Consider the following 230686-nt stretch of genomic DNA (forward strand, 5'->3'; position numbering starts at 1 on the left):
GTTCGGCCATCTTTTACCTGGAGGGCGATCGACGGTCAATGATGCTTGCTCGGCTAGCATCCATGTTGGTCAATAAGTTGGAGGCTCACGGCTATAAGATTAAAACGGGAATCAACCGGATCAAGGCCTTTTACCCAGCCGAAAGTCGTCATCAACAGTACTGTGCGGCGCGGGGGCTTACCCCCAAAAGGCAGGATTCAGAAGCCATTAGAGAAATTTTAACGCGTTAAGGCGGCACTGCTTATTCGTAAAATTCAGTTCCTGGAAAGGTAAGATTATTCGGTCCCCACGATCTCTACCGGTACAAACGCCGGAAAAAGGGGCATTCGCCGTTGCATCCTCCGAACAACGCTGGATCAACCGAATGTCTGGCGGGACAGCAATTAGCTTACTCGTTGGTTAACAAAGACTTACGAATGAGCAAACCTTGATCGGGTGCGTTTAATGGACGTATCTTTGCCCTCCCTTTTTAGAAATCCCAAAGACCTCGGGCACCCAGCCCCACCAAATCACGCCGCCGGCAACCGCTCATTCACTGAGCCTCCCCGCCCTGACGGTAATTGTTTAACGAAACGAAATCATATGAGACAGCTCCTCGCGTGTCTAGCTTTTGTTTTCCTTTTTAGCCTTCCCAGCTCTCCCCTGGCCGCCCTGGATCTGTTTGATCCCGCCGCCAGTAACCCACAAACCCTTTCCCGACAGATTGATCGCCGCATTGAGCGCCTGGGCCTGCCGGTCGCCACGCCCGCTACGGATGCTCAGTTGCACCGGAAACTGCGCGACTACCTGGGCGGCCACCACCAGACCGAAAATATGCTCGGCCGCGCGGAGGCCTATTTCCCCATTTTTGAGGAGATCTTCTGTCAGTACGACATCCCCACGAGCCTGAAATACCTCGCCGTCGCCGAGTCCATGCTCAAGCCCCATGCCCAGTCCGGTGCGGATGCGGCCGGTCTCTGGCAGTTGATGCCCCAAACGGCCCGCGCCTACGGCCTCCGCGTTGATTACCTCATCGATGAGCGTCTGGATCTGCAGAAATCAACCGACGCCGCCGCGCGCCTTCTTCGCGATCTCCACGAGCAGTACGGCAACTGGCACCTCGCCATTGCGGCCTACAATGCGGGTACTACGCGCGTTTCCCGAGCGATTCGCCGCAGCGGCGGTTCTACGAATTATGACCGCGTCCGTCGTTACTTACCACGTGAAACGAGAAATTACGTTGGTGCCTACATCGCCGCGGCCTACACCCTCAACTACTACCACATCCACGGCCTAAGTGCGGCGGAGGCGACCGATGCCACCACGACGTTCAACATTCACCGCCGCACTTCCCTGCGCGAATTGGCTGGCCTTTCGGGTTGCGATTATCGTACGCTGCGGCGCCTGAACCCATCGCTTGTGCGCGGTATCGTACCCACTTCCACGGCGGGTTATGCATTGCGCTTACCACTGGCCCACGAGGAGCAGTTGCGCCACGCCATCTGGGGGGCCGGCAACCTCGTCGTCACCTATTCACTCGCCAATTTGCGCGAGGAGCGGGCGCTGGCGCAGGTGCAAGGTTTTTCGGCAAGTAACTGGCTATTAGGTGCCCACAACGTCCTGAACTTTGACGCCGACGAAGAGCGCACCCGGATTGCTGGGGAATGGAGTAGGGGTTGGCGAGAAATTGCTTAGGAGACTTTAGAAGTTGGATTTTAGACATTAGACACCGCCGGACCTCTGATCCCGGTAGGGATCACCGTGATAGCCGGGGATCAGACTGACCGAAGGTCAGGAAAGATCCCAGGCTTTTTGGCGAGAAATCGCTTAAGAGACTTTAGAGGTTGGATTTTAGATTTTAGACGGCACCGTCCAAAATCTAACTTCTAACGTCTAAAATCTAAAGTCCCTTAAGCGCTCGATCCAATTGCCGCTTATTATCCTTCTGCTTAATCGTAGCCCGTTTATCGTAGTTCTTCTTACCCTGAACGAGGACGATCTCTAGCTTGCAGATGCCCCGTTCGTTGAGGTACATCCGGTAGGGGACGATGGTAAACCCTTTCTCCTTGGTTTTCTTGAGCCACTTGTTGAGTTCCTGCCGTTTGAGGAGCAGTTTGCGGGGGCGCCGCTCTTCGTGATTGAACTGGTTCCCCTGCTTGTACTCACCGATAAAGATGGACCGGACAACCAACTGGTCGCCTTCAAATACGCAGTAGGCATCCCGCAGATTGACGAGTCCGCTGCGGATACTTTTGATCTCGGTACCGGTCAGGACGATGCCGGCTTCCATCAGTTCCAGGAAGTGGTACTCGTGCTTCGCTTTCCGATTTACGTATTCAATCTTCTTCTTGTCGGCCATGGGTGGTGGGGCTGGGGCGGTAAATTAAGGAACCGCTCCCGATCACTCCGGTAGCGGCCCGTTACGTAACGTCACCATTCGGGGCAAAGGTTCCGGATGGTTGCGGGAAGATCGACGAAGTTCTTTAGTACTCCTTCCAGGTCTTTAGCTGGATGCGGGCAACGGCTGCCCCATCGCCAATTTCGGTGGCGACTTCCCCGAAGGAAGGGCTCCGCCATTTGGAGGGTGGGGTGCGGGTAAATCCGTAGGGTTCCGTTGGCACGCCCAGGAAGTTGGTATCCAATTTTCCGTTGCCATTGAGGTCCTGGAAGGCAGCAAATACGTAGGTGCCAGCCGCGGGTAAATCCAGCGCAAGTTTGGTGGAGGGTTGGGTGAAGGGCTGCACGGTACCCGTCAGGGAGGCATCACTGGCAAAGTCCTCCGGCGTAGCAAATACCGCTACGTGAACTTTACCCGTAGCCTCACCCGTCGTCGTAACGATCAGATCGACGGACTGTGGGCCGGGTACGAGCAAGAGCAGGTGGAAGAGAAGTGCGAGCATAAAAAATGGGTTCGTCGTTTGTAGTAAACGACGAACCCGGTCTTTTGTGGTTGTTACAACCGTTAAGTCTGTCCTAAAAGCTGCCTGGAACTAAATAGCCCGTCAGTCGGCCTGATTTAGTGCAATGAGGGAGCCAGAAATTTAGACTGAAAATCTAGCAGTACCGATCGTAGGCCATCTGCAGATTCGCGGAAATGATCTCCGCGCTCCGGCCCTCAATGTGGTGGCGCTCCAGGAAGTGGACGAGTTTGCCATCCTTAAACAGGGCGATGGATGGGCTGCTTGGAGGGTAAGGCAGCAGGTGCTCCCGCGCGGTGGCGGTGGCTTCCTTATCCACGCCGGCGAATACGGTGTAGAGGTGGTCGGGCGCCTTTTCGTTCTGGACGGACATCTTCGCACCGGGGCGCGCCATGCCGGCCGCGCAGCCACAGACTGAATTAACGACGAGGAGGGCCGTGCCTTCCATATTACCGAGGGCTTCGTTTACTTCTTCGCTGGTGCTGAGGCTGGAGAAACCAAAGGCCGTCAGGTCCTTGGACATGGGGATCGTCAATTCACGTGGATACATGGGGGATATTTTAGTTTTGAGTTAGTAACGCTCATGCGTCCGGTCCCAAGACTAGGGAATGGCCGGATCGCAAGTAGCGCTCGTTGCCCATAAATTACAGTTCACCGGCAAGTTTGGTTGTCCTACTACGAATAAGCAGGCGAGTAATTTGGGTTGCGCCACCCGCCGACCCACGGCCGGGCCTAACCCTAAACACCCGTTAAGTCATCCACCAAGCAGGGGCAAATTGGACTTCGCCTTACCTTCGCGCTCACCTTACTGGATGACTGCATGAAGAATAGCTTACTGACCGGTGTTTTTGCCCTGGCGGCCCTGATGCTTGGCGCCTGCTCGTCGGACGTACTCCCCGAGCCCGTGGAAACGCCGTGCGTGGATATCACCCCCAACTACGTGGATGACATCCAGGGCATCATCGAGCGATCCTGCGCCTACAGTGGCTGCCACTTGGGTGGCGCCCCGGGCACCTATAACGACTACGCCGGCCTCCTGCCCGATCTGGAATCCGGACGCTTTGAGAACCGCGTCGTCAGTCTGCGGGCCGACCCCAACGTGGGGATGCCACCGGATTACGCTCCCAGCGATCGCCCCAAGGACCTGACCCCAGGGGACCTCGAAATGATCATCTGCTGGCTGGAAAATGGTTTCCCGGAGCAGTAATTCTTTCCGCTTTCGGGGCATCCATAAGTTATTTAGCCGGTCCCCATCCCCCCATTTACTATGCACCTGCGGCAGCGCCAAAAAATGCTGATGAAACTCCACTTTACCTTTTTACTCGTATTAATTACCCTGAGCCTCAGCGCCCAGCGCGAACGGGTCTCCCGTGGTTTTAAGGACACCCGCGCCGTGAACAGCCACAGCGTGGAAACCCTGCCCCAGGGCAAACTGGACGTACGCATCAGCCACCGTTTTGGTGACTTGTTTGGAGACGACGGTGGGTGGCCAACCTTCTACGGCCTCGAAAATGCGGAGGATGTCGCGATCGGCGCCGAATACGGATTTACGGACGTATTCACCGCCGGAATCTACCGGGCGAAGGGTGGTGGCGCAACACCATCGGGCCAAACCGGCTTGCGCAGAAATCTAAACGGCGTCCTGAAGGTGCGCCTGTTGCACCAGGAAAATGGGGGCAACCCGCTTTCCCTGGCGTTGGTCGGGAACGTCTCGTTCAGTACCGACCAAAAGATTGAGGGTAACGACAACCTGATCCAGAGTTTTCCGGAATTTGGCCACCGTTTTGCCTTTAACAGTAGCCTGGTGTTGGCCCGGAAGTTTGGCGAAAAGTTTACCTTCCAGCTGGTGCCGGGCGTAACCCACCGCAACCTGGTCCCGTTTGAAGGGGAGAATACTTTGTTCAGCCTCGGAGCAGCCGCGCGCTACCAGGTTTCCCGCGTACTGGCCATCATGGTGGATGGAACCGCTCCCTTCAGCAGTACCCTGACGACGGATAATGGCTACGAAATTCCCCTCGGCGTCGGGTTTGAATGGGATACGGGTGGCCACGTCTTTCAACTGAATTTCACTAACGCAACCGGCATCTTCGAGACGGATTATATCCCTTACACGGTGGATAGCTGGGGTGCGGGGGAGTTCCGAATGGGCTTCACCATTAGCCGCTGGTTCAACCTGTAGGCCCGCTTCGCCGGTCAGAAAAGGCACTAGCTTTCCTGGCCAACCGTTATTTACTTTCCACGACTGCTCCTGATGAAATTTATTCTTCCCCTCCTGTTTTTGCTGATCCTGGCCTTCTCCGCTAACCCGGAGCGCCTACCGGTCGTGGACCAACAAACGCCGGTCGTAGAAGTACTCCGGGCCCTCGGCGCACCCGAACGGGCCGATACCCGCGTCCGGCCGGAAGAAGGAGGCAGCCTGGCGCTGGGCGAGGATATCGTGCTGCGGGGGATGCTCTCCAACGGCAACGACCAGTCCGCTCACTTCAAGTGTACCAGCTGCCATAATGTGGTGCGGGAAGATCCGGTCCTAACCAGCATGGACCCGGAAGCACGGCTCGTCTACGCGGAGGAAAATGACCTTCCATTCCTACCGGGGACGACCCTGTGGGGCGCCGTAAACCGGGAGACCTATTACAACGGTGATTACGAAAAGAAATACGGCGACCTCGTCAAATACGCCCGTAATGACCTGCGGGGAGCCATCCAACTTTGCGCGACGGAATGCGCCCAGGGCAAGCCGCTGACGGGTAGGGAAATGGAATCCGTCCTGACTTACCTCCACACCATTGGCCTCAAACTCAGTGACCTGCCGGAACCCGAAATGGCGGTTAAGCGCGTCAACGATGAGTTGCTGACGAAATCGATGGACCATTCTCCCTTCATCGCTTCGCTAAAGAAAAGCTACGCCACGGCCAGCCCGGCGACGTTCGTCCTGCCGCCGGAGAACCGTAAAACGGGTTACCCGCTGACGGATACCCCCGACCCCGCGCGTGGCGAGGCCATCTACGACCGGTCCTGCATGCACTGCCACGGTGAGCAGCGGTACAGTTTCTTCCTGATGCGGGATAACGAGGAGCATTACCGGTACCTCAGCCGCCACTTCCCGAAGTACACGCGCTACTCCACTTACCAGACAGTGCGGTACGGGACGAGCCCCATCCCCGGCAAGCGGGCCTACATGCCCCACTACACCCAGGAGCGGATGAGCGATCTGCAGGTGGAGGACCTGCGGGCATTTCTGGCACGGGGAAGTAGCAAATAATCGCCGCTGCGTTCGCCCCTTTCGTTTGTACCTTACGCTTCTATCCGCTAATCCAACCGGGTACTCGGGCCAAACTACAAGGTTACGGCTGGGTACTTAAGCACTCCTAGATGTCACACAAGCCACACCTTACGCCGCTGAACGGGCACGTTACCCTCCTCTCAACCACCCAGACGCAGTACCTCTCGGAGAAGATCGCGACCACCTACGGGCAGGACCTGGCGCCGCTGGAATTTGCCAAGTTCAACGACGGGGAGATGCAGCCGATCATCAAGGAAAGCATCCGGGGGGAGTACGTTTTCATCATTGGGTCCACCTTTCAGCCCCACGATAACCTGATGGAGATGCTGCTGACGATCGACGCCGCCCGACGTGCTTCGGCCGGCTACATCTGCTGCGTGATGCCCTACTTCGGCTACGCCCGGCAGGACCGGAAGGATCAGCCCCGCGTCCCCATCAGCGCCAAACTTATTGCCAACCTCCTCGTAGAGGCCGGCGCCGACCGCATCATGACGTTGGACCTCCACGCCGACCAGATCCAAGGCTTTTTCGATATCCCCGTGGATCACCTCCAGAGCCAGGCCGTGTACATCCCCTGGTTTGAGGGGCAGGACATGAGCAACGTTGTTTTCGCCAGCCCCGACATGGGCGGCGTAAAGCGGGCCCGCGCCTACGCCAAGTACTTCGAGCGCGACATGGTCATTTGCGACAAGTACCGCAAACGCGCCGGTGAGATCGCCGGCATGACCCTGATCGGCGACGTCAAAGGCGCCGACGTCATTCTGGTGGATGACCTCGTCGATACCGCCGGCACCCTCTGCCGCGCGGCGGATCTAATTTTGGAGAAGGGCGCCAAATCCGTAAAGGCCATCGCCACTCACCCCATTTTAAGTGGGGATGCCTACGAAAAGATTGAAAAGTCCGCCCTCTCGATGCTCATCGTTTGTGATGCGGTGCCCTTGAAGCAGATCAGCCCGAAAATCAAGGTGTTGTCTTCGGCGAAGTTGTTCTCGCGCGCCATTCGGAACGTGCACGAGAATGAATCGATTTCGGCGTTGTTTGTTAGTGGGAAGTAGGGTTTGAGGGGATAACGAAAACCCGGGGTCGTTCGGCTATGCCTCTGTAATTCTAGAATGGGCCATCGTTTTCTGAAATGAGTTACCGTTTAGGGCCACTTGTCAAATGAGTTAATGTTTAGGGCCACGATTTAGTAGAATGGGCCACCTGACGGTGTGCCATCGCTACGCAGGCGGGCCCTTCGGGGCCGGGTGATGATAACGAAAACCCGGGGTCGTTCGGCTATGCCTCCTTGACCCCGGGCTAACGCGCCTGTCCCTCCGGGACAGTGTGGTGCCCGCGTGAATCCTCAGTTTCTCTAATTGCTCTTCTTTCTCTTTTGAAACCGCCGGAGGCAAAACAAGGCAAGCGGCCACGTCTCGACATCTTTAGTAGAATGGGCCACATTTTTGTAGAATGGGCCACCTGACGGTGTGCCATCGCTACGCAGGCGGGCCCTTCGGGGCCGTTGGTCTTGGGGGAAAACCGCCGGAGGCCTCCCCAACCTCTCCCGCTCTCCGAAACAGGATGACGAATGTGCTAACCCTACGGAGAGTGTGTGTTGCCCGCGTGAATCCTCAGTTTCTCAAATACCTCCTCTTACTCCTTGGAACCCGCCGGAGGCACCCCCGCCTATCTAAAATCTAAGATCCAACCTCTAACGTCCAAACAAAAAAAGACCCTGACGTTGCACCGTCAAGGTCTTGTAGGGTAGTTTCTTGAACTACTTGTAATAACTGGAATCTAGGGCGCTAGGTGCGCCAAAACCTTTCAATAGGACGGAAGAAAACCAACAATCTACCGTCAATACAATTCGAACACGCTTTTTGGAAAAACTCGATGGAAGCGTTGCACCGCTCCCTTTCGATGATTCAAAGATAGAGTGGGGGGTAGGGGGGTACTACCCCATGCCTATGGGGTAGGGGTTCGTGGTACTGTTAAAGTGGTCTTACCAACCCTGCAGACACCAAGTAAAACCGGGGCATTGAGGCAGCCGGCGGGCAAACTGTCGCTTAGGTGACGGGAAAGAGTTCCAGCGCAGCGGCGGTCTCAATCATCTTGGCCCGGGCGGCTTCGAATTCGTTGGGGATGTCTCCGTCCAGGATGGCTTCGCGGACGGCTTCTTTGATCTTCCCTACCTCCCGGCTAGGTTTGATGCCAAAGGTTTCCATGATGTACTCCCCGGTGATGGGGGGCTGCCAATTGCGAAGTTGGTCCTTCTCTTCCAGTTCCGTCATACGGGCGCGGAGGGCACCGTAGTTCTGGAGGTAGCGGGTAACCTTATTGGGGTTCTTGGAGGTGATGTCACTCTCGCAGAGCGTCATCAGGTCATCGATGTCGTCGCCGGCGTCGAAGAGGATGCGGCGGAGGGCGGAGTCGGAGATCTCCTCTTGCGTCAGGGAGATGGGCCGCTGGTGAAGGGCGACGATCTTCTGTACGTACTTCAGCTTATCGTTCGGCAGGCGGAGGCGGCGGAAGATCTTGGGTACCATGTTTGCCCCGACGGCATCGTGGGCGTGGAAGGTCCAGCCCGTCCCGTTTTCCCAGCGTTTGGTGCGGGCCTTCCCGATGTCGTGCAGGAGGGCAGCCCACCGAAGCCAGAGATCGTTTGATTTTTCGGCTAGTTGGTCCACCACCTGGAGGGTGTGGAGGAAGTTGTCCTTATGCTTACGGCCATTGCGGCTCTCCACTCCCTTGAGGGCGGTGAGTTCGGGCAGGACGTAGTCCATCAACTTCGTATCGCTCATCAGTTTGAGACCTACACTGGGCTTGGGGCTGAGGAGCAGCTTATTCATTTCCGTGGCGATCCGTTCCCAGCTGATGATCTTTAGCCGGTGGGCGTGGTCGCGCATTCCGATGAGGGTGAGGCGGTCCACCTTAAAACCCAGTTGAGCGGCGAAGCGGACGCCCCGCATCATCCGTAAAGGGTCATCAGAAAAGGTCTTGCCCGGTTCTAACGGGGTAACGATACGCTTGGCCTCCAGGTCTTCCAGCCCGTTGAAGGGGTCGATGATGGTGCCGTAGTCGTGCTCGCTTAGGGAAATGGCCAGGGCGTTGATGGTGAAGTCCCGCCGGTTCTGGTCGTCGGAGAGCGTCCCCGATTCTACGGTGGGCTTACGGCTGTCGGACCGGTAGGATTCTTTGCGGGCGCCTACGAATTCGATCTCCAGGTCCCGGTGTTTCAGGGCGGCGGTGCCGAAGCGCTTGTAGACCGTCACCCGGCTGCGGGGGTGGAGGGCGTTGCCTACTTTTTTGGCCAGTTCGATCCCGCTTCCAACGCAGACGATATCGAGGTCCTTACTCGGGCGGGCCAGGAGGCGGTCGCGTACGTACCCACCCACGACGTAGGTCGGGTAGCCCAACTCAGCGGCGGCCTTGCTGATGACCTCAAAGATCTTGCGTTCGTTCTTGCGAATTTGAAATACCATACGATCGGGGCGCGAAGATACGCCGTGGTGAGTTGCCGCATCGTCAAAAAGCCCGGCGATTAAGTGGGTGACCCTTGCGTAAATCAATCCGTCTAACTTGTTGCCGGCCTTAATTGGTTGCGGCTCACCGAAGCTTGCTTAGTGTTAAAGGCAATCGCTTTATCCCAAAAGCATAAACATGGCTTAACATAGCAACTTATACCTTTGTGCCCGAATACGTTACAAACCAATTTTAACCTACCTCTTCCGCCCGAACCAATCCTACCTTATGACCAATATCTACTCTCTGAGGACGGCTTTTGCTGTTCTACTTGCTCTCTTCCTTTGCACCTGCGCCAGCGCCCAAACTACCCTCGCCTTCCAGAGTTTTGAAGGGACGGCGGACGACACCTGGGGCTACACCCTCGACCCCGAAACTTACAGCGTAGGGGATGACTACTGGGAAGTGCGCAGTAACGTCAACGACATTGACCCATTTGACGGAACCATGCTATTTGGTGGCCGGGACATAGAAAACAACAACGGCGGCCGCTCCGGAGATAACTTCATCATCTTCGACCAGGTGGATCTGACCGGCGCCAGCAACGTATTGGTCTCTTTCTATTACAACGTGCACGAATTTGACTCCGGTGATGACTTTGCCTACATCCTTACCGTTGACGGGAACACGGAGGACGAAGTACTGCTCATCGACGGTGCCAGTAACCTCAGCTCTAATGGTTGGGAACGTGTGGAGATCATGATCCCCGATGGCGCTACTTCTGTACAGTTGACGATTGCCGTAGACCAGAATGGCGGCAGCGACTGGTTCGGTGTTGACCTTTTCGAAGTAGCCTCCGTCCCCTGTGGCATCACCACTTTTGGCCCCGAAGAAGTTGAGTGTATTACCGAGACACCCGCTGCTGGCTCCGATAACTTCCGCATTTTTATTCCCTACACCGGGATGGATAGCGACGTGACCATCACGGTAGAAGCGGGCGCCACTACCCCCGCTTCCGACGTCACGGCTACCACAACCAACGTAGGGAATGACCCCCAGACGGAACCGGACGGGACCATCATTCTCGAAAACTCCGCCGGTGAATTTGAAGAAGGTGACGAGATCCGCGTTACCCTCAGCGATGCTTCCGGAGACTGCTCGTTCGTCCTCGAGATCAGCACCACCGAAAACCAGTGCCGCAACCCCTGCGACCCCAACATCAACCCCGATAACATCGTATTCAACTGTGACACGCAGACGGATGGCATGGACCCCGGCTCCGCGCTGGTGGCCTTCACCAACGGCCCCGAGCCCGGCGTTGTCGTTACGGTGGATGACCCGACTGTAACCATCAGCGGCGATGACCCGGCGGTCGATGATGACGGTGATATCCTGCTCGGCAACCTCGTGGAAGGCAACTCTTACGTCCTCACCCTGTCGGGCGGCGGCTGTATTAACGGCGAAGAAGTCATCGTGCCCTTTACGTTTATGGATGGCAGCTGCGTCCCCGTAGATCTGGTGATCAATGAGATCAACGCTGACCCTGATAGCGACGCGAATCAGGACGGTATCCTGAGTACCTCCGGCGATGAGTTCGTAGAACTTTACAATACGGGTTCTACTCCCCTCGACGTAAGCGACTTCACCGTTTCCGAACCCGGTGGCGGCGTTTTCTACACCTTTCCGACGGGGACAATGATTCCGCCCAGAACCGGCTACGTCATCTTCGCCGCGCCCACTACGGCAGATTTTGGTTGCCCGGTAGCGGCCTCCGATGGTGGCTTGATCGGCCTGAATAATAGTGGCGACGAAGTTACCGTTCGCAACGCTATGGGCGGCACGGTTGTCTCCGTTACCTACAGCGGCGCCAGTAACCAATCGTTGGCCCGGAGCCCGGATTTTACCGGTGATTTCGTGCCCCACACCACTATTACTTCGAACCCGGTAGAGATCTCTCCCTGCCAGTTCAACACCATCCCCGGCCTCGTGCTCCCCATCGAACTGCTCAGTTTCACGGCCCGCGCTGATCGTAAGCAGGTCGCCATCAACTGGGCTACGGAGAACGAGGAGGACAACGCCCACTTCTACGTCGACCGCTCCGCCAACGGCGCTGCCTGGACGGAACTCGGTATGGTAATGGCCGGCACCGCTACTGCCAATGACTATAAGTACATGGACGACGCTCCGCTGGCCGGTACCAATTACTACCGCCTTCGCCAGGTGGATCTGGACGGCACGATGACGGAATACGGCCCCGTTTCGGCGGATTTCGCCGGTACGCGCTTTGCCGTTTACCCCAATCCGGCGACGAACGTGCTGAATTTCAACCAGTCCCTCGCTGACGGTGAGTCGGCTAGTTTGACGGACGTTAATGGTAAGGTGATCCGCCAGATCCCCGCCGGTAGTAACCGGGTCGATGTCGATGACCTCGCCGCCGGCGTCTACCTGATCCGCCTCAACCGCAGCGCGGCCAGTGAGACGATTCGTTTTATCAAGCGCTAAACGTCTCGTTTAAGGATTATTCCTAGAAACCCCGCCACCGTCACCGAACGATGGCGGGGTTTTCTGTTTAGCGGGTATGCCCCTGAATAACCCCACCGGTTTTGCCCCGCACGCCGATAGGGCCTACGCGCCCATCAGTGCCTGTACCGTTTGCGCGGAGCACCTTCCGCTTGGCCCCAAACCGATCTTTCGCCTCCACCCGAAAGCCACCGTGGCGCTCATCAGCCAGGCACCGGGGCGGCTCGCTCACCAGTCGGGCGTGGCCTGGGATGACCCGAGTGGCCGCAAGCTGCGGGAGTGGCTTGGCGTTACGGAGGAGCAGTTTTACGATAGCCCCACTTTCGCCGTTACGCCCATGGGTATGTGCTACCCCGGCAAGGGAAAGGGTGGCGATCTTCCTCCCCGCCCGGAATGCGCGCCGCTGTGGCAGGATACCTTGCTAGGCTTACTACCCAACGTCAAGCTCAAGATCCTCATCGGGGCCTATTCCCAGCAGCGCTACCTGGGAGATCGCCGGAAAAGAACGCTCACTGAGACCGTCCGCAACTACCGAGCGTATCTGCCAGAGTACTTCGTCGTCCCACACCCCAGCCCGCGCAATGGCATTTTCATGCGGCGCAACCCGTGGATCGAGGCGGAAGTCATCCCGGAACTCCAATCGTTGATTAAGGATCTTTTGCCGTAGGTTCGTCCAGTTTTACCCATTGCTATGCCTGAAACGGAGTGGTTTGGGAAAATTAGCGCGACGTTATTTTTGTGTCTACCTAGGCAGAAAATTTAAGCATAGCCATAGCTATGGTTCAATTTTCTAACGACGGTAGACGCGAAAAGAACAAGCGATAAATTCCCAAACCACTTTGATTCAGGCAAATGCACCTGCGACCGCGCCCTAGTCCGCTACAAAAATTAGAGTTGCCCATCGCTCAAAAGCAGGGGGTAAATCTTTACGTGAAGCGCGATGATCTCTATTCGCTCAAGCCCGGCACCGCTCTGCAGGGAAACAAGGTCCGTAAACTCTTGCCCGTCTTAGAGGCGGCATTGGAGGAAGTGGAACCGCCGGTACTCCTCAGTTTTGGGGGCGCTTACTCCAACCACTTGGCGGCCCTCGCAACGGCTGGCGCAGCATTCAAACTGCCAGTCCACCTCATCATCCGTGGCGAAGAAGTAGACAATCCACTATTACAATTTTGCGCTGCCGCGGGTGCCAGGTTGGAGAAGGTGACCCGCTTCGAATACCGAAGACGCAACGATCCACTGTGGGTAGATGGCCTCCAGAAAAGACTAGCCGCCGAGCATAAAGTTGGGGTGGATAGAATCTGGCTCATCCCCGAAGGCGGTACCACCGAAAAGGGAGTTGCCAACGTCGGGAAATTGGTGGAAGAGATGACCAAGCAGTTGGGAACAATCCCGGATTATTGCTGCGTCAGCGCCGGCACGGGAGGTACGGCCGCCGGCATCATCCGTGCCGCGGACCCCACAACTCGCATCGAAGTTTACCCCGCCCTCCGCGGCAATTGGATGCGCCAAGAAATCGAGCAATGGCTGAATCCGACGCACACCAATAACTGGACGTGCGTAGAAGGCTACGAATTCGGCGGCTACGGGAAATTCCCGACCGCCTGGAAACGAGCCACCACCGGCCTGGCCACCCGAGCCGAGTTGGACGTACCTGGCCTGCCGCCTCTCGAACCCATCTATACCGCCAAGTTATTCTCGGGGGTGCTGGACCGGCTTAAACGAGGGGTCTACGCGTCAGGGTCAAATGTGGTCATTGTCCACACAGGCGGTATTTACTGAGTTAGTCGAGTGGCGAATTGCGATAAGCCTTATCTTACCTCAACAATCCTTACGCATGCCCAATTACACCCTGAAAGTGAATGGCGAGGACCGGCAGGTCGACGCTACCCCCGAAACGCCCTTACTCTGGATTCTGCGCGATGACCTCCAACTGGTCGGTACGAAATACGGATGCGGAATCGGATCCTGCGGCGCCTGTACCGTGCACGTCGATGGCGCCGCTATGCGAAGTTGCCAGACCCCGATCAGTAAGGTGGGGACGTCGGCCATCACGACGATTGAAGGGCTTTCCGAGGATGGCTCCCACCCCGTACAGCGGGCCTGGTTGGAGCACGACGTGCCCCAGTGTGGATACTGCCAGTCCGGCCAGATGATGAGCGCTGCTTCTCTGTTGAGCAACACCCCGAACCCCAGCGACGCGGAGATCGACGCCGGCATGAGTGGCAATATTTGCCGTTGTGGAACCTACACCCGTATCCACGCCGCCGTGAAAACCGCCGCCAAGCTATCTCCTAACTCCTAAGCCAACCTCCATGAAAAACCAGCCACGCAACAATCGCCGCAATTTCCTGAAGGTATCCGCCGCCGCCGGTGGCGGGCTCCTCCTCGGAGTAACCTGGCTTACCTCCTGCGACCGCAAACCCGCCATCGAAGCCGGTACCGGTTTCCAAATGCCCCCCGAACCCGAACTGCCCGAAAACTGGAGCGAGGTCAACGCCTTCGTCAAAATTGGAGAGAATGGGGTGGTGACCATCTACAGCCCCAATCCGGAGATCGGTCAGAACGTAAAAACCTCCATGCCCATGATCGTAGCCGAAGAGCTCGACGTGGACTGGAAGGACGTCATCGTCGAGCAAGCCGGCTTGGATACCGATAAGTTCAGCCGTCAGATCGCGGGGGGCAGCCAGTCGATTCGACAAGGGTGGGAAGGCCTGCGCAAGACCGGGGCCACCGCCCGCTTCCTCCTCGTCGCGGCCGCCGCCGAGAAACTGGGCGTCGCTGCTTCCGAATTAAGGACGGAGAACGGCACCATTCACCACGACGCTTCCGGCCGGTCCCTCGGCTACGGGGAAGTGGCCACCGCCGCCTCCGGTATCGAGGCTCCGGAAGAAGTGACGCTGAAAGACCCCAAAGACTTCACCATTATCGGTAAGGGAAAGGGCAAAAAGAACGTGGACGCCCGCAAGATCGTGACGGGTAAACCACTCTTCGGGATCGACCTGCAGGAGCCCAATATGCTGGTCGCCGGCATCGTCCACCCACCCGCTTTCGGGCTGGAATTGAAATCTTTCAACGAAGACGAGCTTAAAGCCATGCCGGGCATCCGCCACGTGGTAAGAATCAATTCTAAACCGGATGGCGCGAAGATGCAGTGGTCCGACGTCAACGCTTTCCCCAACCTGATCGCCATCGTGGGGGATAAGACCTGGCAGGTCTTCCAGGCAAAAAAGGCCGTCCGGGCGGAGTGGGAACGCACCTCCCCGGCCGAATCCAGTAACCAGCACCGGACCGAACTGGCGGACCTCATCAATACCTGTAAAGGGGAGGAAGCCCGCCGCGATGGGGATCCGGAAAAGGCTTTTGCCGAAGCCGACCGCATCGTCGAAGCCACCTTCTCCGCCCCCTTCCTGCCCCACAATACGATGGAGCCGATGAACTTCTACGCCGACGTCAACGACGAACGCGCGCTGCTCAACGGACCCATTCAGACGCCGGAATTCCTAAGGAAGACCATCAGTACCGTCACCGGGCTGGGGGAAGAAAAGGTCGATATTCAGATGACCCGCATGGGGGGAGGTTTCGGCCGCCGCCTGTACGGTAACTTCGGGGTGGAAGCTGCCCTTATCAGTAAGGCCGTGCAGGCTCCGGTAAAACTGGTCTACACCCGCGAGGACGATATGACCCAGGGAACCTACCGCCCCGACTACTTGGTCCACTACCGCGCCGCCCTCGACGCTGATGGCAATCTGACCGCCTTCCACGTAAAGGGGGCGGGTACGAACGGTTCTCCCGTCTTCGCCAATCGTTTCCCCGCCGGGGCGGTGGATAACTACCTCGTAGAAAACTTCAGCCGAGAATCCAACGTATCGACGGGTGCCTGGCGGGCGCCGCGGTCCAACTTCATCGCGGGCGCCGAACAAGCCTTTCTCGACGAGGTGGCCGAAGCGGCCGGGAAGGATCCCATTGACTTCCGCCTGGCGCTGTTTGACCGCGCCATTAACGATCCGGTTGGGGAAAAGAATGATTACGACGCCGAGCGTTACGCCGGCGTACTGAAGCTGGTCCGCGAAAAGTCAGATTGGGACAACACGGCCGGCCAGCACCGCGGCGTCGCGGCTTACTACTGCCATAATTCCTACGTCGCACAGGTATTGGACCTCAGCATCAAAAATGACCGCCCCCGGGTAGACCGGGTAGTGTGCGCCGTTGATTGCGGTATCGTCGTTAATCCCGAAGGTGCCCTCAATCAGATTGAGGGAGGTATCATCGATGGGATCGGCCACGCCATGTTCGGGGCCCTCACCTTCACCGACGGGAAGCCCGACCAAGAGAACTATGATACCTACCGGCTCATCCGTCACGCGGAAGCCCCCCGCTCCATCGAGACCCATTTCGTCGACAACGGGATCGCCCCGACGGGTTTGGGCGAGCCTTCGCTGCCGCCCATCAGTGGAGCGCTGGCTAATGCGCTCTACAAGGCGACGGGGACGCGAGTGTACGACCAGCCCTTCGCTAATCCCACGCTACGGGGCTGACTTTCCTCGTCGTCGGACGATTCACCAGCTAAAAGGCGTAGCCGTTAGCTGGCATCGTCCGACGACTTATTACCTGGATAGGTTGGAATTCCGAAAGGAACGACCCGATAGTCGTCTGACGAACTGAATAAAGCGCCGGAGATCATTTCCAGTGAATTCGTCCGACGATTATCCTAGCGATAGAACACCCCAATTGAAGTTCCGTACAGCCAGGCTTTGCGCTCGGTTCCGGATAATTGGGAGGTGCCAAAGTTCAGCCGCTCCAGGCGGCCCGTGAGTTGCAGGTTCCACCTCGCGTCTTTCCCGATGGGTAAGCGCAGGCTGGGTTCCAGGCGGTAGGAGACGTGAAACTGATCCGTTTCTCCTTCCGTCGTGACGGGTACCCCAAATCCACGGGGGGTCAACGTCCGGCCAGTTGCGGAGAGACGGGTGTTGAAGCTGGCCCCGGCGGAGAGCCCGGCTACTACCCGGCCAAGTTGGCGCTCGTAGCGGATCCGGAGGGGGATGGAAAGCCACGCCAGGTGGTTATTGTGGCTAATCTGGTAAGTGCCCGCACCTTTTGTTGTTTGGTCGGGGAAACTGGGGTGGGTCGTTATAGTATCAAACTCCATCCGGTGCTGAAGGAGGGAGTGGGTGCGGTTAAATTCTAATCCGGACCCAACCGCGAAGCCTTTGCCCAAGCGGTAATCGACGTTTAAGCTGAGGTGTTGTCCGGCAGCTCCGGAGGTAGCGTCCGTGAGTGTTTGGGTGTTTCCTTCCGCTGCGTTGCCTACGAATTGCTCGCTCATTACGTTGGTACCCGCGGCAGCGCCCAACTCACACTTACTTGGTTGCGGTTCGAACGCAGTTTCGGTGGTTTCAGGAACAGGGACAATTGGTGAGCGCGAAGGCAGTTCAACAGCAATTTCTAGCGGAACCAGTGCCGAAGTTGCCAGGAGTGGGCTGCCTTCGGTACGTTTCAGCGGGCGCTGCCACGGGTCCAAAGTTTCGTCGGACGGGGTCGCCGCAATATTAGTATCCGACGTAGATGATGGTGAACTACTGCTAACGTCAATAGGCTTGCTTGTAGAAAGAGTTGTGATAGAAACCATAGGCAGCCGACCCGTAACTGGCGTGGTCAAACCAGACTGATTTCTCCCGTTGGAGCGCTTAGCCTGATCAGATGCCGTCATCGTGTGGGTACCAGCTGACGCAGTGGTGGCTTCAACTGTAGTCTCGTCCGAGCTCTTGGCCAGAGACTCCTCTTGATTCGTACCCATTGCATTGCGCTGGATGAGTTCAGTAGTGGCCACGGTATTATCACTTTGCTCCACTCCGCTGGGTGAGTAATTGATGGCCGTCCACACTCCGCCGGCGGTCAGGAGGAGCAGGAACGGGAGCCACCAATACGCCACCCAACCACTCGCAGTGGGTGCCGCAGCGGGCGCGACCGGAAGTTGGCTACCGATGGCCGCCCACAACGCATCCTTTTCCGCGGGCTCCGGGGTGGAGTCACCGTTACGTAGGCGCCGGACCAGATCGTCTTCAGCGAAGGGCATGGTTAAGGATTGAGGGCGATGAGTAAAATGTAGACATAGGGTTAGTTGCTAAAGGTGGCCGATGAGCTGGATTACCACGGCGAGGGGCGCCGCCAGGCTATCCGGTTTGCGGCGGAAAAATTCCCGCAGGGGATGGTCCGGCTGGCGATCGAGCTCCCGTTTGACCCACTTGCGGGCCCGGCTCAAGCGCTGCCGGGATACGGCGGGGGTGATGCTCAGCATGCGGGCGATCTCCGGGTGGTCGTACCCTTCCACGGCGGCGAGGTTGAATACCAGGTAGTAGTCGCGCGGCATTTGTTTTAGCCAGGTGACGAGTTCCAGGTCCGTCAGTTGTTCGAGCGCGTTGCGGGCGGCATCCAATGTTTGACGGGGGATATCCTCGGGTGGGAGACATACTTCCGTAGGTGCCCGGCGATTGCGGGCAAGACACTTGTTGATGGTGATCCGCCCCGCCCAGGTGCTGAATTGGCTCCGACTACCGTCGAATTGGTCCAGGTGCTGGAAGATGCTGAGGTAGGCTTCCTGCAATACATCCTGGGTAGCTTCCGCGTCCGTTAGGTACCGTTGGGCGAGGTAACGCAGGCGAGGTAGACTGAGCTCGTATAAACGACGCTGAGCCTGCCGCTGGTTAGCGCGGCAGGCTTTAATCAGCTGTTCGTTTATCGGAGGGTGGGCCAAATTGATTGGGTTGGAACGGGTAGGTAAGATAAGGCCGGGAGGAGAAGGCTTCCCCTCCCGGCAACTTTCTTATTCACACAGGCAGTCCGCTGTAACCTGACCGGAAGTGCCGGCGGCCGTCTGACAGCGAGTGCCAATGTTCTGGCCTAGTTCCTGGCAATCGAAGGCCAGGCATTCACAGTTGGAACTCACGGCACCGGAAAGGGAATCCGCACCGACGGTACACAGGTCCCGGAAGTTCAGGTTAAGATCGGGGCAATCCACGGTGGTATCGACTTCTACACAACGGCATTCATTAGTAACGACGCCGGCGGCTCCGGTGCTGGTGCGGCAACCGTCCCCGATGTTCAAGAAAAGATCAGGGCACGTAAATCCAGGACCTACTTCGGCACAAAGACAATCGGCATTGATGAGGCCGAACTGGCCGTTGCGGAGTAGGCAGGTGTCACCGCGGTTGGCCTGCTGCTGGGGGCAGTCGTAGGTCTCGTTGATGGCACAGTTACAGGTATTGTCGATGCGGCCGAAGGTGCCATTAGCGTCGCGGCAGACGTCACCGACGTTACGGTTGAGGTCGGGGCAATCGAAGGTGGTCGTGGTGCCATTCTCGCATTCGCAGTCTTGGTTGACGAAACCAAGGTCGCCATTGCGGAGGAAACAGGTATCCTGGAAATTCTGGAAGCGGTTGTTACAGTCAAAATCCGTCCGGACGACACACTGACAGTTGGCATTATAAATACCTTCCACGGCGATGCCACCGAGGTCACATTCCTGGCCGATGACGTCACAAGTACCGGTGCTGTCGGGGATGGCGACACAGTTACAGTCCGCATTGAGAATACCCACGACATTCGGGGCGACGCGGCACTGGCTACCGATGTTGCGCTGTAGATCGGGGCAGTCGAAAGTAGATACGTCAGCGGAACACTCACAATTTTGCGTAATGAAACCCACATCTCCATTGGAGCCTACACAGGAATCCTGGAAATTGGCCATCAGATCGGGGCAGTCCATCGAATCCCGTACGAGTTCGGTACAGGCGCAGAGGGAGTCCACCATGCCGCGGGTACCGTCGACGGTGACACAGAAGTCGCCCACGTTAGCCTGGATGAGGGGGCAGGTGAAGACAGCGCTGTCTCCGATACACTCGCAATTCGGGTTGACTAACCCGAAGACGCCATCTGCAAGTTGGCAGGAATCCTGAAAATTGAGGGCGAGGGTGGGGCAGTCAACCACGGGAAGAACCTCAAATTCTTCGTTTTCGAAGATGCCACAGGAGGTGAGGAGGGCTAGCAGCGTAATCAGGCAGCAGGTGGCGAGAAAGGAGAGTTGTTTCAACATTTTTAGGCGATTTATTTCCGGACCGAAGGTGGTCTACAATCTCTTATAGTGGCCTGCCTCCGCGAGTGTGACAGCCGGGGCTAAAAAACTTTAAATTATTTTGCCGACCTAATCAAGACGCCATGCAGTTAGGGTACGTAACGGCCATCATTCCGGAATATTCGTTGGAGGAACATTTCGCCCTCGCCGCCGAGATTGGCTACGAATGCGTAGAGGTCATGTGCTGGCCGCCCGGCAAGGCCGAACGCCGTTACGCCGGTGTCACCCACCTGGATGTGGCTGCGCTGGATGAAGCCGGCGTTGCGCACGTGCGGGAATTACAACAACATTATGGTGTCCGCATCAGTGCCTTGGGCTATTATCCCAACCCGCTGGTGGCAGACCGGGAAGAGGGCCAAGTGTACATCGACCATCTGTATCAACTATTGGACGCGGCGAGCCTCCTCGGCGTCGGCTCCGTCACCACCTTCGTGGGCCGCGACCCGCTCCGGACGATCGACGAGCAGTGGGATCGCTTTTTAGAAGTTTGGCAGCCCCTCGTGGCCCACGCCGAGAAACGCGGCGTACGCATTGGCGTCGAAAATTGCCCCATGCGCTTCACCAAAGACGAGTGGCCGGGCGGTAAAAACCTGGCCGTCAGCCCCGCCGTCTGGGAACGGATGTGGCGGGATATCCCCAGCGCCAACTGGGGCCTGAACTACGACCCCAGCCACCTGGTGCTGCAGCACATGGACTACACCCTCCCGTTCCGAATGTACCCCGATCGGATGGTCCACGTCCACGCCAAGGACGCCCGCATCGACGTGGAAGCGCGCGACCACCACGGTGTTTTCAGCCACCCCAACCTGTGGCACACGCCCAAAATCCCCGGTTTGGGAGACGTAGACTGGGGCCAATTCATCGGCCACCTCCGCGAAACTGGCTACGACGGCGCCGTCTGCGTAGAAGTAGAAGACCGCACCTTCGAGGGCAGTCTGGAAAAGCGAATCGCTTCCCTACGCCAGAGCTACAACTACCTGCGGCCATTTATTAGCTAGCCGCGCAACCATTTTCTCCGTTACTGACATTTTGGGACGCCACCATCCGGCGGGCGCTTCTCGTGGGCGCTGCCGCGGGTGCGCAGGAAGATGGATTCGGACTGGGCTGACTGCTTCAGTACTGACACGTATAGATAAGGTGAAGCGCTAAACGAAAGACTTACCTCCAAAGTGACCGTTTGGCGGTCATTTCATTCCGTTGGTGCCCATTTTCTGCCGTTCGTCGACTTCTCATCCCAACTGCTCGATGAAATGAGTAAGGCGGACTGTGGTGCCCGCATATTTGAATCATCAACAACGGAAAAGTTGATCAGCGAATTAAAATATGCAACGCTTTCGATCTTCTTCCGTCTCTTCTAACCATACACACAGAAACAACATCATGACCCGCCTCTTCTCCCTCATCGTCTTATTGCTGATTAGCTGCACGGCCTTCGCCGGTGCTCCTAACAAGGGGCCGAAGGGAGGAAATAGCCTCTTTGAACGGTGGGCCGGTCAAGAAACCCTTTCCGTGGAGCTGCACATTAACCTGGACAGCCTGGAAGTATACCGCCGCAAAACGGAGTCCCTCCCCGCCACGCTCGTAACGGATGGCCAAGAGCTGGAACTGGACGTTGCCGTTCGTGGCCGCTTCCGCCGCCGCGCCTGTGCAATGCCGCCCCTGAAACTGCAGTTCGCCAAGGATGGCCTGCGGGCACTGGGCTTAAACACCCATAACGACTTCAAATTGGTGACCCACTGTACGGACGACGAAGCTGGCCGCGATGCCATCCTCCGGGAGCAACTGGCTTACGAACTGTACAACACCATCAACCCCAAAGCCAGCTTCCGCACTCGCCTGCTGGAAGTTACCTACGTTAATACCGTGGACGGCTCCAAGACCACGAACGCAGCCATCATCATCGAAGATTTTGATGAACTGAAGGACCGCCTCAACATGAGCAACTGTAAGGATTGCTACAACGTGAAAGCCGATAGCGTTGCCAACGCTGAAATGGTCACCCTCTTCCAGTACATGATCGGTAACGCTGACTTCTGCCACCGGATGCTACGCAACACCAAGATGCTCAAAGCGGAGAACGGACAGTACACCGCCGTCCCCTACGACTTCGACTTCAGCGGCTTCGTAAACGCCAACTACGCTACGCCGGACCCTACCCACGGGCAAATCCGCATCACTGACCGCGTACTACTCTGGAGCTTCGATGACAGTGGTGATTTCGATGCCGCCGTAGAACGTTTTCAGGGCCTGGAAACCACGTTCCTAACCCAAATCGATGAGTTCGACGGTCTCAAGAATGGCAGCAAGCGCGAACTGCGGAAGTTCATCAAAGACTTCTACAAAGACCTGCAGACGGATGCCTTCCGGACGGCCGGAGAGTAAACACCTGAAACCCTAGACAACGAAGCCCCGGACCATTCATTTGGTCCGGGGCTTTCATTATATGTTGGAATGATTTACTGCCGATTGGCGGCCCGCGCGCGGCGGTCCCGGCCGGCCTTAAGCTCCTGGCGGCTCAGGACGTAACCCACGGTAAATTCGTGGCTACCACTACTGTATTGCTCCAAACCTCCGAAGCCGAGGTCGAAGGAATAGAAGAACCGAAACCCTTTCTGCTGGGTACCGAGCAGGAGACCCATGGCACCAAGGTAGCGGTAGGATAGGCCGGCTAGGAACTGGTCATCCACGAACCCGGCCTGAAGGTTAACGTCCAGCATAAAGGGGGCATCCTGAATGTTGCGCATCATGATGCTCGGGGTAAGACTCACCTTGCTATTCTCCAGATTCAGCCGGTGGCCGAGGAGGAAGGTGTAGTTGAGCCCTTCGTTGATGGAGCGGCCCGAGATGTCCTGCAGCCGATTAGCCACGAGATTGTTGATCGTGATGCCGCCGAAAGTATTCTCGAGGTAAGTACCGTAAAAGCCGATGCCCGCATCGAAACGGTTCTCGCCGTCCACCAGTTGCTGAAGCCGTTCGTCGGTCAGTTGGTTTTGCACGTTGTTCAAAACATCGCCGTCGAGGCTGAGGCGTTGGAATTCCGTAAAGAAGCCAAAGCCACCCTGAAAGACGGGCTTACCAGCGGAAGTGTTACCGAACTTTACCCGGAAGGAGACGTCGATTTGCCCCTTGGTCCGCTGTAATTGAGCAGCGCTTTCGGAAAGGACGGTGAATCCTAATCCAAAGCTTTCGCCGATCGGTCCGTTAGCCCGCAAGCCGAAGGTCGTTGGCGCATCATTAAATCCCGCCCAGGCGGCCCGAGTGTTGAGCATGACGCGGTATTCATCCGCAAACCCCACCGCAGCCGGGTTAAGGATGACCGGGCTCTGTACGTAGTGGTTGAATACCGCAGGGTCCTGTGCCTGCAGGGCGGAAGCACTGATGAGCAGGACCGTCAAAGAAAGTAGCCATTGTTTCATAAGGGAGCGTACTTTGAAGCTAAAGGAAGACCACGGGAAGGAAAGCCCTACCGCAGTGAGGAGAGGGGGCGTTTGGATCTAGTCTCGGATAATGGTGAAGGATCCGCGTTGCTGTTCCCGTTCTCCGGTTGGGTTGGTGTAATCGAACACGTAGAAGTAGGCCCCTTCGGAGAGTGGGGTACCGTCGTTCGTACGGCCGTCAAAGCAGTTGATGCCGCCGTTGTCACTGCAGTCGTAGTCGTCCACCTCGTAGACCAATTGGCCCCAGCGGTTGAAGATCTGAATGGAGTTGTTAGCCGCCGCGTCGTCTCCCGAACAGAAGATGACGAGCGTTTCGTTCTGGTCGTCACCGTTTGGCGTCAGGACCGTCCGCGCAGTCAAACAGGGGAAGCGGCGGTCTCGTACCGTAGCGATCATGGTGACCGATTGGCAACCGTTGGCGTCCGACACAATGACGGTGTAGTCACCTGGGCACAAGCCCCTGGCGATAGGGTCATTGCCCTGGTTAGGAAGTTCCGGCCAGGTGTAGACGAAGGATCCACTACCACCGAGCGTCAGTACCTCAATCGTACCGTTACACTCTTCCGTAGCGTCGGTTGCGTTGACGGTGAAGGCCAGGTCTTCTGGCGTTTCCAGCGTAAAGCTTTCTACGGAGGTACACTGGTTGGCGTCGGTTACGGTAAGGCTGTAGGTTCCGGCGTCCAGTCCGGAGATCCGAGTGCCACTATCACCCGTAGACCAGGCGAGGGTGTAGGGAGAAACCCCACCAGATGGGGCGGCTACGATACTGCCATCGTTGACGTCATCACAACTTACGTCGTTGATGGTCGCAGCACTAGTGACGGCAGTTGGAGCGGTCAGCGTAATGGTGGATGTGGATTCACAACCCCCATCGCCAGTGATTCTAACCGTGTAGACACCGGGGCCGGCACCCGTCAGGACGGGATCCGCACCAACAATCATATCACCGAGTAAATATTCGTAAGTAAAGGTGCCTTCGCCGGTGACGGTCGCGGTGATGATACCATCCGCACCGTCCACACAGGAGACGCCGAAGCCGTTGTAGTCGCTCGTCACTTCGGTGCTAACGGTGAAGGCGGCGTTGGCGGCCACGGAGTAGAGCCGCGTGACACTGGCGCCGGTAGCGTCCGTTGCAATCAGTTGGTAGTTGCCGGGCATCACGTCGGTAAGGTCCTCCGTATTTGCGATCTCGTCCGTTGAGCCGGAAGCCGTCCAACTGAAAGTGTAAGGCGATGCACCACCGGAGATAGTGACGTCAATACTACCGTCATTGGCATCCGGGCAGGAGGCGTTGTTGGAAGCAACCAGATCTTCCTGCAATTCACCGATGACGATATCACCGGTGGAGAAAGTACAACCATTCACGTCCGTAACGGTGGCGGAATAAGTATCCGCACAGAGTTCGGTAATGGTGGAAGTAGAAGCGCCGTTGCTCCACACGATGGTGTAGTCACCGGTTCCTCCCGTCAGGTTGAGGGTGATTGATCCGGAGCAACCGGTGTCTTCCGTATCGGATACGGCTACCGTATTACTGGTGATGGCATCCGGAGCCGTCACGGTAGCAGTGGCGGTAGTAGTCCGGCCCCCAGCACCCGTGATGTTAAAGGTGTAGTCACCTCCCGCGAGAGGAAGGTTGATGCTCCGTTCGGTAGCGGTAACGGTTTCTCCACCGGGGTTGATAACGATAGTAAACGGTGCCCGGCCACCCGTGAAAGAGAGGGTGACCACTCCATCCTGGCTATCATTACAGGCGGGTTGAGCAGCTACAGTACTGGTCGCTACTAAGTCTACGTTATCCATCTCGACGTTGAAGCACGTCCGCTCGGTACAGTTGGATTCGTCGGTAACGGTCAGGCAGTACTCGCCAAATTCGGACAACATCTCAATGTCCTCCGTATTGGCGGTGAAGCCGTTGGGGCCGACCCAGGCAAACTGGTAATCACCCCGGCCACCTTCTACGACTACGTTAATACTACGTGGGTCGTCTCCGGAGCCCTCGATGGTACCGGCGATCTCAATAGCGTCCGGCTCTTCGATCTGGATCTGACGGCGCTGACGGCGACAACCGTTTCCATCGCTAATGGTCACGGCGTAAAAGCCAGCGGCCAGGTTCGTCTGTTCCAGTACGCCGTCATTCAGGGCGTCGGACCAGTCGATGAGGAAGGGGGCGCTTCCGCCAATAGTTGATAACTCGATGCGTCCATTATTCTCTCCGTTACAAACGACCGGGTCGATGGCGTCGATACCGATGTTGAAGGGCGGGGGAGAGGTGAGGGTGAACGTCCGAGTATCGGAGTCACCAGCCGCGTTCGTGATCGTGACACTATAGGTCCCGGCACTTAGGTTGTTGGCGATGGGGCCAGTCGCGTCGGTGCCAGTCCAAGCGTAGGTCAAATCCCCGGCGCCGGATACGGAGAGTACGATCGAGCCATTCTCCAGATCCGAACAGGTTGGATTGTTTTCGTCGGCGTCCACGATGACGGGCGCATCGCTACCGTTGATCTCACCGTTGACAAAGGTGCCGGTTACAATGCCGTCAATCTTCTCAAATTCGGTTGGGATGGGTTCGTCCTCAAAAGAGATAACGGCTACGTCTTCGGTGATGACCTCAAAACACAAGCCGAATAGTACGGTGCCGTCCGCCAGCGGATTCTCCCCAGCGCCCGTTGGGTCACTCCAGATGATACGGATGACACCCGGGTTGTTAGCATTAAGCAATAGGCCACCGGGAAGGGGAAAGGTCACATCATTATCCCGACCGGTAAAGGTGACCAGGGCCGGATCGTAGGCGATCGTCATTTGAAATGACTTAAGGCTGTCGACGTCGTATCCCGTTACGGGGAGACAGATCGATTCTCCAGCACTGGCAGTTCCGGAACCAATGATGACAGTGAGCCCGTCCGTCGCTGGCGCGTTGGGGTTGATCCGACCGCTGACGGGTACGATCTGTACGTCCGCCCCGTCCGCATTGGTAGCGGAAGTGATGATTGGGCTGTTCCCAAAGGCGATCTCGGTACTGGACAAAGCATCCACCGTGAAGCAGAAAGAAGCAACGGTCGCGCCGTCCGCCAAAGTTTCGCCCCCGGCGGTGGGGGAGGCCCACTGCAGGGTGATGATGCCTGGACTGGGGTTCTGAATGTTGGTCGCCCCGAGACCCGCAAGCCCGAAGTTGTTGGCTTCGGTGAAAGTGATCACGTCCGCATCGTAGGTCAGCGTAAAATTGAGGTCGGTCAGGTTGTCAAAGTCAGTAGCAGTAAGGTCGAGACAGACCGTTTCACCAACCGCGCCATCCTCCGTGCTGAGTTGCAGAATTGCGTTGCCGGGAGGTGGCGTATCATCACAAGCCAATCCACCATTGATGGTGCCGGGCGTAAAATCAATGGGATTGATATCGTTGCCATTTGCGTCCACCGCATCCAGGGGGAAGGCGGGGCGGCTTACGGCGACGATTGAGGTATTACACTGCTCGAGCACCTCGTAGCAGACTTCAAAAAGAGCCGTACCATTCGCTACCGATACGCCGCTACCATTGCCGGGCCAGGTGATGCGGACACTACCAGCCGCGTTGTTGCTAGCGGTTACGTTGGCGAAGGGGCCGGTACTGTTTATCCGGGCAAAAGAAAGCCGGTCCGCATTGTGGACAAGCGGCAGCCGGAAGCTGGCAACGTTAGCGAAGTTGGTAGCCAGTACGTCAACGCATACGGTCGACCCGATGGGCCCGAAGGCGTCTCCCACCCGGAAACCAAGATCGCCTACCGCAGCACAAGGCTCACAGGAGCCACCACAATCGATGCCAGTTTCATCGCCGTTCTGGATACCGTCATCACAGGTAGGCATGGTAACGGTACAACCGTTGATGAAGCCTCCGTTGCCGATTACGGCAAGACTTTGGTTATTATTATCGCTGGCGAACAATTCGTCGAGGGTAAGGTTGGTCCGCTCGGCTGTGTTGTTCGTAAAGCAGATGGTGCCGAGGTTATCGCCATTAGATAAGTCCTGGCCGGCTTGCGTGAATTGAAAGAACTGGACGCGGACGACGCCCATTCCCTGATCAATCGCGATCAGGTCGTCAGATAAGGAGGGGTTGCTGGTAATACGTGTGAAGGTGAGGTTGGCTTCGGGGAAGATCACGTCGAAGTTCAGGCCCGTAACGTCAGTAAAGTTTCCTACGGTGATATCCAGACAGATCTCCTCGCCCACGCCAATCTCGCAGGCGGTGCCGAGGCAGATACTGAGGTCATCCGTATCCATGCCACAATCGCGGTTGGGGCCGGTCGTACAGGGTTGGCAGGAGCCACCGCAGTCAATGCCGGTTTCGTCGCCGTTTTGGATGCCGTCGTCGCAGGTGGGTGTAACGTCGCCACAGTTGACGTTGATGGCGCCGGGGGAGCTCGTGACGTCGAGCTGATTACCCAACTCGTCGAAAGCACGGAGGCGCACGTCCGTATCAAAAAAGGTCAGTGGGGTAGGCGCCGCATTAAGGACGTTGAAGCACAATTCAAAAGCCGGCTGGTCGGCGGGGAAGGATACTCCTACCCCGGATAGATCGTTCCAGGTAAAGCTGAAGAGGTCGTCGCCAGGGATGCCAGTAATGACACCGGTTTCCAGCTCTGAGTTTGCCGCCGTGAAGCGGTTGAAGGCAATGTTGTCGTCATCAACGGACAGGTAGAACTGAAAGCCACCGAGTCCGTCGAAGTTGCCAACGAAGATGGGAACGCAAGCCTCCGTACCGGCGTCGGCACAGACGCTGCCGAGGCAGATTTGTACGTCGTCAGTATCGGCTCCGCAGGCGGTCATGGTTCCGCCGCAGGGGGCACAGTCGGGGCCACCGCAGTCTACGCCGGTTTCGCTGCCGTTCTGGATGCCATCGGAACAAGTTGCTGAGGTTCCGACACCGGAATTAACCTCGCCGGCTTCCACTACGAAATCAGCGATGTCCATGTTCTGATCGTTCGTAAACTCGATCGGGATGGGGTTGCCAGTGATGGCAACGGAGGTGGGTTCGTCGCTGAGAATAGTGAAGCAGAGGTCGCCAAAGTCGAAGGGCCCGGGATCGCTGGTAAAGCCGGTTACACTAAATAAAAGCCACGTTACTCTGACTAGTCCAGGATTACTAGTGCTAGGGATGATTGATACGGCATTATCAGCGATACTAGCTTCGTAAGAAGACAGCATCAGTACCGATGGGTCGTATTCAAGATTAAACTGCATACCCTTCACGGCGACAAAATTTTCGCCGATGAAGTCCATACAAACCGTTTCTCCGACTTGTCCTTCGACGTCCGTCAGGGACACGCTGAGGTCTTGTGCCTGCAGGGCGGGGGCAAGCATGGCTAGCAACCCGCTGAGGAGCAAGGTGTAGAATAGTTTCATCAGTTGTTAGTTAGTGAGATTACTTCAGTAAAGTTGCCAGGGCGAGAAAGGTCCACGGGCTTCTACCGCAGCACTTTGCGGACGAATCTTTCTCTTTCGGTTGTCAGTTGGATAACGTAAGTTCCGAACCTTGGGAATTGGGCAAAGCTAAGGGGGATATCCAGTACGCCAGGTTGAACTTCTATAGTCGACTTAGTAATGACTCGGCCCTGACTATCAATAATCTCCAATTCCCCCCGGGTAGCGTAATTGAGGTCTACACGTAAAATGGAATTTTGTGTAAGGGGATTAGGGCTGACGGTAAAGCGATCATCCTGCATACCTGTTTCATCAGTGCTTGTGGTACAGGAAACGCACGGCCCCCCACAGTCAATTCCTGTTTCCTCACCGTTCATGATGCCATCATTGCAGGTAGGCGCAACAGGGTTGCAATTCTGATTAATACTGCCCGGTGAACTCCCAGCTTCCACTACGACTCCTAAAATGTCGAAAGCCCGTAGGGTAACGTCCGGTTCAAAAAAGGTAATGGGTGTAGCTGCCGTATCCAGCACGTTAAAGCAGAACTCAAAAGCAGCTTCATTGGGTGGAAACGTTAGCCCGGTAAGGTCGGGATCGTTCCAGGATGCACTTACTAGTCCGGGGCCAGGGCTTAGTACGGTACTACCCGCCTCAAGCCGAGCATTAGCGGCGGTGAAGCGGGTATAGGCAAGCCGTGTTGAGTCGAAAGCCAATCGAAATTGGATGCCAGCGAGAGCGTCGAACTGCCCGATAAAGGTTGGTACGCAGACCTCTACGCCAGCGTCGGAACACACGTCACCAATACACACCTGAACCTGATCCGTATTGGCACCACATAGCGTATCAACCGTTCCCTGAGCGTATCCAGAGAAGGTCAACAGCGTAGCGAGTACACAAAGCAATGTCGTGATTTGAACTTTCATCGGTGGTGTTTGAGATGTAGAAGGTATGCGAATTGCGCCGAATCGAACTCCTTCGGCTATTGGCAGGTAGGTTAGCGGACAATCTTTCGCACCAGCTGTTCTCTATCCGTAGTCAGTCTTAGAAGGTAGGTGCCCGCGGTGATCATGCTCTCTACTTGAAGCGGGATGCGATTGTCACCAACGCTGAGCTGTACGGACTCCTTTCGGCACAATTTTCCACTCATGTCAATAATCTCGAGGTTTGCTCTGGAAGCGTAAGACAGTTCTATTTCAAGTACTGATTCACTAGTGATGGGGTTGGGGCTCACCGTTAGTCGTTGATCTAGCCCGAGGTTTTGCAGACTAGTGCTTTGCTCAAGGGTAATTGTACCGGAAAGTTTTGTAGTGTTTGCTTGGGATTGGTCCAAGAGGCCAAATAGAGTAGGTAATGGCTGATCGATTATGCCGATAGTAGTGGTAGCATTCGAGTTGACCAGACTGGTAAATACAGCAGAGAAGATTACCACGGTATCTCTTGAAGTTAAATTTTGCAGCCCAAAATCTATAATCTGAAATCCAACTCTTCCGCTATCTACCTGGGTGCGATTAAAAACGGGATTCAAGTGGTCCTGAATCTCCTCGTCAACGTTGTCAATACCTTGAAACTCTAGCAGAAGCGTGTCCCACCCCAGAGAAAACTCACCCGAAACCATACTGTCTAACCCAATGGTAACGATGTCCACCTTGATCGTGTCATTAGCAGAGAACGTCCCATCCTGTGCAAATATGGTCACATCTTGCGCAGAAACTTGAGTCACGCAGGATAAAAGGAGGAGGGTGGTTGCGAGGTAGGTAGAGAGAGGTTGCAGTGTCATAATGTCGTTGTTTTTGGGATGCCTCAAGGATTTTGGGTTGCCTTGAGCTGGTGCAATACTTGCGCTAAGGTAAGAATTTGTGTCTGCTTATCAGTTTGTGCTGCCACGACTACACTGCTATACATGATGTTGTGTATTCCTCTCCCCCGGCCCCTCTACAAAGGACAGGGGAGACGTGATAGACGTTTCATGTATAGCAGGGTATTGCCGCGACGCTAGATAATAGAAGGTGAATGGTATGGACCTGCCTGCGAGTTAAACCTTCAATTCTCTCATTTTGCCGATGTAGAACAAGAATGTCCAGCTAGTTTACGAAGTTACTGCGGCTCAACTCTCCTCGAAAAATTGGATAAACGGGGTCACCTCCGAGTGGGCATGGAGATCGACTTTAGTGAGAGAATTTCGTGAATGGGTATTGAATAGTCTGCCCCGGTTAGGGAGGGAGGGGACATTAGGTAACTTTCAAAGCTTTTTGGCTCAGGCCCCTTGACCAAGAATTGAACAGATTGAGCATTGCACCTCGGTCGTGACATTTAGCAAGATGGCTATTTTAGGTTGAAAAGAGAGAGAGATTGTGCGAAAGGGGAGTGTTTTCGTGTGAAGGAGTAGTAAGGCTAATCCTTTCGGATGAGCACATACGTTGAATATTTAGGGGTGATTTTTAGAGGGCCACACATTTATATTAACGACGTTAGTTGTAGGTACACTTGATGTAGGTTGCCTAAGTTCTATATGTAAAAAATAAATATCTGTTTATATTGTGAACATGCACCTAGTCTGTTTAAACTTTAGTTTTATATTTGCAGTGCATTAGCGTAGAGCCCAGCTTTCACTGCTCTAATTTTTGAAAACCAACTAAGTTAAACACTCTAAAACTCTGGTATGTACAACTTGCCCATTGGCATGGCAACACTTCGTGCCTGCACTTTACTTTTGTTCCTCATTTTAATAGGAGCTGGTGGAAGTCTACTAGCTCAGTCTTCAATCATTTCAGATTTTCCTTACTCTAATGGGTTTGAAGAGGTGAATAATGATTGGATTCCATCACAAGATGGAATTTGGCGCAAGAATTCTGGAAGGACCAGTTCCAGAAATACAGGTCCGAACTCTGCCTTTGAAGGTGATATGTATTACTATACAGAGGCAACTAATCGTTTTAACCGAATATCGACTCTGAACGGACCTAAATTTGACTTAACAAATGCATTGACAGCAACGGTAACCTTCCATTACCATATGTACGGTTCCAGTATGGGATTGCTTGCTTTTGAAGTATATTATAACAAAGAATGGCGTTGTTGCATGAATCGGGCCTGATTCCCCTCATAAACGGCTAGTATAAATTTGGGCTGGAGCCCATATCTTTGGTTTACGACAACTAAATCAATAGATTTCCAGCCCATGTCAAAGATAAAGAAGGACGAGCGATTTGAAGTAAAAGATAAGCAGGATTACCGGGTAGTCAACTGGGCGGAGTACAACAAAGCCCTGGAAAATCGTGGTAACATCACGTTTATTATTGACGAGTCGGTCACCCAAAATTGGTATAGTGACTCGCCAGCCCAGAGAGGTGCTCAAGAAACTTATAGTGATACCTGTATCGAGGCCATTATGATGATCAAGACTATTTTTCGGTTACCCTATCGACAGTCTCGTGGTTTTACCGTGGGTCTGCTTCAACTCATGGACCTAGCGCACCTGAAAGTACCAAGTTTTACACAGGTTAACCGCCGTTTTCGCACTCTCAACATTAGTCCTTTTGCGATTCCAGCTAGCGGCCCGATCACGATTGCGATAGACTCGACGGGAGTCAAGGTTTACGGTGAAGGCGAGTGGAAATGCCGCAAGCACGGATGGAGCAAGCGTCGTACCTGGCGTAAACTTCATTTGGGTGTTGATCCTTGCACTGGCTTTATTCATTGCCATATCACGACGACTAACTCCGAGAGCGATGAATCTCAGGTAAATGATCTTCTCGATCAGGTCGAAGCCGAAATCGATGAGGTCTACCTTGATGGTGCTTATGATGCACAGAGTTGCTACGATGGTTTATTGGAGCGAGATATTTGGCCTGTCATTCCACCTCAGAGAGGCGCGGTGAAATGGTATTGGGAGGAACCGGGTGATGCCGATGACTATCCTCGCAATCAATTTATTAAACGCATAGAAGAAGTCGGAAGGGCAGAATGGAAAAAAGAAGCCGATTACCACCAACGAAGTTTATCTGAGACGGCGATGTACCGTTATAAAACCATCTTTGGTCCAACCCACTACTCTCGATCACTTGAAACTCAAACGCAGGAAAACAAAATTAAAATCAAAGCACTCAATCATATGACAGCCCATGGCATGCCGATTTCTCAACTAAAAAATGCTTAATTAAATATTTTATGAGCGCAAGCTTTGTCTTAAATCTTCATGCAACAACGCCACAAAGAATGGAAAAGAGTCTGGTCCCTGTCTGGAAACCAAGGAAATTCTTGGCAAAGTGCATCCGTAGATCTGTCCGCCTACGTTGGCCAATACCTTGATGTACGCTTTTATACCAAAGTTGGACCAAGCTTTCGCAGCGACGCTGCCATTGACGATTTTAATCTTGAGATTACAACGAACAACGGTTCAGAAGGTATCACGGGGGTTGTTACGTACCTACGCGATTGGAGATACGAAGCTTGTGCGCCCGCTACCGTAGGAGAACCAGTAGAGAATATTGCCGTAACTCTCCGGCAACTTGACGATAATTCAACTACTACCTCTATTACTAACAATGATGGTGAGTTTTTCTTCCCCAATATCAGAGAGGGAAGAATAGATTTGACGACAAACTGGGAAATTGCTAAGGGTTTTGGATATTTAGACGTGCTTGATATGGTGGCCATAAGAAGGCATGTTTTAGAATTTGATAACTTTAAATGTCCTGTAAGTAGAATCGCGGCGGATACAAATTTTGACGGGGTCATAGACTCTTTTGACATAAACTATTTAAGTCAGGTAATTTTGGGTAACGATCACATTCCACCTTCAAGAAAGGTAAGACTAGTCCCTGCACTATCCACCAATCCTACTACAACACATCCAGACCCAACTTTCGTAGCTAACTTTTGGAGCCAAGGCTATCCGGCTGAAAGCGAGATTGGAAATGAGCCATATTATCCATTTTCAGCGAGGTTGTTAAATAATGGTAATCCTTACACTTACCTCGGTAGTACCCAGTCGAAGTGGATGGATCACGTCTACGACTGGAATCACTTTGACGATGAATGCAATACCAATATTTATAATTTCTGGTTACTATTTACCGGAGACGTGACCTTCGATGGAAATCCTGATTTCAGAGTGCCAAACGGAGGGGTTAAGCAAGTTTCTAAAAATTCTCAACCGCAGCCAAATTATCAGCTTAAGAGTCTGGAAATGACAGTTGCTATGGGCGATGCAAAATCCAAGCGACGCGGAAAGCCAGGCTACAAGCTGAAAGTGAGTATGCAGTCGGAAAAGCCAATCATCGGTTATCAATTTGAGCTTAAATCGCGCAATGATATTTTTACCGTTGAAGAAGTTGTTCCGACGAAAAGTAAGCTTCGCCAAGACTTAAGCGAAAATTTCAACGGAATGATCGATGAACGGAATAATCAGTCCGTCCGAACGGTGTGGGTTGCTGATGGAGGGGATTCAGCATTACAGCAAGTAGATATTAGTAACTGGACTACCCTATTTGAAATGCCCATCAGCCCAGTATCTGATGATATTACCAAGGCTGAATTAATATCAGCTGTAAAGCTGAGCGATGCTTTTCAGTATCAGTTTGTCGGTGAAGAAGGCGTAATTAATAAAGACGTTTCGCTGCGCGTCGAGTTAATAGAATTTTAGAAGCCTGTTTAAAAGCATCAGTTTTGAGCATGCCCAGAAGGTATGCAGGAGATAACTATGTCTAATTTTCAAAAACTGCTATCGTGCATCCTAGAATTGCTTCAAGGCTGGTCGGGTATTGCCTTCTACTAATGCTGGTAGTTGGATGCGCTGTCGAAGGTAATGGTCAGGATAACCTTCCACTCAGCTCTATGGATAAAAAATCCATAGTTCGTAAGGTAGCGAACGGCCTACTCGACGAAGGCACGATCAATCTGGTGGTAGATGATGGTATTCTTACGGATAACGATTACCGCGATCTTATCGATCTATTACCACTTGATAGCACGGTAGCGATTCCTCCGGCACGATCTCCGAAGCGTTTAAAGGGATTCTTAGAAGGAAGACTATTCGCCAGAAGTCCTATTAGTGAGTCCGCCAATCATGTTGAACACGGAGCGGTGAGCCACTATGCTTCTTCACGTTTCCGTCTGGAAGGAGGGGCATTAGGCCTGCCCGCTTCCGTTGAAGCACATATCGTGGCTCCCAATGGAAAATTTAGTCGAAATCTTTCAAGTATCTCAGTACAATTTGATTATCAAGCTTTCCTTTCCGGCTGGCAGGAAAAGTATAAAGAAATACTACGCAAAAGAAAGGATATACCAGCTCTAGACGCCCCCAGTCTGCAACAATCGGAGGTCTTAATTAAAGAAGCACGGTACCAACTTATGCAGCGCATTGTTAATAGCCAAGTCTATAATGATAAATTGGTAAACGCCAATAAAAAGCTGCAGCGTATTCAGAATGATGTGACGGGCAATATTGATTCAATTAGAGAAGCAGGTGGTGCTTTGGTGACCTCCATGAGAGAAGAGCAAAACCAGCTACAAGCAATTGCCAACTCTTACCGGAATGAATGGGAAGCCAGAAAGAATTACTACGGGGATCAACTAACTGCGGCTACTACTGCGGTTAAAGATCAAAAGAATAAACTTGATCAAGTCACCAACCCTGAAAATGTTCAAGAGGCTATTCTTCGTAACCGATCCCTATCGTTCGGCACCCGGTTGCTTGCCGCTTCTAAAAAACTACAGTTCGGTAGATCTTCACTAAATGGAAATTGGTACGTGGCGGAATCATTGCCGATGAATGGCTTGGCTTACGGACTTGAAGTAGGTCCAGTCTCGTTAGAAGTCGCCTACGGTCGCAGAGCGCTAAATTCATTTATTTCACCTCTCGTCGGAAATCAAATTTTAAATACAGTCTCAAATAGAGATATAGTATTTCTAAAAGGAGGATACGAAATAAAAGATCGAACTCGGTTTGAGGTGACCTACCTTAGGAGCAAGCGAGTCGGAACGAGTACTGCTGATGCTTTTCAGCCGAGCCTAAATAACGTAGCCTCTGTTTCTCAAGAGACAAAAATTGGTAAGCTCATCAGCTTAAACGGCCAGGTTGCCGTCAGCGCTAATGACTGGACGGGTAATAATCAAATTGAAGTAGGTGGACCCGAAAACCTCGCTGGAGAAGTGGGCGGGAAGATTGCACTGTTTAAAGAGAACATAACTGTAGGTGCGGGCTTCTTCTACGTTGGCGACAACTACTTGACGGTGGGAAACCCATTTTTACAGACCAATCAAAAAGGGATAACGGTACAAGTAGACGGGAACCTCGGTAACAAATTAGCAATCAGTGCGGAATTGAGAAGTGGCACGAGTTTAAAGAAAACCAGGGCTCCCAAAACTGTACAGCGACAAATTATTGGTAGGGTAAATTACCGACCGATAAAATCCCTTTATCTGTCAGCGCAAGTTTCCCCAAACTTTGTCAATCAATACAGTACTACTGCTTTCGGTAAAACAGAGAATAAAAATTTCGTCTACGCCGGGCAGTACAATTATCGGACAGACTTCCGTGGTACGAGTTTAATTCTGAATGGTGGGGTGACCAACTTTACTAGTGAGTCTAATTTCAACGAAAATAATTGGCAAAGCCAGGGCTTTACCGTATATCAGCTGGCAACTGTAGTTTGGCCTTCTGCGGTGAGTCTTACCTATAACCTGACGCAAACGACATACAATACTCCAGGTACGACTGGTGCTGCATCCGAAACCGGCGCTCGTCAGGTATCATCAATCCACCGTCTGAGTACGGGCCTCTCCAAATCTAAAGTTCGGATATCAATTGGACTTGAGACGCTTACCGATCCTTTTTTCGCAGAGGGTAGGCTCTATGGCACAAGCAACACCTTAGGCATCAGCCTGACGCCTAAAATAAGCTGCGATGCCAATATGACCTATCAGCATTCGCTATCCGGTAGCAAAAGCAGCGATCGCTATATGGGAACATTAAGAATTATCAAGCGCCTTTAAATAATAACAACATCATGAATGCTAATTGGATAAGAACTTTCCTGTTGTTAATGCTCTGTATTGGTGCATTGCCCGTCGTGGGGCAGGTGAACATCTTGCCGCTCCGTCAGGGGATGCCATTATATACGGCGGACCAGCTTTTCGACGTACAGATTTTAAATACATCGAACCAATTAACTGAAGGCTTTATAGTGATATTAGTTCAAGACAGTAGGTCCGGTCAGATAGCAAACCTTCAATCTCGACTGGTGACTTTACAAGCAGGTGAGCGAATTACAGGGAAACTCATTGAATGGGAAAATTCGTTTGCATATAACTCCCTCTCCGACCAACTGAGCGCTGAAAGAATTGGCCTTTCCTTCGCTCAATTTAAGTATTGCTATCGTTTTGTGACCATCGATCAACAGAATATTTTAGGAGAGTACTGTTACGAAGATGCGCCAGTAAACCTAGCACCACCGAGATTATCTACCCCTCGAAATACTGAGGTCATACAAACGATAAATCCAGTTTTGACCTGGTTGCCCGTAGCGCCGGTTGACCCTACCAAAGTCAATTATTCACTAAGGCTAGTTGAAAAGGAGATATATCAGTCTTCAATTGAAGCATTAACTACAAATTTCCCATTATTAGATGTATATGGTCTGGGAAATACAGTACTTGTATACCCCGTTGGCGGAATCCCGTTAGAAAAGGATAAGGAGTATGCGTGGCAGGTGACAGCAAGCATCGGTGACATTCCAGTAGGAACAACTGAAGTGTGGACTTTCAAGATCGGCGAGGAAAGAGTGGCTGAAGATGTAGCGCCAGACGGATCGTTTCGACGCCTTAAATCAAGCCAGGACGGAATGCCGTATCAAGTCGAGTCGGAAATCCGATTTGCCTACGACAATTACCACGGAAGCGAAGTACTCAACTATCGGATTTACGAGGCCACTGATTTGACTGGCTCAATAGAAAAACTACCCAATCTAAAGTTGGTAAATGGGCTAAATCAACTAAGGATTAAGATTAAAAAGAGATTTGATCTTGATCCTAAAGAAGTATACATGCTAGAGGTTATAGAGCCCTCTGGAAAGCGATTGTACCTCAATTTCATCACTAAAGACATAGTGGAATGAAAGCGATAAGTAAACAAGGGTGGTTACTTATACTCTGTAGTCTGCTTGTGGGAGGAATTGCCTTTTTTCTCCTCCAAATGCGTCCGAGCAATCCTGTTGCAGAGTCTGTTGAAGTTGACGGAATACGGTACAGCGCAGCCATTGAATCAACTCAAGCCGTATTTGAGCGGAGATATTCGAATGATGAATTCGCCAAGCCTGAGAGAGATAGTCTGATAACTGCTCTGAATGATCACATTTTTATTACCTGTAGAATTTCTAGTATAAATAGTTCCCTTAAAGAATTAGTAATTAGTCGCAAGGCAGACTGGAGCCCGATACAGCATGCATTGAATTATGCATGTGGTGATTTGTTCAGTGCATCATTTAATGGCAATTCACTTCCCCCGCTTTTGTGTGCTTCGGAAACTTTGTTGTCAGGAGATGATGATTTCACCTTCAACTTAGTTTTTGCGCGCCCTCACGAATTCGGTAGTGAGGATAGGATTATTTCACTATCGTTTACAAACGATTTGTTGAACACTGATCCCGTTACCCTTTCCTTAGACGCTGCGCCAACAATTTACGAGCCTTAATCCTACAACTATGAAAGTGATATCTAAGAAAATTGCCTTGTTTTTAGCAATATGTTTGCTCAATCAGGCTTTCTTCCCTGCGGTAGCTCTGGCTCTCACTAGTGGGCCGACCCAACCTGAATTTCAGGGGTTCCAGCAGTCTGGGACATCTAATATGGTTGACCTATTTACGGGAGATTTCAAACACAACATTCCGTTGCTGGAAATTGGGGGTTACCCAATCAATCTGGCTTACCAATCTAACCCAGGCATGGATGATGAAGCTAGCTGGGTGGGTTTAGGCTGGAATCTCACTCCAGGTATGATAAACAGGAACGTTAGAGGTATCGCCGATGATGCTAATGGCGACAACATAAGGGTAGAAAACAGTATCGCTCCGGAGACAACCCTTGGGGTGACTACGGGCTTGTCCGTTGAGTTATTCGGTAAGAAAATAAATAAACTCAAACTTTCGCGGCGTCAGAAGAAAAAGGCTGGTAAGCTTGGGCTGCAATTAGGAGCCTCGGTAGGTATGACTTACAACTCGCGCAGAGGATATGAAATGAAATTAGGTTTGAGGCCGAGTATGGCAATCAGTTCAGATGCGGAAACATTTAGCGCTGGTTTAGGCTTGGATTACGCACCGTCTTCGGGGCTCAGCCTATCAGCTAACACCGGTTTGGCGAGTCACAATAAGCAAAATCTCTCAACTACTCAAAATATCAGTGCCGGATTCAATTCACGCCAAGGTCTTACGGCATTCAATTATCAGGTCGGGGTTGCGAACTATGGTCCGATTCAATTTAATGGCATCAACAACTTTAGCTATACGCCCACGTCGCCACTACCAATGGCATCCACTTCGTTTCTCTTTCACCTGACCGCAGGGCTTGAGCTATTTGGAGGGCACCCCAACCTCACCGTTGATGGATACTACAGTCGCCAGCGGCTAGCCTACAAGAGCGCTTCCCAACCTGGCTATGGTTACCTGTATTTACAAAATGCTGAAAGCGACCTAGATATTCTCGATTATAATACTGAATTGAATGGCCAGGTAAAGGTCAAATCCCCCCATATGCCAATTGCCTACGGTACGCCAGATATATTTTCTGCAGTGGCACATGGTATCGGTGGCCAATTTTCGGTAAAGCGTAATGATCTTGGTCAATTTCGTCCGGGACGTTCGCGTAACGGCTCAACCTCCGCTGAGTTAGGTCTGGAGCTTGGCGCCGGCCTGTTTGCTCACTTTGGTGGCGATATTACGGTGACGGGTGTAGAAGTGACCAAAGGAGATTGGGAGCATAATGAGGCTAAACCATTCATGCGATTTACTGAGGGCAGCGGCGTATACGAGGCCAGTTACCTATCCATGGATAGCGAATTGAATCACGATGAGAATGACTATACTCTTGGTCTCAACCAGGATAAACCGGCCTTGCTCAACGTAAAGAAATCTGGAAATCGAGTCGTTGCAAAAAATGCTTTCCTGAAGCAGTCAGATAACGGTCGCTTTACTACCGCTCAGAACCTATCATCTAATGTCAATAACGCCACTGGCACCAGAAAGAAGCGTACGCAAGCCATTAACTACCTTACGGCGGCGGATGCAAATGCTGTGGGCCTCGATCGCAAGATCAAAAGCTACCCGAAGAATACACGGACTTATTCAACGTGTAACGTTGGCAACGTCCAGAAGCTAGAAAGAATTGATGGAGCCAGGAAGGCACATCATATTTCTGAAATCAACATTACGCAACCATCAGGCCAACGCTACGTATTCGGCCATCCAGTGTACAACACGAAGCAACGCGAAGTCAGCTTTAGCGTAGATACCGAACGGTTTCTTCCTGGGACAAAATCCCCCACCAGTTCAAATTATGGATTGGTAAAGTACCAGGGCAACGATAACTCCACGCGCAACAATGTTGGTAAGGACAAGTACTTCAATGCCAAGGAAATGCCAGGTTACGCAAATGCGTATCTGCTGAGTGCAATCCTATCGCCAGATTACATTGATAGAACCGGAGATGGTATTTCGGATGATGACAATGGCGATGCCGTGAAGTTTAATTACACCAGGAGCGACGCTTCCTTCAAATGGAGAAGCCCATTTCTTCAGAATACCGCCCGTTACCACGAGAACCTAATTTCTTTAAATGCTGACGATAAGGCCAGCTACCTCTACGGCGAAAAGGAACTGTGGTACGCGCATTCCATTGAGAGCAGAAATATGGTCGCTTTCTTTCACACAGAAGATCGTCAGGATGCTCGCGGCGTAGCAGGAGAAAATGGAGGCCTTAATAACAGTGAGGTATCACAACGGCTTCAAAAGATCGAACTCTTCACAAAGGCCGAATTACGAGCAAGTGAGACAATCGGAAGAGAGCCAGTGCCAATCAAAACGGTTCATTTTGAATATGACTACAGTCTTTGTCCGGGTATTCCTAATACCAGCCAACCCGGTAGCGGAAAATTAACTTTGAAAAAGGTTTACTTTACTTACGGTAAAAGTTTACAGGGTGCATTCAACAAGTACGAGTTCGAATACAACGATGCATTCAACTTTCCTTACAACGGCGGTCAGTACAACCGCTGGGGAACACGGCAAGTAAACCCTACCACGGGCACTCAATACCCTGCCAATCACCTGTACCCCTACGTCCTTCAGGGTGACGCCGGTAACCTCACTCAAGCCAACACTCAGGCGTGGAATCTTACTAAGATCACGAACCCAAGCGGCGGAGAAATTACGATCACTTACGAGTCCGACGATTACGCATACGTTCAGGATGCACGTGCCGGTCAAATGTTTCCTATTGTAGGTTTCGCAAAGACTGGCGATCCGATCGGCCCCGGTGCCGCGAATCTCTATACCTCTCCTTCTGACCTGATGGACCGCGTCGTCGTCAAAGTTCCCCAAGGGTACACGCAGAATGACATCGGAAAAGCCTTTCTCGAGAACGTAGATAAAATTTACTTCGACTGCAAAGTAGATCTGAATAAACGAGGGCAAGATGAACGCGTCAAAGGTTACATGACGTACGATAAATCTGGCGGCCGTACCGCTCAGATCCAGGGCAACTACTTGTCCATACCCATTAAACTACTCGATACCAAGAGAAACGGACAGAAGGTGAACCCTATCACCTTTGCGGCGCTGCAGGTAATGCGGTCCTACCGGCCGGAACTCGCCTACCCTGGTATCCAGTCAGATGATGAAATGACGGAAGGAGCGCTTAAAGCCGCCCTACAATCGTTGGCGGGTCTAGGTCAGGAAATCGGAAATCTCATTCGCGGGTTTGAAAAAAACTCCATGAAAAAGGGTTGGGGTAAGGAAGTCGCGGTAACAAACAATGAATCGTGGTTAAGACTCTGCAATCCTGATTACAAGAAACTAGGCGGCGGTAGTCGTGTCAAAGAAATTAAGATCTCTGACAAATGGGCCGATCAGGTCGGCGTCGACGCTGTCTACGGTCAACGTTACACCTACACTACTACTAAGGTGGTCAATGGCGAAGAAATCACAATCAGTAGTGGCGTGGCTTCCTTCGAACCAGCCAACGGAGGTGAAGAAAACCTGATGCGACAACCGCTGGAATACGAAGACCACCAGGCGCTTGCACCGAAAAGCTTGCACTATAGTGAAACACCCATCGGAGAGTCACTCTTTCCTTCGCCCAGTGTAGGGTACAGTGAGGTCAAAGTGGAAGATATTGCTAACGATGGAGATTTAAGATCGCACACTGGTTACAAAAAGCACTTCTTCTACACGGCTAAAGACTTCCCGACCATCGTAAGGAACACGACGCCAAAATCAGTGCGCGTCAAGCCTAATCCGCTACTCAAATTCCTTAAAATAAACGTCGTCGACGCAATGGGAATGTCTCAGGGCTTCAGCGTGGAAACGAATAACATGCATGGCCAGGTAAAAGGCATGGCCAGTCACGACAGAAACGGAGGCTTGCTGAGCTCTTCAACCTACCACTACCGTACAAAAGCTAATGGGCAACTCGAGAGTAACGTCTCGACGGTAGATGCCTCGGGTACTATCAATGACCGCGAAATCGGTGTGACGACCAAAGTATGGCAAGAACTCTTTGAAGAAAAGAGTGATACCAAAACCGGAGGATTAGCATTGAATGGAGATGCATTCCCTATCGTCATCTTCCCAGCCTTAGTCATTGCCCCGTGGCCGAAAATCCAAACTCAAAAGAAGAAGTTCGCGGGCGCGGTAACTACTAAACTAATTCACCGCCAGGGAATGATCGATCGGGTGACCGTAACAGAAAATGGTTCCTCAATTACCAGTTCAAATACCCTGTACGATGATTACACCGGAGAGGTGCTCCTGTCCACTACCGAAAACGAGTTTGGTGACCCAGTCTATAATTTCTCCTACCCAGCCCACTGGGCGTACGAAGGAATGGGCAGCGCCTCACAGAATATTGGCGCGTTCCTGAAGAACGTTACGCTAAATGAAGGCACGGTAACTGGCACCTCCTCGACGCTGGTAAATAAGGTCCTAGAACCCGGAGATGAACTGCTGGCCGTGAATAGTTCCGATGGTGGGTATGCCGTCCGGTATTTCACAGCCGAGGTAGAAGGCGCCCTTAAAATTATTGACGCATCCGGTGAAGTCGTCGATCGCCCCGCCGTTGACCTTAAGGTCATTAGATCGGGATTCCGCAATATGCTAACCACTACCGTTGGTAACGTTCAAACACTGGAATCGCCAATCGTAGGCAATTCTGTTCGGATTGATCCAGCAAGCCCCGTGATCAACGCTAGCGCCATGACGTATGGCGATACCTGGACAATCCCTTGCGGGGCAAACCAGGAAATTTGTGGGGAAGAAGAATTTATCCCCGAGCAAATCAATCCATACATAGAAGGCATGCTCGGCAATTGGCGCCCCGAGAAAACGTACGCGCTACTCAACCAGCGTACACCAGAAATTATCAACGGCAGCCCGCGAATTCGTACCAGTGGATCTTTGGTTGACTTCGCTCCGGCGTGGGTTTGGAGTGGTAATAATTTGGCTTTCAATCAGAATGGATGGTACAACGGAGGGTGGAGGCAAGCTTCAACGGCTACGCTGTTTGACACCCGGGGCAACCAGCTAGAACAGTTCGATGCACTCAATATCTATTCCTCTGCGCTGTTCGGTTATAACGGAACCTTAGCCACGGCCGTCGCCGCCAACTCGAAGTACGAAGAAATATTCTTTGATGGCTTTGAGGATTACGACTTCTCCTCTGACTGTGGAGCCGCCGCCCGGCTTCCAAAGAATATGAAACTATTCGTGCCGGAAGAAGCCCCGGAAGGTGTCAACCTAACCCGTACGGAAGCTCATACCGGAAAGTACAGTATGGAGATCAATCCATTAGCGCGCCAGCAGGCGATCGTAAACCTAACCGATTGCCGGGGTATTGGTAAAGAACCGCAGGTATACGTATCTAACCCGGATACAGTATTTAAAACAACTTGTGAAAGTTGTCTGCCAATTCTCAATCCATCGCCGGATAAAGACTACTATCTGTCCGCGTGGGTTGCTACGGAGACTTCAAAAGCATCCAACGCACTTCCGCAGGATATCGGTATCAATGTTTTATTCGCCAACTCCGGCGTGGCGGTAGCCGGCGTTCCCACGGGCCCGGTAATTGAAGGCTGGCAGCGCATTGAAGCTCATTTCACCGCGCCGGCTTCAGCACCGCAAATGTTTATCTCCTTCGCTAACCGAGGAGACGAGAAAGCTTACGTCGATGACTTCCGGTTCCAACCACTGCTGGGCAGTATGAAGTCCTACGTATACGATCCCTTTAGTCTTCGCCTCATGGCAACGCTGGATGAAAATAACTACGCTACGTTCTATGAGTACGACGATGAAGGAAAAATGATCCGTCTCAAGCGAGAAACGGATAGCGGAATCCAAACCGTTCAGGAAGAAAGAACCGTTCTAAAGCGCGGCGCTAAATAAACTCAATTAAATCACTATCGACATGATTAGATCAATCTTATTGCTGGTATTTATGGTGTGTATAGCGGGCCAACCATTTGCACAGACCAGCACCGATGTAGCTTATCAGGATTACGGAAAAGTCCTCGCGGCGCTTTCGGATTTACAAGCTACCCAGTACACGGTAAACCTGGAGCTCTACGAAGGAATAAAAGAACAGGAACTTGTTGGGGAATCAGAATTTACCATCTGGAATGGAGTGAACGGTGAAGCCTTTTTCAGCTCTGCTGACGTCACCTATCTCGCAACGGATAATCGCGTTATTTTCATCAATCACGTCCAAAAACAAGTCCAGGCTTTTCATCCGGATAGCTTGGATTATGATCCCCCCGCCATCCTCGCGGAAGACTTACGGCCGATCATGGAAAAGCTTCGCTTATTTCCTCTTAGGTACAACCCCGGTGACGGCCAATCCGCCGTTTCGTTTTGTGCCCCGGGCCTCACCAATACGGTCATTAAAGTAGAATACGATCAGGCTACCTGGCTACCGTCAATCATGGCCACTACCATAGATCTATCCAACGCGCCGGATCTCTACTATGAATACGATCAGCACCACATCGTGGCTAAATACGGTAACTACGTAGCTCAGCCAGATATGCCAATAACGCCGGAAATGGTAGTCAAAACAAATGGTGAGTCACCTCGCCTCACCAGTGAGTTCGCCGAGTATAGCCTCGTCGACTAGCCACTTCGACCTTTTATTATTAGCTGCACCTCGCCCTTTTAGATACTCTACTATGAATCTGCTTAAGCGATTATTTCTCAGTCTCCTCTTTATTCTACCGGTTTTATTGACCGCGCAGGTTCGGCGCGATATCAAAAGTATCTCCGGTTATCCTCTGCAGGCAGGTATGTCGGAAGACGTTGTATGCGCTGATTACCTATCTCCAACGTTCCTTCAAGATATTGATACGTGGAGAGAAGCAGGAGCTACTTTAGCTTTCGAGATTGATGAAGAATCGCAGCAACCACGTCCTGACCAGCCAATCACCTACCTTTTGGATGTAGAGGTCGCACTTTGGGAAGCAACAACTTCACCCGGCGCCGCGCCCACCCGTATTCTGATGGAATCGCTGGAACTAGCCTACGATCCAGATCCCGCAGCTCGATCCACCTGGCGCGTGTTTCGAAAGTATCCGGATGCCTTTAAGATGGACTTCCGAGTGGTTAGTCTCACGGTAGCCGATCCCAGTACCTTCACGGGGCTGCATTTTCCCATGCGCCTTACCGGAGAAATCTTTGCCGACCTCGTTCCAAAGTTTAATCCAAATCTTATCTCCGAACCTAGCCACACGCTTAGTGCAGTTGGTAGCGAACAACGGCTTGAACTAAAGTGGGCCGCTATAAAGGGGATCAGCGAATTTGACCTCGAGTGGGTGTTTTTTGATGAGGTAAGCGAGATTGGCCAAAGAGTGTACGCTAACCAAACGGCCACTTCCGACTATAATTCTCTGTACGAGAATAACGCAACTAGGGTCACGGTAAATAAACTCAATCATAAAGTTGAATTACTCTATCCGAAAGGAGCCATCTTCTACCGTGTACGTACTGTTCATTACGATGCTCAGGGCCTGCGCCGCCACGGAAAATGGAGTTCTAACAGGCCCATCAATCTCGTACGTGGCGACGTAGTAAAAGTAAAGGGCCTCGAAAGCGAACTCAACTGGAGAGCGAGCACGACCTACATCGAGGGGGGGAAAAATCTTCCCAGCGTAGAATACTACGACGGTACGTTGCGTACCCGCCAGAAGGTAGCTATGTCCAATAAAATTGGCAGAGCCATCATCTCTCAGCCAGTCTACGATCGCCACGGGCGCCCCGCGATCAATGTGTTGCCAGCACCCACGGAAAACGTGTCGATGGCTTATGATCCTGAATTTGCCAGCGTGGATGAAGGAGCCTCCCACCGGCCATACCTGAGTCAGGATTTCGATGGTGACTGCAGTCTGGAGCCGAAACCGATGAGTGAGGCTACTGGCGCCGCCCGCTATTTTTCACCTACCAATCCTCGCAAGAATGAAGGCAATAACGCCTATCTACCCCAAGCGGAAGGCTACCCCTACTCCGTCACCGAATGGACGGCCGATGAGTCGGGCAGGATCCGCCGGCAGAGTGGCGTGGGTAAAACCTTCAAATTTGGGGGAGAGCACGATACCCAGTACTTCTACGGTAAACCTAATCAGGCCGAACTCGATCGCCTATTTGGCAACGACGTAGGGGATGCTCACCATTACCTGAAGAACACGAGCATTGACGCCAACGGCCAAATTCGCGTAGCCTACGTCGATGCAAAGGGCCGGGAAATAGCTACCGCGCTTGCCGGTGACGCGCCGGATAACGTTGCTCAGCTCGATCAAGGCTTCAACGCTACCGTCAAGGAATCTACGGTCAGTGTATTGAATAACCAACGTCAGGATGCACTCCTGGAATCAACCGAAAAAATAGTTGTTACTAACGCTGGTACGCATACGTTCAATTATTCCCTTACCCCGGGGACGAGCGGCGCACCCTGCGATGATGACGATTTATGCTACACCTGTGCGTACGACGTCACCATCCGTATTACGGCCACGAATTGCAGCGCCGGCAATGGAATTTTGGCAGAACAAACCGCTCGTAATATTGAATTAGCGGATTTTTTACCCGGGTGCTCCGGTAGTACCCCCTCTACCGATTTGAATTTTTCGGAAGTGCTCACGGTCGGTGAGTACACCATCACGAAAACACTTCGCGTATCCGAAGACCTCAAGGTAGCTGCAGCCGATGATTTTATCTCTAAAACCAACTGCCTGCCCTCCCTCGAAGAATTAACGAACGACCTGTTCATGGAAATGGATACGTCTGGTTGTGACCAAACCTGCGAAGAATGTGTCCTCTCCCTCGGGAGCGAAACTTCATTCGTCGATGAACTGAAAAGTCAGTTCATCGCTGGAGGGATGAGTGACGCTGAGGCCACTTCCGCCGCTCAGGCTGCCTATCAGGCAACCGTCGAGGAATGTATGGCCCCCTGCTACCTGGCAACGGAATGTGACGCCATCCGTATCTCCATGGAAAACGACGTCTCCCCCGGCGGGCAGTATGCGCTGTACGAATATGATCCGGAAACTGGGATGCTTGGTAGCAACGACCCTACTTCCATCTTTTACGATAACGTTTATAAGAAGAATAAATTCGTATATTTGGACGCAGACGGTATTCCTGACAGGGTCCGCAATGAAGCGGGTGCAATGGTCAGCCCGAATGACTTACCAATTGACATGTTTTTGGCTAACTGGAAAGCCAGCTGGACCAGCACCCTCATCGAGCACCACCACCCCGAATACTGTATTTACCAGGAATGGTGCCTTGATCAAAATAATCAGCAGGATAGCCAGTTCGACGCCGCCATGGAAGACGTCCTCGATTACGAAACGGCCCTCGCTGAAGGTATTATCGATGCAAACGGTAATATTATTAACAACCCATTTTTCGCGGAGGGCGGCGCCGGCTACGATTGCGTGAACTTGCGCGATAGCCTTTTGGCCAACATCGTGCCGGGCACTTCCGTAATTTCCTACGTTACTACCACGATCTACGGCCCCGAGGATGGCCCCTGTAATGTCGGCATTGGCGGTGGCACCGAAGGAGAAAATAACGCTGCCTGGGAATTATATGCTACCCTCTACCACAGTATCAAACAGGGGATTATTGCCAGAAAACGCGCTCAGCTGGACGACTGTAATCCAGTTGTCGAATGTATCGGCAATACTGAATTGACCGCCTGCAACGGTACTTCACCTAATCATTATGCCACCAAACAGCGCCGCGTTATTAACGTGGAAAGCCCGGATGGCCCCGTCGATCTTGATCAAATTCAGGCAGACTTCGAAGCCGATGAAGCCATCTTCATCGCTGATTGCCAGGCTAGCTGCGAAACGAGCGCCGATGCCTGGTTGTGGCAACTGGGAGAGTGTATTCCAGTAGATAAAAGAGACGAAATTCGCGCCGGCCTCATCCAGGTGTGCCAGTCGGGTTGTGACATCCAGCACCCTAACGGCTCCTCAACCACCCCAATGGGCCAACCGACTGCCTTGGGCGACACCAGCTTCGATGACGTAGTCGCTCGGGTTATGAACGGTATGTCTCTGGACTGTGCCGAAGGCTGTTCCGTGTATAACCTAACGGAGCCCCGCCCCTACGAAACCCCTGCTTACGCCGGTGGCCGCACCGTGCAAACCCTCGCCAATACCTGTGCCTGCGACCAGATCAACAATCTGGAAGCGGATTACCAGGCTAACCCTGAAACCTTCGAAACTTTCGAGGATTACCTCGCCCAGTTCGGTGGGCCAACACTCGTTCAGGAAGAGATCGATGAAATTAAAGCCTCCTGCAACGCCGGTACCACCAACGAATTACTTACGGAGGGCATTTCTCTGCCCTTTTATCTCGATTGCAATGTCTGCCAGGATTGCGATCAGATCAATCAACTTAAAAGCACTTTCGACGCCAACGAAGCCTGCGATGAATCCAGCCCATTCTACTACGATCTATTGGCTAAATACATCAACCGTGCCCTCGGCTTCTCCCGCTCTGACGAAGATTATCGGTTATTCCTGGATTCCTGTCCGGGCGCTGGCGCGGGTGCCGGGAACGGGGCAAGCAATATAATCTGCCCCCTTCCGGTAAATGAAGAAGACTTGGATGCATTGACCTGCGTCGGGGCGCTTAAGGAACAAGCAGCAACCGGAGCCGCTAACCTGCGGCGACAACTGGCCGCCGAACTCCGCCGTGAGTTCAACAGTAAGTACGTGATGGATTGCCTGGATAACGGCCAGGAAACGTTCACCGCTACCTCTTTAAGCCAGGAGTATTACTATACCCTTTATTACTACGATCAGGCGGGTAATCTAGCGCGTACCGTTCCCCCAAAAGGGGTCGATTTACTCACGGACGCTGAAGTTGCGGCGGCGGCGGCTCACCGAAGCAATGGCACAAGTCCCGCTACCTACCCGGATCACAGCTACGCAACGGACTACACCTATAACGCCCTGAATAAAGTCGTCAAGACAAAAAGCCCCGATGCCGACGTTAAGTACGCTTGGTTCGATGAGATTGGCCGGATCGTCCTTACCCAGGAGGGCCGCCAGCGAGACGGGTCCGCGGAAGATGGCGCCAACTTGTACAGCTACGTGGAGTACGACCCACTTAGCCGGCCAAAAGAAAGTGGGGAGCTGATAGCAACCGCTAAAGTCAGCCCCGACGGGAAACTGAGCCCATTGGATTGGTACAACCTCACCAACGGCCTCTCGGCTGACAAGCGGATCAATGTCACCAAAACCTACTACGACCTGGCGCCCGGGCAACTACCGGCCATGTCTGATGTGCGGGATCGAAACCTGCGTAACCGCGTTGCCATGACCAGTTGGGAAGCCGTGAACGACGATGATGATGACACATTTGCGTTCGCGTCCCACTATGCATACGACGCCGTAGGAAACGTATCGGTACTCATTCAGGACTACGCTGAACTGGCATCCATCGGCCAGCAGTATAAGCGAATGGATTACGAGTACGACTTTTTGAGTGGAAATATTAACGCACTGTTCTACCAAAAAGGCCAGGCCGATCAATTTAGCTACCGCTACCGCTACAATGAGAATAATGAGTTGACGGAAGTACTCACCAGCGTCATTTCCACCGACTACGCGGAGGATATGTTCTGGGAGCGGGACGCCGAATACAGCTACTATGATCACGGGGCACTCAGCCGTACCGTCCTGGGGCAACAGCGGGTTCAGGGTCTTGATTACGCCTATACGCTACAAGGGTGGCTTAAGGGCGTCAATGGCTCCGCACGTACCGGCCGCGACATGGGCGGCGATGGGTACGACAAAAACCCACTCGTCGCAAAAGATGCTATCGCCTATACCCTAGGTTACTACCAGGGTGACTACAAGCAGATCAACACCAACCCAGCGAAAGCCATCGAAATGGCTACGTACTGGCGGATGGAACTCGATGGTCCCAACCAGTACAATGGCAATATCCGCAACGTACAGTTAGATATCCAGGAGCTGGATCCAATCGCATACGTTTATCAGTACGATCAAATTGGTCGCTTGAAGGGCAACCGTGCCTACCTCGACCCTAACCTGGAAGCCTATACTTGGTCCGGCAGTGCCCAAACCCAAAGGTTCCGTGAGCTACTATCCTACGACCTCAACGGCAACATCACCAACCTTGCGCGCAGCAACCAAGATGGCAACTTCCAGGACTGGATGACCTATCGCTACGAGCAAGGGACCAACAAACTCCGGTACGTAGACGATTCAAGGCCCGCCGCCTCTTACCAAGGCGACTTCGACGACCAAGCCCCGGGCAACTACGCCTACGACGCCTCGGGCAACATGATCCAAGACGTCTCCAAAGGCATCTCTGACATCGAATACTACCCCACAGGCTTCGCCAAGCGATATGCGCTGGCAGCGGGGGCTAGTGTGAATTTGTCTTATGGGCCGGATGGTATGAAATGGGTGGAGCGTAAGACGAATAGTAAAGGAATAGTAAAAAATACGGTTTATGTGCGTGATGCTTTGGGTGCCGAGCTAGCCAGATATGAGTATTTAAATGAAAATGAATTTATTTGGAAGAGTCAATCTATAGTCGGGATAGAAGAGTTAGGTTCGTTTTATTTTGAGTCTGATTTAGTGTCTGTGATAGAGGAAAATAATAGCCAATATTATAAAAAAAGTTACTTTCTGTCTAATCAAGTAGGCTCAGTAATAGCAACTATTAGTGATCGAAAAAAGTTGATATCGAGTGCTTCTACAAGTTGTTCCGCGTATGTCAGGACGGCAAAAGATTTTTATAGCTTTGGCCATATTATTAATGAGAGGCATCACTCTGATGAATCATTTGATGATAAGTTCTCATTTGCTGGAAAAGAAATCAGTGACGTCACAAATTTGTATGATTTTGGAGCGCGTCATTATGATCCATCTATTGGTAAATGGAGTTCGATCGATCCTCTGGCAGACAGTTTTGCCCCACTGTCACCCTATAACTATAGCTTTAATAATCCCGTATTTTATATTGATCCGAGTGGAGAAAGTCCAATATCAATATTTGCCAAAGCCGTTGCTAAAGCGGGCCTAAGGCGAGCTGCAAAAGAAACAGTTGAAAGACTAATAAAGAATAGACTTAAAGCGTATATGTCTAAAGGTTGGGCGAAGCAACTCGGTCAAGATGCTTTAGACGCAATTGATCTGGCCACATCGCAGGCATGGTGGGAATACGTGATAGAGTTTGTACCTGTTGCGGGCGATGCTTACGGTGCAGCTAAATTAGGAGAACAAGGCTATGCGATTTATAAAATCACTCAGCGTTTTGAGGCTTTAGCGTCAAGTGCAAGTAAGATCGCTGGTAAGGCTTGGAAGAAACTCGGACTGAACTCAAGTCTTTCTGGAAAAGGCGCTGATATAATCGAACGCTACACTAAAAAATTCAACAATCAGGGAGATCATTTATCCGAAAGTGACCTAGTTGGGGCGACTAAGGATTTGTTTGGACGCGGTATTAAAAAATCAGATGGAACATATTGGGACCATATTGGAGAAGTCAGACAAGCTTTAGGCGGTATGGGCAAACAACTAGCCAAGCTAAGAAAGCAAATTGACTCTGGTGATTTTGATGGAGATTCTCTCGAAGCAGCGGAAAGTTTATATAAGGAAGTTCAAAAACGAAAAGATCAAGTTCAAAAAGTTCTTAAACAGGCGGAGCGGAAAGCTCGGAAATAACAATTCTATGAATAATATAACTTTATCAGAAAAGGCAGGCCTTCGTTGGCTAGGTGCCGCGCCTGCCGATAATGACTCTTACGTTCTTAAAAACTCTTTTAAGTTATACAATAAAGCTATTTCGGATCTTGATGTCGAAGACGTCAGGTTTTTAATAAGCCAAAGAATTGGCTTATTGATATCTGTTCCAATAGCTCTCGATTTTTTGGAAAAGAATATTTTAGCTGAAGGAGATTATTACGAAGGTGATTTATTAAAGGCCACTCTCAATATTCCAAAGAATTTTTGGTTGGAATCGCCATCATTAGCCCTAAGAATTACAAAAATTCTAAAGGAGAATAAAAATGTTTTGAATGAACTTATGGAAGGAGATGACATTGATCGCGAAATTGGGAAAAAGTGGATCGATATGATCTCATAGTTTCATGTAGGTGCCTTCAAAAAAGCCTCTATAGCTAAACTGAGAACCGCTGTTACGTTGCCTAATTTTCTCCGACGGTCTGCGCCTCGACACATCCGGAATAACCATCTACAAGCTTGCCGAACTAATTGTTAAGATTAACCGGGTAACGCTTAGTTAATATTTTCGACAACGATATTTCTATATCGCTGCATATTCCGATACCACTGACCCTACTCTTCCGGAGTACTGCCCACCCCTGTTGAGAGCCTGCGCTAAACAGTGATAACGAAGATAATTTACCTGACGCTTTTCTTGGACTCTTGCCCTCAAGTTCTATTCAACGGACTTCGGGTAACAGACGATCCAAGATGGCGTCGTCGATGGTGAGTTGGGCGATAACCCGTGCCATTTGCGGGCCTAGCGGGCTAACTTTAACGCGTTGTGGTGGGTGGCTGCTAAAATTGGGGTGTTGGTAGGTAGGCCTCTAATCGGTCACGTGAAGGCCAGCGAGAGAGAAACTGCTCCTTTTCTATTAAGAGCGAATGCTCTGCGGGAACACGTATCTTCGGGAACAACAAAAACAACACCGACCTACCCGTGGCCATCGACAACCCCAAAGTCATTGATTTCATTTCAACGAGCCAGGATGGAAAACGGGTGATTTTAACCATCAGTAATCATCTGGATTGGGAAGACGTGGAAAGTCATCTCAGATCATTACAGCGCAAACTTTACGCGTATCTAGTTTACGTGGAGTCTGGTGAACTCGGGGCTAGTGGTATGAAATTTCAGGGGCTACAAGTAGTCGTCAGCGTAAGGTGTAAATACCCTGTTCCTTCGATTGGCGAGGATTTCTACCGGGTAATCACTCCCTATTTTATGGAGCGTGAGGTGGTGTTGGAGTATAGAGACCAATAAGACATAAGGGCCTGGCCTAAATAAAATTATGATCCTCAATGAGAGCAATCGTCAGGTTTGAAGTCTATTTTGTCATCCTTTTATTGGCAACAACCTGCTCCAATGCACCCCAACACCTGGTAGTGGAAGACGCCTCCCTACTACTGCAAAAGGCCTCCGAAGTTGAAGAATCTGGTTGGGGAAACCCTAGTCTATTTCCCGACACCTTCAGCCTCCCTATCGACGGGGAAACGGTTGACTTCACCAAATACTCCACGTCCAACGGCGCCATCACTTGCATTGCTCCAAACAATTGGGCGTTAACGCATAAGGATAGTACCGGTTTTTTCTTCAACGCTCCGGCAGATAGCAGAGTAGCGTACTTTTCGATGTACGTAAACGACAAGGCATCGGCGATTTCAACGAGTGCGATGGGAGCGTATTTGCAGGATGTAGAATTCCCCAACGCCTACCCGGAAGGGAGCATCGAACGCTTCACCTTAGATGAAACCGATGCCGTGCTGCTGTACAGTAGCATCGGAGAAAACAAAGTCCAATACTACCTGATGGCAGACGCGGAAAACTACGTTCGTGTATTTACAATCACGGGCGTAGATGAGCTGGCATTTTACGAATTAGCTGCCTTCATTCTGAATTCCGTGACGGTAGAAGGAGAATTGGTCGTGAACCCTGATAGTGCCATCTCATCATCGATCAGGGTTGGGGTTGGGGTTGGGGATTGAGCTGGTTTGCCCACTTAGTGATTGAATCCTACCACATTGCTACTGTCTATGTAGATTATCTGACCCCGCCCATGTCTAATGCATCCAAACCGACCATCGCTCTATCCATCCTTGGAGGAACCATCGTTTTCTTCTGCGCACTGCACGCCCTAACCCAAAATCATACCGAGGGTCTTCTCGCGTGGTCCATAGCGGGCGTATTCGCGGCCATCTTCATTGGTGTAGCCCTATGGCTGAGCGGGCGCGAGGCTAAAGGTCCTCTCTACCTCTTTGTGGTAGGAACCGCCATTAGTTTCCTGATTATGGTTAACATCGAGGACAAAGATTCTATTTTTCAGGGCAAGATCCTTCAAGAGGTCAACGTAGCGGATCCCTCTTCAAAACTTACTATACCTCTCTTGAACTGGTTTGGGACACGGGATGTTTTTAAAGGGCTATGTCGCTAATACTAACCAAGGATGAACTCGAAGCACTTCAGCTGGAACAAAACACAGCTGGGCTTTCAAAGCGGCGTTACCGCAAAGTAACGGTACTCATCATGCTGCACCAAGGCCATTCGGTTAAGACAATTGAGGCGGCACTGGGTATTGATGATAATACGATCTATCGTTACCATCGCGCCTATTACAAAGCCGGTCTGTCCGACTTTCTGGACGATAGCTATGTGGCTTACACCGGTCGGTTAACTGAGAAGCAAGAAGAAGCCTTAGCTAAGCATCTGGATGATTACCTATACCCTGATGCAAAATCCATTGCCGCCTACGTCCTCGAGCGCTTTGGGGTAGACTACAGCGTTGGCGGTATGACCGATTTGTTGCACCGACTTGGGTTCGTGTTCAAGAAGAGTAAGTCCGTGCCGGCTAAGGCTGACGAAGAAGCACAGTGTGCCTTCGTTGAGGAAGCACTACCCGCGCTTTTAGAAGAGGTAGCCACCGGTGATGCAGTTGTTTACTATGCTGATGGCTGTCATCCTACTCACAATACAAAGACGAGTCGCGGCTGGATACGCAAAGGGGAAGATTTCGAAGTGGATTGCAACAATGGTCGACAGCGAGTGAATATTAATGCGGCCGTCAATGCGCTCAAGCCGGAACATTTGGTATACGAGATTGCTGACACCATCAATGCTCAGTCTACTCAGCGTTTATGCCGCCAGTTACTACGCAAACATCCGGGCAAAAAGATCTACTTCATTTGTGACAACGCTCGCTACAATCGCAACAAGATGCTAACGGAGTGGGCGGATAGCCAACGGATCGACTTCGTTTATCTACCAACCTATTCGCCTAACCTGAACCTAATCGAGCGCCTGTGGCACTTTATGCGGGTTAAGATATTGAACTCAACTTATTACGAGAAGTCTAGTGAATTTAAATCGGCCATCGTTTCATTTCTGGGTGGGATAAAATTGTATAAGGAAGAATTACGTAGCCTACTGACTTTAAACTTCAGGACAGTAGGAGGCACTTCCGTGCATTTGTCCCAAACCTCTTCGTGATGCGTATATGACTTTTGACCAAGATTCCGTAATTCTTGAATCTCCCGCAGATGGAGTAGGAACACTTGGATACACCGACGATGAAGGAACTCTGGTGCTCACCAATAGCGACGGGTTCAAAATGATGCAAATGGATTACTACCTCGAAGCAGACACGGCAACCCTCTTCAGCAGGGGTGATACAATGAAATTTTTGATTACGACAGCATCAGGTGAATGATTGGGACCTTGAGGCGGTAAGGGTGATTTAGCAGAACTTTCTACATAACTAACCTGAAGATTGGGAGGGACTTCAGAGGCTAGATTTTAGACGGCAGATCTCAAGGCCGTGGTATTCACCCGTCCCTTAATCGTGGTAGTGATTTCTCGGCAGAAAGGCTTGAGGGACGTTAGACGCTAGATTTTAAATCTTAGACGGCAGCATGTCTAATTTTCCGGTGATTATCCGTCCCTTGCTGGTGGTAGTAAAATTTCTTCGGATTAGCGTTAAGAACGCTGCACTGTTCGAGCTAAAACAGAATTGAACTGTGCCTTCTATTTAGTGCAAACAATTGGCGCTGCCTGAAAAACAAATTTTATAGCGAGTTGGCAGCGTTTAGCTAATCCGAAGAAATTTTGCGTTAAGCCACCTGCACAGGACAAGACTTTTGCTTCTTTTGGTCACAAAAGAAGTGCCAATTAAGAAGTACTGAAAGTTCTAAAACCCGACCTGGAGGTCAGGAGCCAACGGCCGAAAATCGCGTTAAGCCACGGTTACAGGACAAAGCTTTTGTTTCTTTTTGCTACAAAAGAAATGCTATGTGCGAAGTGAAATACCACTAGTCTACAAAGATCTAGAAGCCGAAAGCCGTAAAGGAAAGCCTGACCTAAAGGTCAGACTACCGGACACCCGGAACACCCGGACACCTACCAAAAAACAACCCGCCCAACAAAAACACCGTCCCCAACACCCAACCGATAAACATAAACCCCAGCCCCACCAACATCAGTACGCAACAACGCCACTTCATTAACACCCCGCGTAACCTGCAACTCCCGCGCAAAAACCAACCGCCCCGCCAAATCAAAAACCTGCAGATCAGCTAGAGCCGCCTCCGAAGCCGAAAAGCGGAGCGTAAGCACGGGCCCCGCCGGGTTCGGATAAGCCTCCACTAAACCAAACTCCAACTCTGGAGTAACGGCGGAGCCAGTCACCTTCAACTGAGGCACTAAATAAGATCCATCCCGAAAGGCTTCCCGCACGGCCAAACTATCCGTCAACTCCAAGGGGGAGAGGAGGGAAGCGGCGACAGAAGTTTCCAGCAATAGTTGAAATAACACCACATCCGCGGCCAAACCCTCCACGTCGTGGTGGGCAAAGGCGAATAAGCCATCCTCCAGCCGGTCGGTACGCATCTCCTCTAGTTGAATTGCTCCAGGTAAGACCTCCAGTACACGGATGCCCAACTGCAAAGCCACCGTCCCCTGCAAGCCCTGGCTCCCCGTCAATTCTCCGGGGTAAATATTAACCAGGACGGTACCCGATGACTGACCGGGAAACACCTCCGCCAACAGCGCGGCCCCATCCCTTTTCTCCGCACCCGCGCCAGCGCCCAACTGGTCCCGCATTGTGTCGGGACCAGCGCCCAAATTGCTAAATCCAGACGCATTAACGTCGCCCACCATGATGCCCGTAAAATTGGCTTCTAAACGCTGGCCCGCCAGGTTTTTGATGCTGATGACCTCGGGAAAAGCCGTAGCCCAGGGGTTGGTATTGACCGGGAAAATGAAATCCGCCGGCACGAAACGGTAGGCATCGCTGTTGCGGTAGGCCGCGTCCAGGCCCAGGATGAGGCGGCGGATGGCAATGATGTCGCCCACCGTGATCCGGTCGTCGCGCGTCGGATCGGCGGCCAGCAGGCGGTAGGGGTTGCGCAACTCCGCCAGGCCGAGAATGTGCTGGGTGATGACGACAATATCCGCCGTCGTGACGCCCCGGCGATGACGAGAATAATCATCCAACGACGCCACCAACGTAAAGTCCTCGCCCAGCGGCAAGTCCGTGAACGCAAAGCGGCCCGTAGCATCCGTAGCGGCGGTTTGGGGCGTGGTGCTTCCCGACAAGTCGATGGTCACTCCCTCCATCAATTGCCCCCGCTCGGTCGTTACGGTACCCGCAATGGAACCCTCCTCCGCCCCCGTGCAGGCGCCGTCCTCCCGCGCAAGTAGTACGGTGGCCTCACAAAATGCACCTCCGGCGGTCGGGCTGAAGGCGTAAACGCGGATGGGTACGCGCGACTCGTCCTCGCAGTTCAACAACAGACCTTCGCGGCCCGGCGTGGCGGAAAAGCCGGGCTGATCAACTTCAGACTCCGTGTAGATGGAGTAGTTGACCGGCGGACCGCAATCATCGGCGTTTGGTGGGATAAGGTCGTCCGCGAACACCGCCGCGCGGCCGTCGTCTTCCGTACGCAGCAGGACCGGAAACTCGCTAAAACAAATGGGCGCCGCATCGCCAACTTCGGCTACGCAGAAGGGGATGATTTGCGCGCCGGGGTTGCCACAGGCATCCACCGCCGTTACTCGCAGGGCGTGATCACCCGCCGGCAAACCTGCGAGGGTAACCGTATAACGGCCGTTCCCCAGAGCGGTGATCTCACTGTCCACTAAGAAGCGCGTGCGGGTAAAAGTGCCGTCGAAATCCAGGTCAAGGGCCACCCGTTGGGTAAGTTCTTCGGCGGGGCTGCAGTCGTCAGTCAGGGTATATCCCAGCTGGGCCGTGGCGGTACAGGTCGATCCCGTCAACGCGAAGCAAGCGGCGGGTTCGTTTGCGGTAACCGTTGGCGGCGTACTGTCGAAAACGCGGATCATCTGCTGGTAAACGAAGCCACCCCGGCCCGCCGCCACCCCGTAATCCCGGATCAGCAGCGGCGTAAAACCACCGTTGTCGCGGATGCGGTCCTGGTCCAGTCGTACTACGTCGGCCGTATCGTTGATGCCGTCCCCAAACAGGTGGAGGGTTACGTCCTGATCAAGATCACCGTCGCCGTCAAAATCGCGGGGTACAGTTATGGGTTCCGCCGCCGGGTCGAATTCACAGAGGTTGAGCGCCCGGTGGGTTACGACGAGGTTGTAGCAGGCTTCCCCGTTGGTCGCCGTCCGCTCCGTCGTGGCGGTGCTCACGATCATATCGCAGGTGCCTTCGGACACGTCCACGGCATCAATTTCGGGGGCGTCGGCGCAGTCGCCCGCCCGGTCACCGGGGAAGGTGAGGGAGTATTCCGGAGCCCCCGTCACGGTGATCGTTTGCCGGCAAATTCCATTATTTGTGCGGCCGTCGGCGTCGGTCACGGTAAAGTTGCGTTCCAGCACGCCCGCCCCGCAGTTGTCCAGGCTCCCCCTGAAAGTTTGGGCTACGGCGAGGTCGCAACCTCCGCTTCCCGCAGCTATTCCGAAGGCTGCGTCCAGGGCTGCGGCGGTGGGTGCATCCCCCAAATTCAATTCGTTGTAGGCTGTACAATTAATAATTACGTCGGCCGGCGGCGCGCAGATTAGCGGTAAGAGGCTGCGAATTTCCACCTCCGCCGCGCAGTAATTCAGGTTGCCGCTCGCGTCCAGCGCGCGTAGGCCGATGGTGTTTGTCCCCAGTTCTTCGCAGGTCAGTTCGATCGCCCGCCGGTAGGTCTCGCCTGGTGGTGGGATCAGGGTGCCGTTCCCGCCAATCCGCACGCGGGCGATGGCCAGTTCGAGGCCGTCCGGGCAGTTGTCCGTACTGGCCCGGTCGATGGTGGCGGGCGTGATCGTCGCCGTTCCGTTCGGGGCGCCGGCACCAAAAGTCAGGCTCACGCGCACCGCATCTTCACAGATCGCGGAGGGCGCAACTCGGTCCACTACGCTGATCCGCACGTCGCTGCTATCCGTATTCGCGCAAGCGTCGGCGTACACGTAACGCACGACGTAATCGTCGGGCGGCAGCAATCGGGTGAATTCGGAGGCCAGGTTATTCAGGTCCACTGGCAAGTTCGTCTGCAGGGCATCGGTCGTCGCGCCGGCGGGGTAGATCGTGGCCGTTAGCCGTAGATCCGCGCCACAATTGTCGGCTAGTGCCATTCCGGGTTGGTCCAGCGCGAAGCGGGCACCGCAATTATTCGTGCTGTTGACGACGATCGTTTCTCCGTTGGGCGCTGCCGCGGGTGCGGTGAAAAGGGGCGGGGCAACGTCACTAACCTGGAATACCTGGGTGTACGTCCGGACGTCCGCCAAAGAACACCCATCCCTGAGGGTGAAAGTCCGGACGACCGTAAACCCCTCCGCGCAGGTCACCACCGCCGGCGAATCTTCGTACTCCAGGGAAAGGCCGCAAACCTCATCGCCCCCCGGCGTAAGGGTGATGAGCGAACCATCGTCCCCCACGACAGTCGGGAAATCCGCCGTGGTGGGAAGGGGGATACCGTTCGGCCCGAGGGCGAAGTCAGAGAGTTGGCCACAGTCCAGCACGATTTCACGGATGACCTGGGTGGTATCGACGTCGTCCAATCCGTACCGATTAGCCGTTTGCAGCGTGCCGCTAAGTGGGGTGAAACCCGTAACGGAAGCGTCCGCCGTAATCGCAAAGGGGAACACGCCACATCCATCCACGGTCGCCCCGTTAGCCGGGTTGCCGTCGTTGATGGTGATGGTAAATTGAGCTGAGGAAGCGACCTCGCCGTCTCCGTCCGAATCGTAATTACCGAATACCAGTTCCGCCAAGTCCACCTCCGCTTGGCAATCGTCATTTAGCAAAATGACTGGTCTGGGGACGAGGGAGAGGTCCACCGCGTAAGTCTGTGCGCCAAGCACGCCGCTACCCAAGACGAGGAGTAGCACCAACCAACGGGACGGTGGGGTGAACATTTAAGCGCTGATTCGGAGATTACGGAAAGACACTAAAAACGGAAAAACCAGCACGGCAAATCGCACTAGCTGAGGCTGTTAGGAAAGATAAGCCTGGTTAAAGGTAACAGTTTGTCCGTGATCTTGCCCGCGCGTCATTTCTGCACCCTCTTTTAGGGGGGATGAAATGGAATCATAGGGCTCCGCTCTCGCTTTTGACCGGATCGTCATTTAATAACGAGTCTACCGCCGCACCCAACGGTAATGCTGGCCATCCTCCAGCTGAATTAAATAGGTGCCAGCCGGCCAAGTGTCCGTATTCAAGTGCTGAATTTGATCAGCAAGTAGGGTGGCGGTAGCCATGACCCGGCCAGCACTATCGTAAATGGTCGCCACGCCACCAACGGGTGAACGAAGCTGCAAACGCTGGGTACCTGGGTTGGGCGAGACGGACAGCTCGGTGGCATCCTTCAGGTTCACCGCCACCGGAGTGGAAAGTGTCTCTTTACCATTCAGGTCGCGCTGGCGCAAACGGTAGTACACCACCCCGGGGATGGGGGCCGGATCAACAAAAGAGTACGCCTGGCGCTCCTGGCTATCCCCAAGGGCCGGGGTGCTACCTACGGTCACAAAGGTTACGCCATTCCGGCTCCGTTCGACGATGAAATCTTTCGAACCAGTTTCACTGGCTGTTTCCCAGTGGAGTTCCACTAATTTGCCGTTTGCCCGCGCCCTGAAGTCAACGAGCGTAACGGGTAGGGCAGCCCGGAGCGTCCAGGCCACGGCGTCTTCCAGGAGTTGCTCGAACTGGGGGAAGGCACCGGTGAAGTTATCCGCCCGGTGACCGAGGGAGGTGTAGAACACCTTCGCACCACTGTCGAGCTCGCGCGTCCAGGCTACGGGGCGCTGGGCGTCGTAGGATTCACTCCCGGTGCTGGTGACTTCCAGGACGATGCCGATGACAGCGGAATTGAGGTAGCCGTTCTCCCAGTAGTAGTATTCCTCCAATTTTTCCCAGGGGAAGGTGAGGTTGGCGGTGCTGGGGTGCATCTCCGTTTCGACGATCGTGCCGGGGAAGTTATTCCGGGTGTGGTTGGGGCTTTGCTGGACGCTGCCGCCCAGCGTCTCGGCGTACCAATCCCAGGTGCCCGTTCGGCTGCCGTTGGCCGTGCTGTGGCGGTAGGTATCCGAAGCGGCGTGGATGCCGAGCAGGCTGCCGCCCTTCACGTCGACGAACCATTCGAGGGCGTCCCGCTGGTCGTGGCTCAAGCCTGAGTTGCCACTGGTGTTGCTGAAGACGACGAGGTCAAAATTTTCGAGGTTGGCCTGGGTGAAAGCACTCCCGTCACCGTCGCGGACGACCGTAAAGCCAAGGCTCGTTCCTAAATCTTCGAAGAAAGCTAAACTCTGAGTGCGCGTCCCGTGGTCGAAGCCGGTCGTCTCGTCGTAATGGAGGACCTGGGTCTGGGCGCCCAGAGAGCCGTTCACTGTCAGGCAGCAAAGGAGTAGGTTATAAAAGAAACGCATTTCAAAAGTCTTGGCAGGGTCGTCCAGTGGCCGGTAGGTTCGGTCCGTAGGCCAAAGGTAGGTCTTTGAAGAACCAACTTCCCTCGCACCCGCGGCAGCGCCCAACTTGTCGCGCAAGCTGCTTAGGCCGCCAATGGCTCAATATCAAACCCGGCTTCGCGGACGTTGGCCATGATCGCGGCCTCCTCCGCACTGCCCTCCACGCTGAGGACCTTACGTGGATCCTCCACATCTACCCTCCAGATGGTGACGCCGGCGACCTCGTCCAAAAAGGAGGTGACGGTGCGGACGCAGGAGCTGCAGTTGATGTTGGTGGTAAAGTGCTGGATCTTCTTAGCCATGTTGGTTTTGCTTGCTGAGCGGTAAACGCCACCGACTTGAAAAGAGTTAAAGCGGCGGGGCGCGGTGGAGTGACCTTAACCACTAATTAGCATTCAGATAGTGGCCGTTTCGCCCAACAAAAGCGCCGCCGCCGGGCTTTTGATGCCATGAATATCCGCCTCGTCCGCCAGGAAGACCTCAACAAACAACTGTATAATTCGTGCGTCCATTTCGCGACGAACGGTAGCATCTACGGCTACGATTGGTTCCTGAACGCGACGGCGCGCGAGTGGGACGTGCTGGTGGAGGGCGACGACTGGGTTTCCGTAATGCCGCTGCCCCGCCGTAAAAATTGGTTCGGGCGTATCTACCTGGAGCAACCCCGCCTGGTGCCGGAACTGGCCGTTTACACCGTCCGGGCCATGAGCCAAAAACGGATTCAGGCCTTTTGGGACGCCATCCCCGCCGAATACCGCGGCGGCGGGCTGACGGTAGAACCCGCCTCCGTCCCCGCCGATCAGGGCCGCTTCGAAGTCAAAACCGCCACCGGAACGGTACTGCTGCTGGACCAACCCTACGAGGACATCATCGGTGACTTTTCGCCCACCTACCGCGAAGGCCTGCTGCGCGCAGAAGACGCCGGCCTACGCCCAACCGGCAGCTTCAAACCAGAAACCTTCGCGGACCTCTGGTTAAAGGTGAACGGCAAATCCGCTGACAACGAATGGACCTACCACGCCATGCTACGGATCATGTACCAGGTCCTACACCGCTCCTGGGGCAATACCCAAGCCGTTGCTGATGCCGACGGGAACATCCTGGCCGCCGTCTTTATCGTGTATTCCCACAACCGTATTTTCCCGCTCTACAAGGTGGAAACCACGGCGGGCAAGCAGGCGGGTGCGCTGGCTTACTTGTGGGATAATTTGCTGAAGGGACACGCGGAAAGGAGTTTGAAGATTAAGCGGGAGGAGGTGTTTAGTCTATAGTCTATAGTCTGCAGTCTGCAGTCATGAATTCCCTGGGAATAGGTTCTTGGAGCGGTCCCCAATCCGAGCGTAGCGACTATTGGGGATTCTCCAAGCGGCCGGGTCTGACCAGCAGCCGGGGCGACACCTTCGGTTAACCCCAGGCTACCAAGTTTACCCCTTCGGGGCATCGCGTCTTCAGCAGCCGGGGCGAAACCTTCGGTTAACCCCGGGCTACTAGGTTTACCCCTTCGGGGCAAGGAGTTAGATCAGCCGTATAATTCCGCCACTACCTGGTTGGCTTCGTAGCCCATTTCTTTGAGGGTGGCTACGGCTTCGTCTACCATGACGTTCCAGCCGCAGAGGTAGAATTTTAGCTGGTTAGCCGGTTTCGGGTAGAGGGTTTTGTAGACCTCATGGACGTACCCCCGGGAGGTGGCCATTGTCTTCGTGGCGGCTACGTCTTCGCGGCTGGCGGCTACGGAGTAGGTGAAATTGTCGTGCTCGGCGGCCATGGCTTCGAACTCTTCGCGGTAGAGGATGTCCGCCGCCGTACGGCAGCCGAAGATGAGGTGGAAATTGACGTTCTCAGCGGCCAGCCGCTCCTGGAGCATCGCGCGGAAGGGGGCGACGCCGGTGCCGGTGCAGACCATCACGATATCGTTCTTCAGCGGGCCGGGGGGGAGGGTGAAGACGCCACCGGGGTCCTTACTCTTCACTTCAGTGCCCACTTCGGCTTCTTCGAATAGCCAGGTCGTTCCCTTCCCGCCGGGCAGGTGGACGATGCAGAGTTCGGCTTCGTTACTCCCGTCCGGCGCCGCGGCGATGGAGTAGCTGCGCCAGCCGTCCCGGCGGCGTTCGCTGATGGGCAGTTCGAGGGTGAGGAACTGGCCGGGTTTATAGTCTAGCCGCTCGTGGTGGGGCAGGCGGATCCAGAAGGAGCGGACGGTGGGGGAGCGCTGCTGGATACGGGTGATGGTGGCGGGGTTCCATTTTGGCATGGGCTGGAGGCTGTCCCAGGGTCTTCGGCCTTCGGCCTCGGGACCCTGGGTTAAGGGGGACCCCTTTAGGGTCTGGCGCTACTGTAGGATGAGTTCTTCGTAGGGGATAACCGTTCGGAGGCCCCGTTCGTTGAAGTAGGTGGTGACTTCGGTGGCGGGGCGGTCGGAGAGGGCCCACATGAAGTCGCCACCCCAGGCGCCGAGAGATTTTAGCTGGCCGGGAAAATCCGCGAACAATTCTTCCTGGACGGGGGGCAGACCGAGCGTATCTCCGACGAGGCTTTCGTGCTCCTTTAGCAGATTTTGCGCTGCCCGCAGGTGCGGGGTTTCGGACGTCAGGGCAGCGGTGAGCTGGGCGACTTCCTCCCGGCGTTGTGAGGTTACTTCCGCTTGACGATAGGCCCGAATGCCTTCGCGGGAGTTTTGCTTTTGGTTGCGGTAGACAAAGTAGGTTTGGTGGAGCCATTCGGGTCGCCAATCCAGGGGAGTGACCTCCGGCGTAGTACCGTTGCGGATGTACCGGATTGGCCCGTCGGCGATGGCGCAGGCGAGGTCGTAGCCGCTACCACCGAAAGTGTCCTCCAGTAATTCGTAGGGGTTGACGCCCAGCCACTGCGCCATGAAAGCGATGAGGGTGGAGCTGGTGCCCAATCCCCAGAGCCGTTCGAACTCCAGTTGGCTGTGGACGGCGTAATGACTCGTCGCCGCCTGGAGTACGCCGGGCCGAAGCCGGTCCGCCGCCTGGAGGATTTCGTAGAGGCGCTTCGTGAAGGCGTTGGGGGAGTGGTTATACCCCAGCGATCCATCCCAGTTGATGCTGGTCTTGAACCACTGCTTGCCGCGGAGGTCCTTCGCCATCCAGAACAGGCCCATGCCCCGGGTGAGGGAGGTGGTAAAGCGTTGCCCCAGTTTGGTGGGGACGGCCAGGGCCGGCACCCCGTCGAGGACGAAGTATTCCCCCGTCAGTAGAAGCTTACCGTGGTAGGATTTATCTAGAGAGGCTTTCAGCATAGGAGGGTTTTCGGAAGTAGAAAAAGAGTCCGGCCAAGGCGACCATCAATAGGGCCAGGGATGCACCAACCAGCGGAGAAATACTGGCGTACCAGGGTTTGGTTCGGTCCCAGTTCACTGGCTGCATTCCCCCGAAAGCTTCGAAGGCTGCCCAACGGGAGGGATGGGCGCCCGGGTGATTGGTCAGGTAATCCTTTCGCGAGCGTTGCAGCGCGAGGTGGGCGGGCAAGCCGTCGGCAGTATAATCGTAAAAGGAAGCCATCATTTCGGCGGTAGCCCGGTCGTCCACGGCCCAGTTGGAGGCCACTACGGTACGGGCGCCGGCGGCGAGGAAAGCCCGCGTCAGGCCGATGGTGCCTTCGACGGTATTCTGCCCACCCCGGCTGGTTTCGCAGGCGCTGAGGGTAACCAGGTCCGCATTCAATTCCTGGCGGCTGATCTCGGCGGCGGTGATGGCTTGTGGTTGGCCATCTTCGTTGAGGAGGTAGATCCGGCTTTCCAATCCATCCTGCGCGTTGGAGACGGCGTGGGTGGCAAGGTGGAGGATACCGTAGTCGGGTGATCTATCCAGATAGTGGCTAACGGTGGCGCGATCCCCTCGCCGGAAGGTGCCTCCGGATAGTTGTTGGAGAGCATCCATCTCCCGTGCGCTGCCGGAGAGGGGGGAGAGGTAGGTCTCGGCCCCGCCGCTGGCCGTTCCCTGATCTACGGCCCCACCCGTGAAAATAGGAGCGTAGGCTAAGGGTTGTCGTTTGTTGGGTTCCGGCCGTAGTTCGTTGAGCAACTCCATCGTCCGCAGGGAAAACTGCCGGCTAATGGCGCGTTCGATCCCCAGGTAGCGGGGTGGGCCCGGTTCGCCCAGCGTGTCCATCCGTAATAAGTTGAAGGGGAGGTTTTCCAGGGAACCGTTGGCCACGATGTGCAGGGACGGGGGAAGGGGCTGGGGAAGGTCGCCGAGCAGCAGTTCGTAAAGCCGGCGGAAGTTGCTACCCAATTCCTCCTGCCCTTGCCGTTGGATATCCATTTGGTTCCACGCCTCCGTCAAGGAGTCCACCTCAGCCCGCCGGTGGGAGAGGCGATCTAAGAGTACGGTGTCTTGGCTTAGGTAGAGGCGGTAGAGGATTTTCTTCCCCTTGTAAAATGAAACGTAGGCTGACGAATCAGCTGAAGCTGACGTTTGCAGTCTGGAAAATGAAAGTTGATAATTCTTACGGAGTTCATCTAAGTAATCCGGGTTGTCAGCCCGAAATGTGTGGTTGATTGAATCCAAAGCAAAATTCGTTTCGATTAAACCTACCAGTTCTCCAGATTTGCTGTAATGTTTCCTTGCCTCTTCCAGCTCAGCTTTCTCTTGCAAGTATGTTCTGAAGTTCTCATCAATGCCCTTATACTTATTCTCAATGATCGAACCGTACAAGCCCGCGGAAGTGATGGCATCGTAAATTGAAGTGGACGACTCTAAAAATTCAATCCGTTTCGTTTTGTCGTAAAGGTATTTCCCCACCACGATATTGTTGTGGTACACCGTTTCCCGATTAGATGTCCGGTGCTTAACAATCCCATTTGAAGAGGAAAGCCGATTATTTAAATCTCGAATGGCAATCTCGTTGAAAATAGTGTAGGCGGTGTCTACTACGTTTAATCCTTCACCGGCTCGGGTTTGGAAGAGTTTGGCTACTGCGTAAGTTGAAAGGACGCCATCACTCTTAGGATCACTATTGGGGTCTGTGATTAGCTGATTTAGTAATGAGACAGACTCAGTTTTATTGAAGTGTCTGTCAAGAGCTTTCACTGCTAGTTTTAATGCGGTCTTGTAGTTGCGTTGAGATAGATTAACCCGACTTAAAAGTCTAAAATGATCCATTTGCAATTGCTCCCCTGCAATTTCTCTATAAGTCTGTTTTGCAAGTATGGAATAATCATCGAAAAGTGGATCATTAAATTCTGCAAGTCTGAATGTGAGCTCAGATAGAAATAGGTACCTTAAAATGTCATCTGAAATGTTCTCACTAATATGGATGAATTCCTTACTAGTAGGAACTTTGGAGTCAGCTAATAGTACGTTACTGTAGATTAATACTAAGCAGGCAAGTTCTTCAGATGTTATTGACTTAGAATTTGATAAGCTGTCAATATCTTTCTTAATGACTTCCAATTGGGCTACAGAAGGGTTTAGGCCTTGGAAGCTAGTTTTTGCGAGTCTATGAACGAGGCTGTTTTTAGGGGTGCTAGAAATTATGTAATCATAATAAGAATTAGCGCCTTCCATATCGCCAAGTAGTTCTTTGAAGCTTGCATAAATATATATGACTTCGAAGTCAGAAGTATTATCCGTTGAAGGCTTTTGATTAAAATCAAAAGCAATGCTGTCTAAGAGATCAGAATCGCTGACTTGAAATGCTTTGGTCAATTTAAAAATTGCCCGATCAGTTGGAGAGCATAGACTTGCTATGTCTAAATCGTGTATAGCTGATTCATAGTACCCAGGAACAGGATAGAAAGCAAGAGACTGACACTGACCGCTACAGATCGTGGCTGCAAAAATTAAGAGTGGAAAATAGATGTACCGCATGCCACGAATGAAAAAGGCCACCGCTTCAATCCTGAAACGGTGGCCTTAAGGTCGGAACTAATGGTGAGAATTACTTGTCACCGTCTTTGTCATCGTCGTTGCCGCTGAGCTGCTCGCGGAGCTGCTCGAAGGCGGAGAGATCACCCAGCGTGGAACGCTCGATGCTGCTGGAGGTCTTCTTGAGCACCTTGCGGGTCTCTTCGCGCTCCTCCTTCTGCTCTTTGTACACCTGGTCCTTCGCTTCCTTGCGGATATCGTTGACGTAGCGGCTGTGGCTCACGGTGAGGCGCTTGCTGTCGCGGTCGAACTCGATGACCTTTACGGTCAGCGTCTCGTCCACCTCAGCGATGGTACCATCTTCCTTGCGCATCAGCTTGATCGGAGCGTAAGCTTCGAGGCCGTACGGCATCTGAACGATGGCGCCACGGTCATCCTTGCGGAGGACGGTCGCTTCGTGGTAAGAACCTTCGGGGAATACACCCTCGAAGCTATCCCAGGGGTTCTCTTCGAGTTGCTTGTGGCCGAGGGACATCTTGCGGTTCTGCTCATCCACTTCCAGTACGGTCGTTTGGATCTCATCACCCACCTTCACGAATTCGGAGGGGTGGCTGAAGCGCTTCGTCCAGCTCAGGTCGCTGATGTGGATCATGCCACCAATGCCTTCGTCGAGTTCCACGAATACACCGTAGGGCGTCAGGTTCTTCACCTTACCCGTGTGTACGGAACCAATGCCAAAGTTGGCAGTAATCTCATCCCACGGATCGTTCTGCAGCTGCTTGATGGAGAGGCTCATCTTGCGGTCTTCCCGGTCGATGGTCACCACTTTGGCGGACTTGGTCTCACCAACGGTGAAGTACTCACGCGCGTTGATGGGCTGGTTGGACCAGCTCACTTCGGATACGTGTACGAGGCCTTCTACGCCCGGCATGATCTCGAGGAATGCACCGTAGTCTTCGATGTTGACCACCTTGCCCTCCACGGTAGAACCTTCCTGAATGGCTTCGTCGAGCACTTCCCAGGGGTGGGGGAGGAGCTGCTTGAGGCCCAGAGAAATACGCTTCTTGTTCTCGTCGAAGTCCAGTACGGCCACGTTGACCTTCTGGTTGAGCTCGAGGACGTCGCTTGGGTGGTTGATCCGGCCCCAGCTGATGTCCGTGATGTAGAGAAGTCCGTCAACGCCACCCAGGTCGAGGAATGCCCCGAAGTCGGTGATGTTCTTGACGATACCTTCCAGTACCTGTCCACGCTCGAGGGAAGCGATGATCGCTTCGCGCTGCTCGGCCAGATCGCTCTCGATGAGGGCTTTATGGGAAACGACGGCGTTCTTGATGGTTTCGTTGATCTTGACGACCTTGAATTCCATCGTTTTGCCAACGTACGCATCGTAATCAACGATGGGCTTGATGTCAATCTGTGAACCGGGAAGGAAGGTTTCCAAACCGCCGCAGTCGGCGATGAGACCACCCTTGGTCTTGCTCACTACGCGGCCCGTAATGACGGTACCGTTCGCGTAAGAATCGCGGATACGATCCCAGGCGCGGAGAAGCTTGGCCTTGCGGCGGCTCAGGACGAGCTGTCCCTTTTCGTCTTCCTGCTGCTCAACGTATACCTCTACGGTATCACCAACGGCCAGCTCGGGCTGGTCGCGGAATTCACTGAGGGGGAGGAGACCGTCGGACTTGTAGTTCAGGTCGAGGATCACGTCACCGTCGATGATGCTGCTTACTTTGGCAGACATGATCTCGGCTTCGGAGATGTTCGTCATGGACGCATCGAAAGCCTTTTCGAGGTCGGCGCGTTCCTGATCGGTGTAGCGGCTGGCGGCAGACCGGTTGGTCATGTTCCAGTTAAAGTCAGCGTGGCCTTCACCGGTGGTGCCGGATTGGTCCGCTTCGTCAATCTCTACGCCTTCTTCCTTCACCTCTTCGGTGATGAGCACGTTCACTTTCGTGGCGTCCTTACGGATGATCTTGGCGGTAGGTTCGGCTTCTTGCTGTACGAGTACGGGCGTCTCGTCGGTGGAAGTTTCCTCGGCGGTAGTTTCTTCGGTTACGGCTTCGGTTGCCTCAGCCTGAGGCGTTTCTGGGGTGCCCTCTTCAATGTTCGGGTCTTTTTCGTCATCCATCATCATGGTTTCGGAAAGGTTTAAAAGGTTATTGTTTGGCGGATTCGGGGCCCGCCGTCCCCCTAATTACGCCCCCCGGAGGGGGTGATTTCGACCCGCAAAGGTAAGGCATATTTTAATGCTACGCACCTTTTCTTTATTGAGGTAAAATTTTTGCCAGGCTAATGCATCCCACTATTAATCAAGGTGGCCCACCACGCTCTCCGCAATGCGTCAAAAAGCTATCCTCCCAGGCACGAAAAAGCCCAGCTTCACGGGGTGAAACTGGGCTAATTAGGAGGTTGGGAACGGATTCGAACCGTCGTAGCAGGTTTTGCAGACCTGAGCCTAGCCACTCGGCCACCCAACCAACGGGCTGCAAAAGTAGCTTGGCGGTGATCGTACGGCCAAACTTTTGCGGGAATATTTATTCGCCGTTAGTGGCGAGTAAACGGGCATCCTCCGCAATTAGTTGCGGCCTCGGGCTCTCCGTCGGTTTAGGGTCGGCGGCAAGGTCCATTTACTCGGTCCTTACCGGGCACCCGCGGCAGCGCCCTGGTCCAATCAGCTACTTTTTGAACGGCGAAATAGGTTCAGGATCGGCCGGCGGAAGAAGAAGAGGCCGACCAAGATCAGCAGAAAGGGCCACAGGTAAAGCAGGCCAATCAGTACGTCCAGGAAGTTGGTGGCACCGCCCAGCAGCGCCTTGCCGGCCCGGCTAAAGACGCCTGGCTCTTCCGCCACGTAGGCATCCGTATCTTCCGTAAGGGTGAGTTGGAGGGTGGAGAGGCCCACCCGGTCATCGAGGAATTTGAGGCGGCCCTTCTTGCTTTCGATCTCCTCCTCGATGAGGCGGATCTTTTCCTGGACTTCCAGGATTTCCTCGATCGTCCGCGCCCGTTTCAGGATGGTTTGGTATTGCTCGAGGTAGGCGAGCTTATTGTCGAGGCGGATGCTGAGGTCAACGTATTCTTCCGTGACGTCGCGCGCGCTGATGCTCTTGGTCGTCAGGGTGCCGGTGCCCGCTTCCAGTGCCGCCAGGAGGGTTTCGAAGTTGGCCGCCGGCACGCGGATGGTCAGGGCGTAGGCGACGCTCCGGTAGGCCGTACGGTATTCTTCCTTTTCGTAGTAGGCGCCATTGACGGCGAGCAGACTATCTACGCCCAGTTTGGCCACCCCCAGATCTTCGACGCCGAAGGCCATGCTACCGGTTTTGATCACTTTGGTAACCGGTGCCGAAATATTTTCACCGGGTGGTGGGGGAGGCGGCGGCGGCGCTGAACCGTCCGCCATTTGCTGCTGATCCATTTTCAGGTCATTGCCGGTGTAGTCGCTGGCGGTCTCGATGGTGGCGCGGTCTTCGTAGCTATTGGTCTGGCCACAGGAAATGAGGAGCAGGAGGAAGCCGAAAAGTAGAATTCTCATGGGTTGGATTTTGGGTGCAGATGCACGTGGTGACCCAGTGGATGCACCGCACGCCGCCATTACACACTTGATAACAAATTGATCTCCGCCCGCGCGCTACTCTTCGCCCTCCAGCGGCTCAAATTCCACCAGCGGATCCCCGGCGTCGCCAAACTGTTCGTTGAGGAAGGTTTTGACGCGGTTGCGGCGGTAAAGACTCCGCTCGAAGGCGCGTTTTACACCCCGCTTGTCGCGCTCCACCCTGAAGTCCTCCAGCGGGCCTTTGATGGTGTAGTAAAGGTTGAACCAGCCCCGGCGTTGGGGTAGCACTTCCAGTTCTTCGTCGTGGCGGGCGATCTTATTGGCGATGGCCTGGCCGGCGTTCACCTTGGTGTAGTACTCCAGCTGTTGGTCAAAGCTGTGGCTGCCGCTGATCTCCATGTTCAGGGCGCTGGACTGGATGAACATCGCCGGCAGGTAGAGGGTCTGGTCCACGATCTCGAAGTAATTCTCGAGTTTGGTGAAGCGGACGCGTTCGAGGTCACCGGACTTAAGAGCGAAGGCGAAATTCTCGAGCATCTCAAAATCTACCAGCTCCCCGTCGCGGATACTGAGGCCGGCCTTTACTTTCAAGGCATCGAAGTCAAATTCACCGGCTTCGTCAAAGGCGGCTTCTACCCAGATGCGGGTGTCCATCGTGCCGCTCAGGTTATCGGCGGTCAGGACGTCCTGGGCAAAGTTCTCGCCCTGGGTGAAGAACTCTTTCACGTCCACTTCGGTGCCGGCGATGCGGCCGGTCAGTTGGCCGTTCTTGGTCAGGTCGGCCGCTCCGTCCAGCTCCAGTTTGCCGCCCATTGCTTCGGTGACGCCGGCTACGTTCATCTTTCCCGGTTGGAAAACAAGTTGGCCGATGAAGTCTTTACCCTCGATTTCCTCGTAATTCCACTCCTCAATCCGGGCGTCAAATTTTCCGTTCAGGAGGGCGCTGACGCGGGTGCGCTGTTCGGTGGAACGGGCAACGAGGTCCTCCGTCGTCCCCAGCTGAGCCGCCTCCGTCTCTTCGGTTTCGGACGGGCCAGCCAGGGACAGTAAACGGTCCAGATCAAGCGTCTCACCAATTAGGCGGGCGTCGAATAATAGCTGGGCGTCATTGGAATTGAGGGAATCGGCAAAAAGGACGGGGATAAGGTTCGTCGCCCGCCCCGTAAAACGGAGCTCGGTACCGGGGCCACTAAAGGCCAGGTCCGTCAACTCCATCTCGTTGTTCCGTAGTTCGAGGGAGCCGGAGGGGAAGGACAAGTCCCGACCATTAACCGTCAGCTCCCCATCCTCAAAGGTGACCCGGCCGCCGGCGCGGACGTTCCCCATCCGCCGCGGACGCAGCATGTCATCGTAAAGTCCACTGATGGCGAAGCCGTCCAGCCGCAGGAAGCCGTCTCCGTCAGAGATCGCGGCCTCACCCAGAAAGGCCGGCAGGGTTTCCAACGCAAAGGCACCGTCCGCCCGCAGGTCGATGCGCGGATTGTCCACGTCCTCCACGAGTAGTTGGAGGGAGAAGGGTTGGGACCGGAACTTCCCCGTCAACTCGTCAATGGCGAAAGATTGGACGCCACCACGCGGGCCTTCCAAATAGGTAAAAGTGGCCCGCAGGTTAAGGTCCCGCGCTCCCAGGTTGACGCGCGGGCTACCGACGCGGCCATCCGTAAAGTTGAGTTTTCCCTCAATGCGGGGATAAGCCGTCGGTGACCAGTTGCCCGTCACCGTTGCGGACAGGGCTAATTCGCCCCGGGTCTCCAATTCCCGCAGGGATCCGGCGTAGGCGGGCGGTACCAAAGCAATGACGTCGGCCAAACTTCCGGAACCACTTTCCAGGCGGAGGTCGGTCTGCATCCCCTCCGTCGTATATATAAGGTCTCCGACGACGCTCAGGTCCAATTTGCCGACGGATACCTGCAGGGGCGCCAGGGTGTAACGTTGCTCGGCGTTATTCACCGTAGTCTTGGCACCGAAGTCCAGCTGTTGGTGGTACACGTAGCGTTCACCCTCTTGGTCCAGGTAGTCTACAAAAAGGCTGCCCTCCGTGGCCAGGAGGTACTGTTCGGCGGCGAAGTCTCCCGAAAAGGTGATGCCGTCGATGTGGCCCTTCAGGTCGATGCCGAGTTGTTCGTCGCGGTACAGGACGGCCATATCTTGAAAGATGGCTTCCCGGATCGCGAATTCGGTGGGTTCCTCCGGCGTATCGGGGATCTCGGTGTAGGCGCCCTGCACCGTATAACCCGCCAGTTGATAATTGGAGTTGCCATCCACGTCAATCAGGACCTGCAGTTGCCCGCCACTAATGACTACTTCTTCTACGCGAATCTTGCCGAAGAGGGAGCCAAGGTCGAGCAGGAAGTCGATCCGGTCCGCGGCCAGTAGTTCGCTACCGTCGGAACCCGCCACCTGCACCTTGCGCATGCCAACGGACAGGTTGGGGAAGGTGGACCAAAAGCTGACGTCGTAAGTCTCCGTTCGGATCTCCGTCTGCATCCGTTCGTTGACGGCGCCGACTACGGAGCGCGCAATCGGCCCACCGAATAGCGTCAGAACGAGCACCGGCACAAGGACCAGGAGCAGCAGGATGACGGCAAAAATCTTAAGGGCACGCATGGCGGGAGAAGGCTATAGTTGGAAGCCCGGGACGGTACTCATCCGCTTGCGTAGCGTTTCCCGCAGGGGCTCACTCAGGGGAACGAGGGGTACCCGCAAGTGATTGCCACAGAGCCCGAGCATACTCACCGCTGCTTTAATACCGACTGGATTGCCCTCCGCGTAGAGTAGGGGATGGACGTCGAGCAGATCGAAGTTGAGTTGGCGGGCCGTCTTGAGATCACCGGCCAGGGCGGCGTTGATCATTTTGCTGAACTGTACCGGCATGGCGTTAGCGATGACGCTGATGCCACCGTGGCCACCCATCGCGATTACGGCCGTAGCCAGGACGTCGTCACCGGAGAGCACTCCGAAATCGTTCCGGCAGTGTTTGAGAATCTCGACACTCTGAGCCAGCACGCCGCTGGCTTCCTTCACGGCCGCAAATTGCTCGTGGGCCTCTGACAACCGAAGGACAGTTTCCGGTAGCACGTTTGAGGAGGTTCGTCCGGGTACGTTGTAAATGATGAGGGGCAGCGGGCTCGCGTCGGCCACCCGCATGAAGTGTTGGTAAATACCCTCCTGCGGCGGCTTGGAATAGGCCGGGCTGCTGGACATGATGCCCGCGCAGCCGTCAAAATTGTAGGTCTTCAGAATGCCTTCCAGCTTATCGGTGTAGTTGCCCCCAAAGAAGCCGGCAACGATGGGTACGCGCTCGTCCACGTGCTTGATGGTGAAATCCAGTATCTCCCGGCACTCGGCGCTGCTCAGGGTAATGGCTTCGCCGGTGGTGCCGAGGCAGACGATGTAGTCCACCCCTCCTTTAATAACGTAATCGATGATCCGGCCGAGGGCGGGGTAATCGACGGAGCCGTCCTTCTGAAATGGGGTGATGAGGGCAACGCCCGTTCCGCTGAATTTAGGTAGGTTTTCCATTGGTAAAGCTGAAGATCGCTTCGATGGCCTTGAGTTGGTCCGCCAGTTTTACGTGGGTGCGGCCATCGAATTGTAGTTGGTAAATCGGGGAGCGTTCGGGGTGATAGGGGCCCACTTTCAGTCGGGCTTGCTTTGCGGCCGCAAGGTAGTCTAAATGCCGGTCCTCCGCGGGGCCGAGGCGGAGCAACAGGTCACAATCTTCGGCCAAATACCGATCCGTCATCGGGCCCTGGGGCAGGTCGTACCAATTTCTTTCGGTGGCGGGGATGATGGTGAAGTGGTCGTTCGCCACCTCACCGGGGCTGGTAAGCAAGCCCACCAGCGTGATTTGCTGCTTGGGGTTGCCGACGGTCGCCTTCCACTTTTCCACTTGCTGTCGGTCCTGTTTCTCGGCGGCGGGGAAGAGGATGATGATCTTACGGGCGTTACCCAGGTTGAGGGATTTGGGACCGGAACTGGCGGGGTTGGGGGTCCGTTCGTCGGCGGTCATCCGTCGGTCGTAAAGGCGGTCCTTCAGGTCGTTGAGCCAGCTCACCCTAGCCGGCGTTCTCTACGCGGCCGATGGCGGCGTACTTCTCGATGCGCTCTTCGATGAGGGTGTCGATGTCCTTCGCTTGAAGGGTGGCGATGGCTTTTTTAAGTTGCTTCTTCAGGCTCTTGGCCATCTCGTCAACGTTGTTGTGGGCGCCGCCCTGGGGCTCCTTGATGATCTCGTCGATGATGCCGAAACCGAGCATGTCCTCGGCGGTAAGTTTGAGGGCCTCGGCAGCCTGTTCCTTGTAATCCCAGCTCCGCCAGAGGATGGAGGAACAAGACTCGGGGGAAATGACGGAGTACCAGGTGTTTTCCAGCATGATGACGTGGTCACCCAGGCCAATCCCGATGGCGCCACCGGAAGCTCCTTCGCCAATCACTGCGCAAACGACGGGGACGCGGAGTTGGGCCATTTCGAAGAGGTTGCGGGCGATGGCTTCCGCCTGGCCGCGTTCTTCCGCTTCGATGCCGGGGAAGGCGCCGGGGGTGTCGATCAGCGTCACGACGGGGAAGTTGAAGCGCTCGGCCATCTTCATCAGGCGGAGGGCTTTGCGGTAGCCTTCGGGGTTGGCCATCCCGAAATTGCGGTACTGCCGCATCTTGGTGTTGACGCCCTTCTGGTGGCCGATGATGACGACGGTCTGCCCGTCCAGGTTGGCGATACCACCAACGACGGCCTTATCGTCTCCGTAGTAGCGGTCGCCGTGCAGTTCGACGAATTTGCGGCACATCCTTTCGATGTAGTGCAGGGTATAGGGCCGTTCCGGGTGGCGGCTGAGCTGGACGCGCTGCCAGCCGGTGAGGTTGGCGTAGATGTCCTTACGGGTCTGTTTGATCCGGTTTTCGAGTTCAACGATGGTTTTATCCATGTCCACGACGCCGTCTTCCGCGACTTCCTTCACCTTGGCGAGTTGATCGTAGAGTTTTTCGAGGGGGCGTTCGAATTCAAGAAAGACCATTCAGTAATCTGTTTAGGGGGCGTAAAGATAGTATTTGCGGGGGAGGTGTCCTTTTTCAATTACGGCCTCTTTTGCTCCAAGGTAAACGATGTCTGAAAATTCTCCGATCTTGGGCAGACGCACTGAATCCATTAGCCACCATGCCGCACCCACGGGAAGTAAAGGACCGTATTAACGAAGCCTGCCGTCAGGTTTTTGACCGCCAATCCGCACGGGCTGCCCGACTTTCACGGATCAGTGCGGAAGAGAAGGCGTTCACGTTGCGCCTCGTGGAAGCCCTCGTCCGCATTCAGCGTACGGACCCCTTTCCGGAATTAGCCGAGCCCGTGCTGGTGGAGTTGGCTACGCTTTCCCAACTTCCCGGCGGTGGGGGTACGTCCGTTACGGCGGAGGTTCCCGATTGGTTGGGGTGGGCCAATCGCCATTTCCCGGTCCCGGACCTGGCACCCGCGGCAGCGCCCGAAATGACGAGCATAGTGCCCGGCAACGTACGGATGATTAGGAATTTACACCGCTTCAAAACGGCGGCGACGCGCGCTAGATTAAGGCTATTGAGAGCCGGAGACGGGCCCGACGCCACCGCTTACAAGACGGCGCGCAACGCCTACACCCTGGCCCGGGCCGCCTACCTGGTGCGGTTGGAAAGCAACGACCTCACCGCCTCGGTGGAGGATAACGTCGCCTTCGAAACCGACTTCCTGGCAGCACTGATCGACATTACGGGAGCGGACTTACCGGAACTCATGTCCGCCGCCGCGGAATTTGCCCGCGACCGGGTTTTTGCGCCCGCGACCTTCGTAGCTTAGACCTTACAAACGACCCAATGCGCCTGATTACCCTGCTTGTATTCTTGTTTGCCCCCACGTTGCTGGCCGCGCAAAATATTGCCGTTGACGTCGCACGCATCCTGGAACTCGTGCCCGACATCGAAGCCGGTAACGACAGCGCAGTAGACGAAACGATCTGCTTGCTGGCCTACTACGCCGCGATGCCAGACCGCGCGCTGGTGGAAAAATTGGCCGACGGGCCGGAGCTGACCAAATACCTGCGGGACAACCGACCAATGCGGGAATTCCTGCTGCGCACGGGGATCGCCCACCAAATTGAAGCGCGGCGGGTGCTCAACCCTAGCCGCTACCTCGACTCTCTCTTCGTTCAGCCCCGCAACCTTTTCCTGGTTGCCAAAACGGGGACAGAGCTCTTTGGCCCGGCCGGGACGGTGGATCTGGAACGCATCCGCCAGTCGGTCACGGCCCCAGAAACGAAGGACCTGAACCTGGCCACGGCGAGTAGCTCTGCGGCCAGCCGGGGTGACCTTACCTCACCCGACGCGCTGGTGAGCACCGCGCTGGTGGGCCTCTCCGATTTCATCGCCAAGCGGGCGCAGCAGGAACTGACCTACACCTTTTTGGAGCGGTTGCGGGAGTACCTGCGCAAGAACGATCTGGAGTACCTCTTCCCCGAAACGGCGGGGTATTTGCCCGAGCTCGATCTGCTGAATTACAAGGCCATTCTGCCGAGTATCCGCCGCGCTTTTGCCCAGGATCTCCACGCCATCAGTTATAACCTCGGTCGGTTCCTGGAGGCACGCGATCTGGATGGTTTCAGCGACCCGGCGGTGTACAACATCTTCCTCGTCTACCGAATTCTGGACCTCGACCTTCGTGACGTGCCGCTGCCGGATATCCTGGCCTTTACCTACGGGGAGATCAACCGTTCACGAACGACCGTACGCTCCGCCATCGATCTGAAATTCGCCGAGGAGGAGCAAGATTCGCCGGAGTATCAAGCGCTCGTTTCCGCATTTGGCGCTTACGCAGGTGCGGTGCAAGGACTGAATAACAGTTTCGTGGAATCCATCGACCGGGTGGACGACGAGATCAACGTTTACCTCGACGTCATGAGTGAAGTGGACCTGACGGACGCCGAAGCGTCCGCCTACGTCTCCGAACTCATCGGCCTTTCCACCATCCTCAGTACCCAACGCATGCCATTGGACCGCGCCGCGACGGCGGACAACCCCGAAGCCATCACGAACAGCGTCGTGCAGGCCTGGCTGGCCGGGCGGGAATCTTACGACTACTACCAGGCGTACCCCAGCCTGACGAAATTCGACGAATTCTTTGGTCCCGACGCCGAGGTGTTCAGCGCCGCGAAGAAACGGGCCGCGGGCCTCCGGGCCGTACGGGAGACCCTGGAACGGGAAGACCTGCTCGACGTGTACCGCGAGCAGTACACCACCCTCAATCAGGCCCGGGTAGATCTGTTTAACGTGACGATAGCCTTCTCCGACGAACAGGTGAGAAAGGCTTACCTGAACAATCCCCACGAGTTGTACCGGGATTCGCTGGCCGCCCGCATCGAGGCGGAGATGGACGTTATTCCTCACCCGGCACTGGCTCTGTTGATGAGCCTGGTCGAAGTAACCCCGGAGGACGAACTAGAAGCCTACGCCCACCTGGAAGCCGTCGAACAACGCTTCGAACGCTGGCAGACCGCTAACCGACCCGGCAGCCTGAGCCGGCGGCGGCAACTGGAAAGGGAAGAGCGAGGACTGCTGGAACTAGATGAACTGGAACAAAGCATCCGGGCAACGGCCAAAGCTTACTCCGACTTGAGGGAAGCGCTGATCACCTTCAATATCTCCCGGGCCGACGGCGAACTCTACGATGCCTACCAAAACCTGACAACTTACGAATCGATTTTCGGCATTGCCCAACAATCCTTTTTCATCCTGGCTGGCTCCAGTGATGAACTGTTCCTGGATAAGGAGGCGACCAGTATTTTTCAGACGGACGCGAACGCCAGGCAGTTATTCGCTGGTATCGCTAACGAACGGATGCGGAAGGCCGCCAGGAATAGCCGCCTCAATACCCCGGCGGCAGTGGACTTTTTACTTGACTTTAGCCTTTATCTGGCGGACTACCAGGCTAGCCGTATTAAAGGGATGGAGAAAACGCAATTTGGCGCCGACCAAAAACGGCGGGCGGCCGTGGAATTCATTACGACGACGCTGGAATCCGTCGTCAGTGCCCCGATTTTCCGTAATCCCGCCTACCATGTGGGGACTGAGGAAGTACCCGCCAACCTATCCCTGGCGGATCGCTTTCCGGCCTTCGCGGACGTGCCGGCCGTCAGTGGAGAGATGCGGGAGTTGTTCTACCTCAGCCAGGATGGGAACTACCGCTACGCGATTGATAACCTCCTGAATCTGGTCGAGATCCTGGACGTTTACCCCGACAGTAGTAAGAAGAAACTGCTGCTGGAAACCAAATTAGACAAGTTGGTGCAGGACCGCGCCGAACTCCTGGGAGACATCAACGTAGAAGAACCAACGGACGACCTCGGGAACGCTCTTTCCGAGGTAGCGGCAGTGGCGGACCCCGGTCTTATCCTATCAAGCGCTACTCCGTACACCGATACCTTGCCGGCGGTGGACCCCCGCGCGCTGGCACGATTGGATCGAGATATCGCTCAAGTGCGAAAAAAACTGTCCGACTTCCGTCCCCGCACCTACCAACGTTTCCAGGAAAACTTCTTCAAGTACGGCACCTTTATGTCGGACGTGGTGGCCGCCGAAAGCCCCACCGACGTGGAAACGGCATTAAATAATATTGCGTTGCCACCGGGGAGTTCCCAGATCAAACGCAACCGGGCTTCCAGCCTGGAGTTAGGGGCTTATTTCGGCGCATCGGTAGCCAGCGAAACCCTGGTGTTACCGGCCGACGAAACGGACACTTCGTTGGAGGATGCGCAGACAGTTGTATCCCTGTTCGTCCCCGTAGGTCTCAGCTACAGCCGGAATTTAGGTGGGCAGCGGTCGGCGACCTTGTTTGCATCCGTTCTTGATTTGGGGGGGATCACGGCCTTCCGCTTGGAGCAACGAAATAGTGGGGCGGAAAAAGCTGCCGTGGAGCGTTTGCCCGAATTTTCACTGCGTAACGTCATTGCTCCGGGGCTCCACCTGATGTACAATTTCCCAAAATCCCCCTTCACGCTGGGCATCGGGGTGCAGGATGGGCCGAGCGTGCGGAAGTATACCCCTGCGGGGAGTTCGGAGACGCGGGAGGCGCGGTCCGTCCGGTTCATGGTGACGGGGAGTGTTGATGTGCCGATTTTTCGGTTGGGAGGGGAGTAGTTAGTTGGGTAGTAGCGTAGTCGGGTAGAGGTGTGATACCTTGATTTGTTACTACTTGGTTGGTATTTGTATGGATGGAACTATTACGTGGGAGAACGGAGACATGGGGATAAAGAAAACCCGGAGATAAAGAAAACCCGGAGATAACGAAAACCCGGGGTTAACGAAAACTCGGAGCGCGCCTATCGGCGAACACCGGGCTAATAGGTTTACCCCTTCGGGGCAAGGGGTTTTGGGGCTTTCCGTTGATTATTCGACATGTTTGTTGAAATCTGCACACTCGGGAATAACGAAAACCCGGAGCGCGCCTATCGGCGAACACCGGGCTAATAGGTTTACCCTTTCGGGGCAACGGGTGATGGGGTATTTACCTTTGCGGGATGAAGGACATTAAAGACCGGTCGGACATTGAGGTTTTGGTGGCAACCTTTTACCAGCAGGCGCGGGAGGATGAATTGCTCGGTCCGGTGTTTTTTGGTGCCCTTGGGGAGGGAGATTGGAGTGATCATCTGGAGGTGGTCACTAATTTTTGGTGTACCGTATTGCTTAAGGAAGCGAGTTACCCTGGTGGGTTCATGTGGAAGCATATGCGGCTGCCGATTGGGACGGAACACGTCTTGCGGTGGGGGCAGCTCTTTACGCATTTGGTGAACGCTAGCTACGTTGGCCCCGTGGCGGAGGAGATGGTGGGGCGGGTGAGTATTATGCAGTCGGTGTTGATCACTAAGCTGTCTCGGCGGGGTGGGGGGCTGGTGTGAGGATGCGTTATCGTATGCAGGATCATACTTCAACCACACTTGGATATGATATCTAAGGAAGTAGCGGACGCAAAATTTGGGCTTTACGCTACTTATCGAATCCGCGGAGGATCAAACTATCTGGCCAGAGAATTGATGAACTGGCTAGATGTCATTACCGGAATCTTAGTGTCTTTGAAGTCCCGCAGATTTCTGGTGATGATCACATCCGCTTCATGCTCGGCGGCGCAATGGTACTGAATCGCATCTTCAAAGTCGGTAAAGGATTCATCGTACAGCGCCAATTTTATGGTGGAGCTATCTACTGATGCAATCTGGACAATGAGTTCAAGATCCTGCAGGGCGGAGCGTGTTTTGTCTCCGATGAGTTTGCGAAGAATGTAGTGGAGATGAGAAATGGACAATGAGGATATGAGGAGAGTTAGCGCACCCTTATCCCCCAAGCTAAAAACCTCGGCCGTTTCGGCGTATTCCTGCCTTTTGGCTAGTAGGTCGATGATTATATTAGTGTCTATAAAGACCTTGCTCATCACTCGTATTTTTTGCTGAGGAAATCCGCGTACTCAGATTTCAATGTTTCGTAGTCACGGGGCAATTCCACGATTCCAATTAACCGGCTTACCGTCGGCGTGTAATTATTGGGTGGATCAACCTCTTCTTTTACGATGGCGGACAAATAGGTCTCCACCATTCTCGATACACTCGTGCCGTGTGATTTAGCGTAACCTTTAGCCTTTTCGATTACGCTGGCGTTCAGACTCAACGTGAGTTTCTTATCCATGATGAAAAAGTTTTACGTATAAATATACAGACTTATACGTGTAAAGTTGTTTGCCGGGTTTTAGGTGGACCACTCCACGAGATCCAGGATTGAACTAGTGGAACAGCTCGCCATACGCATATCTAAGGTTGAACCTAGATTTAGGGAGGCAGATCAATCTTCAAGCCTACCCCACCTTCCCCAACAACGTCCTTGCCGTCAACACCGCGCGTAGTTCGCCTAAACTGTACTTACCCCGGGCCTGGTGGTGGAGTACGGAGATATCCATCAAGCTTTTGCCCTGGGTGTAGGTTTCGATTTGGCGGCGGCGTTCCGTCCCCAGCATGGCATCCAGCGTCAGCGCCCCGGACCGGAGGAACTTGATGGCGTGGACGTAAACCGTTTCTTCCTGCAGGCCCCTGCGCTCGGCGATTTCGCTAGCGGAGAGGCCCTGCCTAAAAAGATCGAGGGTCTCCTTGAAAGTGTTGGTCTTAACGGCCTTCAGGTGATGTTTAGCACCGGAGCGGGTACCGTTGATCTTGTTATCAAGGGTGTATCGCCTGATCAAATTGAGTACTTCCTCGCCGTAGCTGTTGGTCTTCTTTTGCCCGATGCCCTTAACGGTAAGTAACGCTTCACGGGTGACGGGGAGTAACTGACAAAGGTTGATGATGACCTGATTGCTCAAGATGCGATAGGGCTGCACGTCTACTTCGTTGGCCCGTTGGAGCCGCCAACTCATTAATTGCTGGAAGAGTTCCCCGTGCGCTACACCACTGGGGGTACTTTGACGGGGTGGGGCGATGACGGGGCTTACGCTGGATAACTTGGACCTTTTATACTCCGCTTGCGCTAAAGTCTGTGTCCGTGAATACAACTCTGCGGTGAAACCCTTGCCAGCCATTTCCAGGAGTTTGGTCTTAATGAAAAGCGATTCCCAAAGTTGTTCCAGCGCACCTTCAATGTCGGACCGGTCCGATCGGTTATCGCAAAGAAAATCGTAGGCGGTGAGCCGTTTCCCGAAGTCACCCCGCAAATAATTGAGGTAGTAAGTCGCGGCCGCCCGAAGCCGGGTTTGTACGGCCGCATCCGTCTCGGGCGTCACCCCGGACTGGCGATATTGCCGGATCTGCGGCTGAAAGCTTTTGCTGATCGAGATGAGCTTCTGCCCGGCCTCTTGTTTGATGGACAGGAAGCGATCAACGCCATCCCCCTGAATGTTGACCGACTGCGCCGTCAAAGCACGGCTCACTTGGTTGAACTGATGTTCTACCCCAGTAAAATCAAAAAGATGCTCCAGGCAGGTGATTTGGAATTGCCGCCGGTCCTCCCGCAAGTCCGCCTCGGTAGGGCAGTTACGTTCAGCGGCGGCGGCGTGTTGCGTGACGATGCTATCCGTCAGTACACTGCCGTGGCTGATCTTGCTCCGCAGCGTGATGCCCTCGAAGGTCCGGCACCGGCTCAGCGCAACGTAGACCTGCCCGTGGCTGAAGGAGTTGCCGGCGTCGATGATGACCCGATCAAAGGTGAGGCCCTGGCTTTTGTGGATGGTAATCGCCCAGGCCAGGCGCAGGGGATGCTGGATGAATTCACCCACGCAAACCTCCTTGGGAGCGCCCGATTGTTCATCCACCACAATCTGGTTGTTCTCCCAAGTGACGGGGTGAACCTCGATCGCTTTTTCGTTGGGGCATTTGACGGTGATCACACCGTCGGCGATATCCGTGATCTCCCCAATTTTACCGTTGTAATAAAGGCTGCCTTCCGTATCGTTTTTGTTGAACATGACCTGAGCGCCGACTTTGAAGTTTAGCTCCAAATCGTTGGGGTACAAATTCTTGGGGTAGGTTCCTTTGATCTCCGCTTCGAAATGATGACCAGGTGTAGTGAGCTTACCCAAGTTGCGTTCGTTCACCCGCTTAGCCGTCGCATTGTGGGAGGTGAGCGTAATCTGACCGGCGGCATCATCCGGCTCCTGGCGGAAGCGGGAGTTGAGTTGGTCGATTACGGCAGCATCCAACTGGTTGTTCCTCACCTTATTGAGCAAATCGATGAAAGTGGCGTCGGACTGGCGGTAAATGTGGGTAAGGGGAATACCGATCGCATCAGCCTGCTTCATCACCCGAGCCGCAAAGAAATAGGGGGTAGCGTAGTAGCGCTTCAGCAATGGTTCTTCATCTCTCACCACTACGGGCGGCAGTTGGTGAAGATCACCAATCATCAACAACTGCACGCCGCCGAAAGGGATATTCTTTCTGCGCTGTTTGCGGAGGACGGTATCAATCGCATCCAAGATATCCGCCCGAACCATACTGATCTCGTCAATGATCAATAGGTCAATATTTTGGAGCACCTGTGATTTTCGCTTGGACATTTGCCGCGCCCGGTGCGGGTTCAGGCCCGGCTCCAAAAAACCAAAGGGGAGGGAGAATTGACTGTGGATGGTCTGCGCACCGGCATTGATGGCGGCCACTCCGGTCGGTGCCACCACGCACATCCGTTTGTGCACTTCTTTTTTGACGCGGTGGAGAAAGGTGGTCTTACCCGTCCCCGCCTTCCCGGTAAGGAAAACGTGGCGGTCGGTATGGGCGACGTAGTTAAATGCAAGTTCAAGCGCTGGATTGGAGGACATGAGGTAACGATCTGTTTTGGTGACTTGGCCGCAAGTACCGGCGGCGCAAAACAGAGAGTCGTTATTTATTCGAATACTTGCGAATTTATTCGTTTAGAAACGGTTGTTCGTGCGCTTCGGATTATTTCGCAGGAGAGGTAGAGAGGAGGAGAACTAAAGTTCAACCCTCGTGGTAGAGCTAATAAAGTTTTGATTTCATGTTGTTTACACTTATAGAATAATCGTTAGGTATTAGGGCTGTCGACTAAGCCCATAAAAGAGCTAATGCTATTTGTGCCCGCCACTCCAACGTCCAAAATCTAGCTTTTAAAATCTAATGTCCCAACTGTAGAATTCAATAAAAAACAAAGCCACCCAGCTCCCGTTACTCCAAAAACCAAAGCAACCAACCCAACTTGAACATCCTCACCCTGAACGCCGGCTCCTCCTCCCTCAAGGCCGCCCTCCTGAATGCACTGAACGGTAAGACCCTGTTTGAAATGTCCGCCGAACGGCTGCTCGATGCGCCCGCGCTGACGTTTTCCGACGGCACCCAACTTGAGTTGGAGAACAAGGGGCCGGAACGCGCCATCGCCGTCTGTCTCGAAGCGTTGGCCGACAAGTTGAAGGACGAACAGATCGACGGGATCGCTCACCGGGTCGTCCACGGCGGGGAAACCTTTGACCGGGCGGTGCGCATCACGGCGGAGGTGGAGCAAACCATTGAGGAATTAGCGCCACTGGCTCCACTGCACAATCCGGTTAACCTGAAAGGCATCCAGGTCGCAAAACTGGTTTTTCCCGATGCGGACCATTTTGCGGTATTCGATACGGCCTTCCACCAAAGTCTCCCCACGCGGGCAAAGACCTACGCGCTGCCGAAAGACCTCGCCAAAAAGCACGGTATCCGCCGCTACGGTTTTCACGGGACGAGCCACAAATACGTCGCCGCTACGGCCGCGACCTACCTCGGGGCGGAGCCTTCCGACCTCCGCATCATCTCCTGCCATTTGGGGAACGGTTGCTCGGTAGCGGCCATCGAGTTCGGGCGTTCCGTCGAGACGAGTATGGGCATGACGCCATTGGAAGGTCTCGTCATGGGGACGCGCTCCGGTGATATCGACCCGGGCATCATCGCCTACCTCGATCGGGAAGCTGGCCTTAGCCCGGCGGAGATCGACGAAATACTGAACCGCGAATCCGGTCTGCTCGGCCTTTCCGGCGTCAGTAATGATATGCGGACGATCCTGAATAAATCCACCGAAGGGGATAAGGACGCCCAGTTGGCCGTGCAGGTATTTACCCACCGTTTGCGGAAGTACATCGGTGCCTACGCCGCCATCATGGGTGGGGTAGATGCGATCGTCTTTACCGGCGGGATTGGGGAGAACAGCCCCATCATCCGCCACCGGGTAGCCCAGCGGTTGGACTACCTCGGCGCGGTCATCTACGAAGATTTCAATACTTCGCTGGAGCTCTCCGACACCCACCCCGTCGCAGAATTCAACATGCGCCACAGCCGCGTGAAGCTCCTGGCCGTCAAGACCAACGAGCAACTGGCGATGGCGCGGGAGTGTGCAAAGCTGATCCAAAAAGAAGATGCCGTAAATACCATGCCGACCATTCCGGTCGCCATCTCGGCCCGCCACATCCACCTCCGGCAGGAGACGGTGGACGCCCTTTTCGGCAAAGGCCACGAACTGACCGTCCGCAAGTGGCTCTCCCAACCCGGGCAGTTTGCGGCGGAGGAAACGGTGGCTGTAGTCGGCCCGCGCAACACCATCGAGCGGGTCCGGGTGCTGGGGCCGGTCCGGACCAAGGACCAATTAGAGATATCCCGCACCGATGAATTCTTCTTGGGCATCGATGCGCCCGTCCGCGAGTCCGGCAAGGTAGAGAATACCCCTGGGTGTAAGCTTATCGGCCCGAAGGGGGAATTCCACCTCGAAACGGGCGTCATATGCGCCTGGCGCCACATCCACATGACGCCGGCGGACGCGGAAACCTTTGCGGTGAAGGACCGCGACATCGTGGAGGTCACCGTCGGCTCCGGCGAGCGATCGCTTACTTTTGGCAACGTCCTCATCCGCGTCAGCCCCAAATACAAACTGGAGATGCACATCGATACGGACGAGGGGAACGCGGCCGAGATCAATTCTGGCGATGAGGGGATTTTGACGGAGACGGCGTCTTCGGGGACGTTGGTGAAGCGGCGGGTTGGGTAGGTGGGGGATTATTTGCCTCATTTAGGACGGGCCACCATCTGTAGAATGGGCCACCTGACGGTGTGCCATCGCTACGTAGGCCGGCCCTTCGGGACGGGTTGTTTTAGGCGGCTGGGGGGCGTGGGAAGAGGTAATTGATGTCGTAGTCCTTGATGCCATTGGCCACATCGTACAGAAAGGGCCACCGCGTGTAGTAGAATGGGCCACCTAACGGTGTGCCATCGCTACGTAGGCCGGCCCTTCGGGACGGGTTGTTTTAGGCTGCCGGGGGGCGTGGGAAGAGGTAGTTGGTGTCGTAATCCTTGATACCATAGGCCTTAAACAGCGATAATAATTCCGTACGGTAAGAGATTATGCGTAGTGGTTTTGCACCTGATGGGCACGCGCCGTGGTGGAATTTTTGGTTTTGGATGTACAACCGTGTCTTTTCCAGTTTTCGATAATCCACGGAAAAAACGGCATAGCCATCTTGCCAGGCGAAGTGTTCGTAACGTTCAGGGTGTTGGTTTCGGGCCCAATCACAACTTTGGCTCTTAGCGATGCGCATCACGCTGGAAATGGACTTTGTGCGCGGTAGCGTGTGCAAGATGTGGATGTGGTCAGGCATCCCATTGATTTCAAGAACCGTACAACCCTGATCTACCAACAATCGTGAAATGATGAGATGAAGACTTTCCTCAATCTCATCATCAATAAAAGGGTGTCGGTATTTGGTGCTAAAAACGGTGTGGACCACAATACGGTCAAAGGAAGAAGGCATGTGCAAAAACGGTTTGCTATTTTTTGTTGGAATAAAGATAGGAGCCAAAACAATAAATAACAAATTGTTTCAACAATACCCGTCCCGAAGGGCCGGCCTGAGTAGCGATGGCACACCGTCAGGTGGCCCATTCTACAAAACGACAGATTGGCCCAGACGCCCATTCCACAACCACGACGGTGACCCATTCTAACAATCACACATCCAAAAATCCTATCTTACCCCACCACCCCGCAATCCCCTCCCATGCAACACGTCACCCTGCTCCTACTCGCCCTTTGTCTCGCATCCTGCGGCAGCGCCCCCGGTACGGATCACGAAAAAACGGTGGCAAAATGGGAATTAACGGAAATCGATTTCGAAGGCCCCAGCACCAGCGAAAATGCCGCCGAAAACCCGTTTACGACCTACCAAATGGACGTGGCGTTTACCCACGAAAATGGCCAGACGCTGACCCTGCCGGCCTTCTACGCGGCGGACGGAAATGCAGCGGAGACGGGCGCTGACGCAGGTGCCATGTGGAGGGTCCGGTTCCGCGCACCGGAAGAAGGCACCTGGAACTACACGGGCAGCCTACAAAAGAATGGGACGGCCGTAAAGGAGTTCAGCGGGAGCGTCCTCGCCGGGCCAGCCAAGCCGGGGGAACGTGGCCGATTACAACGGACCCACCCCCGCTACCTCCAGTGGGCGGAAACCGAAGACTACTTCCTGAAGGGCGGCACCGACAGCCCCGAAAACCTGCTGGGCTACTTCGAATTTGACTCGACCTACCGCCACCTGAACGTCTTCCGGGAGGGGGAAAACCAGACCGTTGGTCTCCACAAATTTGCGGACCACGCCGGCGACTTCACCACCGGCCCGACCTGGCAAGATGGGAAGGGCAAGAACCTGATGGGCGCCCTCCAGTACCTCCACGACCACGGGGTGAACAGCTTCTACGCCCTGACGATGAACATCAATGGCGACGGGAAGGACGTCTGGCCGTTCGTCAATCACGAAACGCTGGACCGGTTCGACGTATCCAAACTCGCCCAGTGGGAACGCGTCTTTCAGCACGCCGACGACCTGGGGATGATGATCCACCTCGTCCTCCAGGAAACCGAAAACGAAACCCTGCAGGACGGTGGCGATACCGGCCCGTTGCGCCAACTTTACTTCCGGGAACTGATCGCCCGCTTCGGCCACCACCGCGCTTTGACGTGGAACCTCGGCGAAGAAAACGGGCCCAACCACTGGTCAGAAACCGCCCAGACGACCGAGCAACAACGGGCAATGATCGCCTACCTCTCCGAAAATGACCCGTGGAAAAATCACGTCGTACTCCACACCCACCCGAGCGAAGATGCCTTCGAAGAGATCTACCGGCCCCTCCTGGGCAACGATGGACTGACGGGCCTTGCCCTCCAAATCGGGGAGCCCTACACGGCCCACGAAGTGACCCAAAAGTGGCTCAAACTCAGTGCCGACGCCGGTGCGCCGTGGATCATGACACTGGACGAAGTTGGCCCCTGGTTTCGGGGCCTCGACCCCGATACGGGCTACTCTTACGACGACGGCGCGTCGAACAACCAGGATAGCCTCCGCGCCCTCACGCTGTGGGCCAACCTGATGGCCGGCGGGGCTGGCGTGGAGTGGTATTCCGGCGCCAAAAACGAGAATAACGACCTCAATACCGAAACCTTCCGCACCCGCGAACGGGCCTGGGAATGGACAACCCACGCGCGGCGCTTCTTTGAGGAATACTTACCCTTTCACAAGATGGAATCCATGGATGAGCTGGTGGAGGGGGAAGCCTTTTGCTTCGCGCAGCCTGGGGAGGTGTATGCGGTGTATTTGCCGTTTGGGGATGCTACGAGTTTGGATTTGCGGGGGGACGCGGTTGTTGGGGAAGGGGCGGTTTCTTTGGCTTGGTATAACCCGCGGGAGGGGGTGATGGGGGAGGCGGTTGTGGTTGGGGTTGAGGGGGGACAGGTTGTTTTGGAGGCGCCGGGGAAGGGGGACTGGGCGGTGTTGGTTTTGGGTGACGACTAAAGTCGTCACTTACGTGCCTCGGCTTTCGCTGCGCTGGCCTTTGGGGTATCGGCTAAAGCCGAACCTTACGTGCTTGCGGGGTATCGGCTAAAGCCGAACCTACCAGCGAGGGGGTACTTATCTTCGCGCGATAAAAATTATTGACTATGTCTTTATTGGAAGGGAAAATTGCCCTGATTACTGGTGGTTCGCGTGGCATTGGCGCGGCGATTGTACGCACGTTTGCTCAGGAGGGTGCTAAGGTGGCCTTTACCTACGCACGTAGCGTGGGGCCGGCCGAAGCGCTCGTGGCCGAACTCGGCGAAAACGTCAAGGCTTACCAGAGTGACGCGGCCAGTTTTGAGGCGGCGGCGGAACTGGTCAAGCAAGTGACCGCTGATTTTGGGAACATCTCCGTGCTCGTCAACAACGCCGGCGTTACGCGCGATACGTTATTGCTGCGCATGAACGAAGGGCAGTGGGACGACGTGATGAACAACAACCTGAAGTCCATTTTCAACCTGACGAAGCACGCGCTGCGGCCCCTCATGAAAGCGGGTGGTGGCTCGATCATCAATATGTCCAGCATCGTGGGCGTCATTGGCCAGGCGGGGCAAACGAACTACGCGGCGTCCAAGGCGGGCATTATTGGCTTCAGCAAGTCGATGGCCAAGGAGATGGGCTCGCGCAACATTCGCTGCAACGTGATCGCACCCGGCTTCATCCGCACGGAAATGACGGACGAGCTTTCGGAGGACGTCCAGCAAAAATACCTCGAAAACGTGCCCCTCAAGCGGTTCGGGGAGGCCGAGGAGATCGCGAAAGCTTGCGTTTTCCTCGCGTCCGACCTGAGCTCCTACGTAAATGGCCAGGTTTTGGGCGTTGATGGGGGAATGTGAATAGTAGCGTAGTCGGGTAGTCAGGTAGTCGGGTAGTACGTCACGCACTACCCGACTACGCTACTACCCGACTACCCGACTAAGTACTACCCGACTACCCGACTAAGTACTACCCGACTAAGTACTACCCGACTACAACGTCACTTCCCGACACCCGCTCTCCGCAACCGGCGTATCTTTGCGGACCCAGCAGGCGTTGTTTCGGCACGCCTCTTTTTTGGTCCTCACTTGCACGTCGCCATCTTGTTAGCCTCTTCGCCGGTCATTGACGTTATCATCCCTGCTTATAACGAGGAGGACAGTATCGCTTTGGTCGTCAATGAATTACCGAAGGCGCAGGTGCGGGACATCATCGTTTGTAACAATAATTCTCGCGATCATACGGCGGAGCGGGGCGCTGCCGCGGGTGCAGTGGTAGTGACCGAGAAGCGAGCCGGGTACGGATCCGCCTGCCTGAAGGGAATGCAATACATCGAAGACCGGCCCCAAGCAGAATGGCCCGACATCGTCGTCTTCGTAGACGGGGACCACAGCGACTACCCCGAACAACTTCCCGAACTCGTAGCCCCCATCCTCACCGACGGGGTGGACCTCGTCATCGGATCCCGCGCCCTGGGTGACCTGGAACCGGGCAGTATGCAACCCCAACAGATCTTCGGGAACTGGCTGGCAACAACGCTCATCAAAATGATCTACGGCAACGAATTCACCGACCTCGGTCCCTTTCGGGCCATCCGGTATTCCGCCCTGCGGCAACTGGAGATGGAGGACCCGGATTTCGGCTGGACGGTCGAGATGCAGGTCAAGGCCGCCAAGGCGGGGATGAAATGCGTGGAAGTACCCGTCCGCTACCGGAAGCGAATCGGGCAATCAAAAATATCGGGTACGCTGAAGGGTACCATTCTGGCCGGCCACAAGATTTTGTGGACGATCTTCAAACTCATTTAACCATGACGGGAATTGCCATTTTCGTAGCGGCGGTCTACACCATTTCGCTGCTGTACATCACGGTTTACTGCGTCCTGCAGTTCAACCTGCTGTACCACTACAAGCAGAGTAATAACCCTACGGACCACCCGGTATCCTTCGCCAACCTCCAGCCCCACGGTCAGGAAGTGGAGCGGCCCGAGCCGGAGTTGGCCCTGGCCGGAGCGGGTGGCCCCGTTTTACCCTCTTCCCCCGCACCTGCGGCAGCGCCCGCAAACGGAGAAGGCGTGGCCTACTATCCCTTCGTGACGGTGCAACTACCGATCTTCAACGAGTTCTTTGTGATTGGCCGCCTGATCGATACCGTGGCCCAGTTCAACTACCCGAAGGACCGCTTTGAGATCCACATCCTCGACGACAGTACCGACGAAACGGTGGAACTGGTCGCCGGCAAAGTCGCCGAATACAAGGCCCAGGGTTTCAACATCGAACAGATCATCCGCGAAAAGCGACAGGGCTTTAAGGCCGGCGCCCTCCGCGACGCGATGCCCCGCGCCCGCGGTGAATTCATTGCCATCTTCGACGCGGATTTCGTGCCCGATGTGGACTTCCTGCAACGAACAATTCCCCACTTTGCGGACCCCGAAGTTGGGGTGGTGCAAACACGGTGGGAACACATAAACCAGGATTACTCCATCATCACCCGTTTGCAAGCGCTGCAGCTGAACGTCCACTTCACCGTGGAACAAGTGGGGCGGATGAACGGTGGCCACCTGCTCCAATTCAACGGCACGGCCGGTGTCTGGCGGGCCAAAACCATCGAGGCCGGTGGCGGCTGGCAACCCGATACGCTGACGGAAGACCTCGACCTGAGTATCCGCTCCCAACTGGCCGGCTATAAGATCCATTTCCTGGAGGAAGTAGGTAGCCCCGCCGAGCTTCCCGTAGAAATGAACAGCTTCAAAAGCCAGCAGCACCGTTGGATGAAGGGCGGCGCCGAGACGGCCAAAAAAATGCTGCCCTCCGTCTGGAAATCCGACATGGGTTTCTGGCACAAGGTGCATTCTACGGCCCACCTGCTGGGGAGTACGATCTTCCTGTTCGTTTTTCTGTGCGGAGTGTTCAGCGTACCCGTTCTCTTTTTATTCGGGGAGTTGGTGGACCTTGGCTTCAGTAAAAACTTCTTCGCCGTCTTCCTGATCGGCCTACTCTCCGTAATTGCGATCTACTTCACGGCCAACGTGCAGACGGTGGCGAATAAGGACCGGAATTTCCTTCGCTCCGTTGGTAAGTTCCTCCTGTTGTTCCCACTATTCCTGGCGCTGAGCATGGGCCTCTCGTTGCACAACACGGTGGCCGTCCTGCAGGGCTACCGGGGAAAGAAAAGCCCCTTCGTGCGGACGCCCAAGTTCAATATTAATACGATCCGCGACAAGATCAGTAGCAAGAAATACCTGAAAGGGAAACTGAACCTGATCACGATCGGGGAGGGGCTACTCTGCCTCTACTTCTGCGTGGCGGTGGCCGGTGCTTTCTACCTGCAGAACACGACCTTCATATTCTTCCACGGCTTGTTGGCGCTGGGGTACGGGTCGATCTTCTTCTTCAGCGTGAAGCACCTGCGGATGGTGTAGCTGGTGCAAAATGCCAGTCCCGGGAGGCCCTATACCCGGCTAATCCCGCCAGATTAATAAAGCGACGCCTCGGGAAGAGCGTACGCTTACTGCACGCAATCCGCCACAAAGCGGACGATTTCTGGGGTGACAATTGCTTCCCCACGCTGACCAATAGCCTCATTGATGCCTTCGTGGGTGTAGGCTACCGTCGTGAATAGCTCGCTTTCTACGCCGGCGTTGCGCAACGCGGTGTGAAAATCCGTCGCCCGCTGTTGCCGCGCCACGGTGCCGCGAGTGAGGACGAGGAATTGAGGATATTCCAGCCCGGCCATCACGTTCAGGAGGGGGGAGGCTGCGGCGTGAACAGCGGGGTCGTCGCCGAAGGCATTTCGGTATAAATCAGCGTTGTTGACAATCCTCTCGCGAACGTCGTAACCCTCGGTATCCACACTGATCGCACCCCGAATGGCGGAGAAGGGTACGCCAGCGTCTTCCAAAAACTCGCGGCGGGTGGCCAGCAGCGAAATCAACTGGGCTCCGGCGCTGTGGCCCATCAGGACGATGCGGTCCGGATCTCCCCCGAAGTCGGCTACGTTCTCGTGGATCCAGGCGATGGCCTCGGCCACGTCGTTGTTGTGGACGGGGTACTTGATCCGAGCGTCATTATCCAGTTCAAAGGGGAAGGGGCTGAGCCGGTAGTTGACGCTGGCGAAGAGGTAATCTTCCTCCCGAAAGAGGTCAACCTTATCGCTGATGTTATTGGCCTTATCACCGGTCACCCACGCGCCTCCGTGGACGTAGACGACAACCGGCTTCAGTGCTTCAAAGGCAGACGAATAGTAGAGATCTAAGCTGACAAGATTAGGGTCCGCCGCCTGACCGTACTGGATTGTCGTTTGCCGCTCTTCGGGCACTGCCGGTGGGATGGGCGCGGGGTCGGATTCCGAGCAGGATTGACCGATCAATAAAACGGCAAAGAAGAGGAGTAAGTAACGCATCACGATAGGCTGACGAGAATTGCCCGGAAAAGTTGCCTCATTCACCAAAAGAAAACGCCCAACTGAATCTCTTCGGTTGGGCGTTTCTGGTTTTGGTTGGAGGTAGCGGACTAGGCCTCTTCCTCGGCGGGGGCAGCTTCGCCACCTGCTTCAGCCGCCTTAGCCGCAGCAGTAGCAGCGGAACGAAGGGCACGTGGTACTTCGACGGAAGCGATGGGCTGACCACTGGGGTTCTGGATCTCGACACCTTCGATGTCGGCGATGTCGCGAACGCGGATGGCTTCACCCAACTCCAGCTTGGAGATGTTGAGGACAACGTGGTCGATCAGGTTCTCGGGCGTGGTCTTGATCTTGACGCGGCGAACGGCAACCTGTAGCTTACCACCACCACGGACACCGGGGCTAACGCCTTCGAAGCGAACGGGTACCTGTACTTTGATGGGGTGGCCATCCTGTAGGGCGAGGAAGTCGACGTGCGTCAACGCATCCGTTACGGGGTGGAACTGGTGGGCCTTGATGATGGCCTTGTGGGTCGTGCCGTCAACGGTCAACTCGGCCAACTTGAAGTCGGGCGTGTAGATGAGGCTGCGCAGGTCGAGCGCTTTCACGGTGAAGTGAACGGGATCACCCGCTCCGTAGAGAACAGCGGGGACGAGGCCTTCGCGGCGGATGGATTTAGCGCCGGTCTTTCCGAGGCTGGTGCGGATTTCACCGCTTACTTGTACAGATTCCATAATTCGTAAATTCTATTGGAGCGCCGATCCGCTCTAGATTTTGGGGGGGATTGCTTCGGGACCAGGTCCAGGACCCTCGCTTTTAGTCCCCCATAATACAGGAGTGACCAAGCAGAAGCGCTAACGGCCCGCAAAGATACGTGTTTTTGGGGTTTGGTGGTGGTTTGCTTGTTAAAGTTTGTGATTTTGGGGTTCTCTTCACCCGCCCTTCCTGGAGAAGGAGTAGAATGGGCCACCTGACGGTGTGCCATCGCTACGCAGGCCGGCCCTTCGGGACGGGCAGGAGGAGCCGCGCAGCGAAAGGGACCGGGGGAGAGGATTACCTAGACAAATTCCAGATAACAACCCCAAAACCAAGCGCGGCTAACATTCGCTACCGTAAAAGCATTATACTTACACCTTTATATGACGCTGCCGTGATAAACGTTGAGCACGTCGAGTACTTACAAAAACCACCCAAAGCACAACAGAAATGAAACAGATATTCATCCTTTTCCTCCTTGCCTTCGTCATCGTAGCCTGTGGTGGCGGTGAGGATGCCCCCAGCGAAGCTCCCAAAACGGCAAAGGCCGAGAAGAAACCGGAGATCAATACCAAGAAGATCTGGAAAGTCCGCTGTATCGCCTGCCACGGCATCGACGGGACGATGGGCACCAACGGCGCGGCCAACCTGCAGGAAAGCGATAAGGACATGGACTACCGCATCAACATCATCACCAACGGTAGCGAGAATGGCATCATGACGGCCTTCGGCGAAATCCTCAGTGAAGAGGAGATCAAGGCCATGGCCCAGTTTACGATGGACCTGCGGAAGTAATTTCCCCTTCCGCCAAAGCGAAATGATTCCCTACCGGCTACGGCCTACGTAGGGACCATAATTATCAGGCCCGGAGTTCCACGCTACCCCCAAGGGGAAGAGTTGGGCTCCGGGCCTTTACTTTGTGGGCATGACGACGACCACCCACCAGATCCTGGGCATCATGTCCGGTAGCTCCCTCGACGGGCTGGACTTGGCCATCTGCGACCTTACTACCACTACGGATGCGGAGGGAGTACTCTCGGTCGTGGACTGGTCCATCCGCGCCGCCACGACGGATCCGTACCCACCCTTGTGGAGGGCCCGGCTGAAATCCGCCCCCCACCTGCCGGGGGAGGAGCTCTGGCGCCTCCACGCGGACCTGGGGAAATGGATCGGCCGGCGAGCGGCGGACTTTCTCCAGCAGCACCCGGAACTGAATCCCACGCTGATCGGGAGCCACGGCCACACTATTTTCCACGATCCCGAACGGGGCTTCACCACCCAAATTGGCAACGGTGCTTTCATCGCTACGGTGACGGGGCTTACGACGGTCACTGAATTCCGTAGTTCCGACGTAGCGGCCGGCGGGCAGGGCGCGCCCCTCGCCCCCGTGGCGGATAAGTACCTCTTCCCCGAACACGGTGCCTTCCTCAACCTGGGGGGCATCGCCAACCTGAGTGTCAGGCAAACGGATGGCCGGTATCTAGCGGGAGACATTACCGGTTGTTGCCAGATACTGGACCGGCTGGCCAACCTCGCCGGCCTTCCCTACGACGCCGGCGGGCGTCTCGCCGCGAGTGGACAGTTCAACGCTGACTTGGCGGACCGTATTGGCGGGCTCCCCTTTCACCGGGGGCCCTATCCCAAATCACTGGGTAACGGCTGGGTGAGGGATACGCTTTGGCCCCTCCTCGCCACGAGCGATTTACCGGTGGCCGACCGGCTGAGCACCTTCACTAAATGGCTCGCCGTGAAGATTGGTACGGACGTCCTTTCCGTACTTCCCAACTCAGAAATAAAGAAAGATCCTGCTTCAGTAACGGAATGCCTCGTCACCGGTGGCGGCGCCCGGAATGCCTACCTCCTCCAACAACTGAATCGAATTGGGAAGGAGGATGGGGTATGCTTTACCGTCCCGCCACCAACGGTAGCGGACTTTAAGGAGGCGGCGCTGATGGCCCTCACCGCCCTGCTCCGGGTGGCCGGCCAACCCAACTCGCTGGCTACCGCTACGGGTGCCCGTTTCCCCACCATTAATGGAGCGGTATATTTGCCCCCGCCCAAGCATTAACCCGCGGCTGGCTTCCCCGCTTGGAGGAAGGCCGCATAGAGTATCGCCCCCTGTCCAAATTAGTCTTTAAGCTCTTCCATTTCATGAGCCGGTGGATGATCCGCCTCTACTATCCCGGAATGGAAGTGGAAGGGCGGGAACACGCCAACCACCCCGGCCCAACGCTGATGTGCGGCAACCACCCCAACACACTCATCGACCCGCTGATCGCCGGTATCCACCTTGACCACCAGACCTATTTCCTGGCCAACGCCGGCCTGTGGCTCAGTCCGATCACGGCTTTTTTGATCGACCCCTTCTGCATTCCCGTAGCCCGCGCCAAGGACAAGGAAGCCGGAGCCACCAAAGGCGCTAAGGAGGAAGTATTCAACCGCACCTTCGCCAGTTTGGAAACGGGGAAGATTGTCTACATCGCCCCGGAGGGATTTTCCGAACTGGAACGCAAGCTTCGTCGCCTCAAGGGTGGAGCCGCGGGGATGGCCCTCGAAGCGGAGAACCGCAACGACTGGACGCTCGGCGTCTCCATGCAACCCGTCTGCGCCAATTACGAGAGCCCGACGACTTGCTTCAGCCGGGTCTTCGTTCGCTACGGGGAGCCCATCGACCTGCTGCCCTTCCGGGAGCAGTACGAGAAGAGCCCGGTCCGGGCCATGAGCGCCCTCACTTCACTGCTCACCAAACGGATGCAGGGGCTGCTTATCCAAACCAAGAACAAGGCCGAAGAACACTTACTGCGCCCCATCGAACGGGCCATCCAGAACGATGCGCCGCTCACCGTCAGTAAGCACCACTACCGGACGCAGGATATCCTCACCAAACTCCGCGCCATGTCGGAGGACCAACGGGAGGCCCTCCGCGCCACGGCTACGGCCTACGACCAACTCGCCCGCGAAACGGGGCAGCTCGACATCGAATTTAGCAACCACCCGGAACGGAAATTGCATTTGGGGACGGTCCTCGGCTTCCCCTTCTTCCTCTACGGCCTGCTCAACCACACCTTTTGGCTCGTGGTCATCAACGCTATGTGGAAAGCGCTCGGCATCGACCGCGGCTACAAGGCGACCGTCCAGTGCCTCGCCAGTTGGTTCATCATCCCGATCACTTACCTGATCCAGACGCTGCTCTTCAATTGGCTATACCCCGAAGGTTGGGGCTGGCTCTACCTCCTCAGCCTCCCGGTCAGCGGCCTGTTTGCCCTGAAATACTGGGTCACCTACCGCGCCTTCTGGGCCGGCCGTTTTTCCGGTTCGGGGAAACACGATGAGGAGTTGCGTAGGCTACGCCGTGAGATGTTGGAGATATATAATAATGGTTAAGATTCCAGTCTGTCGATCCCGGTAGGGATCACCATGATAGGCCGGACCACGAAGTAGCTGCGCAGCAAATCAGACGAACCGTCAGGTTCGGAGAGATCCCGGACTGATTGCGTCACAAGATGTTGGAGTTGTACGGAAAGGCCTAAGAATTCCTCTCCCCCGGCCCCTCTCCAAAGGAGAGGGGAGACGTGACAGAAGACGTGATAGAAGACGTGACAGAGTACCTTTTAAGAAGTAGTCTTCACCCTTAAACCGCCCCCAATCCCCCATCCATACCAATTACCTGCCCCGTCATAAACGCGGCCTTTTCGCTCAACAAGAAAGCAGCCATGGCGGCAATTTCCTCCGCGGTGCCGACGCGTTTCAGCGGGTGGCGATCGGCGCTGGCCTGGCGTTTGTCGTCCGTAGCGAGGAGTTTTTCGGCTAAAGGAGTATCCGTCAGTGAGGGGGCGATGGCGTTTACGCGGATGGCCGGTGCGTACTCGGCGGCGAGGCTGCGGGTGAGCCCTTCGATGGCGCCCTTGGCCGCGGCAATCCCGGCGTGAAAGGGCATCCCCCGCTGCACGGCTACGGTACTGAAGAAAACAACGGAAGCATTCTCCGCCTTTTTCAAGTGCCGTTCACAGGCCTGGAGGCAACGGACGGCGCCCACCACGTTCAATTCAAAAGCCTCGCGAAAAGCGGGGGCCTTGAGGCTGCGGAACGATTTCAGATTGATGCTGCCGGGGCAGTAGACCAGCCCGTCCAAGCCATCGGGAATGGCCGATTTGTCCGGATCCGCTTCTCCGATCACGTCGTAGGTAGTAAACGCCACGTTCGACGGTAAATCCCGTTGTTCCCGGGCCCAGACGGCTACGGAGTGCCCTTCGTTCAGTAATTGATCCACGAGTGCGCGGCCGATCCCGGAGCTGCCGCCAATGATTAGGTAGTTTGCCATGGGTGGGGTAACGGTGATTGGGGGAGTTGGTTGTCGCGGAAAGCTTAGGTTTATTAGTTTTTGTTCTCCATTTCTAGAGAATTTGGTGCTTTGGTATATTGGTGCTTTGGGCTGCCGCGCTTCCACGTGCGGTAGCCCAAAGCACCAAAGTACCAAAGCACCAGTCCTAGGTTAAAAGTCAATCCCAAACCCCAACAGAAGACTTCTGTGAACTGACCAGTCCCCTAATCCCTTCACTCCGCACCCGCGTCAGCGCCCAAAACTACTTCAGTTTTACTTCTCCTTTTTCGATCAAACTGGCCCGTAAGGCTTTGCCGTAGCGCTGGGCGTTGAAGACCTTGCCGATCTTTTGTACGGCCTGGACGTCCTCCGGCAGGGCGTGGAATTCCTGGCACTCGGTGGAGCAGCAATTGTTGAACTGCTCGGCGCAGGTTTCGCACTGGGTGAAGAGGATGTGGCAGGGCTCGTTGGCGCAATCGAGCTGGCGATCGGAGGGTTGGCCGCACTGGTGGCAGGTGCTGACGACGTCCTCCGTGATGCGTTCGCCGAGGCGTTCGTCGAAGACAAAATTCTTGCCGACGTACTTGCTTTCGAGGCCGAGGGCAGCGCACTGGCGGGCGTAATCGATGATGCCGCCGTCCACCATGGCGACGTTCGGGAAGCCGCGGTGGAGGTAGTAGGCGCTGGCCTTTTCGCAGCGGATGCCGCCGGTGCAGTACATCACGATGTTGGCGTCGCGCTTGTCTTCGAGCATTTCTTCCACGGCGGGCAGGAGGTCGCGGAAATTGGTGATGTCGGGCCGGATCGCGCCCTCGAAGTAGCCCACCTCGCTCTCGTAGTGGTTGCGCATGTCGACGACGACGGTATCATCCTCGTCGAGCAGGGCGTTGACCTCCGCTGCGCTGAGGTGGCGGCCGCGTTTGGTGACGTCGAAGGTCTCGTCGTTGAGGCCGTCGGCGACGATCTTTTCGCGCACCTTGATCTTCAGTTTCAGGAAGGAATCCGACTTGGCGTCGATGGCGATGTTCAGGCGCATGCCGTCCATGAAATCTACGCTGTACAGCTCCGCCTTGAAGGCTTCGAACTTGGATTCCGGCACGGAAACCTGGCCGTTAATGCCCTCCTGAGCCACGTACACGCGCCCGAAAACGCTCAGTGCATCCCAGGCCAGGTAGCACTCGTTGCGGAAGCGTTCCGGGTCCTCGATCTTGGCGTAGCGGTAGAAAGAGAACGTCGTCCGCGGCTCCGTTTCAGCGGCCAGACGGGCGCGTAATTCTGCTTCGCTGTAGATATTCTTAAGTCGCTTGCGCATAGCTTTCTTCCTTTTCGGGGGCGCAAATTTACGGATTTTTGGGCGCTGCCGCAGGTGCGGGGTGAGGGGCGAGTAGCGAGTAGCGAGTTGCGAGTTGCGAGGGGCGAGTTGCAAGTAGCGAGTTACGGGTTGCGAGGTGCGTCGTACAGGACCCTACGGAATGCCGTCGTTTGCAGCATGGAAAGGGCGATTTTGCCGAATACGTCCGGCCGCTCGGTGATGGCATGGAGTTGCTCGCGAAGGAAGGCAAAAGTGTTGATGTGGAGGAGCGGGACGGCCCGTTTCCACAGTTCGGACTGCTCGCGCGAGGCGCCGTAGGTGATGCCCCGGCTGTCGCGAATCTTGCCCACGAGCGCCCGTACGTACGCCCGCGTGATGCGTTCCGACCACGACTCCCGCCGCTGGACGGCCAGTTGGAGGGCGATGCCGCCATCGCGAAAACCGTCTGGTTCCCGGTCCATGAAGGCGTGAAATAGGTCGACGAAGGTATTCTGGGGCAAGGCCGCCACGATCTTGTTGAGTTGGAGGAGGGGCAGGCGATCCCGCGGGGCAGCGAGTGCGTAGGTAACGAAGGCCGCCTGGGGTGCGGGGGCACCGTAAAAGAGGAGGGCGTTGGCGGTTTCCCGGAGTTCTACCTTGCTGAGGTTTGGCCAGAATTCCTCCGGCGCTAAGCCGAGGAGATCCGGGATCAGGGTGGGGGGCAGGTTGCCGAGAAGGAATTCACCGAGCGTCTCCCGGCTCTGGAGGCCGCCGTACTGGTTGAGGATTTCTTTGGCCGCATCATCCTGCAGCGTGTTGGCGAACCCGCCGGTGGGGGAGAGGCTGGCGGCGGCCAGGGTGACCATGTCGTTGGTGACTTCCTCCTCGTCGCCCAGTAACAAAAGCTTGAGTATGGCCCGGCGGACGCCCTTCCGTTTTGGGCTGAGTTGAGTGCGGAGCCAGGGGAGATCCTGCGGGGCGAGGTCAGCCGCGAGCGCGCCAAGTAGGGTCACCTGATTTTTGGGGGATTGCTTCGGCCACCATTCCACCAGGGCTTCGCGGGCGGCTTCGGGGTCCGTGGCCCGCCACCGTTCCAGCACTTCGGCTAGCTGGGCGGGGGCGACAGCTTTGGCCCATTCGGCGGCGTGGTCGTAATCTTCGGTGAGGGACTGCCAGGAAGGGTTGAGGCCGGCGAGCCAGGTGGCCCGATTCCCCCCGACGGCGAGGGCCAGTTTGCTGAGATTAGGCTCCGGCCGCTGGATGCGTTCCGCGTAGTCAAGCAGGCCGGGTAGCAAGTGGGGCGGGAAGAGTAGTTCCCGCCGCGCCAGTACCCTTACGGCTTCGGGGAGGATGGCGGCGTAGGTTTCTTCAAACACCAATTTGAGCGCCCGCCCGAGTTTGGGCGGGGCTGGTGGCCAGTCCTCCGCAATCGGGCTTTGTTGTTTGGGCGCCTCGGTCCTGTTGATCCGGAGCCGTTCCAACCTTTCGGTAAGGGCGTAGGCGGCGAGTGCCTTTTCGGCGTCGTCGGCGGTGGGGTCGATGGCGTCGCGAAGGGTGAGGTAGTCGGTGACTTCCTGGGTGGGTGGTTGGCGGTGGGTGCCTAGGGTTAGGGTTTGGAGGAGGTTCATTTGTGGGGGGAAGGTAGGGCTCGCTCGCTTTAGTGGATTTTTTCTTGCTTTATCAACGTCTTTACACCATAAACTTCCTACAGATATTGGCATAGTGCTTGAGCTGAAATCTACGTCTTCGCCCGCTACAGATGGGGCCCAGCGGTAGAGGAGTAACGAGAGCCCAAGCTGGCCGAGTTTCGGTTGGAGGGCGTGAGGCTATGCATGCTTGGGCAACCTGGGTAGCATATATATCGTTATTTTTAGGATCTTCAAACCAATACCTACAGCGATGGATACGACGGAAAAAAGAAATCACGCACGTGAGTTGATCGGCAAGCTGGACGATGAGTTCTTCACCGCAATCTACACGCTGATGGAATCTCACGTACGCCAGGTGGAAGACCGGGTGCTGGGTTATACGGCGGGAGGTGATCCGGTAAAGGTGGGCGAGTTCTTGGCACAGGCTGACGAGCAAGTACAGCGGGCAAAGGCCGGTGAAGGCCTCAGCGTTGACGAACTAAGAAAGCGATCCGACGCATGGCTGGAACGTACACGGTAACCGTTACGCCGTCCGCAATCGCGGACTTACAGGAAGCACTTAATTACATTGCCGAAAACCAGTCGCTAACTAGTGCGAATAGCATTCAGGACGAAATCCTGAATGCTATTGAGCGTTTGGAAAAGATGCCGGAATCTCACCCGCCGGTACGAGAGACCCACGACGTAGTTGGCACGAAATACCGACGCATTATTGCCGGAAATTATCGCATCATCTACCAAGTGGATGAGCTCCGCCCGGAGGTGTTCGTGATCAGAATTTTGCACGTAAAGCGAGGGCCGGACTTCGTACGTGGGGCGCTTCTGTAATCAATAGCCGGAAACGGTCAATAATCTGTCAATCTATTTAAGGACAGCTCAAGTCCTAGGCCCTACCCCATAATCTCCTTGATCCAACCACCAACAACAGGAGGAAACACATCAACTTCACGATACTCAGCCAACCCAAAGCCAAGTCGGTCAGCATTCAAAGCAACCACATCCCCAAGCGTACCATACTCAGTCTCACACTGCACCTTAAGCATCCCCTTAGTAATCGGACCAGCATCCCCAGGCCAGCCAAAGTCAAGTAGCATCGGCACCAACTCCCAGCCACTAAACTTGCGCCGCCCCTTCCAAACCTTGTAGTCGGTCCGCGGACTAAAATATCGAATCCACTTACGTAGCGTAGGCTTAGTAATATCGTACAACTGAGCGATATCTAGCTTGGTGAAGCTATAAGTCAGCAAATAAATAAGAATAACAATGAAAAGAAACATGTCGAAAGCAGTTAAAAGTGGGCACGGCACCAAAAGCTGTACCGCGCCCACAACGAATGTACTATTTAGAAGTCTTAGGCGGATTGTTATCCCGCCCGCCACCGGACTTCTGATTAGGAATTTTGCTTGGCCAGTTTCGTGGCGTACTGACTTTCGGCTGCGATGATTTACCCATGGTTTTGTAGTTTAAGGGTGAACAATGACCGCAAGGTATAGGCACCTGGAAAACGTCTTAGAATACGTTTCCAATAATGAAGCAGACCTAGTCATCTTGACTATCTTACCCACCCAATGCCCACCAACAAACAAGCCACTATCCGCTACCACGCTTTGGATGACTGCTTCGCCAACCCCGGACGCCGCTTCGATATTAACGCTTTGATAGAAGCCTGTAACCAAGCCATCGAAGAGCATACCGGCCGGGCCGATGGCGTCAAGCGCCGCCAAGTGTATAGTGACATCACCTTCATGGAAAGCGACGCTGGCTGGTCCATTCCTCTGGAGCGTTATAAGGACGGCCGCCGCACCTTCTTCCGTTACACCGATCCTTCCTTTTCCATCCGTGGACGCGGTGTTAACCAGGCCGAGGTTGAGCAGATTGCCGCCACCCTAGCCATACTCGCGCGCTATCAGGGCCTTCCTCAGTTTGAGTGGTTGGAAGAGATTCAAGTACGCATCCAGGATGCCTTCAACACCAACGCCTCCGCCGATCCAGTAGTCTCTTTTCAGTACAACCCCCACCTCCACGGTCTTCGCTACTTCCAACCCCTCTTCAACGCCATCACTCGTAAGCAGGCATTGGCCATAACCTACCAAAGCTTCCAGGAAGCTGCCCCGACTGAATTTACCTTCCATGCCTGGCACCTCAAGCAGTTCAACAACCGCTGGTTCGCACTTGGCCAGAAACAAGGCACCCTAGGACTTACGACCCTGGCCCTGGACCGCATCCAGACATTAGATTCAGTCGAGGAGGAATATCAACCAAATACCTCCATAGACTTTGCCGACTACTTTGACGACATCATCGGCGTTTCCTTCCTTCAGGACGCTACCTTAACCACGATTCAACTAAAAGCTGCCGCAGACCTCTGGCCCTACATCAACAGCAAACCCATTCACCCCAGCCAAAAGGTGCTCGACCGCCATCCCTCCGGCGAAGTAAGCTTTCAGCTCAAACTGTTCCCTAATTACGAACTCACCGCCGTGCTCCTCTCCTTCGGGCCCCGCATTGAAGTATTGGTCCCTGAATCCTTGCGTAATCACGTGGCCAAACTTTACCAGCAAGGCTACCACCTCTACCAATAATCAATCTAACCTTCCAGACTACCTACGGCTATAAATGAGGGCGCGGCCGCGGGTGCAAGGTAAAGGGGTGGGGGCCCCGTCTAGCAGGGAACGGCTCCCCAAAAAGAAATTTGCCTCCATTTTTAAAGTGTGCACAAACGTTGCACAGATACATTTGATATTTGCAGCATGAATGAATCGGACATTAACCTGTACCTCGATCAATACGACGATGCTAGCGTAAGGGACGCTATGCAACTCTACAGAGGTACACTAAATTTTTCGGAGGTAAGTAGCACCGCCGCACTGCTACATGTACTAATGTTGCTAGCGTTAAAGCGTTATGGATACTTGTCCGATACGCAGCCCGAAACTACTCTAAGTGAAGTTATAAAGGCTGGAAAACGTAAGGGACTCCCTTACTGGGATGTGTTTGAAAGCGTAGAAACTAGAAGGAAATTACAACCGGACCATCACCTGAATCTGATCACAGAGGAAGTTTTAGCCAGCTTACACTCGCTTTATACTGAAAGTACGAGTGATCACTTTCCCGCTTTTTTCGAGGAAATGCTACGTCTGATGTCAGAGCGACAGTACGAACTAGCCAGACACTACACCGGTGAAGGAGGTACTTCCTTACTGACCTACGTAGTTGATCTACCTGAATACCCCAGAGTGTATAACCCATTCGCGGGGCTTGCCTCTATTGCTCTTGATCTTCCAAAAGGTGCTACATATCTGGGCCAAGAGACCAATGGTCTGGCATATGATATCGCGCAACTACGGTTACTCGCTCACGATAAATATTCTGAAGGCAGATGTCTACTGGAACAAGTAGATAGCACAGTTGCTACGCCCGATTATAAGCAATTTGACTTAGTAGTTGCTGCCCCCCCATTTAAAGCGAGGCTAGCCGATAATACAGAAGAGTTTAAAGAATATCGAACCCTAGAGAACTGGTTTATCGGTGAAGGAATCAAGCTGTTAGCTCCCAAGGGTAAGCTAGTCGCACTAGTTCGCTATGGTTTTCTATTCGGCAATGGTTCGGAGAAACGTCTCCGTAAAAAACTGGTCGATCAAGATCTCATCGAAACAATTGTATCAGTCCCTACTGGTATGATTAACGGTACTGCAATAAAGTCAGCTATCGTTGTAATCAATCCCACCAAAATTTTAGCTGGTAAGATTAAGATGGTATCACCTACGTCCGTCGATGGCGTAGATGGATCTCCCGTACTGATGGAGAATGACCTAGAGACTATCCAGCTTCTTACTCACTTAAACGAGGATAGTGATATTACACTACCCAACGTTCGCATAATCACCAACGAGGTCGTTCGCGAAGAAGAATACGATTTAAGCACTGAGCGCTACCAACTACGAGACGTTCGAGGTACGGCTTTAGGCGATGTACTTACCATATTTAAGGGTAAAAAAATCGGTAGTGAAGGAGGTGAACCAATCTTTACCATTAGGGATTTACTGCCCGAAGAAGATCAGAAATATAAGATCGAAGGAACGGTCGCGCGCCCTACGATTAAGAAGAATCGTTCGCGAAAGTCTCGACCAACTACCTTCGAGATTGATCGTTCAGCACTACTGATCGCCACCGTTGGTAAAAGATTGAAGCCCACCTATTATAGCCACCGTCACGGAACAGATCCATTGTCTATCGCACCTCAGGTAAAAGCATTCCGTATCGATCGTGATCAGGTCGACGCTGCATACTTAGTACACCAACTAAGGGGTAAGGAGGTTCAGCGTCAATTGAGTGCTTACCAAAGAGGGAATGCAATCTCACATCTAAGCGTGAAGGATTTTCTGCGAATTAAAATTCACCTACCATCGCTTTCCGAGCAGAAAACCATTGTGCATGCAATACAAGAGTCCGAAGATGAACTGCAACAACTTCGGCGTCAGGTTACTGATTTGGAGCGACAACTTGAAGTTGTAGAAAATACCCGCTTCGCTGAACTAAAGCATACCCTGGGTAGGCCTACTCAAAATATCCTTTCAACGGCGGAGGTGATTATCGAGTATCTTGATGGGCTTGGAAAAGAAGGTATACGACTTAACCAACAATACGCTGATTTCTACGAACAGGCGGCTACTCTAACTGATGATCTCGCTTCAATCGTCAAAGACGTTGATTTTATTAGCACTATGCTTGATCGCGGGGAAAATGGTCTTCAAGTTGAGAAATATCCACTAATGTTCTTTACACCGCTAAACGATGTAGTGAGCCTTATTAATGATCTCAAATCACGAGATTGTAAGTTCAAGCTCATTTCACAAATAGAAAACGATGCATCTTGGAGAAGGAAATACGTACTTCACATTAACTTAGATTTGCTGCGAGTTATGTTCGACAACCTCATAACCAATGCAGATAAGCATGGCTTCGACAATTTCTTGCCGAGTAACTTAATGACTGTCGATGCTGCCATTGTTGATAACAAGCTCATACTCGATATCCGCAATAACGGAAAGCCCTTTCCACCTAAATTCGGTCAAGAACAGTTCATTCAAGAATTCAAGACCACCGACTCATCTATAGGACAGGGCATAGGGGGTGCCCACATCAATAGGATCGCTAACTACCTAGGATGTAGTGACTGGACAGTTACCTCGAACCACACCGCAGCTTTCCCTGTCGCCTTTCACTTTTCATTCCCGGTAATTGAACTTTCAGAATCAGATATCTCAACACAATATGACATATAATCTACCACAGGTACTCTGGATCGACGATGAGTACGAGACACTTAAAGCTACCCGTAACCGTGCCAAGAATTTCGGCCTACGACTAGTCCCCTTCAAGTCACTAGAATCTGGCATGGCGGAGCTTGAAAGCAACTATGATCACTACGAAGCAGTCCTCCTTGACGCTAAGTTCTACGAAAAAGATAGTGATGTTGCGACCACTGAGGATACTGAATACGCCTTTGCAGCGCAACGGCGTATCGACCGACTGTCCGGTAAGAAGCAATTCGAGGTGTTTGTCTTAACGGGACAGAGTAAAGATGCTGCTACCATCGATAACAGCTTTAAGAAAGCCTTCAAAGATCGTATCTACGTAAAGGGATCTAAGGAGGATAACGATCGACTATTCACTAACTTAAAAGAGGCGGTTAACAGGCAACGATCTGTTCAGCTTCGCCAGAGTTATCCTGCAGCGTTTGCTGTCTGTAACGACGGCTATATTAGCGAAGACATTGAACCAATTGTCATGGATTTAATCCGAGACTTAGAAGATAATTGTCTTACCGTTAGACACCTCACCGAAATTCGCAAAGTCCTGGAAGCACTCAATCAAGCTATAGCTGGCTTTTATCTTCTACCCGACGATTTGGCTGCTCAAGAAACCTGCACTATAAATAGAACCGCTAGGTACTTGTCTGGACAGTGGACAAACACAGGAAAGAAAACTAGATCTTATCAAATTGATAGTACTTTTCCAACAGAAGTGGGTGTACTACTAGCCAGTCTAGTAAAAACTACCCAGGTAGGTTCTCACTACCTATACCTCGACGGGCACATCCGAGACACCAAATCCAGCTACTGGCTAAAAGCATCCGTTTACCAGCTACTAGCTATCCTGGAGTGGTTTAAACCCTATATGGATAGCGAACCGGAAAGAAAATACGAGAGTCGTAAATAGGAGCGCCAACGCGACTAACAACTCGATAATCAATTCAAAAGTTCTAAGTAGCTCACGTACTACTAGATCTGAGCATTCTGGATTAATTACTTCCTAGTAATATACGTATCACTATGTAATCGCACCCCTCCCATAGCCCCTATTAGCGCGTACAGCCTATCTTACCCATTCCACTTCCAACCACCGATTCCACACCCACACATGGCCAAAGCAAAAACCAAAAAACAAGAAGACCCCATAGAAAAGAAACTATGGGCCGCAGCCGATAAGCTGCGCAAAAACATCGACGCGGCAGAATACAAGCACGTCGTGTTGGGCCTGGTCTTTCTCCGCTACATTTCCGAAGCCTTCGAGGCCGTGCACGAACGCTTGCTCGCCGAAGTGGACCAGGGCGCTGACCCTGAAGACCAGGACGAGTACCTCGCCAAAAATGTCTTCTTCGTCCCAAAGAAAGCCCGCTGGTCTACCATCCGTAACCAGGCTAAGTCGCCGACCATCGGCACTACGCTGGATGGCGCTATGGACGCTATCGAAAAGCAGAACCCACAGCTGAAGTCGGTACTCCCTAAAGTGTACGCCCGGCAGAACCTGGACGCCACCGTACTCGGCGAGCTGGTCGACATGTTCACCAACATCAATTTGACGAGCACGCAGGAGCGGAGCGCGGACGTACTCGGCCACATCTTCGAATACTTTCTCGGTGAGTTCGCCCTGGCCGAAGGCAAACAGGGTGGGCAGTTCTACACGCCCAGGTCGGTAGTAGAACTACTGGTAGAGATGCTGGAACCAAAAAAGGGCCGCATCTATGACCCGTGCTGCGGCTCCGGCGGTATGTTCGTCCAGTCCCAGAAGTTCGTGGATGGCCACACGGAAGATATTAGCATCTACGGCCAGGAATCCAACCTGACCACCTGGCGACTAGCTAAGATGAACCTCGCCATCCGCGGCATCGATTCCTCTAATCTGAAGTGGAATTCGGAAGGCTCTTTCCTCAACGACGCCCATCCCGACTTGCGCGCCGATTACGTCATCGCCAACCCGCCTTTCAACGTCTCCGACTGGTCCGGCGAAGCACTGCAGGAAGACGCCCGTTGGAAGTTCGGCCCGCCCCCACCCGCCGGCAACGCCAATTACGCCTGGCTACAACACTTCCTCTACCACCTGGCGCCCAAAGGTCAGGTAGGCGTAGTCCTAGCCAAAGGTGCTCTCACCTCCAACTCCAGCGGCGAGGGCGAGATCCGCAAAGCCCTCATCGAGGCCGGCAAGATCGACTGCATCGTCAACCTCCCCGGCAAGATCTTCCTCAATACTCAGATCCCCGCCTCCCTCTGGTTCATGAGTAACGACCGTACCGACAGCCGCTACCGGGACCGCAGCAACGAGATCCTCTTCATCGACGCCCGAAACCTGGGCCACCTCATCAACCGCCGCACCAGGGAACTTTCTGACGAGGACATCTTCAAAATCAGCGACACCTACCACAACTGGCGCAACGTCGATGGCACCTACGAAGACATCCCCGGTTTCTGCAGCTCCGCCTCCCTGGAACGCGTCCAAGAACTAGGCTACGTCCTCACTCCTGGACGCTACGTTGGCATGGAAGAAGTAGAAGACGACTTCGACTTTGGTGAACGCTTCGAGGAATTACAGGAGGAACTAGCCAAGCAGATGAAAGAAGAGCAGCGGTTGAATGCGGCTATTACGGAGCAGTTGGGTAAAATTGAGTGGTGATGAGAGGCATCAAACTAAAAGACGTTACGTCAAAAATTGGTAGTGGTGCTACACCTCGTGGAGGAAAGAATGCATACAAGGACCAAGGACTGACGCTGATTCGAAGTCAAAATGTACTCGATTTAGACTTTAATTACGACACGGCTTACATCGATGATGAGCAGGCTGAAAAGCTAGCGAACGTTGCTGTTAATCCGGAGGATGTTTTGCTAAACATTACAGGCGATAGTGTTGCCCGTGTGTGTATGGTACCTGATTCCGTTTTGCCAGCTAGGGTAAATCAACATGTCGCGATCATTAGAGTTGACCCAATAGAATATAGTAGTTCTTACTTACTATATTACCTACAGTCCATAAAACCTTACCTGCTTTCGATATCTGAGATTGGTGGAACGCGTAGAGCTATCACAAAGGGAATGATTGAGGAACTTGATATTCCCGATATCGACCTAATTGAACAGAGAGCAATAGCCAAAACCCTCTCCCTCCTAGACGCCAAAATCAAACTCCTCCACCAGCAAAATCAGACCCTGGAGGCTTTGGGCGCGGCGGTGTTTCGGGAGTGGTTTTTGGAGGGGGAAGGTGTAGATATTCAGTTAGAGGAATTTATTCAAATAAACCCACGGGAGCGTCTTCCCAAAGGTGAAGGTGCTTGCTACCTAGAGATGAAAGGAGTATCAACCAACACATCAGTTCCCACAGGATATTATTTACGTGATTTCACTTCAGGAACTAAATTTAGAAACGGAGACACATTACTGGCTAGAATAACTCCATGCCTCGAAAATGGTAAAACAGCATTTGTGTCCTTTTTACAAGAAGGAACAATAGGATGGGGGTCCACTGAATTTCTGGTGCTCAGAACTCATGAGAATTATCATCCATTTTGGTCATATCAACTAGCTAAGTCTACGGAATTTCGTGGGTTTGCAATAAAATCGATGACTGGTTCAAGCGGTCGTCAGCGAGTACAAACTGATAGTTTGTACCAGTTCTCACTAGTTAAGCCAAATTCCAAGACCCTTCATTTAGCTAACAAGGTTGCACTTCGATTATCGACAAAAATCAGTAAGAACGCACAGCAAGTAGCAACGCTCACCAACCTACGCAACCTCCTCCTCCCAAAACTAATGTCCGGAGAAGTAACGGTACGTCCCGACTAAACCCGCTCCTTCCCTGCTAGACGGTGCTCCATCCCATTACGCTGCACCTGCGGCAGCGCCCCTTCAATATTCTCATTCTCATGAAAGACTCCCAAACACCTGGCACCTTCCATCTCGGCCAACTGATTACCCGCATTAAAAAAGGACACTTTGTTATTCCCGATTTTCAGCGGGAGTTCGCCTGGATGCCCTGGGACGTTCGCGACCTCATTCAATCCATTTTTACCGATTATTACATCGGTACGATGCTGCTGTGGGAGAGCACGCCAAGTAACCTGGAGACGCTTTCCTGCGAAGGTGTTTACGGCTTCACTGACCGACTAAATCCGGAGTACATCGTACTCGACGGTCAGCAGCGACTAACCGCTATGCACTACGCGTTTTTTGCGCCTGACATCCATTTCCCCAAGCGGGCTAAGCCCGTGTTGTACTGGATCAAACTCCGAGAATTGCTAGCCGGTAATATGGACGAAGCCTTTTACTACAATTCAGCCACGCGCTACTACCGTGGTGTACGAGATGACGTGGAACAGCAATACGACAACCACTTGTTTCCGCTAAGTACCATGGGCGGCGGTAGTTGGGCCGTCGGTGATTGGATCAAAGGGTACCGGGACTACTGGCGCGAACGCGCCGAATCCGCTACCGACAGCGACGAGGTGAATGAGGCTAAAGTCGCCGCTAATAGCGCCGAGGTGCTTAAGGAACTGTTTGAAGACCTCCTCGATAATTACCAGATCAGCTATATCGCCCTGAACCGGGAACTGGAGGTTGGCAAAGTATGTGACATCTTCACCCACATCAACAGTCGCGGAGTCAAACTCGACATTTTCGACCTACTCAACGCCATCACCCGGCCTAAGGATATTTTCCTCAAGCAGATGAACCGCGATGCCGCTACTCAATTGGCGGAATACTACCCGAACTCGCTGAAGAATACTTACATCCTGATGGTGATGTCGCTTATGGCACAGAACTACTGTTCGCCGAAGTACCTATACTACCTGGTGCCAGGGCAGGAGAAGACCATTCGCCACAAAGACGGCAGCAAGGAAAATATCACCCTGGTCAAAGATGCCGCCGGGTTCCGTGAGCGCTGGGACTACGCTCTGAAGGCGCTGGTGCAAGGATTGAAGAAACTGAAGAATCCGCGTGACTATGGCGCGATCAGTGATAAGTTATTACCATACCCATCCATAATCCCGGTCTTTTCCGCCATTCAGGATTACGCCCTCAACGCGCCGGAGGTAAAGCAGCGAGCCGGCGCCCAGGATATGGTCAAGCGCTGGTACTGGTCTTCGATCATCAGCAGCCGGTACAGCAGTTCTGTAGAAAGTACCTCGGCTCAGGACTTTATCGCCATGAAGCGCTGGTTTGCCGACGAAACCGCCGTGCCCGACAGTATCCAGGAATTCGACACGGATTTCAGCCGCTTAAACCTCATTCAGCAGGACGTCGCCGGGTCCGCCGTCTACGTGGCCATCTTCAATCTGTTCATCATCGATGGCGCGCGCGACTGGCACACTTTTGACCTGCCCGAATACGATGCGCTGGATGACCACCACATCGTACCTAAAAGCTGGGGAAAGCAAAACAACATCGACCGGTCAATCAACTCCGTCCTCAACCGCACGCTGATCACGCCGGATACTAATCGCAAGGTGTTGCGCGATCGCCTCCCCAACGAATACCTGGCGGAACTCCTTGATGCTAATGAAAACGAACGCGCCTACCAGGTACTGGAGAGTCACTTGATTTCACGGCGCGCAGTCGAAATTTTACTTCGCAAACCCTTCACGCCCGACGACTACCAAGCTTTCCTACGCGAGCGGCAAGCAACGATAAAGCGGCGTCTACGCCTGGAGCTTATCCCCGACGAGACGCAAACCCCGCTACACTTGCGTCAGTACGACCTACAGATTGAAGACATTGAGCTACGACTGCGAGAACTGCTCATAACGACGCTTTCAGTCACGGATGCGGATGTTGCCAAGCGAACCGTACCGAGCCACTTAGTTCCTAAAGTGCAGAGACGTATTGAGCGAGAAGCGAAGAAAAACCCTGCCCTTTTTGAAGAGCAAGGAGACAGTGCGGCCTACTGGTTTCAATTTCTCGATCTACAGGAACTAAAAGATATAATGCTTTCCAAACAGCACTGGTCCCTATTCGAAGGACGCTTTGGCAGCAAAACAGTCCTGGCTAATGAGTTTAGTGATCTGGGCAACCTCCGCAATGGGATTCGCCATTCCCGTAGTATTGACCCAGTCACAGAAAAGAAAGGGCAGGGTGCTATTCTATGGTTCGAGCAACAGATTGAGTGAGACGTCAAGATTATCACGTTTTAGCCGCCCAATAGACCTTGGTCTCTCTTTTATTCTAAGTCGCTAATTATATCACCTTAATTGCTACGCTCTTTTGATTTCCAACGCCCATGAGAACTCAAATCACCGAAGATGCCATTGAAGACTTCGCCATCAACCGGCTGGTCGATCTCGGCTACACCTACTATCCCGGCCCCGCCTTATTTCAGGGCGCTGACGCAGGTGCGGTGGGAGGACGGAGGAGCAAGGAAGATGTAGTCCTCCTGCCGGAACTACGAGCTGCCGTCAAAAGACTGAACCCCCAGCTCGCCGAAGACCTACGCGAACAAGCGATCCAGGATTTGGTGAATGGGATGGTACCCGAACTCATCCAGGCTAACCTGGAAACGCACAAAGCATTTACGGAGGGCAGCAAAGTAACCGTCACCGAAGCTGGCCAGGAAAGAGGAAAAGTCGTCCGTTTTCTGGACCTGGACGATCCGGCGAACAACTCCTTCCTGGTCGTCAACCAGCTGACCATCGTAGAGAACGGCAAGAACAAACGCCCCGACGTGATCTTGTTCGTCAACGGGCTACCCCTGGTCGTTATCGAACTCAAGAGAGCTACGGACAAGAAGGCAACGATACGTTCCGCCTACGACCAGGTTCAAACTTACAAGGCAGTACTTCCCACCTTATTCAAGTACAACGTACTGTGCGTAGTCAGCGACGGACTGGAAGCCCGCGCGGGCAGCCTTTCCGCTGGCTACAGCCGTTTCAGCGCCTGGAAGGGAACGGCCGGTGGCCAGGAAGCAGATCCGCTGATTCCAGAAATGGAAACGCTGATCAATAACCAGTTGCGGCCCGACGTGCTGCTGGAAATGCTGCGCTACTTCACCGTCTTTGACGACGTGGAGGTAAAAGACAAACGGACAGGTCTCGTCCAGGTCCGGAAGGTGAAAAAGATCGCCGCTTACCACCAGTATTATGCCGTCAAAGCTGCCGTCCAGTCTACCCTGCGTGCGGCTGGCCGTACTGCTACCGGCCCAACCAGTACCCACAACGCTCGGCGCAAAGGCACCCAAATCGACTCCACCGATAATCAGACCCTGGGTGACCACCGGGCGGGCGTCATCTGGCACACGCAGGGGTCCGGTAAGTCGCTTTCCATGGTCTTTTTTACCGGTAAGATTATCCAGCAGCTGGACAACCCCACCGTAGTGGTCATTACCGACCGTAACGACCTCGACGACCAGCTCTTTGATACCTTCTTCGCCTCCCGCCAACTTCTCCGCCAGGAACCGATCCAAGCCAACTCCACCGCGGAACTCAAGACATTACTCGCCCGCGAGGCCGGTGGCGTCATCTTCTCCACCATCCAGAAGTTCTCCCCCGATGAAGGCAACGTCTTTGACGAGCTAAGCAACCGGGAAAACATCGTGGTAATTACCGACGAAGCCCACCGCTCCCAGTATGGCTTGACCGCTCGGGAAAAGAAAGTCATTGATAAAGAAACGGGCGTGCAAATCGGCAGTAAGACCGTCTATGGTTACGCGAAGTACCTCCGCGACGCTCTCCCCCAGGCTACCTATTTGGGCTTCACTGGTACCCCCATCGAACGGGCCGACGCCAACACCATCCGCGTCTTCGGTAACTACATCGACATCTACGACATCCAGCAGGCCGTAGCTGATGGGGCTACCGTTCCCATGTATTACGAAAGCCGCCTGGCTAAAGTCGAACTCTCCCAGGAAGGTCGCCAGCTGATCGCGGATCTGGATGAAGAGATCGGCGAACTGAACGAGCACGAGCAGGCTAAATCTCGCTGGACCCAAATCGAAGCCATCATCGGCAACCCCGCCCGGGTGCAGCGGGTAGGTCTCGATGCCGCCCGCCACTTTACCCAGCGCCAGGAAGTCTTCTCCGGTAAGGGGATGATCGTAGCCATGTCGCGCCGCATCGCCGCTGCCCTCTACGAAGCCATCATCGCCGAGTACCCTGAATGGCACAGCGATGACCTTGACAAAGGAGCCATCAAAGTAGTGATGACCTCCGCCAGCAGTGACGGCGCCGAAGTAGCCCGCCACCACACCACGAAGTCCGACCGTAAGTTTCTCGCCGCCCGGATGCGCGATCCGAACGATCCGCTGAAGCTCGTTATCGTCCGCGACATGTGGCTAACCGGCTTCGACGCTCCCAGCCTGCATACCTTATATATCGACAAGCCCATGAAGGGCCACAACTTGATGCAGGCCATCGCCCGCGTCAACCGGGTGTGGAAGGATAAACCCGCCGGCCTCATCGTCGACTACCTCGGTATTGCCTCCGACCTGAAGGAAGCCCTGAGTTTTTACACCCAGTCCGGTGGCCAGGGCGACCCAGCCGCTGAGCAGGAGGAAGCCGTACAGATTTTCCTGGAAAAGCTCGACGTCATCCAGGGCATGTTTTACCGCCTCGACTACCGCCCCTACTTCACCGCCGATACGCAGACTAAACTGCGCATGATTCTTCAGGGCGAAGACTACGTCCTCGGCCTTCCCCGCGGAAAAGACCGTTTTCTACATGAGATGCGCTTATTGAATAAGTCCTTCGCCATTTCCGTCCCCCATCCGGAAGCCCTCGACCAGCGCGACGAAGTTTCTTACTTCCAGGCCATCCAAACCCGTTTGGCCAAGTTCGACGTAACCGGTAGCGGCCGCAGCGACGTAGAGATGGAAACCACCATTCGCCAAGTAGTAGACCAGGCCCTTACCAGCGGCGAAGTCATCGATATCTACGATGCCGCCGGCCTCCAGAAGCGCGATATCTCCATCCTAGCCGAAGACTTCCTATTAGAGGTAAAGAACTTAGAGCACAAGAACGTAGCCCTCGAGCTACTCAAGAAGATGCTCAACGATGAGATCAAGACCCGCGCCCAACGCAACATCGTCCAGGGCCGCTCGCTGATGGAGCTGTTGGAGGCAGCCCTCGTTCGCTACCACAACAAATCGATCACTGCCGTAGAGGCCATCGAAGAAATGATCGATTTGGCGCGATACGTCCGTAATCAGGATAAGACCTACCAGGAACTGGGGTTGACTGAATACGAATACGCTTTCTACACTGCCCTGGCAGATAACGAATCCGCGCGCGAAGTGATGCAGCAAGAACGCCTCCGTGAGTTGGCGGTGGAACTGTTCAACCGGGTGAAGAAAAACACTACGCTGGATTGGCAGATCAAGGAGGACGTTCGGGCAAAATTACGGGTGGTGGTCAAGCGGACGTTGCGGCAGTTTGGGTATCCGCCTGATATGCAGAAATTGGCTACGGATTTGGTGCTTAGGCAGGTTGAGGGGTTGGTGTTGGAGATGGGTTGAGGTGTGGTATCTTTATCTAATTCGTTGCAACTAAATTAACGAAATGTCAACAAGACTACGGATATCGCAAAAGCAAAGCCCCACAGTTCTAAGACTGCGAGGCTTTTCATGATTACCTGAAATGTGTACAACAACTTTTAAAGTTGCTACGAAATAATTCTTACAGATCAAGATCAAACCGAAGAAGCTCAATAGCCTCTTTGTGTTCATCGAGGAAATCTACCCAGGTTTGTTCTTTCGAAAAATAATCAGTACGTAGGTTAGTGAGAAAATCTGAGACTTCTTCAAACTGTTGTACTAACTTACTGATAATTTGATTGAGTTGGTCAGAGAGGTTTTTAGTCGCTGCGAGAACAGCGAACGTAATGTCGGAGAAGACTAATTCTAAAATAGCGTTGTTTGAGGGGGAAACGTTGCTACCGTTAGCCCCGTAGATATGGTTCACCATGATTTGTAACATTTTGGAGGTCACATTGAGAATACTAAACGTCCCGTGCTTCATCATTTAAGAAGGCCTGGCTTGTTGTTGATCTGGATACGATTATAATGAAGTAAGGGCTGAGGATAGTGACGGAAACAGTTGTCAGCCTCTATAGACCATCTTTAAGAAAGTCCACGTTTCAGAATTTTGAGGAACTTTCTTCAAAGAAAACTGAACTTTCTTAGAGCTCAACTGGAAACGCAACCCGTGGAATCTTAGATCTGTAAAGACTTGCTTTGATCACTCCCGCACGTAAAAGTTGTCCAATAAGTATATAAGGTGCGATGCCAAATCTGCTAGCTGCTGTCTCAAGTTGTCTTAAACTTTTAAATTCTCGTGTCCGATTGATATACCGCTCTATAGGAAAGCCTCGCATTAGTAAGTCTCTAGCGAACGCGTTTGCTTCGTCCTCTTCATGTTGATCATGTTCATGTAAATCGCCATCAATCTCTTCTAAAAAAACTTTGGTCTTACCATGTAGTAAAACGTGCCCTGCTTCGTGGAAAAATGCAAACCAACAGGTATCAGCCCTTTTATCTCTATCTGAAATTTGAATTAGGGGGTGCTGTCTATTGGCAATCCATCGCGTTGCACCGTAAACTGAAGACTTAGCAACGTACGGCGTCGTCGCTAATGCCACACCGCATTCGGCACACATCTCTTTTAAACGCGAAAAGTTAAGCGGCTCGTCAATAGATAATTCTCGTGCATCTGCTAGAATTGACTTGAAATGCTTACGATCATACGGAGGCAGATTGGGGACGAGTTTGTCAACTTGTCGCTCGCCAAAACATAACCAAGTCGTCGTCGATTGTGGGTTACTTACTGACGCTAGACTGCGTTTGAAAGCTACGGAGTATTTTTTGTCTATGTAAATACGGCTCCAGTCTTCTAGTGAAGCTACCCGGAAAAACCGTAACAGTTGGCGCAACTGTTCTACACCTCTACGACGAGCGGTAATCAATCTTGCATCTTTCAAAAATTTGATCGACTCTTTAAAGCCCTCCAATAATGGGACTTCTGCTTCAAGCTTCTGTTCCTGTTCTAATCGCAGTTGCTGCTGCTGGTAATCGCTCTCCAGGTTTAGCCAAACTAGCGCGGGGATATTCAGAACCATCTCCAGTTTTCCAGCCATTTCTCGGGTGAGAGATATGTCACCTTTAATCAACTGGCTAAGTTTACTCGGCTGATAACCAATCCGTTCAGCTAACTCCCCTTGAGGCATACCTAGTACGTCCAAAGTTTCCCGTATGGTATCTCCCGGTGTAATAAGTTGTGTCTTGTCAATTTTCATAAGTCTCGCTTCATAAGTTCCCGATTGCTTCTATAAAAACTTCTGCCGCACGATCATAATTGTACGGTACGTCAGGCCCTCCGCTTTCTGGCGGAAGTACGACACGTATCCGAATCGAGGTCCGGTCGGTCACAGGGATGGTGATTACTGCTGACCGATTTGTTAAACCCGCTTTACGGATTGCGGGTAGAGATTTGAACGTTCCCAGGTCCGGACAAGCCTTTAGCTCTCCGTACCGCTGTCTAACCCTACGAGCACAGGACTTGAAGGTCTTTCTGGCTTTTTCAACATTTTCTGTCGATTCTGCTAGCGATGGGGTATCAAATCTAACTTCCAAGTCTTAATTTTGTGTCCTTACTATGGCAACTATATTTTTACCTTAAAGTTTGCAGATTGCCGTGTAAAGATAACTTTTTTGAAGAAAACAAGCTGAAAATTCTGAAACTACCCATCATTCGAAGATGATAAGTGTGACCTCTCATCAAGCACATCACTACTCTATATCACTCGTGTTGTATTCGAGCCCTACAGAGAGCTAATCTCTATTCAAACTTTTTCCATGACTATCCTGAATTCCACAACTATTAAACTGGAGCATGCCCTCCACCAAAAAAGTTACTACCATGAATTTGAGCCCTCCTCAAAACATTGCAAATGCTATTCGAAGTCTTGAAACGTATCTGCGAAATCCTAAGAACCTAAATAGCTTGTATAGCCAAGCTTCACGGCAAGTCAAGACCAAAGCTTGCCAGAAACGGAAAATTTCCCAGACCTCTGCTACAAGGGCGGTTGTTCACGATAGCTACGAAGCATTACGCAGGAAGCTGTTGAATGGCAAAGTCGAAGACCTTTCGGAAGAAAACATTACGAGCTTACTTCGTAGCATAATTGCTCTCAGAGCAAAACAGTATGGTAAGCCCGGTTCTAATCACCGTAAGGTATCACAAGCAAGTGATGAATTCAACGTCGATTTTCATGATCCGCCGCAGGTGTCTACTGAAAACCACTTAGAAGAAGATTGCTCCGAAGCCTTTCTGTATCTTAAGAAGTATCTCAAGCTAAATAAGGTAGATGAATTTCTTCTGAGAGAAATGCTGGCCGGAGTAAAATACAACAAGTCTCAACTCGCGAAAACGCTTGATATCACTCCTCAACAGGTCCAAGGAAAGAGAGATTACCTAAGGCGTAGAATCAATGACCTTAATAAGGTCGAACCTTTACGAAAAAGGCTGGCTAAACAGCATATCTAGCTAGAACTATCAACATTTAAGCTCAGAACTGTACATCTAACACGCTAGGCCCTACTTAACAACAAGCAACCATGCGGAGCTATCGAATAGTATCTCTTCCCAGAGTGTCTAACACACTCATGCCCCTCATTCAGAACCTTTACATTCAATCAACTTGACCAAATGAAAAATACATACAACATACTCTCCATAGATGGAGGTGGAATTAGAGGCCTATACGCCGCAGCCGTTATCCATCAGATCGAGCGCAACCTCGGTCCAATTCATACCGGCTTTGACATGGTTTGCGGCACCTCCACTGGCGGCCTGATCGCCCTTGGCCTTATTACAGGAATGTCTGCGAAAGACTTGCGAAAATTCTACTTTGACCGTGGCGCTAAAATCTTTCCCCGGAAAACGCAATTTGCTCGTCTACTAGGACACATCAAGCAACTGTTAGGCAATGGCTATTCTAGTGAAACTTTGAAAAAGGAGATTGAAGAAGTCTTTGGGACCGAGGCGGTAATGGCTGACGCATTAATTGAAGGCTTAATACCATCATATAATATCTCTAAAGGCCAGCCTATCGTCTTCAAATCCCCACACGAAGCTGCTGACTATTGCCGGGATGGATCAATTCCCATCGTGGATATAGCCATGGCTACTGCCTCCGCTCCAACCTACTTCCGGAACCACACAATTGACCACGATAACCTACCTAACACAAACTGTACCGATGGAGGCGTGTGGTGTAATAATCCTGCACTAGCGGGACTTCTCGAAGCACGCACTCATTTCGTCGGAGAGGGAAAGGCCTACGATCATGTAAACATCATTTCCGTATCCACAGCTCCTAAACCTTCCGGCCGTCAATTCAAGGGTGGAGGCCTTTTAAACTGGAAAGGTGACATAGTAGGTGCAGCCATCACTGGCCAATCTCACTTCACGCATAGGTTCCTGACTAATCTTCACGAAACCCCATCGTCTGATGTCACCTACCATCGAATTAATCCGGAAAATCTCTCCATAGAGCAGCAAAAGTTGCTAGAAATGGACCTAGCTTCTACCCCTGCCCTTGAGCAACTCGAAAGACTTGGGACCCACGATGGCCAGCACTTCGTCGCGCAGCATCGTGGTATCCTGACCTCTATCTATCAATCATCTATCACCACCTAAATCATCCTAACCATGGCAAACTGCCACAAACTGTTTCTCACTTTTAACAGTGACCTTAAAATCACTACCACGAAGAAAAGGAACCTCATCAAGTCCAAAGATTCACTACGTGATCGCATCCGTAAATGGTTCAGAGAAAATCGACCAGATTACGTACCCCTTTTTTGGATACAGGGCTCCTACAAAATGAAGGTGGTAATTCGCACTAAAGACGACACGTGTGACCTCGATGACGGTATTTACTTCGCCCGTAAAATCGACGTCAGCCCATCTACTATGCAGGGGTGGATATACCAAGCCGTAAGCGGCCATACTGGCAACGCATCCCAGCGTCAGAAATGCGTACGAGTAGACTTCGCCGGTAACTACCATATCGACTACCCAATCTATCAAAACGAAGACCAGGACACAGCACCTTGGCTGTGTATTAAGGATGGGGCATGGGATGATGAGCAAAGTGATCCTAAAGCCTATGTAGATTGGTTCAATGAGCGCAAAACGGACCAACTTGCCCGGATCATTCGTTATCTAAAATCTTGGGGAGACAACGTACGTCACAATATGCTAAGTGGCTTAGCTATGACACTCCTCGCAGAGGATAACTACTATCAAGATGAACGTGATGACGAAGCCTTACTACAGACGCTCCGTAATGTTCAAGCATCTCTAGAAGATGAATGGACTGCCGTCATGCCAACGGTTCCTAATGACGATGTCATTAAAAAGCATGACAAAGACTTCCAGAAACGATTCTTCGACAAACTAGATGCCCTCATTACGGATGGAGAGTCTGCACTGGAACAAGAATCAGAACTCAAAGCCAGTAAATTATGGCGTAAGCACCTTGGCGCTCGCTTTCCTCTCGGTAAGGCCCCAAGCGGCAGCCGCTCTGACAGTCTACGTGAAGTTGCTGACCGTGGAATGTTCTCTCCTTACTTCTCCATAGACCTACAGTAGCTATGACTAAAGAAGAAATACTTGGTGTATTAGACAATTATCCCACTTTGCGGTTACGCAAATACCCAAGTAGAATTGAAGGGGACTTCACCATAAAGGATGCTAACGGTGCCGCCCTCGCTACCTATCCGATAAGTATAAGATTGTATCAACAAAGCTTCAAAAAGTACTTCCCCGTAGTTTACCTACTCGACGACTCGTTAACTAGAAGTGCAGATCGTCATATATATTCTTCAGGGCGACTATGTCTCGCTACCGATTTTGCTCAAGCCATCTACTATAGAGATCATAAACTAGGACTACAGGAGTTTCTGGAACTAGTACTAGCACCATTTCTAGCCGCGCAAACAATGATAGAAGAGGGCTTGGCCACCAACGTTTTTCCAAAAGGTGAACGAAGCCACGGAACTTTAGGAATTGTTGAAGAATACTGCGCTTTTTGGAATGTGTCCACTCCAGAAAATGCTCTAACCTACATGGAGGCCTACCTACTATCCGGCTCCAAGCAACGTAACATCCCTTGTATATGCGGAAGCGGGATAAAGTATAAAAGGTGTTGTCTAGCAAAGGTTAACACTATCAACTTCATCGATCGCGAATTAATTAAGAATGACTCCATAAAAGTCCGGACTTGGATAGATAAGGGCAAGCCAAATGAAAATCATAATTTCAACCAGTGAGTGAGCTTGGGCCTCGAGCCTTCCTAAAAAAGCGACCCTTCCAAAAAATCACCCACCCCAAATCCCACCCAAAACCCCCATCAACCACCCCCGCAACACCAACCCATCCACCGTATAATTATTCACCATCACCGCAAAGGCCAGCTCCCGCCCATCCCGCGCGGTGGTGTAGCCGGCGTAGCAGCGGACGGCGTGTAACGAACCGGACTTCGCCGACAGCCGGCCCTCCGCCCCCGTGCCGCGGAGGCGGTACTTTAGGCTACCCGACCGCCCGGCAACGGGGAGGGTGGATCGCCAGGCGGTGTTGGCGGATTGGTCCCGCAGCAGGGCCGTCATGAAGCTGGGGGAGAAGAAATTGCGAGGGCCAAGGCCGCTACCGTCCACGAGGTGGAGGGAAGCCGTGGGCAAACCCCGTTCCGCCAGCCAATCCCGGATGGCCTGGGCACCCGTCGCCTGGTTGAGGGCGCCACCGCGGGCTTTGCCGATCTCCCGGAGCATAGCTTCGGCATACAGGTTATTACTCCGCATATTGGTCCTTTCAATCAATTGCAGCAGGGTGGGGGAGGTGTACACGTCGAGCGACTGGTACTGGGAAAAACGGACGCCCCCAACCGTCCGGTCGGATTCCGGCGGTAAGGATACCGAAATACCTTCCGCCTCCAGATATTCCGACAGCGCCCGAGCTGCGTACAGCGCGGGTTCGGGGATGGAGCCCCGGATCGTAAAGCGTTTCGTCCCCACGGGGATGCTCCCCCGCACTACGGCCCGGTCGTCCAGCGGGGCGGCGTAGATGTAGGCCTGGTCTCCGCTCCCCTTCGGGCCACTGGTGAGTTCGTTGATGAGGACCAGCCCCTTCATCTCCGGCCTGGTCCCCTTGATGACCGGCGGCGTCCCCAACGTACTCCGCTGGATGAGGTCCAGCGAATAACTATTCTCGTGGATGTTCAACCCGTAAGCCCCCGCCCCGTAGTAATTCCCGAGGTCGGACCACGGCCAGTCCGCCGCCGCCCCGTCCGTCCCGAAGTAACTCGCATCACCCACGACGCGCCCTTCAATCCGCCGAATACCCGCCCGGGCGACGGCCGCCCGCCACCGCTCCAGCAACGCCGGCAACCGGGGCACGCCATTCATATAAGGACTGGCCAACGACGGGTCACCCCCACCAACTATATAAAGGTCTCCCCGCAGGGTCCCATCAACTACCGTACCGGTCATCACTAACTCCGTCGTAAACCGGTGGTCCGGCCCCAGAACGTCATAGGCCGCTGCCGTCGTCACCAACTTCAACGTAGATGCAGGAATCAATGCCTGCTCCGCTGCGTGGGATGCCACCCGCTCCCCCGTCGCCAAGTCAATCACGTCAATACCAATGGAGGCCCCGGCCAATTCCGGCCGATCAACAAATTCCGCAATCCGCTCGGCGAGGGTAGTCTGCGCTCGTAGTCCCACGGACTGTGCACACAGTCCCACCATCACCAGTACTCCGATAACAGTTCTATACATAGATTCTACATCAGACTTCCGATCCCGGTAGGGATCACCATGATAGCCCGGGATCAGAAGAACCAAAGGTTCTGAAAGATCCCGGGAAACTTTAAGACGTTAGATTTTAGACCTTAGATTTTAGACGTAGTACGGTCTAAAATCTAACCTCTAAATTCCCACCAACCCCGCACCCGCGGCAGCGCCCAATTAAGACCTTAGATTTTAGACAAGGCTTCGGTCCAACGTCTAAAATATAAAATCTAACGTCTAAAATCCTCACCGAATTACCACCCGCTGCGTAAACTGCCGTGCCCCAGATTGCACCCGCAGGAAGTAAACCCCCTGCGCCAGCGCGCTCACGTCCCACTGCGTACGGCCGGCGCCTTCCACGCGGTAATCCCGCAAACGGCGGCCGGTGGCGTCGTAGAGTTGGCCGTCGAGACCGTCCGTCCAGACGCCGCTGAGGTTGATCGTCAGGGCATCGGTGGCCGGGTTGGGGAAGATCGAAAGGCTGCGGTCCTCGCCGAAGAAGCGGGTGCTCGTACCCTCGAAGGTGAAGGACCGGACGTTGCTGACGTCACCACCACAAGATTCATTCTGGCTGGTAACGCGCCAGTACAGCGTGCCGCCGGCGGGAAGATTTGCAATGGTCACCTCATTTTGCGTCGTCGTCTCCGAAGCAATGGGCGACGCAAAATCATCCGTCAAACTTACCTCCACGGTGGAACTTTCGGTATTCTGATCGGGGGACCAGTTGAAGGTGACCGCAGCTTCCGGCAGTTCCGCCATGTCGGCGGGGCTGTTCAACTCACTCGCACCGGCCGCAGCGAGTAGAGTGAGGGGGACGCTAATCTGACGGGCAATACCTCCGTCGGCGGTGACCTCTACGTCCAACGTGTAGTTGCCCGAGAAGAGGCCGTTCCAGTTGCTGAAGTCCAGTACAAGGGTGCCCTGGTCAAGGTCTAGCGTGCTGGTAAAGTTATTCAGTTCATCAAAACCAATGTTGACGCTCACGTCGGTACTGGCATCGTAGCTGGCACCTAAGTTGAGAACGAGGTCGCTACCACCGGTCGGATCGTTGAGGCAGGCCTCGAGACCATTGCCCTGTGCCTGTACCGAGTAATCAGTGACTTGGCCAGAGGCGGAACAAACGTCGATGCCAAAGAAGTTAAGTTGGCCACCGTCCTGGTTAGCCCCGTCCGTCAGGCGAAGCGTCCAGGTACCGACGGAAGATGAGGTGCTGAAGGCACCAAATGATTCCGCGGGTTGGTAACTCCCATCGATCGAGATATCGTTGGTCGAACAGGCGCCGTTGAAGTCCGCGCTGGTCAGAATGGCGGTTGGCGTAAACGTGACGCGCATGTTGTCGCCACCACAACCACCGTTGCTCGGAGGGGTGAAGAGTTGGATGGTGGTGCCGTCAGGGCTGGTGAGCGTTGCGGAAAGGTCACCAATGAAACTGTGGTCCAGTTCTACGGTCACCTGCAAGTCGCCTACATCAAAAGCCTCCGCTACGTCGAGGGTGGCCGTAACTACGGGCGCACCCGAGGCAGAAATGGTTAAAGGCAGGTCCGTACTCACTCCCTGAGCGCACACCTGGTTAGAGGTGGCAAAGGCAGCAACTCGCCATGGGCTAGCGCCACAAAGGGAATTGGCCCGGACGCGGTAGAAGTAATTGGTTCCGGGATCAAGCAAACCGTCAATGTCCAGAATGGTGTTGTCGATACCGTCCACGTCGATCACGAGGCCGGTGAAATCGGCGGTGGTGGATACTTGCACCTCGTAGTCGCTGGCGTTGGCCACTGGGTCCCAAGAGAAATTGGTCAGCAAAGAAACTTCCGTAGCACCATCGAGCGGTTCAAGAATGATGGGGGAGATGGCTTGCGCATCGAACAGATCGAGCGTCAACGTAATATCGTCGCTCACCGAGCCACCCGTGGCACGTAGCGTGATGGTGTAGATACCTACGGCAATATCGCCCCCCTCCACGGTAAAGGTCACGGTTTCACCCGGCCCGGCGGTAGTGCTGGAAAGGCTGGTCGTAAGACCATCCGCACCCTCAACTACGCTGATGTTGGTACCGTTAGGGAAGTTGTTGCCCAGCGTGAGTTCAAAACTGGTATTGTTACTGGTGCAATTCTGCTGGCAGTTATCGTCCGTCGTAACGATGGCACCTACCTGGGTGAAGTCGAAGCCGTCCATCTGCGTGAGGCCGGTGCCGCAGGGGTCAAGCCAGCCCTTGATGCTGGTTTCGGGGGTGCCGTCGCCTTCCCAACTGGCCGTGAAGAAGCCGTACTGATCGTAACCGGTAGGGTTGTCGCAGGAAGCTGCACCGCGCCATAATTGGCCCCGAACGCGCTTAAAGCGATCGAAGAGGGGAGAGCCGGAAGAGCCTCCTTCGGTAGTTCCAATATCCCACTGGCTCACCGTAAGGAAGCGGCCGGTATTGCTTTCCGTGAAGGGGTTGACCGCCGACCGAAACACGGTGCTGTAAGTGAAAGAGATGCGTTTTTCATCCACCCCGGGGTGGTGAACGGCGATAATGGTATCGGTAGGCGCTAATTCTTCCAGCGACCAACCCGCGTAAAAGGGGTTGGCGGCGGGGTTGACGGGCTCTTCCAACCGCGTTAGGGCCATATCGGAGTTAGCGGAAGCGGCGAGGAAGATGGCACCGGAGTTCGCAATGTTGCGGTTACCGAAACCCAGCTGCCCACTCTGCGTGGAGCCGGGCTGGCGGCAGGTGGGGCTCTCGAAATTCCAGTACGTTACCACGCTCTGGTCGTTATTAGGGCTGATTGCACAGTGGTTCGCCGTCATGAAAAATGGCGCACCATCTTCGTTGGCGTTGTTGATCAGGAAGCCCGTACACTGGTCGCGGCCACCGAGCGTGTACGCGGCCACCGAGCGAATAATATCGCGGTAACCATCCACAATTCCCCAACCGTCTTCGTCGCTACACACCACGTCGAGATTACAGCTGCCGGACAGCGACTGGCGCACGTCCTCAAAATCGTGGTTCACGAAGGTGAGGTACAGCTGCACTTCCTTCTGCTTGCCGGTGGGCACGCGCAGTTCCACTACCAGCTCGTCGCCACCCACGATGGGCGTCCAGAGTTCATTGTGCTCGGCGTTGTCCGATGCGGTAAAGGGGCCGATGGCCTCCTCGTTGGTCGTCAAATACAGGCGGCCACCCTCGGGCAGGTTATATTCGGAGAAGCCCAGGTTCAGCGTCTTCGCGCCGGGGCTTTTGAGGCGCAGGATCCACACGTCCTCGTTCCCGTCCGTAAACCATTCTCCCGAGTTGCCGGGGCGGTATTGGGTGGGGATGGCCACGGCAAACGTCCGTGCCCGGCCGGGGCGGCGCTGGGCGAGTTCGTCACGGAGCAACGCGTCATTATCCTGGGCTGGCAGGATCTCGAGTTCGAACTTATTCAGTTGTTGGTAGCTGAGATTATGCTGGGCCTGGGCGCTGCCGCAGGTGCAAAGGAGGAGGGCAAGTAAACTACCCGCCGAAAGTAAAAAATGGCGCATCGATGTAATTTGTGTTCCAGTAGCGAAAAAACAGAGCCAACGGGGAGCGATAGGTTTTGGGAAGCGCCGACAAATTATCTTCCGTAAGCACCTTTGAACGACACTCTTGCCGGGAGCAACAGTGAGCATTCAGTTAGAACTCAGGATAAAATTTGTCAAGCGTGGCCAAAGGGGCAAAACCTCGTTATACTCTGCCGCACAAGGTAAGGCGTGGCCAGCGTCGGGAAATATTTACCCCACTCGTTTGTAAGGAAAAATACAAAGCCGTACCTTTGCGGGCCGTAAGAAACCGTCGGTAGTGTCAGCCGCTTCCGATCCCAAACTCTAAGAGAAAATGAAAAGAACGTACCAGCCCTCGAAGCGCAAGCGCGTCAACAAGCATGGTTTCCGTACCCGTATGAGCTCCAAGAGCGGCCGTAAGCTGCTCGCTCGCCGCCGTGCCAAAGGCCGCCACAAGCTCACCGTAAGCGACTCCACGTACACGAAGTAAGCCCCTCACCGCACCGCGGTAGCTTACGACGAAAGAATCACGCCCTTCCCTGGCTCCGGCTGGGGAAGGGCTTTTCTACATTTGGGTAGGGGGTGGTGATTGCCCGTCAGAGTATATGCTCCAACACAGTCTCGCCCCACGAACGCAGTGAGCAGACACGTGCGGCAGCCAATCAAGAATCGAGTATCGAGTATCGAGAATCGAGTATCGCCAATCACCTTGGAGGACGACATCCCTCCCGCTGCGCTACATCGCTGCCGACGCTCCATGTTCCATCGCAGTCTCGCCCGACGAACGCAGTGAGCAGACAAGTGCGGCAGCCAAATCAAGAATCGAGTATCGAGTACCGAGAATCGCCAATCAAACAACCTTCTTCTCATACCAAGCCCTCAACCCCATAAAAACCCCGTAACTAACCAGCCCCACCCCCGTCACCAGCATCATCGCGAGGCCCCAGCCCCAGCCTTCCAGATAGGAGAGGGCTTCGCCAACACCGCGGAATTCCGTCCCGTCGTACGTCCTCGCTACTTCAAAGAGGCTGTACCCCATAATGAAGTAGACGGCCGCTACCCCGCCGAGGCCAATGCGCCCGATGGTCCTAAACCATTTGCTTTGCACCTGCGTCAGCGCCCAATCGTCCACGTCCCGCATGTGCTGGTTCTTAATGCCGACGTACAGCGCCGAGAGCCCCGCGCCGATCACCGCTAGCGCAATCCCGTAGGTGATGTACTGCCCAAAGGGGAAACCGAGAATGATCTGTAGCGCATCTTGGCGAATATCGCCACCAGTCCGGGCCCGGAACAGCCGCCGAAAAGCGTAGATCGCCAGCGCGCCGTAGGCTCCACCCACGATGAGGCAATTGAGCCGGTAGTACAGCGCCAGCCAGGAAGTGCCCCGATCAAATGGGTCAAAAAAAGCTTCGTACACCCGCCACAGGGCGTAGCAGAGGATGCCACAGCCGAGCAGAAGAAACACCGCTTGGCCGTAAGGATTCGCCCCCAGCCACGCGATGGTCTCTTTGGGCCCGCCGGTACCGTAGGAGACCCCCAGCACGGTGCCGAGGCAAAACAGCCCCATCAGCAAATAGACGAGCCCCTTAGCAAAACTGCCAACCCGAAGGAGAATATTGGCCGTCGTACGGTGTGCTTGCATGACTATTAGTCTTGTCCGAAGAGGAAAGATGAAGCAATTGCTCATTCACCCCGGCCTAGAACCCCGAGGCCGCCGAAAGGGTGCGCAAATTCACCAGAAATATTGCCGTGGCGCAAAAGACAAATTCGCCCGTCGTACCTTCGCGTACGTTTTCAGGGCAGGCACCGGAATTTCCCAACCGCCGCCCCTAAAGCCAATTACCATGGCCGTAGACGTACTACTAGGTCTCCAGTGGGGAGACGAAGGAAAGGGCAAGATCGTTGATGTGCTCGCCCCCCAATACGATATCATTGCTCGCTTCCAGGGTGGCCCCAACGCCGGGCACACGCTGATCTTTGACGGCCAGAAGTTCGTCCTCCACACCATCCCATCCGGCATCTTCCGCCCGGGCCTCCAGAACCTGATCGGTAACGGCGTCGTCATCGACCCCATCACCCTCGGGAAGGAACTCGACAAACTCGAAGCCGCCGGTGTGGAGTACAAGGACCGCCTGTTCGTCTCCCGCAAGGCCCACCTCATCCTCCCGAGCCACCGCCTGTTGGATGCGGCCCGCGAAAACGCCAAGGGCGACCGCAAAATCGGTTCCACCCTCAAGGGCATCGGCCCGACGTACATGGACAAGACCGGCCGCAACGGCCTCCGCGTCGGCAACGTCGAAGCACCCGACTTCCGCGAACGCTACGAGGAACTGAAGGAAAAGCATAAGCAGTTGGTCGGCCTCTACCCCTTCGTGGAGTTCGAACTCGCCAAGGAAGAAGAAGCCTGGTTCAAGGCTGTAGAACGCCTGAAGGGCCTCCAGTTCGTCGACGGCGAATTCTGGATCAACGACGCCATCAAGGCCGGGAAAAAGATCCTCGCCGAAGGCGCCCAGGGTTCCATGCTCGATATTGATTTCGGTACCTACCCCTTCGTGACGAGCTCCAACACGATCACCGCTGGTGTGTGTACCGGCCTCGGGATTGCCCCCCAGCAGATCGGTGAGGTCATCGGCATCACTAAAGCTTACTGTACCCGCGTTGGTGGCGGCCCCTTCCCGACGGAACTCCACGGCGAAACCGGCGAATTCCTCCGCAAGGAAGGCGGCGAATTTGGCGCCACGACCGGCCGCCCCCGCCGTTGTGGTTGGATCGACCTGGTGCAACTCCGCTACACCATCATGCTGAATGGCGTAACTCAACTCGTCGTCACTAAAGTGGACGTCCTCAACAACTTTGAGACCCTCAAAGCAGCGGATGCCTACAACGTGGAAGGTAAGATCTCCCGTACCCTGCCCTTCGACCTGGTTCACGAAAACTACGAAGTCGTGTACACCGACGTCCCCGGCTGGAACAGCAACCTGACCTCTGTAAAGGAAGAAGCGAATCTACCGCAGGCGTGTATGGATTACGTGCGCTTCCTGGAAGAGAAATTGGAGACGCGGGTGAGTATGGTGTCTACTGGTCCGGATCGGGAGGAGTTGGTGACTAGGTAGGACGCTGCGCTTTAGGACGCTTTGCTTTGGGACGCTTTGCTTTAGAACGCTTTGCTTTGGGACGCTGCGCTTTGGGACGCTGCGCTTTGGGACGCTGCGCTTTGGGACGCTGCGCTTTAGAACGCTTCGCTTTGGGACGCTGCGCTTTAGGCTACCGCACGTGCCTTCACGTCGGAGCCATGCGGTAGCCTAAAGCGAAGCGTCCTAAAGGGCTCTGCCCGTTCTAAAGCGCAGCGTTCTAAAAATGCTTCCACCCCTGCGCCGTCACCGGATGAATGTTCCCCCCCGTCGTATGCAACATCACCCCGTCAGATTCGTGGACGATCTCGCCGGAAATGTAGATGTTGGGTAGGAAACGCACCTTCTCCACGTCCTTCGGGTCGATGGTGAACAGCAGCTCGTAATCTTCGCCTCCGGAAAGGGCTACCGTGATGGGGTCCATATTGAACTCCAACGCCTGCAACTGGGCTTCCTGGCGGATGGGAACATTGCCTTCTTCCAGAATTGCCCCAACCTGGCTGGACTTACAGATGTGAAAGATCTCACTGGCCAACCCATCGCTGACGTCAATCATCGAGGTGGGGATGATGTCGTTCTTGGCGAAAAGGTCGACCATGTCTGTCCGCGCTTCGGGACGGAGGATGGCGGCGTACAACTCCTTATTCTCCTCCTTCATTTGGGGCTGCATCTCCGGGTTTTCGAGGTAGACCTGTTTCTCGCGCTCCAGTAATTGAAGCCCGAGGTAGGCGCTGCCCAAATGCCCCGTGACGCAAATGATGTCACCCACCTTTGCCGTACTCCGGCGGGTGATCCGTTCGGCGGGGGCGCGGCCGATGGCGGTTACGGAAATGATTAATCCTTTGAGGGAACTCGTCGTATCTCCACCCACCAGGTCCACCCCGTAGTGTTCGCAGGCAGCGTGGACGCCGGCGTAAAACTCCTCCAGCGCTTCCACGCTGAACCGGTTCGAAATAGCAATGCTGACCGTGATCTGCTGCGGCCGTGCATTCATCGCACAGATGTCACTTACGTTGACGGAAACCGATTTGTAGCCGAGGTGCTTCAACGGCGTGTAGGCAAAGTCGAAATGGATGCCCTCCACCAGCATGTCGGTGCTCACCACGAGTTGCTCGGGGCCACCGGTATCGAGGATCGCGGCGTCGTCACCCACCCCGAGGATGGTCGTTTGTTGCCGGTTCTTGAATTGCTTCGTCAGGTGGTCGATGAGGCCAAATTCGCCGAGGATGTTGACGTCGGTTCGTTGCTGGTTTGCCATAGTGCTATTTGTGTTCGCGGCCCCGCCTGAGGACGGGACGTGTTTGTCGCCCCCGCGGGTGCAAGGTTGGGAACCATGGGGGGTGGGGAATGGTTGGGTGGGCCGGTAATTTCCATCTCCCCCGCCTACCGATCCTGGAAGGATCACCATTCTAGCCTGGACCACGCAGTAGCCGCGGCGCGAATCAGACGAACCGCAAGGTTCGGAGAGATCTCGGGCTAACATCCCAGGCTAAAATCCCGGGTAAATATCCCAATCTAAAATTCAAGGAAACCTCCTTCCCCTTCCCCGCGCCGCCGGCTCCACCCGCAACCCCGGCACCCCAAACCAAACCCGAAACAAAAACCCCGCCAGCACCCCAAAGACAAACCCGCCAATGTGCGCCCACCAGGCTATCCCGCCGGAGGTGTCCCCCAAACTCTGGTAACCCGCCGAAGACTGCTGGTAAAACCAAAAACCCAGGAACAGAAAGGCCGGTACGCTGATCCGAAAAAAGAAGAGGTAGCCCTTAATGTTGGACTTCGGAAACATCACAATGTAGGCCCCCATTACTGCGGACAGCGCCCCACTCGCCCCCACGGCCGGAATGGCGCTTCCGGGGTTAAAATAGATGTGGCAAAGCCCCGCCGCCAGTCCACCCAAGAGGTAAAAGATGACGAAGGTTACGTGCCCAATGGACGCCTCAATGTTATCCGAGAAGATGTACATGTAGAGCATGTTCCCGATCAGGTGCATCCAGCTGCCGTGCAGGAACATACAGGTGAAGAGCGTGAAATAATCCTGCCCGTTCTCGATCTCTACGGGGATGCAGCCAAAGGTGTACACAAACTCCTGCCCGGCCGGGCCCAGCGAGAATTGGTACAGGTAGATCAGGACGTTTAGCCCAATGAATATCCAGGAAAAGATGGGGCGGTACCCTTTGTGTACCTGGTCATCACCAATGGGAAAGAACATGGCGCTTGGGTTGAAAGGCTAGAGATCGAAAGAAAGTAGGGGAAGTAGACCCAGCCTACAGCGCATTCGTACTCACCAGCAACTTATAGTCTCCCGCATCAATCCGTTTCCCTTCCTTAGGGTAGGGCGTCAAACCGAGGATGTTGACGACAATGTCGCCGGAGATGATCCGTTTGGCGGTTTTGTAATCCGCCGCAACCTTGGCCACTTGCTTGATGCCGCCGGGCAATTCCACCACCACTTCCGCTTCGCCGGCCTGAATACAATCTACGCCCTCGGGGCAGCGGCTATCGGTTTGGACTTCCACGAAAGTCAAGCTGCCGGTGTATCCCTCCACCATGATGGTTTCGCCGGGCTTAAGCGTCGTCTCCTTACCCATTTCGGTGGTTTTAGCGTTAGCCATCCCGCCGGCCACGCTGGCTTTGGGGGTACAGGAGAAAGCGAGTAGAGTAGTCGCGGCGAGTAGGAATAGTAAACGGTACATAGCTTGGTTTTTGTGTAGACCCGTAAGGTAAGCACCGAACGGGAGGGGCGGGTTCGCTGCTAATCAGCTTACCCATCTTTTTCTACCCATTTCACGGCACCTGCGGCCGCGCCCAACTATTTATAAACGTGAAACTTTACTATTGTCCCGGGACGATTCTCGTTAAAACTTGCCTTACACAAATACACCACATGCAAAAGTTACTACTATTCCTAGCCCTGCTAGCCCTTACCCCCATCCTGTCCGCCCAGGATGCGCCTTCGGATGACGATGAAAAGAAGGAGGAAAAAGAAGAAAAAGACCCCTACGCGGACCTACTCGAAGAGGCGGAGGTCTCCCGCGGCCTCTTCAACGTGATCTCCAAAGACGAAAAGACCTACTTCGAGATCCCCACCGATCTATTGGAGGACGAGATCCTCATCGTCAGCCGCATCAGTGGCCACGTCAAGGGCCTGAACTTTGGCGGCGCGGGCATGAAGAGCCGCCCCCAACAGGTCATCCGCTGGCAGAAAAAGGGGAAGAAACTGCTCCTCCGCAGCGTGAGCTACAACAGCATCGCCAGCCCGGATCTGCCCATCTACGAATCCCTGCGCAACAACAACTTCGAGCCCATCATCGCCGCCTTCGAGGTGAAGGCCGAAGGCCCCAACGAATCCAGTGTGGTGGCCGACGTCACCAGCTTCTTTACTACCGACGTGGCCATGATCGGCGCCCTCCGCGACAGCGAACGCAAACGCTTCGGCATCAAAGGGCTGGATAAGAGCCGGAGCCTCGTCACGAGTACAAAGGCCTTTCCCGAAAACGTGGAGGTCCGCCACATCCTGACCTACAACGGGAGCAAATTGCCGGACAACGCCGTTACCGGCACGCTCTCGGTGGAGATGAACCAGTCCTTCATCGTCCTGCCGGAGGACCCCATGCAACCCCGCGTGTACGACCCCCGGGTGGGCTACTTCAGCATCCGCCAAACCGATTACGGCTCCGACGCCCAGAAGGCCGAAAGCCGCCGCCTCATCACCCGCTGGCGCCTGGAACCCACCGATATGGCTGCCTGGGAACGCGGCGAACTGGTCGACGTGAAGAAGCCCATCGTCTACTACATCGACCCCGCCACGCCGGAAGATTGGGCACCCTACATCATGCAGGGCGTCAACGACTGGCAGAAGACCTTCGAAGCCATCGGCCTCAAAAACGCCATCATGGCCAAGCGCGCGCCCACCAAGGCGGAAGACCCCGACTGGAGCCCGGAAGACGTGCGCTACTCCGTCATCCGCTACGTGACGACCGATATCCAGAACGCCCAAGGGCCACACGTCCACGACCCCCGCACCGGTGAGATCCTGGAATCCGACATCATCTGGTACCACAACATCATGAAACTGCTCCGTAACTGGTACCTGATCCAGACGGCCGCCGTTAACCCGGAAGCCCGCACGCCGAAGTTTGAGAAGGAAGTGATGGGTGAGCTCATCCGCTTCGTCTCCGCCCACGAGGTCGGCCACACTCTCGGCCTCCCCCACAACATGGGTTCCTCGGCGGCCTATTCCGTGGACCAGCTGCGTAGCCCCGGTTTCGTCCAGAAAAATGGCACGGCACCGAGCATCATGGACTACGCCCGCTTCAATTACGTCGCCCAACCCGGCGATAAGGACGCCGGCCTCCACCCCGCCATCGGCCCCTACGATTACTACGCCATCGCTTACGGTTACACCCCCATCCCCGGCAAGTCGATGGAGACGGAAAAGCCCGTCCTCAACGCTATGGTGAAGGAAAAAGCGAGTGACCCCGTTTACCGCTACGGCCCCCAACGCGGCAATGGCCACGATCCCAGCGCCCAGACGGAAGACCTGAGTGGCGACGCCGTCCTGGCCTCTGATTTAGGTGTTAAAAACCTCCAGCGCATCCTCCCCAACCTCGTGGAATGGATGAGCGAAGACGGTAAGTATTTCGACGATTTGGAGGAAGCCTACGGCGCCCTCATCGGTCAGTTCCGTCGCTATGCGGGCCACGTGGCCAGCAACGTCGGGGGCGTCCACGAGTGGCAGCGCACCTCTGAGGAAGGCAAGGTCGTCTACGAAGTAGTAGACGCCGAGCGCCAGCAAAATTCCGTCGACTGGATCAACCGCCAAGTCTTCACCACCCCCGAATGGTTGCTCGACGAGGCCATCCTCAACCGCATCGGCCCCAGCGGCGTGGCCAACCAGATCGAAGGCCTCCAACGCACCGCCCTGCGCACTCTTTTCAATACCGATCGCCTCAACCGCCTCGCCGAACAAAAGGCCCGTAATAAGAAGGCTTACGGTTTAATGGATCTCATGCGCCAGACCACCGAAGGTGTATTCACCAAGGATAATACCCGCACCACCTACGGCCGCACCCTTCAAACCAATTTCGTCGACGGCCTAGTTAGCGTCCTCCAAAATGACCGCGCCGCAGCCGACGTTCAGGCCGCCGCCCGTGCTACCCTGAACAAGCTTTCCATCGACCTTTACGAAGCCACCGCCAATAAGAGTATTACCACCCTCCGTGGCATTAATAATACTATATCCCGCAGTGGCGATCTCGACGAAAAAGCCCTCATCACCGGTCATCAACTAGACCTCGCCAACCGCATCAACCTTGCCCTTAACGGCTTCGATGCCCTCCTCGAGAAGAGCAAATAACCGCAGTTGGGACGTTAGAAGTTAGATTTTAGATCTTAGACTGAACCATATCTAAGGTCTAAAATCTAAAGTCTAACGTCTCAGATGGGCGCTGCCGCAGGTGCGAGGGAAGTTGGAATGTAAGAGTTTAGACGTTAGATCTTAGACTGTGCCGTGTCTAAAATCTAAAGTCCAAGTTGAGATTCTACTGCCCATCCCAAAAGAACTGGCCACAATCAACCCGCAGTACCTGAATGGTAACCGAAGCACTAACGGGTTCACAAACACTGGGAACTGGCAACTGCCCCGGGTCGTTAGTGGACAACGTAAAGGTCACCGAGCCCCGCGCCGCATCCCCCCGGCCGGGCCGGTAGGTAACTGCGTCGCCGAAGATGAACGGTGCCGTAAGTACTTGCCCATTCGCATCGAGGAACCGGCCGTCACCGTTGGTCGTCCAGAATCCACCCAGGCTAGCCGGCTGCAGACTCGCACCCTGGCTGAGGTCAATCGGTTGCGTACCACAGATCGTGGAAGGCTCCGCTACGGTAACTGCCAGGTTACAAATTACGCCAGCGTCCAGCGTGAGGTCCGCCTCCCCGGATTGTAGGAAATCGGTCGTGCCGGATTGAGCATTGACCCCATCCTGGCTGACGGCATCGCTGTCCGTAGCGTCATTCCCGAAGTTGGGGTTGGTGTAGGTGTACAGGTCCGCATTATCCGCCGTGCTGAGGTCGAAGGTCACGTAGTAATCACCCGGAGGGAGGCTGGGGAAGGAGTACCGGCCATCCGCGTCCGTCATCACGACGTTCGGGTAGGGGTTGGTGCCATCGGACTGGAATTCAACGGGAGTACCATCTCCGTTAAACAGGGTAACCGTAACACCGGTAAGGCCGGGTTCGGTGCTGCCCTGCTGCCCGTCACCGTCTACGTCAACGAAGACAAAGTCACCCACCTCCACTACGGGAGCGAAGAAGCCGAAGTCAACGGTCATGTTGCCGCTGGCGTCGTCGGGCCCATCGTCCTGGGCGGAGCCGGTACCGGTTTCCGTAGTGGCGGCGGTCGGTTCGCCGTCAACGCTTAGGGTGACGGGGAGGCTCCGGGTTTCGGTCGCCAGCCCGCCGGGTTGGAGGCCATTGTCGTCACCATCCACGTCACCGGCGTCCGGGTCCAATTCTACGAACCCGGAGGTTAGGTTATTGGAAGACACGTTGATGGTATCCAGCGCGCGGCCAGTCGTGAAGTTGTCGACGGGAATGGTCACTACGTAATCACCGGGGAACAGGTTGCCGAAGAAGTAGAAGCCGTCCGCATCGGTCAGGACTGGGGTGGGATCTTGTTCGTCGCCCGTATTCAGCGCGCCGTCGGGGCCAGTATTGAACTGGTTGCCGTTGGCATCAAATAGCTGGACCTCAACGCCGGGGATGCCCGGTTCACCCGCATCCTGAATACCGTTGTTATTCAGGTCTTCAAAAACCGTACTGCCGATAGAAAGAGATGCAACGCCCGTATTGAGCTGGCAACTCCGCGAACACCCATTGGCGTCCGTCACCGTCAGGAAGATGGTTACATCTTCGGTACCAAAGTCTACGGTTAGGGTTTGTTGGTCCGTGGGGCCGTCAATGCTGGCGCCCACGCCGGGAGAAATGCTCCAGGCGTAGTCCAATCCAGCCGGAGCGCTATACTCGACGTCCTGCTGATTCGTACCCACGACTACGGGCCCGGTAACAAGACATCCGGGTAATGGATTGACCATCAGCATCGCCGTGCCTTCCACTGGGCAGCCCAAGCCATTGGTCGTTTCCGTTACGACCACACGGTACTGACGGCCGTCAAAACTCAGGGGCGTGGTACTGATGACTAGCGTAGCGTTCGTCTCGTTGAAAATGTCCTCAAAGGTGCCGGAACCATTATCCTGCCATTGGTAACTAAGGGTGCCGCCCTCGCTCGCCGTGGCCACCGCCGTAAACGTGGTGGTCGACTCCGCACAAACCTCTTGGTCCGCCACCGTCACGACTGGGCTCGTCCGGATGGTGACGATAACTTCGTCCGTCTGCCCACCCACACAGGGGCCGGCACCGTCGGAATCATCCGCGGTGAAGGTGAAGGTCAGCGTACCCATCTCTACTGCCGTCGGTTGGTAGGTGGCCGTCCCATCACTTCCATTAGTGAGAGTTCCCGTTCCGCTGGTGGACCATTCACCAGCCGTAGTGCTCGTCCCATCAAATAGGTTTACGGAACCAGAAAGGGAAACCAGGTCTTCTGGACAGATCGTTTGGTCCATCCCCGCATTCACGGAAACCACACTGTTGTTGATGGTAACCGTCACTTGGTCGGTTTGTCCGCCGGCACAGGGGCCGGCATCATCGGGGTCTGCCGCCGTAAAGGTGAAGTTTACGTCACCCGTTTCTCCGGGTCCCGGCGTATAGGTCGCTACACCATTGGCAGTCGTGGAAAGCATACCCGTAGCGGTTGTGGTCGCGATCGACCAGGTCCCGTTCATTGTCGTAGCACCGGAGGCGAAGTTGACGGTACCGGAGAGGGTAGCCGTTGCGTCGGCACAGATCGTCTGCGCAGTACCCGCTTCTACGTCGGTAATGTCATCGTTGACGGTGACGATTACCTCGTCAGGTTGGTCACCAACGCAGGGGCCGGTGCCGTCGGGATCGTTAGCGGTGAAAGTAAAAGTGAAGTCACCGACCACACCGTTAGCGGGGTCGAAGGTGGCCGTCCCGTCTCCGTTGTCAGTCAGCGTTCCATCCGCTGCAGTGGCGGTAGTTGACCAAGCGCCATCCATCGTGGTTGCACCAGAGGCAAAGTTGACGGTGCCGGATACCGTAGCCGTTCCGTCCGAACAGATGGTTTGGGCTTCGCCCGCTTCCACGTCGGTTATGTCATCATTTACGGTGACGATTACCTCGTCCGTTTGGTCGCCAACACAAGGGCCGGTACCGTCTGGATCGTCAGCCGTGAAGGTGAAGGTGAGATCACCCACTACGCCATCGGCTGGGTCGAAGGTGGCCGTGCCATCTCCGTTGTCCGTCAGGGTACCCTGGGCCGCCGTCGCGGTGGTGGACCAAGCGCCGTCCGTCGTCGTCTCCCCGGAAGCAAAATTCACTGTTCCGGATAAAGTGGCCGTTCCGTCGGAACAAATGGTCTGTGCGTCACCCGCTTCCACGTCGGTGATATCATCGTTGACGGTGATGATTACGTCGTCCGTTTGGTCACCGACACAAGGGCCAGTGCCATCGGGATCATCAGCCGTAAAAGTGAAGGTGAAGTCACCCACTACGCCATCGGCTGGATCAAAAATGGCCGTTCCGTCGCCATTATCGGTAAGTGTTCCCTGAGCTGCTGTTGCGGTAGTGGACCAGATACCTTCCATCGTCGTTGCCCCGGAAGCAAAGTTGACGGTGCCGGATAGATCCGCCGTTCCGTCAGAACAAATTGTCTGTGGGTCGCCCGCTTCCACGTCGGTAATGTCATCATTCACGGTGACGACCACGTCATCCGTTTGGTCTCCGACACAGGGGCCGGTTCCGTCGGGATCATCTGCCGTAAAGGTGAAGGTGAAGTCACCCGCTACGCCATCAGCCGGGTCAAAAGTGGCCGTTCCGTCGCCATTGTCAGTGAGGGTTCCCTGAGCCGCCGTTGCGGTAGTGGACCAGCTTCCTTCCATAGTCGTAGCCCCGGAGGCGAAGTTGACGGTACCGGAGAAGTCCGCCGTTCCGTCGGAACAAATTGTTTGGGCTTCGCCCGCTTCCACGTCGGTGATGTCGTCGTTGACGGTCACTACCACGTCATCCGTTTGGTCGCCTGCGCAGGGGCCGGTACCGTCGGGATCGTCAGCCGTGAAGGTGAAGGTGAGATCACCCACTACGCCATCGGCTGGGTCGAAGGTGGCCGTGCCATCTCCGTTGTCCGTTAGGGTACCCTGGGCCGCCGTCGCGGTGGTGGACCAAGTGCCGTCCATCGTCGTCGCCCCGGAAGCAAAGTTGACCGTTCCGGATAAAGTGGCCGTTCCGTCGGAACAAATGGTCTGGGCCTCACCCGCTTCCACGTCGGTGATATCATCGTTTACGGTGACGATTACGTCGTCCGTTTGATCGCCTACGCAGGGGCCGGTGCCGTCGGGATCGTCAGCCGTGAAGGTGAAGGTGAGGTCACCCACTACTCCATCGGCTGGGTCGAAGGTGGCCGTGCCGTCGCCGTTATCGGTGAGGGTTCCTTGTGCCGGAGTAGTGGTAGTGGACCAAGTACCCTCCATGGTGGTTGCTCCGGAAGCGAAGTTGACGGTACCGGAAAGGTCCGCCGTTCCGTCGGAGCAAATGGTCTGGGCCTCGCCCGCTTCCACGTCGGTGATGTCATCGTTGACGGTGACCACCACCTCATCCGTTTGATCGCCCGCGCAGGGACCGGTGCCGTCGGGATCGTCAGCCGTGAAGGTGAAGGTGAAATCACCCACTACGCCGTCCGCCGGGTCGAAAGTGGCCGTTCCGTCGCCGTTATCGGTGAGCGTACCCTGAGCTGCTGTAGCGGTAGTGGACCAGGCGCCTTCCATCGTCGTCGCGCCGGAGGCAAAATTGACCGTTCCGGATAACGTGGCCGTTCCGTCGGAACAAATGGTTTGGGGTTCGCCAGCCTCTACGTCAGTGATGTCATCGTTGATGGTAATAACCACCCCGTCCGTTTGGTCGCCCGCACAGGGGCCTGCTCCATCCGGATCATCAGCCGTGAAGGTGAAGGAGAGATCACCCACTACGCCGTCAGCTGGATCAAAGGTGGCCGTGCCATCTCCGTTGTCCGTCAGTGTTCCCTGGGCCGCGGTTGCGGTAGTGGACCAGACGCCGTCCATGGTCGTCGCCCCGGAGGCGAAGTTGACGGTGCCGGATAGGTTTGCCATTCCGTCGGAGCAAATAGTTTGAGCCTCGCCCGCTTCGACGTCGGTAATGTCATCGTTGACGGTGACAACCACGTTATCCGTTTGGTCACCCATACAGGGTCCGGTTCCATCGGGATCGTCTGCTGTAAAAGTGAAGGTGAAGTCGCCCACGACGCCGTCGGCTGGGTCGAAGGTAGCCGTGCCGTTGCCGTTGTCGGTCAGTGTTCCCTGAGCCGCCGTAGCGGTAGTCGACCAGCTTCCTTCCATTGTCGTCGCCCCGGAGGCGAAGTTTACGATGCCGGAGAGATCCGCCGTTCCATCGGAACAAATGGTCTGGGCCTCACCCGCTTCCACGTCGGTGATATCATCGTTTACGGTGATGATTACGTCGTCCATTTGATCGCCGACGCAGGGCCCAGCGCCATCGGGGTCGGCAGCTGTAAAAGTGAACGTGAAGTCACCAACGACGCCGTCCGCCGGGTCGAAGGTGGCGGTTCCGTCTCCATTATCGGTCAGTGTGCCCTGGGCCGCCGTGGCGGTGGTGGACCAAGTTCCTTCCATTGTCATCGCCCCGGAAGCGAAGTTGACGGTACCGGAAAGATTCGCCGTTCCATCGGAACAAATCGTTTGCGCTGGCCCAGCCTCAACGTCAGTGATGTCGTCGTTTACGGTAACAACTACCTCGTCCGTCTGGCCACCCGCGCAGGGGCCGGCGGTACCGTCGGGATCCCTTGCCGTAAAGGTGAAGGTGAAGTCTCCCGTGACGCCGGTGGCGGGGTCGAAAGTGGCGGTGCCGTTGCTTCCGTTATTCAGTGTGCCCTGGGCGGCGGTAGCGGTAGTGGACCAAGTTCCGTTAGTCGTCGTTGCTCCGGAGGCGAAGTTGACGGTACCCGATAGCGTAGCCGTTGCGTCGGAGCAAATATTTTGTGGCTCGCCTGCTTCGACGTCGGTGATGTCGTCGTTCACGGTGATGGTCACGTTATCGGTTTGCCCGCCGACGCAAGGGTCAGCGCCATCGGGGTCATTCGCCGTGAAGGTAAAATCAAAGGTTCCGAACGCGCCTTCAGCCGGAGTGAATGTGGCCGTGCCATTACTTCCGTTGGTCAACGTTCCCTGAGCCGCTGTCGCGGTGGTTGACCAGGTTCCGTCGGTCGTCATTGCGCCGGAACCCAGTGTTACGGTTCCGGAAAGGGTTGCCGTTTCGTCCGCGCAGATGGTCTGCGGGTTGCCAGCCTCTACCTCATCCACGTTGTCGTTGACGGTAACGGTCGTTTGAACAGTCTGCCCACCAGAACAAGGACCGTTTCCGTCAGGGTCTCTTGCCGTAAAGGTGAAGGTCACCATGCCTGTTTCTCCTTCGGCAGGGGTGAAGGTAGCCGAACCGTTGACGGTTTGGCTAATGGTGCCAGCGGCGGTAGAGGAGGCAACGGACCAGACACCATCTGCTCCAGAAGCGCCGGAAGCGAAGTTGACCGTAGCCGTTATCGTTGCCGTTCCGGTGCTACAGATTGTTTGGTCATCGCTGGCGTCGATGGAGGTGATGTCGTCATTCACCGTTACCACTACTTCATCGGTTTGGCCACCGACACAGGGGCCGGCCCCATCGGGGTCATCCGCCGTAAAGGTGAAGGTGAAATCGCCCGTAGCTCCGGCAGCCGGAGTGAAGGACGCCGTGTTGTCTCCGTTGTCCGTCAGCGTGCCCTGAGCGGCCGTAGCGTTGGTGGACCAGCTTCCGCCGCTCGAACCACTTCCGGTAAAGGAAACGGTACCACCCAATTGAGCCGTGCCGTCGCTACAGATTGTCTGGGGGGCACCAGCTTCCACTTGTGGAAGGCTGTTGATGGTGATGGTCACCTTATCCTCCACTCCAGGGCATGGCCCGGCGGGGTCGAGGGTACTCAGCGTAAGCGTGACCGACCCTCCGATGACTTCGGATTCAGATGGGGTGTAGACGGCCGTTGGATCCTGAGCGTTCGGGGCGTAAGTGCCACTGCCGCCGGACCAACTTGCGCCCGTGGCGCCACCTCCGAACGAACCAGCTAGTTGCACCTCATCGTTTTCACAGACCGTCTGATCGGGCCCGGCGTCTACCTCCGCGGCTTCATTCACCGTCAGGGTGAGTGCATCACTTGCGGCGGGGCAGGGTCCACTGGGGTCCTCAGTTGTAAAGGTGAGCGTAACGGAACCAGCCGCAACGTCAGCAGTGTTCGGCGTGTAGGTGGTGCTGGTAGCCGCCGCGTCGGCAAAGGTACCGGAGCCGGAGGTCGTCCACTGGCCCGTGGTGGCCCCACCACTTACCGTTGCGGAGATGGAAGCGGTTTGGTCAGCACAGATCGTTTGGTCCGCACCTGCGTCTACTTCCGGTACGTCGTTAATGGTTAGGAGTACGCTGTCTACGTCCGCTTCACAGCCGGAGCTGGCGGGGGGGAAGTTGTTGCGGAGGATCAACCAGACACTTTCATTAGCGATATCCTGGGGCCCGGGGGTATAGGTCACCGAAGTCGCAAAATTGCCGGCCGCGTTAAAGGTGCCGTCCCCACGGGTAGCCCAGACCCCACCGAGAGAAGCTGGCTGGACGCTTGCGTTGAGGGAGGCTAACATCAAGGTTTCCGTTTCACAGATGACCGGGGCCGCAGTACCGGCACCGAGTGCATCAGCGCTGACGTTACACACCACTCCCGCATCTACCGTCAGGACGGTATCCCCACTGGTGAGTGGTCCGGTGGGTGGGGTGACGCCATTGGCGCCGGCATCGCTATCCACCTCCTCTGCACCTGCGTCAGCGGCAACTGGTTCGTATAGATCCGGATTACCGCTGGTAATGGTAGTAAAATCAAAAGTGATCACGTAGTTGCCGGGTGGGAGGCTGTCAAAAACGTACTGACCGTTCATATCGGTGACGAGGCTGGCATCGTACGGATTGCCCAGAATATCCTGGGTGACGGGAGAACCATCCGAGTTGGTGATGGTAACCGTCACGCCAGCGGCAGGAAGGTCCGCGGCTGATTGTACGTCGTTCATGTCTACGTCGATGAAGGCCGCATCGCCAATGGTAACGGGTTGGATGATAATGACCTGGGCGGGGTCGGCATCATCTTCATCTTCATTGGCGGCCAAGCCAAGACCCGCTACGTTGTTATCATCCGGTGTGTTAACCTCACCGCCGGGGTCATTATCCGGGTTGTTATCCTGCTGGGAATCCGCATCGCGTGTTCGGAAGCCGGGGGCAAGGGTGGGCGCACCGGGAAGATTTGGGTTGGGCTGCGGATTTATCGAAAATCGCGTTATTTCCGCCCGATTGATAAAGTCAGCGGGGTCGAGTGAGGTGTTGACGACGTCCGCATAAATGCAAACCCGCACGGAATCACCAAGGCTGATATCGGGAGCAGGCACACCGGTTAGGGTTGCCTGCCGCGTACCAGGGTCGTAAGACCAACCCAGAGGATCATTTAATGCCGCGTTGTATTCCAGACCGATGGGTAGGTAATCCACTACGTCGAAAGCATCAACGGGGACGTTACCCTGAGAGATCAGCGCGATCTGGAACTTGGCGGTTTCCTGAAAGTTGAACTGCGTCATGGAGGCCGCCTGGGTCTCATCCTGGTACTTGCGTAGGGCTACATCGATGACGTTTACGTCTGCCACATCCTGATCATCATCGTCAGTAAGCGGATCATTGCTACCAGACGTACCGGTACCATCTCCGTCGACGACGTTATCCGTAGCATCATTCACGATGCCGCCGCCATCTTCCTGGTTGTCTCCTTCGTCGAAGTCCGAATCCAAGTCGCGTTCGAGGCGGTTACCTTCCTGGTCCGTAAGCAAGGAAATCTCGGCAACGTTAGTGAAGGGATCTCCAGCGAGGCTGGCGCCACAACCCGGGCGCGAATTGATGGGGTTGATCAGGGTAAGAAATAAGCTAACCCGGGTCGACTGACCGGGGCGGAGGAGGCCGCTCGTTACGGTGCGTACGCCCGTCTCGTCGGAACCCATCCAGTCCGCATTTTGGGGAAGCAAATTGCCATTTGCCAGCTCGGCGGTGTAGGCGCAGGGGATATTGTCAAAAATCTCAACGGTCGTGACGGGGGCAGTACCCTGGTTGCTTACCGTGATGAAGAATTCGATCGTTTCACCGAAGGAGGCTAGGCCGTCGGTCCCCAAACTGGAAACCTCAACGTTCTTAGTCAGGGCTACGTCGATGATGGGGAGCCTTTCTACGTCGGAGTCGTCTTCGTCCGTGTTGGGATTGAGACCTTCCGGGTCTCCGGACCCATCTCCGTCAATGGATCCATCCGTACCCGTTCCCGGGCGGCCACCGCCATCATTGGTGGGGTCCTGATCGGGAGTAGAATCGATGTCCTGGTTGCCGACTTCCATATCGCGCAGATCTGTGGCACCACTGACTTCCGCGGTGTTCACGTAGCGCAGGCCATCCGTAAGTGCGGCCCGGCCGACGGTGAAGTTGATGGGAATCAACAGCGTATCCCCCGGTGCCAGGCCGAGCGTGCCGGGAACGGTAACCGTGATTTCGGAGGCTCCTCCGCTGGGGGTGGACCAAGTCGCCGTCCCTGCCGCTGCCGCCGGTGTATTTACGCCACTTCGGGTGATGGGCACGTTCTGATTGGCCGTCTGGTCGAAGACCAAACCGGAACCCGCATTGTCGGAGACGGTGACAGTCCGTAGGGGTTTGGTTCCCTGGTTGATCACCCGAATGTCGTACTGGATCGGGTCTCCTACGAAAACCTGGCCGTTGGGCGTAAAGTCCTTCCGCAACGCCAAGTCGACATCCTGAGGAATGAAGCCGGCATCGAAGGTGAAGTTGGTTTGCTCCTGCCCGAGGGTAGTTTCGATGAAAGGGTAGCCATCCCAAGGTTGGCCGGCGGCCGATGTAAGGCCTGCGTCCGAATCACTACCGTCGCTGGTGCCCTCGTTCTGCAGGGTGAGGGTGTAGCTTTCCGTGCCGATTGATAGTATTTCGGTGACGGGGTCGAAGGGGCTAGCCGCAGGAGCGTTCGCGTCGTATCCGAATACGATGACGACTTCCTCACCCGCAGCGAGAGAATCCTGGGGGTCGACCCAGGTGCCGGAATCGTAGAAATCCGAAGAGAAATAGTATTGCCCGGAAGCGTTCGTTACCGTTGTAGCCCGCAGGGTGCCATCCGGTGCAAAAAGCGCTACGGGAACGCCCGCGAGGGGTTCGTCACAACCATCCTGAATGCCGTCTTCATCGCGGTCGGCAAAGACAAAGTTGCCGATCTGAATGCGGCTCAGGCGGCAGATGGGCTCGATGTCGCCGAAACCGGCACCCTTGCCGAAGTTGCCCGGCACGGTGGGGCCAACGCCACCGTACAGTTTGTAGGCTTTAACCCAACTACCGTTGTTGTTATTGAAGAAGTTAACCCCGCCGGTTCCGTATTCACGGGCGGCATTCCGCACGGGGTCCCAAGCGTTGACGGCCAGAAGTTGACCGGGAACCTGGGCAAAGGCTCCAAGCGCCGTTTCGTAGTGGTCCGCTGTCAATCGGTAGTCATCCTGCCAGTAGAATTCGTCGCCTCCAGGTCCGGCAAGGATATCCGGGGAGGTGAAGTTTTTGTTGATGGGGCTGGCCGGAAGCATGCCGGTGATGACGCCATTGGTCATGCCATCATCCTCAATCGTCCAGGTATCGTTGGCGTTGAAGCCAGCCCGGAGAACGTCTCCACAGGGTAGGATGAAGTCGTTGCCAGCGGAGAATTTCTTAGGGCTGGTACTGGGGATCTGGCTGAGCTGATTAGCAAAGCGGTCCATCAAACCAACGACCATATCCCCCCGATCAAATTCAATGTCGGAAAGGATGGGTTGGGGGTGGACGACGAAGTAGGTGTTGCCACAACAGCGAATATTCTGGGCCCGCGCCGCGGCGGCATCCCGCGTGTCCACCCAGGGTAACCACTCTGCTTCCAGTCTACGCGCAAAGTTGGTTTGCCGGGGGTAGTCGAGGGGGAAGTCCAGTACGGGCGTAGGGTCGAACGTATTGGTGGCAGGGTCAAAACGGAAGACGAAGGCCCACAGGTCGTCAATGTCGTTGCTGATGCTGGCGTCACAAACTGCGCCTACGTAAATATCCGGGAATCCACTCCGGCGGCCGATGGCCCAGGGGCGCACGACACCCTTGCCAGCGCAGGAAGGGGGCTCCGGAATGGCCACTTCCAGAGAACTTCCGCAGACGGCCGTGCCCTCATCGAGTGGCAGCACGATGAGCGTACGGTTGAAGAGGTTCGTAGCGTACAGGACGGACCCATCTCCACTGAGGTCGATATCCCCAATGCCCACTTTACCAACGTCTTCAAAGATCTGGTCGTCCACCCCATCGTTGAGGGCGGGGGTGCCGAAGTCCGTTCGGTAGGTACCCACGTTGATGCCACAGTCCGTATCCAGGTTTACAAGGCTAGTGGCGGAGTTGACGGAGGCTTCCGTATCATCGTTCGTGGAATTATCGGCCACGTAGATATCCGCGATGCTGCCACCGGCGGGGAAGGAAGTTTCCGCCTTTACGGTGGTAGACATGTAGAGCAGCTGGCGCCGCCGATCGAAAGCAATACCGTTGATGGGGCCGACTTCGCCAACGCCCAAGTTGACGGGGTGGGGGCGGGGCTCCAGGTAATCCAGTGGGTTACTCGAGTTGGCGCCACCGCTTCCCTGGAACGAGATAACGACGTCGGCATTCGGGTTCTGGGCCGGGTTAAGCCGGGTAAAACAGGCCGTGACGTACTGGAGATCCTCCAGCTTACAGTAGTCCGGGTTGATGGTGCCGATGTTAACGTTACAGGAGCCGGCATCTGCGAAGATGACATCAGTGGTTGTAAGCGGATTATCCGCATCCGCGTAGGTATTGACGGTGGAGGTGTTGGGATCGGGGACGAATTCCACGCGGTAGTTCTGGGACGGATCCAAGCCGTCGATCGCATACGTCCCGTCGAAACCGGTCACGTCGGTACCCACCAGGTTGCCGTCGCAGTCGTAGATGTTGACCGTCGCGCCAGGGAGGGCACCTTCGCCTACGTCGCGGATACCATTGAGGTTATAATCGGGGTAGGCGAGGCCGGTGATGGCATCCGGCTGGGCAATACAGGCCAAGTCACAACTCTGCAGATTAAGGATTTCCGCGTCGGTACAGATGTCGTCGGTAGTAAAACGGGCGATGAGACCCTCCTGAATGAAACTGCCCGTAATGTTGAAGGTGACGGTTGTGGTGCCGGTCGTACTCGTAAGAGGATCACTGAAGAATTCTTCCCCGTCGACGATAACGACGATGGTACCGGGGGTGGCCGGCGAGTTGTAGAGGTAGGTGTAATCGATGTTGACCTCCAAGTCAAATTCGTTCCCGTTTTGGCAGCCGCTGATGATACTCATGATGTCCACCTCACAGGTGGGGCGGGCGAGGCTGAAGCAATCGTCGTGGTCCAGGTCGACCCCTTCAAAAAGGAGGTTGCCATCGGTATCGAAAGTGGCGTTGTCGATGGTTTCGGCGTTGGAGAAGTCGCCGTCACCATCCCGATCAATCAGTAGGGCGAAGGTGCCGGCGGGCCCGTCAGGGAGTACACCAGCGACGCGGGAGAAACGGAGGTCGAGATCCTGGTAAGCATCTCCCGGAGTGCCACCAACGAATTCGGACACTTTGTAGACGCGGGCGTTCCGGTTGCGCCAATCCGCGTTACCGCCGCGGCCGCCGAAGCCGGGGCGCTCTCCGTTGCTACCGACGACGAGGTAACTCATGTCGGCCGCCGCCTGGTTGGGGTTGTCGGCGTTGCTGCCCGCAATCTCCCCATTACCGATGGTAAGTTCGGCGTTACCTAGAGCAGAGCGGGACTGGCGCTGCTCGAAGTTGCCACAATCGTTCCGGCCCAGACCAAAGACGGCATTAGAGAAAGGACCCCGGTTACCATCGCGGTCCCAGACGACATTCCCTTCCCCGTCGAGGTAATTGTGGTCCAGGTTAATACCGTATTTAATGGCCAGGTAGGAGTTGACGATCTCCCGCTCCGTCTGGCTGAGCACGCCAGGGAAGGCGATCACTTCACCTACTTCTACCGGAGCGACCTGGTCGGAAGCCGTCCGGTTGAAAAGGGCCTGGCCCAGGGAATAAGGGTTGTTCGGCCCGGTGACCGGATTGCGGTAGTTATTGATTTGGGTTACGCTCGTAGAGACCCCCCGGCCGTAGGTATTGAAATTGCCGCTGCCGCCGGGCTGAGCGTAGTCCAGACCGATAATGTTGGAGGTGCGGTTCTCGGTATTGAGCAGGGCGCTTTCCCCACCGTTGAAGATGCCGTAGGTGAAGTTGTTGACGAAGGATTCACAGCCATCCTTCGGGACGAAGTTTTCCACCTCGAAGAGGTTCTCGTTATCGAAGAAGTTGAAGACGTCGTCGCCACAGTTGCCGCCTTCCTCATCCGTGATGCGAGGGACGATGAAGAAGGTGAAGTCCGTCATATTGCCGGAGGCATCCGTGAAGCCGAGTGGGTCATCGCCGAAGAGGCGGCCGTCCGGGTCCAGCGTGGGATCAAAAGCGACGGAGGGGTTGAAGTTCATGCCGTCACCCGTCGTTACGAAGGCGACGTCCGAACCATCGGAGATAGCGTCATTACTGGAGGGGGACTGGTCCATCCAACGCTGCACCTGCGGCAAGGCCCCTCCTGCATTGACACCGACATCGGCGCGCAACCAAAGAGCTGGCGAGGTGCTAATGCTGCCCGGATTGATGAGATCCCCACCAATGGTGAAGTCGAGGTCCTCCACGGTGCAAACGCCGGAGGAATTAGTGACCTCCGCGGAGTAGTTGCCCGCCTGAAGGCCGGGTAGGACGAAACGGGGAGGGTTGCCAGTTGCCGTTGCGGTGGTCACCTCTCCCGTGCTGTTGTTGGTGAGAACAAGCGAGTAAGTTTCGCCGGGCCGACTATTATCGACGCGCAGGGTAGCCGCGCCATCCTGCGCCAAACACTCCGTTTCGCCGGCGGAAGATTCGAGGACGGCCTGGGGGCCAGGGAAGCAAGGATCATCAGCGTCATTTGTGCCATCGCCGTCAGTATCCGTACAAACGTCGATGGATGCGGCGATGGTGACGCCGGGCCGCCGGCCGGGGCCATTCTGGTTGGACTGGCGCACGACGACGTCGATCCCATCGCTACAATCGGCGGCAGTGAGTGGAGCGGGATTCAGAATCCAGTCATTGTTGCCCGTACCACTGGTGCGCATATCGTCGAGGGCATTTTCGCGGCCGCCGCCCCGGGTGTCCACGAGTAACTCAATTGTGCCATCCTGACGGACGTTGAGCACCGGGTTGCCCTCGTTAGTCCAGGGCGTCCAGGTGCCGCCGTTGGAGTTGGTATTGAATTTACCCGTGCCCCGGAAGGCAGGTTGGGACCCCCAGTGAAAGAAGTTGAATTGCAGGATGACTGTTCCATCGACCTCTACCTGCAGACCATCATCAAACCTGCCGTTGGAGCTAATGGTGAAGTCACAATCTCCAGACGAAACGTCGTTGCCCTGCTGATCGAAGGTAATGGTGGTGGAAACGGGGTTGTTGAAAGTCCCTCCTACGGAAGGGCCTTCCCCCACGGTCCGTGTCAGGTTTAAACCAGCATTTACGTTGGTGGCCGTAGCTCCCGCGAAGTTGCCGTCCATGGAGAGCGTGGAGGTCGTCCCCGCACACTCGGCCGCATCGCTGATACCATCCATGTCGCTATCCTGAGCTACAATAGTAGCCGTAGAAACGATGGTGAAAAGAAAAAGAAATAGGCCTCGTGAAAAAGTGTCAAGTACCTTCATGCCAGTGAGATTACGCAAACGCCGGGGATCGTCGGGAGGCTTAAAGATACCAAAACGGCATCCTTATATGTCACCAAGGCAAATGCGGTTCTCCGGCGGCTCACCACTCCATGCGATCGCCCACTTCCAACCCCTTGCGTTTGGCGTAGCCGCCGTTCACTTCCAGGACATAAAGGGCGGGCTCGATGCTCGGGACGGGGTCCAAACTCTTCGGGGTGGTGTTCTCCGCGATACTGACGATACGTTTTTGGTCGTCGAGGTAAATGATGTCCAGCGGGATGTAAGTATTTAACATCCAGAACGACTGGGGTTGCAGGCTATCCATCAGAAAGAGCATCCCCTGGTCTTCCTCCATGCTGGTGCGCCACATCAGGCCGCGCTGTTGTTGCTCGGGGGTGCTGGCGATCTCGATGTCGACGGTGGCTACTTCGGTGCCGTCGGCCTTAAGGATAGTGAGGTCTCCCATATCAATGAATTTAGGTTCAGAAGCCCCGCCCCGGTTACCCGTAGGAATGGCCTGGAGGATGAACGCCAGTAAGGCCAGGCCGAGGAGACCGACGATGAAGATCTTGCTCCAGTTGGTCTTTGACTTACGGGCGGGCTTCTTTTTCGGGGTGTAGTGATTGGTGGCCAAGGCGCAGCAGATTTTAGGCAAATATAGGGCCGGCCACAACCCCGGCGGCACTGGGGCGTTCCCTTGCAAACCAGCAAGCCCCCTATGGTCCAGGAAGGCCAACCCATTTCTTTACCCGCGGATTCCGCCGGCGCCGCCACCCGGAGGGCCGAAGCCCTCATCCCTACGCCCTACGGGGAGTTCCGAATGATCGCTTATTCGGCGGACCCGGGAGATTACGCCCCGCACCTGGCCCTCGTCCACCCGGAAATGAACCCGGATAGTGAGGTGATCGTCCGCGTCCATTCGGAGTGTATCACCGGGGACCTCTTCGCCAGCAAACGCTGTGACTGTGGCGAGCAACTGAGCCGGGCATTACGCATCGCCGCCGCCGGGAAAGGAGCCGTCGTTTACCTCCGCCAGGAAGGCCGGGGGATTGGTATCATCAACAAGTTGAAGGCCTACCAATTGCAGGACACTGGCCTCGACACAATCGACGCCAATATCCACCTCGGTTTTGAGATCGACGCGCGCCACTATGAGGTGGCCCAGGGTATTTTGCAGGATCTCGGTATCCGCCGCATTCAATTACTGACGAACAACCCCGAAAAGATGGAAGCCATGGCCGGTGGGCCGGTGGAAGTGGTGCGCCGCTTACCCATCATTGTGGATCCTAGCGCTGAGAATACCGGGTATCTGCGGACTAAGGAGTTGTTGATGGGGCACTTTTTGACGCGGTAGGTCTAGCTCGTCCGACGAATTAATTTGCCAAGCGTAGCTCCGCAAATTTTCGTCTGACGAGTTGATGGTTGGAGAAACATGCTTCGATTTAGTTGCAGTTGATCTACTCAACTCACTAGTCCGAGTGTTAGTCGCACCTCATTTTACTCGTCGGACGAACCGCTGCGCGGGATTCGTCTGACGAGGCTACCTTTCATTTTACTCGTTGGACTAACTGCTACGCGGGATTTCATTTTACTCGTCGGACGAACCGCTACGCGGGATTCGTCCGACGAGGCTGACTTGTTATTTCCATTTGATGCCACAACCCGCGCTCGGGTATTGTTTTTCGGGTGCCGGTTTGCCGGCGAGCAGATCGTCGAGGGCGGCGCGTAATTCGGCGCCATCGGGTTCGGTGCCGGAATTGGGGCGGTTACCGTCGAGGCGGCCGCGGTAGTAGAGTTTTTGGTCGCCGTCGAAGAGGTAGATATCCGGGGTGCAGGCGGCGTCGTAGGCGCGGGCGACGGACTGGTCCTCATCGTAGAGATAGGGGAAGGTGAAGTTGAACCGTTCCGCAAATGCCGTCATGTTTTCCGGGCTGTCCAGCGGGTATTTCTCCACGTTGTTGGAGCTGATGGCGAAGGTGGCCACGTCCTTTCCCAGGTAGTCGTTGGCGATTCGGACCAATTCGTCCACCGTATGAATCACGTAGGGGCAGTGGTTGCAAATGAAGTAGATCAAGGTTCCTTTGTCACCCACCAAATCACTCAGCGTCCGCGGTGCGTGGGAGACGGTATCGTGAATGGTAAAGTCCGGCGCTTCGGTGCCGATGGGGAGCATGGTGGATTCGGTAAGGGCCATGGGTAGGTTCTTTGTTGGGTTGTGACGGGAGAACGCCTTGGAGAAAACATGGTTTTACTTGAAGTCGGGCAAAGTCTATAGTCTATAGTCTATAGTCCGCGGTACCTGATTCTGGTGGGACGGGAAAATTCCCTGATGGAGACTTGGTTTGGCTCGAAGTTGAGCAAAGTCTATAGTCTGTAGTCTATAGTCCGTAGCTTGGGACCGAGAGACTCCATACTATAGACTAAAGACTACAGACTAAATATGACCTTCTTCTGCATCTCCTGCTACTACAAGGGTTCCGCCTTCCTCCGCTCCTGCAAAGAAGCCGGCAATACCGTCTACCTGCTGACCATGAAAAAGCTGGAACACGCCGGCTGGCCGAAGGACCACATCGACGAGATGTTCTTCATGGATACGGACTCTAACGACCCGACGGCGCTGGGAAACCTGGCCAAAGGCTTCGCCTGGTTTATGCAGGACCGGCAGATCGACCGCATCGTCGCCCTCGATGATTTTGACGTGGAAAAGGCTGCCTACTTACGGGAGGAATTCCGCATCCCCGGCATGGGGCAAACGACGGCCCGCTTCTTCCGGGATAAACTGGCGATGCGCGTCCGGGCACAGTCCGAAGGCGTCCCCGTCCCCGCTTTCACGGACTTATTCAACAACCAGAAACTGGCCGATTTTGCTAACCGGATCGAGTACCCCTGCCTGATCAAGCCCCGCGGGGAAGCCAGCGCGACGGGTATCCAAAAAATCCATTCGGCGGAGGAACTGTGGCAGGCCGTCCACGCCCTCGGCGATAAGCGGCATACCTATCTGGTGGAGCAATTCCGGCCGGGCGACGTCTACCACGTCGACAGCATCAGTAACGATGGGGAATTGGTCTTCTGCCAGGTCAGCCGCTACCTCGATACACCCTTCGACGTGGCCCACGGCGGGGGGATCTTCCGTTCCGTAGCCGTCCCCTACGATCACGTCGACGCCACGATGCTACGGGCGATGACGGCGGACGTGATGCACGCCTTCAACATGAAGTTCAGCGCATCCCACACGGAGTGGATCCGCCTGCCCGACGGCAAATTCGTCTTCCTCGAAACGGCCAGCCGCGTCGGGGGTGCCCACGTCGCCGAAATGGTGGAAGCCGCCACCGGCATCAGCCTCTGGAGTGAATGGGCGAAGTTGGAAACCGCCATGGCCCACGGGCAAACCTACACCCCACCGCAGCGTCGCTTCGACCAGGCCGGCATCATCGTCAGCCTCTCTCGCTTCGAACGGCCGGATATGTCCCCCTTCAACGACCCGGAGATCGTCTGGAAAATGGATAAAGCCCAGCACGTTGGGGTGATCGTCCAGTCGGAAAGCGAAGGGCGAGTGCTGGAACTACTCGATAAGTACGCGGGGATCATTGGGCGGGATTACCATGCTTCGGCGCCGGCGCCACCTAAATCGACTCATTAGTTTGGATTGGAGACCCGACCTCCGGTCGGGTTTTTTGGTCAAGTAACCTTTGAGCTGGTGGGTAGTGTGAACCGATCTTACCCTACCCCGACCGGAGGTCGGGGCTATCCCCAACCTCCTACCAATGCTTAGCAATGTAAGGATAAGTAGCCTGATACTCCCCCTTCACCATTTCCGTAATCCGCTGCCGTAACGCATCAACGTTTTCGCGCGTGTGGGCGGAGACGAGCATGGCTTCGTTGCCAAATTCCGCTTCGAGGCCTTTGCGGAGGTCGTTTTCCACTTCTTCTTTGCCCTCGTCGTCGAGGTACATGTCGAAATTGCGTTCGCGGAAGAGATCAATTTTATTGAAGACGAGCAGGGTTGGTTTTTCCTTTACGCCGAGTTCATCCAGCAGGGTTTGGACGGTGCGGATCTGGTCGCCGTGGGCCGGGTGGGCGACGTCCACTACGTGGAGGAGGATGTCGGATTCCCGTACCTCATCCAGCGTAGATTTGAAGCTTTCCACCAGGTTGTGGGGGAGTTTGCGGATGAAACCGACCGTATCCGTCAGCAGGAAGGGTACGCCTTCGTAGGCGACCTTTCTCACCGTCGTATCGAGGGTGGCAAAGAGTTTGTCTTCGGCGAAAACGTCGCTTTTCGTTAGCAAATTCATCAGGGTGGACTTCCCGACGTTGGTGTACCCCACCAGGGCTACGCGGACCATTGCGTCGCGGCCCTTACGGCGGGTTTCGGCCTGGCGGTCGATCTTTTCGAGGTCCTTTTTTAGTTTGGAGATCTTGTCGCGGATGATCCGGCGGTCGGTTTCGATCTCGGTTTCGCCCGGTCCGCGCATGCCGATACCACCGCGCTGGCGCTCAAGGTGCGTCCAGAGGCCCCGGAGGCGGGGGAGCATGTACTGCATTTGGGCGAGTTCCACCTGGGTTTTGGCCTGGGCGGTTTGGGCGCGGCTGGCGAATATGTCCAGGATCAGGCTGGACCGGTCGATGATCTTCACCTTCAGCCGTTCTTCCAGCACCCCGGTTTGTTTGCCGCTCAGGTCGTCGTCAAAGATCACCATCGTGATCTCTTCGTGCTTATCGATGTACTCCTTGATCTCCTCGACCTTACCCTTGCCGATGAAGGTTTTGTTATCGGGCGAGTCCAGTTTTTGGGTGTAGCGGGCCTTGGTGACGGCGCCGGCGGTCAGGGCCAGGAACTCCAATTCATCGAGGTATTCCTGTACCTGTTCTTCCGTCTGCCGCCGCGTAATGAGGCCGACGATGACGGCGTACTCCGTCTTTTTCTTGAGGCCGGTCTTCTTTTGGCCGACGTTCCATTCTTGTGCCATATAAGGGTGTAAACGGGTGGGGGGAAGGGATGTTTCTTTCTTCAGATTTTAGAGGTTAGACGTTAGATTTTAGAGTCGTGAAGGTCTAAAATCTAAAGTCCAAAATCTAAAATCTTGAAGCGGGCGCTGCCGCAGGTGCCAGGTAATGGGGGAGAAGGGACCAGAAGTTGCGGCGGTACTTGCCCTGACAACTATATTGCAGCCCGATCATTAATGGGCTACCTGGGGCGGGGACGTTTGGCGTCCCCCAGCTTTGCTCCTTCATCCTTACGTCGCACCTGCGGCAGCGACACGAAGTTAGTCCCGCACTCAGTCGGGGCGCCCTTATTTATACCGCTGACTAACCACACCAAATTAAAGTCGATACCATGCATTTGAAAGAAAACCTACCCGTTGCGGCCCTCGTCGAGGCCACCATCCGCAACGGACAGGGCCAGCTCTCCGACACCGGGGCGCTCGTCGTCAACACCGGAAAATATACCGGCCGCTCACCCAAGGACCGCTACATCGTTGAGGACGACATTACCCGCGATACCGTGGATTGGGGGAACATCAACATCCCCATCTCCGCGGCTGCGTTTGATGACCTGGAACAAAATATGCTGGAATACATGGACTTCCTGCCGGAGGTTTACGTGCGCGACGCCTACGCCTGCGCCAGCCGGAAATACCGGATCAACATCCGGGTGTACACCGAATACCCCTGGCAAAATATGTTCGCCTACAACATGTTCCTGCGGCCCGACGGCGAAGCCATCAACAACCTGGCAAGTGATGAGTGGACCATCTACGCCTTCCCCGGCATCAAGGCGGACCCCGCCAAACACGGAACGCGGCAGGACAATTTTAGCATGATCAACTTCACCAAGAAGACGATCATCATTGGTGGGACGGCCTACACCGGCGAGATCAAAAAGGGCATCTTCAGCGTCCTCAACTACGTGCTCCCCACCCAGCGCGACGTGCTGAGCATGCACTGCTCTGCCAACGTGGGTACGAAGGGCGACACGGCCCTCTTCTTCGGCCTCTCCGGAACGGGGAAAACCACCCTCAGCAACGACCCCGACCGCCGGCTGATCGGTGACGACGAGCATGGCTGGAGCGCCGCCAACATCTTCAACCTCGAAGGCGGCTGTTACGCCAAGGTGATCGACCTGAGCGAAAGCAAGGAACCGCAGATCTACCAGGCCATCAAATTCGGGGCGCTGCTGGAAAACATTAAGTACCAATCCGACGGCTACACCCCGGATTATGAGGACGCCAGCATCACCCAGAACACCCGCGTGAGTTATCCGATCTACCACATCGATAACATCATGTACAATAGCCGGGGGGATCTGCCGAAGAACATCTTCTTCCTGACGTGCGATGCCTTCGGCGTCCTGCCCCCCATCTCCAAACTGACGACGGAGCAGGCGATGTACCACTTCATCAGCGGCTACACGGCCAAGATCGCTGGCACCGAAGCCGGCATCACCGAGCCGCAGGTGACGTTCAGTGCCTGTTTTGGGGCGCCCTTCATCCCATTGCACCCCGCCCACTACGCGAAGATGCTGGGTGATAAGATGGCCGAAAGCGCGAATGGCGAAAACGGGGAGATCAACGTCTGGCTCGTCAACACCGGCTGGACGGGCGGCGAATACGGCACCGGCTCCCGCATCGAACTGAGCTTCACCCGTTCCATGATCAAGGCCGCCCTGACGGGAGAATTAAATAAAGTGGAATACTTCGAAGACCCCTTCTTCGGCCTCCGCATCCCCCGCTCCTGCCCGGACGTGCCGAACGCCATCCTGAACCCCCGGGATACCTGGCGCAACGAAGCCGAGTACGATGCGAGAGCAAAGGATTTGGCGGAGCGGTTCCGGAAAAATTTTGAACCCTTTGCGGCGGAGGCTGGAGCGGGAGTGGTGGGGGCGGGGCCTCGGTAGGTCACGTACCCGCAGCTTTATTTCGCAGGAATAGGGGAGGTTGGGGAGGCCTCCGGCGGTTGCTTGCGTGGCATTTGTTCGCAGGAGAAATAGAACATAAGAGAACCAGAGGCCTCCGGCGGTTTGGGACCTCCGGTCCCGATTCCAAACCGTAATTAGACGCCATTATAAATGGAGACACTGAGGAGGCTTTTAACTGCCCGTCCCGCAGGGCCGGCTTGCGTAGCGATGGCACACCGTCAGGTGGCTCATTCTACTTTCGCAGGAGTGGGGGAGGTTGGGGAGGCCTCCGGCGGTTGCTGACGTTGCATTTGTTCGCAGGAGAAATAGAGCATAAGAGAACTAGAGGTCTACGCCGGTTTGTGACCTCCGGTCCCGATCCTAAACCGTAAGTGAGCGCTAGAACCAAGGTAGATTTCTCAATTCCCACGTTCTAAAATCGAAAATCTAACGTCTAAAATCTAGTTCCAAAGCCGACTCCCCACCCGATAAACCACCAGCCGCTGCCCCGGAAAACTCCCCGTCCACTCGCGCAACTGAGCACTGCGAACGTTTACGGAATCCGGTGATGCAACCTCATAACGGAGGAGGTCTCCCGGGTAAAGGAGTTGCCCGTTGAGGTAGGTCGTCGTATCCGCCCGGTAGCGGTTGGGGGAGAGTGCCGTGAAACGCGTCGAATCGCCTAATCCTTCCAGGTCCGGTTCGTTGATGAGCAGCGTCAGTTCCCCCCGGCGGTAGACGGCAGCCCAGTCGTAGACGGCTACGGCCAGATCCAGCGGAAGGGGGTAGGGGGGCTGGCCGGCGAGGTAGCCCTTCACCAGAACGGGATCGTAAATGGAATTGTCCATCTCCCAGTTGTCCAAGTCGCCTACGTTGTAGGCCATGAGCGTCCCTCTGTCTACGGGAGGGATGCCCTGTCGGTCGCGGTCCCGGTACTGATGTAGGCGGATGGTGCACGTCAGCTGGCGTCCGGTCCGGGCCTTTTTTATGGCGTCTAGCAATTCGAAGTAGGGCACCTGCGTCAGCGCCGTCCAGTCGCAATCTATTTGGAGCTCGTCAAAACCGGCGGGGAGCAGGTCTTCGGCGTAGGCCACTAAATCGTTGGCCAGGCCGGGAATTTCTGCCTGGGGCATGCGCCGCATCACCTCATTGGTAATGAAGATGACGGGAATCAGCGCGGGCAATCCGGCAGTATCCACTAACTCGATCTCGGCGGTCGGGGCGGCCGCGTTGCCCTCCCAAACAACGTCGAATGCTTTGACGTAGAGCCGGTCGGTGCCCGCGAGGAGTTGGCGTTGGGTTGCGCTTGGCGCGAGGGTGGTTTCCCAGTGGTAATAGGTGGTTTGTAGTGGAGGGTGAGTCTGGTCTGGTGAACAGCTGCTTAGGGCTATGATGAGGATTAGGAGGGAGAGGGATTTTAAACGTTGGATTTTAGACTTTGGAAGGGGGGCTTGAGGGTTCTGAGCTTGATAATTAATATATCCGGACCGGAGGTCCGGAACCGTTAAAAAGGACATCCATCGCACAAAGTAGAATGGGCCACCTGGCGGTGTGCCATCGCTACGTAGGCCGGCCCTTCGGGACGGGCAGTCTTGCGGCGCCGCAGGCCTCTCCTGCTCCCCAACCTCTCCCGCTCCTGCGAAATTTATCTCGCCAGATGAACCGCCGAAGGCCCGCCGCACACAGTAGAATGGGCCACCTGACGGTGTGCCATCGCTACGTAGGCCGGCCCTTCGGGACGGGCAGTCTTGCAGCGCCGCAGGCCTCTCCATCTCTCCAACCTCTACCTCTCCTGCGTGCACGAAGTACTGCGAAGCAAAATTTATCACGCCAGATGAACCGCCGGAGACACCCCAATCACCCAAGTTCCACCACCTCATTCAGCTCCGGCGCGTGCCAACCCCGGTGGCCATCCTCCAGGATCTTCTCCCCAAAAGCTTCCATCCGGTCCAGGGTGCCGTGGACGAGGAAGATCTTTTTACACCGCTTCTTCTGGTTCCCCAGAAAGTCCAGCATCTCCCGCTGGTCGCCGTGGGCGGAGAAGGAATCCATGATCACGACGCTCGCGCGCAACTGGTGGTAATCACCGAACAACTTGAGGCCATCGGCACCCTCGCGGAGCTTGCCACCCGGAGTGCTTGGCGCACAATAGCCCACGATGAAGATGGTATTCTTCGGGCTGCCCATCGTGTTGCGGAGGTGGTGCTTACTGCGGCCCGCATTCATCATGCCAGAAGCGGATATGATGATAGCCGGCCCCTTCAGGTTGTTGAGGGCCTTGGATTCGCGGACGTCCTTAATGTAATTTAATTCATTAAAACCGAAGGGGTTATCGTCCGTCAGCAGGTATTCGTGGAGGTCGGAATCGTAACATTCGGGGTGGGCACCGAAGACGGTCGTAGCGTTCACGGCCAGTGGGCTATCCACGAATACGGGCACCTTGGGCAGTTTGCCGGCGGTCTCCAATTGGTCGAGCATGTACACGATCTCCTGGGTACGGCCGACGCTGAAGGCGGGGATGAGCAGTTTGCCCTTTTGCTCCACGCAGGTCTTCTTGATGATGCTCAGGAAGCGTTCGATCTCGTTTGGCGGCAGTTCGTGCAGGCGGTCGCCGTAGGTGGATTCACACAGGAGGTAATCACATTCGGGCATCGGCTGCGGGTCGCGCAGGATGGGCCGGTTGGGCCGGCCGATATCACCGCTAAATCCGATGGTTTCTTTGCTGCCGTCCTTTTTCGTCACCCGAATGGTCACGCTCGCGCTCCCCAAAATATGGCCGGCATCGCGGTAGAGCATCTCTACGCCCGGCGTCAGGGTCTGCCAACGTTCGTAGGGTAGGCCGACGAATTTATCGAGGGCGGGCTTCACATCGGGCCGGGTGTACAGCGGTTCGCGGCGTTTTTTGCTCCCCTTTTTCTGTTGGCGTTTATTGTAGTATTCGGCGTCCTTTTCCTGGATGAAGGCTGAATCCGTCAGCAACAGCGTACACAGGGCGCGGGTAGCGTGGGTGGCGTAAATGGGACCGGAATAACCGTCCTTTACCAACTTCGGGATGCGCCCGGTGTGGTCGATGTGGGCGTGGCTGAGGATGACGCAGTCGACGTTGGCCGGCTGGAAGGCCCAGTTTTCGTTGAAGCCTTTCATCGAGTCGTTATACCCTTGGTACAGGCCACAATCCAGTAATATCGTATACCCACTATCGAGGGTGATCAGGTGGGCCGAGCCGGTGACTTCCCGGGCGGCGCCGCAGAATTTGATTTGCATGGGGCTTAAGATAGCCCACCGCCGCGAAACATCAACGCAGGCGCACTTTGAAGTACACGCGCACGGCTTCTTCGCCCCGCACGACTTCCCAATTGCCGTTATCCATTAAAAATGACCGCACGTATTCCGCGGTGGCTGGCGGCGTCTTTTTATTAAAATTAAAATCGGTGAGGCTACCGTTCGGATTAACCAGGAAATTCACTTTCACTTTACCGGCGGGTACGTCCTCGGGGCGATTTAAATTGATATCATCCTTTAACACCCGGTACCCATTTTCCGGCCGTGCGTAACCTGATTTTTCTTGTAATAAACGTCCACCGGTAATGGCGTCCAAATCAATGGCGGAAATGGCTCCGGTTTCGAAGTCCGCCGCCGAAAGTTTTTCCACCGTTTCGAGGGTGATCTGGAGCGGGCCTCCGTCGCGAAGTTGCAGGTCGATCGCCTCCGTTTCGAAGCCGGGCGCGGTCACCGTAAATCCGGAAAGCGTCGCGTCGAGGTCCAACCGGAAGAACCCGCTGGAATCCGTTGTATAACCGATCGGGTTGCCCGGCACGTCGATTTGGGCGGCGGCTACGGGTTCGCCGTTAGCGTCCGTCACCACGCCGCTGAGGTAGCGGGCGGCGGCGCCGGTTGCCGTGCGGTCGGCCGTGGTTTCCTTGCGGCTGCTCTGCCTCCGGCGCTCGCCGAGGAGGACTTCGCGGCGGGCCGTTTCCTGGCTGGCGGCGGGCGCGGGCGGTAGTTGGGGGGCGGGCGCGACCTCCTCAATGGTGAGCAATTCAGCCTCGGCGGCTACTTCCTCCACGATCATTTCTTCCGCAAGATCTTCGTCGGCCGTTACGTCTTCAGCTACTGGTTCAGGTTCCGCGACCAAGGGTGGTACGTTCGTTTTCGCGCGTCTTGCAGCGGGCGCTGCCGCAGGTGCGGGGGAAGTAGGACGGGGTGACGGCGGGGCAATGGGTTCCATCAACGATTCGGTACCAGCATCATCAGCCAAACCGTCTCCTTCCGTGGAGGTAGCGGGAGCGGCTGGAGGGGCGGGCGCCGCGGTGGGGACTACGACCTTTTCCGCTTGGGCAACTTCACCGACGGATTGGTCCAAGGCATTGGGCAAGAGGAAAAGGGCACCAAAGACAATCAGCAGTCCCGCCGCCGCAGCCCACCAGTAACGGGGCAAGCGCCGGGGGGCGACCTTCATGATGGGGCGGGGGACGGCTTTACCCTCCGCCCGCCGTGCCTTGGCGAGCATCGCGCGGACGCTGCCGGCGTGGTCGTGCTCCGGGTCGGTTTGAAGGCCATCCATCGCGGCGCGTAAATCGGGGTCGGCCGCCGCCCGGCGTTCCAGCTCGCTTTCCTGGCGGGCGTCGATGTCACCCCGCAGGTAGCGGGCCAACAGGTCGTTATCGGTGATGGGCAGTGGCACTATTCGTTGGGCTGTTGTTTTTCGAGGCAGAGTTTGAGGTTACGCCGTCCATTCTGGAGGTGAGAGCGGACGCGCCCAACGCTTAATTCCAGCTGGGCGGCAATGCTTTGGTAGGTCTCCCCCTCGCGGAGGTAGAACAGGTTGATGCAACGGCGTTGTTCTTCCTTTAGTTGTTTGATGCAATGGTGGAGGGGGCGGGTATCCACCGCTTCCTCGTTTGGTTCTTCCCCTAGATGCAGCAGGGTGTCGGATTGCACAAGCCCGGCATTGGTTTGTTGGAGGGGGTCCCGTTTTTCTTTGCGTAACTGCATCAAACAGTGGTTCCGCACGAGGGTGTGGAGCCACGATTTGAAGTTGCTCACCTCGTGCCGCGGCAGCTTTTCCAGGAGTACGGACCAGATCTCGGCGCCCGCATCTTCGGCCCGCGTTGGGGTCGCCAGGTACTTCAGGCAGAGGGCGTAGATGAAGTTGGCGTACCGTTCGTACAGGGGCAGCAAATCCTCCGCCGCTTCCGTTTCGCGGAAGCGAGCCACGAGGTCCGCGTCCGTCGTGGACGCTAACCGGTCTTGGGTGCTGAGGCGGGTGGGCATTACGGGGTGGAAGATACGGTAGGGAAGTGGGGTGGCTTACTATCAACTAATGACGGGGAGGTTTTGGACATTTGATTTTAGAAGATAGATTTTAGACGGTCCTTGGTCTAACATCTAAAATCTAACCTCTAAAGTCCCTACAGCCATCGCACCTACGGCGGCAATGGTTTAACGTTCCCGTAGATGTTCAGGCCGCGCTGTTTTTTACCTTTGCGGGGAAGTTTTGGAGCGGATCAAACGCTATGAAATATTACTTGGCCTGATTTTCGGCCATCAATTTTGGCTGTTGCTACCACCCTATTTACCCCTACAACTAATGTATGCGTTTCATTCACCTTAAGCTAGTAATCAGTTTATTACTATTTGCCACTTCGCTGACGGGGCAGCGCACCTTCCTGACCATTTCGCCAGACCTCTACGCCGGTGCAACGGAGACGTACGTGGCCTATAGCGATTTCGATGGCAACATTATCAACGCCGTTATTTTGGAGGCGGATGCCCTGAGTGGCGAGGCGGAACTCGATCTCTATACTTACCTCCCGGAAGAGGTGGTGGTTACCATCATCAACCGGATGCCGGATGAATCGGGCTTGCCCAGTTATCGGGGGTGGGTCCTGCCCTATCCAGATAGTACTTACGTGGGTATTCCGCAGGCAATTGGATTAGACCGAACGGCGGTCATTTTGAATACCGCTGAATCGAAGTTAGGCGTGGCGGAGGTGCCCATGGGGAAGAAGTACTTTCTCCCTCCGGGCACCAAGCAATTCTTCCGGAAAGTGACCGTCCTCGGCGGCAGGGAAAACGCTGAAATTGTGCGCTTCAACAATAGCGTGGACCACGGCTACCGGGTACTGCTCACCACCGATGATCCAAACACCTACGCCGAGGTGTACCTGGAACCCACGACTACCCTAAACGAAGTCGAAACCCACGCCGCCCGGTATCCTGACCTGCCCTGGACGGAAGGCATCTTTCAGGTAAGCCTACCGAGCAGCGTAGAGTATGCCTCCGTATTCCACGAAAACGAGGAGGGCCAACGGTATTTACTGTATAGCAGCGACCGCCAGAACCCACAACACAACTTCGGCGTAGTGCGCTCCTACCGTGCGCCGGCCGGCCGGATTCGCATCGACTACGGCGCTCTGAATTTTCAGGGATACAACCGAGTTGACTTTACAGAATACTTTCCCGCTGACGCTGATTTCGTAGACGTAGAGCCCGAGAAAATCCCCGATCTCAACTACCAGCGCGTTGGGCGTAAAGAAGTCCTGGAATGCGTGGATACCACCGTCACTTACGCGTACGAACATACGTACTTCCAATCGTTGATCTTCCCCGAAGATTCGCCCGAAACCATCATTCGGCAGACCCCTAGGACTGGGGTAATTCGTTCGGTCAATGGGGTCTGGTACGACAATCGCATTGGCCAACTCGAGATGCGGGTTATAGGGAGCTCGCGCGCCAACGGCCAACTCTACCAACTCCCCTCCCTGGTGGATATCCTTTTTGACATGAACGCCCCGATCACGGGCCTGGAAGATCGGGAACTCTCCACGCTGAAGGTGCGGATGGAGACTGGTGATGTTCACCGGCCGGTGGTGACGATATTTAGGCGGTATTAACGAAAACGTGGGGCTACGTAGCCTGCGGCCTACTTCACCCCACGCTACGATAGGCGCCCCTCCGGGACTGGGGGTGATGGCTACAAATGCGCGTTTTGGACGTTAGATTTTAGACGGTGTTCGGTCTAGAATCTAAAATCCAACGTCTAAAGTCCCTACATCCATTGCACCTGCGCCAGCGCCCAAATCCAACTATTCAGTCAGCACCCTAAACAACGCATCCCCCAACGCCGCATTCACCGATCCCCGCGCATCCCGCTGCAACGTAAACACCGAAATTGAAACATTCTGCTCCGGGTAGTGGATAACGTCCGTGCCCCACCAGCCGCCGTGGTAGTAGGCGGGGGAACCGTTGCGCTCCAGGATTTGAATGCCCAAGCCGTAATTGGAACGGCCCGGGAGGCTGTGGGTGGTCATCTCCTCCAGTAGATCCTCGTCGAGGATGACGCGGCCGTTGAAGAGGTGGTTGAAGAACAGGGCTGCATCCTTCGCCGGTGAAGCGATGCCGCCACCACCGTACATATCCCAGTGAGGATTCAGGTCGTAGGAATCCCAACCGCGCTCGCCGGAGTATTGGTGGGCCATGTACGCGGTACCGGGTGGGCGGGCCTCCACGTCCTTGAACCAGGTGTGGTTAATACCGAGCGATTGGTAGCGGAGGAGGTACTTCATCGACCGGTAAAAACGGCCGGGGTTGACCTGCTCGAGGATCTCCGTTAGCAGCACGTAGTTAACGTCGGCGTAGGTATACTGGGTGCCGGGGGCGCCTAGGGGCGTGCCGACGTCCATCGCCCGCTGCAGTTGGTCCGTGCGCGTCCAGCGGAAGCGGGGGTTCTTGGAGACGAAGTTGAAGTAGTTCTCGTCCACGTAATCATGGATGCCCGAGGTGTGGGATAGCAAGTGGCGGACGGTGATCGCGCTCAAGTCGTACCCATCACCGCGCAGTAAGCGGGCACTTTCCTCGGTGAGGATTTTTTCAATTGGTTGGTCCAGTTTAAGCTCCTTTTCTTCCACCAAACGGAGGATGGCCGCAGCTACGTACGGTTTGGTATTACTCGCCAGCAGCACGGGTTGCTCCGGTTTAAGGGGGACCCGCGGCGCAATGCTCGCCAGGCCAGCGGCGGCGGACCAGGAAAGATTGGTATCCGGCGCTTCTACGTGGACGCTGATGCCGACCGCTGATTTGTTGGCCGCGTAAATTTTATCCAGCTCGGCTTGTAATCGGCTTTCAACGGATTGGCCGGTGGCGAAAGCCGATACAACAAGGATAAATGTCAGGGAAAGAAGATGACGCAGCATGAGACGGATTGAATGGGGGCTAAAGATAGCAACGGCTGCGGCTGCCTCCTGATTAACCCTGCGTTCACACACGCTAACATTCATTCACGAAATGTCACGTAAGTGTCAGCTAGCTTTGGTCCATCATCAACAAAGACCCTATTATGAAGACCTTCTTGTACACCTTGCTACCCCTGTTTTTATTCATTTTGCCCCTCGCTGCGCAGGAGGAGGCTCCCGCCAAACCGGATCCAGTTTTAGGCACCTATAGCTACGAAAACCTATTGACGAGCCCCGATGCTGCTTGGATCAGCACCGGGGTCGAGAGCTACTCGCCGCGCCCCGCCCTGCTTGCCGAGATCACGCCGGCACTGGCTGAGGTGGACGAAGTAATCATCTACTACGGCAGTTGGTGTGGAGACTCTAAACGAGAAGTGCCGCGCCTGATCAAAACGCTGACTGCTGCCGGGTATGACGTGAATAAGTTGCGTTTCGTCGGCGTTACTAAGGCGCCCGATAACTACAAAAAGAGCCCCGATGGGGCGGCCGACGGGAAGTACATCTACCGGGTACCCACCTTCACCTTCCACCGTAATGGGCGAGAAGTCGGCAGGATCGTTGAGCAACCTAAAGTGAGCTTGGAGTATGATCTTCACCAACTGCTTACGACGGACAATTACGAACCCGCCTACCCGGTCTTCACCAAACTCATCGAATTGGAAGAAGCAGGCTTACTCAGCGACCCCAATGTCTCGGGTAACAACTTACGGATGCTATTTGGCCCTTACGTATACGGGCCCGGTACGCTCAACGGAGCCGGGTACGTCCTAATGGGGGAAGGCCGCTACGATGAGGCCCTGAAAGTGATGTTTGCTAACATTCGCTTATTTCCGGATTACGCAAATGGATACGACAGCATCGCCGAAGTGCTGGCCAAGCAGGAACGGTATAAGGATGCCGCCGCCTATCAGAAAAGAGCCCTGAGGATTCAGCCGGAGGATGAGGGGTATCAGAAAAGGTACTACGACTACCTGGCCGCTGCGGATCAATAGGCCTCATTAAGGTCAGTTCCCCGGTGTTACCGGGCGGTGGCTTTTCGGCGGATACCACACCCGTTCACTGCCTCCCCATCTTTCACGGCATCTACGGCAGCGCCCGCAAATTCTTACCTTCGTAGTACCCCTCAACCGGTATTCATGGTCAGGACCAAGCTATGCCTAACAATCCTCTTGCTGCTGACCGCTTGGTCGGTGCACGGCCAATCCACCATCTCCGGATCCGTAGTCGACGCCAGCGACGCCACCCCCCTTATCGGCGTCACCGTACGGCAGGTGGGTAGTCCGGGAGGAACGCTGACGGACCTCAACGGCAACTTCACCCTAAGCTTGGATACCCTCACCGGCCAACTCTCCTTTAGCTACGTGGGGATGATCACCCAGGCCGTGGACATCAACGGGCGCAACCGTATCGACGTGCGAATGCGGGCGGCCAGCACGGAACTGGACGGCGTCGTCGTCACCGGCTACCGCGGCGCGCTGGCAACCCGGGACCTCGTCGGCAGCTACGTCGAGGTGGGGACCGAAGAATTGGCGGCCGACCGACCCATCGAAAGCATCGACCAACTGCTCGAAGGCCGCGTCGCCGGCGTGCGGGTACAAACCGTTACGGGAGAGCCGGGCCTGCCCATCAAGGTCGAGATCCGGGGGCAGAGCTCCCTGGCCGCCGCCGGCAACGGAATCAGCGCTTCCACCCAACCACTTTACGTGCTGGACGGCGTCCCCCTTTACGACGTGCTGGAAACCAATGACGGGAGTTTCTTCTCCGCTCTGAACAGTGAACTCCTCAACCCGCTGTCCTTCATTAACCCGGACGACGTGGCGTCCATCACCGTACTCAAAGATGCTTCAGCGACGGCGCTCTACGGGGCGGATGCTTCCAACGGAGTGATTCTCATCACCACCAAAAGTGGGCAAACCGGTCAGTCCAGTATCAACTTTTCGGTAAACTACGGGACGGGCCGCTCCATCAACGAAATCCAGTACCTCAACACCGAACAGTACCTCGAACTGGCTCGAGAAACCTTGCTCAACGATGGGGACAACCCCGCGGACGCCGGCCGCTCCGACGTCGATACCGACTGGCGCCGAATCGTCCAGCAAAACCCCACGAATACGGACGTCGACCTCTCCCTCGCCGGCGGAAAGGGCGGCGTGAACTACCGTCTCTCGGCCGGGTACAGCAAGATTGAATCCGTCCACAAACGCAACGGGCTGGAGCAGGGGAACCTTAACCTCAACCTCCAGTTCCCCATCAGCGCCAAAGTGGATTTGCGGACCCGCATTAGTGGTGCCTACCAGCGTAAGGAAAGCCTCAGGAGTTTTAATGCGGCTACCTTCCGGCCGAACCTGCCGGTGTTCAACGCTGACGGGTCCTTCAATAATGGCGCTGATGGATTTTTGAACCAACGGCCCAACCCCGCCGCCCTGCTCGAGCAAAACGAAAATTACCAGGACGGTATCAACCTCAACACCAGCCTGACGCTGAATTACCAGGCCCTGCCCAGTCTTCGTTTCCGGGTACTCGGTGGGCTGGACCAACAGAGCCGGGACCAGTTTCAGTACCGCTCAGCCCTCAATGGGTCCGGGGCCAACGTAGGGGGGAGGTTGATCCTTTCCGGCAACAACAATTTGCAGTGGGTGACCAACGCTCAGAGCGCCTGGAGCCCCACGCTGGCGGGTGGCCACCACTTATCGGCCCTACTGGGTGGGGAGGCACAGAGCCAGAATCAGTTTCGGACCGTCATCACCGGTTCCGATTTTCCTTTCGACGATATCCGCCGCATCGATGCACTTCCGAAGGAGGACGTGGACGCCGGGGAAAGCCGCTTCCTCCGCAATAAGCTCTCCGCCTACGGGGAACTGGCCTACGATTACAATTACCGGTACTACCTCAAACTGAATGCCCGGCGGGACGCCAGTTCCATCTTCGGCGGCGACCAGCAGGCGGAGATCTTCTGGTCCGCCGGTTTCTCCTGGAACATCAGCGAGGAGAAGTTCCTCACCGGCCGCTTGCCCTTCGGCATCGAAACGGCGAAACTGAACCTGACGATGGGGCTGACGGGCAACAGCCGGCTCGGGGTTTACACCACCAACGGCGTCTATGCTCTCCAGTTTGGCGACGATGACTACGGTGGGGTAATCCCCGCCACCGTATCTGAACCCGTCAATGACCGCCTCGGCTGGGAGCGGAAGCGGCAGCGAAACGCCGGCCTCAACCTGGCCTGGTTCAACAATCAACTCAAACTGGTGACGGAGTACTACACTAACCTCACAATTGACGGTCTGTACGCCTTCGAGACGCCACGGGAATCCGGCTTCACGTCCATCCTGGGTAACGACGCGCGGATTCGCAACCGGGGTATGGAATTATCCGTCAGCTACGATCCGATCACCCGGGGTAAGTTTCAGTATTCCACCAGCTTCAATGGCGCCCGTAACTGGAACCGGCTGGAGGACATCAACCTGGAGCAGATACCCGATGGGGTAGGGTCCGCCGCCGTCTTCGTCATTGGTCGCGACCTGAACCTGATTTACGGGATTCCCTTCGCCGGCGTGAACCCCGAAACCGGCGTGGCGGAATACCGCCTGCCGGACGGGACCATCACTTCGGAGCGGGAAGCCATCATCGACGACCGGAACGAAGTGCCGATTGGGCGTTCCGCCCCCAAACTGTTTGGTGGCTGGCACAACCACTTTTCCTACGGGGCCGTCAACCTCACCCTGCAGCTGAATTACAGCTACGGCGGGGATGAACTGATTGACCGGCTGACGATCACGGACGGGCAGCAGATCAACTTCAACAACCAGTCCGTCAACCAACTCGACCGCTGGCAGCAGCCGGGTGACGTGACGGACGTCCCCCGCCTCAGTATCGACAACGCGCCGGTCTCCCGTTCCAGTCGACTGGTATTCCGGTCCAATTACCTGCAGTTCAGTACGCTCAGTTTGGGGGTGGACCTCAAGCGCGCGGGCTGGCTGCCCAAGGGTTTTGCCAGTGGCCGGGTCTTTGCCCTCGTCAACAATCTCGGCTACCTCTACGACGAGGAGCGCCGGGAAGGGCGCAATGGGATCCGCGAATACCGTTTCACCTTTCCCCAGCAACGGTCGCTGACCGTGGGGCTAAAACTGGGCTTATGAGTTGGCCACGGCGTTTATGGATCGGGACAACGGAAAGCCATTCTTTCCGAACGCCATTCAGGCTCCTCGGTATGCTGGCCCTCCTACTGTGCCTGGCTGCTTGCGACGATTTCCTGGACGTGGATAGCCCCAACGATATCTCCCGGGCCGAGCTTTTTGAAACGGTTCGCGGCGCCAACGCGGCCGTGGCCGGACTCTACCTGGGTTTGGGGGACGGCGCTTACTATCAGTTTCGCTTTCCTATCTACGCAGATCTGCCGGGTAACCTCAAACTACCCAGCCAGAGTGGGGGTAGCCTCGGCTCCTCCACCGGCACCCAGCGGGGATTGCAAGCCCTACGGATGCGCACCATCACGCCGGCGTTGGACCAGACTAATCTGAGTGGCTTTTACCAGAACGCTTACGAAGTCATCTTTCAGGCCAGCGACATTCTGGACGGCCTAGCCAACGTAACGGACGGCGCCCCCGGTGAGGTAGCCAGTCTGGCGGCCGAGGCACGGGCTATCCGGGCGCTGGTCCATTTTGATCTGGTGCGTCTCTTCGCTCAAGCGCCCGGTTTTACGGAAAACGCGAGCCACGAGGGCATTGTCATTATTGATGACCTACCCGGTATTTTCGATCTGCCGGCCCGCCGTTCCGTTGCCGAGTCCTACGCCGCCATCCTGGCTGATCTCGATATTGCGCGGGCGGATCTTGACGCCACCTTCAGCCGCCGTTCCAACGAGCCCATTTGGTTGACGCCGGCCGTGGTCGATGGGCTCATCGCCAGAGTCAGCGCTTACGTGGGTGATTGGGAAACGGTAGCGGCTGCCGCCGGCCGGGCGATCACCGCTTCCGGGCTTGCGCTCACGCCCGCCGAGCAGTACGTGGACGGTTGGGCGGAGGGAGGCCTTTCGGAGATCCTGTGGGAATTAGATCTGCAGCGACTGGTGGAGGATGGGGAGGACGTCAATTTCCAGAGCCCGGCTTTAATCGTTGGTGCGGGTAACCCACTGCCTTTAATGGAGATCAGTGAGGATCTCCTCAACGAATTTGCGCCGGAGGATTTGCGCCGGGAGCTGTTCATCCCTAACGAAGACGGGGTGATGCTATCCGGTAAGTGGCCCTTCGCGGTCAATGAGATCCGGAACCCACCACTGCTCAGGTTGAGTGAGTTGTACCTACTTCGGGCCGAGGCCAACGTGGAGTTGAGTAACCTGGCGGCGGCTACGGAGGATTATCTCGCGGTGCACGGCCGGTCCGTCGCTAATCCCACCGTCCCGACCGATCTCGCTGCACTGCGCTTGGCCATTCGGCAGGAGCGGCGGCGGGAGTTGGCGCTGGAAGGCCACCACTTTTTTGATCTTGGGCGCTGGGGCGAGTCACTCGTGCGGGAAGACTGCCTTCCAGAAATAGAGGGCGACTGTATCCTTAGCTATCCGGATTTCCGTTTCGTGCTGCCCCTTCCCTTCGATGCTACCCGGCGTAATCCTAATCTGAGCCAGAACCCGGGGTACTAAAAGGGCTGCGCGCGTATCGGGAACCGTTAAAGCTAGAATTATTCTAAGTAAGCATCGCACAACACCGCATTTACGTGGTTATCTTTGGTGACCCACCCGATCCCAATCGCTAGCCAATTACTCAGCACCCGCGGCAGCGACACATTATTAGTCCCGCACTCAATCGGGGCGCCCACTTGAACTTGAAACCCGCCGGATGAAATTCCGATTCCTCACCTTATTTACGTCCCTACTACTGATCGCCGCGTGCTCGCCGGAGGAGGTAGACGTCAATCCCGCGCCCAGCTTGCTCGGTTTTGGCGACCAGGCGGGGACGGTGGCGGTGACCGGCGACACGGCCCGGGCCAAGATTTTGTGGACGCGCGCTACGGACCGGGAAGTGGAACTGGCCTTTGAATTGCGGGGTGATGGGGTTTCCGGAAACGACCTGGAGGTACTCACACCCAGCCCGCTACGCATCCCCGCTGGGGCGACCGAAGCCGATATTGAGCTTCGCGTAGCGCCGGGCAGCGATCCGGAGAGGCTGGAGCGATCCGGCGTGATCCAGTTACTGGAAGGCAACTGGTACCGCCTGAGTGAGCGCGATACGTTTACCTTCAACTACTCCGTTCCGCACACCGCCGAACTGAGTTTGTGGGCCCCCGAAATTCCGTTCCCAAAACTCTGGGGCTACACCAGTTTTGGTCCGGACCCGGTGCCGGATGGCTCCTCGCTGAGTGCCGGCCGCCACTTCGCTTTTGGCCACGCGAGCACTACCCAGGCCAACGTCCTCGGCATGTTCAACACCCAGGTCGGCAAGAGCACCAACGCTCTCAACCTCCACCGCATTTATGCGGATTATGATGTTTCTTCGGCTTCCGCCAATATCCGGATTCCCAATCTATTCCGCCTGGTTCCCACATTTTTGGGCGCTGACGCAGGTGCCGTGGAGGTGATCGAACAACGGGTTACCGTGGTGCGTAAAGCCAGCTCCGGACTCCCCCCGTTCACGATTGGCATCTCCGGTGAAGGAACGTATGACGAGACTACCGGAGCCATCTCCGTAGCCATTTTGTTCGACGAATCCGAACTGGGCGTTACCGAACCAGTCTTGCGCCGGTACGTCTACGAATCCCAGGAACGCTAACTATTAACCTTTTTATCCTCAACCTAAATACATTCCTTATATGCGCCTATTTACCTTTTTAACCCTGTTGTTCTGTGCGGCCACCGGCTTGCAAGCGCAGGAAGTCACCCTGCTCCAGGACATCTTCCCGGGCGGGACGAACAGCTCCCCCAACAACTTCTTCCAGTACGGAGATAAGACCCTTTTCCGCGCCGGTACCGAAAACGAGGGCACCGAGCTATGGATCACCGACGGTACCGCTGCGGGTACGATGCTGGTGAAAGATATCAATGACGACCCAAGCTTCCGCCGGGGAAATTCCAACCCGAATAACTTTACGGAGTACCAGGGTAAAGTGTACTTCACCGCCGGTGCCCCGGGTACGGGCAGCGAACTGTGGGTTACCGACGGCACGTCCGATGGAACCCAATTGGTCAAAGACATCCAGCCCGATGAAGGCAGTGGTAACCCCTTCGATTTTATCGTCTTTAATGACCTGATCTACTTCACGGCCAACAACGGAAACGACGCCAATAGCTCCGAGCTGTGGGTCTCCGACGGCACCGAAGCGGGCACCAATTTGGTGGTGGACATCAACCCCGGTGGCCCGGGCAACCCCATCAATAAATTTGAATACCTGGGCTTCATCTTCTTCGCCGGTAACGACGGGGTGAACGGTCGGGAACTCTGGTTCACCGACGGCACCGCCGAGGGAACGGAGATCTTCTTCGACATCAATCCTGGCCCGGGCAATTCAAACCCTTCCGACTTCCTGGACTTCGGAGGCCGCCTGATGTTTGCCGCCGATAATGGAACGATCGGACGGGAGTTGTACAACTTCAACGCCGTAGCCAATACCATCGGCCCCATCTTCGATCTACTGGAAGGGGAGGACAGCTCCCGGCCCGATAATCTGTTTGCCGTGGGCAACCGGGTCTTCTATACCGGGCAACGTGCTGCCGGTGTCGATGGGCTTCACTTCGTGGATTTCACGGCGGGTTCCATCTTCTTTAACGTTGCCAACCAGAACGGACCTTCCAACGTGGACCAGGTAACGGAAATCGTACCCGGCCGCGCCTACGTTATGGTCGCCGATACGGGTGCCGTAGAGGACCAGTCTTCCTTCCTTTTAGTAGACAACCTGACGGGTGGCCTACAAATTGAGGCAGATGAAGATCTCTTTGGAGACCTCGGTGGATTAGATCCACAAGACCTGGTCTTCACTGGTTCCTCACTTTACTTCAGCTACGAATCAGATGCTACCGGCCGTGAATTGGCCGGCGTGGACCTATTTGCGGAAGGAGCTACCCCAGTTCGCTTCAATGAAGTGGCCGCCGGCGCTTCCAGTGGTGAGATCGATGATATTCACCTTTTGGGCACGCAACTGATTTTTGAGGCCAACGACCAAAGCACCGGCCGCGAACTTTACACGGCGGATATCAACGCCGCTTACGTCAATCTGGAAACGGAAGGCGGTGAAACCATTGCGAACGGTGATACGCTGGACTTCGGCGACATCAACTTCGGGGAGATTGATAGCCTCTTAGCCATCCTGAACAACACGGGTAATGCGGACGCATTGTTCCTCAACTTTACCGGGCTATTCGATACGGAGATCATCCTCCCCCAACTCGTCAATGCGGACCGGGGGGAAGCCACCTTTTTACCGCCCGCTCCTGACAATGCTTACCTCCGCTTTTTGGTGTTACCGCAGCAGGAGGGAGCCTTCGTCGATACGGCGCTGGTGAGTTTCGTTACGGCATCGGGCCCGAACTCCATTCAGTTTTTCGTGACGGGTAACGTCATTGCCCCCAGCGTTGAGGCTTTTGCGGACGACGTGCGCATTCTGCGGGGGGATACCATGTCCTTCGCGGATACGCCAGTGGGGCAGGGTTCCGTCCGGGCACTTACTTTCAACAACTCCGGTGCGGGTGACTTCGTCATCTTTGAAGCGGAGCTGACGGAAGGTGATTTCTTCTCCATCCCGACGGACGTTACTGCCCGCGTGGCTACCGATGATTCGTTTACCCTGCCGATTACCTTCTCCGCCACTACGGACGTTGAGGTGCGGGATAGTCTGCTCGTATCGACTAATATCGGCCAGTTTGCGGTTGTGCTTACGGGTAGCTCCAATGCAGCTCCCGACATTACCGTGGTGGCACTGGATCGTAATCTGGCGACCGGCGATGGCCTGGAATTCCTGGACGTACCGGCCCGTACGGACTCTACCGTTATCGTTACGGTATCCAACCCGGGTACGGCGACGCTGGTGATTGATTCAATCCGTTTTGCTGACGGACAGTTCTTCAGCACTACGGCGGATATGCTGACCCTGGCGGTAAATGAGGTGGCCTCCTTCCCCCTGACGTTCAGCCCAACTGAGGTGGCTACGGTGACCGACTTGATGACCTTGTACTCGAATGCGGGTGACTTTGAGATCAATCTCTCGGGCATGAGCATCGTCAACTCAGTCGTGGACCGGGGCTTACCGGTGAAGCGCGTCTTCCCTAACCCGACTACCGGCGTGATCCGGGTGGAACTGGAGTCACCAGTTCTGACCGGTCAGTTCCGGGTGACGAATGCCGTGGGGCAGGTCCTGCAACAGGGCAACTGGCCAGAGGGACAGCTTTTCCACGATTTGGACCTTTCCAATCTGTCCGCTGGTCCTTACCAGGTGGAAGTCATTTCCGGAGCCGCCAAGATGACGGCGCGGGTGATGAAACGGTAGGCTATTGCTTTATTCAGCCATCGCTGAATAGGGCGCACCAATTGTTTAAGGGTGGAGGTTCTTGTCTCCCATCTTTACACACCAATCCTCACGGGCGGGGCGGTCGGGCAATAGTGCCGGGCCGCCCCGCCTTTTTTATCTTTACTGAACCCTATTCGTAATAAAACGCCATGAAAACCTCCTATTTAGCCATCCTGGTTGGTGCACTCCTCGCGTCCTTACTCTGCACCTGCGGCAGCGCCACGGTGAGGAACGACGTGGAGGTGAGCGATTTGCGCGCGGCCTACGAAAAACCACCGGCGCAGTGGCCCGCACCGACGTTGGACCAGGGGGTAGAACACCGAGAATTAGGCATCCTGAAGCGGGACCAACTCGTGCCGGTGCCGGCGAGTACCCAGGAGTTGATCGCCGACCAGAAGGCGCTCGTCAAACTCGGGAAACGGTTGTTCTTCGATCCCGTGCTGTCCGAAAGTAACCAGGTAAGTTGCGGCTCCTGCCACGACCCGGATCTGGGGTGGGGGGATGGCCGTCGTCGGAGTTTTGGCCACGACCGCTCGCGTGGCTTACGCAATGCCCCAAGCCTGCTCAACGCTGGCCACTGGACGAGCCTGTTCTGGGACGGCCGCTCACCCTCCCTGGAGGAACAAGTACTCGGGCCGTTGCAGGACTCGAAAGAAATGATGTCCAACCTTGATGACTTAGGACCGGAATTAACGGCGATCCCGAGTTACGTACGAGAATTCAAAGACGCCTTTGGCGTGGCTACCATCGATGCTAAACGCGTCGCCATCGCTCTCTCCGCCTTTGAACGCACCCTGCGCAGCCGGACGAGCCGTTTCGACCACTTCGTGAATGGCCGCTACGAAGCACTGACGAACCAGGAAATTCGGGGCTTGGACCTGTTTCGGAAGAAAGCCCGCTGCCTGAATTGTCACAACGGCCCGCTGCTTTCGGACCAGCAATTTCACAATCAGGGTACCCACCTGCTGGGCCGCCCGGAAGAGGACCTGGGGCGCTTCGGGGTGACGGGCGAATGGGGAGACGCCGGGAAATTTCGGACGCCCATGCTGCGGGATATTGTGTTTACGGGGCCTTACTTCCACCACGGGAACGTCGTAGAACTGCGGGAAGTCATCCAGCTCTATAATTCAGGGATGCCGCAGGTGATCCCCCGTGGGATCCGGGAAGATGCGGAGCGCCTGCCGATTCACGACCCCTTATTGCAGCCGTTGAACCTGACAGAAGAAGAGATTGATGACCTCGTCGCCTTCATGGGCGCGATCAGTACCCGCCCAAGAGCGATGAAGATCCCCGAAGTGAAAAGATAGCCGCTGCGTCTAAAAGCGGAGGGCGGCGACTGGATCTACGGGTTCGCCCCGGTGCCAGATCTCGAAATGAAGATGAGGGCCGGAGGTGAGTTCTCCCGTGTTACCGATGATGGCTACCGCCTCCCCGACCTTGACGCGCTCGCCCACTTTCTTAAGGAGTTGAGAATTATGCTTGTAAAAGGAGATCAGATTGTTATCGTGCTGAATACCGATGACGTTTCCGTTAGCGCTGGTGAACTCTGAAATGAAGACTACGCCGTCGCGGCAGGCCTTGATGGGTGTATTCTTCGGCGCGAGGATGTCGACCCCCAAGTGATCCGTGGCACGGTCGAAGGCGGCACTGATCTCGCCGTTGACCGGTGCGGCAAGGTAGATTTGAGATAAGGGGACATTGCCGGTGCCAGCAATCACGTTGGCACCGGGTTGGCGGGCAGCTGCGCCCAGACGCTCCAGGTCCATCTCACGGCGGAGGCGGACTTCGTCTTCGCTGGCCCCGAGAATTTCGGCGTTGGAGGTGTCCGCCAGGGTTTGGATATCCGGGATGTCCTCCCCAGTCGTGGCTTCTCCACGGAGGGTTTTGATCAGAGTAGAAATGTACAGATCCTGCGCCTCAACGTGTTCGCTCATTTCCTTCATCAACCCTTCCATTTCGACCATCTCCTGGCGGTGAACGCGGTTGCCGTAGCCGGGAATGTAGCTTCGCAGTGGCGTGAAGGCGATTAGTAGAAATAGCAGGAAGGCGAATACGCCTAATGCAAGCATAGCGTAGATCAGGAGGCTAAGCGGCGTAAGGTTATACTGGCCAATCTCCCGGTAACTCTTGATGTCACGCAGCACGACCTGATACTCATCATTGCGCTTGTTGATGAGCCTGCGCCACCAGGAATCTGCTTGGGGTGTATCCATGGTGCGAAGTTAGGTAACGTGCGATACTCTAATGGGCTGCAGAGAAAAGCTGCACTAAGCAAGCCATACGAACCCAGGGAGGTAGCCTCCGGTTAGCACTAGCGACGGGTATCCGTCCCCCAACACCATCTAAATACCATCCCCATGTACAACCCTACCGATCCCGCCCAGGACGCTGCCGCCACCAATCCTGAATCCAAGGACACGTCCGCGCTGACCACCCTCTACAACTGGCCCGAGCAGGGTAAAGGGAAATGGCGGATTCAGGACGATGTCGTCATGGGCGGCCGCTCCGACAGCCACTTCGAGATGACGGACGATGGCCACGGCCGGTTCTACGGTAAGGTTTCTCTCGAGAACAATGGTGGTTTCTGTTCCGTCCAGCGCACAAATGAGGATGATCCGTTCGTCGTGAAGGGCAAGTCTGTTTTCTCCGTCCAGGTCAAAGGAGATGGGAAGAACTACAACTTCCGCGTCCGGACGCCCAATGGTCGCCACGCTTATGCCTTTACCTTTTTTGCGAAGCCGGGGCAGTGGGAGACCGTCATGATCCCCTTCGCCGCGATGGAGGGTACCTACCGGGGCCGGGATGTGGACGTGCCGAATTACGCGGGGGAGGACATCACGGAGATTCAAATCTTGATCGGTAACGGAAGAGCCGAGTCTTTTGAGCTGTTGCTGAAGGATATTTCGGTGATGTAGTGACTATTTCTAGCCGGCCGGACTTTTTTCCGAGAGAGGCTGAAGATGAAAAAGGGGAATAAGAAGTAGGATGCTGGCGCACCTCTACTACTTATTCCCCTTTCTTAGGTTTCCACTAAAACTTGAAAGGGGAGGACAAATGAGCAGCGTGGCGTAAAAACCGTACTTCTCATTCGTCTTCCCCTTCTGAGTCTTCTCAGCGGAATACTACATTAAGCCAGGTCAAAACGATCACCCATCATCACCTTATTCCAGGCAGTGACGAAGTCGTTTGCGAAACGGGCCTTGCCATCGCTGGCGGCGTAAACTTCGGCAAGGGCGCGGAGTTCGGTATTGGAGCCGAAAATGAGATCGGCGCGGGTGCCCGTCCACAGAACATCACCGGATTTACGGTCGCGGCCTTCGAAGACCTTTTCATCGGCGCTCGTGGCGGACCAGCGGGTGCCAAGGTCGAGGACGTTGACGAAGAAGTCAGTGCTCAGTACGCCGGGCTTCTCGGTAAAGACGCCGTGGCTCGAGCCGTCCCAGTTGGTGTTCAACACGCGGAGGCCACCGAGGAGGGCGGTCATTTGCGGAGCGGTCAACTGAAGAAGGTTGGCCTTGTCGATGAGCATCTGCTCGTCCTTAGCGCGGGTATTCTTTGCGCCGAAGTAGTTGCGGAAACCGTCGGCCATTGGCTCGAGGGCGTTGAAGCTTTCCACGTCGGTCATCTCCTGGGTAGCGTCGGTACGGCCGGGGGTGAAGGGTACTTCGATGTCGAATCCACCCTCCTTAGCGGCAGCTTCGAGGCCGGCGGCGCCCGCGAGTACGATCGTATCCGCCAGGCTGATCTGCTTACCGCCGGACTGGGCGCCGTTGAACTCCTTACGTACGCCCTCCAGCGTATCGAGTACGGTAGCCAATTGGCTGGGATTGTTGACTTCCCAGTTCTTTTGGGGCAACAGCGCAACGCGAGCGCCATTGGCACCACCACGCTTGTCCGAACCGCGGAAGGTCGAGGCAGAAGCCCAGGCCGTGGAAATCAACTGGCTGTTGGTCAGACCCGCAGCGAGGATGCGGCGCTTCAGTTCGGTAGCATCCGCATCGTTAATGAGTTCGTGGTCGACGGCAGGGACGGGGTCCTGCCAGAGTAGTGTCTCTTCCGGTACTTCGGGGCCGAGGTAACGATCCTTGGGGCCCATGTCGCGGTGCATCAGTTTGAACCAGGCGCGGGCGAAGGCATCGGCGAATTCCTCGGGGTTCTCCAGGAAGTGGCGGGAGATCTTGTTGTATTCCGGGTCCACGCGCAGGGCGAGGTCGGTAGTAAGCATGAAGGGCTGGTGGGTCTTTCCTTCGATGTGGGCGTCGGGCACGGTTCCGGCACCGCCACCGTCGACGGGCCTCCACTGCCAGGCACCGGCGGGGGATTTGTACTTCTCCCATTCGTACTTGAAGAGGTGGGTGAAGTAGTCGTGCGTCCATTCGGCGGGCTTGGTCGTCCAGGCACCTTCCAGGCCGGAGGTAATGGTGTGCTCACCGGCGCCGGATTCAAAGTTGTTTTTCCAACCGGTGCTCATTTCCGCCATGGGTGCGCCGGCGGGTTCCTTACCGACGTACTTTTCGGGGTCGGCAGCACCGTGGGTTTTCCCGAAGGTGTGGCCACCGGCGATGAGGGCGACGGTTTCGTAGTCGTTCATGGCCATGCGGCCAAAGGTTTCGCGAATGTCCTTGGCGGAGGCTTCCGGGTCAGGGTTACCGTTGGGGCCTTCGGGGTTGACGTAGATGAGGCCCATGTGCGCGGCGGCGAGGGGTTGCTCGAGGGTGCCGTTGGCGTATCGCTCGTCGTTGCCCAACCATTCGGTTTCGCTACCCCAGTAGACGTCCTGGGCGGGTTCCCAAATATCTTCGCGGCCACCACCGAAGCCAAAGGGCTTGAAGTTCATGGTTTCCAGCGCGACGTTACCGGTGAGGACGAGAAGGTCGGCCCAGCTCAGTTTTTGGCCGTACTTCTGTTTGATGGGCCAGAGGAGGAGGCGGGCCTTGTCCAAGTTCGCGTTATCGGGCCAGCTGTTGAGGGGGGCAAAGCGTTGGTCACCGGAGCCAGCGCCACCGCGTCCGTCCGCAATGCGGTAAGTACCGGCCGCGTGCCAGGCCATCCGGATAAAGAAGGGGCCGTAGTGGCCGTAGTCGGCGGGCCACCAGTCCTGGCTGTCCGTCATCAGATCCGCGAGGTCTTTCTTGACGGCGGCGAGGTCCAGGGTTTTAAATTCTTCAGCGTAGTTGAAATCGGGGCCTACGGGGTTAGATTCCACGGCGTGCTGGCGCAAGACGCCAACTTTGAGGGCATTGGGCCACCACTGGGTATTGGTGGTGCCGCCGCCGGCCGCCTGATTGTGTTGGCCGCCGAGGAAGGGGCAGCGGCTGGAATCATTCATGTTCCAGACATTGGTGTTTTGGGCGCCTTTATCGCCGTGGGGACTTTCCATAGTGCTATAATTTTAATTGTAGTCCGCGAAAATAACAATCTCGCAGCGGGTGTGCTAACAAGGGGGAGCCAGATTGGGTTGGCCCCTAAAGGCAGTTTGTTGGGGAATTTTGGTGGGATGACGCTCACCGTCACAATCGCCAATTCCAAGCATTAAGTGGCTGAAAATTCCACAGCATTCTCCGTGGTTACCTAACGGCTTAGCGCTATTCATATCGACTCCGGAATGCTCACCCCCGCCGAATCCGGTAGCCATTGAAGTTAGCCGCTGATTTCTGTTGCGCCGCCCAGACGGCAAAGGGGGCGCCGATCAGGATGGCGGAGATCAGGATCCAGCCCATGTAGAACAAGACTAGCATCAGGATAGCGACAATCACGCCAACGACTATTGGAATGACCTTATTCGGAGCCGCGGAAATATCATTCGGGTGGATCGTTTTCGACTCGTGGCAGTGGCTACAGGTAACGCGCAGTTCCGTGCCGTCCTCCCGCTCGAGTTCTACCCGGTCGGTGGCATAAGACTTGTAGCGGGTATCCTCGTGGCAGTTAGTACAAGTGAAGTAGGGGGCGTTCATGGTTGGTAGCGAGGTGAGTGGCTCAAGATAATGATCGGCACTTAGTGGGCAAAAAAGAGAGCCGGTGAAGAAAACCCCAATGGAGATTCTACCGGCTCTACCTACAAACCTACTTCGCAATAATTGTACCCCTGTATGCGGCGGCGGGGAGCTCCGTTACTGTGGGCAAAGAAAAAGTCGATGGGGGAGGTGGGAACTACCCATCCGGGTAGGTTATGAGCTGCGGTTAACATTCACCTTTACGGCTACCGATTAATAAGCGTCGCAGCCCCGGATAACGGGGCCGTTCGCAACACCTCCACCCGATTGTTACCAGTAACCATTTCTTTCTCCGGGGCTATTATCCGCGCCATCAATGCGTCGGAACACCTAAATGGCTTATATTCACCTGCATACATTATGGAGCGCACTGTCAAAAGCATTCTGATTGTAGAGGATGAGGCCATCATTGCCCTGGAGATTGAATTGGCTCTCCGCCAACTCGGATACCGAGTGGTGGGGAAGGCCGCCAACGGCGACAAAGCGCTGGATCTCCTGGCCAGCACCAACCCCGATCTCGTACTGCTGGACATCGACATTAAGGGCACCCTGAACGGCGTGGACCTGGCGCGCATCATCCGCAGCAACTACCATTTCCCCTTCGTGTTCCTGACGGCGCTCTCGGACCGGGCCACCCTGAATAGTCTACGGGATACGCTGCCCTACGGCTACATCGTCAAACCCTTCAACGAGAGTGATCTATACACGACGATCGAGATTGCACTGGATAAATTTAAGGCGGAACATCAGCCCAGTTTTCCGAGTAGGGAAGCGCTCAACAGTCAATTGCCCGAGCCCTTATCGGAGCGGGAATACGAGGTGCTGCGCCACATCGATGAGGGGTACGCCTACCGGGAAATCGCGGACCGGCTCTTCGTGAGCGTAAATACCATCAAGCACCACCAGAAGTCCCTTTTTGCTAAAATGCAACTTCATTCCCGCCACCAGGTGAGCCATTACCTGCGTAACCTCGATAGCTCAATTTGAACCTTCCGCTATGCGTAATCGACCCGTCCTTTCCTACAGCCTATTGTTGCTTGCTCTCTTCCTGGGCACCTGCGCCAGCGCCCAAACGGAGGATAAGCGAGCGGACCTGTCCCTCCTAGGTAAACGGCTAAGTAAGGAAGTGCCCGGATCCGACGCCGCCGCGGCCGTGCTCGATACCATCCGGCAAGTGAGTGAAGAACTGGGTACGGACTTCAGCAAGGCCTACTACCTCGAGCAGCGCGTGATCGCTAACCAGCACAAAATGGACACCGCAGAAATGCGGCAGATCCTGGAGGAAGCGCTTGCGCTCTACGAAAAGGATGCCGACGACTCCGGCCGTGCCCGTGTATATGGCCGCCTGGGTTACGTGGGGTTCCGCAGCCGCAACTACCTCATGGTGTACGAGATGGCCGCCGAACAACTCAAAGCCGCTAAACTGGCTAAGGACGATCAGCAGATCGGTACGGCCCTGGGAAATCTGGGGCTCTCCAGCAAATTGATCGGCAATAAACCGCAAGCCCGGCGCTACTACCTGGAAAGCATCGAACACGCCAAGCGTACCAGTGATACGATCTCTATGGTAAAAAGCTACCACAACCTTGGCAATCTGCACCCGGGGAAAGACCCGGCACAGATCGATAGCTCCTTAATGTACGGTAAACTGGCTACCGACCTGTTGCTGGTTTTCAACCCAAACGACCACGATATGCTCGCCCGCCGCTACGGGGCTGACGGAAGAGCATACATCAGACGTGGCGACCTCGTTCGGGGCCGCGAGATGATTGAGCGCTCACTTGAAATGTACCGAAAAGCGGGTGACCCGCTGTACGTTTTTGGCGAAACCCACTATCTCGGTCGGGTGAACCGTAAACTAGGCAATCTGAAGGAAGCCGGCCGCTTACTATTTGATGCGGCGGAGCAGTTAAAGAGCGTCCCACGAGCAGACCCGAGCTATTTGTACTCGGAACTCGGGCTATACTACCGAGAAATTGAGCAAGCTGATAGCACGGCAAAGTACATGGGGATGTACGCTGATGCCATCAGGGATCAGAGCAAGGACAAACAGGCTGCCAAAATCGCCTCCCTCGAGACCAAATTCCGCACCCAGGAGCAACGCGCCGAAATCGAACGCCTCGCCCTGGAGGATGAGCTGAACGAAGTGCGCATCACTCGCCAGCGCCAGTGGCTTGTACTCGCCGGCCTGGCCGTCATCCTCATCAGTCTGTTGGCCTACCGCCTCCTGCGGCAACGCAAGCGGATCGCGGCCCAGAACGACCAGATCTCCCTCGCCCTGGGGCAAAAGGAAATGCTCATCCGGGAGATCCATCACCGGGTGAAGAACAACCTCCAACTCGTTTCCAGCTTGCTCTCCCTGCAGAGCCGTTACCTGGAAGACGAAGGGGCCGTAGCTGCCCTTAAAATGGGTAACAGCCGGGTGCGAAGCATGGCGCTCATTCACCAGCGGCTGTATCTCGAAGATGAGGTGAACACCCGCGTCAACGCCAAGGATTACTTCGAAAAGCTGGCCGACGAACTGGTCGGCAACCTCTCCGGGCCGGGCCGGGACCTCTCCCTCTCCGTTCGCGTCGAGAACCTCGATCTCGACATCGACACCATCATCCCCCTTGGCCTCATCGCCAACGAGTTACTGACGAACGCGCTGAAGTACGCCTGGGCCGAAGGGCAACCGGGCCATTTGGTCCTGGCGCTGTCGCAGGTGCCGGGTGAGGACCAACTCCGCCTCATCGTTGAGGATGACGGCGTAGGGATTAAGGGTGACCCGGTAGAGAACCCGTCATCCTTCGGCTATTTATTGATCAGTAGCCTGGTGGGGCAACTGGAAGGAAAGATCGAGGTGAATAGTGAGGGTGGGGGGACGAGCGTAGTGGTGACGGCGCCGCGAGCGGTTTGATTTGCCAGCCATTTAGTGATGTACTTCGGGGGTGATCAGTAGGCTAGTGAGTAACGAATTGAAGACGGCCACCCAACGCGGGCGACGCTGAAAAGCTCGTGTGTGGAGTATTCTTTAAATAATTGTGATGATCGTGCCGTCGGGGGTTGGTGAAAATTGTGACCAAAATGGTTTAATATTCTTACGAGCCCCCGCAAGCGTGACGGAATTGGCTACATTGAGGGTTATGCTATGAATGATTAGCTGCGCAGTGCGTCGTCGCTGAACCATCGTATTTTTACCAATTCTTTAGGTCTAGACTTTCAGGCTACACGACTATATCATAATCGCATGAAACAGCTTAACCATTCACGGTTTGGGAATAGGATCATCTACAGTTTAGTGATTCTACTGGCGGCGGCGGGGCTCTTTGCCGGCGTTTTGGAGGAATCTGTTAAGGGTGGCGTCCTCGAGTTAGGGACCGAATTAAACGTGAGCGCTGAGCCGAGCTCAATGCAATCCTTAGCTACAGAGAGTGCCAGGTTGGGTGGGCCCAATTTGGCTACTCATGCTTTTGGCGAAGACGGCGAGAACGTAACCGTTGCCGAAGAAGCCATGTGCGTCCCCCTGATTGTACTGGCTCCTACGCTATTAGTGGATGGGATATGCGCCCTCAGCACCACCCCCCTCGAAGGCCTCGCCCTCAACGTTGAGGACACCATCACCGGGGGAACCTTCACCTTCACTACCCAAAGGATCGACGGTGCCACGATGATAGCCGACGCGCCGGTGATAAACGCCACCTCGATCGACGGCACCCAGTTTAACCAGGGAGATTCCGTGGTCGTCACCGTTGCCTACGACGGCACGAACGCGATGACCGCCGATGGAATGATGGCCTGTGATACTACAATCGAGTACCGCCTCATCGTCGATAACGCATTTTGTGGCTGTGACCTGGCGATTGCCGACGTGCAGAGCGTCTGTACTTTCTCTACCGCCGATCAGCGTTCCACCTACGAGCTTACCGTGGAAGTTACCGCTGATGCCATTCTGGAAGGGGAGACCGTCAACCTTATTGTCGACGACGTACTCGTCGCTTCCGCCTCACTGACTTCCGGTAGCCTCACCTTTACCGACGTGCCCATCGATAACTTGCCGGGACTGGACATTAACGTAAAAGTTGCCCTCGATGACAACCCCGCCTGTGAATTTGAGCGCTTCATCGACCTCGTCGGCTGCTCCGGCCTTTGCGCTAACGCAACGGGTAGCAACGTAGTCGGTGGCCAGGTCTTCATTGACGACGACCTGGACGGAGAGCTGGACGGTAATGAAACAGGGCCTGGTTTGATCCGCATCCGAATCTACGACTGCAATGATAACTTGGTCCTGACGGACTTTACCGACGGGCAGGGCAACTGGTTCGTAAACACCCTCGATGCGGGTGAACAGTACCGCGTCGAGTTCGATACCCCCAGAAACCCTGAATTGGAAAGCTCCCTGAGTGGCCCCGACAATGGTTCCGAAGTGCAATTCATCACCGTCCCTACGCCAGACGGCGACGGTAATATCCGGGAATGTGGCATCAACTACGGCCTGACCAATCCCGCCCTTTACTGTCAGGATAACCCCTTGCTGCTGACTCCCTGTTACTACGTGGGTAACCAGAACCGCAGCAGCCCCGCCCTGATCGGCGTCTACTACGATGAGCCCGGAGGCACCAACCCCGAAAAGTTTGGCCTGCTCGCCGCCGAAGAGATTGGTACTACCTGGGGCGTAGCCTACCAACGCGATGAACGCAAGATCTACCTCGCCAGCGTCGTGCGTAACTATATGGACTACGGCCCCTTCGGCTTCGAGGCCATCTACGTCAGCGACTTCACGGACCCCGCCGGGGATACGGGCGCCGACCCCACGGTCTCCGCTCCTGGACGCATTTTGCTAGAAACGGACCTGGGTATTGATCTGGGTACGGACCCCCGCTCGGTTGCCATCACTTCTGACGGCAGCAACCCCTTTTTCGACAATGCCTACCTCGGCGTAGGTAAGGCCGGTATTGGCGATATCGACATTTCCGACGATGGGAATACGCTGTATGTCACCAACCTGAACGAGGCGGCGCGTAGCCTGGTCCGCATCGATGTAAGTGATCCCGACAACCCCACGCTAATCGACGAGATCGCCATCCCCAACCCCGGTTGTTCGGGCACGAATGACTTTGCGCCCTGGGCGATTAAGTATTACCAGGGTGAGGTTTACGTCGGCGTTACGTGTACGGCGGAAGACACGGGGAACCCAGCGGATATGTCCGCCACCGTTTACCGTTTTGACGGCACCACTTTCACCAGCATTGCGTCCGCCCCGCTTGATTACCAGCGTGGAGCGGCGACTTACCGGAGCAACGGTACGTTTGCCTCCGCCAATTGGCAGCCCTGGTCCAACACCTGGGACCCGGAGCAGTTGCCGCTACCTAGTAATCCAAATAGCCGGCCACGTAGGGACTTGGTCAGCCAGCCGATGCCTATTCTTCAGGATATTGAGTTTGGTGATGATGGCTCTTTGTACTTCAGTATCGGCGACCGCTTCAGTTTTATGGCGGCTTTTCTTCAACGGGAGTGGGGCACCACGGGCGGCGAAGTCTACACACCGGTAGCCGCTGGAGATCTCCTCCGATTCTGCGATGAAGGGGGGACTTACGTTGTGGAAGGCTCCGGCTCCTGCCCACAACCGGTTACGGATGCAGCCTCTCAGCAGATATCGGCCATTCCGGTGACTAACGAGTTTTTCGACGATAACTACATCAACCAATTCAACCCCCGGGCCGGCCACTCCGAGGCCTTACTTGGAGGGGTCACCACCGTTCCTGGGCGTAGTCAATTGGTGACCATTGCCTTTGACCCCATCGCCAATCGGGGGCCAGTCAATACTAGCGGTATTCGCTTTTACAACAATGACGGAAGCGTCAGCAAAGGGCTCGTGATCGTGCCCAGCAACGCCATTTCCAACAACGCAAAGGGCGGTAGCCTGGGTGACCTGGAAGCACTCTGTGATCCGGGCCCCATCGAGTTAGGCAACTACGTTTGGTTTGATTTGGACGGCGACGGTGCCCAGGACCCCTGCGAGCCTCCGGTTGCCGGCGTAATGATGAAACTATTCCGCAAGGACGATGCCGGCGTTACCCAATTGGCCACCACCACCACGAATGCCCTCGGTAACTACTCTTTCGTCGGTGATGGCCAGGACAACGCGACTTGGTCGGGCGCTGGCGCGGGTGCCAGGGTAAGTAGTACGGAGCAGTATTTCATCGCCGCCTGTGGCGATAGCTTTACGCCAGGGGATTCCACCCTGGTCGTAGGAACGACCACCTACTGCCTTACGGTGCCCAATACCGGTGCCCGCAACGATGGTGACTTAAGTGACTCGGACTTCACCGTGATGGACGTAGGGCCAAACCAATTCCCCGCCTACTGTACCGTCGGGGACGACACCAGAGGAACGAATAACAGTTTCGACCTGGGGCTGAAGCCACCTCCCTGTGAGTTGGACTTCGAAAACCTGACCGTTAATTGTACCAACGACAGCGAGTTCACCGTCTCTTTCGACCTGGATTACGACTATGACAACGCTACGGCTGCCGGGGAGCAACTCTTCATCCAGGTAAACGGAGAAGAAGTAGGGGACAGCCCCTACACCCTGATCCAGACGGCCGGGACGATCTCCGGTCTATCCTATACCTCGACGACGCCTCAGCTTGGGGTGGACGTGCGCACCTTCTTTGCGATCAACCGCGACTGTGAAATCAGCCGGGTGATTGATCTGGTAGCCTGCACCGTCCCTTGTTCCGACCCCGCCGGTGCCGGCCAGGTTGGTGGTAACGTGTTCAACGATAATAACAATAACGGTACCCAGGACGCTACGGAGTTTGGCCAGGGCAACGTCACCGTCAAAGTCTATGACTGCGCCGACATGCTGGTGTGCGAGACCTTTTCTAACGGAGACGGTGCCTGGTCTTGCGACCTGAATCCGGGGGAAGAATACCGCGTAGAATACTCCACGCCACTGCTGCCTAACCTGGAGGAAAGTTTCGCCGGTCCGGACAACGGGACCAGCGTACAGTTCGTCACCGGCGGCACCTGTGGGGCGGATTACGGAGTGCTGGACCCGGGTGAGTTCTGCAACCAGCAGGAGTTGCTCCTGGCCGTAAGTTGTTACGAATCCGGTAGTTTGCAAGGGAGCAATTCTGGTAATGCAGCCTTCATCGCCTTTGGTGCGGATGCTTCCGGGACGTCTACGGCTCCCCGCCAGGATGCTGACCTGAGTGAGGTAGGCAGTACCTGGGGTGGGGCGCACATCCCCCAAACCAGCCGGGTTTTTCTCGGAACGGTCCTTAAGCGCCATTCCGGAATCGCCGATGGCCTCGGGTATCTGTACGAATTGGATTACACCGATGTTAACTCTCCCAGCCTGACTCAAAGCCTCAACTTGGAGGGCGTAGTTCCTCAAAATCGCCCCGGTCGTGCGCTGGACTTTGGCTTCGTCTGCCGGGGCCAGAACCGCTGTGATACCTTAGCCGGAAGAACGGGCATCTTCACCGATTACCGCCTTCCGGACGATCCGCTTGACCCCAGCGTGGACCTCGACGCCTTTGACAAAGTGGGTAAAGTTGGCTTCGGCGACGTCGATTACGATGCGGCCTCCGGCTTACTCTGGATGGTCAACCTCTTCGAGCGTACCCTGCTGAGTATGGACGTAAGCGCCGCTGACCCACTGGCGACGATCAATGCCTACGAGATCAACGATGCCTTTGGCATCCCCGCCTGCCCGGGTGGCGAGCCCCGGCCCTGGGGCCTGGAGTTTGATAATGGTCTAGGGTATTTGGGCTTGGTCTGCGACGCCGCCGGTAGTCAGGACATCAGCCAGTTGGAGACCTTCATCATGCAGTTCGATCCGGCTGACCCCGGCGCCGGGTACACCACGCTGGTCCGTATCCCGATCCAGGAGGAGAACCGGGGTAAGTTTGTCGACGAACTTTTCTACCAATCGGGAGACATGAACCCCTGGGTAAATACGCTTGACGACCTGCCCGTGGATTTGCAGGATTCCCTGGCAGCGCGGGACGGATTCAACGGTGCGCTTTCCTTCAAGTTCCCGCAACCAATCATTTCGGATATTGACTTTACCCCCGACGGTGCGTTGGTGGTAAGCGTACTTGACCGTAACGCTCTGCAATTTGGCTTTCTGCAATTGACGCCCGAGTCGGGAAGTACGAGCCTGGTGAATGCTATTTCCTACGGTGATCTGTTCTGGCTCTGCCCACGCGGAGACGGTGGCTACCGGAAGGAAGCTGATGGCGCCTGTAACCCCGGCCAACCCGACGTTACCAGTCCATTTTATCAGGGAGGAAACGATTACTTTGAATTGTTAGCGGGTGATGGTTCTCAGGATAATGCTTTGGGTAGCCACATCGTCCTGAATAATGATGGTCAGGTTGTGTACAGCGTTTTTGACCCCTACCCACCCGGAACGGACGTAAGTGGATTCACTTTCCAGAATAACCCCTACATCAATACCCAGGGCATTCACTATAACAATCTGGTCAGTGGTGCCCACGAGGATTGGTACCGGATCGTTGCTCGCAACGACGCGCGCGACGACTACGGCAAGGGCCTGGGTCTAGGAGACCTCGTCGCCCTTTGTGATGCGCCCGCCATCCAGTTGGGTAACTACGTCTGGCTCGACGAAGATGAGGATGGCATTCAGGATGCCTGCGAACCTCCCATCGAGGGTATGACCGTCAAGTTGTATGCCAAACCCACCTCCCCCGCACCCGCGGCAGCGCCCGTATTACTGGCTACGACGACCACGGACGCAAACGGCAACTACTACTTCGCCGGCCGCGACGACGATCAGGCCATTTGGGAAACCGGAGTGGAAGACACCATCATCGCCGGTAACCAGTACTTCATTGCCTTTTGCGGTGATGATGGCTATAACGATGAGTCCAATATTCTTTCCGTCATGGGCCAGCTCCTCTGCATTAGCCCGACCGACGTAGTGCTTGGCGGCGACGAAAATCCTGACCTGATTGATTCGGATATTACTGAGTTGATGGTTGGCAACTTCGGCGTTTTACCCGCCTACTGTACGGTAGCGGGAGAGGCTGACACGACTAATCATACTTTTGATGCTGGTTTCAAACCCGTATTTATTTATGACCTGGCCTTACGCAAAGAACTCTCTCCCGGCCAGGCACCTGGCTTCCGTGCTGGTGATGCGGTCAGCTTTGACGTGACCATTGTCAACCAGGGAGATACGACCGCATACGGTATTCTGGTTGGGGACAGTACGTCGATTGGGCTGACCTACACCGGTTTGAGTGCCATTACCCCCGCAGGAACCGGAACGATCATTTCCGCGCGTGGATCGGTAACGGACCTGGTGGAGGATGCCGCCGCCCAAACCTTTACCATTGATTCACTGCTGGCCAACGACAGCATTGTCGTAACGGTCACTACCCAAATTGACGCTGCTGCGATCGATGCGCCTGAAAGATCGTTCGTTAACCGAGCCGAAATCCAGGAATTCTTTGAGGATGACGCGCGCACGGAAATGGCGGTCGATGACGACTCCACTCCGGACAACATCTTCAGCAACGATGGGGGCGGGGAAGTCATGACCCCCTCCGACAATAGTACCGGCGGTGACGGCACCGGCGCGCCCGGCGACGAAGACGCTACGACCGACGAAGATGATGCCGACCCCGCATCCGTCCCCGTCTACGATCTGGCGTTGACGAAAGTGCTCGCGGATCCGAATATTGACCCCGCCATGATCACGGTCGGCCAGGCGATTCCCTTCCAGATCAATGTCTTCAACCAGGGAACGGATACGGTCTTCAACGTAGAAGTGACGGACTACATCCCCTGTGGTTACACTTTCGATATGGCGGATAACCCCACTTGGACGGGTGTCTTCCCAACCGTTACTACGACGCTTGCCGGCCCATTGGTGCCCGGTGGAGGGGAGCAAGTAACGATTGTCCTGCGCTTTGCGAGTGACAACTGCGCCGGCGCTAATTCGCTCGTGAACCGGGCGGAGATCAGCAGTTTTGAAGACGCGGATGGGAATAATCCGGTCGACTTCGACTCGACGCCCGACCAGGATCCAATTAACGACCCCGGTGGCATCGTGAATGACGTGACCGATGACATCGTAACCGGCAACGGTAACGCTTTACCTCCAAACAACGACCCGGCTACGGACGAGGACGACAGTGACCCGGCGGGCTTGAACGTGTTCGACCTGGCCATCTTCAAGGTCATCGATTCTACGGACGCTGACAATCTCGGTCCCTACTTGATCGGGGATGTCGTGAAGTATAACATCGGCGTTACGGAACAGGGCAACCTGCCGGCAACAAGCGTCACGATTACGGACCTGGTACCACCTGGCCTGAGTTTTGACCCCAGTTTCGGGATGAATGCCTCCACTCAGGGTGGCGGCACCTGGATGGCGGGCGGCGGCGATGAAGTAAGCCTGACGATAACGGACTTCTCCAGCCTTTCTACCGCCGGAACCCCTGCTTTGGAAGGTGGGGATACGGCAATCGTATCCATCTGGTTGCAAGTAGAAATCCCACCCAACGGGGACATTGAAACCAACTACACGAACTTCGCTAACATCGCGGAAGCGAGTTACGAAAGCCCACGAACCCCCGGGACTTTCATTACCGTCACCGGTGACGGTGATAGTCCCTACGGGCTCGACGCGGGCAACGACCCCAATGAGGAGGACAATGAGACGGAAGGAAATACGCCGACCGATGATATTGACAGCCAGGACCCTGCGTTCATTGAGGTTCTCCTCGGTGTAGCCGTAGGGGATACGACCTTTATTGACGTGAACGGTGATGGCCTGCAGGATGCCGGCGACCTGCCACTAGAAGGTGTAACAGTAACGATCTTCAACGCGGACGGTAGACCAGTAACGGTGGACTTCCTCGGTAACCCTGTCGTGCCCCAGATGACGGGTGCAGACGGTAGCTACTTGTTTGTGGACCTCCCTAGTGGAGACTACTACGTAGAGTTTGACCTTTCTACAGCAGTCAACGGTGAATTGTACGATTACACCCGGGCGAACGCAGGAGACGATGCGCTCGATTCCGACGTAACCCCGGCTGACCCGATGGACGACGTGGGCAATAGCGACCCGACGGGTGTCATCCCACCGGGTGATACGGTCCGGACGCTGGACGCCGGAGTTGTTTGTGCCATCCAAGTCACGGTGGCGGATCCCGCTACAATTTGCTCGACCCAACCGATTGACCTCACGGCTGGCGCCAGTATCACCCCGACTAGTCTGGGTGGCTTCTGGACGACTACCGGAAGGGGCGTCTTCCGCGATGCCACGGGTGCGGAATTGATGCCGGACCCAGTTACGGGAGGCTACGCATTCGGGGTAGCGGCGACGTACGCGCCATCTTCAGCCGATGCAATGGCAGGATCGGTAACGTTGACCCTAACGACGAATACCCCGCCGGCCGCTTCAACGTGTGAGCCGGTCAGTGCCTCAGTTACCTTTACGGTGTTGAAGGTGGATTGTGGATCGTTATTCTGGGACGGCCAGGATTAGTCATCAACTTTAGGAAAAGTTGGCATCGGGGAGTTAATCGTGATTGCGGTTAGCTCCCCGATTTGTGTTTACGGGGCCTCTTATTACTTCGGGGCGATTTTCATAGTGAGTTCATGTCCCAAGATGAATGCTTGCGATAGCTGAGACCAATTGCGGGTTACGATTGAGTTCCCCATCAGATGTCCTCCCGGGCGTACGTTTTTAGTAAGTGTGACTTCAACAAATTGCGGCCGCAGAAATTTTTCCACCGGCCAATAAATTGTGTGGAAAGAGTTTTCCACGGCTGTTAAACCGCATGAATGCTGGATTAATGGAGGGTTTTGGGTGAGTTATTATGAGTTATCCACACCGCTTTTCTCGTTATTAACATATTCTGCACATTTTTCCACAGTGTGGATAAAATTAGATGCGATGTTAATTACCTGTTTTACAGAAGTTTATGTTATTTCTTCCACAACGTGTGGAAAACTATGCTCGTAATCCCCCGTTAGAGCACCTACCTTAGCAACCGCACGGAGGGATACAACAAAAATATCCTGTTAATCCCTTTGGGCCGGTTTATTGATACCACTTAGGCTAGGGCGGTGTTTCCTCGGAAGCGCCGCCTTAGTAAGCCTGGGTACTTCGATGCGGGTACGTATTGTGGTGCCGCGGCTTCAACAAAACACTCACCGTCGGGTCGACTATTCTCGTTTCCTCTGGCTTTCACCGCCACGAAACGTGCGGGCTTCCGACGGTCATTTATAAGGTTTCCTTCGCTGTAATACCAAGTGCATTTAACCCGATTCTTTCATCCCTTTTACACTTAATTATTATGAACGCTAAACACGAACCGATTTTGGCCGAGAACGACGGCCGCTTCGTTCTTTTTCCCATTGAGCACGACGACATCTGGAAGTATTACAAAGACAACGAAGCCTGTTTCTGGACGGCCGAAGAGATCGATCTTTCCGCCGACCTGAACGACTGGAACAACAAGCTCAACGACAACGAGCGCCACTTCATTAAGCACGTCCTGGCCTTTTTCGCCGCCTCCGACGGCATCGTCAACGAAAACCTCGCCGAGAACTTCGTAGCGGAGGTGCAATACACGGAAGCCAAGTTCTTCTACGGCTTCCAGATCATGATGGAGAACATCCACAGCGAGACCTACTCCCTGTTGATCGATACCTACATCAACGACCCCAAGGAAAAGGACTACCTCTTCAACGCCATCGAAACGATGCCCTGCGTACAGAAGAAAGCCGAGTGGGCCCTGCGCTGGATCGATAACGGCAACTTCGCCGAGCGGATCATCGCCTTCGCCGCCGTGGAGGGCATCTTCTTCTCCGGCTCCTTCTGCTCCATCTTCTGGCTCAAGAAGCGTGGCCTCATGCCCGGCCTGACTTTCTCCAACGAGCTCATCAGCCGCGACGAAGGCATGCACTGCGACTTCGCCTGCCTGATCTATAACAACCACATCGTCCACAAACTGGAGCCCGGCGTAGTCACCGGTATCATCAAGGACGCCGTGGCCATCGAAAAGGAATTTGTCAGCGATTCCCTGCCCGTCAACCTGATCGGCATGAACTCCGACATGATGTGCCAGTACATCGAATTCGTCGCCGACCGCCTGTTGGTAGAGCTGGGCCAGGAAAAGGTGTGGAACGTAGAGAACCCCTTCCCGTGGATGGATATGATCAATCTACAGGGTAAGACCAACTTCTTTGAGAAGCGCGTTGGGGAGTACCAGAAAGCTGGGGTTACGGCGGATCAGTCGAAGCAGATGTTTTCGCTTGATGAAGACTTTTAGGATATGCGATATGCGATTCTCGATATGTGATTCTTGATTTAGCTACCGCACGTTACATGAGCCCGTCAAAATATACTCAGTCCGCTCAATTGGAGACTCGCCTCGTTGACTTTGCCGTACGCATCGTCCGATTATGCCGAAGCCTTCCAAATGACTTTGCTGGGATTCATTTTGGTAAGCAAATGTTGCGGTCAGGTAGCTCGCCAGCCTTACACTATGGAGAAGCACGTGGCGCAGAATCAGATAAAGATTTCCGCCATAAATGCAGTATTGCTCTGAAAGAACTCAGAGAAACCTACATCAACCTCAAGATTGTCAATCAATCTGGTATTTACTCCGGTGCCCAATTGCTTGATATTCTGGATGAAAACAACCAACTAATCAGCATTTTCGTCAAAACCGTCAGAACGATGGACGACAGGATTGCAAATTCAAAATTAGATAGGGCGAAATAGATTCAGCTCCGGGGATTTCCGACGTGCGGTAGCGCGAACGAAGTGAGCAGAGACGTGCGGTAGCCAAATCGCATATCGAGAATCGAGAATCGCATATCGCATATCAAAGACAGATCATGAAAGTTATTAAAAGATCGGGAAGACCCGAAGACGTCTCCTTCGACAAAATCACTGCCCGCATCAAAAAGCTATGCTACGGGCTGGATGAAAATTTCGTCGACCACATCAACGTATCCAAAAAAGTTATCCAAGGGCTGTACGATGGGGTAACCACCGTCGAGCTCGATAACCTGGCCGCCGAAACGGCCGCGAGTATGAGCACCGTCCACCCGGACTACGCGCAACTCGCCGCACGGATCGCCATTTCCAACCTGCACAAGGAAACCGACAAGAGTTTCTCTGCAACAATGGAAGGGCTCTACAACTATGTGGACCCCAAGACGGGGGATGCCGCCGGCCTCATCGGTGACGACACCATGCAGGTGATCCGCGACAACAAGTCCCGCCTCGACGCGGCGATCATCTACGATCGCGATTTTGAGTTCGACTACTTCGGGTACAAAACCCTCGAGCGGTCTTACCTGATGCGCATGGACGGCGCCGTCGTGGAGCGCCCCCAGCAGATGCTGATGCGCGTCGCGGTGGGTATCCACCAGGACGACATCGAATCCGCCATCCAGACCTACCAGTTGATGAGCGAGAAGTGGTTCATCCACGCCACGCCGACGCTGTTCAACTCCGGTACGCCGAAGCCACAGATGTCCTCCTGCTTCCTGTTGAGCATGACGGATGACTCCATCGAGGGCATTTTCGAAACCCTCCGCCGTTGCGCCAGGATTAGCCAGGCTGCCGGTGGTATTGGTTTGAGCATCCACAACGTCCGCGCGACGGGCTCCTACATCAAGGGTACGGGTGGTACGTCCAATGGTATCGTTCCGATGCTGAAGGTCTTTAACGACACGGCGCGGTACGTCGACCAGGGTGGGGGCAAGCGCAAGGGCGCTTTCGCCGTCTACCTCGAGCCGTGGCACGCGGACATCTTCGATTTCCTCGACCTCAAGAAGAACCACGGCAAGGAAGAGATGCGCGCCCGCGACCTGTTCTACGCCCTGTGGATGAACGACCTGTTCATGGAGCGCGTCAAGAACGACGGCCAGTGGACGCTCTTCGACCCCAACGAAGCGCCCGGCTTGTTTGACGCTTACGGTGGTGAGTTCGAAGCACTCTACCACCAGTACGAAGCGGAAGGCCGCGGCCGCAAGACCATCAAAGCCCAGGATCTTTGGTTCGCCATCCTCGATTCTCAGATCGAGACCGGCACACCCTACATCCTTTACAAGGACGCGGCGAACAAAAAGTCCAACCAGAAGAACCTCGGAACGATCCGTTCTTCCAACCTCTGTACGGAGATCATGGAGTACACCAGCCCCGACGAGGTGGCCGTGTGTAACCTGGCTTCCCTCGCCCTGCCGAAGTACGTCAAGGAGGACAAGACCTACGACTTTGAGCGCCTGATCGAGGTGACGCGCGTCGTTACCCGTAACTTGAACAAGGTCATCGACCGGAACTACTACCCGATTGAAGAGGCCCGTAACTCCAACATGCGTCACCGCCCAATTGGCCTCGGCGTGCAGGGATTGGCCGATGCCTTCATCATGCTGCGGATGCCCTTCGATTCCGACGAGGCGCGGCAGTTGAATAAGGACATCTTCGAAGCGATCTACTTCGCTGCTTGTACCGAATCTATCGCCATCGCCAAGCGGGAAGGGCACTACGAGTCCTACCCCGGCTCCCCCGCCAGCAACGGTGAATTGCAATTCGACCTCTGGGGCGTTACCCCTTCCGACAAGTACGACTGGGCCGGCCTCAAGGCGGACCTCGCCGAACACGGGATGCGCAACAGCCTCCTCGTCGCCCCCATGCCGACGGCTTCCACCAGCCAAATCCTGGGCAACAACGAATGTTTCGAGCCCTACAGCTCCAATATGTACACGCGGCGGACGCTCTCCGGAGAGTTCGTGGTCGTCAACAAGCACCTGCTGCACGACCTGATCGGCCTCGGCCTGTGGGACAACGCCATGCGCAACCGCCTCATGGCCAGCAACGGGTCCATCCAGGACTTCGACGACGTGCCACAGCACTTGCGCGACCTCTACAAGACGGTTTGGGAGATCAGCCAGAAAGTGGTTATCAATATGGCCGCCGACCGGGGAGCCTACATCTGCCAGAGCCAGAGCATGAACCTCTTCGTAGAGAATGTCAACTTCTCCAAGCTCAGCTCGATGCACTTCTACGCCTGGAGCAAGGGCCTCAAAACGGGGATGTACTACCTCCGCACCAAAGCTGCCCGCGATGCCATCAAGTTCACCGTGGACAAGACGGCCGTCAAGCAACCTAAACTCCAGCAACAGGCTGAAGAGGGGCAGGGCGAAGTCAAGGCCAAATCCCAACGTAAGGACGCCGATCCTTCCGCTCCGCAGGGTGGTTCTCCCGCCGCCGTGGCCACCGCTTCGATCCCCAGCACCGCACCCGCGGCAGCGCCCGCTAGCACCGCCGGAGGATTCACCGATCTGAGTGCCGCCGACGTGGAAAACGTAGGGAAAGCGTGTAGCCTGGACGACCCAGACTGTATCGCTTGTAGCGCCTAATTCTAGCTTCTACAGAGCTTATCGCCCCCGTTGGTTTCATTACCGGCGGGGGCGATTTTGGTTGTTGCGGGGCCGACGAAGGTTTCATGCTGGCCTTGAAATGATTCCCACCTGATTGCCACCCGATTAAACTTAGCTATCTTTAGTTACCCATAGTTTGTCAATAAAGTGCCGGGAGTCTCATGCCCGGCGAACGCACGGTCTGATTTAACCTACCCCTACGGTAATTATCCGTGGGGATTTTTAGCTAAACCCGCTAATTGAAACGGACCCCGTATTGTTGCTTGCTGCTTGAATGAACTTGATCATAATCGTCCCCATGAAGTATAGTTTTTATACCTGTTGTCTTGCACTGTCCCTTGTTTGTTCCCTTCCGCTTTCAGCCACGCCCGATTGGGTGCCGGCTACGGAGAACGCGTCCGGTTCGTGGCGAGGAATCCCCTATACCCTTGCTTCCGTAAATGACAATACGGCGACTGACTATCTGCCCCTTCTTCGGGCAAAGGCGGGTTGGGCTGGAGTGGCCGCCATCGGTGGAAACGTGTTTTTCGACGCGAACAATGACGGCGCTGCCGCGGGTGCCAGCGAAGTAGGTCAGGCAGGAATTACCGTCACGGTATACGACGCCGCCGGGAACGAAGTGTGCGCGACGGTGACGGATGGCAACGGAGATTGGACCTGCACCGCCCTGGCGGACGGAGCCACCTTCCGCGTAGAATTTGCCGCCCCGGCTACGTCCAACCTGAGCGCCGCCGCCGTGGGAGCGGATAATGGTACCGACGTACAATTCGTGACGGCGGGAGATATGGACATCAGCTTTGGCGTATTCGATCCAGTAGGTTTTTGCCAGGATAATCCCCAATTGGCGACGGTCTGTTTCACTTCCAATTCAGACGCCGCTTCGGCAACGACCATCGTCATGGTGGAAGACGAAAACACCACGGATTTCGTACCCCGCGACCGGGTAGAAAGCGCCTCCGGGCAGGGTGGCCGCCGCCGTTGGGCCTGGACGCAGGGAAGTACCAACTTGAACGCGAATTACCCCATCATCGCTGAGCAAGGGAGTACTAAAGGGGAGGTCGGGACCACCTTCGGGCTGGCCTGGAATCCCTTCCAGAACAGCCTGTACTCCGGTGCCTACTACCGCGCCTTCGCCCCCATGAACGCGAATGCATCCAGCAACGGATTCGGGGAGGGCGTGATCTTCCGGCTCCCCGTCAATAACCGCGTAGTGGCGGACCCCGAAGTTTGGATCGACCTGGAAACCGTGCTCGGAGATGACGTCGCTGGCGTCTACGTACAGGATCCTTCCGGTTTCAACGCCAACCGTAACAACGTGGGCTACATAGGCCTTGGCTCCATCAAGGTAGCCGGTGACGGCAGTGAGCTCTACGCCGTCAACCTGGCTTCGCGGGAGGTGTACGTCATCCCCGTCAACGACGACGGCACGGCGGACGGCGCCGGCATCAAAACCTTCACCCTCCCCGCCGCCTGCGCGGGTACCTGGCCCGACGGCCGCCCACTGACGACGGCGCTCGGCCTGGGCGTTCACCCCGTAAGTGGCAGGGTGTACGCAACAACGACCTGTACCGGCCCAGCCGTGACGGACGTGACGGGTTACGTGTACTCCTTCGACCCTTCGGCCACCCCTGCGGGACCGGCGGACTTCAGCCTGGAACTGACCATTCCCCTCAACATCAACCACCCGGCAACGGAAGGTTTTGGCTGGTCCCTCCACGAACTGCACGAATGGGAAACGCTGACGAGGCCGTACAGCACCAGCATCGGGACCAGCCACTTCCAGGCCTGGCTGGGTGAGGTGGCCTTTGACCGCAACGACGCCGGGGGCTACGGGATGATCGTCGGGGAGCGGAACCGCTTCATGGATATGGTCAATGGCTCCCAGGAAGTGGCCGCCGGTATGATCTTCCGGGCCTGTGGCGACGAAGGGAGTTGGATGGTGAGTAACGCCGCGAGCTGCCCACCCTACACCTCCACGGTCAACTGGTCATTTGATGCCCCCACTTCGGCGGGTAACAATACGGACGCCTCTGCTCGCTTCTTCCAGCACGTGGGCGTGGAGGGGGCCATGTCCGCCGGTACCGTAGTGGTTTACCCCGATGGCTCCGAGGTGGTGACGCCGGCCATGGACAACGTCAGTACTCAGGCAAACTCCGGTATTGCGTGGCTCTTTACCGAAACCGGGTTCCGTTCGCGCGACCTGCGGCTGATCCAGAATGCCGGTGGTTCCGCCCAATTCCAAAAAGCAAATAACTGGGGTGGGATCGCCATCCTGTGCAACACCGCCGAATTGCAGATTGGCAATTACGCCTGGATCGATGACAACCAGAATGGGGTGCAGGATGCCTTCGAACTTCCCCTCACCAACCTGCCCGTAACGCTGTTCCGCCAGGAGACCGATGGTACCCTCACTCAGATCAGTACCACGACAACTGACGGTACCACCGGCCAGTACTTCTTCAATGATATTGAGCGAAACACCGACTACGTCATCGCCTTTGGCACCCCCGACGCATCGGGCACCCTCACCGTTGACGGTGAGCCCCTGACGGCCGCTCCCAAAAATACCGGGGCGGGTAGCCGGCCAACGCTCAATGATTCCGACGTAGAATTTACCACGATCGACGGGCAGATGCTGCTGGCCATCACCTACACCTCGGCCGATACCAGTATCCACTCTCTCGACGCTGGTTTTCAGCCCATGCTTTCTCCCGACTGTGAGATCACCTACAACCAGGTAAGCTCTTCGGAATGCGATCCGGCCACGATGACCTTTGACCTCAACTTCAGCATCAACTGGGAGGATGCTCCCCGCCGGGGCGACTTTGAGTACGAGGTAGACGGAAGTGGCACCTTCGTCACCCTGCCCCGCAGCAATCCGGACGCCATGGCCACCGAAGAAGTTATCACCATCCCCGGCCTGAGTTGCGCGACCAAGACCGTAGAGCTGCGATTCCAGAACCAGCCCGATTGCTCCCGTGAGGTGGCCTTTTTCTTTGGCCCGATCGATCCGGCGGGTTATATCTACTGCGTGCAGGACGGGGAAATTGTAACCGGAGGCACCGTATCGGTCGCCACCCCCGCCAATGGCGCCTTTGAGTTCCTGACGATGGATGGTGAACTACTGGATGGTTCCAACGGCCGCTATGCCTTCGTGGCCATCGGCCCTCCCGGTAGCCCGGTTGTCGATGGGGAATACACCATTACCTATACGGGGCCACTGGGCGAGATCCTGGAACCCAACCCTGCCACTTACGGCGATGGCGACGACGTGCTCGACCCCACCGCAGGAACGCCCGACAATCTGAACGGAGACGATCCGCTGGAGATTGGTTCGGACATCAACGCTGCCGGCGACCAGTTGCAGGATTTTGCCCTGGCTTCCAACCCTTACTTCACGCGCTTCAATCTGGCCGGTGGGGACCCATTCGTGGACCTCAATAACCTACCCATCATCTGCAACCTTTGCGACGTGGCGGTGGTGCCGGATTTTGAGATCGCCTGTTCGTTCAATACGGCAACCAATACGAATGAATACACAATCACCAATCTCTCCGCGGTAACGGCCGAGGAACCGGCGGGCGAAGACCTCGTCGTCACGTTTGACGGTACGGAAGTGGCGCGAATCGCCCCCGATGCCAGTGGTACGACTGCCTTCCCGCCCATTACGGTAACGGCGGACCCCGGGGTGGCCTTCCCGCTCAGGGTGGCCTTTTCGACCCTCTCGGCCTGTGGCTCCACGACGCTCGTCAACCTGGACGCCTGTACGCCGGACTGCGTGGACGGCCCGGAAAGCCTGGGCGGTAACGTCTTTAATGATTTCGATTATAACGGCGCTGACGCAGGTGCCGGGGAACCGGGGCAAGTAAACGTACTGGTGCAGGTCTATGACTGTGAGGGCAACCTCGCCTGTGAAGTGTACACCAACGCGGAAGGAAACTGGTCCTGCAACGGGCTGACGGCCGGTGAGGATTACCGGGTGGAGTTCTCCACTCCACTGCAGCCCTTCTTACAACCCAGTATTGCCGGGGCCGATAACGAGACGAATACGCAACGGGTAACGGTGCCCACTTGCGAAGTAGACTATGCGGTGGTCAACCCCGCGGATGTATGTTTTGACCAACGGGTAGTGACACCGTGTTACATCAACCAGTCCGCCGCCGCACAGGCCGGTGGAGAGGTACTCGTCGACTTTGCCTACAACGGTACGGGGAGCATCCGCCAGGTTGCCTCGGGCGCGGAGATCGGCGCTACCTGGGGTGTAGCCTTCTCCGGGGCCGCTCAGACCCTATACGTAGCGGAAGTCATCCGCCGTCACTCCGGAACCGCCTCTACCAATCAGAACGTGATCTATTCGATTGATTACAGCAGCGGGACGCCGAGTACGCCGGTTCCCTTCATCACGCTGAGTGGGGTGGGGGGCGTCCCCCGTGATTTGGCGGGAGCGCAGAACACGGATGCGGCTGCCTTCTTCGGCGCCGGCACCTCAGGTATCGGAGATATTGACCTGAACGAAGATGGCACCACCCTGTACGTAACCAATCTGGACGCGGGCCGGGTGGAGATCATCGATGTGGCTACGGCTACCATCACCGGTTCGATCACCTTTCCGGACGTCGGTAGCTGTACCCTACGCCCCTGGGCCCTGAAGGTGTTGGATGGTGAGATATACGCCGGCGCGGTGTGTGAGGATGCGCTGCGGGCCTACGTATTCCGGGCCAATGGCAACCAGTTTGAGGTGCTCGATCTGAACACCGCCGATTTGGGGGAGGACTATTTCGATCTCTCCTACGTGCGGGAGACAGTCTGGGCCTTGAACCCCACCTTCTTCGGTTCCAATGAGTGTAATGCCAACCAATTGATTCCTACCGCTACGCAGTGGAACTTGTGGAGAAACTCTTACCCACCCGCTATTTGTGGAGATCCCTTCGGTGATGGAATCGACTACACCATTTTCCCCCAAGCTATCCTGGCCGACATTGAGTTTGACGATGACGGTTCCATTGTGCTGGGTTTCCTCGACCGCACCGGTCTGCAGGGAGGTTTCCGTCAGCCAGATCTGGACGGAAATGGCGAATTCATCACCATCGCTGGTGGCGACATCATCAGGATCTGTGCCACCGAAACGGGCTATGCGCCGGAAGGAACGACGGGCTGCGCCCAGAATGACACCGGTGACGATCCAAATTACGACCCGATTGGCTCCGGTAATTTCGCGCCCAACCGCGCGTTGGACGACGGCGCTGAATTCTACAACGGTGACGATTGGTTAAATAACAACGGCCAGGGCGAGCACTACGAAACTGCCGTTGGGGGATTGGTACTGCTGCCCAGATCCGGCGAAGTGGCCGTATCTGTTTACGACCCCATCAACGGACGCTTTAACTCCGGTGGGGTAAAGTGGCTAAGCAACACGACCGGGGAAGCCTTACGTGCGCGGGAACTCTACCAGATCAGCGCCAACCCAGGGACTTTCGCCAAGGCAGCTGGCATCGGTGACCTTGAACTCATCTGTGCCCCGCTCCCCATTCAGATCGGTAACTACGTATGGGAGGATACGGACCAGGATGGCGTTCAGGATGCCTGTGAGGACCCAATCGCGAATATCCCGGTGTCCCTCTACAATAAGAACACCATGATGTTCGAAGCCGTAACAACTACGGGAACAAAAGGGCGCTACTATTTCGATGACGTAGAGAGTAATACCGATTACGCCATCGTCTTCGGCTATGACCATACCACCATGACCGGCCCGTGGGATAATACCCGCGACAAATTGATCCTGGACGGTACGACTTACGTACTCACCACCAACGATGCGGATGGCACAAATCCCCTCGGACCGGACGCCAATGACCTCAATGATTCGGACGGCCAACTAATGGACATGGCGGGGCTGACTCAGTACCCCATTATCAGCTACCGGACGGCGGATACGACCGACCATACCCTGGATCTCGGGCTCTTCCCCATTGAGTACGACCTGGCCCTGCGGAAAACGCTATCGCCCGGTCAGGCGGCTGGCTTCCGCCCCGGTGACGCCGTGAGTTTTGATATTGAGGTAATCAACCAGGGGGATACCGTAGCCTACGACATCGTAGTGGGAGACAGCATTCCTTCCGGAGTGACCTACACTAGTGTCTCCCCCGCCGCGGGTACGGGAGCCCTCAGTTCCGCCGCGGGCGTGATGCTTGACTTCGTCGACGATTACGCGACGTCGGAAAGCTTTACGATTGATTCCCTGAATGCGGGTGACTCCGTCATCTTTACCATCAGTGTTACCATTGATGCCATCGCGACGAGCCAGGACTTACGGCCCTTCATCAATACGGCCGAAATCCAAGCGTTTGACGACGATCAGAACCCGGGTAATACCCCACCCGAAGACGTGGATTCCACTCCCGATACCAACTTCGGTAATGATGCTGGTGGAGAACCGCAGTCCGACGCCGATAACGATACTGAAGGTGACGGTACCGGTACCATCGGTGATGGTGTCGCCGCTACCGACGAGGACGATGCGGACCCCGCCCTCATTCCCATTTTTGACCTTGCGCTCGTAAAGGCCATTGATGCGGGAAGTCTGAGCCCTACCGGTAATTATCCCGGTGGTACGGACATCACCTTTAACGTCGACGTCTGTAACCAGGGGACGGAACCCGTCACCAACGTGTGGATCAAGGATTACATCCCCTGTGGTCTGGATGCGAACGGGCCAATAATGGATGGGCTCAACCCGGGTTGGTCCCGCTTTAGCCCCGCCGGTTCCGGGCCCCAGACGGTGAACGACTCCGTATTCTTCCAAATCACTACAGAAATTGCGCCCGGTGATTGTGAGCGGGTACCGATCGTGCTCCGCCGCCGTTTCAACACCGGCCTTTCCGCCGGCTGCCCGGCCATCCCGCTGGATGACTTCCTGACTAACGTGGCGGAAATCCGCCAGTTTGAGGATACGGAGGGCAACTCCCCTCCAGACTTTGATTCTACGCCGGACGGCGACGAGGATAACGACCCCGGTGGTATGGTCGCTGACGTCACGGATAATATCCTGACCGGTGACGGTACCGGCGCGGTGCCTAGTAACGACCCCGCTACCGACGAAGACGACGCCGACCCCGCCGGACTGGACGCTTTTGATCTGGCCATCTTCAAGGTGATCGACACCCTGGCCAGCCCCTCCCCCTATCTCTTCGGGCAGATCGTTAAGTTTGACATCGGCGTAATCAGCCAGGGCAACCTGGAAGCGGACGAGGTGGTCATCACCGATCTCGTACCACCGGGCCTATCCTACGACCCCACCTTTGGGATGAATGCGGCTACTGGCTGGGTAGGCGCTACTGGTGCGGACGAAGTAACGTTAACCATTGACCCGACGGAGGCAGGTATCAACGTCACGAACGACGGCCAGCCCCTGGGCTTCTTTGATACGGCCATTGTCAGTATCTGGCTCCAGATCGATCCCGTCGCGGATCCAATGGGTGATAGTGACTACATCAACCTGGCCGAAATCACCAGTGGCACCTTCACTAACCCGACGACCAATGATCCGGTAACGGTTACCGCTGACGGTGATTCTCCTTATGGCCTCGGCCGTGGCAACGATACGGGTGCCGGCGTAAACACGGACGACGATAACGAAACGCTGGACGATGCACCCGGTGAGGACATTGACAGCCAGGATGGTGCCTTCGTCGAAGTAGTCGGGCTTACCCTCGGTAGCACCGTCTTTGTCGACGCGGACAACAATGGACTGCAGGATGGCGTAGCCGATACTGGCATCGCCAACGTAACCGTACAACTCTTCGACGCGGCCACGATGATGCAGATCATGACCGGCCCCGACGGACTGGTAGGAACGGCCGACGACGCCGATGCTACCCCAGTCACTACGGACGAAAACGGAGACTACCTCTTCGGTAACCTCGCCCCCGGCGATTACTACGTGGTCATCCCAATGGACGCCGTACCGACCGACTTCCCCCTCTCCTCCAACGCAACCTCGACGGGCTTTACTGAAGAAGACCCCGACGGTGCCGACCCCGATAATCCGGCGGATGATAGGGACGGAGATGACAACGGCCTCCAAACCGGCGGCAGTGGAACTTCCGTCACCTCCGGCGTGATCACTCTGTCCGTAGGGGATGAACCTACTGCAGCCGACGGTGAAACCGAGCAGGGTAGTGGCCAGGATGAACGACCGGAACTCGGCTTCCTGGACGACAATGGTAACATGACCTTGGACTTCGGCTTCTTCGCTCCCGTAGCCGTTGGGGATACCGCCTTCGTGGACCTCAACGACGATGGCCTCCAAACACCCGGGGAGCCCGGGATCGGTGGCGTCACGGTTACCCTCCTGGACAGCGATGGCAATCAAGTGACAACGGACGCTGACGGAAATACCATCACTGGAACGACGACAACCAATCCGGATGGCAGCTATGGTTTCGACAACCTACCCCCTGGCGCCTACTCTGTAGTATTCGACATCAGTACAGCGGACAATGCTGAGTTCTACACTTTCACCTCCCCCAATGCGGGAGCGGACGACGGCCTAGATTCTGACAATACCACCTTGTTGGCTGATTCGGTGGCGCAGAGCGACCCCACTTCCGCGCTGCTGAGCGGGGAGGTGGATCTTACTTTGGACGTCGGGGTACGTTGTAACCTGCAACTCAGCCTCGCCGAGCCGTTTACGATCTGTGGTACCCAACCCATCGACTTGCTGAATGGCGTTACGATCAATCCAGACATCTCGACCACTTTTGGTGCTACCTGGACGACTCCGGATGGTAGTGGCGCATTTCTGGATGATAACGGTGACGTACTTGCACCTCCCTACCGCTTCGGTACGGCAGTCCGTTACCAGCCCGGCCGTACTGACGGTCCTCGCGGTTCGGTAACCTTCGTGCTGACCACGGACGACCCCGACGGCCCCTGTGAGGCCATCAGCGATTCGGTCACCATCCAGGTGCTCAACGTGGATTGCGGTAATTTCTTTTGGGACGGTGGGGAGTAATCACCAGAGATTCTAGCGTAAAAAAGGGCACGAGATACTTCATCTCGTGCCCTTTTTATGTCCCGTTGAGTGACGAAGATCACCAACGCCACTTCACCCCAGCCACTCCATTAATCCCCGCCGCAGGCTGGAAATACCTTCCCCCGAACCGGGGATTCAAATCATTGCCGAAACTCATTTCCTGATCAAGCAGGTTGTTGCCGGAGAGAAATACATCCCAGCGGCCAGCGCGCCAGCCAAGACGGGCCCGGAGGAGGTGGTAGGCATTCCCGAAAACGGTACCAGCGTCGTTGAGCGGAATGGCATCGGTGTAGTTGTAGTGCACGTTTGCGTAGAGGCCAGTTGCGAAGCCGTAATCCACCAGTAGGTTAATTGTGTGGGGGGCGGAACCGGGAAGTTGCGCGCCACTGACGTCGTTACCGTCGCGGACGAAATCGCGGTAGGTGAATTCCTGGTAGGTATAGTTCGCCCCGAGTTGCAACTGCTCGAGTAAGGCGTAACGTCCGCTGATTTCAATCCCGTACTGGCGGGTCCCCCCGGCGTTCTGGAATAAGCGCGTATCCCGTTCGTCCGAAAATGTGGTGATGGATTCCCGTAGATTGAAGTGATAGATCGCGAGTTCGTAGCTTATTCGATCAAGATTGCCCTTGGCCCCGACTTCGTAGTTTACCCCGCGTTCGGGGGCGAGGGTGACGTTCAGGCTGCCCTCGTTGGTACGGAATTCGTCGAGCGTGGGCGGGCTGAAACCATCGGCTACGCTGGCGTAAATACTCACGGACCTCAATTCCTTCAGGACGGCCAGGCGTGGGCTAAGTACCAAGCCAAAATCACTTTCCGCCGCTCCCGGCTGGGCGTTGGCGTCAAACGTCCGGTCTACCTGATAGCGGAGGGTATTGGCGCTGAGGCCAGCCGTCACCCGCCAGCCGGCGGATAGGTCCAGGATGGCCTGGGCGAAGCCGATCCCCTGGCGGGTGTCGATCTCATCGCTGAAATTGAGGTCCGCCGGTTGGCCACCGTCGTTGCCAAAGTTATTGGCCATTCGGTACTGAAGTTGGTACTCGCCACCGACGCTGGTCTTGAGGGCGGCGGTACCCAGGGCGAAGGTCCGTTCGAAGGTCGTCCGGCCGCCGGCGCCGAGGTTGGTTTCCCGTTTGTAGTCGAAGTTGAAGGGGTGGTCGAAGTAAAAGCCGGTGGCGTAGATGGTGGACTCGTTGGTCCATTGATCGCCGGTCCAGTTTTGGGTGAGGCCGATCAGTGCGTTGTGGTAATTGATGCTGGCGTTGGTAACTGCAGAACCGGGTCGGGCCTGCCTCCGGTTCTCCTCTAGTTACTCGGCATTTAGTCCACCGGGGAGGTCGTAGCTCAGGTCGGTGTAGAGGGCGGAGAGCCTTAGTTTTCGGTTTTTACCGGCCATAAAGTGTTGGGCCAACTCAACTGTTTGCCGGAAGAGACCACTGTGGTCGCGGTATCCGTCCGTCCGTTGGGCGGCGTACCGGAGTTGGTGGGTTCGGTTGCCCTTCCCACCCTGCACCTGCGCCAGCGCCCGAAAAAAGCCGTAGCTGCCGCCGTTGATCTCGGTGCTTACCCGATTACTCAGCGTATCCGTGCTGAGGAGGAGCGTGCCGGCCGTACTCGCCCCGTAAAGACTGCCGGCGGGGCCCTTGATGACCTCGGTCCGGTCGACGTTGCCGGCGTCGAGGAAGTTGAGTTGCGTGTCGCCGCCGGGCTCGGTGAAGGGAATGCCGTTCCAGTAAACCTTGAGATTACGGACGCCGAAAGGGGACCGTAAAGTGCTGCCCCGCACGCTGACGCGGTAGCTGCCCGGCGCCCGTTGTTCGAAGCGGACGCCGGCAATGGTGTTCATGGCGGGGAGGAGGTCGTTGCCAGGGAAGTTGGCGATGGCTTGTTGGTCGAGGGTGGCTACGGCCGCCGCCACCCGTTTGGCGGAAGATCCGCTGCGGTAGGCCTGGACGGTGACTTCCTGGAGGTCAGTCGCCAGAGTGTCCTGGGCGCTTAGGGATATTGCGGAAAAGCAAACAATGAGGAGTAGGGTAAAGCGGCTCGAAGTCATGGACGAAGGTAACTGCAGAGGCAGCGTAGAGTTCTTTTAGAAAATAAAGGATTATTCGTTGCCGGGCGCATAAAGACCCGCAGCGCGTTTTAATATTCCCTTGATGCGCTTTCGCAACCGCTTCGGCGCCAACACCTCCACGCCTTCTCCAAACCCGAGGATCAGCCGCTCTATTTCATAATTGAGTTGTAAGGTTACTTTGATTTCCAGGCTGCCATCTTCACTCCGCGGCAGACTTACCTGGCTATGGTGTAATGGTTTCGTCAATACGTAGGGTGCGTTGTGGTGGTCAAAGCGTAGCCGGATGGGTACGGGGCGGTTGCCGATCACGGTCACGCCGAAAGTATCCCGGTAATACGTAGTGGCATCAAAGTCGCGGCGTACGTAGTCGGTACGCAGGTCTACGGAAATACTTTTTATTCGATCCAACGCCAGGGTGTATAATTTTTCTTCTTCCGCCTTTCGCCCGACCAGGAACCAACGATTATTGAATTCTTTTAATAAGTAGCCGTGAAATCGAAAGCGATTACTCTTGCGGGCTACGAACGATTGGTAATCAATCCAGACCACCACTTTTTTTGCGATGGCCTGATAGAGTACGTCGAGGTGCTCCAGCCCCACCAGTGATTCATTTTTATCAATATGAATGATGGGTTCCAGCTCGTTATCGTTTCGGTAAACCTTATCCTCCAATTTTTGAATGACGCCGTTTAATTCATTAAATAAATTAAAATCACGAAACTGCCGCAGCATGGTGACGGATTCGGTCAGCACCGCCATATCCGATTCCGTTAGCGGTACGTTGGCAATTTTATAGTCCGGGTCCGCGTAACGGTAGTATTTTCGGTTATATACCTCAATTGGTGCGTTGTAGCCCAGTTTATCGCTCCGCATCAATTGAATATCGAGTTGGACGGTTCGTTTGCTCACGTCCACATCGCGGCCTTCGAGTTCATAAAGGGCATCGGAGCAGGCATCGATGAGGTCCTGCAGCGCCCACTGCCGGCCATTGTTTTGGAGGCAGCGGTCGATGGTGCGGTAGCGGATCAAGGCATTTTTGGTGGTCATCTTATTATTCGGTTACGGTGTAGCCTGAGGCGGTGGGCGCCCCGACTGAGTGCGGGACTAACTGCGTGGCGCTGTCGCGGGTGCCGGGTAAAGGGTAAGAAAAAAAGAAATATCCCGCAACTTTCGAACTGCGCAAAAGCATTGCGTACTCGCAAAGATACATTGCAGCATGAAAGCATTGAACACCACCCCCATCACTGGTCAGACCCTGATCGATTTAGGATTTTCCCCCGGCGCATGGTTCGCCGAAGCACTGCAATACCTGGCCCAAAACCCACTGGAAGGCGACGAATTGTTGACCTACCTGCGCGAAAAGGAACCGGTGATTCCGGACGTAGTCGCGCCCTTCACGGAGCCCGTTCCTTATCACCGTAACCTGCGGGCGGAATCCGCCGTAGAAGCGGATAACGTAGAAAAGGTATTCGCCACCATGGATGAGTTGATGAAGACGCCCACCCTCGTAGCCGGCGCCGTTATGCCGGACGCCTGCCCAACGGGTGGCATCGGACAGATCCCCGTTGGTGGGGTTGTGGCGGCCCGCAACGCCATCCACCCCGCGATGCACTCCGCGGACGTTTGCTGCTCCGTTATGATCACCTTCCTCGGTGATGCGGACCCGAAAAAAGTACTGGATGCAGCGCATAACGTGACCCACTTCGGTCGGGGAGGCCGCCCGAAGGAGGACCGTTGGGAACTGCCCGGTGACCTGGCGGCGCGGATTCGTAGCAACGCTTTTTTGAACGAAGAGAAGTTGATCCTGAAGTCTGAGTCCCACCTGGGTACGCAGGGGGACGGTAACCACTTCCTGTACGTCGGCCAGGTGGAGTCTACCGGCGAGACGGCGTTGGTGACGCACCACGGAAGCCGCGGCTTCGGCGCGTCCCTGTACGCTAAGGGAATGCGGATTGCCGAGAAGTTCCGCCGGGCCATCTCTCCGGAAACGCAGGAACGCAACGCCTGGATCCCCTACGATACCCCCGAAGGAGAATCCTACTGGGAAGCTTTGCAGGTCGTCCGTGACTGGACGAAACTCAACCACCAATTGATCCACACCGCCACGGCCAAGGCTGCCGGCGCGACGGCCACGAACAACTGGTGGAACGAGCACAACTTCGTCTTCAAGGATGGCGACCTGTTTTACCACGCCAAGGGTGCTACCCCGCTGGACGACAAGTTCGTTCCCGATAGCCAGGACGGGCTGCGCCTGATCCCGCTGAACATGGCCGAACCCATTCTGATTGTGCGCGGTGATACCACGGAGAACAACATCGGTTTCGCCCCGCACGGAGCAGGCCGTAACGTAAGCCGTACCGCCCACATGAAATCAAAGGGAAACCGTACCGTGCGGGAGATCTTTGACGACGAGACCGCTGGGTTGGACGTTCGTTTTTACTCCAAGAGCATTGACATTTCCGAACTGCCTTCCGCCTACAAGGACGCGGCGACCGTGCAACGGCAAATGGAGGAATTCGGCCTCGGAGAAATCGTAGACCGGGTGTTACCCTACGGTTGCATCATGGCTGGGAATACGGGGCGCCACAACCGCCGCCGGTCAGGTCGGGGGAAGCGGCGGTAGTAGTTGGACTTAGTTAATTTTAATAAGTAGCTCTTCTCAGCAATGGGAAGGGCTACTGCTTTTTTGCCCGTTACCAAATTCTTACGATACCGGTTTATTGTGGTTGAGGACGTTAATAATTTTGAAAGATGATAACCCGTGCTGGCTAACACTAGGCTTACGGACTATTTTTAAGCACCTGATTAACGAATCATAACACCACGCCATGAAGCACTTTACCCTGTTTTTATTTTTCGCATGCCTCATCCTTTCCTCCTGTAGCCCGTTGCGGGTCGTCCGGTTAGAACCCGTCCCCGCTCAAATTGATAGCTACGAATACGGTAACGCCGTAGCCGTAGCTAACCTGCCCACTGCGGAGGTCAAGACCAGTTTTTTTGATTCCGATTCGGAGGTGGTCATCTTCCACGTGGAGATCAAGAATACCGGAGACCAGGCGATTACCTATGACCCCGCCGAGGCAAGCATCACTACACCCGACGGTGAATTTTTCTCGGCCATTGACCCGGAGGTAGAAATTCTCGAGCTTGATCTTGGGGAGATCCGCCGTATTCGAACTAACCGAACCCTTGCCATTGCGGGCGTTGCCCTGGCCGTCACTGGAGCCGTCGTGGCCGGTACGGTTGACGATGGTGGCGCCGACGCAGTAAGCGGCTTCGCTACCGTCCAGCAACAACTGTATACGGACCTGACCTTTGCCGTAGTTGACGCCGCGGTGTTAGGTCTCACCAGCCGTCAGTTTCCCCTCAATCCGGAGGACTTGCCCGGGAGTGAGGAGCGGGATTTTTGGCTGCAGTACGCCATGCGTATCACGACGATCAAACCGGGTGAAGTAGCAATAGGTAAGTTGGCCTTCCCGCGTTCTATTCTGGAGGGAGAGCACGAAGTAGCACTGCCCGTAGCTGGTGAGGTGGCTAAGTTCAACTACCTCCAACGCGTTTATCGATAAGGGTTGCTACTTTTCTCGGGGCCGAACATATATTTGTTTTTCCTCTTTATCGAGATGTACCAATCAAACTCAACCCACCATGATGAATAGTAATCAGGTTCTGGAACGGCTTAAGGCCGGCAACGAACGCTTCGTAAACGACAAACTGGACGGCCTGCTGCAGGACCGAGAACGTCGCGGTAGCCTTACCGGCGGGCAGGAACCTTACGCCATCATCCTATCCTGTGCGGATAGCCGCGTGGTGCCAGAATTAGCTTTTGACGCCGGTCTGGGGGAACTCTTCGTCGTCCGCGTTGCGGGTAACGTAGCCAACTCTTCGAGCATTGCCAGTATTGAGTACGCCGTCGCTCACATCGGTACACCGGTCATCGTCGTCCTTGGCCACGAGGCCTGCGGCGCCGTAACCGCAGCCGTCGCCGGTGGTGATAACGGATACAACCTTAACCACCTACTAGCCCACATCAATCCGGCCATCAATGCGTCTGAAGAAGGGGCCGAGGTCAACGACGTCGTGCGCAAGAATGCGGAGATGACGGCTAAGGAACTGCAAGCCCGCTCGGCCATCATCCGTGATGCGGTGAACAACGGTAAACTGGAGATCGTACCAGCCTACTACAACCTTTCCGATGGCAAAGTGGATATGCTCTAGTAGCGTCCAGTCAACTCAATAAAGCACCCCGGCCGGATTCTGATCCAGTCGGGGTGCTTCGTTTAGGGTAGGGCTTCTTCGTAATTATCCTGGCCTGCCTTAATTAATCGATAATCACCTTTACACTTCCAGCTACCTGCTCTCCGGTAACTCTTAGTATGTAAGTGCCAGTTGGAATACTCGATCCACCCAAACGCAGGCTTAGCTCGGAGATGCCCGCCGGATAATGTGCCTCGCCATAATCACGAATTAATCTGCCGTTTAAGTCCCATAGCGCAATGCGTAAAGTCCCTGGTGTGGTGAGGGAAAAAGTAGTCGTAGCCACCTCCCGTAACGGATTAGGGAAAACAGATAGGGGTAGGGGGGCAAGCGTAGTCTGTGACGTATTCACCAGGAAACCGGGAGAGACGGAAGCCAGACTTCCTCCAATTACCAGACGATCGTAGTCCACCAAAAGAGGAGGAGTACCTTCTACTTTTAGCTGGACGCCGTCGACACCATTATTCGCCCGGAAAGTATTCGCGGGCGTACGAACGTTGGCGGTACTGACGTCCGGGTCAGCACCAAGAGTAGCTAGGTCCGGGTCCACCCAGAGGTAGGCCATTTCTGCTCCATTATTACCACTGGTTTCGATCTTCAGCAGCAGGGTATGAATGCCTTCGGCGGCGATGTTGGTTTCGAAATTTACTCCACCGGGTAGAACGATGGCAATGCGGCCGTTGCCGAATTTTTTGCCGACGGATATGACCTGTTGGTTATTCTGCGTCAGGGTAAGGTTGCCGACGTTGCCGTTAGCGGAGCCGGGGAGCCAGTTCATAATGCAGGATACCCAGTACTCACGCCCATCGTCCAGCTGGCGGCGCATCCGGCGGTTGTAGCGGATACCGGCCCGGACGAACTCCAGTGAAGCGCGGGTTCCTCCGTCGGAAGGACCGATCAAGTCCGTTGGGATATCGCCACGGCGAATGATACCATCGTCGCCGATTTCCCGCTCCCAGGGGCTCGTCCAGCCCTGTTCACTGCCACCGTCGAGTTCGAACATCCCGTTGAGGGGCGCATAGTCGAAGCCCTCGAATGCGTAGACGGTATCTACCTGTGCGCTCAGGAAGCCGGGAATTATAGCCAATAAATAGAACAGATTTTTCATGGTCGTCATGGCTAAATCAATTACAGTTGCTGGGGTCAAAATTAGGATTGGGGATGGCAGGTCGGGCACCGACGCTATCCCGCCAGGCTTCCAACTTGGCTCGTAATTCCTGGGCGCGGGGTACTGTTGCCCCGTCGGCCGGATTCGCTTCCCCAGGGTCTGCCTCCAGATTAACGTAGTAAGAGCTATCAACATCAGAGTACCAATCAATGTACTTTTCGTTCCCTTCAATGATGGCCCCCGCCGGCATACCCCGTTGCGGGCTGTAGTGGGGGAAGTGGAAGTAGAGGGTACGCTGGCCATCTAAGTCCGGCGTCTGGGTAATGCTGGGAATCACTTCACCATCGGGTGTGGTTTCCGGATTACCCGCCAGGGCCGTGATGGTAGGAAAATAGTCTACGTTGCTGTTGGGGCGGTTAATTTCCGCCGGGCTCAGACGACCGGGCGCGTAGACGATGAGGGGGACCCGCAACCCACCTTCGTAGATGTACCCCTTACCATCCCGCAGCGGGCCACTATCTGTGGGTGGCGTATTCTCGGCGAAGGCCGCAACCTCTTCTACCGTAAGGGCACCGTGGTCGGAGGTAAATAAGATGATGGTATTTTCCATTAGCCCCCGGGCTTCCAGGGAATCGACGAGGCGGCCTACTTGGCTATCGATGGTTTCCACCATGGCGGCGTATTCGGCGTTGGGGAATTCCCGGTTAGTGGGCGCTAGGATTTCTTCGTACTTCTGCACGAGCTCCGGCGGGCCTTCAATGGGGACGTGCGGGCTGTAGTAGTTCAGGTTGAGGAAGAAGGGAGTGTCATCAGTAGGGAGCGCGTCCAGCGCCAGCGTGGTGATGGCATCCGTCAGGTAGTCATCTCCAGCAGCCGTGGTATTAAGTTCGGGGAAGGGGTTACCGTTGAAGAAGGGGCGGAAAAAGCTATTGGGTAAACCCTGGCCACCGGCCGCCAAACTCACGTCGTATCCGTGGCGCAGTGGGCCGTAAGCAAAGCCACCCAGGTGCCACTTACCAACGTAAAGTGTGCGGTAGTCCTGGTCCTGCAGAGCCTCCCCAATGGTGCGGTAAGCGTAGGCTAAGCGGATGGCATTGCGGGGAGCGATCACCGGCTGACAGTCCGTTGGCGTTGGTGTTCCCCGGAGGTGTTCGGTCATGCCCGTCCGTGCTGGAGCGAGGCCCGTTTGGATGGCTGCCCGGCTCGGGGAGCAAATGGGAGCAGCGCAGTAAGCGGCGTTGAACTTGAGACCGGCGGCAGCCATGGCGTCCAGCCGCGGCGTTTCGATGATGTCGTTACCGTAACAGCCCAAGTCGTACAGGCCCAGGTCGTCCGCTACGATCAGGATGATGTTGGGCCGGTCCATACCCGTTGGAGTGGGCGCGACTGCACCGGTGGGGCGGAGGACAAAGCCCATTCCCAGCAAGACGAAGGCGAAGAGGCCGAATAGCTTTAGGGGCATAAGGATCTATTTATTTGGATTCGGGCTACCTGTACTCAAAGTGAGCAGCCTACGCTGGTAATAATAAGGCTTCAGTGGTATGGGCTAAGGTGGGATGCCGACAGTTGACCCAGGTGCCGCTTCTTAGGTGATAGAATTTAATCCCTCCGGTCAGTCACCGACTGTTTCGCGGCCTTCTCGGTATTGCGTGGCACTTTGCTTTCCTGGCGGGCGGTCTTGCGCTCATTCTTCCACCGTGAACGAAGTGCCTTCCACTCTTCGAGTTCCCCCCGTTTTTTGTAGTACTTCCTGCGACTAAGGAGAAAACCAGTTTTCGGTTTGTCTGCCTGTGGGTCCTCCTCTTCCATCTTCATAGTAAGGTAGACTTTCCATCCCGCGTGGGCGTAGCCCTCTTTGGGCGGTGCTTCATCCAGGACACCCCGGAATAGATTAGACCATACCGGCACGGAAACCAGCAGGTCGGGCCCATCCGCCAGGCTGTACTGTCCTTCCAGGAACAGTTGCAGGGCAGTGGTTTGAATTTCCATTCGTGGTATAGGCAAGACGCCGTGATTCATTTCCAGGTAGCCAGAGAGTGGAGCCAGACCTAAACGCTCGAAGCGGCGTTGCATTTTCGCTTTCTTGCCCACCTCCAGTAGTTGTGGCCAATCCGTAAGGACGATGTTCTGCAGGTCATAATTCAGGGTAGCCGTCGTGCTATCGAAAATCACCTGTTGGATGCGCTCATTCAGCCAGCCATTCATTTCTCCGTGAAGGTTGAGCCTGCCGGAGATTTCTCCTATTTGCTTTTTGACCTCAGGGTTAACTTTTGCGAATTCGCCGACCAATTGGTCCAGGTCGATGTTTTCGATGCGGTAATTGGCGTGAAAGGGAGATACGGCCAGGCTGTCGAGCGCGTAGACCGCGTCGATCTCCACCTTGCCATCGTCGATGAGGAAGCCGGTGCGTTCCAGCACAAGTTCATTATTGTTACGGACGCGCATGCCCGTGGCTAAATCCAAGAGCGTTGTGCGGGGGGAAAGAATGAAGGTGTCCACCTCTAGGCTCAGTTCGGGGCGGAAAGAGTTGAATACCCCACCGGTGGTCGACAGTACCTGCTTTAAGCTACTGGCCTTAGTCACCGTATCCGTTACTGTTTCGGTACCAGCGATGGAGTTCAAAGAATCCACCACGATACTATCGGTACTTGACGTAAAGTTGTCCCGCTGCGATTGGATGAGGCTGAGCAGATCCGGGTAACTCAAGGCGTCCGCACGAATGTCGGCTTTTACGTGGAAGGGAGCTGTGGCCTCAATGGTGTCCGGGAACATGAAAGCTGCCAGCTGATCCAGGTAACCATCTAGCCGGATGGTACGGTTGGTGGAGTCGGTAACGAGTTTCAGAGAGTAATCCGCCCGTTCTTCGGCAATCTTTACGTCGAAGTGGCGCACGGGAATGTAGACCTGCCCGGGCCGGTAGAGAATTCTGCTGCTGTCGATGGAGAGGTCCATACGACCAGTTTTCAGTAGGGCGGGGAGGTCTTCCGGGGTGCCGTCCAAATCCAGGTCGATGGCAAAGCGGCCTTCCCCAAAGAAGAAGTTCTCGGCGGCGAAGAGTACGTTGACGACCTGGGGGTCACCGTTGAGGTGGAACTTGGTCTGGATGCTACCGTCCGTTTCGCTGGGTTCGTACTGGAGGGTGCCGGAAAACAGTTCGTCCCGCCCGTCGTCAAACAGGAGCCGGCCGTAGTTGTAGCCACCCACGATACCAATGGAGTCGGCGATGCGGCCCCGGTGCTGGAAATCGATGTGTAGATCGGAGGGGAGTGTCTCCAACTCTTTGGGGAGAGCTACGCCGAAGTAGTCCAGACTATTCCGCAGCCGGTTGAGGTTGAGGTGCTGGGCCACGAACTCCACGTCGAAGGGGGTAACGCTCGGCTCATTCATGTCCAAACGAGCGGCGAATTGAATGTCGCTGCCGGACCAATCAAAGGAGGTTTTCTCCAGCCGCAGGGTGTCCTCGACGAAATGGAGGCCGGTCGTAAAGTCCGTGAGGGTGAATACGTCGTAGTACTTCACGGTATCAAACTTCATGCTGAAGTTGGGGTGGAAGGCTTTCTCGATACCCATCAGCGAGGCTTTCATGGCGGCTACCTGTTGGGCTTCCGTCAGCGTATCCAGTGGTGGGCGGCCGTCCGGACCGTACTCGCCCACTTCCCCGGCACCTGCGGCAGCGCCCTTATTCTTTTTGGGAGCGGGGCCGTCGGTGAACACGAGTTCTTCATCGTCAGAAACGAGGCGGCCGTCTTCGCCGAACAGGGCCCGGAAGTCGCGCCAGTCAAAGCGCTCGGTGTGGAAGTTTACGTCCGTGGTAATGCGCTGAGCGGGCTGGTCCATGAGCAGCGGCACGATGTTGTCGATCTTGCCGTTGAGGTCAAAACTGAAGCCGGTGCGTAGGGGGCGGCTGACGATGCCGTAACGAATATCCTGGCCATCCTTGACCGTACGGATCGCCCGGAAAGGGAAACTGATACCGGCCGGGCCGTAGAAAACTTCGGTGTTGTAAAAGGCGATCTCCCCGTCCGTAGTCTGAATGATCTCCTCAAAATCGAGGAGCGAAGCATTGACGCCAGCCTTAAGCCGAAACTTACCCCGTTTGAAGAAAAATGCATCGTTGCGCAGGTAGTCACTCACGGCACGGGCCGGCCCGGAGATGTCCAGGTTAGCGCGTAGAATGGCATCACGGCCCGGAATCCTGACGTCGACCCTATCGGTTTCAATGAGGACGTTGCCGAGGTAATAAGCCTTCACATTTTTGGCGCGCACGCGCAGGTTGCGGGGGCTATTGGGAATGCCTCCCTCCGCCGGAGAAAGCCGATTGATGAGCGTGCCGGTAGCGTAAACCTTGTCGAATTGGTGTTCCTTTAGGCGGACGTCCTGGCCGGACATCACGTAGTCGATTTCAAGGCGCGGGTCGTTTCCCGGGCCAAGGGGCGTAGCGATGGAAACGTGGGCGGGGAAGGCGCCCGTAACCGTATAGTCCGCCAGTTTTTCCTGAAGTTCCTCCGGTAGAATGGATTGCGCCGTGGCGTAATCAATTGCCTCGGAAGACACGTCGATGTAGGAGGTATCCGTCTTTTCCTTGTGGATCTCCGCGGCTAGCCGGAGATCCATACCCGCCACCGACAGGTTCGCCGGGTGCAGTGTAATGACTTCTTCCCCAAGAACTACGTCCAACGGCCCACTCAGATCCTTACCGCGCAGGTAACTTCCCTTGTCGGTGTTGAAGGCGAGGTCCGTGAAGTGGAAATCGACGTTGGCGTCGACGCACAATTCTCGCTCCTCATTTCGATCCACTACCGCACTGAGGGACCTGGCCAGCACCTCGATGTTTTTCCGCTTTTTGGGGTGGATGAACTTGAGGTTGACGTTGTCGAGTGCAGCCGTCAGCCCCTCCCAATCCACGCTGATGTAGTTGGGTTGGACGGCATCTTTTAGCGTATCCAGCTTGGTTTTAACCGTGTCTCGATCCGCCAGGTAACCCAGGTTGAAGACGCCGGCGGAGTCACTTTCCAGGTGCACTTGGGCATCGATCATCCGTATCTCTTGGATGCGAATGCGGCCGGCCAGCAGGTTGTCCAGATCAACCTTTGCCCGGATACGCTGGGCGTTGATGAGTTCCGGCACCCGCGTAGCCTGCGTGGTGTCGCGCACGACGAGGCTGTCGACGGTAAGGCGTACTTCGGGCCAATCCTTCCAGATCTCGAGGCGGACTTCGCGTAAGGAAACGGACATCCCCTTCGTCGCCAGGTACTCATGAAGCAACTTCTCCTGGTTGGACTCGAGGTAGTCGTTGGCGTACCACAGCGCCACCCCGGCCCCGATGAAGAGCAGGAGCCAGAAAACCAGGAAGATGCGCAGTAGCTTCTTGAGCATGATTAAAGGTAAGCGGTTTACAGTCTACAGTCTGGAGTCTATAGTCTGGAGTCTGTAGTCTGCAGTCGGTGGGGCTATAACGTAAAATAACCGCCTTCGTGCTGGGGACGAGGGCGGTTATTTTACGTTGCAGACTTTTGGTCAGGCGGAATTAGCGGAAGATGACACGTTGGGCACCGAGCAGACCTCGTTCGCCATCCAAGAGGCGGAGGGTGTAGACGCCGGCCAGTAGCGTCGAGTAACTCCGCGCGGGCACTAGGCAGATCCGTGGGGCTACTGACCGCCAGGGTAAAGGTGCCGGAGTTTGGGTTCGGGAAAAGTTTTAAATACAAGGTCTTTAGGATGTAGATTTAGTAAGCTGACATTCATCGCATCAGCGACCCTTACCCGCAACTACCAAGCGCCCGGCGCCACCGGTCCAGACAAAGATGTAGCCACCGAGGGGTAGTCCCGACAGGTCAAGCATTCCATCCGTACCCAGCCGGTGACGCCCGTAGTCACGGCCCCGGAAATCGAGCAGTTGTACCACCGTTCCTTCCGGTAAGCCCCGCAACCAGGTTTGGCCACGCGCTGGGTTAGGCGTTGCCAGTACGGATTCAGCCAGGGCGGCTACCTCCACCCAGGGGGAGTAGCTCGTGCTGCCATCCAGATCTTCCTGGCGTAAGCGATAGCGCAGGTCTCCAGGGGGTACGGTTTCATCCCTGGTTGCGTAGCGACCGTCCAATCGGGCGGCAACAAATCCGGCCTGCGCCAGCCCCGTTGGGCTCATTCGTTCCACGTAGAAGCCGGCGTTGTCGGTTTCATTCGTCGTTTCCCAGTTCAGTAGTACGTCCGCTTTCTCCCGCTCCGCCGTAAAGCTGAGGTAGCGGACTGGCAACGTGGCCCCACCAATCGTATTCGTCGCTTGCAGATCTATTAGTTCCACCGGCGAAAGGGCGCGGTTCCAGATGGTTACCTCGTCCAGAAGTCCGTTGAAGGGGCGGTCGCCGGCGTCCGTTGGTTGGTTACCGAGGGCTACGGCAACGTTGGGCGCCTGGGCAACCCGTCCGGTTTGGGCCATGCTGGCTACTTCGGTGCCGTCCACGTAGAGCCGCATTTGCGCGCCGTCGTAGGTGGCCGCTACGAAGGTCCACTCCTCGGCTCGCAACTGTCCGGTGGGGCTGGCCAGAGTGGCCGTGGTGGTTTGCGCGTCGGTCTTCAAACGGAAGCGTACGCCGGTCGTGCTGATCTGGCTCAGCATCCAGTAGTGCTGGTTGCCGGTCACGCCGTCGGCTTTGGAAATGAAGCGCCCTTCGGCCGTCGTCAGGGCGGTCGGGCGCACCCAGGCGGCGAGAGTTAGTCCGGCGGCGTCCACATCGATGGCGGGTAGTTCAACGCGTTCGGTCGCTACGTCGAGGGCGCCACCAAATTGGCCGTCCGCGGGCCGCCAGTTGTCGGCGGTGGTGAGGGTGCCATCCTGCCCGGCAACGAGTTCGGGTACGTTCGTGCCGGCAGTTTCGTCCAGCGGCCAGTAGGCAACCTGGGCCTGGCCGGGGTCCACAACGGTGATAATGACGACGTCCGTCGCTTGTTCGGCTTCGTCGCTTACGGCCAGTTCGAATTCGTAGCGGCCAGCCTCCGTTGGGGTGAACTGGGCGGTGGCCGTAGTCGCGTTCAGAATGGTAGTGGCCGGCCCGTCAAATTGCGTCCAGGCGTAGTTCAGGGTGGCGTCATCGAGGTCGGTACTCTCACTGCCGTCCAGCGTCACGGTGGTATTGATATTTACGGTTCGGTCCTCCCCGGCGCGGGCGATCGGCGGGAAATTTCCGTTCTGGGCGATGTTATAGTTCGCGCTGTTCACCGGGCCCGGCGCGGCATTCTGGGCGCTGGCGCGGGTGCGCAGTAAAGTGGAAGAAGCCAGGGTAAAGGGCCCCGTATACAAAGTGGATGTGCCGTCCGGTTCGGACCCATCCGTGGTGTACCGAATGTCCTCCACCAAGCCCGTCGCGGAAAGGGTGACGGTCACCGGAGCGGTAAAATTCCCACCCTGTGGGGCGATGGATACTTCCCCGGCGCGGGGGAGGGTAGAAGTCGTGTTGTAGTACACGACCGGACGGCCGTTGTAAAAGCGGGGCGCACCAGCTACGTCGAGGTCGCCATCACCGTCGAGGTCCGCGACGTCACCCAGGTAAAGTTTGCCACCCGGATCGTAATTGGTTTCGGTGAAGTTGCCCTCCCCGTCGTTGACGAATACGTAGCAGCCGTTGGAACCAAAACTGCGGCCGAGGAAGATGTCGAGGTCACCGTCGTTGTCTACGTCACCAAGGTCGGCGAAGTGGGCGTCCCCAGTATCATCGCGGAGGATGCGGGTGACGTAGTTGACGCTACCGTCCGGATTGAGCCCGGTGTTTTCGTGCCAGGCGAGGTACTGGACGGAGCCTTCGGCCGTGCCCATGTAGACGTCCGCATCGCCGTCGCCGTCCAGATCACCGATGGCGGCTTTGACTTTGCCGAAGACGCCCGTCAGGTTGGGGTCGATGGAGTAGGTGATCGGTACGCCGGTTTGGGCCCGCCAGTCGTCGGATTTCCAGTAGATGCCGGAGAGGACGATCTCCACGCCGGGTTCACCGTCCAGGTCGCCGACGGCCAGGCCTTCGTCGCGGCCGGCGTCGTTATCGCCGAGGATCTTCGCCGTCCAGTTGTTGATGTCGGCATTTTGGAAGTAGATCATGACCCGCTGGTCCGTCCAGGTGCGGGTAACGACGTCGAGCCGGCCGTCGCCATCCACGTCGATGACGACCATATCGTTCTGGTGGCTGACGTTGCCGGTGTACATGGTGATGCGCGTCCAGGGGGCGTAGACGTCGCCATCGGGTCCGGGATTCAGATAGAGGTAAGTGTTCCCCGGCCCGGAGTTGCGGGCGCCGTCGGAGGTCACCAAGTCGGGCCAGCCGTCGTTATTTATGTCGGCGGCTTCGGCGGCGTAGGGCCCGCCGGCGGAGGTCCCCATCTGGTATTCGGTGGTAAAATCCGGCCCGGCGTACCAGTACTGGTTGCCGCCACAGGCGAAGAGATCGACGTTGCCGTCTCCATCAAAATCGGCTACGGCCACGTCGGCGGTGGCTCGTCCGAAGGCGGTAGGTCCGGTAAAAGTAATTTGGGCGTGAGCGGGTAGGCTGGCGAGCAAGATCCAGCTGAAGGCGAAGACGAGAAAGCGAAGCATGTTGGTTTGGCTGGGGGCTTAGCCGAGAGCGAAGTTAGAGTTTAGATTTTAGATTTTCGTGTGCGAGGGTGGCGTAGCCCGGTCTAAAATCTAAAGTCTGGCTTCTAAAATCTCACGGGTAAACCTCCTTGGCGCCCACGGCGTTAGCCAGGCAGCTTCCCGATTGGGGAGGTTTTCTTTTATCACCAAGCAATACGCACATGTTTCAATTACCCAAACTCCCTTACGACTACGACGCCCTCGAACCGCACATCGACGCGCGCACGATGGAGATCCACCACACCAAGCACCACAACGGGTACACCACCAAACTGAACAAGGCCATCGACGGAACGGACCTGGCCGATAAGAAGATCGAAGAGATCCTCAAGGACGCCGGCCACCACTCCACGGCCGTACGCAACAACGGCGGTGGCTTCTACAACCACAGCCTTTTCTGGCAGGTGATGAGCCCCGACGGCGGCGGCAAGCCTTCCGGCGATCTCGCTAATGCCATCACCGAGGACTTCGGTAGCTACGACAACTTTAAGGATCAGTTCGCCGCAGCCGCCGGCTCCCGCTTCGGTTCCGGCTGGGCCTGGCTCATCGTGGGTGAGAACGGCCACCTCGCCGTCACCTCTACCCCTAACCAGGACAACCCGCTCATGGACGTTGCCGACGACCAGGGTACACCCATCCTCGGCCTCGACGTGTGGGAGCACGCATACTACCTCAATTACCAGAACCGCCGCCCGGATTACGTGAACGCGTTCTTTGACGTGGTGAATTGGGATGAGGTTGGGAAGCGGTACCAGGACGCGAAGTAAACTTCGCATCAGATTCTCGAATCTCGATTCTCGATTAGTGAGGACTGATTTGCTTACGTGACAGGCCCTCTCCCCCGTCCCCTCTCCAAAGGAGAGGGGAGACGTGACAGGTGTTCCGCCGGAGGAGGTTAAGCTTTAGCGCTCAATTCAAGTGCTGTTACTGTAAATAGTAATATGCTCACATTAATCCATGAATAGCCGGACTGCTTCTTGCCGTCCGGCTATTTGTTTTATATTGATATTAATGAAGAACTTTTTGCTGCGCAGGAGGGCTACTTTTGATCCGCCGCGGTTCCAGGGGTGGGGGCGGGAGCGCAGTTATTTTGAGGGGTGGTACTTCAAGGTGGTCGTCCCGCAGGAGGAGATTGCTTATGCGTTTATTCCGGGCATCAGTTACGACGCGGCGGGGGAGGGACATGCTTTTTTGCAGGTATTGAACGGGGCGGCGGCAACGTCGGAATACCATCGCTATCCAGTGAGCGATTTTAAGCCGGCGGCAGAGGAGTTTGCTTTGAGTTTGGGCCCGCACCGATTTAGTTCCGATACTTTATTTATTGATCTTCCGGGCCTGCAATTCGATATCAATTTAATTAATCCTATTCCCTGGGAGGCGCGACCGCTCGCACCGGGGATTATGGGTTGGTACGGCTTCGTGCCGCGGATGCAGTGCTACCACGGGCTGGTAAGTTTCCACCACGAGTTGTCCGGAACAATTACGGTAAATAATAAAAAATATTCCGCTGCCGGGGGGGTGGGGTATACCGAAAAAGATTGGGGTAGCGGCTTCCCCGATGCCTGGGTCTGGTGCCAGTCCAACCATTTATCGGGCACCAACGGGCCGGCGTGTTTGATGGCCAGCGTAGCGAGTATTCCCTGGTTGGGGACGTCCTTCACCGGCTTTCTCGCGACGTTTTATTTGGAGGGTGAACTCCACCTTTTTACCACTTGGGCGCAGTCGCAGGTGCAGTGTAAGTTGGACGGGGAGGCGGGGACCGTTAGCCTCACCTTTATCAAACCGGGGAAGCGCTTGCACATCACGGGCACCCCCGCCGCGGGAGGTGAGTTGGCCAGCCCCATCACCGCGGGAGGGATGACGGGCAAGATCAACGAATCCCTCCGGGCCGAATTGGACGTCCGGTTGGAAGTAAAGGGCGAATTAGTCTACGCCGGTACCGCCACCTGGGCCGGGCTCGAGGTGTCGGACAATGCGGCCATCTTGACTTCCTAAGCGGCCGTGATGAGGGCGCAGCAGAGCAGGAACAGGAAGAGATAGAATTTGTACATGGTTACGGGCTTTGTCCCGTCTATTCCTTTGTTGACCAATCCGTTACGTTGGAGGGCCAAATTTATTAGCGGTGGAATCCTGGGATTGGAGTTGCCCATTTTTACTTGCCCATTTTATGGTACCTGCGGCAGCGCCCAAACACCCCACCCAACAATGGGTTATACCAGCAACCAACCCAGCCCTACGCGGCCCCATCTACCCAAATCAGAACAATGGCTTTTTACGGACAACTCATCAAAACCATCCTGGAAGCGAAGCACGCTTTGCTGCCCCACGAACCGTCGGACCCCACGGCGGCGCAGGAGGACCAGCTGCGGGACTTGCTCGATACAGCCAAGGACACCGCGTTCGGCAAGTACTACAACTTCGCGGGATTGCTGGAAAAAGAGGACGTGCGCAAGGCCTACCGCAAAGCCGTGCCGATCTTTGACTACCACAAGATGAACGCCTCGTGGTGGAAGCAGCAGCGCCGTAACCCGGACATCACCTGGCCCGGCAGCCCCGACTTTTTTGCCCTCAGCAGTGGCACGACGGGGAAGAAGAGTAAGCGGATACCCGTCACCGACGAGATGCTGGCTTGCACCCAACGCGTAGGCCGCGCCCAGGCGGAGTGCCTCGCTAATTTTGAACTACCGGCGGACCTATTTGAGAAGGACATCCTGATGCTCACCAGCTCGGCCGACCTCGACGAGAAGGACGGCTGGCAGGAAGGGGAGATCAGCGGCATCAACGTGAGTAACATGCCGGACTTCATGGAGGCCGTCTACAAACCCGGTATCGAGATCGCTCAGATTGATAACTGGGACGAGCGGGTGCAACGCATCGCCGAAGAGGCACCGAACTGGGACGTTGGCGCCCTCGCCGGCATCCCCAGTTGGATCGTGATGATGTTGCGCAAGGTGATCGAAGTCAATAAGCTGAACAACATCCACGAAATTTGGCCCAGCCTGCAGATCTACACGACGGGCGGCGTGGCCTTCGAACCCTACCGCAAGAGTTTTGAAGCGCTGCTGGACCATCCGATCATCATCATGGATACCTACCTGGCCAGCGAAGGCTTCTTCGCCTTCAACGCCCGCCCGGGCACCATGGCGATGGAACTTGCCCTCGACCACGGGATGTACTTCGAGTTCATCCCCCACGACGAAACGGGCTTCGACGCCACCGGCCAGCTGCTGGACAAACCTAAAGTGGTCGACTACCGCGACGTGGAAGAAAACAAGGACTACGCCCTGCTCATCTCCACCCCCGCCGGCGCCTGGCGCTACATGATCGGCGATACGATCAAGTTTACGAATAAGGAAAAGATGGAGATCGTCATCACCGGCCGGACGAAGTACTGGCTCAACGTGGTCGGCTCCCAGCTCAGCGAAGAGAAACTCAACGCCGCCGTCGCCGCCCTCAACGAACAGACCGACAGTGAGATCAAGGAATTCACCGTCGGCGCCGTCCCTACCGAGGACGGAAACGACTACTACCACCAGTGGATCCTCGGCGTCAATAAGGAAGGCCTCGCTGCCGACCGGGCCCGGGACATCCTGGACGAGCACCTGCAATCCGTCAACAAGAACTACAAAGTGGCGCGGGAAAAGGCACTGAAGGGCGTCCGCGTCAAGGTCACCGCCGCCAATAAACTCTACGATTTCCTCGAGCAAAAGAAGAACAAGAAGGGCGGGCAGATCAAGTTCCCGAAGGTGATGACGGCGGATGACCTGGAGCAGTTGCTGGACTTCCTGGACTGATGTTCCGGCAGCGTTTTACCCTAATTCAGTCAGTTCCACCGCCGATAGTGCAAAAAGGCGCATTTTTTACGCACCAAACGAAGGCGGAGCGGTTTGTTTTGCAGACCTTTGTGGTCGTTTAAACTTACCCAAGGGTTACGGCTGATCACCATCAGTTTTACGCCCTGTTTGCCCCGCGGGCCGGGTGAGTTTGGCCCGCGTTACCGGTTCCCTCCCCGGTGGCGTTTTGATTCAGGGTTCGGCCCCTCCCGGTAGCCAACAAAAGTACCGGCGGGCCTCACGGACCAGCGTTCTACCCAACTTAGCATGAGCAACTTTTCCCACATCGCCAACGCGCACCCTTCCTACATCGAAAATCTGTACCAGACCTTCCTGCAGGACGCGACGGCGGTGGACGAAACCTGGCGCGACTTCTTCCTCGGTTTCGACTACGCCTCCGGCCACCAGAACGGCAGCGCCAGCGGCAACAAAATGCCCGTGGCCGCCGACGGCAGCATCGACTGGGAGCACGTCGCCAAGGAAATCAAGGTATTTGCCCTAATCAAAGCCTACCGCACCCGGGGCCACATGGACGCTTCCATCGACCCCATCAATGAATTCGACGACCCGGACGCGATCCTGGACCTGCAGGATTTCGGCCTCGCCGAATCCGACCTGGAGGTGGAGTTCCTCGCCGCCAAGCAGCTCTTCTTTGAGGGCAAGGCGCCGCTGAAGGACATCATCGCCAAACTCAACGAAGTCTACCTCGGCTCCATCGGCTTTGAGTTCGACCACATCTTCCTCCGCGCCAAGCGCCGGTGGTTGCGGACGCGCATCGAGCAGCATCAGCCCAATAAGGCCTACAGCCTGGATGGTGAGGACAAGAAACACATCCTCTCCCGCCTCAACGACGCGGTTGGATTTGAGGATTTCCTGAAGACCAAGTACGTCGCCCAGAAGCGCTTCGGCCTGGAGGGTGGCGAAGCGGCCATCGTTGGGTTGGATACCATTATCGACCAGGCGTCCATCGAGGGCGTCGAGGAAGTCGTGATCGGCATGGCCCACCGCGGCCGCCTGAACGTGCTGGCCAACATCATGGGTAAGTCCTACGAATCCATCTTCCAGGAGTTCGAAGGCGTAACGCCCGACGACGTGAAGGGCGATGGCGACGTAAAGTACCACATGGGCTACAGCAGCATCCGCGGCACCCGCGCCGGCAAGGAAGTTAACGTCAAGCTGGCCCCGAACCCCAGCCATCTGGAGGCCGTCGGGCCCGTCGTGGAGGGTTTCGCCCGCGCCAAGGCGGACGAGCTATACGATAACGACTACGACAAGATCCTCCCCATCCTCATCCACGGCGACGCGGCGGTGGCCGGCCAGGGCGTCGTCTTCGAAACCGCCCAGATGAGCGAACTGGATGCGTACACCACCGGTGGCACGATCCACTACATCATCAACAATCAGATCGGTTTCACCACCGACCAGGAGGACGCCCGCACGAGCATCTACGCCAGCGGCGTGGCGAGCGTGGTGCAGGCCCCCGTCTTCCACGTAAACGGTGACGACCCGGAGGCGGTCATGTTCGTCAGCCGCATGGCCGTCGAGTACCGCAACGAGTTTAATTCCGACGTTTTCATCGACATGCTTTGCTACCGCAAGCACGGCCACAACGAAGGCGACGACCCGGGTTATACTCAGCCGGGCATGTATCAAAAGGTCAAGAAGCACTCCGACGTCCGCAAACTCTACATCCAGCAATTGGTGGAACGGGGCGACCTGGAAAAGGCGGAAGCCCTCCAGATGGGCAAAGATTTCAAAGCCCGCCTCCAGGGCATCTTCGACAAGGTCAAGAAGCAGGAGCTCCCCTACAAGTACCAGCCACCGGAGGAAGCCTGGCGCGCGCTTAACAGCGACCACTGGAAGATGTCCGAGTTCGAGCAGAGCCCCGAAACGGGTGTGGCCAAGGACCGGATCGAGAGCGTCCTTCAGCACCTCGTCAGCCTCCCCGACGACTTCACGCCGGTGAATAAGGTGGACCGCCTGTTCAAGAGCTACAATAAGTCCATCGAGGAAAACAAACTCGACTGGGCACTCGGCGAACTGACCGCCTACGCCACTCTCCTGCTGGAAGGCAAGGATGTGCGCATGACGGGCCAGGACGTCCGCCGCGGCACCTTCAGCCACCGCCACGCCGTGCTGGTCAGTAAGGATGGCGAAACGACCTACAACCGCCTCGACGGCATGAACGAGGACCAGGGCAAGATGCGCATCTTCAACTCCCTGCTGAGTGAATTTGCCGTCCTCGGCTTCGAATACGGTTACGCTACGGCGGACCCGAACAACCTCGTCGTTTGGGAAGCCCAGTTCGGCGATTTCGCCAATGGCGCGATGACGATCTTCGATCAGTTCGTCAGCAGCGGCGAAAGCAAGTGGGCGCGGATGAACGGCCTCACGGTGCTTTTACCCCACGGGTACGAAGGTCAAGGACCGGAGCACTCCAGCGCCCGCCTCGAACGCTTCCTCCAGCTCTGCGCGGAGTACAATATGGTGGTGACGAACATCACGATGCCGGCCAACTTCTTCCACGCCCTTCGCCGCCAGTTAGCCTGGGATTTCCGTAAGCCGATGATCAACATGAGCCCGAAGTCCGGCCTGCGCCACCCAATGGCCGTAAGCCAAGTGGCGGAATTCACGGAGGGCACCCGCTTCCAGGAGATTCTCGACGACCCCACGGTGGAGAAGGCGTCCGCCGTCAAGCGCGTCCTTTTCTGTAGTGGCAAGGTCTACTTCGATCTCGCCCAACACAAGGAAAAGAACCAGCGCGACGACGTCGCCATCGTCCGCTTCGAGCAGTTGTTCCCACTGCCTCCCGGGCAGGTCAACGCCATCATCGATCGTTACGCCGGTGCCGAGTTGTACTGGGTGCAGGAGGAGAGCCGCAACGCGGGCGCCTGGTCCTACATCAGCGAGCACTTCATCTACAACGAGGCCATTGGCCGCAAACTCACCTACGTTGGCCGCCCGGCCACGGCTTCGCCGGCGACTGGCTACAAGAAAGTGCACGAGCACGAGCAGTTGGCGTTGATTGAGCGGGCGTTTGGGTAATCCCCACCCCCGGCCCCTGCCCGAGGGGGAGGGGAGTATGCTCGCTCAAAAATGTATACTGCTTGGATTGCATCAATGCAATGTCAATCGTATCGTAGTGCTGCATTGGGCGCTGGCGCGGGTGCTGTGTGGATGGGATTGAACGTAGCGCTCAGCATTAGTAATACCATTAATTGGGTAATACCGATCGTGTCGTTAGTCGTACCCGTTAGGCAAGCAATGAGGACAATCAACAACCGGGATTGGTCACTGATTTTCGTAATGCTAGCGGTAGTCTGCTGG

General features: G+C 55.6%; 141 protein-coding genes and 1 tRNA gene (1 of these 142 running past the window's edge). 81 read left to right on the top strand and 61 right to left on the bottom strand.

Features of this window, described 5'->3' with window-relative positions; genetic code table 11:
* Together msrA and A3850_RS06950 are read left to right on the top strand one after the other, a co-directional pair.
* A protein-coding gene (msrA, locus tag A3850_RS20565) for a peptide-methionine (S)-S-oxide reductase MsrA (protein ID WP_076639930.1) crosses the window boundary here: on the top strand, positions 1-230 show its final stretch. 271 nt of this gene lie to the left of the window's left edge; 230 of the gene's 501 nt are visible here — the last part of the coding sequence; the start codon falls outside the window, past its left edge; the stop codon is at positions 228-230.
* Between the two features lie 352 nt (positions 231-582).
* Positions 583-1674: a lytic transglycosylase domain-containing protein gene (locus A3850_RS06950; protein ID WP_068215143.1), complete on the top strand. Its 1092-nt coding sequence runs from the start codon at positions 583-585 to the stop codon at positions 1672-1674.
* 205 nt (positions 1675-1879) lie between these two features.
* Here A3850_RS06950 and smpB read toward each other — a convergent pair whose 3' ends face one another.
* The 3 genes from smpB to A3850_RS06965 all read right to left on the bottom strand — a co-directional run bounded on the left by smpB (position 1880) and on the right by A3850_RS06965 (position 3447).
* Entirely contained in the window at positions 1880-2338 is a 459-nt protein-coding gene (gene smpB, locus A3850_RS06955) for an SsrA-binding protein SmpB (RefSeq protein ID WP_068215144.1), read from the bottom strand.
* 124 nt (positions 2339-2462) lie between these two features.
* Positions 2463-2879 carry a DUF2141 domain-containing protein gene (locus A3850_RS06960; RefSeq protein WP_068215145.1) on the bottom strand — a complete coding sequence of 139 codons (417 nt, stop codon included), beginning with the start codon at positions 2877-2879 and terminating at the stop codon, positions 2463-2465.
* A 154-nt stretch (positions 2880-3033) separates the two neighbouring features.
* Entirely contained in the window at positions 3034-3447 is a 414-nt protein-coding gene (locus A3850_RS06965; RefSeq protein WP_068215146.1) for a BrxA/BrxB family bacilliredoxin, read from the bottom strand.
* 270 nt (positions 3448-3717) lie between these two features.
* Here A3850_RS06965 and A3850_RS06970 point away from each other — a divergent pair, with 270 nt between their 5' ends.
* The 4 genes from A3850_RS06970 to A3850_RS06985 all read left to right on the top strand — a co-directional run bounded on the left by A3850_RS06970 (position 3718) and on the right by A3850_RS06985 (position 7235).
* On the top strand, positions 3718-4104 hold the full coding sequence (locus A3850_RS06970) for a hypothetical protein (RefSeq protein WP_068215147.1): 387 nt from the start codon (positions 3718-3720) through the stop codon (positions 4102-4104).
* Positions 4105-4194: 90 nt separating this feature from the next.
* Entirely contained in the window at positions 4195-5076 is an 882-nt protein-coding gene (locus A3850_RS06975) for a DUF5777 family beta-barrel protein (protein ID WP_068219514.1), read from the top strand.
* A 72-nt stretch (positions 5077-5148) separates the two neighbouring features.
* Positions 5149-6159, top strand: coding sequence for a cytochrome c (locus A3850_RS06980; RefSeq protein WP_082921667.1), 1011 nt, complete (start codon positions 5149-5151; stop codon positions 6157-6159).
* A 110-nt stretch (positions 6160-6269) separates the two neighbouring features.
* Positions 6270-7235, top strand: a complete 966-nt coding sequence (locus A3850_RS06985; RefSeq protein ID WP_068215148.1) for a ribose-phosphate pyrophosphokinase — start codon at positions 6270-6272, stop codon at positions 7233-7235.
* 993 nt (positions 7236-8228) lie between these two features.
* Here A3850_RS06985 and A3850_RS06990 read toward each other — a convergent pair.
* On the bottom strand, positions 8229-9644 hold the full coding sequence (locus A3850_RS06990; RefSeq protein WP_068215149.1) for a CCA tRNA nucleotidyltransferase: 1416 nt from the start codon (positions 9642-9644) through the stop codon (positions 8229-8231).
* 268 nt (positions 9645-9912) lie between these two features.
* On the opposite strand from A3850_RS06990, the gene A3850_RS06995 reads away from it, so the two are divergent.
* From A3850_RS06995 to A3850_RS07015, 5 genes are all read left to right on the top strand, one after another.
* Positions 9913-12126, top strand: a complete 2214-nt coding sequence (locus A3850_RS06995) for a lamin tail domain-containing protein (protein WP_068215150.1) — start codon at positions 9913-9915, stop codon at positions 12124-12126.
* A gap of 76 nt (positions 12127-12202) precedes the next feature.
* A complete protein-coding gene (locus tag A3850_RS07000) occupies positions 12203-12811 on the top strand; it encodes a uracil-DNA glycosylase family protein (RefSeq protein WP_068215151.1) in 609 nt (202 codons plus the stop codon).
* 185 nt (positions 12812-12996) lie between these two features.
* A complete protein-coding gene (locus tag A3850_RS07005) occupies positions 12997-13923 on the top strand; it encodes a 1-aminocyclopropane-1-carboxylate deaminase/D-cysteine desulfhydrase (protein WP_082921668.1) in 927 nt (308 codons plus the stop codon).
* 55 nt (positions 13924-13978) lie between these two features.
* A complete protein-coding gene (locus tag A3850_RS07010) occupies positions 13979-14446 on the top strand; it encodes a (2Fe-2S)-binding protein (RefSeq protein WP_068215153.1) in 468 nt (155 codons plus the stop codon).
* A 10-nt stretch (positions 14447-14456) separates the two neighbouring features.
* Positions 14457-16679: a xanthine dehydrogenase family protein molybdopterin-binding subunit gene (locus A3850_RS07015; RefSeq protein WP_068215154.1), complete on the top strand. Its 2223-nt coding sequence runs from the start codon at positions 14457-14459 to the stop codon at positions 16677-16679.
* A gap of 173 nt (positions 16680-16852) precedes the next feature.
* Here the strand turns inward: A3850_RS07015 and A3850_RS07020 are convergent, their stop codons facing one another.
* From A3850_RS07020 to A3850_RS07030, 3 genes are all read right to left on the bottom strand, one after another.
* Positions 16853-18217 (bottom strand): hypothetical protein, encoded by a 1365-nt coding sequence (locus tag A3850_RS07020; RefSeq protein WP_068215155.1) that lies wholly within the window; start codon positions 18215-18217, stop codon positions 16853-16855.
* Between the two features lie 48 nt (positions 18218-18265).
* Entirely contained in the window at positions 18266-18895 is a 630-nt protein-coding gene (locus A3850_RS07025; protein WP_068215156.1) for an RNA polymerase sigma factor, read from the bottom strand.
* 69 nt (positions 18896-18964) lie between these two features.
* Positions 18965-20233, bottom strand: a complete 1269-nt coding sequence (locus A3850_RS07030) for a hypothetical protein (protein ID WP_068215157.1) — start codon at positions 20231-20233, stop codon at positions 18965-18967.
* 122 nt (positions 20234-20355) lie between these two features.
* Here A3850_RS07030 and A3850_RS07035 point away from each other — a divergent pair, with 122 nt between their 5' ends.
* Entirely contained in the window at positions 20356-21270 is a 915-nt protein-coding gene (locus A3850_RS07035; protein ID WP_068215158.1) for a sugar phosphate isomerase/epimerase, read from the top strand.
* Positions 21271-21652: 382 nt separating this feature from the next.
* Positions 21653-22654 carry a hypothetical protein gene (locus A3850_RS07040; RefSeq protein WP_068215159.1) on the top strand — a complete coding sequence of 334 codons (1002 nt, stop codon included), beginning with the start codon at positions 21653-21655 and terminating at the stop codon, positions 22652-22654.
* A 74-nt stretch (positions 22655-22728) separates the two neighbouring features.
* On the opposite strand, the gene A3850_RS07045 is transcribed toward A3850_RS07040, so the two are convergent.
* The 4 genes from A3850_RS07045 to A3850_RS07060 all read right to left on the bottom strand — a co-directional run bounded on the left by A3850_RS07045 (position 22729) and on the right by A3850_RS07060 (position 30877).
* Positions 22729-23688, bottom strand: a complete 960-nt coding sequence (locus A3850_RS07045; protein ID WP_068215160.1) for a PorP/SprF family type IX secretion system membrane protein — start codon at positions 23686-23688, stop codon at positions 22729-22731.
* A 78-nt stretch (positions 23689-23766) separates the two neighbouring features.
* Complete coding sequence (locus tag A3850_RS07050) at positions 23767-29082, bottom strand: cohesin domain-containing protein (RefSeq protein ID WP_068215161.1); 5316 nt, start codon at positions 29080-29082, stop codon at positions 23767-23769.
* A 62-nt stretch (positions 29083-29144) separates the two neighbouring features.
* A complete protein-coding gene (locus A3850_RS07055; RefSeq protein ID WP_068215162.1) occupies positions 29145-30023 on the bottom strand; it encodes a T9SS type A sorting domain-containing protein in 879 nt (292 codons plus the stop codon).
* Positions 30024-30094: 71 nt separating this feature from the next.
* Positions 30095-30877, bottom strand: a complete 783-nt coding sequence (locus A3850_RS07060; protein WP_068215163.1) for a T9SS type A sorting domain-containing protein — start codon at positions 30875-30877, stop codon at positions 30095-30097.
* 903 nt (positions 30878-31780) lie between these two features.
* Here A3850_RS07060 and A3850_RS20155 point away from each other — a divergent pair.
* The 15 genes from A3850_RS20155 to A3850_RS07130 all read left to right on the top strand — a co-directional run bounded on the left by A3850_RS20155 (position 31781) and on the right by A3850_RS07130 (position 56325).
* A complete protein-coding gene (locus A3850_RS20155) occupies positions 31781-32194 on the top strand; it encodes a hypothetical protein (RefSeq protein ID WP_197494004.1) in 414 nt (137 codons plus the stop codon).
* Positions 32195-32278: 84 nt separating this feature from the next.
* Positions 32279-33256, top strand: coding sequence for an IS5 family transposase (locus tag A3850_RS07065; RefSeq protein WP_082921635.1), 978 nt, complete (start codon positions 32279-32281; stop codon positions 33254-33256).
* 39 nt (positions 33257-33295) lie between these two features.
* On the top strand, positions 33296-34744 hold the full coding sequence (locus A3850_RS07070) for a hypothetical protein (RefSeq protein ID WP_068215164.1): 1449 nt from the start codon (positions 33296-33298) through the stop codon (positions 34742-34744).
* A gap of 191 nt (positions 34745-34935) precedes the next feature.
* Positions 34936-37095 (top strand): hypothetical protein, encoded by a 2160-nt coding sequence (locus A3850_RS07075; protein ID WP_157500954.1) that lies wholly within the window; start codon positions 34936-34938, stop codon positions 37093-37095.
* 14 nt (positions 37096-37109) lie between these two features.
* Positions 37110-38216 (top strand): hypothetical protein, encoded by a 1107-nt coding sequence (locus tag A3850_RS07080; protein ID WP_157500956.1) that lies wholly within the window; start codon positions 37110-37112, stop codon positions 38214-38216.
* Positions 38213-38791: a hypothetical protein gene (locus A3850_RS07085; RefSeq protein ID WP_068215167.1), complete on the top strand. Its 579-nt coding sequence runs from the start codon at positions 38213-38215 to the stop codon at positions 38789-38791. Before A3850_RS07080 ends, A3850_RS07085 begins: the two co-directional genes overlap by 4 nt.
* A gap of 10 nt (positions 38792-38801) precedes the next feature.
* On the top strand, positions 38802-44747 hold the full coding sequence (locus A3850_RS07090; RefSeq protein ID WP_157500958.1) for a hypothetical protein: 5946 nt from the start codon (positions 38802-38804) through the stop codon (positions 44745-44747).
* Positions 44748-44769: 22 nt separating this feature from the next.
* Entirely contained in the window at positions 44770-45474 is a 705-nt protein-coding gene (locus A3850_RS07095; RefSeq protein WP_157500960.1) for a hypothetical protein, read from the top strand.
* A gap of 52 nt (positions 45475-45526) precedes the next feature.
* Positions 45527-52564: an RHS repeat-associated core domain-containing protein gene (locus tag A3850_RS07100; protein ID WP_197494005.1), complete on the top strand. Its 7038-nt coding sequence runs from the start codon at positions 45527-45529 to the stop codon at positions 52562-52564.
* 7 nt (positions 52565-52571) lie between these two features.
* Entirely contained in the window at positions 52572-52985 is a 414-nt protein-coding gene (locus A3850_RS07105; protein WP_068215171.1) for a contact-dependent growth inhibition system immunity protein, read from the top strand.
* A gap of 579 nt (positions 52986-53564) precedes the next feature.
* Complete coding sequence (locus A3850_RS07110) at positions 53565-53885, top strand: DUF6572 domain-containing protein (protein WP_068215172.1); 321 nt, start codon at positions 53565-53567, stop codon at positions 53883-53885.
* A 38-nt stretch (positions 53886-53923) separates the two neighbouring features.
* On the top strand, positions 53924-54607 hold the full coding sequence (locus tag A3850_RS07115; RefSeq protein WP_157500962.1) for a hypothetical protein: 684 nt from the start codon (positions 53924-53926) through the stop codon (positions 54605-54607).
* Between the two features lie 71 nt (positions 54608-54678).
* Positions 54679-55053 (top strand): hypothetical protein, encoded by a 375-nt coding sequence (locus A3850_RS07120; protein ID WP_068215174.1) that lies wholly within the window; start codon positions 54679-54681, stop codon positions 55051-55053.
* Positions 55044-56105 (top strand): IS630 family transposase, encoded by a 1062-nt coding sequence (locus A3850_RS07125; protein WP_068215175.1) that lies wholly within the window; start codon positions 55044-55046, stop codon positions 56103-56105. The genes A3850_RS07120 and A3850_RS07125 overlap by 10 nt, the downstream gene beginning before the upstream one ends.
* A gap of 7 nt (positions 56106-56112) precedes the next feature.
* Positions 56113-56325 (top strand): hypothetical protein, encoded by a 213-nt coding sequence (locus tag A3850_RS07130; protein WP_068215176.1) that lies wholly within the window; start codon positions 56113-56115, stop codon positions 56323-56325.
* Between the two features lie 686 nt (positions 56326-57011).
* Here the strand turns inward: A3850_RS07130 and A3850_RS07135 are convergent.
* The 3 genes from A3850_RS07135 to A3850_RS07145 form a co-directional block, all read right to left on the bottom strand.
* The gene (locus A3850_RS07135; protein ID WP_068215177.1) at positions 57012-60977 is read right to left on the bottom strand and encodes a carboxypeptidase regulatory-like domain-containing protein; all 3966 of its coding nucleotides are present in this window, start codon (positions 60975-60977) and stop codon (positions 57012-57014) included.
* Positions 60978-61199: 222 nt separating this feature from the next.
* Positions 61200-62483, bottom strand: coding sequence for a ThuA domain-containing protein (locus tag A3850_RS07140; protein ID WP_157500965.1), 1284 nt, complete (start codon positions 62481-62483; stop codon positions 61200-61202).
* Positions 62484-62605: 122 nt separating this feature from the next.
* Positions 62606-62824, bottom strand: coding sequence for a heavy-metal-associated domain-containing protein (locus tag A3850_RS07145; protein ID WP_068215179.1), 219 nt, complete (start codon positions 62822-62824; stop codon positions 62606-62608).
* A gap of 147 nt (positions 62825-62971) precedes the next feature.
* Between A3850_RS07145 and A3850_RS07150 the strand changes: the two genes are divergently transcribed.
* The gene (locus tag A3850_RS07150; RefSeq protein WP_068215180.1) at positions 62972-63793 is read left to right on the top strand and encodes a hypothetical protein; all 822 of its coding nucleotides are present in this window, start codon (positions 62972-62974) and stop codon (positions 63791-63793) included.
* A 248-nt stretch (positions 63794-64041) separates the two neighbouring features.
* Here the strand turns inward: A3850_RS07150 and A3850_RS07155 are convergent, their stop codons facing one another.
* The 10 genes from A3850_RS07155 to A3850_RS07200 all read right to left on the bottom strand — a co-directional run bounded on the left by A3850_RS07155 (position 64042) and on the right by A3850_RS07200 (position 76921).
* Positions 64042-64773, bottom strand: coding sequence for a ferredoxin--NADP reductase (locus A3850_RS07155; RefSeq protein WP_068215181.1), 732 nt, complete (start codon positions 64771-64773; stop codon positions 64042-64044).
* Between the two features lie 78 nt (positions 64774-64851).
* Positions 64852-65784, bottom strand: coding sequence for a GYDIA family GHMP kinase (locus tag A3850_RS07160; protein WP_068215182.1), 933 nt, complete (start codon positions 65782-65784; stop codon positions 64852-64854).
* Positions 65762-67309 carry a CHAT domain-containing protein gene (locus tag A3850_RS20310; protein ID WP_068215183.1) on the bottom strand — a complete coding sequence of 516 codons (1548 nt, stop codon included), beginning with the start codon at positions 67307-67309 and terminating at the stop codon, positions 65762-65764. The genes A3850_RS07160 and A3850_RS20310 overlap by 23 nt, the downstream gene beginning before the upstream one ends.
* A 1117-nt stretch (positions 67310-68426) precedes the next feature.
* The gene (rpsA, locus tag A3850_RS07170) at positions 68427-70484 is read right to left on the bottom strand and encodes a 30S ribosomal protein S1 (RefSeq protein WP_068215184.1); all 2058 of its coding nucleotides are present in this window, start codon (positions 70482-70484) and stop codon (positions 68427-68429) included.
* Between the two features lie 275 nt (positions 70485-70759).
* A tRNA-Cys gene (locus A3850_RS07175) sits at positions 70760-70830 on the bottom strand.
* A gap of 194 nt (positions 70831-71024) precedes the next feature.
* Positions 71025-71885: a DUF4349 domain-containing protein gene (locus tag A3850_RS07180; RefSeq protein WP_068215185.1), complete on the bottom strand. Its 861-nt coding sequence runs from the start codon at positions 71883-71885 to the stop codon at positions 71025-71027.
* A gap of 96 nt (positions 71886-71981) precedes the next feature.
* Positions 71982-74513, bottom strand: a complete 2532-nt coding sequence (locus A3850_RS07185) for an AsmA-like C-terminal region-containing protein (RefSeq protein ID WP_068215186.1) — start codon at positions 74511-74513, stop codon at positions 71982-71984.
* Positions 74514-74525: 12 nt separating this feature from the next.
* Complete coding sequence (gene dapA, locus A3850_RS07190; RefSeq protein WP_068215187.1) at positions 74526-75428, bottom strand: 4-hydroxy-tetrahydrodipicolinate synthase; 903 nt, start codon at positions 75426-75428, stop codon at positions 74526-74528.
* Positions 75412-75963: a hypothetical protein gene (locus tag A3850_RS07195; RefSeq protein ID WP_068215188.1), complete on the bottom strand. Its 552-nt coding sequence runs from the start codon at positions 75961-75963 to the stop codon at positions 75412-75414. The genes dapA and A3850_RS07195 overlap by 17 nt, the downstream gene beginning before the upstream one ends.
* A 1-nt stretch (position 75964) precedes the next feature.
* Positions 75965-76921, bottom strand: a complete 957-nt coding sequence (locus A3850_RS07200) for an acetyl-CoA carboxylase carboxyltransferase subunit alpha (protein WP_068215189.1) — start codon at positions 76919-76921, stop codon at positions 75965-75967.
* A gap of 140 nt (positions 76922-77061) precedes the next feature.
* On the opposite strand from A3850_RS07200, the gene A3850_RS07205 reads away from it, so the two are divergent.
* The 3 genes from A3850_RS07205 to A3850_RS07215 all read left to right on the top strand — a co-directional run bounded on the left by A3850_RS07205 (position 77062) and on the right by A3850_RS07215 (position 81817).
* A complete protein-coding gene (locus tag A3850_RS07205; RefSeq protein WP_068215190.1) occupies positions 77062-77727 on the top strand; it encodes a hypothetical protein in 666 nt (221 codons plus the stop codon).
* Between the two features lie 17 nt (positions 77728-77744).
* Entirely contained in the window at positions 77745-81059 is a 3315-nt protein-coding gene (locus A3850_RS07210) for a hypothetical protein (RefSeq protein ID WP_068215191.1), read from the top strand.
* A gap of 380 nt (positions 81060-81439) precedes the next feature.
* Positions 81440-81817 (top strand): group III truncated hemoglobin, encoded by a 378-nt coding sequence (locus A3850_RS07215; protein ID WP_068215192.1) that lies wholly within the window; start codon positions 81440-81442, stop codon positions 81815-81817.
* Positions 81818-81933: 116 nt separating this feature from the next.
* On the opposite strand, the gene A3850_RS07220 is transcribed toward A3850_RS07215, so the two are convergent.
* From A3850_RS07220 to A3850_RS07230, 3 genes are all read right to left on the bottom strand, one after another.
* Entirely contained in the window at positions 81934-82347 is a 414-nt protein-coding gene (locus tag A3850_RS07220; protein ID WP_068215193.1) for a PIN domain-containing protein, read from the bottom strand.
* Positions 82347-82598 carry a DUF6364 family protein gene (locus A3850_RS07225; RefSeq protein WP_068215194.1) on the bottom strand — a complete coding sequence of 84 codons (252 nt, stop codon included), beginning with the start codon at positions 82596-82598 and terminating at the stop codon, positions 82347-82349. The genes A3850_RS07220 and A3850_RS07225 overlap by 1 nt, the downstream gene beginning before the upstream one ends.
* Positions 82599-82764: 166 nt before the next feature.
* Positions 82765-85209 carry an HRDC domain-containing protein gene (locus tag A3850_RS07230; protein WP_068215195.1) on the bottom strand — a complete coding sequence of 815 codons (2445 nt, stop codon included), beginning with the start codon at positions 85207-85209 and terminating at the stop codon, positions 82765-82767.
* Between the two features lie 395 nt (positions 85210-85604).
* On the opposite strand from A3850_RS07230, the gene A3850_RS07235 reads away from it, so the two are divergent.
* Positions 85605-87413, top strand: coding sequence for an acetate/propionate family kinase (locus tag A3850_RS07235; protein ID WP_068215196.1), 1809 nt, complete (start codon positions 85605-85607; stop codon positions 87411-87413).
* A 256-nt stretch (positions 87414-87669) separates the two neighbouring features.
* Here A3850_RS07235 and tnpA read toward each other — a convergent pair whose 3' ends face one another.
* Positions 87670-88173, bottom strand: coding sequence for an IS200/IS605 family transposase (gene tnpA, locus A3850_RS07240; RefSeq protein WP_068215197.1), 504 nt, complete (start codon positions 88171-88173; stop codon positions 87670-87672).
* 246 nt (positions 88174-88419) lie between these two features.
* On the opposite strand from tnpA, the gene A3850_RS07245 reads away from it, so the two are divergent.
* The 4 genes from A3850_RS07245 to A3850_RS07260 all read left to right on the top strand — a co-directional run bounded on the left by A3850_RS07245 (position 88420) and on the right by A3850_RS07260 (position 93643).
* Positions 88420-90204: a DUF5060 domain-containing protein gene (locus A3850_RS07245; protein WP_068215198.1), complete on the top strand. Its 1785-nt coding sequence runs from the start codon at positions 88420-88422 to the stop codon at positions 90202-90204.
* Between the two features lie 146 nt (positions 90205-90350).
* The gene (gene fabG / locus A3850_RS07250; RefSeq protein ID WP_068215199.1) at positions 90351-91082 is read left to right on the top strand and encodes a 3-oxoacyl-[acyl-carrier-protein] reductase; all 732 of its coding nucleotides are present in this window, start codon (positions 90351-90353) and stop codon (positions 91080-91082) included.
* 228 nt (positions 91083-91310) lie between these two features.
* Positions 91311-92030 carry a glycosyltransferase family 2 protein gene (locus tag A3850_RS07255; RefSeq protein ID WP_231915293.1) on the top strand — a complete coding sequence of 240 codons (720 nt, stop codon included), beginning with the start codon at positions 91311-91313 and terminating at the stop codon, positions 92028-92030.
* 2 nt (positions 92031-92032) lie between these two features.
* Positions 92033-93643 (top strand): cellulose synthase family protein, encoded by a 1611-nt coding sequence (locus A3850_RS07260; protein ID WP_068215200.1) that lies wholly within the window; start codon positions 92033-92035, stop codon positions 93641-93643.
* Positions 93644-93729: 86 nt separating this feature from the next.
* Here the strand turns inward: A3850_RS07260 and A3850_RS07265 are convergent, their stop codons facing one another.
* Positions 93730-94623, bottom strand: a complete 894-nt coding sequence (locus tag A3850_RS07265) for an alpha/beta hydrolase (RefSeq protein WP_068215201.1) — start codon at positions 94621-94623, stop codon at positions 93730-93732.
* A 110-nt stretch (positions 94624-94733) separates the two neighbouring features.
* Positions 94734-95357, bottom strand: a complete 624-nt coding sequence (locus A3850_RS07270; protein WP_068215202.1) for a 50S ribosomal protein L25 — start codon at positions 95355-95357, stop codon at positions 94734-94736.
* Between the two features lie 472 nt (positions 95358-95829).
* Between A3850_RS07270 and A3850_RS07280 the strand changes: the two genes are divergently transcribed.
* The 3 genes from A3850_RS07280 to A3850_RS07290 all read left to right on the top strand — a co-directional run bounded on the left by A3850_RS07280 (position 95830) and on the right by A3850_RS07290 (position 98763).
* Positions 95830-96174: a cytochrome c gene (locus A3850_RS07280; protein ID WP_068215204.1), complete on the top strand. Its 345-nt coding sequence runs from the start codon at positions 95830-95832 to the stop codon at positions 96172-96174.
* Between the two features lie 130 nt (positions 96175-96304).
* The gene (locus A3850_RS07285) at positions 96305-97447 is read left to right on the top strand and encodes an anhydro-N-acetylmuramic acid kinase (protein WP_068215205.1); all 1143 of its coding nucleotides are present in this window, start codon (positions 96305-96307) and stop codon (positions 97445-97447) included.
* A 95-nt stretch (positions 97448-97542) separates the two neighbouring features.
* Positions 97543-98763, top strand: a complete 1221-nt coding sequence (locus tag A3850_RS07290; protein ID WP_197494006.1) for a 1-acyl-sn-glycerol-3-phosphate acyltransferase — start codon at positions 97543-97545, stop codon at positions 98761-98763.
* A gap of 247 nt (positions 98764-99010) precedes the next feature.
* Here A3850_RS07290 and A3850_RS07295 read toward each other — a convergent pair whose 3' ends face one another.
* The 3 genes from A3850_RS07295 to A3850_RS07305 form a co-directional block, all read right to left on the bottom strand.
* Entirely contained in the window at positions 99011-99700 is a 690-nt protein-coding gene (locus A3850_RS07295) for an SDR family NAD(P)-dependent oxidoreductase (protein ID WP_068215207.1), read from the bottom strand.
* Positions 99701-99962: 262 nt separating this feature from the next.
* The gene (locus tag A3850_RS07300) at positions 99963-101012 is read right to left on the bottom strand and encodes a rhodanese-related sulfurtransferase (protein ID WP_068215208.1); all 1050 of its coding nucleotides are present in this window, start codon (positions 101010-101012) and stop codon (positions 99963-99965) included.
* 122 nt (positions 101013-101134) lie between these two features.
* Positions 101135-102619, bottom strand: coding sequence for a DUF5691 domain-containing protein (locus A3850_RS07305; RefSeq protein WP_068215209.1), 1485 nt, complete (start codon positions 102617-102619; stop codon positions 101135-101137).
* A 271-nt stretch (positions 102620-102890) separates the two neighbouring features.
* Here A3850_RS07305 and A3850_RS07310 point away from each other — a divergent pair, with 271 nt between their 5' ends.
* Positions 102891-103160 (top strand): hypothetical protein, encoded by a 270-nt coding sequence (locus tag A3850_RS07310; protein ID WP_068215210.1) that lies wholly within the window; start codon positions 102891-102893, stop codon positions 103158-103160.
* On the top strand, positions 103139-103468 hold the full coding sequence (locus tag A3850_RS07315; protein WP_068215211.1) for a type II toxin-antitoxin system RelE/ParE family toxin: 330 nt from the start codon (positions 103139-103141) through the stop codon (positions 103466-103468). The genes A3850_RS07310 and A3850_RS07315 overlap by 22 nt, the downstream gene beginning before the upstream one ends.
* A 62-nt stretch (positions 103469-103530) precedes the next feature.
* Here A3850_RS07315 and A3850_RS07320 read toward each other — a convergent pair whose 3' ends face one another.
* Positions 103531-103917 carry a hypothetical protein gene (locus tag A3850_RS07320; RefSeq protein WP_068215212.1) on the bottom strand — a complete coding sequence of 129 codons (387 nt, stop codon included), beginning with the start codon at positions 103915-103917 and terminating at the stop codon, positions 103531-103533.
* 291 nt (positions 103918-104208) lie between these two features.
* Here A3850_RS07320 and A3850_RS07325 point away from each other — a divergent pair, with 291 nt between their 5' ends.
* The 7 genes from A3850_RS07325 to A3850_RS07355 all read left to right on the top strand — a co-directional run bounded on the left by A3850_RS07325 (position 104209) and on the right by A3850_RS07355 (position 117412).
* A complete protein-coding gene (locus A3850_RS07325; protein ID WP_068215213.1) occupies positions 104209-105222 on the top strand; it encodes a YafY family protein in 1014 nt (337 codons plus the stop codon).
* Positions 105223-105390: 168 nt separating this feature from the next.
* Positions 105391-107925: an N-6 DNA methylase gene (locus A3850_RS07330; protein ID WP_068215214.1), complete on the top strand. Its 2535-nt coding sequence runs from the start codon at positions 105391-105393 to the stop codon at positions 107923-107925.
* Positions 107915-108862 (top strand): hypothetical protein, encoded by a 948-nt coding sequence (locus A3850_RS07335; RefSeq protein ID WP_068215215.1) that lies wholly within the window; start codon positions 107915-107917, stop codon positions 108860-108862. The genes A3850_RS07330 and A3850_RS07335 overlap by 11 nt, the downstream gene beginning before the upstream one ends.
* Positions 108863-109063: 201 nt before the next feature.
* Complete coding sequence (locus tag A3850_RS07340) at positions 109064-110593, top strand: class I SAM-dependent DNA methyltransferase (protein WP_068215216.1); 1530 nt, start codon at positions 109064-109066, stop codon at positions 110591-110593.
* Positions 110593-111756, top strand: coding sequence for a restriction endonuclease subunit S (locus A3850_RS07345; RefSeq protein ID WP_068215217.1), 1164 nt, complete (start codon positions 110593-110595; stop codon positions 111754-111756). The genes A3850_RS07340 and A3850_RS07345 overlap by 1 nt, the downstream gene beginning before the upstream one ends.
* Positions 111757-111836: 80 nt before the next feature.
* Positions 111837-114077, top strand: coding sequence for a DUF262 domain-containing protein (locus tag A3850_RS07350; RefSeq protein WP_068219531.1), 2241 nt, complete (start codon positions 111837-111839; stop codon positions 114075-114077).
* Positions 114078-114187: 110 nt separating this feature from the next.
* A complete protein-coding gene (locus A3850_RS07355) occupies positions 114188-117412 on the top strand; it encodes a type I restriction endonuclease subunit R (RefSeq protein ID WP_068215218.1) in 3225 nt (1074 codons plus the stop codon).
* Between the two features lie 160 nt (positions 117413-117572).
* Here the strand turns inward: A3850_RS07355 and A3850_RS07360 are convergent, their stop codons facing one another.
* Together A3850_RS07360 and A3850_RS07365 are read right to left on the bottom strand one after the other, a co-directional pair.
* Positions 117573-117872 (bottom strand): hypothetical protein, encoded by a 300-nt coding sequence (locus A3850_RS07360; protein ID WP_157500973.1) that lies wholly within the window; start codon positions 117870-117872, stop codon positions 117573-117575.
* A gap of 202 nt (positions 117873-118074) precedes the next feature.
* Positions 118075-119187, bottom strand: coding sequence for an ImmA/IrrE family metallo-endopeptidase (locus tag A3850_RS07365; protein WP_068215220.1), 1113 nt, complete (start codon positions 119185-119187; stop codon positions 118075-118077).
* 596 nt (positions 119188-119783) lie between these two features.
* Here A3850_RS07365 and A3850_RS07370 point away from each other — a divergent pair.
* The 4 genes from A3850_RS07370 to A3850_RS07385 all read left to right on the top strand — a co-directional run bounded on the left by A3850_RS07370 (position 119784) and on the right by A3850_RS07385 (position 123229).
* A complete protein-coding gene (locus A3850_RS07370; RefSeq protein WP_068215221.1) occupies positions 119784-120437 on the top strand; it encodes a hypothetical protein in 654 nt (217 codons plus the stop codon).
* A 162-nt stretch (positions 120438-120599) separates the two neighbouring features.
* A complete protein-coding gene (locus A3850_RS07375) occupies positions 120600-121592 on the top strand; it encodes a CBASS cGAMP-activated phospholipase (protein ID WP_068215222.1) in 993 nt (330 codons plus the stop codon).
* 12 nt (positions 121593-121604) lie between these two features.
* Positions 121605-122549 carry a cyclic GMP-AMP synthase DncV-like nucleotidyltransferase gene (locus tag A3850_RS07380; RefSeq protein ID WP_068215223.1) on the top strand — a complete coding sequence of 315 codons (945 nt, stop codon included), beginning with the start codon at positions 121605-121607 and terminating at the stop codon, positions 122547-122549.
* Positions 122550-122551: 2 nt separating this feature from the next.
* On the top strand, positions 122552-123229 hold the full coding sequence (locus A3850_RS07385) for an SEC-C metal-binding domain-containing protein (RefSeq protein WP_068215224.1): 678 nt from the start codon (positions 122552-122554) through the stop codon (positions 123227-123229).
* Positions 123230-123277: 48 nt separating this feature from the next.
* On the opposite strand, the gene dacB is transcribed toward A3850_RS07385, so the two are convergent.
* Both dacB and A3850_RS07395 read right to left on the bottom strand, forming a co-directional pair.
* Positions 123278-124732 carry a D-alanyl-D-alanine carboxypeptidase/D-alanyl-D-alanine-endopeptidase gene (gene dacB, locus A3850_RS07390; protein WP_082921674.1) on the bottom strand — a complete coding sequence of 485 codons (1455 nt, stop codon included), beginning with the start codon at positions 124730-124732 and terminating at the stop codon, positions 123278-123280.
* Positions 124733-124990: 258 nt separating this feature from the next.
* Positions 124991-128245 (bottom strand): proprotein convertase P-domain-containing protein, encoded by a 3255-nt coding sequence (locus tag A3850_RS07395; RefSeq protein ID WP_068215226.1) that lies wholly within the window; start codon positions 128243-128245, stop codon positions 124991-124993.
* A gap of 334 nt (positions 128246-128579) precedes the next feature.
* Between A3850_RS07395 and rpmH the strand changes: the two genes are divergently transcribed.
* Positions 128580-128735, top strand: coding sequence for a 50S ribosomal protein L34 (rpmH, locus tag A3850_RS19505; RefSeq protein ID WP_076639931.1), 156 nt, complete (start codon positions 128580-128582; stop codon positions 128733-128735).
* A gap of 360 nt (positions 128736-129095) precedes the next feature.
* Here rpmH and A3850_RS07405 read toward each other — a convergent pair whose 3' ends face one another.
* Complete coding sequence (locus tag A3850_RS07405) at positions 129096-129887, bottom strand: DUF1206 domain-containing protein (RefSeq protein WP_068215228.1); 792 nt, start codon at positions 129885-129887, stop codon at positions 129096-129098.
* A gap of 202 nt (positions 129888-130089) precedes the next feature.
* Between A3850_RS07405 and A3850_RS07410 the strand changes: the two genes are divergently transcribed.
* Positions 130090-131358 carry an adenylosuccinate synthase gene (locus A3850_RS07410; RefSeq protein WP_068219533.1) on the top strand — a complete coding sequence of 423 codons (1269 nt, stop codon included), beginning with the start codon at positions 130090-130092 and terminating at the stop codon, positions 131356-131358.
* A 238-nt stretch (positions 131359-131596) separates the two neighbouring features.
* On the opposite strand, the gene thiL is transcribed toward A3850_RS07410, so the two are convergent.
* From thiL to A3850_RS07425, 3 genes are all read right to left on the bottom strand, one after another.
* Positions 131597-132634 (bottom strand): thiamine-phosphate kinase, encoded by a 1038-nt coding sequence (gene thiL, locus A3850_RS07415; RefSeq protein ID WP_068215229.1) that lies wholly within the window; start codon positions 132632-132634, stop codon positions 131597-131599.
* Between the two features lie 264 nt (positions 132635-132898).
* Positions 132899-133588 carry a rhomboid family intramembrane serine protease gene (locus A3850_RS07420; protein WP_068215230.1) on the bottom strand — a complete coding sequence of 230 codons (690 nt, stop codon included), beginning with the start codon at positions 133586-133588 and terminating at the stop codon, positions 132899-132901.
* 55 nt (positions 133589-133643) lie between these two features.
* Complete coding sequence (locus tag A3850_RS07425) at positions 133644-134072, bottom strand: hypothetical protein (RefSeq protein ID WP_068215231.1); 429 nt, start codon at positions 134070-134072, stop codon at positions 133644-133646.
* Positions 134073-134263: 191 nt separating this feature from the next.
* Between A3850_RS07425 and A3850_RS07430 the strand changes: the two genes are divergently transcribed.
* Positions 134264-136735 (top strand): zinc-dependent metalloprotease, encoded by a 2472-nt coding sequence (locus A3850_RS07430; protein WP_068215232.1) that lies wholly within the window; start codon positions 134264-134266, stop codon positions 136733-136735.
* A gap of 184 nt (positions 136736-136919) precedes the next feature.
* On the opposite strand, the gene A3850_RS07435 is transcribed toward A3850_RS07430, so the two are convergent.
* Both A3850_RS07435 and A3850_RS07440 read right to left on the bottom strand, forming a co-directional pair.
* Entirely contained in the window at positions 136920-151397 is a 14478-nt protein-coding gene (locus A3850_RS07435; RefSeq protein ID WP_157500975.1) for an SdrD B-like domain-containing protein, read from the bottom strand.
* Between the two features lie 100 nt (positions 151398-151497).
* A complete protein-coding gene (locus tag A3850_RS07440) occupies positions 151498-152031 on the bottom strand; it encodes a DUF192 domain-containing protein (RefSeq protein ID WP_068215234.1) in 534 nt (177 codons plus the stop codon).
* An 84-nt stretch (positions 152032-152115) separates the two neighbouring features.
* Between A3850_RS07440 and ribA the strand changes: the two genes are divergently transcribed.
* The gene (ribA, locus tag A3850_RS07445) at positions 152116-152751 is read left to right on the top strand and encodes a GTP cyclohydrolase II (protein WP_068215235.1); all 636 of its coding nucleotides are present in this window, start codon (positions 152116-152118) and stop codon (positions 152749-152751) included.
* A 285-nt stretch (positions 152752-153036) separates the two neighbouring features.
* Here the strand turns inward: ribA and A3850_RS07450 are convergent, their stop codons facing one another.
* Complete coding sequence (locus A3850_RS07450; protein WP_068215236.1) at positions 153037-153591, bottom strand: thioredoxin family protein; 555 nt, start codon at positions 153589-153591, stop codon at positions 153037-153039.
* 246 nt (positions 153592-153837) lie between these two features.
* Here A3850_RS07450 and A3850_RS07455 point away from each other — a divergent pair, with 246 nt between their 5' ends.
* Positions 153838-155037 (top strand): acetyl-CoA carboxylase biotin carboxylase subunit family protein, encoded by a 1200-nt coding sequence (locus A3850_RS07455; RefSeq protein WP_068215237.1) that lies wholly within the window; start codon positions 153838-153840, stop codon positions 155035-155037.
* Positions 155038-155155: 118 nt separating this feature from the next.
* Here A3850_RS07455 and hflX read toward each other — a convergent pair whose 3' ends face one another.
* Positions 155156-156367 carry a GTPase HflX gene (gene hflX, locus A3850_RS07460; RefSeq protein ID WP_068215238.1) on the bottom strand — a complete coding sequence of 404 codons (1212 nt, stop codon included), beginning with the start codon at positions 156365-156367 and terminating at the stop codon, positions 155156-155158.
* A 368-nt stretch (positions 156368-156735) separates the two neighbouring features.
* Between hflX and pckA the strand changes: the two genes are divergently transcribed.
* Positions 156736-158295 (top strand): phosphoenolpyruvate carboxykinase (ATP), encoded by a 1560-nt coding sequence (pckA, locus tag A3850_RS07465; protein ID WP_082921677.1) that lies wholly within the window; start codon positions 156736-156738, stop codon positions 158293-158295.
* 461 nt (positions 158296-158756) lie between these two features.
* Here the strand turns inward: pckA and A3850_RS07470 are convergent, their stop codons facing one another.
* The 4 genes from A3850_RS07470 to A3850_RS07485 form a co-directional block, all read right to left on the bottom strand.
* Positions 158757-159812, bottom strand: coding sequence for a hypothetical protein (locus A3850_RS07470; protein ID WP_068215240.1), 1056 nt, complete (start codon positions 159810-159812; stop codon positions 158757-158759).
* Between the two features lie 340 nt (positions 159813-160152).
* A complete protein-coding gene (locus A3850_RS07475) occupies positions 160153-161559 on the bottom strand; it encodes an MBL fold metallo-hydrolase (RefSeq protein ID WP_068215241.1) in 1407 nt (468 codons plus the stop codon).
* Between the two features lie 31 nt (positions 161560-161590).
* The gene (locus A3850_RS07480) at positions 161591-162979 is read right to left on the bottom strand and encodes a carboxypeptidase-like regulatory domain-containing protein (protein ID WP_068215242.1); all 1389 of its coding nucleotides are present in this window, start codon (positions 162977-162979) and stop codon (positions 161591-161593) included.
* The gene (locus A3850_RS07485; protein WP_068215243.1) at positions 162979-163569 is read right to left on the bottom strand and encodes an RNA polymerase sigma factor; all 591 of its coding nucleotides are present in this window, start codon (positions 163567-163569) and stop codon (positions 162979-162981) included. The genes A3850_RS07480 and A3850_RS07485 overlap by 1 nt, the downstream gene beginning before the upstream one ends.
* A gap of 320 nt (positions 163570-163889) precedes the next feature.
* On the opposite strand from A3850_RS07485, the gene A3850_RS07490 reads away from it, so the two are divergent.
* Positions 163890-165191, top strand: coding sequence for a hypothetical protein (locus A3850_RS07490; protein ID WP_068215244.1), 1302 nt, complete (start codon positions 163890-163892; stop codon positions 165189-165191).
* Positions 165192-165383: 192 nt separating this feature from the next.
* Here A3850_RS07490 and A3850_RS07495 read toward each other — a convergent pair whose 3' ends face one another.
* Positions 165384-166490 carry a serine hydrolase gene (locus A3850_RS07495; RefSeq protein WP_068215245.1) on the bottom strand — a complete coding sequence of 369 codons (1107 nt, stop codon included), beginning with the start codon at positions 166488-166490 and terminating at the stop codon, positions 165384-165386.
* Positions 166491-166633: 143 nt separating this feature from the next.
* Here A3850_RS07495 and A3850_RS07500 point away from each other — a divergent pair, with 143 nt between their 5' ends.
* The 6 genes from A3850_RS07500 to A3850_RS07525 all read left to right on the top strand — a co-directional run bounded on the left by A3850_RS07500 (position 166634) and on the right by A3850_RS07525 (position 177325).
* A complete protein-coding gene (locus A3850_RS07500; protein ID WP_068215246.1) occupies positions 166634-167521 on the top strand; it encodes a thioredoxin in 888 nt (295 codons plus the stop codon).
* A 177-nt stretch (positions 167522-167698) separates the two neighbouring features.
* Positions 167699-170665: a SusC/RagA family TonB-linked outer membrane protein gene (locus A3850_RS07505; RefSeq protein ID WP_197494007.1), complete on the top strand. Its 2967-nt coding sequence runs from the start codon at positions 167699-167701 to the stop codon at positions 170663-170665.
* Positions 170666-170736: 71 nt separating this feature from the next.
* Positions 170737-172164, top strand: coding sequence for a RagB/SusD family nutrient uptake outer membrane protein (locus A3850_RS07510; RefSeq protein WP_068215248.1), 1428 nt, complete (start codon positions 170737-170739; stop codon positions 172162-172164).
* A gap of 196 nt (positions 172165-172360) precedes the next feature.
* Positions 172361-173290 carry a hypothetical protein gene (locus A3850_RS07515; protein WP_068215249.1) on the top strand — a complete coding sequence of 310 codons (930 nt, stop codon included), beginning with the start codon at positions 172361-172363 and terminating at the stop codon, positions 173288-173290.
* A gap of 40 nt (positions 173291-173330) precedes the next feature.
* On the top strand, positions 173331-175997 hold the full coding sequence (locus A3850_RS07520) for a T9SS type A sorting domain-containing protein (RefSeq protein WP_068215250.1): 2667 nt from the start codon (positions 173331-173333) through the stop codon (positions 175995-175997).
* A 170-nt stretch (positions 175998-176167) separates the two neighbouring features.
* On the top strand, positions 176168-177325 hold the full coding sequence (locus tag A3850_RS07525; protein WP_068215251.1) for a cytochrome-c peroxidase: 1158 nt from the start codon (positions 176168-176170) through the stop codon (positions 177323-177325).
* Between the two features lie 9 nt (positions 177326-177334).
* On the opposite strand, the gene A3850_RS07530 is transcribed toward A3850_RS07525, so the two are convergent.
* Positions 177335-178231 (bottom strand): M23 family metallopeptidase, encoded by an 897-nt coding sequence (locus A3850_RS07530; RefSeq protein WP_068215252.1) that lies wholly within the window; start codon positions 178229-178231, stop codon positions 177335-177337.
* A gap of 144 nt (positions 178232-178375) precedes the next feature.
* On the opposite strand from A3850_RS07530, the gene A3850_RS07535 reads away from it, so the two are divergent.
* Positions 178376-178933: a CIA30 family protein gene (locus A3850_RS07535; RefSeq protein WP_082921680.1), complete on the top strand. Its 558-nt coding sequence runs from the start codon at positions 178376-178378 to the stop codon at positions 178931-178933.
* Positions 178934-179145: 212 nt separating this feature from the next.
* Here A3850_RS07535 and katG read toward each other — a convergent pair whose 3' ends face one another.
* A complete protein-coding gene (gene katG / locus A3850_RS07540; RefSeq protein WP_068215253.1) occupies positions 179146-181398 on the bottom strand; it encodes a catalase/peroxidase HPI in 2253 nt (750 codons plus the stop codon).
* 229 nt (positions 181399-181627) lie between these two features.
* Positions 181628-181972 carry a hypothetical protein gene (locus A3850_RS07545; protein ID WP_068215254.1) on the bottom strand — a complete coding sequence of 115 codons (345 nt, stop codon included), beginning with the start codon at positions 181970-181972 and terminating at the stop codon, positions 181628-181630.
* A gap of 399 nt (positions 181973-182371) precedes the next feature.
* Between A3850_RS07545 and A3850_RS07550 the strand changes: the two genes are divergently transcribed.
* The 7 genes from A3850_RS07550 (at position 182372) to A3850_RS07580 (ending at position 207452) form a co-directional block, all read left to right on the top strand.
* Positions 182372-182998: a response regulator transcription factor gene (locus A3850_RS07550; protein ID WP_068215255.1), complete on the top strand. Its 627-nt coding sequence runs from the start codon at positions 182372-182374 to the stop codon at positions 182996-182998.
* A 10-nt stretch (positions 182999-183008) separates the two neighbouring features.
* Positions 183009-184910, top strand: a complete 1902-nt coding sequence (locus A3850_RS07555) for a sensor histidine kinase (RefSeq protein WP_068215256.1) — start codon at positions 183009-183011, stop codon at positions 184908-184910.
* 330 nt (positions 184911-185240) lie between these two features.
* Complete coding sequence (locus tag A3850_RS07560) at positions 185241-193520, top strand: SdrD B-like domain-containing protein (RefSeq protein ID WP_068215257.1); 8280 nt, start codon at positions 185241-185243, stop codon at positions 193518-193520.
* A gap of 814 nt (positions 193521-194334) precedes the next feature.
* The gene (locus A3850_RS07565; RefSeq protein ID WP_068215258.1) at positions 194335-195312 is read left to right on the top strand and encodes a ribonucleotide-diphosphate reductase subunit beta; all 978 of its coding nucleotides are present in this window, start codon (positions 194335-194337) and stop codon (positions 195310-195312) included.
* Between the two features lie 56 nt (positions 195313-195368).
* Positions 195369-195767 (top strand): four helix bundle protein, encoded by a 399-nt coding sequence (locus A3850_RS07570; RefSeq protein ID WP_068215259.1) that lies wholly within the window; start codon positions 195369-195371, stop codon positions 195765-195767.
* Between the two features lie 116 nt (positions 195768-195883).
* Positions 195884-198415: a ribonucleoside-diphosphate reductase subunit alpha gene (locus A3850_RS07575; RefSeq protein WP_068215260.1), complete on the top strand. Its 2532-nt coding sequence runs from the start codon at positions 195884-195886 to the stop codon at positions 198413-198415.
* A 319-nt stretch (positions 198416-198734) separates the two neighbouring features.
* On the top strand, positions 198735-207452 hold the full coding sequence (locus A3850_RS07580) for an SdrD B-like domain-containing protein (RefSeq protein ID WP_197494008.1): 8718 nt from the start codon (positions 198735-198737) through the stop codon (positions 207450-207452).
* 79 nt (positions 207453-207531) lie between these two features.
* Here A3850_RS07580 and A3850_RS07585 read toward each other — a convergent pair whose 3' ends face one another.
* Genes A3850_RS07585 through A3850_RS07600 form a run of 3 tightly spaced genes read right to left on the bottom strand, consistent with a single transcriptional unit; the run spans position 207532 to position 210591 of the window.
* Positions 207532-208725 (bottom strand): TonB-dependent receptor, encoded by a 1194-nt coding sequence (locus A3850_RS07585; RefSeq protein WP_082921682.1) that lies wholly within the window; start codon positions 208723-208725, stop codon positions 207532-207534.
* Between the two features lie 54 nt (positions 208726-208779).
* A complete protein-coding gene (locus tag A3850_RS07595; protein WP_068215264.1) occupies positions 208780-209523 on the bottom strand; it encodes a TonB-dependent receptor plug domain-containing protein in 744 nt (247 codons plus the stop codon).
* 51 nt (positions 209524-209574) lie between these two features.
* The gene (locus tag A3850_RS07600) at positions 209575-210591 is read right to left on the bottom strand and encodes a YafY family protein (RefSeq protein WP_068215265.1); all 1017 of its coding nucleotides are present in this window, start codon (positions 210589-210591) and stop codon (positions 209575-209577) included.
* Positions 210592-210760: 169 nt separating this feature from the next.
* Here A3850_RS07600 and A3850_RS07605 point away from each other — a divergent pair, with 169 nt between their 5' ends.
* The 3 genes from A3850_RS07605 to A3850_RS07615 all read left to right on the top strand — a co-directional run bounded on the left by A3850_RS07605 (position 210761) and on the right by A3850_RS07615 (position 213762).
* The gene (locus tag A3850_RS07605; protein WP_068215266.1) at positions 210761-212167 is read left to right on the top strand and encodes an RtcB family protein; all 1407 of its coding nucleotides are present in this window, start codon (positions 210761-210763) and stop codon (positions 212165-212167) included.
* A gap of 205 nt (positions 212168-212372) precedes the next feature.
* On the top strand, positions 212373-213113 hold the full coding sequence (locus A3850_RS07610; protein WP_068215267.1) for a hypothetical protein: 741 nt from the start codon (positions 212373-212375) through the stop codon (positions 213111-213113).
* 79 nt (positions 213114-213192) lie between these two features.
* The gene (locus tag A3850_RS07615) at positions 213193-213762 is read left to right on the top strand and encodes a carbonic anhydrase (protein ID WP_231915294.1); all 570 of its coding nucleotides are present in this window, start codon (positions 213193-213195) and stop codon (positions 213760-213762) included.
* Between the two features lie 103 nt (positions 213763-213865).
* On the opposite strand, the gene A3850_RS07620 is transcribed toward A3850_RS07615, so the two are convergent.
* The 4 genes from A3850_RS07620 to A3850_RS07635 all read right to left on the bottom strand — a co-directional run bounded on the left by A3850_RS07620 (position 213866) and on the right by A3850_RS07635 (position 223487).
* Positions 213866-214909 (bottom strand): T9SS type A sorting domain-containing protein, encoded by a 1044-nt coding sequence (locus tag A3850_RS07620; protein ID WP_197494009.1) that lies wholly within the window; start codon positions 214907-214909, stop codon positions 213866-213868.
* Positions 214910-214925: 16 nt separating this feature from the next.
* Positions 214926-216371: a sulfatase gene (locus tag A3850_RS07625; RefSeq protein ID WP_068215269.1), complete on the bottom strand. Its 1446-nt coding sequence runs from the start codon at positions 216369-216371 to the stop codon at positions 214926-214928.
* Between the two features lie 137 nt (positions 216372-216508).
* Entirely contained in the window at positions 216509-220285 is a 3777-nt protein-coding gene (locus tag A3850_RS07630) for a hypothetical protein (RefSeq protein ID WP_068215270.1), read from the bottom strand.
* Positions 220286-220658: 373 nt separating this feature from the next.
* Positions 220659-223487: a LamG-like jellyroll fold domain-containing protein gene (locus A3850_RS07635; RefSeq protein ID WP_068215271.1), complete on the bottom strand. Its 2829-nt coding sequence runs from the start codon at positions 223485-223487 to the stop codon at positions 220659-220661.
* Between the two features lie 200 nt (positions 223488-223687).
* On the opposite strand from A3850_RS07635, the gene A3850_RS07640 reads away from it, so the two are divergent.
* The 4 genes from A3850_RS07640 (at position 223688) to A3850_RS07655 (ending at position 230404) form a co-directional block, all read left to right on the top strand.
* Entirely contained in the window at positions 223688-224293 is a 606-nt protein-coding gene (locus A3850_RS07640) for a superoxide dismutase (RefSeq protein ID WP_068215272.1), read from the top strand.
* Positions 224294-224537: 244 nt separating this feature from the next.
* Positions 224538-225521: a tocopherol cyclase family protein gene (locus tag A3850_RS07645; RefSeq protein WP_068215273.1), complete on the top strand. Its 984-nt coding sequence runs from the start codon at positions 224538-224540 to the stop codon at positions 225519-225521.
* A gap of 269 nt (positions 225522-225790) precedes the next feature.
* The gene (locus A3850_RS07650; RefSeq protein ID WP_068215274.1) at positions 225791-227320 is read left to right on the top strand and encodes a GH3 auxin-responsive promoter family protein; all 1530 of its coding nucleotides are present in this window, start codon (positions 225791-225793) and stop codon (positions 227318-227320) included.
* A 306-nt stretch (positions 227321-227626) separates the two neighbouring features.
* Positions 227627-230404: a 2-oxoglutarate dehydrogenase E1 component gene (locus tag A3850_RS07655; RefSeq protein WP_068215275.1), complete on the top strand. Its 2778-nt coding sequence runs from the start codon at positions 227627-227629 to the stop codon at positions 230402-230404.
* Positions 230405-230686: the final 282 nt, after the last annotated feature.

It is taken from the genome of Lewinella sp. 4G2 (assembly GCF_001625015.1).
In the GTDB taxonomy this organism is placed as follows: domain Bacteria; phylum Bacteroidota; class Bacteroidia; order Chitinophagales; family Saprospiraceae; genus Neolewinella.

What these genes read in the sequence shown, in the direction of transcription:
- A3850_RS06950 (WP_068215143.1), top strand. Translation starts at nt 583, where the DNA reads ATGAGACAGCTCCTCGCGTGTCTAGCTTTTGTTTTCCTTTTTAGCCTT.
- smpB (WP_068215144.1), bottom strand. Translation starts at nt 2,338, where the DNA reads ATGGCCGACAAGAAGAAGATTGAATACGTAAATCGGAAAGCGAAGCAC.
- A3850_RS06960 (WP_068215145.1), bottom strand. Translation starts at nt 2,879, where the DNA reads ATGCTCGCACTTCTCTTCCACCTGCTCTTGCTCGTACCCGGCCCACAG.
- A3850_RS06965 (WP_068215146.1), bottom strand. Translation starts at nt 3,447, where the DNA reads ATGTATCCACGTGAATTGACGATCCCCATGTCCAAGGACCTGACGGCC.
- A3850_RS06970 (WP_068215147.1), top strand. Translation starts at nt 3,718, where the DNA reads ATGAAGAATAGCTTACTGACCGGTGTTTTTGCCCTGGCGGCCCTGATG.
- A3850_RS06975 (WP_068219514.1), top strand. Translation starts at nt 4,195, where the DNA reads ATGAAACTCCACTTTACCTTTTTACTCGTATTAATTACCCTGAGCCTC.
- A3850_RS06980 (WP_082921667.1), top strand. Translation starts at nt 5,149, where the DNA reads ATGAAATTTATTCTTCCCCTCCTGTTTTTGCTGATCCTGGCCTTCTCC.
- A3850_RS06985 (WP_068215148.1), top strand. Translation starts at nt 6,270, where the DNA reads ATGTCACACAAGCCACACCTTACGCCGCTGAACGGGCACGTTACCCTC.
- A3850_RS06990 (WP_068215149.1), bottom strand. Translation starts at nt 9,644, where the DNA reads ATGGTATTTCAAATTCGCAAGAACGAACGCAAGATCTTTGAGGTCATC.
- A3850_RS06995 (WP_068215150.1), top strand. Translation starts at nt 9,913, where the DNA reads ATGACCAATATCTACTCTCTGAGGACGGCTTTTGCTGTTCTACTTGCT.
- A3850_RS07000 (WP_068215151.1), top strand. Translation starts at nt 12,203, where the DNA reads ATGCCCCTGAATAACCCCACCGGTTTTGCCCCGCACGCCGATAGGGCC.
- A3850_RS07005 (WP_082921668.1), top strand. Translation starts at nt 12,997, where the DNA reads ATGCACCTGCGACCGCGCCCTAGTCCGCTACAAAAATTAGAGTTGCCC.
- A3850_RS07010 (WP_068215153.1), top strand. Translation starts at nt 13,979, where the DNA reads ATGCCCAATTACACCCTGAAAGTGAATGGCGAGGACCGGCAGGTCGAC.
- A3850_RS07015 (WP_068215154.1), top strand. Translation starts at nt 14,457, where the DNA reads ATGAAAAACCAGCCACGCAACAATCGCCGCAATTTCCTGAAGGTATCC.
- A3850_RS07020 (WP_068215155.1), bottom strand. Translation starts at nt 18,217, where the DNA reads ATGCCCTTCGCTGAAGACGATCTGGTCCGGCGCCTACGTAACGGTGAC.
- A3850_RS07030 (WP_068215157.1), bottom strand. Translation starts at nt 20,233, where the DNA reads ATGTTGAAACAACTCTCCTTTCTCGCCACCTGCTGCCTGATTACGCTG.
- A3850_RS07035 (WP_068215158.1), top strand. Translation starts at nt 20,356, where the DNA reads ATGCAGTTAGGGTACGTAACGGCCATCATTCCGGAATATTCGTTGGAG.
- A3850_RS07040 (WP_068215159.1), top strand. Translation starts at nt 21,653, where the DNA reads ATGACCCGCCTCTTCTCCCTCATCGTCTTATTGCTGATTAGCTGCACG.
- A3850_RS07045 (WP_068215160.1), bottom strand. Translation starts at nt 23,688, where the DNA reads ATGAAACAATGGCTACTTTCTTTGACGGTCCTGCTCATCAGTGCTTCC.
- A3850_RS07050 (WP_068215161.1), bottom strand. Translation starts at nt 29,082, where the DNA reads ATGAAACTATTCTACACCTTGCTCCTCAGCGGGTTGCTAGCCATGCTT.
- A3850_RS07055 (WP_068215162.1), bottom strand. Translation starts at nt 30,023, where the DNA reads ATGAAAGTTCAAATCACGACATTGCTTTGTGTACTCGCTACGCTGTTG.
- A3850_RS07060 (WP_068215163.1), bottom strand. Translation starts at nt 30,877, where the DNA reads ATGACACTGCAACCTCTCTCTACCTACCTCGCAACCACCCTCCTCCTT.
- A3850_RS20155 (WP_197494004.1), top strand. Translation starts at nt 31,781, where the DNA reads ATGGCAACACTTCGTGCCTGCACTTTACTTTTGTTCCTCATTTTAATA.
- A3850_RS07065 (WP_082921635.1), top strand. Translation starts at nt 32,279, where the DNA reads ATGTCAAAGATAAAGAAGGACGAGCGATTTGAAGTAAAAGATAAGCAG.
- A3850_RS07070 (WP_068215164.1), top strand. Translation starts at nt 33,296, where the DNA reads ATGCAACAACGCCACAAAGAATGGAAAAGAGTCTGGTCCCTGTCTGGA.
- A3850_RS07075 (WP_157500954.1), top strand. Translation starts at nt 34,936, where the DNA reads ATGGATAAAAAATCCATAGTTCGTAAGGTAGCGAACGGCCTACTCGAC.
- A3850_RS07080 (WP_157500956.1), top strand. Translation starts at nt 37,110, where the DNA reads ATGAATGCTAATTGGATAAGAACTTTCCTGTTGTTAATGCTCTGTATT.
- A3850_RS07085 (WP_068215167.1), top strand. Translation starts at nt 38,213, where the DNA reads ATGAAAGCGATAAGTAAACAAGGGTGGTTACTTATACTCTGTAGTCTG.
- A3850_RS07090 (WP_157500958.1), top strand. Translation starts at nt 38,802, where the DNA reads ATGAAAGTGATATCTAAGAAAATTGCCTTGTTTTTAGCAATATGTTTG.
- A3850_RS07095 (WP_157500960.1), top strand. Translation starts at nt 44,770, where the DNA reads ATGATTAGATCAATCTTATTGCTGGTATTTATGGTGTGTATAGCGGGC.
- A3850_RS07100 (WP_197494005.1), top strand. Translation starts at nt 45,527, where the DNA reads ATGAATCTGCTTAAGCGATTATTTCTCAGTCTCCTCTTTATTCTACCG.
- A3850_RS07105 (WP_068215171.1), top strand. Translation starts at nt 52,572, where the DNA reads ATGAATAATATAACTTTATCAGAAAAGGCAGGCCTTCGTTGGCTAGGT.
- A3850_RS07115 (WP_157500962.1), top strand. Translation starts at nt 53,924, where the DNA reads ATGAGAGCAATCGTCAGGTTTGAAGTCTATTTTGTCATCCTTTTATTG.
- A3850_RS07120 (WP_068215174.1), top strand. Translation starts at nt 54,679, where the DNA reads ATGTCTAATGCATCCAAACCGACCATCGCTCTATCCATCCTTGGAGGA.
- A3850_RS07125 (WP_068215175.1), top strand. Translation starts at nt 55,044, where the DNA reads ATGTCGCTAATACTAACCAAGGATGAACTCGAAGCACTTCAGCTGGAA.
- A3850_RS07130 (WP_068215176.1), top strand. Translation starts at nt 56,113, where the DNA reads ATGACTTTTGACCAAGATTCCGTAATTCTTGAATCTCCCGCAGATGGA.
- A3850_RS07135 (WP_068215177.1), bottom strand. Translation starts at nt 60,977, where the DNA reads ATGTTCACCCCACCGTCCCGTTGGTTGGTGCTACTCCTCGTCTTGGGT.
- A3850_RS07140 (WP_157500965.1), bottom strand. Translation starts at nt 62,483, where the DNA reads ATGCGTTTCTTTTATAACCTACTCCTTTGCTGCCTGACAGTGAACGGC.
- A3850_RS07145 (WP_068215179.1), bottom strand. Translation starts at nt 62,824, where the DNA reads ATGGCTAAGAAGATCCAGCACTTTACCACCAACATCAACTGCAGCTCC.
- A3850_RS07150 (WP_068215180.1), top strand. Translation starts at nt 62,972, where the DNA reads ATGAATATCCGCCTCGTCCGCCAGGAAGACCTCAACAAACAACTGTAT.
- A3850_RS07155 (WP_068215181.1), bottom strand. Translation starts at nt 64,773, where the DNA reads ATGCCAAAATGGAACCCCGCCACCATCACCCGTATCCAGCAGCGCTCC.
- A3850_RS07160 (WP_068215182.1), bottom strand. Translation starts at nt 65,784, where the DNA reads ATGCTGAAAGCCTCTCTAGATAAATCCTACCACGGTAAGCTTCTACTG.
- rpsA (WP_068215184.1), bottom strand. Translation starts at nt 70,484, where the DNA reads ATGATGGATGACGAAAAAGACCCGAACATTGAAGAGGGCACCCCAGAA.
- A3850_RS07180 (WP_068215185.1), bottom strand. Translation starts at nt 71,885, where the DNA reads ATGAGAATTCTACTTTTCGGCTTCCTCCTGCTCCTCATTTCCTGTGGC.
- A3850_RS07185 (WP_068215186.1), bottom strand. Translation starts at nt 74,513, where the DNA reads ATGCGTGCCCTTAAGATTTTTGCCGTCATCCTGCTGCTCCTGGTCCTT.
- dapA (WP_068215187.1), bottom strand. Translation starts at nt 75,428, where the DNA reads ATGGAAAACCTACCTAAATTCAGCGGAACGGGCGTTGCCCTCATCACC.
- A3850_RS07200 (WP_068215189.1), bottom strand. Translation starts at nt 76,921, where the DNA reads ATGGTCTTTCTTGAATTCGAACGCCCCCTCGAAAAACTCTACGATCAA.
- A3850_RS07205 (WP_068215190.1), top strand. Translation starts at nt 77,062, where the DNA reads ATGCCGCACCCACGGGAAGTAAAGGACCGTATTAACGAAGCCTGCCGT.
- A3850_RS07210 (WP_068215191.1), top strand. Translation starts at nt 77,745, where the DNA reads ATGCGCCTGATTACCCTGCTTGTATTCTTGTTTGCCCCCACGTTGCTG.
- A3850_RS07215 (WP_068215192.1), top strand. Translation starts at nt 81,440, where the DNA reads ATGAAGGACATTAAAGACCGGTCGGACATTGAGGTTTTGGTGGCAACC.
- A3850_RS07220 (WP_068215193.1), bottom strand. Translation starts at nt 82,347, where the DNA reads ATGAGCAAGGTCTTTATAGACACTAATATAATCATCGACCTACTAGCC.
- A3850_RS07225 (WP_068215194.1), bottom strand. Translation starts at nt 82,598, where the DNA reads ATGGATAAGAAACTCACGTTGAGTCTGAACGCCAGCGTAATCGAAAAG.
- A3850_RS07230 (WP_068215195.1), bottom strand. Translation starts at nt 85,209, where the DNA reads ATGTCCTCCAATCCAGCGCTTGAACTTGCATTTAACTACGTCGCCCAT.
- tnpA (WP_068215197.1), bottom strand. Translation starts at nt 88,173, where the DNA reads ATGCCTTCTTCCTTTGACCGTATTGTGGTCCACACCGTTTTTAGCACC.
- A3850_RS07245 (WP_068215198.1), top strand. Translation starts at nt 88,420, where the DNA reads ATGCAACACGTCACCCTGCTCCTACTCGCCCTTTGTCTCGCATCCTGC.
- fabG (WP_068215199.1), top strand. Translation starts at nt 90,351, where the DNA reads ATGTCTTTATTGGAAGGGAAAATTGCCCTGATTACTGGTGGTTCGCGT.
- A3850_RS07260 (WP_068215200.1), top strand. Translation starts at nt 92,033, where the DNA reads ATGACGGGAATTGCCATTTTCGTAGCGGCGGTCTACACCATTTCGCTG.
- A3850_RS07265 (WP_068215201.1), bottom strand. Translation starts at nt 94,623, where the DNA reads ATGCGTTACTTACTCCTCTTCTTTGCCGTTTTATTGATCGGTCAATCC.
- A3850_RS07270 (WP_068215202.1), bottom strand. Translation starts at nt 95,357, where the DNA reads ATGGAATCTGTACAAGTAAGCGGTGAAATCCGCACCAGCCTCGGAAAG.
- A3850_RS07280 (WP_068215204.1), top strand. Translation starts at nt 95,830, where the DNA reads ATGAAACAGATATTCATCCTTTTCCTCCTTGCCTTCGTCATCGTAGCC.
- A3850_RS07285 (WP_068215205.1), top strand. Translation starts at nt 96,305, where the DNA reads ATGACGACGACCACCCACCAGATCCTGGGCATCATGTCCGGTAGCTCC.
- A3850_RS07290 (WP_197494006.1), top strand. Translation starts at nt 97,543, where the DNA reads ATGATCCGCCTCTACTATCCCGGAATGGAAGTGGAAGGGCGGGAACAC.
- A3850_RS07295 (WP_068215207.1), bottom strand. Translation starts at nt 99,700, where the DNA reads ATGGCAAACTACCTAATCATTGGCGGCAGCTCCGGGATCGGCCGCGCA.
- A3850_RS07300 (WP_068215208.1), bottom strand. Translation starts at nt 101,012, where the DNA reads ATGCGCAAGCGACTTAAGAATATCTACAGCGAAGCAGAATTACGCGCC.
- A3850_RS07305 (WP_068215209.1), bottom strand. Translation starts at nt 102,619, where the DNA reads ATGAACCTCCTCCAAACCCTAACCCTAGGCACCCACCGCCAACCACCC.
- A3850_RS07310 (WP_068215210.1), top strand. Translation starts at nt 102,891, where the DNA reads ATGGATACGACGGAAAAAAGAAATCACGCACGTGAGTTGATCGGCAAG.
- A3850_RS07315 (WP_068215211.1), top strand. Translation starts at nt 103,139, where the DNA reads ATGGCTGGAACGTACACGGTAACCGTTACGCCGTCCGCAATCGCGGAC.
- A3850_RS07320 (WP_068215212.1), bottom strand. Translation starts at nt 103,917, where the DNA reads ATGTTTCTTTTCATTGTTATTCTTATTTATTTGCTGACTTATAGCTTC.
- A3850_RS07325 (WP_068215213.1), top strand. Translation starts at nt 104,209, where the DNA reads ATGCCCACCAACAAACAAGCCACTATCCGCTACCACGCTTTGGATGAC.
- A3850_RS07330 (WP_068215214.1), top strand. Translation starts at nt 105,391, where the DNA reads ATGAATGAATCGGACATTAACCTGTACCTCGATCAATACGACGATGCT.
- A3850_RS07335 (WP_068215215.1), top strand. Translation starts at nt 107,915, where the DNA reads ATGACATATAATCTACCACAGGTACTCTGGATCGACGATGAGTACGAG.
- A3850_RS07340 (WP_068215216.1), top strand. Translation starts at nt 109,064, where the DNA reads ATGGCCAAAGCAAAAACCAAAAAACAAGAAGACCCCATAGAAAAGAAA.
- A3850_RS07345 (WP_068215217.1), top strand. Translation starts at nt 110,593, where the DNA reads ATGAGAGGCATCAAACTAAAAGACGTTACGTCAAAAATTGGTAGTGGT.
- A3850_RS07350 (WP_068219531.1), top strand. Translation starts at nt 111,837, where the DNA reads ATGAAAGACTCCCAAACACCTGGCACCTTCCATCTCGGCCAACTGATT.
- A3850_RS07355 (WP_068215218.1), top strand. Translation starts at nt 114,188, where the DNA reads ATGAGAACTCAAATCACCGAAGATGCCATTGAAGACTTCGCCATCAAC.
- A3850_RS07360 (WP_157500973.1), bottom strand. Translation starts at nt 117,872, where the DNA reads ATGTTACAAATCATGGTGAACCATATCTACGGGGCTAACGGTAGCAAC.
- A3850_RS07365 (WP_068215220.1), bottom strand. Translation starts at nt 119,187, where the DNA reads ATGAAAATTGACAAGACACAACTTATTACACCGGGAGATACCATACGG.
- A3850_RS07370 (WP_068215221.1), top strand. Translation starts at nt 119,784, where the DNA reads ATGCCCTCCACCAAAAAAGTTACTACCATGAATTTGAGCCCTCCTCAA.
- A3850_RS07375 (WP_068215222.1), top strand. Translation starts at nt 120,600, where the DNA reads ATGAAAAATACATACAACATACTCTCCATAGATGGAGGTGGAATTAGA.
- A3850_RS07380 (WP_068215223.1), top strand. Translation starts at nt 121,605, where the DNA reads ATGGCAAACTGCCACAAACTGTTTCTCACTTTTAACAGTGACCTTAAA.
- A3850_RS07385 (WP_068215224.1), top strand. Translation starts at nt 122,552, where the DNA reads ATGACTAAAGAAGAAATACTTGGTGTATTAGACAATTATCCCACTTTG.
- dacB (WP_082921674.1), bottom strand. Translation starts at nt 124,732, where the DNA reads ATGTATAGAACTGTTATCGGAGTACTGGTGATGGTGGGACTGTGTGCA.
- A3850_RS07395 (WP_068215226.1), bottom strand. Translation starts at nt 128,245, where the DNA reads ATGCGCCATTTTTTACTTTCGGCGGGTAGTTTACTTGCCCTCCTCCTT.
- rpmH (WP_076639931.1), top strand. Translation starts at nt 128,580, where the DNA reads ATGAAAAGAACGTACCAGCCCTCGAAGCGCAAGCGCGTCAACAAGCAT.
- A3850_RS07405 (WP_068215228.1), bottom strand. Translation starts at nt 129,887, where the DNA reads ATGCAAGCACACCGTACGACGGCCAATATTCTCCTTCGGGTTGGCAGT.
- A3850_RS07410 (WP_068219533.1), top strand. Translation starts at nt 130,090, where the DNA reads ATGGCCGTAGACGTACTACTAGGTCTCCAGTGGGGAGACGAAGGAAAG.
- thiL (WP_068215229.1), bottom strand. Translation starts at nt 132,634, where the DNA reads ATGGCAAACCAGCAACGAACCGACGTCAACATCCTCGGCGAATTTGGC.
- A3850_RS07420 (WP_068215230.1), bottom strand. Translation starts at nt 133,588, where the DNA reads ATGTTCTTTCCCATTGGTGATGACCAGGTACACAAAGGGTACCGCCCC.
- A3850_RS07425 (WP_068215231.1), bottom strand. Translation starts at nt 134,072, where the DNA reads ATGTACCGTTTACTATTCCTACTCGCCGCGACTACTCTACTCGCTTTC.
- A3850_RS07430 (WP_068215232.1), top strand. Translation starts at nt 134,264, where the DNA reads ATGCAAAAGTTACTACTATTCCTAGCCCTGCTAGCCCTTACCCCCATC.
- A3850_RS07435 (WP_157500975.1), bottom strand. Translation starts at nt 151,397, where the DNA reads ATGAAGGTACTTGACACTTTTTCACGAGGCCTATTTCTTTTTCTTTTC.
- ribA (WP_068215235.1), top strand. Translation starts at nt 152,116, where the DNA reads ATGGTCCAGGAAGGCCAACCCATTTCTTTACCCGCGGATTCCGCCGGC.
- A3850_RS07450 (WP_068215236.1), bottom strand. Translation starts at nt 153,591, where the DNA reads ATGGCCCTTACCGAATCCACCATGCTCCCCATCGGCACCGAAGCGCCG.
- A3850_RS07455 (WP_068215237.1), top strand. Translation starts at nt 153,838, where the DNA reads ATGACCTTCTTCTGCATCTCCTGCTACTACAAGGGTTCCGCCTTCCTC.
- hflX (WP_068215238.1), bottom strand. Translation starts at nt 156,367, where the DNA reads ATGGCACAAGAATGGAACGTCGGCCAAAAGAAGACCGGCCTCAAGAAA.
- pckA (WP_082921677.1), top strand. Translation starts at nt 156,736, where the DNA reads ATGCATTTGAAAGAAAACCTACCCGTTGCGGCCCTCGTCGAGGCCACC.
- A3850_RS07470 (WP_068215240.1), bottom strand. Translation starts at nt 159,812, where the DNA reads ATGTCCTTTTTAACGGTTCCGGACCTCCGGTCCGGATATATTAATTAT.
- A3850_RS07475 (WP_068215241.1), bottom strand. Translation starts at nt 161,559, where the DNA reads ATGCAAATCAAATTCTGCGGCGCCGCCCGGGAAGTCACCGGCTCGGCC.
- A3850_RS07485 (WP_068215243.1), bottom strand. Translation starts at nt 163,569, where the DNA reads ATGCCCACCCGCCTCAGCACCCAAGACCGGTTAGCGTCCACGACGGAC.
- A3850_RS07490 (WP_068215244.1), top strand. Translation starts at nt 163,890, where the DNA reads ATGCGTTTCATTCACCTTAAGCTAGTAATCAGTTTATTACTATTTGCC.
- A3850_RS07495 (WP_068215245.1), bottom strand. Translation starts at nt 166,490, where the DNA reads ATGCTGCGTCATCTTCTTTCCCTGACATTTATCCTTGTTGTATCGGCT.
- A3850_RS07500 (WP_068215246.1), top strand. Translation starts at nt 166,634, where the DNA reads ATGAAGACCTTCTTGTACACCTTGCTACCCCTGTTTTTATTCATTTTG.
- A3850_RS07510 (WP_068215248.1), top strand. Translation starts at nt 170,737, where the DNA reads ATGCTGGCCCTCCTACTGTGCCTGGCTGCTTGCGACGATTTCCTGGAC.
- A3850_RS07515 (WP_068215249.1), top strand. Translation starts at nt 172,361, where the DNA reads ATGAAATTCCGATTCCTCACCTTATTTACGTCCCTACTACTGATCGCC.
- A3850_RS07520 (WP_068215250.1), top strand. Translation starts at nt 173,331, where the DNA reads ATGCGCCTATTTACCTTTTTAACCCTGTTGTTCTGTGCGGCCACCGGC.
- A3850_RS07525 (WP_068215251.1), top strand. Translation starts at nt 176,168, where the DNA reads ATGAAAACCTCCTATTTAGCCATCCTGGTTGGTGCACTCCTCGCGTCC.
- A3850_RS07530 (WP_068215252.1), bottom strand. Translation starts at nt 178,231, where the DNA reads ATGGATACACCCCAAGCAGATTCCTGGTGGCGCAGGCTCATCAACAAG.
- A3850_RS07535 (WP_082921680.1), top strand. Translation starts at nt 178,376, where the DNA reads ATGTACAACCCTACCGATCCCGCCCAGGACGCTGCCGCCACCAATCCT.
- katG (WP_068215253.1), bottom strand. Translation starts at nt 181,398, where the DNA reads ATGGAAAGTCCCCACGGCGATAAAGGCGCCCAAAACACCAATGTCTGG.
- A3850_RS07545 (WP_068215254.1), bottom strand. Translation starts at nt 181,972, where the DNA reads ATGAACGCCCCCTACTTCACTTGTACTAACTGCCACGAGGATACCCGC.
- A3850_RS07550 (WP_068215255.1), top strand. Translation starts at nt 182,372, where the DNA reads ATGGAGCGCACTGTCAAAAGCATTCTGATTGTAGAGGATGAGGCCATC.
- A3850_RS07555 (WP_068215256.1), top strand. Translation starts at nt 183,009, where the DNA reads ATGCGTAATCGACCCGTCCTTTCCTACAGCCTATTGTTGCTTGCTCTC.
- A3850_RS07560 (WP_068215257.1), top strand. Translation starts at nt 185,241, where the DNA reads ATGAAACAGCTTAACCATTCACGGTTTGGGAATAGGATCATCTACAGT.
- A3850_RS07565 (WP_068215258.1), top strand. Translation starts at nt 194,335, where the DNA reads ATGAACGCTAAACACGAACCGATTTTGGCCGAGAACGACGGCCGCTTC.
- A3850_RS07570 (WP_068215259.1), top strand. Translation starts at nt 195,369, where the DNA reads ATGAGCCCGTCAAAATATACTCAGTCCGCTCAATTGGAGACTCGCCTC.
- A3850_RS07575 (WP_068215260.1), top strand. Translation starts at nt 195,884, where the DNA reads ATGAAAGTTATTAAAAGATCGGGAAGACCCGAAGACGTCTCCTTCGAC.
- A3850_RS07580 (WP_197494008.1), top strand. Translation starts at nt 198,735, where the DNA reads ATGAAGTATAGTTTTTATACCTGTTGTCTTGCACTGTCCCTTGTTTGT.
- A3850_RS07595 (WP_068215264.1), bottom strand. Translation starts at nt 209,523, where the DNA reads ATGACTTCGAGCCGCTTTACCCTACTCCTCATTGTTTGCTTTTCCGCA.
- A3850_RS07600 (WP_068215265.1), bottom strand. Translation starts at nt 210,591, where the DNA reads ATGACCACCAAAAATGCCTTGATCCGCTACCGCACCATCGACCGCTGC.
- A3850_RS07605 (WP_068215266.1), top strand. Translation starts at nt 210,761, where the DNA reads ATGAAAGCATTGAACACCACCCCCATCACTGGTCAGACCCTGATCGAT.
- A3850_RS07610 (WP_068215267.1), top strand. Translation starts at nt 212,373, where the DNA reads ATGAAGCACTTTACCCTGTTTTTATTTTTCGCATGCCTCATCCTTTCC.
- A3850_RS07615 (WP_231915294.1), top strand. Translation starts at nt 213,193, where the DNA reads ATGATGAATAGTAATCAGGTTCTGGAACGGCTTAAGGCCGGCAACGAA.
- A3850_RS07620 (WP_197494009.1), bottom strand. Translation starts at nt 214,909, where the DNA reads ATGAAAAATCTGTTCTATTTATTGGCTATAATTCCCGGCTTCCTGAGC.
- A3850_RS07625 (WP_068215269.1), bottom strand. Translation starts at nt 216,371, where the DNA reads ATGCCCCTAAAGCTATTCGGCCTCTTCGCCTTCGTCTTGCTGGGAATG.
- A3850_RS07630 (WP_068215270.1), bottom strand. Translation starts at nt 220,285, where the DNA reads ATGCTCAAGAAGCTACTGCGCATCTTCCTGGTTTTCTGGCTCCTGCTC.
- A3850_RS07635 (WP_068215271.1), bottom strand. Translation starts at nt 223,487, where the DNA reads ATGCTTCGCTTTCTCGTCTTCGCCTTCAGCTGGATCTTGCTCGCCAGC.
- A3850_RS07640 (WP_068215272.1), top strand. Translation starts at nt 223,688, where the DNA reads ATGTTTCAATTACCCAAACTCCCTTACGACTACGACGCCCTCGAACCG.
- A3850_RS07645 (WP_068215273.1), top strand. Translation starts at nt 224,538, where the DNA reads ATGAAGAACTTTTTGCTGCGCAGGAGGGCTACTTTTGATCCGCCGCGG.
- A3850_RS07650 (WP_068215274.1), top strand. Translation starts at nt 225,791, where the DNA reads ATGGCTTTTTACGGACAACTCATCAAAACCATCCTGGAAGCGAAGCAC.
- A3850_RS07655 (WP_068215275.1), top strand. Translation starts at nt 227,627, where the DNA reads ATGAGCAACTTTTCCCACATCGCCAACGCGCACCCTTCCTACATCGAA.